Source organism: Bacillus massiliglaciei (assembly GCF_900098925.1).
GTDB classification, from domain to species: domain Bacteria; phylum Bacillota; class Bacilli; order Bacillales; family DSM-1321; genus Peribacillus; species Peribacillus massiliglaciei.
In genome coordinates, this window is record NZ_LT622352.1 from 115344 (window position 1) to 287761 (window position 172418).

At 43.6% G+C, this 172418-nt stretch carries 137 protein-coding genes, 10 pseudogenes, 2 CRISPR repeat arrays and 3 riboswitches (1 of these 152 only partly in view); of the genes and pseudogenes, 48 read left to right on the forward strand and 99 right to left on the reverse strand.

The genetic code is table 11. The features are described 5' to 3' along the window. The 3 genes and pseudogenes from BQ4305_RS02015 to BQ4305_RS22165 form a co-directional block, all read left to right on the forward strand. A protein-coding gene (locus BQ4305_RS02015; protein WP_110926226.1) for a BMP family lipoprotein crosses the window boundary here: on the forward strand, positions 1-863 show its 3' portion. Its footprint begins 94 nt before the window's first position; 863 of the gene's 957 nt are visible here — the last part of the coding sequence; its start codon lies off the left edge, out of view; its stop codon occupies positions 861-863. Positions 864-1459: 596 nt separating this feature from the next. Beyond that, positions 1460-1603 (forward strand): annotated as a pseudogene (locus tag BQ4305_RS22160) (HAMP domain-containing protein); the annotation flags it as partial. Next, positions 1598-2551 (forward strand): methyl-accepting chemotaxis protein, encoded by a 954-nt coding sequence (locus BQ4305_RS22165; RefSeq protein WP_407640128.1) that lies wholly within the window; start codon positions 1598-1600, stop codon positions 2549-2551. The pseudogene BQ4305_RS22160 and the gene BQ4305_RS22165, both read left to right, overlap by 6 nt. 91 nt (positions 2552-2642) lie before the next feature. Here BQ4305_RS22165 and BQ4305_RS02025 read toward each other — a convergent pair whose 3' ends face one another. The 9 genes from BQ4305_RS02025 to BQ4305_RS02065 form a co-directional block, all read right to left on the reverse strand. Beyond that, positions 2643-6179, reverse strand: a complete 3537-nt coding sequence (locus BQ4305_RS02025) for a hypothetical protein (RefSeq protein WP_110926228.1) — start codon at positions 6177-6179, stop codon at positions 2643-2645. Between the two features lie 129 nt (positions 6180-6308). Further along, complete coding sequence (locus BQ4305_RS02030) at positions 6309-6602, reverse strand: DUF5381 family protein (protein WP_199880528.1); 294 nt, start codon at positions 6600-6602, stop codon at positions 6309-6311. Then, positions 6553-6843 carry a DUF5381 family protein gene (locus BQ4305_RS02035; RefSeq protein ID WP_110926230.1) on the reverse strand — a complete coding sequence of 97 codons (291 nt, stop codon included), beginning with the start codon at positions 6841-6843 and terminating at the stop codon, positions 6553-6555. Before BQ4305_RS02035 ends, BQ4305_RS02030 begins: the two co-directional genes overlap by 50 nt. 21 nt (positions 6844-6864) lie before the next feature. After that, the gene (locus BQ4305_RS02040; protein ID WP_110926231.1) at positions 6865-7404 is read right to left on the reverse strand and encodes a DUF5381 family protein; all 540 of its coding nucleotides are present in this window, start codon (positions 7402-7404) and stop codon (positions 6865-6867) included. A gap of 14 nt (positions 7405-7418) precedes the next feature. After that, positions 7419-8207 carry a hypothetical protein gene (locus BQ4305_RS02045; RefSeq protein WP_110926232.1) on the reverse strand — a complete coding sequence of 263 codons (789 nt, stop codon included), beginning with the start codon at positions 8205-8207 and terminating at the stop codon, positions 7419-7421. Between the two features lie 10 nt (positions 8208-8217). Further along, positions 8218-9420: a glycine zipper domain-containing protein gene (locus BQ4305_RS02050; protein WP_110926233.1), complete on the reverse strand. Its 1203-nt coding sequence runs from the start codon at positions 9418-9420 to the stop codon at positions 8218-8220. Between the two features lie 10 nt (positions 9421-9430). Next, entirely contained in the window at positions 9431-9757 is a 327-nt protein-coding gene (locus tag BQ4305_RS02055; RefSeq protein ID WP_199880512.1) for a WXG100 family type VII secretion target, read from the reverse strand. 240 nt (positions 9758-9997) lie between these two features. Then, on the reverse strand, positions 9998-11185 hold the full coding sequence (locus BQ4305_RS02060) for a toxic anion resistance protein (RefSeq protein WP_110926235.1): 1188 nt from the start codon (positions 11183-11185) through the stop codon (positions 9998-10000). Further along, positions 11182-11829 carry a 5-bromo-4-chloroindolyl phosphate hydrolysis family protein gene (locus tag BQ4305_RS02065; protein ID WP_110926236.1) on the reverse strand — a complete coding sequence of 216 codons (648 nt, stop codon included), beginning with the start codon at positions 11827-11829 and terminating at the stop codon, positions 11182-11184. Before BQ4305_RS02065 ends, BQ4305_RS02060 begins: the two co-directional genes overlap by 4 nt. Before the next feature lie 238 nt (positions 11830-12067). Between BQ4305_RS02065 and BQ4305_RS02075 the strand changes: the two genes are divergently transcribed. Next, positions 12068-12400: a hypothetical protein gene (locus BQ4305_RS02075; protein ID WP_110926238.1), complete on the forward strand. Its 333-nt coding sequence runs from the start codon at positions 12068-12070 to the stop codon at positions 12398-12400. Between the two features lie 214 nt (positions 12401-12614). Here BQ4305_RS02075 and BQ4305_RS02080 read toward each other — a convergent pair whose 3' ends face one another. After that, positions 12615-13121, reverse strand: coding sequence for an SEC-C metal-binding domain-containing protein (locus BQ4305_RS02080; protein ID WP_110926239.1), 507 nt, complete (start codon positions 13119-13121; stop codon positions 12615-12617). Positions 13122-13357: 236 nt separating this feature from the next. On the opposite strand from BQ4305_RS02080, the gene BQ4305_RS02085 reads away from it, so the two are divergent. From BQ4305_RS02085 to putP, 3 genes are all read left to right on the forward strand, one after another. Continuing rightward, a complete protein-coding gene (locus tag BQ4305_RS02085) occupies positions 13358-14275 on the forward strand; it encodes a proline dehydrogenase family protein (RefSeq protein WP_110926240.1) in 918 nt (305 codons plus the stop codon). 33 nt (positions 14276-14308) lie between these two features. After that, positions 14309-15850, forward strand: coding sequence for an L-glutamate gamma-semialdehyde dehydrogenase (gene pruA, locus BQ4305_RS02090; RefSeq protein WP_110926241.1), 1542 nt, complete (start codon positions 14309-14311; stop codon positions 15848-15850). A 99-nt stretch (positions 15851-15949) separates the two neighbouring features. After that, a complete protein-coding gene (gene putP / locus BQ4305_RS02095; protein ID WP_110926242.1) occupies positions 15950-17419 on the forward strand; it encodes a sodium/proline symporter PutP in 1470 nt (489 codons plus the stop codon). Between the two features lie 56 nt (positions 17420-17475). Here the strand turns inward: putP and BQ4305_RS02100 are convergent, their stop codons facing one another. Continuing rightward, the gene (locus tag BQ4305_RS02100) at positions 17476-17946 is read right to left on the reverse strand and encodes a GNAT family N-acetyltransferase (protein WP_110926243.1); all 471 of its coding nucleotides are present in this window, start codon (positions 17944-17946) and stop codon (positions 17476-17478) included. A gap of 146 nt (positions 17947-18092) precedes the next feature. Between BQ4305_RS02100 and BQ4305_RS02105 the strand changes: the two genes are divergently transcribed. Next, positions 18093-19313 (forward strand): PucR family transcriptional regulator, encoded by a 1221-nt coding sequence (locus tag BQ4305_RS02105; protein WP_110926244.1) that lies wholly within the window; start codon positions 18093-18095, stop codon positions 19311-19313. An 87-nt stretch (positions 19314-19400) separates the two neighbouring features. Here the strand turns inward: BQ4305_RS02105 and BQ4305_RS02110 are convergent, their stop codons facing one another. The 3 genes from BQ4305_RS02110 to gltB form a co-directional block, all read right to left on the reverse strand. Beyond that, on the reverse strand, positions 19401-20537 hold the full coding sequence (locus tag BQ4305_RS02110; RefSeq protein ID WP_234396847.1) for a sensor histidine kinase: 1137 nt from the start codon (positions 20535-20537) through the stop codon (positions 19401-19403). 623 nt (positions 20538-21160) lie between these two features. Continuing rightward, entirely contained in the window at positions 21161-22642 is a 1482-nt protein-coding gene (gltD, locus tag BQ4305_RS02115; protein ID WP_110926246.1) for a glutamate synthase small subunit, read from the reverse strand. A 17-nt stretch (positions 22643-22659) separates the two neighbouring features. Beyond that, a complete protein-coding gene (gene gltB / locus BQ4305_RS02120; RefSeq protein WP_110926247.1) occupies positions 22660-27216 on the reverse strand; it encodes a glutamate synthase large subunit in 4557 nt (1518 codons plus the stop codon). A gap of 139 nt (positions 27217-27355) precedes the next feature. Between gltB and BQ4305_RS02125 the strand changes: the two genes are divergently transcribed. From BQ4305_RS02125 to BQ4305_RS02135, 3 genes and pseudogenes are all read left to right on the forward strand, one after another. Continuing rightward, complete coding sequence (locus BQ4305_RS02125; protein ID WP_110926248.1) at positions 27356-28258, forward strand: glutamate biosynthesis transcriptional regulator GltC; 903 nt, start codon at positions 27356-27358, stop codon at positions 28256-28258. A gap of 476 nt (positions 28259-28734) precedes the next feature. Beyond that, positions 28735-29951 (forward strand): annotated as a pseudogene (locus tag BQ4305_RS02130) (threonine synthase). Between the two features lie 29 nt (positions 29952-29980). Next, positions 29981-31191, forward strand: a pseudogene (locus BQ4305_RS02135) (dicarboxylate/amino acid:cation symporter). Between the two features lie 236 nt (positions 31192-31427). Here BQ4305_RS02135 and BQ4305_RS21210 read toward each other — a convergent pair. Further along, positions 31428-31598, reverse strand: coding sequence for a hypothetical protein (locus BQ4305_RS21210; RefSeq protein WP_199880513.1), 171 nt, complete (start codon positions 31596-31598; stop codon positions 31428-31430). A gap of 142 nt (positions 31599-31740) precedes the next feature. On the opposite strand from BQ4305_RS21210, the gene BQ4305_RS02140 reads away from it, so the two are divergent. Continuing rightward, the gene (locus tag BQ4305_RS02140) at positions 31741-32679 is read left to right on the forward strand and encodes an SDR family oxidoreductase (RefSeq protein ID WP_110926249.1); all 939 of its coding nucleotides are present in this window, start codon (positions 31741-31743) and stop codon (positions 32677-32679) included. 345 nt (positions 32680-33024) lie between these two features. Here the strand turns inward: BQ4305_RS02140 and BQ4305_RS02145 are convergent, their stop codons facing one another. The 6 genes from BQ4305_RS02145 to BQ4305_RS02170 all read right to left on the reverse strand — a co-directional run bounded on the left by BQ4305_RS02145 (position 33025) and on the right by BQ4305_RS02170 (position 41120). Further along, positions 33025-34344 (reverse strand): GntP family permease, encoded by a 1320-nt coding sequence (locus BQ4305_RS02145; RefSeq protein WP_110926250.1) that lies wholly within the window; start codon positions 34342-34344, stop codon positions 33025-33027. A 39-nt stretch (positions 34345-34383) separates the two neighbouring features. Continuing rightward, entirely contained in the window at positions 34384-35664 is a 1281-nt protein-coding gene (hisD, locus tag BQ4305_RS02150; protein ID WP_110926251.1) for a histidinol dehydrogenase, read from the reverse strand. Positions 35665-35854: 190 nt separating this feature from the next. Further along, positions 35855-36841 (reverse strand): LacI family DNA-binding transcriptional regulator, encoded by a 987-nt coding sequence (locus tag BQ4305_RS02155; RefSeq protein WP_110926252.1) that lies wholly within the window; start codon positions 36839-36841, stop codon positions 35855-35857. Between the two features lie 263 nt (positions 36842-37104). Beyond that, positions 37105-37866 (reverse strand): class II aldolase/adducin family protein, encoded by a 762-nt coding sequence (locus tag BQ4305_RS02160; RefSeq protein WP_110926253.1) that lies wholly within the window; start codon positions 37864-37866, stop codon positions 37105-37107. Between the two features lie 557 nt (positions 37867-38423). After that, the gene (locus BQ4305_RS02165; RefSeq protein ID WP_110926254.1) at positions 38424-39851 is read right to left on the reverse strand and encodes an alanine/glycine:cation symporter family protein; all 1428 of its coding nucleotides are present in this window, start codon (positions 39849-39851) and stop codon (positions 38424-38426) included. 318 nt (positions 39852-40169) lie between these two features. Continuing rightward, a complete protein-coding gene (locus tag BQ4305_RS02170; protein ID WP_110926365.1) occupies positions 40170-41120 on the reverse strand; it encodes an acetamidase/formamidase family protein in 951 nt (316 codons plus the stop codon). A 147-nt stretch (positions 41121-41267) separates the two neighbouring features. On the opposite strand from BQ4305_RS02170, the gene BQ4305_RS02175 reads away from it, so the two are divergent. Beyond that, positions 41268-41510 carry a hypothetical protein gene (locus tag BQ4305_RS02175; protein ID WP_110926255.1) on the forward strand — a complete coding sequence of 81 codons (243 nt, stop codon included), beginning with the start codon at positions 41268-41270 and terminating at the stop codon, positions 41508-41510. 206 nt (positions 41511-41716) lie between these two features. Here BQ4305_RS02175 and BQ4305_RS02185 read toward each other — a convergent pair whose 3' ends face one another. Further along, a complete protein-coding gene (locus BQ4305_RS02185; protein ID WP_110926256.1) occupies positions 41717-42253 on the reverse strand; it encodes a DUF2975 domain-containing protein in 537 nt (178 codons plus the stop codon). 784 nt (positions 42254-43037) lie between these two features. Between BQ4305_RS02185 and BQ4305_RS02190 the strand changes: the two genes are divergently transcribed. Next, a complete protein-coding gene (locus tag BQ4305_RS02190) occupies positions 43038-43556 on the forward strand; it encodes a spermidine/spermine N(1)-acetyltransferase (protein WP_110926366.1) in 519 nt (172 codons plus the stop codon). 66 nt (positions 43557-43622) lie between these two features. On the opposite strand, the gene BQ4305_RS02195 is transcribed toward BQ4305_RS02190, so the two are convergent. Continuing rightward, on the reverse strand, positions 43623-45086 hold the full coding sequence (locus BQ4305_RS02195; protein WP_110926257.1) for a protein adenylyltransferase SelO: 1464 nt from the start codon (positions 45084-45086) through the stop codon (positions 43623-43625). Between the two features lie 249 nt (positions 45087-45335). On the opposite strand from BQ4305_RS02195, the pseudogene BQ4305_RS22170 reads away from it, so the two are divergent. Together BQ4305_RS22170 and BQ4305_RS22175 are read left to right on the forward strand one after the other, a co-directional pair. Next, positions 45336-46454: pseudogene (locus BQ4305_RS22170) on the forward strand (PDC sensor domain-containing protein); the annotation flags it as partial. 384 nt (positions 46455-46838) lie between these two features. Beyond that, positions 46839-47399, forward strand: a pseudogene (locus BQ4305_RS22175) (methyl-accepting chemotaxis protein); the annotation flags it as partial. A 481-nt stretch (positions 47400-47880) separates the two neighbouring features. Here BQ4305_RS22175 and BQ4305_RS02205 read toward each other — a convergent pair. From BQ4305_RS02205 to BQ4305_RS02220, 4 genes are read right to left on the reverse strand one after another with little or no spacing between them, the layout of a single operon-like run. Beyond that, the gene (locus BQ4305_RS02205) at positions 47881-49089 is read right to left on the reverse strand and encodes a M20 family metallopeptidase (protein WP_110926259.1); all 1209 of its coding nucleotides are present in this window, start codon (positions 49087-49089) and stop codon (positions 47881-47883) included. A 56-nt stretch (positions 49090-49145) separates the two neighbouring features. Beyond that, entirely contained in the window at positions 49146-50015 is an 870-nt protein-coding gene (locus BQ4305_RS02210; RefSeq protein WP_110926260.1) for a MetQ/NlpA family ABC transporter substrate-binding protein, read from the reverse strand. A 20-nt stretch (positions 50016-50035) separates the two neighbouring features. Then, positions 50036-50686, reverse strand: a complete 651-nt coding sequence (locus BQ4305_RS02215) for a methionine ABC transporter permease (RefSeq protein WP_110926367.1) — start codon at positions 50684-50686, stop codon at positions 50036-50038. A gap of 13 nt (positions 50687-50699) precedes the next feature. Then, positions 50700-51722, reverse strand: a complete 1023-nt coding sequence (locus BQ4305_RS02220) for a methionine ABC transporter ATP-binding protein (protein ID WP_110926261.1) — start codon at positions 51720-51722, stop codon at positions 50700-50702. Positions 51723-51893: 171 nt separating this feature from the next. Then, a riboswitch (SAM riboswitch) is annotated at positions 51894-52005 on the reverse strand. Between the two features lie 210 nt (positions 52006-52215). Between BQ4305_RS02220 and BQ4305_RS02225 the strand changes: the two genes are divergently transcribed. Next, the gene (locus BQ4305_RS02225; protein ID WP_110926262.1) at positions 52216-52677 is read left to right on the forward strand and encodes a hypothetical protein; all 462 of its coding nucleotides are present in this window, start codon (positions 52216-52218) and stop codon (positions 52675-52677) included. Between the two features lie 110 nt (positions 52678-52787). Here BQ4305_RS02225 and BQ4305_RS02230 read toward each other — a convergent pair whose 3' ends face one another. Beyond that, positions 52788-53585 carry a YhfC family intramembrane metalloprotease gene (locus BQ4305_RS02230; protein ID WP_199880514.1) on the reverse strand — a complete coding sequence of 266 codons (798 nt, stop codon included), beginning with the start codon at positions 53583-53585 and terminating at the stop codon, positions 52788-52790. 209 nt (positions 53586-53794) lie between these two features. Between BQ4305_RS02230 and blaOXA the strand changes: the two genes are divergently transcribed. Beyond that, a complete protein-coding gene (blaOXA, locus tag BQ4305_RS02235; protein WP_110926368.1) occupies positions 53795-54607 on the forward strand; it encodes a class D beta-lactamase in 813 nt (270 codons plus the stop codon). Positions 54608-54674: 67 nt separating this feature from the next. Here blaOXA and BQ4305_RS02240 read toward each other — a convergent pair whose 3' ends face one another. Continuing rightward, on the reverse strand, positions 54675-56003 hold the full coding sequence (locus BQ4305_RS02240; RefSeq protein WP_110926264.1) for an IS3 family transposase: 1329 nt from the start codon (positions 56001-56003) through the stop codon (positions 54675-54677). A gap of 129 nt (positions 56004-56132) precedes the next feature. Further along, positions 56133-56654: a YehS family protein gene (locus BQ4305_RS02245; protein WP_110926265.1), complete on the reverse strand. Its 522-nt coding sequence runs from the start codon at positions 56652-56654 to the stop codon at positions 56133-56135. A 352-nt stretch (positions 56655-57006) separates the two neighbouring features. On the opposite strand from BQ4305_RS02245, the gene BQ4305_RS02250 reads away from it, so the two are divergent. Together BQ4305_RS02250 and BQ4305_RS02255 are read left to right on the forward strand one after the other, a co-directional pair. Further along, on the forward strand, positions 57007-57360 hold the full coding sequence (locus tag BQ4305_RS02250) for a PadR family transcriptional regulator (protein ID WP_110926266.1): 354 nt from the start codon (positions 57007-57009) through the stop codon (positions 57358-57360). Then, entirely contained in the window at positions 57338-58102 is a 765-nt protein-coding gene (locus BQ4305_RS02255) for an HAAS domain-containing protein (protein ID WP_110926267.1), read from the forward strand. Before BQ4305_RS02250 ends, BQ4305_RS02255 begins: the two co-directional genes overlap by 23 nt. A gap of 569 nt (positions 58103-58671) precedes the next feature. Here BQ4305_RS02255 and BQ4305_RS02265 read toward each other — a convergent pair. Then, complete coding sequence (locus BQ4305_RS02265) at positions 58672-59874, reverse strand: ISL3 family transposase (protein ID WP_110926269.1); 1203 nt, start codon at positions 59872-59874, stop codon at positions 58672-58674. 71 nt (positions 59875-59945) lie between these two features. Here BQ4305_RS02265 and BQ4305_RS02270 point away from each other — a divergent pair. The 3 genes and pseudogenes from BQ4305_RS02270 to BQ4305_RS02280 form a co-directional block, all read left to right on the forward strand. Then, positions 59946-61318, forward strand: a pseudogene (locus BQ4305_RS02270) (spore germination protein); the annotation flags it as partial. Between the two features lie 8 nt (positions 61319-61326). Beyond that, positions 61327-62421, forward strand: coding sequence for a GerAB/ArcD/ProY family transporter (locus BQ4305_RS02275; protein ID WP_110926270.1), 1095 nt, complete (start codon positions 61327-61329; stop codon positions 62419-62421). A gap of 4 nt (positions 62422-62425) precedes the next feature. Next, positions 62426-63556 (forward strand): Ger(x)C family spore germination protein, encoded by a 1131-nt coding sequence (locus BQ4305_RS02280; protein WP_110926271.1) that lies wholly within the window; start codon positions 62426-62428, stop codon positions 63554-63556. 195 nt (positions 63557-63751) lie between these two features. On the opposite strand, the gene BQ4305_RS02285 is transcribed toward BQ4305_RS02280, so the two are convergent. The 6 genes from BQ4305_RS02285 to BQ4305_RS02310 all read right to left on the reverse strand — a co-directional run bounded on the left by BQ4305_RS02285 (position 63752) and on the right by BQ4305_RS02310 (position 68872). Then, positions 63752-64489, reverse strand: coding sequence for an energy-coupling factor transporter transmembrane component T family protein (locus tag BQ4305_RS02285; protein ID WP_110926272.1), 738 nt, complete (start codon positions 64487-64489; stop codon positions 63752-63754). Then, the gene (locus tag BQ4305_RS02290) at positions 64486-66066 is read right to left on the reverse strand and encodes an ABC transporter ATP-binding protein (protein ID WP_110926273.1); all 1581 of its coding nucleotides are present in this window, start codon (positions 66064-66066) and stop codon (positions 64486-64488) included. The genes BQ4305_RS02285 and BQ4305_RS02290 overlap by 4 nt, the downstream gene beginning before the upstream one ends. After that, on the reverse strand, positions 66044-66640 hold the full coding sequence (locus BQ4305_RS02295; RefSeq protein WP_110926274.1) for an ECF transporter S component: 597 nt from the start codon (positions 66638-66640) through the stop codon (positions 66044-66046). Before BQ4305_RS02295 ends, BQ4305_RS02290 begins: the two co-directional genes overlap by 23 nt. Next, positions 66637-67323, reverse strand: coding sequence for a thiaminase II (tenA, locus tag BQ4305_RS02300; protein WP_110926275.1), 687 nt, complete (start codon positions 67321-67323; stop codon positions 66637-66639). Before tenA ends, BQ4305_RS02295 begins: the two co-directional genes overlap by 4 nt. A 109-nt stretch (positions 67324-67432) precedes the next feature. Beyond that, positions 67433-67536: riboswitch (TPP riboswitch) on the reverse strand. A gap of 187 nt (positions 67537-67723) precedes the next feature. Then, complete coding sequence (locus BQ4305_RS02305; RefSeq protein WP_110926276.1) at positions 67724-68242, reverse strand: YfiT family bacillithiol transferase; 519 nt, start codon at positions 68240-68242, stop codon at positions 67724-67726. A gap of 66 nt (positions 68243-68308) precedes the next feature. Further along, positions 68309-68872 carry a histidine phosphatase family protein gene (locus BQ4305_RS02310; protein ID WP_110926277.1) on the reverse strand — a complete coding sequence of 188 codons (564 nt, stop codon included), beginning with the start codon at positions 68870-68872 and terminating at the stop codon, positions 68309-68311. A gap of 487 nt (positions 68873-69359) precedes the next feature. Between BQ4305_RS02310 and BQ4305_RS02315 the strand changes: the two genes are divergently transcribed. From BQ4305_RS02315 to BQ4305_RS02330, 4 genes are all read left to right on the forward strand, one after another. Next, positions 69360-69776 carry a DUF1284 domain-containing protein gene (locus tag BQ4305_RS02315; RefSeq protein ID WP_110926278.1) on the forward strand — a complete coding sequence of 139 codons (417 nt, stop codon included), beginning with the start codon at positions 69360-69362 and terminating at the stop codon, positions 69774-69776. Positions 69777-70144: 368 nt separating this feature from the next. After that, on the forward strand, positions 70145-70567 hold the full coding sequence (locus BQ4305_RS02320; protein WP_110926279.1) for a MarR family winged helix-turn-helix transcriptional regulator: 423 nt from the start codon (positions 70145-70147) through the stop codon (positions 70565-70567). A gap of 25 nt (positions 70568-70592) precedes the next feature. Further along, positions 70593-72224: an MDR family MFS transporter gene (locus BQ4305_RS02325; protein WP_110926280.1), complete on the forward strand. Its 1632-nt coding sequence runs from the start codon at positions 70593-70595 to the stop codon at positions 72222-72224. Between the two features lie 189 nt (positions 72225-72413). Beyond that, positions 72414-73211 carry an STAS domain-containing protein gene (locus BQ4305_RS02330; RefSeq protein ID WP_110926281.1) on the forward strand — a complete coding sequence of 266 codons (798 nt, stop codon included), beginning with the start codon at positions 72414-72416 and terminating at the stop codon, positions 73209-73211. A 627-nt stretch (positions 73212-73838) separates the two neighbouring features. On the opposite strand, the gene BQ4305_RS02335 is transcribed toward BQ4305_RS02330, so the two are convergent. Together BQ4305_RS02335 and BQ4305_RS02340 are read right to left on the reverse strand one after the other, a co-directional pair. Beyond that, complete coding sequence (locus tag BQ4305_RS02335; protein WP_110926282.1) at positions 73839-75497, reverse strand: M4 family metallopeptidase; 1659 nt, start codon at positions 75495-75497, stop codon at positions 73839-73841. Between the two features lie 221 nt (positions 75498-75718). Then, positions 75719-76573: a hypothetical protein gene (locus tag BQ4305_RS02340; RefSeq protein WP_110926283.1), complete on the reverse strand. Its 855-nt coding sequence runs from the start codon at positions 76571-76573 to the stop codon at positions 75719-75721. A 241-nt stretch (positions 76574-76814) separates the two neighbouring features. On the opposite strand from BQ4305_RS02340, the gene BQ4305_RS02345 reads away from it, so the two are divergent. The 3 genes from BQ4305_RS02345 (at position 76815) to BQ4305_RS22180 (ending at position 78565) form a co-directional block, all read left to right on the forward strand. After that, positions 76815-77801 carry an acyltransferase family protein gene (locus tag BQ4305_RS02345; protein ID WP_234396848.1) on the forward strand — a complete coding sequence of 329 codons (987 nt, stop codon included), beginning with the start codon at positions 76815-76817 and terminating at the stop codon, positions 77799-77801. 165 nt (positions 77802-77966) lie between these two features. Continuing rightward, a complete protein-coding gene (locus BQ4305_RS21975) occupies positions 77967-78338 on the forward strand; it encodes a restriction endonuclease (protein ID WP_110926284.1) in 372 nt (123 codons plus the stop codon). A gap of 20 nt (positions 78339-78358) precedes the next feature. Continuing rightward, positions 78359-78565, forward strand: a complete 207-nt coding sequence (locus BQ4305_RS22180; RefSeq protein ID WP_110926285.1) for a restriction endonuclease — start codon at positions 78359-78361, stop codon at positions 78563-78565. A 126-nt stretch (positions 78566-78691) separates the two neighbouring features. Here the strand turns inward: BQ4305_RS22180 and BQ4305_RS02360 are convergent, their stop codons facing one another. The 7 genes from BQ4305_RS02360 to BQ4305_RS02390 form a co-directional block, all read right to left on the reverse strand. Further along, on the reverse strand, positions 78692-79630 hold the full coding sequence (locus BQ4305_RS02360) for a DNA/RNA non-specific endonuclease (protein ID WP_110926286.1): 939 nt from the start codon (positions 79628-79630) through the stop codon (positions 78692-78694). Positions 79631-80015: 385 nt separating this feature from the next. Further along, positions 80016-81146: a CapA family protein gene (locus tag BQ4305_RS02365; protein ID WP_110926287.1), complete on the reverse strand. Its 1131-nt coding sequence runs from the start codon at positions 81144-81146 to the stop codon at positions 80016-80018. A gap of 38 nt (positions 81147-81184) precedes the next feature. Then, positions 81185-82549: an amidase gene (locus BQ4305_RS02370; RefSeq protein ID WP_199880515.1), complete on the reverse strand. Its 1365-nt coding sequence runs from the start codon at positions 82547-82549 to the stop codon at positions 81185-81187. A 112-nt stretch (positions 82550-82661) separates the two neighbouring features. Further along, on the reverse strand, positions 82662-84425 hold the full coding sequence (locus tag BQ4305_RS02375) for a M28 family peptidase (protein ID WP_234396849.1): 1764 nt from the start codon (positions 84423-84425) through the stop codon (positions 82662-82664). 151 nt (positions 84426-84576) lie between these two features. Then, positions 84577-86595 (reverse strand): sigma-54 interaction domain-containing protein, encoded by a 2019-nt coding sequence (locus BQ4305_RS02380; protein WP_199880516.1) that lies wholly within the window; start codon positions 86593-86595, stop codon positions 84577-84579. A gap of 260 nt (positions 86596-86855) precedes the next feature. Then, positions 86856-87200 carry a hypothetical protein gene (locus tag BQ4305_RS02385; RefSeq protein ID WP_110926290.1) on the reverse strand — a complete coding sequence of 115 codons (345 nt, stop codon included), beginning with the start codon at positions 87198-87200 and terminating at the stop codon, positions 86856-86858. An 86-nt stretch (positions 87201-87286) separates the two neighbouring features. Next, positions 87287-88330 carry an IS1595 family transposase gene (locus BQ4305_RS02390; protein WP_110926371.1) on the reverse strand — a complete coding sequence of 348 codons (1044 nt, stop codon included), beginning with the start codon at positions 88328-88330 and terminating at the stop codon, positions 87287-87289. Between the two features lie 358 nt (positions 88331-88688). On the opposite strand from BQ4305_RS02390, the gene BQ4305_RS02395 reads away from it, so the two are divergent. Beyond that, entirely contained in the window at positions 88689-90047 is a 1359-nt protein-coding gene (locus BQ4305_RS02395; protein ID WP_110926291.1) for an IS1182 family transposase, read from the forward strand. Between the two features lie 88 nt (positions 90048-90135). Here the strand turns inward: BQ4305_RS02395 and BQ4305_RS02400 are convergent, their stop codons facing one another. From BQ4305_RS02400 to BQ4305_RS02440, 9 genes are all read right to left on the reverse strand, one after another. Continuing rightward, positions 90136-91254: a zinc-binding dehydrogenase gene (locus tag BQ4305_RS02400; RefSeq protein ID WP_199880518.1), complete on the reverse strand. Its 1119-nt coding sequence runs from the start codon at positions 91252-91254 to the stop codon at positions 90136-90138. A 36-nt stretch (positions 91255-91290) separates the two neighbouring features. Beyond that, positions 91291-92646 (reverse strand): amidase, encoded by a 1356-nt coding sequence (locus BQ4305_RS02405; RefSeq protein ID WP_199880519.1) that lies wholly within the window; start codon positions 92644-92646, stop codon positions 91291-91293. Positions 92647-92662: 16 nt separating this feature from the next. After that, positions 92663-94114 carry a sodium:solute symporter family protein gene (locus BQ4305_RS02410; RefSeq protein WP_110926294.1) on the reverse strand — a complete coding sequence of 484 codons (1452 nt, stop codon included), beginning with the start codon at positions 94112-94114 and terminating at the stop codon, positions 92663-92665. 181 nt (positions 94115-94295) lie between these two features. Further along, the gene (locus BQ4305_RS02415; RefSeq protein ID WP_110926295.1) at positions 94296-95540 is read right to left on the reverse strand and encodes a M20 family metallopeptidase; all 1245 of its coding nucleotides are present in this window, start codon (positions 95538-95540) and stop codon (positions 94296-94298) included. Positions 95541-95755: 215 nt separating this feature from the next. Next, complete coding sequence (locus BQ4305_RS02420) at positions 95756-97183, reverse strand: sodium:solute symporter family protein (RefSeq protein WP_110926296.1); 1428 nt, start codon at positions 97181-97183, stop codon at positions 95756-95758. A 110-nt stretch (positions 97184-97293) separates the two neighbouring features. After that, on the reverse strand, positions 97294-98019 hold the full coding sequence (locus BQ4305_RS02425; protein WP_110926297.1) for a hypothetical protein: 726 nt from the start codon (positions 98017-98019) through the stop codon (positions 97294-97296). A 66-nt stretch (positions 98020-98085) separates the two neighbouring features. Continuing rightward, positions 98086-99285 (reverse strand): MFS transporter, encoded by a 1200-nt coding sequence (locus BQ4305_RS02430; protein ID WP_199880520.1) that lies wholly within the window; start codon positions 99283-99285, stop codon positions 98086-98088. Positions 99286-99289: 4 nt separating this feature from the next. Further along, complete coding sequence (locus BQ4305_RS02435; RefSeq protein WP_110926299.1) at positions 99290-100375, reverse strand: mandelate racemase/muconate lactonizing enzyme family protein; 1086 nt, start codon at positions 100373-100375, stop codon at positions 99290-99292. 125 nt (positions 100376-100500) lie between these two features. After that, positions 100501-101283, reverse strand: coding sequence for an aspartate/glutamate racemase family protein (locus BQ4305_RS02440; protein WP_110926300.1), 783 nt, complete (start codon positions 101281-101283; stop codon positions 100501-100503). A gap of 510 nt (positions 101284-101793) precedes the next feature. Here BQ4305_RS02440 and BQ4305_RS22185 point away from each other — a divergent pair. After that, positions 101794-102039, forward strand: a complete 246-nt coding sequence (locus BQ4305_RS22185; RefSeq protein WP_407640129.1) for an MFS transporter — start codon at positions 101794-101796, stop codon at positions 102037-102039. A gap of 624 nt (positions 102040-102663) precedes the next feature. Here the strand turns inward: BQ4305_RS22185 and BQ4305_RS02455 are convergent. The 4 genes and pseudogenes from BQ4305_RS02455 to BQ4305_RS02470 all read right to left on the reverse strand — a co-directional run. Beyond that, positions 102664-104409 (reverse strand): M28 family metallopeptidase, encoded by a 1746-nt coding sequence (locus BQ4305_RS02455; protein WP_110926303.1) that lies wholly within the window; start codon positions 104407-104409, stop codon positions 102664-102666. 18 nt (positions 104410-104427) lie between these two features. Then, entirely contained in the window at positions 104428-105570 is a 1143-nt protein-coding gene (locus BQ4305_RS02460; protein WP_110926304.1) for a M20 family metallopeptidase, read from the reverse strand. A 24-nt stretch (positions 105571-105594) separates the two neighbouring features. After that, positions 105595-106083 (reverse strand): Lrp/AsnC family transcriptional regulator, encoded by a 489-nt coding sequence (locus BQ4305_RS02465; protein ID WP_199880521.1) that lies wholly within the window; start codon positions 106081-106083, stop codon positions 105595-105597. Between the two features lie 493 nt (positions 106084-106576). Next, positions 106577-107110: pseudogene (locus tag BQ4305_RS02470) on the reverse strand (IS3 family transposase); the annotation flags it as partial. A gap of 75 nt (positions 107111-107185) precedes the next feature. Between BQ4305_RS02470 and BQ4305_RS02475 the strand changes: the two are divergent. Further along, positions 107186-108285, forward strand: a protein-coding gene (locus BQ4305_RS02475; RefSeq protein ID WP_110926307.1) for an IS3 family transposase whose coding sequence is annotated in 2 segments (ribosomal slippage) — positions 107186-107435 and positions 107435-108285 — 1101 coding nt in all. Because the reading frame shifts where the segments join, the coding sequence is not laid out codon by codon here. Here BQ4305_RS02475 and BQ4305_RS22190 read toward each other — a convergent pair. Next, the gene (locus BQ4305_RS22190; RefSeq protein ID WP_110926308.1) at positions 108282-108473 is read right to left on the reverse strand and encodes an IS3 family transposase; all 192 of its coding nucleotides are present in this window, start codon (positions 108471-108473) and stop codon (positions 108282-108284) included. The two genes, BQ4305_RS02475 and BQ4305_RS22190, sit on opposite strands and share 4 nt — an antisense overlap. Positions 108474-108627: 154 nt before the next feature. Beyond that, positions 108628-108909 (reverse strand): transposase, encoded by a 282-nt coding sequence (locus BQ4305_RS02485; RefSeq protein ID WP_110926309.1) that lies wholly within the window; start codon positions 108907-108909, stop codon positions 108628-108630. A gap of 110 nt (positions 108910-109019) precedes the next feature. On the opposite strand from BQ4305_RS02485, the gene BQ4305_RS02490 reads away from it, so the two are divergent. The 5 genes and pseudogenes from BQ4305_RS02490 (at position 109020) to BQ4305_RS02510 (ending at position 112447) form a co-directional block, all read left to right on the forward strand. Then, complete coding sequence (locus BQ4305_RS02490; RefSeq protein ID WP_110926310.1) at positions 109020-109355, forward strand: hypothetical protein; 336 nt, start codon at positions 109020-109022, stop codon at positions 109353-109355. Positions 109356-109422: 67 nt separating this feature from the next. After that, on the forward strand, positions 109423-110946 hold the full coding sequence (locus tag BQ4305_RS02495; protein ID WP_110926311.1) for an L-lactate permease: 1524 nt from the start codon (positions 109423-109425) through the stop codon (positions 110944-110946). A 278-nt stretch (positions 110947-111224) separates the two neighbouring features. After that, positions 111225-111629 (forward strand): annotated as a pseudogene (locus tag BQ4305_RS22195) (IS3 family transposase); the annotation flags it as partial. Continuing rightward, positions 111589-111885: an IS3 family transposase gene (locus tag BQ4305_RS02505; RefSeq protein WP_199880522.1), complete on the forward strand. Its 297-nt coding sequence runs from the start codon at positions 111589-111591 to the stop codon at positions 111883-111885. The pseudogene BQ4305_RS22195 and the gene BQ4305_RS02505, both read left to right, overlap by 41 nt. A 25-nt stretch (positions 111886-111910) precedes the next feature. Then, positions 111911-112447 carry an IS3 family transposase gene (locus BQ4305_RS02510; RefSeq protein ID WP_199880523.1) on the forward strand — a complete coding sequence of 179 codons (537 nt, stop codon included), beginning with the start codon at positions 111911-111913 and terminating at the stop codon, positions 112445-112447. Positions 112448-112459: 12 nt separating this feature from the next. Here the strand turns inward: BQ4305_RS02510 and BQ4305_RS02515 are convergent. Together BQ4305_RS02515 and rlmD are read right to left on the reverse strand one after the other, a co-directional pair. Further along, a pseudogene (locus tag BQ4305_RS02515) lies at positions 112460-113026 on the reverse strand (transposase family protein); the annotation flags it as partial. A 258-nt stretch (positions 113027-113284) separates the two neighbouring features. Further along, positions 113285-114658, reverse strand: coding sequence for a 23S rRNA (uracil(1939)-C(5))-methyltransferase RlmD (gene rlmD / locus BQ4305_RS02520; RefSeq protein ID WP_110926372.1), 1374 nt, complete (start codon positions 114656-114658; stop codon positions 113285-113287). A 114-nt stretch (positions 114659-114772) separates the two neighbouring features. Here rlmD and BQ4305_RS02525 point away from each other — a divergent pair, with 114 nt between their 5' ends. Further along, positions 114773-115057: a methionine aminopeptidase gene (locus tag BQ4305_RS02525; protein ID WP_234396850.1), complete on the forward strand. Its 285-nt coding sequence runs from the start codon at positions 114773-114775 to the stop codon at positions 115055-115057. Positions 115058-115385: 328 nt separating this feature from the next. Here the strand turns inward: BQ4305_RS02525 and BQ4305_RS02530 are convergent, their stop codons facing one another. Beyond that, positions 115386-115622, reverse strand: a complete 237-nt coding sequence (locus BQ4305_RS02530; protein WP_110926316.1) for a hypothetical protein — start codon at positions 115620-115622, stop codon at positions 115386-115388. 140 nt (positions 115623-115762) lie between these two features. Between BQ4305_RS02530 and BQ4305_RS02535 the strand changes: the two genes are divergently transcribed. Beyond that, entirely contained in the window at positions 115763-116899 is a 1137-nt protein-coding gene (locus tag BQ4305_RS02535) for a Tle-like phospholipase domain-containing protein (protein ID WP_110926317.1), read from the forward strand. An 85-nt stretch (positions 116900-116984) separates the two neighbouring features. Next, entirely contained in the window at positions 116985-117239 is a 255-nt protein-coding gene (locus BQ4305_RS02540; protein ID WP_199880525.1) for a hypothetical protein, read from the forward strand. A gap of 217 nt (positions 117240-117456) precedes the next feature. Here BQ4305_RS02540 and BQ4305_RS02545 read toward each other — a convergent pair whose 3' ends face one another. Both BQ4305_RS02545 and BQ4305_RS02550 read right to left on the reverse strand, forming a co-directional pair. Continuing rightward, entirely contained in the window at positions 117457-117732 is a 276-nt protein-coding gene (locus tag BQ4305_RS02545; RefSeq protein WP_110926319.1) for a YqhV family protein, read from the reverse strand. A gap of 128 nt (positions 117733-117860) precedes the next feature. Then, a complete protein-coding gene (locus tag BQ4305_RS02550; protein ID WP_110926320.1) occupies positions 117861-118787 on the reverse strand; it encodes a diacylglycerol kinase in 927 nt (308 codons plus the stop codon). A gap of 294 nt (positions 118788-119081) precedes the next feature. Here BQ4305_RS02550 and BQ4305_RS02555 point away from each other — a divergent pair, with 294 nt between their 5' ends. From BQ4305_RS02555 to BQ4305_RS02570, 4 genes are all read left to right on the forward strand, one after another. After that, positions 119082-119861, forward strand: a complete 780-nt coding sequence (locus BQ4305_RS02555) for a glucose 1-dehydrogenase (protein WP_110926321.1) — start codon at positions 119082-119084, stop codon at positions 119859-119861. 39 nt (positions 119862-119900) lie between these two features. Beyond that, a complete protein-coding gene (locus BQ4305_RS02560) occupies positions 119901-120356 on the forward strand; it encodes a hypothetical protein (protein ID WP_110926322.1) in 456 nt (151 codons plus the stop codon). Continuing rightward, entirely contained in the window at positions 120349-121380 is a 1032-nt protein-coding gene (locus BQ4305_RS02565) for an alpha/beta fold hydrolase (RefSeq protein WP_110926323.1), read from the forward strand. Before BQ4305_RS02560 ends, BQ4305_RS02565 begins: the two co-directional genes overlap by 8 nt. A 176-nt stretch (positions 121381-121556) precedes the next feature. Further along, positions 121557-122825, forward strand: a complete 1269-nt coding sequence (locus BQ4305_RS02570; protein ID WP_110926374.1) for an Nramp family divalent metal transporter — start codon at positions 121557-121559, stop codon at positions 122823-122825. Positions 122826-123081: 256 nt separating this feature from the next. Further along, positions 123082-129009: a CRISPR direct-repeat array (repeat unit 32 nt; unit sequence ATTTCAATCCACGCATCCATATAGGATGCGAC). Between the two features lie 168 nt (positions 129010-129177). Here the strand turns inward: BQ4305_RS02570 and cas2 are convergent. The 15 genes from cas2 to pcrB all read right to left on the reverse strand — a co-directional run bounded on the left by cas2 (position 129178) and on the right by pcrB (position 151405). Then, positions 129178-129468: a CRISPR-associated endonuclease Cas2 gene (cas2, locus tag BQ4305_RS02575; RefSeq protein WP_110926375.1), complete on the reverse strand. Its 291-nt coding sequence runs from the start codon at positions 129466-129468 to the stop codon at positions 129178-129180. Positions 129469-129477: 9 nt separating this feature from the next. Next, positions 129478-130509, reverse strand: a complete 1032-nt coding sequence (gene cas1c / locus BQ4305_RS02580) for a type I-C CRISPR-associated endonuclease Cas1c (RefSeq protein WP_110926324.1) — start codon at positions 130507-130509, stop codon at positions 129478-129480. After that, entirely contained in the window at positions 130506-131165 is a 660-nt protein-coding gene (gene cas4 / locus BQ4305_RS02585; RefSeq protein ID WP_110926325.1) for a CRISPR-associated protein Cas4, read from the reverse strand. Before cas4 ends, cas1c begins: the two co-directional genes overlap by 4 nt. Continuing rightward, the gene (cas7c, locus tag BQ4305_RS02590; RefSeq protein WP_110926326.1) at positions 131155-132018 is read right to left on the reverse strand and encodes a type I-C CRISPR-associated protein Cas7/Csd2; all 864 of its coding nucleotides are present in this window, start codon (positions 132016-132018) and stop codon (positions 131155-131157) included. Before cas7c ends, cas4 begins: the two co-directional genes overlap by 11 nt. Next, positions 132015-133898 carry a type I-C CRISPR-associated protein Cas8c/Csd1 gene (cas8c, locus tag BQ4305_RS02595; RefSeq protein ID WP_110926327.1) on the reverse strand — a complete coding sequence of 628 codons (1884 nt, stop codon included), beginning with the start codon at positions 133896-133898 and terminating at the stop codon, positions 132015-132017. The genes cas7c and cas8c overlap by 4 nt, the downstream gene beginning before the upstream one ends. After that, positions 133899-134615, reverse strand: coding sequence for a type I-C CRISPR-associated protein Cas5c (gene cas5c, locus BQ4305_RS02600; protein ID WP_110926328.1), 717 nt, complete (start codon positions 134613-134615; stop codon positions 133899-133901). It lies immediately after the preceding gene. Between the two features lie 202 nt (positions 134616-134817). After that, on the reverse strand, positions 134818-136629 hold the full coding sequence (locus BQ4305_RS02605; protein ID WP_407640130.1) for an IS1182 family transposase: 1812 nt from the start codon (positions 136627-136629) through the stop codon (positions 134818-134820). A gap of 206 nt (positions 136630-136835) precedes the next feature. Next, a complete protein-coding gene (gene cas3 / locus BQ4305_RS02610; RefSeq protein ID WP_110926330.1) occupies positions 136836-139262 on the reverse strand; it encodes a CRISPR-associated helicase Cas3' in 2427 nt (808 codons plus the stop codon). A 161-nt stretch (positions 139263-139423) separates the two neighbouring features. Next, positions 139424-141112: a CRISPR direct-repeat array (repeat unit 32 nt; unit sequence ATTTCAACCCACACATCCATATAGGATGTGAC). A 333-nt stretch (positions 141113-141445) separates the two neighbouring features. Beyond that, positions 141446-142876 carry an Asp-tRNA(Asn)/Glu-tRNA(Gln) amidotransferase subunit GatB gene (gene gatB, locus BQ4305_RS02615; protein WP_110926331.1) on the reverse strand — a complete coding sequence of 477 codons (1431 nt, stop codon included), beginning with the start codon at positions 142874-142876 and terminating at the stop codon, positions 141446-141448. Between the two features lie 15 nt (positions 142877-142891). Next, entirely contained in the window at positions 142892-144340 is a 1449-nt protein-coding gene (gatA, locus tag BQ4305_RS02620; protein WP_110926332.1) for an Asp-tRNA(Asn)/Glu-tRNA(Gln) amidotransferase subunit GatA, read from the reverse strand. Positions 144341-144352: 12 nt separating this feature from the next. Next, entirely contained in the window at positions 144353-144643 is a 291-nt protein-coding gene (gatC, locus tag BQ4305_RS02625; protein ID WP_110926333.1) for an Asp-tRNA(Asn)/Glu-tRNA(Gln) amidotransferase subunit GatC, read from the reverse strand. Between the two features lie 552 nt (positions 144644-145195). Beyond that, a complete protein-coding gene (locus BQ4305_RS02635; RefSeq protein WP_110926376.1) occupies positions 145196-146371 on the reverse strand; it encodes a CamS family sex pheromone protein in 1176 nt (391 codons plus the stop codon). Between the two features lie 14 nt (positions 146372-146385). Next, positions 146386-148392, reverse strand: coding sequence for an NAD-dependent DNA ligase LigA (gene ligA, locus BQ4305_RS02640; protein ID WP_110926335.1), 2007 nt, complete (start codon positions 148390-148392; stop codon positions 146386-146388). A 15-nt stretch (positions 148393-148407) separates the two neighbouring features. Beyond that, the gene (pcrA, locus tag BQ4305_RS02645; RefSeq protein WP_110926336.1) at positions 148408-150651 is read right to left on the reverse strand and encodes a DNA helicase PcrA; all 2244 of its coding nucleotides are present in this window, start codon (positions 150649-150651) and stop codon (positions 148408-148410) included. A 64-nt stretch (positions 150652-150715) separates the two neighbouring features. Then, complete coding sequence (gene pcrB, locus BQ4305_RS02650) at positions 150716-151405, reverse strand: heptaprenylglyceryl phosphate synthase (RefSeq protein WP_110926337.1); 690 nt, start codon at positions 151403-151405, stop codon at positions 150716-150718. 234 nt (positions 151406-151639) lie between these two features. On the opposite strand from pcrB, the gene namA reads away from it, so the two are divergent. Next, positions 151640-152668, forward strand: a complete 1029-nt coding sequence (gene namA, locus BQ4305_RS02655; protein WP_110926338.1) for an NADPH dehydrogenase NamA — start codon at positions 151640-151642, stop codon at positions 152666-152668. 197 nt (positions 152669-152865) lie between these two features. On the opposite strand, the gene BQ4305_RS02660 is transcribed toward namA, so the two are convergent. The 3 genes from BQ4305_RS02660 to BQ4305_RS02670 all read right to left on the reverse strand — a co-directional run bounded on the left by BQ4305_RS02660 (position 152866) and on the right by BQ4305_RS02670 (position 156060). Beyond that, positions 152866-153180 carry a YerC/YecD family TrpR-related protein gene (locus BQ4305_RS02660; protein ID WP_110926339.1) on the reverse strand — a complete coding sequence of 105 codons (315 nt, stop codon included), beginning with the start codon at positions 153178-153180 and terminating at the stop codon, positions 152866-152868. A 21-nt stretch (positions 153181-153201) separates the two neighbouring features. Beyond that, complete coding sequence (locus tag BQ4305_RS02665) at positions 153202-154233, reverse strand: DUF3048 domain-containing protein (protein ID WP_110926340.1); 1032 nt, start codon at positions 154231-154233, stop codon at positions 153202-153204. 78 nt (positions 154234-154311) lie between these two features. Further along, positions 154312-156060, reverse strand: a complete 1749-nt coding sequence (locus tag BQ4305_RS02670) for an adenine deaminase C-terminal domain-containing protein (protein ID WP_110926341.1) — start codon at positions 156058-156060, stop codon at positions 154312-154314. Between the two features lie 132 nt (positions 156061-156192). Here BQ4305_RS02670 and BQ4305_RS02675 point away from each other — a divergent pair, with 132 nt between their 5' ends. Beyond that, complete coding sequence (locus BQ4305_RS02675) at positions 156193-156480, forward strand: YgaP-like transmembrane domain (protein ID WP_110926342.1); 288 nt, start codon at positions 156193-156195, stop codon at positions 156478-156480. 145 nt (positions 156481-156625) lie between these two features. Here the strand turns inward: BQ4305_RS02675 and purD are convergent, their stop codons facing one another. The 13 genes from purD to BQ4305_RS02740 all read right to left on the reverse strand — a co-directional run bounded on the left by purD (position 156626) and on the right by BQ4305_RS02740 (position 169905). Then, a complete protein-coding gene (gene purD / locus BQ4305_RS02680; RefSeq protein WP_110926343.1) occupies positions 156626-157891 on the reverse strand; it encodes a phosphoribosylamine--glycine ligase in 1266 nt (421 codons plus the stop codon). Positions 157892-157909: 18 nt separating this feature from the next. After that, positions 157910-159445 (reverse strand): bifunctional phosphoribosylaminoimidazolecarboxamide formyltransferase/IMP cyclohydrolase, encoded by a 1536-nt coding sequence (gene purH, locus BQ4305_RS02685; protein WP_110926344.1) that lies wholly within the window; start codon positions 159443-159445, stop codon positions 157910-157912. Positions 159446-159459: 14 nt separating this feature from the next. Further along, positions 159460-160041 carry a phosphoribosylglycinamide formyltransferase gene (gene purN, locus BQ4305_RS02690; protein ID WP_110926345.1) on the reverse strand — a complete coding sequence of 194 codons (582 nt, stop codon included), beginning with the start codon at positions 160039-160041 and terminating at the stop codon, positions 159460-159462. Then, positions 160038-161066 (reverse strand): phosphoribosylformylglycinamidine cyclo-ligase, encoded by a 1029-nt coding sequence (gene purM, locus BQ4305_RS02695; RefSeq protein ID WP_110926346.1) that lies wholly within the window; start codon positions 161064-161066, stop codon positions 160038-160040. The genes purN and purM overlap by 4 nt, the downstream gene beginning before the upstream one ends. Positions 161067-161107: 41 nt before the next feature. Then, positions 161108-162523 (reverse strand): amidophosphoribosyltransferase, encoded by a 1416-nt coding sequence (gene purF, locus BQ4305_RS02700; protein WP_110926347.1) that lies wholly within the window; start codon positions 162521-162523, stop codon positions 161108-161110. Next, complete coding sequence (gene purL / locus BQ4305_RS02705; protein ID WP_110926348.1) at positions 162508-164727, reverse strand: phosphoribosylformylglycinamidine synthase subunit PurL; 2220 nt, start codon at positions 164725-164727, stop codon at positions 162508-162510. Before purL ends, purF begins: the two co-directional genes overlap by 16 nt. After that, entirely contained in the window at positions 164711-165397 is a 687-nt protein-coding gene (purQ, locus tag BQ4305_RS02710; RefSeq protein WP_110926349.1) for a phosphoribosylformylglycinamidine synthase subunit PurQ, read from the reverse strand. The genes purL and purQ overlap by 17 nt, the downstream gene beginning before the upstream one ends. Then, positions 165394-165648 (reverse strand): phosphoribosylformylglycinamidine synthase subunit PurS, encoded by a 255-nt coding sequence (purS, locus tag BQ4305_RS02715; RefSeq protein ID WP_110926350.1) that lies wholly within the window; start codon positions 165646-165648, stop codon positions 165394-165396. Before purS ends, purQ begins: the two co-directional genes overlap by 4 nt. Further along, positions 165641-166360 (reverse strand): phosphoribosylaminoimidazolesuccinocarboxamide synthase, encoded by a 720-nt coding sequence (gene purC / locus BQ4305_RS02720; protein ID WP_110926351.1) that lies wholly within the window; start codon positions 166358-166360, stop codon positions 165641-165643. Before purC ends, purS begins: the two co-directional genes overlap by 8 nt. Before the next feature lie 109 nt (positions 166361-166469). Beyond that, a complete protein-coding gene (purB, locus tag BQ4305_RS02725; RefSeq protein WP_110926352.1) occupies positions 166470-167762 on the reverse strand; it encodes an adenylosuccinate lyase in 1293 nt (430 codons plus the stop codon). Beyond that, on the reverse strand, positions 167759-168949 hold the full coding sequence (gene purK / locus BQ4305_RS02730; protein WP_110926353.1) for a 5-(carboxyamino)imidazole ribonucleotide synthase: 1191 nt from the start codon (positions 168947-168949) through the stop codon (positions 167759-167761). The genes purB and purK overlap by 4 nt, the downstream gene beginning before the upstream one ends. Beyond that, entirely contained in the window at positions 168903-169391 is a 489-nt protein-coding gene (purE, locus tag BQ4305_RS02735) for a 5-(carboxyamino)imidazole ribonucleotide mutase (RefSeq protein WP_110926354.1), read from the reverse strand. Before purE ends, purK begins: the two co-directional genes overlap by 47 nt. A 135-nt stretch (positions 169392-169526) precedes the next feature. After that, positions 169527-169628, reverse strand: a riboswitch (purine riboswitch). Positions 169629-169707: 79 nt separating this feature from the next. Beyond that, positions 169708-169905, reverse strand: coding sequence for an NETI motif-containing protein (locus BQ4305_RS02740; protein WP_110926355.1), 198 nt, complete (start codon positions 169903-169905; stop codon positions 169708-169710). Between the two features lie 147 nt (positions 169906-170052). Between BQ4305_RS02740 and BQ4305_RS02745 the strand changes: the two genes are divergently transcribed. Beyond that, the gene (locus tag BQ4305_RS02745; RefSeq protein ID WP_110926377.1) at positions 170053-170598 is read left to right on the forward strand and encodes a GNAT family N-acetyltransferase; all 546 of its coding nucleotides are present in this window, start codon (positions 170053-170055) and stop codon (positions 170596-170598) included. A gap of 58 nt (positions 170599-170656) precedes the next feature. Here BQ4305_RS02745 and BQ4305_RS02750 read toward each other — a convergent pair whose 3' ends face one another. Both BQ4305_RS02750 and BQ4305_RS02760 read right to left on the reverse strand, forming a co-directional pair. Beyond that, positions 170657-170956 (reverse strand): TIGR04104 family putative zinc finger protein, encoded by a 300-nt coding sequence (locus BQ4305_RS02750; RefSeq protein WP_110926356.1) that lies wholly within the window; start codon positions 170954-170956, stop codon positions 170657-170659. Between the two features lie 777 nt (positions 170957-171733). Next, positions 171734-172418: pseudogene (locus tag BQ4305_RS02760) on the reverse strand (ISL3 family transposase); the annotation flags it as partial.

Genomic DNA, 172418 nt, shown 5'->3' on the forward strand with positions numbered 1-172418 from the left:
GCAAATTAAAAGTCGGCTTGATGCTGTCTGATGTCGGGCTCGGTGACCAATCCTTTTCAGATGCGGCCTTCAGCGGCCTGGTGAAAGCGCGGGATGAATTGGATGTTGTCTTCGATTACCGCGAGCTTGAGGACAGCAACACCTATGAAGAAGGCCTGAGGCAGCTTGTAAAGGATCAAAACGATCTCATTATTGGCTTAGGATTCGCAGTTCAGGAGGATTTAGAGAAGGTCGCCAAGGATTATCCAAAGCAGCAATTCCTCCTCGTAGATTCACAATCCGATTTAAAGAACGTGACGTCCATTACCTTCAAAGAAGATGAAGGAAGTTATTTGGCAGGCGTTGCCGCCGCGATGACGACCAAAACCAAAACGCTGGGCTTTGTCGGCGGGGAAAAGGTTCCGCTCATCGAGAAATTTGCTGACGGTTTCGAAAAAGGGGCCAAATCAGTTGACCCTAAAATGAAAGTCATCCGCACGTATGCAGGGAGTTTCGGAGATGAGAAACTCGGAGCTTCCCTTGCCAAAGACCTCGCTTCCCAAAAAAGTGATGTTATTTATGCAGCTGCAGGACTGACAGGTGTCGGTTCTTTAAAGGAAGCCGAAAATCTGCATATCCATGCGATTGGCACGGACAGCGACCAATATTATTTCGCTGAAAAGGCAGTGGTCACCTCGATGCTGAAAAATGTGGATATCGCTTTATTTAATACAGTCAAAGAATATAAGGATGCCGGTGAATTCCCAGAACAGCACATCGAGCTGGGACTGAAGGAAGACGGAGTAGGTCTTGCACCGATTCGCATCGTCTCTTCTGCAAAAGAAATTCAAAAGAAAGTAGAAGCCGCTAAAGACGAAATGTGAAGGAATTGACAACTAGGGAAAAAATGGGGGATACCATGTCTATAAAAAAGCGAATTTTATTAAACTCACTGATTGGTTTGGCACTGGCTGTTTTCATGATTGCCTTCATCATCATCCGGATGCTGTCCATTCAAAGCGCGAATGAAGACTATTTGGAAGTACTGTTAAAAGTCCAGAGTCTGCAGGCCAAATTAGAGGCAGACAGCCAAAGCCTGGATACCTTTGCCTATAATATGTCTGATGCAAATAAAAACCAATCCGTAAAGGACCTGGAAGACACGAATCAGCTGTTCGTCGAGCTCAAGCCCTTACTAAGCGGACAGCCCGCGAAGATCTTGGAAACCGCTGAAGAAAAATTCACGCAGCTTCAGGATCAGTCCCTTAAAGGCCTGGAAGAAAAAAACACGGCCGAAGTGAAACGGCAGTCACTCAGAACCCAGGGAATCATTAATGACCTGCATCTGCTTGACCTGTATACATCCAATCATTATGATTACCTGCAGGAATCGATGAAATCGAAAATCGGGTCAGTCATTACCTTCGCGCTGATCGGAAGTATCATCTTAATTATCGTAACCGCTGCGGTTGTGCTGCGGATGGCGAGCCTGATTACCAATCCATTGAAGCAGATGGCCCATAACGCCCAGCAAATCTCCGAAGGAAACCTGCTGGTAGACCCGGTAGATTATAAGCCGGCTGATGAATTAGGCATGCTGAACCAGTCATTCTCAAAAATGGTCGACCAGCTGACCTCTCTCCTCTCTTCTGTCGATACTTCCAGCCGGAAGGTGACACAGTTTGCCGAGGAATTGGACAGCGCGAGCAGCACCCTTACAGAAACAAGCAATCAGGTGGCAATCTCGACCGATGAATTATCACGCGGCACCCAAAGCGTCTCAGAAGATCTTCAAAGTTCCGTCGAACTGATTGAAAACATGGACCAAGAATTTGGGAACAATGTGGACAGGGTCCAAAAAACCGTCTCACATGTCCAGGATACAAATGAAGCCATTAAAGAAGGACGGAATGCGATCAACCGGCAAAAGCAGTTTATCACGGAAAGCAAAGAAGCCAACGGGGCCATTGAAAAAGCGACTAATGAATTTTCCGGCTATGCCCTTGAAATTGAAAACATGGCCAAGACCGTTTCCGAGATTGCCAATCAGACCAACCTGCTTGCGCTGAACGCCGCCATTGAAGCAGCAAGAGCCGGCGAAGCAGGGAAAGGCTTTGCGGTCGTAGCAGATGAAGTCCGCAAATTAGCGGAGCATTCAGGTGAGGCAACCATCCAAATTTTCGAAATGGTCAAATTGATCAAAAACAGCCTGGCTTCCATCCTGTCATCCGTATCGGCCGGTGTCAGTCTGACAGAGAAACAAAGCGAGAATATGAACGAAACGCTGGAAACCTTCGGACAAATTGAAGGAAAAGTGAAAGGAATATCAGAGACTCTTCACGGGCTGGTCACAGGCGTAGACATGGCGAAAAACGCCAATGAACAAGTCCTTCATAATGTGGAAAGCATCAGCGCCGTTGTCGAGGAAACAGCAGCAGGCACCGAGGAAATCTCTGCCTCTGCCAATGAACAGCTTCATTCAATCAGCCAAATTGTGGATAAAGCGAATTCTCTCAAAGAGCTCACTGACAATTTGAACGAAGCTGTATCCCAGTTCCAGCTGAAAAAATAAAATAGAAACATCCAATTTCTCACAAGAAATTGGATGTTTTTTGCTTAATTTCGGGACGCGGGCTATCTGTGAGCCGCACAGTCAAAATTTGCTACTTCCATTTTTTAAACCATTTTTCCAGCCTTCTTTTATTTCGGTCAAGCAGTCCTTTAAATGTTGTATTGTCCTTTTGCTTTTTATATTCAAAAAAGCTTGCCACCGCAATGAGGACGAGACCTCCGCCAATCAGGTAGAACCACCATGGCATCGAGCCCCAAAGAGACTTTGTATTCATATAGATATTGAGCAGGATCGTACCGATTCCGGCCAGAAAATAGGATTTGTATTTCATCATAAAGCCAAACAGAGCAGAAGCCAGGGAAATGACACCAATGACAAGGGCATCCTGCAGCGTATCCCCGCCCAATGCATCAAAAATCATCAGGATAAACAGGAAGAATACAGCTGCCATTTCACCCAGCTGAGCATTTTTGTTTGCAGGGAAATATCGCTTGAGCAGAACCGTCACTGGCAGTAAAAGCGGCAGGTATTTCACCTCAAACTCGATAACAGCCGGCAGCGGAACATGATTAAGAATAATGAAATAGGCATACACGCCCGCCAGCCAGGCCAGCACGTCATAGGAAGCCTTTTCTTTCAAATCTGATGCCGAATAGGCAAACCATATCAAACAGACTGCCGGCAGACAGGCCGCAAAAATTTCCAAATAGGCAGGACTTTCAACATTTCCGACCGTCCGTACATTGATCAGCAGCAGATACAGAAAGCTGACGCATCGATAAACATCGATTCGGACCCCTTTCTCTGTCTCTTCCATTAGGCGGGTATAGGCCAGTTTGCTGAACAGCAGCATAACTCCAAGCCACGCGAGCAGGATAAGGACCCCGGCCCCAAGCGGCAGGATTGCGGTGTAGAATGCATACAGAAGGAAGATAAGCAGAAGCGGGACCGCCACAGCGTTCGCCCATCCTCTTTTCTGCACTATATACCAGCCGAAAGCAAGCAACAGCGTCGCCACCCCTGTCGAAACCGCCTCCAGTTTTTCAGGAAAGCCCATCACCCCAGCCTCTAAAATGAAAGTCAATGCCGCTAGATGTACATAAGGAACCAATACCCACTCTGTCCACCGCTTCCAATCATGCTGAACAGCCATCCATACCGCCGCCGTAATCGTTGCAGTGCTCATCATTGTAAAGGAAGTCTCGAACCCGCTTTGTCCGGATTGCATGATGAACAGAGAGACCTGAGCATGAACAGCCACAAACCCGGCAATCACGATGGCAAGCTTTTCCCAGCCAGCCTTGGCTTTGAAGGCACTGATTATGTAAAACAGCGGCTGCAGGATATACAGGAACGGAGTCAAATCCAGTATCATAATGCTCAAGCAGCCATATAGCATGGAAAGGATGTTGAGGCCATGGCTGAACCAGTAAAAATACGTTCGGCCCCAAGCGGTCTTTCTGCCAAGCCCCTCACTGACAAAAAAGAAGACCAATGGTGCCGCCAGCAGAATTCCCAGGACAGCCCGATCATCCGTGACATCCAATAGCTGAATCAAGGAAAGGTACAGGAACCCGGAAGCATACAGGACCGGCAGCCATAAAAGATGCAGGCGGAAATGCCGGACAGACAGCACTTGAATCCCTGTTCCGATCAAAAGCAAGAGCGTGGCAGTCCACGCCAGCAGCTGATTTGGCAAGACCGCCGTGATAGAAAAAAAGGACAGGACTTGGCTGATCACAAGAAAGATGCTAAAGAAATAATCTCTTCCTTTTAACAATCTGCCAATTCCGAGCATCATCATGGCAATAAGCATTAGATAACCGCTCTCCCCTATAAACAACCAGTGCCAATCTGATGTTTCTTTAAAAAATGGAAGCAGAACCAGCAAGGATAAGGTCAGAGAGAGCGGAAATCCGTATCGGCCGACTGCCCGTAAGACCGGATGCCGCTCACGAACGTACACAAGGACGAACATCCCAGTGACAATGGCCAGATATGCGCTCAAGGTTTCCCAATGCAGCTGAAAGAATTGCATACAGAGAGATAAAGCGGAAAGAACGGCCGATGTCGAGAGGATACTTTCCTTGAACAGCAGCGCTCTTTTTTGCTTCAGCAGATAATAGCCAAGAAACAAAGCCAGCTGGATACCGAACAGCAGATGAACAATCGAGTTCACCCTCATATCCAATCCATTTCCGAGATAAATAAAAGCAAACTCGAAAATCGCAACGGCCGCATAGGTATATATTTTTTTACCTGACAGCCAAACCAGCACAAAGAAATGGGCGCTGATGATCAGCAAAGCTGCGAATGCCTGCAGATAGGTTTCTTCCTGAACAAGGCTTAATATAGCTGTCAGAACAAAGACACTTGCCGTCCAGCTGACGTACTTTATATTCTCTTTCCATTCTGGACGGGATTTGCGCAAATACCAATAGATACACATGAAAATGCTTGGCAGCAAAGCCAGAAAAATCAATTCACCAGTCTCTAAGAAGCTGTTATAAATCAAATGTAAATACCCATAGCTAAACACCGCACTGAAAGCCCAATCATAGTACTTCTTCCGATATTTAACTGCAATCAGCAGGAAGACAAAGGAAAGAATAAGCAATGTCAGCGAATAGATGAATGTACTTGTAAATAAGGTAAAAATCACAAATGCCTCAACGATCACCTTGAACTGCATGAATTGGAAAAAATAAGGCCTGTAAATCTCAAACTTCTTCCGATTCTTCAAGCTGTCCGCATTCCACATGAGAAGGAGATTCCCTATCCCAGCAATGAAGAACAGCGAATCAAAAGATGGCGTCAGATAAGCAATTCCAAAATAGAAGGTTAATATAAACGTAAGCATCGATAAAAAAATATAAAATTTCGAACGAAAACGGCCGGCGATTTTCTGGTAAATCCACAGGCAGACAAGCCCGCCAGCAAAACCAACTAATCCCCTTCCCTCCCCCTCAAGAGATAAATAGTCTCCAAATATTTTATAATAAGCAGCTGATAAAATAGCGATTGGAAAAAACAAAGAAGCCAACGTCATAAAAGCAAAAGAAGTCTGCCTGATTTTCAGTTTCATAGACAGGAAGGCCATTCCTGCAAAAAAGACAGAAACCAAGCTGATGCAGAACACCTTCAGGATGGCATTCATGCTGCCCCAAGAAGATGTCGCAAGCAGGATGCCGCCGATTAACAGCAAAATGACGCCGGTTACCAGAATGGCGCCGATGTTCCGTTCACGCCGGTCCGCCGGATTCGTTCTTTTAACCGGGGCCTTAGGCAGGGGCTCACGAGGCTCTTGTTTTCCTTCTTCCCCTTCAGACCGCCTTTCTTCATTCTTTAACCCAGCTTCTAATCCTCCTGAAACAGCTTGTGCAGGCTCTGGAGGCAGCTGCGGAGACGGTTCTTGAGCCTTCACTTGGGGCTGGAGTTTAATTTCCCTCTCTCGGGCTGCTCTTTCTTTCTCTGACAATCTCTGATTATACTCTCGGTCATACGACGAACTGATACGGATATATTCCGATTTCTTAATCAGCTTTTTTTCTTTTAAATGGTGAAGTTCTTCTTGAAAGATCTCCCGCCGCAGATGTATCGGGATTCTCTGCTCTGATGATTCACCCACCCAAATTCCCCCTTACCGTTCTATATAATATGAAAATTTTACCATAAAACCATATGTCACTTAAAGCCTCTTTATTCCCCGGCCTATCTCCATAGAAAAAACCCGTTAACTTATAACGGGTTTATTAAATCATTGCCACATCGGCGCGTCATCTTGATTCTCGAACTTGCGTTTCCATACGATTTGTGCTTCTTTCCTCATATATGGAAGGATGTATTCTTTTACATGCTGATTAAATTCAGACCGATCAATCATATTATAAGTCGGAATTCGGACTCTCTTCCCTTGAAAGGTATCGATAATGATATCTTCAAAAAAGATTCCTTTGATAAACGAAGAGCGACCCATTCTGATTTCCTTAATATCCTTAAAATCAACCGATTGTTTTCTGGAATAAATTCGGCCATCCGGCCCTTTGGCCAGCGTATAGAGCCATTTCCCTTGTAAAGGCTGGCCACACGAACATCGTTGTTAACAAACCGTACGGCATTGTGAAAATTCCTGCCCCTAAATACAATAAGGAGTATTTTGAATCAAATTGTAAACCACCAATAATGAGAAAAAGTGATGCGAAAATCCCTCCTGCCGTGCTTAAAAATAACCATACTCTCAGAAACAAGAGTGCTTCTACTTTAAGGGGGCTTTTATCCGGCATTGTTTCCATGTATGTATCCTCCCAGTTCCCTTATTGCCACATTTTCGCATCGTCTTGATTCTCAAACTTGCGCTGCCATACGACCCGGGCTTCTTTCCTCATATAAGGAAGGATGTATTCTTTCACATGCTGATTAAATTCAAAATGGCCGATAATATTATAAGCCGGAATTACAACTCTCTTTCCTTGAAACGTTTCAATGATCACGTCTTTAAAAAAAATACCTCGAATAAGAGAAGAAGAGCCTAACCTGATTTTCTTGATATCCTTATAATAAACCGATTGTTTTCTAGAAATAATTTGCCCATCAGGTCCCTTAGTCAGCGTATAGAGCCATTTCCCTTTTCTTGTAAAGGCCGGCCAGACTAACATAGTCGTTACCAGACCATAGGGCGACGTGAAAATTCCAGCGCCTAAATACAACAAGGAATATTTCGAATCAAATTGCAAACCGGCAATAATGAGGACAAGCGACCCAAGCCCCATTCCAGTAGTTGCTAAAAATAACCCTACTATCTCATAAAATCTCGCTTCTACTTTAAGAGGATTCTCGTCTGGCAGTGTTTCCATTTTATGTATCCTCCTTACATTGCGCTTTCTTTTTCTAATACAACAGACAACAAGGATTTAACGTTCACTTCTTGTAAAGTAAATTCATTTTTTCCGCTGCCGGTTACCATCCAATTTTTTTGAGCACCCGGTATAATAAATGTTACATCCATGAGTACCGGATTATTTTGTTCGTCATATTCCATTTTTGTCAGGCTGTCCATCATGCCGTTTCTTGCTTTCAGATCTTCAATGAAGGCTGATGCCTCACTGTCCGCGTTAACCTGCTGCAGCACTTGATGGATTAATAGTTCATTTTCTGTAACTCCTGTCAGCAGTTTTTCAAAATCCTCATTTTCCATCACAAACAAAGCTGGGCTGCTTTCAGGCAGCAGCTCCTGAAAACCAAAAAACTTGCGGATTGGAATTACGGTTTCCGACTTGGTTAAAAGCTTCGTTATTTGGTGAACCTGGCCGTCATGCAGCAGCTGATGCATAAACGTTCCATCCTCAGTGAAATGAAAAGATAACTGCTCCTCCGTTCCAGTTTCCAGGTCCAGTTTTGCAGCCTGTGCCGTATATGAGGCATTATGCATGGCATGGATATACGATTTATATCCTTCCTTCAGCTTATATGTTTTTTCTCTAAATTCTACCATCTCTTTTGCAAGCAACGACCGGCAGGCAGCCTGAAAAGCAAATTCAAGCTGCTCATCCGGCATTTCTGGGAAATACATCTGCTTCAGACCCAATCCCTGTTCAAATAGGCCCTCACTGTAAAAACAAAAAATTAATTCTTCTAAACTAAGATTGACGGATTCCATCTAACCGCTCCTATCCGAATGAAAGTTTCTTGCCGAAAAAGGATTTAGCCCCATTCATAAGCGAACCTGCTGTATCTTTCACTTTATTGAACCCTTTTTTTATTTCTTTATTGACTGCATCTATCCCGTCATTGACCGGACCGACAATTTTTCCGGCTTTTTGAAACCCTTCTCTAAAAAGATTGATTCCCGCATTGATTGGCTCTTTCATGGCAATAGCCGCTTTTTGTGCCAAACCAGAGGTTAATTTTGCCGCCTGCTCACCCACAAGTCCTCCGACAAATGAGCCAACAGTGGCTCCAATCACTGTTCCAACTGGACCTGCCAAGCTTCCGATTGTACCTCCCAAAATCGCCCCAGCAGTGGAGCCTGCTGTAATTGCGACCGTATTATTCACGGCATTTCCTACTGCCTTAGCATTTTCTCTTTTAAGAACCGCTGGATTATCCCCATATTTCGCATAATTATCTGAAATCTTCAAGCCTGCTCCAAAAGCTTCAGATCCGGCAGTGACAAGCCCCGTCACAATAGCATTACCTCTTGCTAATTTACCGCCGGCCCTGACAACCTCCTTAAAACTCACTTTAGGAGCAGCGGGATTTCTAAACTGATGTTTGAAGCCTTGGACATTATTGGCCAGATCAACCGCATCTGTTGGCAAAAACTTCGTATACTTTTTATGAATCAAATCGGCTGTCGGTTTCAAACGGCTGCTTGTGAAACGAGATGTCGGACTGATAAACGTCCGTATGGGTCCTCTAAAGCGGGAATTATCCACCATATCTCCGACCTTCTGAAGAAGCGGATTATGTGTCAAAACATATCTTCCGTCTGCTCCCTGGCTGAATCTTGTCAGTCCCATCAGATAATAGACACCCTGTGTGGCAAGTGTTCCTCCAAGTGCAGTCATGGTCCCATATTGGCTGTGCAGATTATACAGCTTCTGAATATAGTTATCCTGGTCCGCAAACTTACTGGCCGTATCACGAATGTAAATTTCTGCATTGCTCAGTTCATCAAGCAGGTTTCTGCCGGGTGACCAGTTATCTCCTATCCCGCTTAAACAATAACTGTATTCCGGTTCGCATCCAGCCTGAAGCTGATAGAGCTCGATTTCAAGATTGTGCCAGGTTTCCTCAATGCTGGCCATTTCCGTGACCAGCCCATTTGCCAGGCCTTCCAGTTTATCAGGATCGATTGATATCTTTGCCATGTGCTCCTCCTTAGTTTAGATCTCTGCACGCGTTAAGCCTTTGCAGCTCCTGAAGTCTTCTCAGCTGTTCCAGCCTCTCCTTCTCGGCCTTAATCCGCTCCATCTCATTCGCGGCATTCATGAGATCTTCACTGATATCCTGCATGCCATGAATATATTTCACAAACTTGCTATTGATCTCATCATGCAGCTGCTCAAACTTTTCCCGTGTCTTTCCCGACCAGGTATCTCCGTAAGTGTGGATTAATTGTGTGACATTCTGCTTATGTTCATTGCCTTCATCAGAAGCCTGCTGATATTTCCTGGCCAGTGCCCGTACTTTAGAAATGGTATCCAAGTCCTCACCCCTTTTTCCATAATTTTCATTACCCGCTATTTCTGCAGAAAAACCAACAATATGCCTATATATACTATTTTTTTATTCGGTATTTTCCTCTTAAAGAAAATAATACCAAATATCCTTTACAGGTAAATCGAACGATAGTCATGAAAAGTAACCACTCAATTTGACCCACGACCGATTCATCAAGAAAAAAATATAAAAAAACCCCCGGAAAGATTCCCGGGGTCCAATTTGTCAGCTGCCCTTTATTTCGAGCAGCTTTTGTTTCAATTCGTCTTCCATCGCCCCAAGCTCAAGCTCTGCCTGGCGGCGCTTTGTACGTCCTTCTTCTTGGATCTTCATCGTTTCCTCAAGCGTTGTAATCAGGCTTTCCTGCGTCTTCTTCAATGTTTCAATGTCGACCAGCCCGCGCTCATTTTCCTTCGCCGTCTCAATTGTATTGGTCTTGAGCATTTCAGCATTTTTCAGAAGCAGATCATTCGTAGTCTTTGAGACCTGCTTTTGCGCTTCGACGGCATGCCGCTGCCTGATTAACGTCAGTGCAATCGCCACTTGGTTTTTCCACAGCGGAATCGCCGTCATGATGGAGGATTGAATTTTCTCGGCCAATGTCTGGTTCGTATTTTGGATCAGCCGGATTTGCGGGGCGCTCTGAATCGTAATTTCACGGCTGAGCTTCAGATCATGCAGCCTTTTATCAAGCCGGTCGGCAAATTGAATCATATCATTGACTTCCTGGAACTTCATTTGGTCATTCGCTGTCTCAGCCGCCTTTTTTAGTTCCGGGATTGTCTTGTTATACAGTTCCTCCAGCTTCAGTTCGCCGGCAGCAATATACACGTTTAGCGCGTGGAAGTATTCTTTATTGGTTTCATACAGCTTTTCCAGCATATCGATATCGGACAGAAGCATATTCTTGCTGCGCTCCAGCTTTACGCTGATTCTGTCCACCTGTGAACCTGTCTTTTGATATTTGGAAAGAACCTCCTGCACCGAACTGGATACTTTGCCGAACATCCTTCCGAAAAAGGAAGGCTTCTTCGCATTCAGGTCATCCGGCGCCACTTCATTAAGCTTACGCATCAGCTCATGAATAATTTCGCCTACTTCTCCTACGTCCTTTTTCTGGACATGATCAAGCATTACATGGGAGAAATCAAGCAGTTTTGCCTGGGCAGGTGTCCCGTAGGCAATCATTGCCTGTGTATCCTTTGGATTGATTTGCCTGGCCAGCTCATAGGCCCGCTGCCTGTTGGCTTCAGGAAGAACATCAATCAATTTGACCGATTTTGGCTCCTGCTTCTCTCCCATAACGGGAGACTTTTCCTTAGAAGGAACGGTAAACGGATCTGCCAGCAATTCGTCCAGCAGGCTGGACGATTCTGTATTTTTCAGTAAAGAAGGATTCGGCTTCTCACTCATTTTAATCTCCTGCTTTCATCCAGAAATGGGGGCTTCTTTATCGATTTCTTCGCGACGTCCAGCTCAAAGTTCAGCTGTTCGATGTCATCCGATAATATTTCCACAAGGTCCTGCTCAACCGTGTCTGTCAGCTGGGCCAGGGTCACCCTCGTTTCAGACAGCGCTTTGTCGATTTCCTTGTTCTTCATCGGCTGCGAAGAAAGCAGAATATACTTTTCCGTCAGCTCCACCGCTGAATCCAAGTGGGAAAAATAAAAGGGTTCTGCCTTATAAAAGCGCTTAGGCTCTTTTTTTATCAGCTTGCTGATTTTCCGAATGATCCGGATCAGCTCAATCCGCTGCTTCAGAGATGGCAGATGGCGGATCGACAGCAAGGTTTTTTGAATCCTTGAAATTTTAGGCTTTGCTTCATTCAGGTTCTTGCGAATATATTGATACTCTCTTCTTGTGAGACCATTAGACTTCAGAAAGTGGCTGTTGTAATAAAGGGACATGGATCCGTAGATGATCACTCCCGTCAGGAGAGAAACACCCGCAGAAATCCAGAACGTCTGATTGAACAGTAAATAACTGACAACCCAGATGAATACAGCAGCAGGGGCGGCAACCAAAAGCCGGACAACAAACATCAGGAACTGATTCATTTGCTTAACACTCCTAACATGGATTCTTATACTTTATACGGATAGCACGGATTTATGTTTCACTTTCCAATAAAAAGAAATTCCGTCCTGCTTTCCCCTTATTATATCGTTCTTTCCCCGCATTCCTAAAGCAATATCTTCTTTTTTTCTGAACAGAGCCTTTTTTAGGCAGGAACACTGTCATCTCCCTGTCTCCCGGCATAAGGTATAGGGGATTCACCCAGAGAGGAGGAAGCATATGGCGAGCTCCGATCCTAAATTTAAATGGATTAAAAATAATGAAATAAGAGAGGAAAAACGTCCGGTTTTTGTCCCAAAGCCCTCCATGCCCAAAAAAACGGAGATACGGACCGACCGTCTGGAAAAAAGAATCAGCCAGATGGAACAAAAAATGCAACAGCTCCATACCGGAACCCTTAGCACGAAACAGCTGAACAAAGATATGAACCGCATTGATTCACAAATCAGGCAAATTGAAAACCTGGACCAGCAGCATACCGAGTATACGAAGCGGCTCGATCAGGCCTTTCATGCCTTTGAGAAGCATTTAAACAGGATTGATCGGATTTAATTCCTATTTTAAACAGCTTTGCGCTGCTTTCCTATTTTGCATAGCCTTCATCAGAAAACTTGTAACAGCATATGAAACTTGGCGTCGAAAGGTACAAAAATATGACACAGCCTGAAGGTTTTCCCCGGAAATAATCTGCCGGAGATTGGCCAATATAAAAACACCCCGACTAGAGAGCGCCCAGCGTTCCCAGTCAGGGTGTTTGTTTTTTTGCTTAGGAAGCCTTTCCGCAGCATTTCTTGAATTTTTTACCGCTTCCGCATGGACACGGTTCGTTTCTCCCGGTTACCTCCGTATTCACATAAGGCTGGCGCTGTGCATTTGCATGGTCAATGATGATCTGCTGGCCTTTTTCTTTCATTTGATTGTAGCGCTGCTTGAATAAGTCGAATACGCCTTCACTGTATTTCAGAGTCTCTTCAACAATCTCCGTTGCTTTCGCTTTCGCCAAATTATAATCCTCAATGACATAATTTCCGTCGCCAAATGGGATCCGGACTCCGAAATGCTGAACCGCAGCGTCCTTATTTTGCTTTTCCTCCACGAATTCAAGGTAAACCTCATTACATTTACAATTCGGGTGCATGCAGTAATAATCGTAGATCCAGTAGGTCTTTCCCTCATATTTACTCTTCAGGGCTATACCGTCCTGCGTGCCGAACGCATCCAAGTACTTAATCGCTTTCCCGTCCAATATTTCAAATGCATCGATTTCTCTCATCTATTAAACACATCCTATTATCTAGTTTCACATGTTTTGCCCCATTTAAAAAAGGCGATACCGAATCCATTGTACAACTAATCTCTTGAACCGTCACTAATCTTGTAGATTTATGGCGACTGTCCAAAAGCAACAACCAAACTGGAAAATAATTGTTATGTCTGAACATTGTGAAAATGGGTGCCCTTCTTTAAAATTAAGATGTAGCAAACTATCTGTGGAGGTGCGTCGTTATTATGGAAGCAATCACACGGGATTTCTTCTTGTTTCTATCCAAAAATAGCTTTTTGAATAAGATTGCTAAGAAACGCGGCGGAAGTTTTGCAGCTGGAAGATTAATTGGCGGCACAGATTTCAAGAGCTCCATCAGCATTATCCGAGATATGAATGAAAAAGGACTGTCAGTGACCGTGGATCATCTTGGCGAATTTGTCGACTCCGAGGAGCTGACCCGGGAAAGAGCGGCAGAATGCATCCAGGCCATTGAACTGATTCATCAAGAAAAGCTTGATTCACAGGTTTCCCTGAAATTGACCTCCCTTGGACTCGATATCAGCCGGAAGCTTGTCATAGAAAATTTAACCTCGATTCTTAATACAGCCGAGACATACCAAATCATGATCACCATTGATATGGAAGATGAAACCCGCTGTCAGCAGACACTCGATATCTTCCGGGAAATGAAGGAGAAATACCGCTGCATTAGTACGGTCCTGCAAGCATATTTATACCGTACAGAGCAGGATCTAGAGGAACTGGCTCCATACCGCCCTTTTCTCCGGCTTGTGAAGGGGGCTTATAAGGAGTCGCCGAAGGTCGCTTTTCCCGAAAAAAAAGAGGTCGATGAAAATTATAAAAGACTGATAGAGAAAAGCTTGCTGAATGGCAATTATACAGCCATCGCCACTCATGATGATCACATGATTGAATTCACGAAGCAGCTGGCGAAGAAGCATCAGATTCCTGTCAGCCAATTTGAATTTCAGATGCTTTACGGCATGCGAAGCAAAACACAGTTGGAACTTAGGAGACAGGGATATCAAATGCGGGTCTATATCCCCTATGGGCTTGACTGGTATGGATATTTCATGAGGAGGATGGCCGAACGCCCTGCTAACATATCCTTCGCCTTTAAAGGGATGGTCAAGAACTAGAAGATACTACACATGATAAAGGAGAGATGATGGATGATTCCATATAAACATGAAGCATTCACGGACTTTTCAAAAGAGGATAACAAAAAAGCCTATCTTGCAGGCCTTGAGACCGTATCGGCCTATCTTGGCCAGGATTACCCCTTATATATCGGTTCTGAACAGGTTGTAACGGAAGAAAAAATCACCTCCTATAATCCGGCCGATAAAAAAGAAGTCATCGGGCGGGTGTCCAAGGCGAATAAGGATCTGGCTGAAAAGGCCATGCAAGAAGCAACAGCTGCCTTCAAAAGCTGGAAGAAAGTAAAACCGGAAATCCGGGCAGATGTCCTATTTAAAGCGGCTGCGATCATCCGGCGCCGCAAGCATGAATTCTCTGCTCTTCTGACGAAGGAAGCCGGAAAGCCATGGAATGAAGCGGATGCCGATACGGCTGAAGCCATCGATTTCCTGGAATTCTACGGCCGCCAGATGCTGAAGCTGAAAGATGGTGTGCCCGTTCAAAGCAGGCCTGGCGAATATAACCGCTATGACTATATTCCATTAGGGGTCGGGATCATCATTTCACCGTGGAACTTCCCATTTGCCATCATGGCCGGAACAACGGTTGCAGCCATTGTCACAGGAAATACGGTTCTCTTGAAACCGGCATCCACGACTCCGATAGTTGCTGCGAAGTTCGTGGAAGTCATGCAGGAAGCAGGCCTCCCCTCCGGTGTTCTGAACTTTGTCCCGGGCAGCGGGGCTGAGGTAGGCGATTACCTTGTTGACCATCCTAATACCCGTTTCATTTCTTTCACCGGTTCACGGGATGTCGGCCTGCGAATCTTCAAGCGCGCTTCCCTTTTAAACGAAGGGCAAATTTGGCTGAAGCGGGTCATTGCGGAAATGGGCGGCAAAGATACCATCGTCGTAGATAAGGAAGCGGACCTTGAATTGGCTGCCCAATCCATCGTTAAATCAGCATTCGGCTTTTCCGGGCAAAAATGCTCCGCCTGTTCGCGGGCCGTTATTGTGGAAGACGTGTACGGCCAGGTATTGAATCGGGCAGTCGAGCTGACAAAAGAGCTCACTGTCGGAAATCCCGCCGAAAACTCTTTCATGGGACCGGTCATCGATCAGGCCGCCTTTGATAAAGTGATGAGCTATATAGAGATTGGCAGAAAAGAGGGACGGATACTTGCCGGAGGAGAAGGCGACAGTTCTGTCGGCTACTTCATCCAGCCGACCATTGTCGCGGATGTCGATCCACAGGCCCGGCTGATGCAGGAAGAAATCTTCGGCCCGGTCGTCGCCTTTTCCAAAGCAAAAGATTTTGATGAAGCCATCGAGATTGCCAACAATACGGAATACGGCTTAACCGGCGCGGTCATTACCAAAAACCGCCTGAATATGGAGAAGGCACGGGAGGAATTCCATGTCGGAAATCTATACTTCAACCGCGGCTGCACAGGAGCCATTGTCGGCTATCAGCCATTCGGAGGATTCAATATGTCCGGAACGGACTCCAAAGCCGGAGGGCCGGACTATTTACAGCTGCACATGCAGGCTAAAACTACTTCCGAAACCTTTTAATTATAGAGTATACTAGGATCATAGCAAACAAGGAGGAAGTGACCGTACAGGCGCTTCCTCCTTTTAGAACATTACTTTATGTCTTGGAAGGAGCAATCTATGGAAAATTATCAGCTCACTATTTCAATCTGCCTGTATATGCTGGGCATGTTATTAATCGGCTATTATGCCTACAGAAGGACAGCCAATTTAACGGATTATATGCTGGGCGGACGGGGACTTGGCGCAGCTGTCACGGCTTTGAGCGCCGGCGCTTCCGATATGAGCGGCTGGCTTTTGATGGGTCTGCCGGGCGCTATGTATGCCACCGGCCTCAGCTCTGCCTGGATCGTCATTGGACTTACACTTGGAGCCTATGCGAACTGGCTGTATGTTGCCCCGCGGCTCAGGGTGTATACGGAGGTCGCCAATAATTCAATCACCATCCCCTCCTACTTGGAAAACCGCTTTAAGGATGCCTCGCATATCCTGCGGATTGTATCAGCCTTAGTTATCTTAATTTTCTTTACTTTTTATGTTTCATCCGGAATGGTATCGGGCGGGGTTCTGTTTCAAAGCACTTTTGGCCTGGATTACCATACAGGACTTTGGATCGTGGCAGGAGTCGTTGTCGCTTACACCCTGTTCGGCGGTTTCCTTGCCGTCAGCTGGACCGATTTCGTACAGGGAATCATCATGTTCATCGCTCTTATTCTCGTTCCGATTGTAACGCTTATTCATGTAGGCGGATTCGGCCCTTCCATCGATACGGCACGGTCCATTGATCCAGCCCTTCTGGACATCTTTAAAGGAACAAGCATCCTGGGCATCATCTCCCTGTTTGCATGGGGACTTGGCTATTTCGGACAGCCGCATATCATTGTCCGGTTCATGGCCATCTCCTCCGTAAAGGAAGTAAAAAAAGCACGCAATATCGGCATGGGCTGGATGATTTTCTCAAGCATTGGCGCTATGCTAACCGGATTTATCGGCATCACCTACTTTTCAGAAAATAACCTGAAGCTCGATGATCCGGAGACCGTCTTCATTGTACTCGGAGAAATCCTCTTCCACCCACTTATTACAGGCTTCCTCATTTCGGCAATACTGGCGGCGATTATGAGTACGATTTCCTCCCAGCTGCTCGTTTCAGCAAGCTCGCTGACGGAGGATCTGTATAAAACGTTTGCCAAAAGATCCGCTTCAGATAAGGAGCTCGTTCTGCTCGGCAGACTGTCCGTTCTCGCGATCGCCATCATCGCCCTCCTTATTTCCTGGGAGAAAAATGATACGATCCTGTCCCTGGTCGGCTACGCCTGGGCCGGATTCGGCTCTTCCTTCGGACCGCTGATCCTGCTGAGCCTGTTCTGGAAACGCATGACCAAATGGGGAGCACTAGCCGGTATGGTTGTCGGTGCTGTCACGGTCATCATTTGGTCCTATAACGGGCTTTCTGACTGGCTGTACGAAATGATTCCCGGGTTCATCTTCAGTCTGGCTGCCATCGTCATCGTCAGCCTGCTGACACAAAAACCAGATCAGGAAACAGAGTCTCAGTTTGAGAATTTCCAAAGAAACCTGCAAGAATAAGGCTGCCTATGTCAAAGGGCGGAGAACAAGAATTTCTTGTTCCTCCGCCCCTCTTTTTATATGAATCTATTTTTCTCATTCTTTCCCATTTTATATCTAAATAGAAGTTCTCCATTCGGATCTCTTTCATCCATGGACTCAAATCCAATACTTGTATATAAATGATAGGCTTGTTTGTTTTCCTCCATGATACTTAAATAGATCACGTTTACCCCATATTCTTTCGAAACAATATCCATCAGCTTCAGCATCGCCATTCTTCCAAATCCCCTGCCTTGATATCGTTTGTCTATCATGATTCGGTCTATCCACGTGTCTTTATTCGGGCCAAACGAACCGTACATCGCGAATCCGATGACTTCCTCCTCATAGTAGATAGCGACCGGATGCCATTGACGGTACATATCAGCTTCCTTTAAACAATCATCCACGGTTTCAATGAACGTTTCCTGACCGGGCTTTAGCCTGATATTTCTAACCGCCCTTTCATTCGTCCTGTCAATATCTCTAAAATACAAATCCCCCATATCCGTACCCTCCTATTACTCGGTTTCTAATGATTGTACCACCAATCAGACAGATGAAAGCGAAACCGAAGCAGCCTCCCCTTTTTCCTATACACTTCCATCTTTTCTCAGTATGATAAAAAGAGAGAAGATTGGAGGGATCGTCCATGCTGCTGGATAAAATCGTCACACTCACCGACATCAATGACATCGCCGAAGATTTAAGCACCTACTTAAAAAAACCAATCATCATTGAAAACGAACAGTTTTCCCTGCTTGCATACAGCTCCTACTCGATCGACCACTTTGACCAGGTCAACAAACAGACCATCATCACCAAACGGTGGCCGATTTCGATTTTGGAAAAATTCATGGATGAAGGCATCGTCGATCAGCTGCGAAACACGCCGCACCCTTTCAGAGTCAGACAAATGAAAGAAATCGATCTGAACCAGCGGGTGGTCGTCAGCATGGTCTATAAGGATCAGATATTGGGCTATATCTGGGTGCAGGAAACAGACCCAATGAGCGATGAAGAGCTGGAACTGCTGCACCAGGCTTCATTTCATATAGGAAAGCTCCTTCATCAAAAAAACCAAGAAAAACAGCAAAATCATCTAAAAAGGAATAAACTTTACAATAAAATCATTCATGACAATAACCTTAACGAAGACAAGATTAAATGGGAAGCAGCCGATCTCAATATTGTCATCCCCGGCACCTTCCTTCTTCACGTTTTTTCCATTGCTGAACCTGATGGGGAGCTGTTCAGCGAAGCCTTGGAAACAATCCAGCTCTTTGCCAATGCCCTGCCCCATCTCACCCATGTCTTCACAGACCAAAATCATATCCTCATCCTGCATGGCAGCAGGGTACACAGCAGTGACTCTCTCACTTCCGGCGCTTTAGAGCTGACTGAGACCGTACTCAATCAGTTTTACCCACATAAGATGTATGCAGGCATTGGAAATGAATACAGCTCCATTCTCCAAATGAGAAGAAGCTATATTGAGGCAATGGAAGTAATCAAAGCGGCCGCCTTTATTGGCACTTCCGAGCATCTTCCTTATGAGTTTAACAAGCTCGGCATTTTCCGATACCTTGAACCAATCTGGGAATATCAGAAAAAGACAGACTATCAAAACGAAAATCTGGCATCCCTGCAGCAGAAAGACGAGGAAAGCCAGACGAAGCTCATTCAGACGCTGGAGATCTATTTACTGAACAATTGCAAAATCAAACCGACAGCCGAAAAACTCTATATCCACCCAAATACATTGAAGTACCGCCTGAACCAAATCGCTGAACTGACATCCATCGACTTCACAGACTTCCACTCCCGCATGCAGCTGTACATTGAAATTCAATTACTGAAAAAAAGACACTGAATCCCCACAATCATCAAAAAGTGTCACAAAGCAAACGTTTGTCCGCAGTCAAAAGCCCCGCTGTCTGCCAGCGGGGCTCCTATGGGTTTAGACCGGTATCGCTACCCGGATAAACGTCCCTTCCTTATTGGAATCTAAATCCAGCGTTCCACCATATTGCTGAACCAGTTCCTTCACGATGAACAGGCCCTGTCCCCTCGTCTCATCTTCTGCTTTCTTTTTCTTCGTAGAATAGCCTCTTTTAAAGATGATATCTTTGTCCAGAATCTCAGGTCCTGTATTATTCACTTCGAATAGATATTCGTCTTCATTTGCTTTGCAAATCACGGCAAGCTTCCGCTGCGATTCAGGCAGCTCAATTGCAGCTTCAATGGCATTATCGATTAAATTGGAAAGCATCTTGATCAAGTCAAGGGTTTTCATTTGGTCGAATGGATGATTGGAAATGTCCATCGAGATATCAATATTATAATTTTGAGCGGACAGGCGCTTCGTCTCTAAAAGCACGGACAAACCCGGATTGTCGATATTTAATTTCACGGATTCAATCGAATGAATATCCTTTGCCAGGTCATTCAAATAACCGAGGGCCACTTCTTCCTTCCCGATTTTCAAGAGACCGTGCACGACTTGGATATGATTCGAGAAGTCGTGCCTTAATGATTGAACCGAGGCCATCAAGGATTGGAACTCTGCCTGATAGATATTTTCCGTATCCCCTACTTCTTTTTTCAGCTCTTTTTGATACCATCGCTGCATAAAAAACAAGAAGATGACCAAAGCAATAATGAAAAAACCAATGATCGAAAGATGGATCAAACTGCTCTTCAGCACTTTCCCCGTAATGCTGCTGATTACTTCCGCACTGACATCGAACCCAAGATAACCGATGATATGTCCATAGTGGTCCTTAATCGGCACTCCGACCGTCTGATAATCATCATAGCGGGAATCTTCAATAATTTCTGTAAAAAAAGCATCCCCTGCTTCTGCGTTCTTAATTTGCTCAATTGGCACCGTACATTTCCCGCCAATCGGAAAGTCTCTCACATCCGGCATCCCGACGATCAAGGATTTACAGCCGCCTTCTGAACTAAGGTCCATCGTATAAACAAAAAGGGCTCCGCTTTTTTGTCTGGCATCATTTAAATAATCATGGATGGCTCTATAATCCTCGTTGACCTGCGGATTTTTAAGAAAGCGCTTATACGTTTCGACATTCATATTGTTTGCCACCGATTTAGCTACCATAATATTTTGATTGGCAATCGATCGCTCTACCGATTTTTTTATATTAAGATAGGAAAAAAACACAATAAATATAATGCATATTAATAGCAATAGTATAGATAATGCCGGTATATACCTTAATTTTTTATTCTTCATAAAAATGGATCGACCTTCTCTTCAAAACGATATCTCTTAGTCTACTATATTTATATACATTTGGCTAATCCCGATAAAGATGCTTGGTAAAAAATCCTCCCCTTCCCTACGTTTCCTTCTGCTAGAATCCTCCTGCTAGGTGAATATGTGAGTGATGAACAACCATCCATCATCTTCCTCCATTGCCCCCCCAGGCAATTCCGACACTGTGCATCCGGTTGCACTCAATTCGTAAGAATCAGCGAAAACCTACAGCCATCGCAAAACGAGGATCCACCATATAAGCAAGAGACTCCCGCACTCCAAATCCCCTTATCTCTCTGCAGTACATATGTATAAAACTAACTCTTAAAAAACATTCAAATCATACCATTATATTCCTGTTTCTTCAATCAACTTGCCTTTTTTCCACACACTCATGAAAAAGGAGACCCGGAAACTCGGACCTCCTTTTCAAAGAGTTAAGGTAATACTGTACTCCCCATAAGATAGGCATCTACTTCACGGGCCACTTCGCGTCCCTCATTGATTGCCCAGACAATCAAGCTTTGCCCTCTTCTGGCATCACCGGCAGCAAATACTCCGTCTACATTGGTCTTATATTCGCCATACGCTGCTTCAATTTTTTGGTTCACAGATTTAACATTGAACTGTTCAAGCAGCGGCTGTTCTGTCCCTTCAAAGCCGATGGCAATGAAGACGAACTGTGCAGGCCATACTTTTTCTGTTCCCGGAATTTCCTTGAAGACATATTGGCCGTTTTCCGTTCTTTTTTTCTCCATTTGAATCGTATGAAGTTCTTTTACATGACCATTCTCATCGGCTACGATTTTCTTAGTCTGAATAGAGTACTGGCGAGGATCAGCCCCAAACTGGGCTTCCGCTTCTTCATACGCATATTCAAGCCTGAAAATGTCCGGATATGCCGGCCACATATTATCTGTTGATCGTTCAGCCGGAAGCTGAGGGTGCTTGCCGAACTGGACAACCGTGCGGCATTTTTGGCGGAGCGCGGTTGCCACACAGTCGGCACCGGTATCACCGCCGCCAATAACGATGACATCTTTTCCTTCTGTATTCAGAAACTGTCCGTCTTCAAAGTCGGAATCAAGAAGGCTTTTCGTCGTTGTGGTCAAGTAATCCATTGCTAAGTGGATGCCTTTCGCTTCTCTTCCCTCTATTGCCAAATCACGCTGCTTTTGAGCTCCGGTACAAAGAATCACGGCGTCATATTGCTCCTTCAGCTCTTCCGCAGTGATATCCCTGCCGACTTCTGTATTCGTAACGAAATCGATCCCTTCTTGGCGCAAAAGCTTGATTCTTCGTTCGACCACGTCTTTCTCAAGCTTCATATTCGGGATGCCATAAGTGAGAAGGCCGCCAGGACGGTCAGCACGCTCATAGACGGTCACTGAATGTCCGGCCTGATTCAGCTGGTCTGCACTTGCCAGTCCTGCAGGACCTGAACCGACAATCGCAATTTTGCGGCCTGTGCGCTTTTCAGGAATGCGCGGCTGGATCCAGCCATTTTCAAAGCCTTTATCAATGATGGTTCTTTCAATGCTCTTAATGGCCACCGCAGGATCGGTAATGGACAGCGTACAGGAGCCTTCGCAAGGGGCCGGGCAGACCCTCCCTGTAAATTCAGGGAAGTTATTCGTCTTTAACAGCCGCTCCAATGCTTCCTTCCAGCGTCCGCGGTAAACCAGATCATTCCATTCAGGAATCAGATTATGGATCGGACAGCCAGTTGTGACACCATTGATCTGAGTGCCCATATGGCAGAAAGGCGTGCCGCAGTCCATGCACCGCGCCCCCTGCCTGCTTAATTTTTCATCAGAGAAAGGGGCTGAATATTCTTTCCAGTCTCCGGTCCGTTCCAACGGATTTCGTTCCGATGACTTTTCACGGCTATATTCCATAAAACCAGTTGTTTTTCCCATGTTCCTCTCTCCTCCCTTTATTGCGGGACCTTCTCAAGAAGGTCAGGCGCCGGCTTTTTTCCGTTTGCTGCATTCACCTGAAAAGCTGCCATTGCCGCTTCTTCATCAGACAGACCTGCTTTTCTTTGCTGTTCAATCAATTCCATGATCCGTTTGTAATCTTTCGGAATGACTTTGACGAATTTTCGCTGTGCCTGATCCCAATTGTTCAGCACGTATGCTGCTTTCGCGCTGTCTGTATATTCAAGATGTCTGAAAATCATTTCTTTCACTTCATTGATATCTTCTGGATGTTCCAACGCTTCAAAACGAATCATTTCCGGGGTGCACAGTTCCTTGAATTCTTCCACTTCATCTGCAAGGATATAGGCAATTCCGCCTGACATACCTGCCGCAAAGTTTTTACCTACTTCTCCAAGTACCACAATACGGCCTCCCGTCATATATTCACATCCGTGATCGCCGATGCCTTCGACCACTACATTGGCTCCGCTGTTACGTACGGCAAAACGCTCTCCGGCACGCCCGTTAATATAGGCTTCACCGTCTGTCGCTCCATAGAACGCAACATTTCCGGCAATAACGTTATCACTTGATGAATAATCCACTTCAGACGGCGCCTTGACGATCAGCTTCCCGCCGGACAGTCCTTTTCCGATATAGTCATTCACGTCACCGGTAAGGTGCATGGTCATGCCAGCCGGGATGAAAGCCCCGAAGCTCTGTCCCGCCGAACCGGTGAAACGAAGCGTTATGGTATCTTCTGGCAGTCCTTCTTCCCCGTACAGCTTCGAGATTTCGCTTCCGACAATCGTTCCGGCCACCCGGTTCACATTCGAAATCGGGAAGGATAAATCAACGGCCTTTTTCTGCTCGATCGCAGCTGATACAGCAGGAAGAAGTTCCTTCATATCAAGCGACTCCTCGATTTTATGGTTTTGCGGCGATTTAAAAGTCCGGTTTCCTTCCGGCTGCAGCAGCAAGGCAGACAAATCAAGGTGCTTCGCCTTCCAGTGCGCTTTCGCCCGTTCGCTCACTTTCAGGATATCTGTCCGTCCAACCAGTTCCTCCATTGTTCTGAAGCCAAGCTCAGCCAATAGCTCCCGAACTTCTTCAGCGACAAACTTCATATAATTCACGACATGATCTGCCGTTCCCATGAATTTCGCACGCAGCTCAGGGTTCTGAGTCGCAACTCCTACCGGACATGTATCAAGATGGCAGGCGCGCATCATAATGCAGCCAAGAACAATCAATGGAGCAGTCGCAAATCCGTACTCTTCAGCTCCCAGAATGGCCGCCATTACAACGTCCCTTCCAGTCATGAGCTTGCCGTCCGTCTCCAGGACAACCCGGTCGCGAAGGCCATTCAGCATCAGGGTCTGATGCGCTTCCGCAAGACCAAGCTCCCATGGCAAGCCCGTATGCTTGATGCTCGTTTTCGGAGAGGCACCGGTTCCGCCGTCATAGCCGCTGATGACAATAACGTCAGCCGCTCCTTTGGCTACACCTGCAGCGATGGTGCCGACACCCGCTTTCGAAACAAGCTTGACGCTGATTCTTGCCTTGCGGTTCGCATTTTTCAAATCGTGGATCAGCTGGGCTAAATCCTCGATGGAGTATATATCGTGATGCGGCGGCGGTGAAATCAATCCGACTCCCGGAGTCGATCCTCTTACTTCCGCTACCCATGGATACACTTTATTGCCCGGCAGCTGGCCGCCTTCTCCCGGCTTTGCTCCCTGTGCCATCTTAATTTGCAATTCATCTGCATTGACAAGATAATGGCTCTTTACTCCGAAGCGGCCTGAAGCGATTTGTTTGATTCCGCTTCGGCGGTTGTCTCCGTTGGCATCCGGCTGATATCGGCTTGGGTGCTCCCCGCCTTCGCCGCTGTTGCTCTTCGCCCCTAAACGGTTCATCGCAATCGCCAATGTCTCGTGCGCCTCCTGGCTCAATGAACCGAAGGACATGGCTCCTGATTTAAAACGTTTCACAATCGAGTCAGCAGATTCCACTTCATCGATCGAAATCGGTTTTCTTGATTCATCGAAAGAAAACAGGTTGCGAAGGAAGCCGATTCGCTCTTCATTGGCCGCATGGGAATATTGTTTATACAGTGCATAGTCCCCTTTTCGGCACGCCCATTGCAGTGTATGAATGGTTTTTGGATTGAAGGCATGATGCTCACCTGTTTTTCTCCATTGGAAGTCGCTTCCTGAATCCAGGGTATCATCCACTTTCTCCGCATAGGCAGCACGGTGGCGGATTAATGTTTCTTCCGCAAGCGTTTCTAATTCAATGCCGCCGATCTGCGAAGCAGTGCCGCTGAAATGGTTCGCAATAACCTGCTCTCCAAGGCCGACCGCTTCAAAAATCTGTGCGCCGCGGTAGCTTTGGACAGTGGAAATTCCCATTTTGGACATGACTTTGACAACACCCTCTGTCACACCATTCACGTACTTGCTGACCGCTTCCTCCAGACTCGTTTCTAAACGCCCTTCTTCGATTTCCTGTTTATATGTTTCATAAGCCAGATACGGATATACAGCGTCTGTGCCGTATCCAATCAAGGCGGCAAAGTGGTGAACTTCCCTTACTTCGCCGGATTCCACAATCAGGCTTACTTTCGTGCGGTCCCCTTTTCGGACAAGCTGCTGATGCAGGGCGCTTGCCGCCAATAAGGATGGAATTGCAGCTTTCTCTGCCGTCATTTCCCGGTCAGAAAGGATCAGCAGACTCGCTCCTTCTTCAATAGCCTGTTCTGCTTCCTGGAATACCCGCTCCAGACTTGTTTCTAAATCTTCAGAAAAAAGAGTCTGAATGATTTTGCTTTTAAATCCTTCATATACATTTTCCTTCAGCAATGCCATCTGGCCGCTTGTTAATACCGGTGTGTCAAGCTGAATGCGGCGGCAGTTCCCCTGGTTCGGATGAAGCAGGTTGCCCTCTGCTCCCAAATACGTAACGGTTGAAGTAACAAGCTGTTCGCGAATGGAATCGATTGGCGGATTCGTCACCTGGGCAAATAGCTGTTTAAAATAATTGAACAGCAGCTGCGGACGGTCTGACAGTACGGCAAGCGGCGTATCGTTCCCCATGGAACCGATCGGGTCCTTCCCTTCTGTCACGACCGGGATCAAATATTTATGGATATCTTCATATGTGAACCCGAATGCCTGCTGGCGCGTCAGCAAATCCGGAAGAACTTCAGTATCTTCTTCTTTCGTCTCATCCAATTTGATCAGCTGCTCATCCAGCCATTCCTGATACGGAAGCTCGCCGGAGATCTGCGACTTGATTTCTTCATCTGACACGATGCGGCCTTCCTCTAAATCAACCAGCAGCATCTTGCCTGGGCTCAGCCGGTCCTTATACAGAACATTTTCCGGATCGACCTGAATCACGCCTACTTCTGAGGAGAAAACGATATAGTCATCTTTTGTCACATAATATCGGGCCGGACGCAAGCCATTTCGATCAAGAATTGCACCGATCTGCTTTCCATCTGTGAAAGAGATTGCCGTCGGGCCGTCCCATGGCTCCATCAATGTGCTGTGATATTCATAGAACGCCCGCTTTTCTTTGGAAATATGCGGATTTTCGCTCCATGGCTCCGGAATCAGCATCATGGCCGCATGCGCTGGCTTTCTCCCTGCCAGAACAAGAAACTCAAGCGCGTTATCCAGAACAGATGAGTCACTTCCGTCTGTATCCAGGATTGGCGCCACTTTTGAAAGTTCCTCACCGAACGCCTCTGATACAAATTGTTTTTCCCGTGCCTTCATCCAGTTAATATTTCCTCTTAATGTGTTAATTTCCCCATTATGAATCAGGTAGCGGTTTGGATGCGCCCTTTCCCAACTCGGGAATGTATTCGTACTAAAGCGGGAATGCACTAAAGCAAATGCGGAAACAAATAATTCATCCTGCAAATCCAGATAAAAGGCATCTACTTGTTCAGGCGTGAGAAGGCCTTTATAAACAATCGTGCGGCTGGACAGGCTCGCAAAGTAGAAGCGCTTTTTCAGGTCCTTCGCCCAATGCTCCGCCTGCTTGCGGATTAAGAACAGCTTACGTTCGAATTCAAGCTCATCTGTCACATCATCACTCGCTCCAATGAATACCTGACGGATGACCGGACAGGTCTCTCTCCCTACTTTTCCGATTTTTCCGACATTTACAGGTACAGTTCTCCAGCCAAGAAGCTTCTGCCCTTCTTGTGCGATATATTCATTTACCTGGGTTTCGATTATGTTTCTCTCTTCCTCATCATTCGAGAAGAAAATCATTCCCACGCCGTAGCGGCCTTTTTCCGGGAGATTCATATCCTGGCATACATTTTGAAAATACTGATCCGGTATCTGAACCATCAATCCTGCTCCGTCTCCGGTAAGCGGGTCGCTTCCCTGTCCTGCCCGGTGGTCTAAATGGCAGAGCATTTGCAGCCCTTTTTTGACGATGTCATGTGTTGCCAGGCCTTTAATATGAGCGTACAATCCGATCCCACATGCATCATGTTCAAATTCAGGACGGTAGAGACCTTGCGCTTTTGGAATTTGGTTATAGGTCATGTTTATCTCCCCCGTTAATTTTTTCTTCACCCGTAAAGTCATTTATCACTATTGTAGGTTTCAAAAATGATATAAACAATATATAATTATGTCATAATCAATCTAATTTTGAGAACAATCAGAAAAAGGAGCGGATAAAATGGAACTGCGCCAGTTACGATACTTTGTTGAAGTGGCAGAAAGGGAGCATGTTTCAGAAGCGGCTGAATACCTTCATATCGCCCAATCCGCCATAAGCAGGCAGATTTCCCGTCTGGAAGAGGAACTCGGGGTTTCCCTGTTTGAACGCGTCGGCCGGAACATTCAGCTTACCCCAATCGGAAAAAATTTCCTGACACATGCCAAAACAGCAATTAAGGCGATTGATTTTGCAAAAGAACAAATCGATGAGTATTTAAATCCCGAATACGGTTCCATCAAAATCGGGTTCCCCGCAAGTCTGGCGAGCCATCTTTTGCCAACGGTCATTTCCGCCTTCCGCGAAGAACAGCCCAACATCGGCTTTCATCTTCGCCAAGGTTCCTATGCAGCTCTAAGGGAAGAGGTCAAAAACCGAAATATCGCGCTTGCCTTTCTCGGTCCGGTGCCGGTAAATGATCCGGACATCGAAGGGCATATCCTATTTACCGAAAAGGTCTCAGCCCTGCTGCCTATCAATCATCCCCTCGCAGAGCGGAAGACTTTGCTGCTGCGGGATTTGCGCAACGAGGATTTTGTACTCCTTCCAAAAGGATTCATCCTCCGAAAGCTGGCACTCGATGCCTGTGAGCAGGCAGGGTTCACTCCGAAGATCGTATCGGAAGGAGAAGATATGGATTCCATCAAGGGACTTGTTTCCGCGGGGATTGGTGTCAGCCTTTTGCCGGACAGCACGTTCCATGAATCTGTTCCGCGGCTGACCGTCCGGATCCCTATTGCTTCCCCTGATGTCAAACGGACTGTTGGGATTATCACCCCCAAAAAGTATGACCTGGCTCCGACTGAAAAAGTATTTTATGATTTCGTCATGGAGTTCTTCAGCGTTCTCGAACAATATCAATGACAGAAAACCTAACACTAAATGTACAGAATTTTCAACTTTATCTAATCATCGTGTCAAGTTTCTTCCTATTATATAGGGATATAAAATCACGTGTTTTCCCTCTTGCTTATTATACGAAACAGAAGCGGTACTTAAATGCGCCGTTTTCTTTTTTTATAAAGCCCTCTATAACGCCTTCAATCCAGGTTTTCTGCACCGCTCTCCTTTGCCCTGTATATCAATCAGCATCTTTCTGATGTTAAAAAAGATAACGTGAATTTACACAAAACCCATTTGACAAGTTGGAATAACTTCCTTCATTCTTAAAATAAGGAATTTTCTTTTAATTATAAAAAACCAAAACATCCGCCAGGTTTTCCTGCAGAACACTCCCGCACCCTGAAATCTTGCTCCATAACTAAATCCGCTATCTTGCTGTCTATACAAAAGCAAGCAGCACAAAACTATTTTTCTACATAAAATTGGAGGTCATGAATATGCAGTACAGCTTTGTATCCCATCTTGAATGTCCGAAATGCCATAAGGAATACATACTCAGACAAGGAGGTCCAGCAATTATGCACATGCGGATCTCCCTTGCTGGTCAGATACCATTTAGCTGATGCTCGGGAAGCCATCAAAAAAGAAGACCTCAAACAGCGCGAGAACAGCTTATGGCGATATCACGAACTGCTCCCTGTCAGAGATCCCGAAAATACTGTCTCTTTAGGCGAAGGAATGACTCCTTTCGTCCGTATGGAAAAGCTCGGCGGAGACATGGATATTCCCCAACTGTATATGAAAGACGAAGGAATCATCCCAAACCGGCTCCTTCAAAACCCGCGGAGCGAGTGTCGGACTTTCGAAAGGCAAAAGAGATCGGTGTCAAGCAATTGGCAATGCCGACAAACGGAAATGCCGGTGCAGCCTGGGCGCTTTATGCTGCCCGTTCCGGGGTGAAGGCAACGATTGTCATGCCGCTTGATGCACCGGAAATTACCCGGAGAGAGGTTGTCGTGTCCGGAGCCGATCTTCATCTTGTAAACGGCTGATCAGTGACGCCGGTAAAATTGTCGGCAAGCTCGTTCAGGAAAAAGGCATCTATGACGCCGCTACTCTGAAAGAGCCTTACCGCATCGAAGGGAAAAAGACAATGGGCTATGAAATCGCTGAGCAGATGGACTGGAATCTCCCGGATGTCATCCTCTATCCTACCGGCGGCGGAGTCGGGTTAATCGGTATTTATAAAGCCCTGCTTGAAATGCAGGAACTCGGCTGGATTTCTAAAGACAAACTGCCAAAACTCGTAGCCGTTCAGGCTGAAGGGTGCGCCCCTATCGTTAAAGCATGGGATGCAGGAAAAGCAGAATCCGAATTCTGGGAAAACTCCGAGACTAGTGCGTTTGACATCAATGCTCCGAAAGCACTGGGAGATTTCCTTGTCCTTGAAGCCATTTATAAGACGGACGGCTGTGCGGTTGCTGTCTCTGAAGCAGATATTGCCAAAGCTCAAAAGGAAGCGGCCGAAGCCGAGGGCAATTTCATCTGTCCGGAAGGAGCCTCCACATTTGCCGCTGCCAGAACCTTACGCGAGGAGCAATGGATTAAAGAAACAGACAAGGTCGTCTGCCTGAACACAGGCCAGGGCATTAAGTATCCTGAGTCCGTGAATATTGAGAATCTCCCATTGCTTCAGCCGGGACAAACTATCTAATACGAGGAGGCGTATATGAAAAAATCGGATTGTTATCTCAAATCCCGATCGGGTTCCTGCTGGCCGTCCTTCTTGGGGCCCTGTTCGGGGAAAAAATGTCCATCGTTCAGCCATTGGGCGATTTATTTCTCCGGCTGATTAAATTTATTGTCGTTCCATTAGTGCTCGCTTCCCTGATTACCGGGATTACCAGCTTGAACAGCGTCAGCAGGCTGCTGAGCATGGGGGGACGGACGATTTCTATTTTATGGGCACCACTCTGGCTGCTGTCATCATTGGACTCGTCGTCGGATACGCAATCTCTCCCGGAAAAGGCGTGGATATCAGTATCCCTCAGGAACAGACAGAACAAACCGAGATCCCGAGCGTAGCGGAAACCATCCTGAATATTGTCCCGGTCAATCCTTTTGAGTCGTTAAGCACCGGCAATATCCTTCAGATTATTTTCATAGCCATAGCAATCGGGATTGCGATTACTTCCGTCGGGGAAAAAGCCAAGCCCTTGGCCGGCCTTTTTGATGCTTTAGCTGCTGTTATGTATAAAATCACGAATGTAATCATGAAGTTCGCTCCTATTGGTGTTTTCGGCATCTTAGCTCCGATTGTCGGCCAATATGGTCTTGCCGTCCTTCTTCCGCTGCTGAAAGTGATCCTTGCCGTCATTATTGCCTGTGTGTTTCAGCTCTTGGTCACCTATTCTCTCGCCGTCCGGTTCCTCGGTAAGATGAGCCCGCTCGTTTTCTTGAAGGGAATTGCACCGGCGGGAATTTTCGCTTTCACAACCGCAAGCAGCTCAGCAACCCTGCCGATTTCGATTCGAAATGCGGAAGATCAGTTGGGAGTATCGAAAGAAGTCAGCTCCTTCGTCCTGCCGCTCGGATCGACAATCAATATGGACGGGGCGGCGATCTACCAAGGGATTGCAGTAATTTTCATTGCTCAATTCTTCGATATTTCGCTGTCATTCACACAGATTATTACCGTGATGTTCATGGCTGTTCTCGTCTCCATCGGGGCAGCCGGCGTACCGGGAGCCGGGCTGATTATGCTCACAATGGTTCTTCAGTCCGTCAATCTGCCGCTGGAAGGAATCGCCCTTGTCGCTGCCATTGACCGGATTCTGGACATGTTCCGAACCAGCCTTAACGTAATTGGCGATGCTTCCGCTGCAGTTGTCATCCAAAGGCGGGAAGAGGCATTAAAGGGAATCAAGACGGACAGCAAAAGTCTGCAATCCTGACAGCTATATTGACAAACTGAGGCTGAAAAGCAGTATATTGGGTTAGAATGACAGGGAAAAATCTAAGGTAAGACGGCAGGCTCAAGCTTTCCTCCAGGAAGGGCCTCTGAAATGGAAATCCGTGCTGCCTAAGCAAAAATATCAAATTTCTCTTTGGGAATTTGATATTTTTTATGTCCCAGCTTCTTGATCTGTTCAGGAAACCTTTCCTCCCCAAAACCAATCATTCTTCCCCATCAAATAATCGGAAATTCCTGCACATATCTCGGATGGCAGTAATAAGGCGGCCGCGGCCCAATAAGCGGAAGCTTGAAAGGCTGTGCATTGTCAGCATACTGCACTTCCACTTTTTCATCAGACTCATTGATCAGTAAATACTTCACTTCCGTATTATAGTAATATTCCATATACATACGCCTCCCGCATTTTCGTATACCGTCAGCCTATGCCGCCCCGTTCTGAAATGCCACAGCCAAAAAAGAAAAACAGGCACCGCCTCCGCCCAGGTTTCATAGGGTGAACGGAAAGACTTACTAAAGGAGGTTCACCATGGCACAGGATGACCAAAAAGAGCAGGGCACACCTTCAGGTCAGGGATATCCGCTATATCCCCACTTTGGGAAAATTACCAAATATGAAGAAGTCCCGCTGACCGTCCCTGAACAGCGGCAGTTTCGTCAGCCAGGGCTTGAAAAACTGATGGTCCCGCCCCCTATTATCGAAAATCCCCATTATAAAGGAAGCGGCAAATTAAAAGGAAAAGTAGCCCTCATCACCGGCGGCGACAGCGGTATCGGGGCTTCAGCTGCCATCGCCTTCGCCAAAGAAGGAGCCGATTTGGCCATCTCCTACTTAGATGAACACGATGATGCAAACCGGACAAAGGCAAGAATTGAAGAACTCGGACAGCGCTGTCTCTTAATGCCAGGAGATGTCAGGGATAAGCAGCACTGCATTGATATCGTGCATCAAACCGTTCAAATCTATGGAAAATTAGATGTGCTTTGCAATAATGTCGGCATCCAGTTCCAGCAGCTGAGCCTATTGGATATTTCGGATGAACAATTCGATGACACGTTCAAAGTCAATATTTATTCCCACTTCTATACCACCAGGGCGGCGCTTCCTTACTTAAAACCAGGCAGTTCGATCATCAACACCGCTTCTGTTGTCACCTTCGCCGGGTATAAACAATTGATCGATTATACAGCAACAAAAGGAGCCATCATCGGATTCACCAGAGCCCTGGCCAATAACCTTGCCGGTCAAGGGATTCGCGTGAACGCCGTTGCCCCCGGGCGAGTATGGACCCCGCTTATCCCGGCAAGCTTTTCCGCTGATGAAGTAGTGCTGGCCAACAATGCGATGAATCGGCAGGGCCAGCCATTCGAACTGGCTCCTACCTATGTATATCTCGCTTCAGATGATTCACGATTCGCAACAGGGCAGACGCTTCATGTGAACGGCGGAGAATGGACTTCTTCTTAATATAAATCCCAGTATTTTACTATTTTTATATAAAGTTAGAAAGACATTTGTTTATGAAACATTTCTATCTAAAAAAGGATTGCCCGCAGGCAATCCTTTTTTAGATAGAAATGAAAAAGAGCAGTAATAGTCCAGTACTATTACCACCCTTAGTAAGCAGCTATGGTCATGGCAATGGCTTCAGCAGAGCTTCCGACTCACCGACATGATATAGAATATCTTTGTTAAAAATATATCAAAAAAATATTAACTTGGCAATCATTTTTAAGAGAAAAATCAGATAAAATACTCTTTTGTGAGAATTCTCCAGATTAAAAATGAAAGAAAACGCTTTCTATGATTCCGTTAAATTCCTAATCCAATAGAGAAGAGGATTACGGCCAGAACGACCGTGACTAGCGGAACCACAACAGTCATCGCACCAAATGCCGGGTAGGCATCTTTATGGGTTTCACCGGCAATGGAGCGGATCGTGGTCACGGCATATCCCCCATGCGGCAAGGAATCCAGTGTTCCCGATGAAAGCGAAACGGTTCGGTGAAGCGCTTCGGCATTCACGCCCATATCCAAGTAATGCGGAGCGAGGATCGGCAGAGCAATAGACTGGCCTCCGGATGAAGAACCGGTTAATCCGGCAATAACCATGACGGCCAAGGCGCCGCCGATTAAAGGATACCCTGGGATGTTCGTCATAAAATCCACGGCACTGTTAAAAGCAGGCGTAATTTTAGCCACGCCGCCAAACCCCACGACAGCAGCCGTATTTCCGATAGCGATCAAGGCGCCGATCGTTCCTTCCCCCACCGCATCCCAGAAATTCCTGAAGTACTTTCTGTTCAGAATCCAAGTCGCAATGATTCCTCCGAGCAACGCAAGAATCAAGGCGGACTGGGCAAGTGATTCATGGAAGATGAAGGCGATTACAAGAACAACGAGCAAAGGGATAAGGCTTAGAATCGGATGAGGCAGATTCTTTCTTACCTCTCTGTGGTCGGAATCCCTTTCCACGAAATGTTCCCCTTTCTTGACGGCTCTCCGGATCATTTTCATGAGCCACCAATAGCCCAAAATCAGCATGAACACAGAAGTGATTAGGCTTACTTCCCATCCCGCGTACGGACTTGTTCCCAAAAACGGAATCGGAATCCAGTTCTGAATCTCAGGAGAACCGGCAGATGTCATTGTAAAAGTGGTCGATCCGAATGCGAGTGCCGCCGGAATAAACCTTCTCGGCAGATTCGCCTCTTTAAATAAACTGACAGCCATTGGATAGACAGCGAAAGCGACAACAAACAGGCTGACTCCTCCATACGTCAGTACAGCACAGGCAAGAACGATGGCCAGCACAGCATGCTTCATGCCGATTTTCGTTACGATCCAGTGGGAAACACTGTCCGCCGCCCCGCTGTCCTCCATTACTTTTCCAAAAATGGCTCCTGCCAGGAACATCAAATACCAGGAAGTGATGAAGCCTGAAAAACCATTCATATACCCAGTGATGAAATCCGTCTCCCCTTTAGCAGCAAACTGGGAGAACAGGGGGACTCCGTTCAGCACCGCTACAAACAGCGCTGAAATCGGAGCCACAATCAATAGGTTCATTCCTTTCATGACGAGAACGGTCAGCAAAACCAGACCGCCTATGAGACCCAACATTCCGATCATTCAAGTCACCTGCCCTTTTCTATATATCTAAACCTGTTCTTACTTATTTCCATACTTGCGGACCCGCAGCAGCGCCTGCTCTGCATGGCCTGCGAAGTTTTCCAGCTGGCACAGTCTTGCTGCATATTCCCCAATATAAGCACTTTGTTCCTTAGAGGTAACCTTCTGATAAGTGACCGTTTTCAGGAACTTTCCAACCCAAAGTCCGCCTGTATATCTGGCAGCTCCTTTTGTCGGCAATGTATGGTTCGTCCCGATGACTTTATCCCCGTAAGCTACATTTGTTTCAGGCCCTAAGAACAGGCACCCGTAATTCGTCATGTTTTCCAAGAAGAAATCCGGGTTCTTTGTCAGAATTTCCACATGCTCGAACGCCAGGCGGTCTGCTTCTTTCAGCGCTTCCTGTTCGTCTTCCACCAAGATGATCTGTCCGTAATCTGCCCATGATACGCGGGCCACATCGGCTGTAGGCAGAATGGTCAGCTGTCTTTCAATTTCCTTAACCGTTGCTTCCGCCACTTCTTTAGAAGTTGTAATTAAGGCACCCGGTGATGTCGGTCCATGTTCACCCTGCCCGAGGATATCTGTCGCAATCATCTCCGGATCGCTCGTTTCATCTGCCACAACCAATGTTTCTGTCGGTCCTGCAAATAAGTCAATCCCTACACGGCCGTATAATTGGCGCTTCGTTTCCGCAACAAAGGCATTTCCCGGTCCGACAATCATATCCACAGGGTCGATGGTTTCAGTACCGATCGCCATTCCGGCCATCGCCTGAATTCCGCCGAGAATATAAATTTCATCTGCTCCCGCTTTATGCATCGCGTACACGGTTGCTGCCGGAATTTCTCCATTAATTGGCGGCGTACAGGCAATCACTCTCTTTACTCCCGCTACTTTAGCCGTTAAGACACTCATATGTGCCGATGCAACCATTGGGTAGCGCCCTCCCGGAATATAGCAGCCGACACTGTTCACCGGAATATTTTTATGGCCAAGAATGACTCCCGGCATCGTCTCTACTTCAATATCCTGCATGGACTTTCTTTGTTCTTCCGCGAAACGTCTGATATTATCCTGAGCAAATGCGATATCCTCTCTTGTCTGTTCCGGGATGGAATCACAGATTTCCTTGATTTGCTCTTCAGTCAGACGGAAGCTCTCCGGGCTCCATTTATCAAATTTCTCTGATAGTTCCCGGATGGCCTTGTCTCCCTCATTCTCAATCTGCTTAATGGTCGAGCTGACAATCTCTGAAATTTTCGCATCGTCTTTTTGGATATCCTCTGCCACTTTGCCCTGTTTTAAAAAAGTTGCCATATTCACTCTCTCCCTTAATTAAATAACTGTTTTTTCTGATAATTGAATACGTATGCAAATAAAAGGATACTCCTTCATATGAAACTAGAACACTATGAAAATTCCTTTTTGCATACGTATGCAAACTCATTGCTTACTAAAAAATATATAGTAAGCGATTTCATTTGTCAATAAAAAGAGAATTTTCTGATTAAGTACTAGTTTTCCGGTGGATGAAATGACCTTTCAATTTTACGGTTTGAGGACCGTCGTTCTCCTGTTTTGCCGTTAATAGCTGAATGGTTTCATCGACCATTTCCTCCATCGGCTGCGCCCATGTGGACAGGCCATAATTCGGCCAGGAGGACATTTTGATATCATCAAACCCTATGACAATGGTTTCCGCCGGTACAGAAATGCCGCCTTCTTTTAAAGCATCAAGCGCTCCCAGTGCCGTTATGTCATTGGCTCCAAAAACCGCATCAGGCTTTCTTCCGCCGGCTATGAATTTTTTTGTGAGCTGAAAAGAAGTTTCATAGGTATAATCACCCTCCAGCACCGTTACTTCAATTCCCTTATCCTGAAGATATTCTGTAAAACCCTTTTGCCTGTCCCGGCTTGTCGATGTATTGATTTTCCCCGTGACAAACACAATATCCCTGCAGCCTTTTCCATACAGATACGCAGCAATCTCCTTGGCAGCATTCCGGTTGTCACAGCAGACCGAATTGCATTGCAGTTCCTTATCATAACGGTTGAACAGCGTAACGGGTATGGCATTGTTTTGAAGTTTCGCCACAACTTTGGAGGAAAGCAGGGCATCTGTAACAATGATCGCCTCTACGTTATACTCTAAAAAATGGTTGATTTCCTCCTGCTGGATCTCTTCATTCTCTGTGTAGACAAATAACACCGAGTACCCCTTCGCCTTCAGCTTCTTCGTAAACAGACCGAGCACTTCATGATAAAAGGGGTTCTGAATATCCTTCATGGCGAGTCCCACCATATTGGTCTTTTTCGTAATCAGGCTTCTCGCCAATGCGTTAGGCTGGTAATTCAGCTCCTCCGCCACCTTCATAACCCGCTTTCTTGTCTTTTCCGAAACACTGGCTCCCGGTGTAAAAACACGTGACACCGTGGATTGGGACACCTTCGCCACTCTGGCGACATCCATTGCTGATACGGGGTTCTTTCCCATCCTCCATCATTCTCCTACTCTTTCAATATCGTTCAGTCCGTGCTGCCTTTATTTTAAAGGTATCCGGAACAGGATGCCAGAGCCTGGCAAAAATTTACCCGTATTTTCCGATGATCCTCTGAACCGCCGTTCTTATTCCCCCATCAGCCCTTCATAAAACAGTAAAAGCTCATCCGGCTACCGGATAAGCTTTCTGGTGCTTTCATATGTATGAGATAGCGTTTGACCAGCCATCATTCTATCGATGTGCGGATATCCCCATTTTACAGCAGCAAATCAGGTTCTTCCTTAACAATTTTGTTCCACAACGGCTGGAAACTCAGCCATCCTTCATATTCCGTTCCTGTCTGTTCGGCAGCAATTAACGCGCTTTCCTCGTCAATTAATATCGGCTTTTGGACAGACTCTGCCAAGATTTGTGACTGGCACAGCCTCTCCATCGTGATAAACCACCAGGCCGCTGAATCTACGGACTGTCCGACAGTCAGAAGACCGTGGCTCTGGAGAATAAGAGCTTTATATTGGCCTAATGTTTGGGCGATCCGCTTTCCTTCATCTGTTTCATAGACGACCCCCGTATAATCGTTAAAGACGGCATGATCCTTATAAAATTGACAGGCATCTTGTGTAATCGGGTCCAGCAATCTCCCAAAAGTGGACCATGTCTTCCCATATAAAGAATGGGCATGGGCGGCAGCGATTACGTCAGGCCTGGCCTTATGAATTTCCGAATGAATGGCAAAGGCCGCTCCATTTAAGGATTTTTCCCCTTCCACGATTTCCCCTCTGTCGTTCACCAGAATCAGATTTGAAACAGTAATCTCGCTGAAGTGTTTCCCATAGGGATTCACCCAAAAATGGTCTGTATATTCCGGATCACGCACCGTAATATGGCCTGCCACACCTTCACTAAACCCAAACTTAGCAAAAATACGGAAAGCTCCGGCCAGTCTTTCCTTTCTATGCTTCCGTTCTGCTTCTGCATTTTCAAAGACTTCAGGACGTAAATATGTAACAGTAGACATACACACTTCTCCCCTTTTTACTAGATTTGTTTCCCATTTCGCCGTTCGACTCCTTTGGTGAGAGAAACAGTTCATCCTAATTCCGAATTTTCAGACTTCAATCCCAACAGAGAATGGACCTTTCGTCCAGACAATCTTATGTAGAGAAAAAAACACAGCACTCACGGAGCAGGATTCGTATCCAACGATCATCTTATATTATTTATACTTCCTAACAAACGCTTTGTCATGATAATTGTCAGACTATCTCACACACTATTTAGGCTCCTCCTGTTCATTTTCCTTACTGAAAAACAACAGCCGTCCGGACTTGCCCGAACGGCTTCTTGCTGAATTTTATATCCCGCTAAAATGGATCACTTCTTCTAGCGGTTCACGTTCAGATTGATTTTAGATTGACCTGCTGCTCCCATCTGTAAACCCAAACAATCAAGGCCGGGACCGGCACAGAAATTCCGCCGTCTGGGACAAGAAGCTTTTATCCATACATTAGCCTAATCCTCCCATTCGACCCAAGAAAAAAGCAGCGGATCTCTAATATCCGCTGACCTTATGATTTATGAATTCTTTGATTGGTTTGTCTGGTCAGCTGGATTTCCCCAGCACTCCACATTCTTCAATCCTTTAATATTGTTCACATGGAATACCGGATTCTTCCCGCTCTTCTTCTGCTTTTGGTAATCGGCCAACGCTGCAAAAGCTATTTTTCCGAGCAAGGCAATCGCAATCAAGTTAATGATCGCCATTAAGCCCATCAGCAAATCAGCCAGGCTCCACACAAAGTTAAGAGAGGCAAGTGAACCGAATACAACCATACCGACTACCAATACCCGATAGATATTCAGCCAGATTTTACGATCATTAATAAAACCAATGTTCGATTCCCCGTAATAATAATTTCCGACAATCGAGCTAAAGGCAAATAACAGAACGATGAAAGTAAGAAAAATTCCGGCCCATGATCCTACGCTCGCTTCAAGTGCATTCTGCGTCAGAATAATGCCATCCGATTCATTAGACGTATAAAGTCCAGAAAATAAAACGATGAAAGCGGTCGAGCTGCAGATTACTAGCGTATCCACGAATACACCGAACGCCTGAATCAGTCCCTGTTTAACCGGGTGGCTCACTTCTGCTGTTGCACCAGCATTTGGCGCACTACCCATACCTGCTTCATTGGAAAACAAGCCGCGCTTGATTCCGTTCATCATGGCCGCTCCAAGTGCTCCGCCTGCCAATTGTCTTAAATCATTAAAAGCACTTTCAAAAATTAAAGCCAGCACGCCTGGAAGTTCTGGAATATGCATAATGATGACAATAAGAGCGACGATTACGTAAGCACCAGCCATAATCGGAACAATCACTTCAGATACTTTCGCAATCCGTTTGATTCCGCCGAAAATGATCACGGCTGTGACAATGGCCAAGACAAGCGCAATTATCCATTTTTCAATGCCAAAGGATTCACTGAAAGCACTTGTAATTGTATTAGCCTGTACGGAGTTGAAGGCAAGGCCGAATGTCAGCGAAATCAGTACGGCAAATGTGATTCCCATCCAGCGGGCATTCAATGCTTTTTCCATATAATAGGCCGGGCCGCCGCGATATGTATCCCCGTCCTTCACCTTATAAATCTGAGCAAGCGTGCTCTCGATAAAAGCAGATGCCGATCCAATCAGGGCGATCAGCCACATCCAGAATACCGCACCCGGGCCGCCTGCAGTGATGGCAATCGCTACGCCCGCGAGGTTCCCTGTACCAACCCGTGAAGCCGTACTGATACAAAAGGCCTGGAAAGAAGATACACCTTTTTTATCGCCGGAAGCTCCTTCACCGAGCAGGCGGAACATTTCACCAATCATTCGGAATTGGACAAATTTCGTTCGAAAAGTAAAATAAAGGCCAAGTCCAATCAGCAAAATAATCAGTAAGTATGACCATAAGATGTCATTCGTCCCACTGACAAAATTTTCTAAAATCTTCATGTAATGTAAAACCTGCCTCTCTGCTTCATGTTTCTAAGAAGATGGAATGAATACTAGACGTTATTCAATACCCATCCAGTCAGCAATCTACTCTATGTAAGTCCATAGAAAAAAGGGAGATCCAGACTGAACCTCCTTTTCTTCTTATTATATACTAGAAAACCCATTTTTTCATTGACGAAAATACAGCTAACGTCAGAATACCTGACATAAATATATTTCTGATTATTCGTAATAAAAAGTAAATAATATTCTGATTAGTTTCCGTCTCCATAAATAGATCTGAACCCTTATAGGGCTCTCGCTGTTTATGGCTCTTTAACGTTTTGAGGAAAAATTCGCATCATGAGGCAAGATGGCGTGAACACCCTTCACCCGGTTTACCACTTGGGTAATCCTGAGATCGGCATAGACGCTTGCCAGTGCAGCGGCTTCTGTCTTTTCCACTCCATATTTCTCCTGGATCAGCTCGACTATTCCCTCCAGAGCGGCAGCTGCAGCCAAGTTCAAGTCTTCATGAAAGCCAAAAGTGATCCAGCCAGTCGGGGTATTGGCCCGCGGCATTTTCAGCTGGAGGTCTTCCTTGACTGTGAGAGTCAGATTAACAAGATCAAAAGGTGATTCAATCGCCTGGCCTGAAACTTCCCCATCCCCCTGGGCAGCATGTCCGTCACCAGCTGAAAAAAGGGCCCCTTCTGCGGCAATCGGCAAATACAATGTGCTTCCTTCGACCAGTTCCTTACAGTCGATATTCCCGCCGCAATACCGGGGCGGAATCGTTGAATGAACTCCCGGCTCTGCCGGTGCATTGCTCATCAACCCTAAGAACGGGCGAAGCGGTACGGAGAATACTTGCCCGCGAATCTTCGTCTTCACCATTTGCTTTTCGTCATCTACAAGCCAGTCAAGCTTGACTTGCGGCACCTCTGAAATCCCCAGAACATGATTCTGCCAGCTATTTTTGCCGCCAGCACAATTCCAGCCGTACCAGCCTGTTTTCAGCTGATTGATTTTCACTTCAAGGGTCATGCCCGGTTTAGCACCTTCCACGTAAAAAGGACCGACAATCGGATGCCCCCACTCTTTTTCCTTCTCTCTCGATTCGTAGTTCACTTTCTTCCCGTTTTTATAAGAATACCCCCAGCCGATATCAATCGTCATAAACTCAATCGAATCGCCTGAGCTCACTGTTTGGATCGGCTCATACTCCTTGCTGAATGATGCATGCAGATGCTCGTTCCCGGTTTTAATTTTATGCGTTTCCGCCATGGACATCCCTTCTCTCCGTTTATTTATTCCTAGTATACCAATAAAACCCAATCTGTATAATCCTTTAGTCTCTTAAATAATTCGAATTTTTGGTACTATTATGATAAAACAGTGTGGAATTGATATCTTCTAATTGGAGAGTGAAAAATGGAAAACAGTCCAAAGGAAAAAATGCCATTATATAAAAAAATGATGATAGCACTCATCCTTCTTACAGGAAGTTTTTCTTTATTTTATCAAGATTTTTTTCATGTATTTTTCTTTGTGACGGGGCTAAGCTGCTTTATACAAGGGATTGATTTATACAAAAATCAGTCTCGCAAATACGGGTTGATTCAGATGCTACTAGGCGTGATTGTATTTATCATTATAGCAGTAAAAATAAGATAGGCACTTTGGCCATGAACACTGGAGATACCGTTCACGTAAGTCTATGGCTATATACCGGTTTTTCTTTCATATTCAAGTATATACCTGTTTTTAGTATCGACAAGTTTGCTTAGGTAATCCCAACTTTTTCTACTAACACTTTTGAAGAAATTTTTCTTTCTAACATTACTCGGTCCAGATTTGCTTTTATCATTAGGAACTCCCACTTAAATCACCTTGTTGGAATCATCTTGCAAAGATATTCCGTATTTAAAAACCACATAAAGTGTATAAACGATGGCTAATAGAAGAATGTTTCCCATTAAACTCGGACTGGAATTTGAAAAAATAGAACTGACATTGTAAGCGTGCAGTTTTGCGAAGAATAGCTGACTAATAAACTGCAAAACAGTAAAGCTCGTAAACGCGATTAAAATTAGTTTAAGATACATAAGATTTTGAGAAACAAAGAAATCCTGTACATAAATATTCCCGATCATTTTATGCAGAGCAAACATAATAATAAACAAACAAGCAATGATGGCAAGCGCAACTAAACAGGAAAGCACGAAAAACCATATGGATGGGTTAGTGTTTGAGTTTAAATCTGCATACTGCAATAATTGCTTTTTGGCTCCGTTCGGAACTAACAATAAAGCTCCAGCCGCAAATAGCAGTATTAATCCGGCAAACGCACATAAAAATTGAGCAAGCAGAGACGTAATGGATAAAAATTTCAAAACAGCCTTGGTAAAAAGATTCATTAGATGTAACCCCCTTTTTCATCAACTTACAATTATTTACTTTTTATTATAAACAATAAATAATTATTGTAAAACGATAATTTGTAAGTATAGGTATGTTTAAGATTGAAGAAATGTTAATTGAGTGGAAACAATATTTCAAACTCAAAAGCCGGAAAACGTCTCGGTGACAAAATCCCTTCTAAAATAAACAAAAATACAGGCCTTGTAAAATAACAAGAAAGAACTTCCAGGAAGATGCGGTAACGTTATTAAATGGATGGGAGCGGAGGGCGACTCCTGGGGGAACAGCACGAGGGAGAGACCTTGGCTCGAGCCGTGCCCCCGGAAAGCGTCCCTGAAACGGAAATCCATTTGCAGAAAACAAAATAGGGACCAAGATTGAAACAGGAATTCATATACTAACAGGAAAGAAGCGGTCACATTATCGAATGGATGGGAGTGGAGGGGCGACTCCTGGGGGAACAGCACGAGGGAGAGACCTTGGCTCGAGCCGTGTCCCCGGAAAGCGTCCCTGAAACGGAAATCCATTCAGCAGAAAACAAAATAGGGATCAAAATTGAAACAGGAATTCGATACTAACAGGGAAGAATCTTCAGGAACAAACAATCACATTATAGAATGGATGGGAGTGGAGGGGCGACTCCTGGGGGAACAGCACGAGGGAGAGACCTTGGCTCGAGCCGTGTCCCCGGAAAGCGTCCCTGAAACGGAAATCCATTCAGCAGAAATAAGTAAAGATACTATGAAATCTGAGAAATCGCACAATAAGGAGGAACCAAACTTGAACGTACATATAAAAAAAGGCATACTTGAAGATTTACTCATTCTTCAAGAAATTAGCCGCGAAACCTTTAACGAGACCTTCCAACACCAGAATTCCGCTGAAAATATGAAAGCCTATTTAGAAAAGGCCTTCCATCCATCACAATTGGAAAAGGAATTATCCGATCCTTCATCCCAATTCTTTTTTGTCTATACGGATCATGAAATCGCTGGATACTTAAAAGTCAATGTAGATGATGCTCAATCTGAAGAAATGGGCGGTGAGTCACTCGAAGTCGAAAGGATTTATATAAAGAGTGCATTTCAAAAAGCCGGAATTGGCAGATACCTTCTGAATAAAGCGATGGAACTGGCAAAAGAACAAAATAAAAAGACCATCTGGTTAGGGGTATGGGAAAAGAATGAAAAGGCCATTGCTTTTTACAAAAAAATGGGCTTTATTCCTGCCGGTGCCCACTCTTTCTATATGGGGGATGAAGAACAGACCGACTTCATTATGACTAAATCCCTTTCTTAAGGTTCCGGCGACATAAAAGGCTCAAGGGCATTATCCCCCTTGAGCCTTTGTCTTGACCTCTTCTTCTCATGTCCCGCAGTATGTCTTATACACACATTCAGACGGGTCCGGAAGTGCGGCATATTCCTTCTGTTTTTCGGAGTGTTCATATGGATGGGAAAGAACAGCGAGCAGGTCCTCCATCACTTGGAAATCCCCTTTGCCTGCAGCAGCCAGCGCTTCCTCGACCCGATGGTTTCTCGGAATGACGGCCGGATTGCTGTTTCTCATCAATTCTTTCGCGTCCTCGCCGGAGTGTTCCTCCCTGTTCAACCGCTCCTGCCACTTCTGACGCCAGGCGGTGAATGCTTCATCGCCGGACAGATTCGCATTCTCGAGCTGATCAAACGTCAGGCCAATAAACGTATTCGTGTAATCGGCCCGATGCTTCTGCATCAAATCGAGAAGCTCTTTGATCAGGGTTTCATCTTCCTTTTCTTCTTTCGCTAATCCAAGCTTTGCGCGCATTCCGTTCAGCCAGTGTTGGGTGAATAGCTGACTGAATGCTGAAATCTCTTTTTCTGCAAGCCCGACTGCCTGCTCCTGATCTTCATCAAGCAGCGGCACCATCGTTTCAGCAAACCGGGCCAAATTCCATACCGCCATATACGGCTGGTTTCCATAAGCATAGCGGCCCTGTGTATCAATCGAGCTGAATACGGTCGCCGGGTCGAATGTATCCATGAAAGCGCATGGTCCATAATCGATTGTTTCCCCGCTGATGGTCATGTTATCAGTATTCATGACCCCGTGGATAAAGCCAACGAGCTGCCACCTGGCAATCAGGGCTGCCTGACGGCTGATCACGGCCCGCAGGAAAGAAACGTACCGGTTTTCCTCCGCTTCCAATTCAGGGTAATGGCGCTTAATCGCATAATCCGCCAATGCTTTATGGTCTTCCGGATTCGTGAACTTAGCCGCATACTGAAAGGTTCCGACACGCAGATGACTGTCCGCCACCCGGGTCAGAATTGCCCCCGGCAGAGCGGTTTCGCGGTAGACCGGTTCACCGGTTGTCACCACTGCAAGGCTCCTAGTTGTCGGGATGCCGAGTGCATGCATCGCCTCACTGATGATATATTCCCGCAGCATCGGTCCAAGGACTGCCCGGCCGTCTCCTCCGCGGGAAAAAGCCGTCCGCCCTGATCCCTTCAGCTGAATATCCAGCCGCTTTCCATCTGGAGTAATCTGTTCGCCAAGCAGCATCGCCCGGCCGTCCCCAAGCATCGTGAAATGACCGAATTGGTGACCCGCATACGCCTGGGCCAAAGGCAATGCCCCATCTGGAATCCCGTTTCCGGACAGCAGAGCTGCCCCTTCGTCCCCATTCAATTCCTCTCCGCTCAGTCCGAGTGACTCCGCCAGCGAATCATTGAAAACAGCCATCTGCGGTGACTGAACCGGATTGGGGTCCATCTTTGAATAAAAGGCCTGCGGCAGACGGGCATAACTATTGTCTAAGTTCCATCCTTCTTTATAATGATCTGTCATGGAATCTCCTCTTCTTCAATTATTTGTTCCCGAATTCATCCATCGAAACGTTCTTTGGTTATTATACCCTTCCTTCACAAAAAGACGCTTCAAATTCACCTTAGATCAAGCTACAAATGATTCAATTCATCAAAACGGCACGATTTTTATACTGTTCTTTATTAATATAAAACAGACTAAACCGATATATAAATAGTGCCTTAGAACGGTCACAGAACTTTACACACAAGAGAGGAGCCTCCTACTACAATGGAAAGAAAACGAGAGAAAAAAGCGAGAAGAATATCCTTGCGGACCAAATGGATTTTCTATATCTGTACAACAGTCTTTCTTGCGTTAGCTGCAACCGTTATTTTTAATTACATAACGATTAACGGCATTCTAAAAGACGATACATTGGATACCAATAAAAGCAATGCAAAACATATTTCGTCACAAATTGGCTTGAATCTTGATAACTACAAGCATTCGATCGAACAGCTTGCCAATATTGTCACAGATGAAGTCAAAAACGATCGAAAAGCACCGGTGGACAGCTTATTAAAGGCTGTTAAAGCAGAAGATAACCGGCTGATGTCTGTCTATTATATGGACTTCAATACCGGAAAGCTGCATATCTCCCCTTATATGGATTACAAATCCGACGTTCGGGATACAAGGACTTATAAGGAATTATCAAAAGAACCGGCTACTCGCTGGATGGATGTCTATCAGGATACTACTACGAAAAAGATTATGACCTCCGTCATCACCCCCATCATGGTGAATGACAAAATGGTCGGGGCCCTGGGATATGACATCGATTTATCCACAATCGGAGAAGCCCGTGAACAGATTGAAGGACATTCTGACAGCAAGATCGTCATTTTAGATCCGCACGGATTCGTCGTCAGCTCCTTTATTAAAGACGCCGACGGCAAAAACTTAAATCCGGCTGCCAGCGGTTCGGTCGATGGCGTTGAAGATGTCATCGAAGATAAAGCGAAATTCGAGTCAAGCTTCGGATGGGTCAGCGATTTATATAAAAATAATGATATGACCGCACATGACCTGACATGGGACGGGAACGAATATTCCGGCCAAATCACAGCCATTCCTGAAGCAGACTGGAAGGTCATCTCCTTTTCGCCTAAAGAAGTGTTAGCCGATAAAACCGACCAGGTCATGCAGACCAGCCTTTGGGCAATCCTGATCGGATTATTGATCGGATTAGCTGCCGCCTACTATTTAGCCGGTTCGATTAAAAAGATCTTCGCCAATCTTCAGGGCGTTCTGTCTAAAACAGCCAAAGGCGATCTGATGACACCATTTACAGTCAAGACCAACGATGAGATCGGTGACCTTTCCGACAGCTATAATGACATGCTGAAAAACATGAGGGGCTTAGTCTCACAAGTAAACGGCAAAGTCGTCCATGTGAATGATTCCACTGCCAGACTTTCAGAAATTGCGAGTGAGAACAGCAAGGCCATCACTGAGGTTTCCAAATCAGTCGAAGAAATTGCCGTTGGAGCGACCAATCAGTCAGAAGGAATGGAGCAGGGCGCTAACTCCATCCACAAGCTGAGCCAGGAAATTGAAACATTAAACGGACAGTCCCAGCATATCAATTTAGTCATCAATGCTTCTTCTGAACAGTTAGACGGAGGAAAGCAACAGGTAGAGGGCTTGAAAACCTCTTATCAGGAACTTGAATCCTCTTTCGAACAAGTGACAGAAATGGTTCGCACACTTAATAATAAGTCCATGTCCATTTCTAAAGTCACGCAGGTCATTTCCCAAATCGCCGAACAAACCAATCTGCTGGCGCTCAATGCATCCATTGAAGCCGCAAGAGCCGGGGAACATGGAAAAGGGTTTGCTGTCGTAGCCGATGAAGTGCGGACACTCGCCGAGGAGTCCAAAAAAGCAAGTCTCAATATCCATAACACGATTACCAGCATTTTAGACGATACCAATCAGCTGGTAAATGTTATGAACGATACAAATACAATCAGTCAAAACCAAAAATCAGCTGTAACCAATGTAGATGACTCCTTTGCTAAAATAGCGGAGTCCCTTCAAAAGATCCAAAGCTCTCTAGAAGAAGAAGCAACATCGATTTCCCAAATCGATCAGCAGAAAAATGTCGTGGTGGAAATGATCGAGAATGTTTCCGCTGTTTCCCAGCAAACTTCAGCCTCATCTGAAGAAATTGCCGCAGCAATGGAAGAGCAGTCGGCTTCATCCAATGAAATGAGCCAGCATATGGCCGACCTGTCCAGACTCATCGAAGAACTGTCCGATGAGATGAAAGAATTTAAAATAAAATAATGCGCAAGAAAAAAGCAGTTCTTAATTATAGATTTCTCTAATTGTTAAAAGTAACATGCTAAATGGAAGGTATGAATCCGATATTCAGGTCGGCTCATATCTTCCATTTTTATTTATATAAAATAATTTACTCATTAAACTCTTCATATGAGCGCAAACATTCCCCGACATATATTTCGTACTTTTTTGCAAAAAAAATCGAGTTTTCTTGAATTACCCAGATTTAAACTTCAGCTTTTCGTTCCCTTCTCCTCCATTTTATTATTAAATACACCTTAATTTTTCCTTATAATATATTCTCATGGTCCTACGCTTAAACCGGTCGCCGAATTCAGCCGTACAAAAGGCTAATGCACCCCAAAAGACAACTTTCCTTCTGCCTTTTGGGGTGCATTATATAGAATGGATTTCTGTTTTTGGCTATTAGATTTCTAATCTTTGGACCTTATCCAGGGACAGCCTTTACAACCCCGATGATCGTTCACCTACTAGTTTCTTGGCTTTTTTTAAAAGTTGCCTTCACTTCTGCCAAAAGGTCAGAATCCGAAAGCAGACGATAACCGGTCAGGGCAAGTGCCTTAGCCCCAGTCAAAAGTGCTTTGTTTCCTTCTGCTGATTTAGCGCATTCACGGAACTCATTGGTATGGGCGACTAAATCATCTGGCCCGATTTTGATATAAGGGTGGGCGGTCGGCACCACATGGCTCACGTTTCCTGCATCTGTTGAGCCGTAGCCGCTTTCTTTCCTAGGAGCTACGTTTTCCCCTAATTGGGTCAGCTCTTCCTTTACGATTTCATCAAGGACAGGATTGATGACGAAATCGAGCACTTCATTTTGGAAACGATCCACTTTTACAGTGCATCCTGTTGCTAATGCAGCACCCTCCGCTACTTTGCGGATTTTGTCAGACACTTGCTCGCACAGCTTCCAAGTGTTGGCCCTGATATAAAACCTGGCAGATGCATAGTCAGGAATGATATTTGGCGCTTCCCCTCCATGAGTGATGATTCCGTGAATTTTCACTTCAGCCGGGAGCTGCTGACGAAGAGCGCTTATTCCATTAAAGAATTGGATGACCGCATCCAGTGCATTTATGCCTTCTTCCGGTGCAGCTGCCGCATGGGCAGATTTCCCATGGAAATGAAAATCGAGCGGGTCGACTGCCAGGAATGGACTCGTGATGCCTGTTTGACCGGCAGGATGGATAAGGATCGCCGCATCCACTTCATCGAACAAACCGTGTTTAACAAAGCTGCCTTTGGCACTGCCGTTCGGTCCGCCTTCTTCAGCGGGAGTCCCGAAAACAATGACTTCTCCTCCTGTATCTTCCAGCACTTGAGCGAGCGAAATTCCCGCTGCTACACTCGTTGTGCCGATGATATTATGTCCGCAGGCATGGCCCAGTCCCGGCAAGGCATCATATTCAGCAAGAAAAGCCATTTTTGGTCCTGGTTTAGCAGACGCTTTTCTGGCAACAAAGCCTGTTTTGTGTCCGGCTATATCACGGGTCACATCAAATCCCGAATCCTCCAATATTTTCGTCAGCGTATCAGAGGCAAAGAATTCCTGATTTCCGATTTCTGGACGCGCATGGATGCTTTGGCTCGTTTCAATGTACAGCTCTGAATGAAGGTCAATATGCTTTTTGATAATCTGCTGATGCGTCTCTTTCACTAGTTCATTCCCCATGATCATCTCTCCCTTTCTTTTAAAAAACGGCCGGGGTGTAATCCCCCGGCACATGATTATTCTGACTTCGCAGGCACTGTCCAGGCATCTTGATAGTTCAAGAGCTCATCCACTGTGACATAGGCAGGAATTGTGTTTCCTTTAAATGTTTTTTTAATGAAGTCTTCTACTTTTTTCGATTGATAAAGTTCTACCAGCTTTTGAAGTTCAGGACGATCAGCATCTCCCTTTTTCACAGCTATGATATTGATATACGGTTTTGCCGTTTCGCTTTCATGGAATAACGCATCTTCCAATGTAAGGCCGGCTTCCACTGCAAAGTTATTGTTGATGATGGAAGCATCTGCATCATCCATTAGGCGCGGTGTATTCCCGGCAGCCACTGGCTGGATTTTTAATTTTTTTGGATTTTGATCAATGATTTCAAGAGAACCTGAACCATTGAATTCTTTTTTCAATGTGATAAGACCAGCTTCTTGCAGCAAAAGTAAAGCCCGTCCGAAGTTCGTCGCTTCATTTGGAACCGCAATAGAAGCACCTTCCGGAAGTTCTTCCAGCTTTTTATATTTTTTAGAGTAAATCCCCATTGGAGCAATAACAGTCGCGCCGATTGCTTCTAATTTCAGGTTCTGGTCGTTTACCATTTCATCAAAGTAGGCAATCGTCTGGAAAGAGTTCGCATCGATTTCTCCTTCATTTAACGCAAGGTTCGGCTGGATGTAATCATTAAATTTCACTAATTCGATATTCAGGCCTTCCTTCTTTGCCAGTTCAGCAATGTATTCCCATGTCCTTGTATCCCCGCTGCTCACGCCGACTTTCACTGTTTTGTTATCTGAACCGCCTGATTCCTCTTCTTTATTTCCGCAGGCTGCTGTGACCGCAGCCAATACTAATGCCATAATCAATACAAGTATTCTCTTCATCGTTCTGTTTCCTCCAGTCATTATCTTCTTCTGATTTTTCTTGAAACAAAATTCCCTGTCGATTGCAGGAGCTGAACAATAATCACAAGCGCAGCTACCGTTACAATCATGGTCACTGTATCGAACCGTTGGTACCCGTAAGCCAGCGCCAAGTCCCCGACTCCGCCTGCCCCGACTGCCCCCGCCATTGCGGTAGAACCGACAAGACCGATGGTTGCCGTGGTAAAGGTAAGGATTAACGAGCTAAGGCCTTCGGGAATGAGAAACCGGTAAATGATCTGCCAGTTAGTCGCCCCCATTGCCTGGGCTGCCTCCACAATCCCTTTATCCACTTCAAGCAGAGAGTTTTCCACCAGGCGGGCAATATAAGGAGCCGCGTAGAAGATCAGCGGCACAATCGCTGCATTCGTACCGATTGCCGATCCCACCACGAGTCTCGTGAACGGGATGACCGCAACCAGCAAGATGATGAATGGCACGGAACGTAAAATATTGATAATCGGGTTCAAAATGTTGAAGACCCATTTGTTTTCCATGATGTGACCCTTCCTTGTAATCACAAGCAAGATTCCAAGCGGAAGGCCGATCAAAGCGGAAAAGGCTAAAGAGATGGCAACCATATACAGCGTGTCGCCAAAAGCAGTCAGCAGCTGATCAGCGGTGATTTCCATTCCCCAAAGTGTATTATTCATTGATTTTCACCTCCTGCAGCAATACCCCTTTATCCTGTATATACTGACGGGCTTTGGCTATCTCCTCACGCCCGCCTGTCACTTCAATGATCAAATTTCCAAAGGGAGTTTCCTGCACTTCAGAAATATTGGCCGATAATACACTTAGGTGTACATCAAACTGTTTCGAAATAGCGGAAAGCAGCGGATCTCCTGACGTTGTCCCAATAAAATTAATTTTCCAAATTATCGGAACGCGGGAACCCAAGCTTTTCAAGAAACTTTGCGGGATCTCATCATGGATGACCGTCCGTACAAAGTTTTGGGCAATTGGAGTCTGCGGCTTGGCAAATACATCAAATACGGAGCCTTGCTCGACAATATGACCGCCTTCCATTACCGCCACCTTATTGCAGATTTCCCGAATCACTGACATTTCGTGAGTGATCAGCAAAATGGTAATATTGTATTCCTCATTAATCTTCTTCAAAAGCTGGAGCACCGCGCTTGTCGTCTGCGGATCTAAAGCAGATGTCGCTTCATCGCATAAAAGAATGGATGGATTGGTCGCCAATGCTCGTGCAATGCCAATCCGCTGCTTTTGTCCTCCGGACAATTGATCCGGATAGTTTTTAGCCTTGCTCGAAAGACCCACAAACTCCAGAAGTTCACTTACTCTCTTTTGGATTTCTTTGCCAGGAACTCCTGATAAGACGAGGGGCATCGCAATATTGTCAAAAACCGTCTTCGAGTTTAATAGATTAAAATGCTGAAAGATCATCCCGATCTTTTTCTTTTCCGCCCGCAATTCCTTCGGCTTGATCGATGTCAGATCCTTTCCTCCGACAAGGACCCGGCCGCCTGAAGGCCTCTCAAGCAAATTGACCAGCCGGATCAGCGTGCTTTTCCCGGCGCCGCTGTACCCAACAACTCCGAAGATATCTCCCTTTTCAACGGTCATACTGACCCCTTTTAAAGCTTCGACGGTCTGTTTCTTCGTTTCATATACCTTGGTGACTTCCTGAAATTCAATCATCATGAATCCCTCCATGCTGTTCATTTTTCCTATCTGATTTGAGAGAAGGCGTGCGCAGAGATTTTCATTCCAGCCATCAAAAAAGCCTCTTCCGTCATCAGACAGAAGAGGCTTATGTAAGCAATATAAAAAAGAGCAGGCTCTTAATTTAATTATCTCAAAATGAGCTTCTTCTTATCTTTCAAACTTGCGTTCGTTGGATTTAGCACAGTATTTTTACAAAAGTAAAAACCCGCTGCCGAGGTATCATAGGGCCAAGTCCCTCCACTTCTCTCGATAAGAAATAACATATTATTTAATTATGTCCTTCACTATATCGGTTTTATTTTTAAATGTCAACCTTATTCCATATAATTCTCATCAATTTAATGTATTTTATCTAGTTTCGGAATAAACGCTTATAGAAAATAGTCAAAAAGGGAGCATTCTGCCCGGTCTGCATATACTGTATTATTTCTTTTATTCAAAACTTCACTTAAAGGAGATTTTACTATTGGAAACTTCTTGGGCAACCCGTTTTCCCGTCCCGTCCGTATGGGGCATCGACGCCAGCATGGCAGGCCGGCCTCTTATCCGGGGCACGCTTTCCATCCAATCCATTTCAAATAACCGAGTCACGGGAACCGTTAATTTTCGCGGCAATGCCATTCCCATTCAAGGCACCTGGTACGAAAACACCAGACAGATCACGTTCGATTCCCCTTTCGCCTCATTTTCCGGCAGTTTAACCATCTTTGACAGCCCGCAGTCCAGAATCCGGCAGTTCCTCCTCCGGGGACAGTTTCTCATGAAAGCCCCTTCCTTGCAGGCAGGTGAATACGGATCGTGGATTGCCACAACGAATACGACCCTGACGGAAACTCCAACCGAAGGATATTCCATTCCCCAGGAGATGCCTCCAGTCGGAGCCTTCTTAACATCCACGTTGCTTTCCCAGCAAAATGCCGGCCGATAATAAAGGAGGATTCAGAAAGAATAGGAGGATCGATGGAACCGGAAAGCATGCCTGTTTCCTCGATCCTCCTAATCTCTTCTCACAATAAAATGCTTTTTTAAAAGATATAATTACGCTACTCGGCCTTCCTGGAACAGCCGTTTACTTTTCCTGATGAAAACGAAGCAGCCGATAGCGGCAAAAACGATAATTCCTTCGAACAGATAGAGACTGAAGCCTAATTCTTTTAAGAGCAATGGCACAGCATTGACTAAGGCATGAATAGCCATTGCATACAGGACAAACAGAAACGCTTGCTTTCTTTTGATGCCGTACAGGATCAATAAGGACAGCGCAATTTGGATGATAAAGGCTGTCACCCTTTCTATCCCTACCGCCAGATGCAAATAAGAAGCGGTGTTGATAAGCTGTTCTCTTACAGGCTCTAAACTTGAAGCATTTGCTCCGGCACTGTTCAGCAATTGATCGAACGCTCCTGAATTGATCATCAAAGAAGTTCCGATGTTCTGAATGCCGGCAAACCCGCCGATTAATACGGCTTCCACTCCGCCGTGGCCAAGCCCGTATGAAAGGCCATCCTTCCATTCTCTATATGTTTTCAGAAGAAAATAGAAGCCAAGGAACCGTCCGCTCTCTTCAAAAACGGCAGCCGAAAGTCCTCCGTATAAACTGTACAAATAAGGATTGCCCTGCAGCACACCTGATGTTCGTGAATTGAAGGAAAGCCAATAGACAGTAAAGAGACTTCCTAACACCTGAGAAAAAACAATGTAAATTAAAATTCCTATCGCAAAAGGTTTCCAGGACATTTTCTTTTTCACAGTTAAGCAGATTAAACACCCGACCGGCACTAAAACTGCTAAAAGCGCCGAAACAAACATAAAAGCTATTGATTGATTGCTGACCATACTCTCCCACCTATTCTTTTTGAGACCATCAAAAATCCCAAATTCATAGTAAAATTCCAACATATGTGAAGTATATTGAAAGGAAAACCAGCATTCAATGGATTCTGGAAATCTGTCAGCCTATTAATAAATAGCCTTTTTGCTTCATTGAGTTTTGGTACAGCCCATACTAGAATGAACCTGTAAAATCTTGTAAAGGGGTGAGTGGAATAAGAAAGTACATGTACCTTGTTATGCTCCTATTGTGTACAGGCCTATTAGGTTCTGCGGCCCATGCTCAGACACCAGGACAGCCGGTTTCTTCAAAAGAACCGCTCAACAGAAAAACACTGGACGTTTCCGATTATTTCTCAGGCTATAACGGAATGTTTCTTTTACGCGATGTAAAAAAAGGAAAAACCTTTGTCTACAATTCGGATCGGGCCAAGACCAGATTGACCCCGGAATCAACCTTTAAAATCCCAAATGCCTTAATTGGCCTGCAGGTCAAAGCGGTCCGGGATGAATACGATGTCAAACGCTGGGACGGAGTTGTCCGTGAAATCGATGCCTGGAACCGCGATCATACTCTCGGATCGGCCATGCGCGAATCGGCAGTTTGGTATTACCAGACCATGGCCAGAGATATCGGCGAAGAGCGCATGACCGAATGGCTGCAGAAGATTTCCTATGGAAACCGGGACATCAGCGGAGGCATTGACCAGTTTTGGCTCGGAAGTTCGCTCCAAATCAGTCCGCTTGAACAGGCTGACTTTCTCGAAAAGCTGTACAAAGAAGAACTTCCCTTTGACAAACCCGTCATGAAAACGGTCAAACGCATGATGATCCAGGATGAAGGCGATCACTTCACCCTTTACGGAAAAACCGGATCAAACGCAGCAGGAGATCTCGGCTGGTATGTCGGTTTCATTGAAACGGACAAACACGCCTATGTATTCGTCACGAACCTGAACGGGACAGGGGCCGATGCGAAAAAGATTACGGTGGAGATATTGAAGAAAAGCAAAATGATGGCAGAATAAAAGGTAAAAAAGAGCAAGCACCCTACCTAAACTGGTACCTATGTCAAGGACACTATAAAAAAAGAGCTTAAGCAACGAGAAGATGATTCCTGTATTGAATAGGGGTCATCTTTTTTAAGTTCCACTGATATCGATAATTATTATAGTAAACCATATAATGATTGATTTTTGCCTTCAATTCTTTTAACGTTTTAGCCGATTTATAATCCACATCATCTTTTAGATGACCAAAGAATGACTTCTGAGGAGCATTATCCCAACAGTTGCCTTTACGAGACATAGATTGCCTAAGACCATACTTGTTTAATAGCTTTTGATATCTTGGACTAGTGTAATGACTTCCTTGATCTGAGTGAATGAAGGCTTCTGGATGTAGCGTTACTTTCTTGTTGCTCATTAATTTCTGTATCGTCTTAGTTGCGATGTCTAAAGTAATACGATCGGAAACATGATAAGCTAAGATTTCGTTAGTGGAGGCATCTTTTACGGTCGACAAATAAGCCATACAATTTCTGTTATATGGCAAATAGGTAATATCGGTTAATAATACTTTTCCAGGAACTCCTTGCTTGAATTCTCTGTTTAATTTATTTGGCACGACCTGATGTTCCTTAGTTGCTTTAGCGATCTTTTTGTAAGGATTCGATTTTCTATGTGGGCAGACAATTCCATATTTCCTCATGATTCTCTGTATCTTTTTACGACTAAAGATAATGCCATCGTTCTTTTCCAGTATCATTTTTATAGAACGTGACCCTTTCTTATATCCTCGATGATTAAATGCCTTTACTATCATCTTTTTTGCCTCTAGGTCTAATAATTCTCTTGCCTCTCGGCTGCTGGATGCCTTTAAGTAGCTATAATATCCCGAACGAGATACATCTAATAGCTGACAGAAATATGAGGTCATTCCTTTAAAACGATTCTGTTCAATGGTCTCATAAATCAACTGATATACTTTACTCGGGGCTAGATTTTCTCTTCCTTTTAGCAGCCTCCTTTCTGTCACTTCTAGCTTTTTTAATAGTTCTACCTGTCCCTCAAGTAACTTAATTTGTGCTTTTTGTCTTTCGATCACCTCAGAAGGGGTAAGCTCTCGTTTTAATGGTCTGCCAGAACTTACTTTCCTTGAATCTGTAAGTCCAATTACTCCATTTTTTTCATATGCCTTCTTCCACCTGCAAGCTGCTTGTTCTATTCTGCTTTGTCCTATGATCTCAATATTAAAGCCGTTCTCCATAAAAATTTGACGCGGAAGTTTACCAGACAAATACTCATCCATAAATCTATTTTTAAAGGTGTCAGTATAGGTAATTGCCTTTTCACTAACACGTTGAACATTTGGATTCTGTTGAAGTGCTTTGATCTCTTTAGCTGAAAATGTACTCTTACTCATCCTGTCTCACCTCATCTTCATATCTTAAAATTCAAGTATATAAAAAAATACCAGTAGTTAAAACACTCTTTTTTTGAGTGTCTTAACCACTGGTACCATATTATACCCAGGTGCTTGCTCTCTCTTCTATTATCTTTCCCCTCTATACGTAAGAGCCAGTCCTTTTAAAAAGTTCCTTGCGTATTTATCGCCGCATTCCTTATAATTCCGGTGGCCTTCTTTTCTTAAAATCGCGCCAAGTTCCCCTTTTGAGATCTGCACCCCTGCTGTGCCGAGAATATCAATCATCTCCTCAGCCGTTAAGGAAAGGGCAATTTTCACTTTCTTCAGAAGCATATTATTTACACTTTCCGAAGGGTTGGACGGCATCGCCGGCGCTTCCGGCTGGCCAGGTTTCGGTTCCTGCTTCCCTCTTTTGAAAGTAATGAAGCCATTTAAAAAGGAAGCCATCATCCGGTTATTGCATTTCACCCCAGGTTCCTCTTCTTCGTACTCCGCCCCATCGTCATACCGGCCTTTTGTTTTCGTCAGCATCTGCCGGACCTCTTCCCTGCTCACATCCGTGCCGCCAAGTTTAAAGATCTTGACCATATCGTTATCCTTTATATCCATCGCATAACGCAATCGAATTAATATATCGTTATTCTCCATTACGTACCTCCTGTAATCCTGCCGCTCTGAACTTCGCACTAGAGCCGCCCGGCTTTTCCATTAATCCACTTTACCACAATTTTTAAGCCGATGGCGTGTTTTCACACAGGCAAATTCATCTTTCTCTATCATGGCCGTTTTTCAGTGTAAAAATAACCGTGGGCCTGCTTCCCCGTAAAAAGCCAAACCCATTATTATACAGAAAAAATATTGAAATTTCATTTGAGGACTGATAAGGTTTAACTATATTGTTTTGCAAAGTAGTTATCTTGAACCTTCTTTGCATGAAAGAAGGACTATATTTCCCTAACTATATTGTTTTGCAAGTTAGTTATTTGGAGGAGGAAATCCCTTGTCTTCGAGTCAGATTCTAAAAGGAATATTAGAGGGCTGCTTGCTTTCCATCATTGCCAAAGGCGATACGTACGGTTATGAAATGATTGAAAAGCTGGATGCCTACGGATTTACGATGGTCAGCGAAGGAAGTATTTACCCCTTGCTGCTCCGCATGAAAAAAGAAGGGCTTGTCATAACAACCCAGAAGAAAGTTCCCTCAGGGGGGCCAAAACGAAAATATTATTCTTTAACCGAAAAGGGCGAAAAAGAATTAGAAGCATTCAAGAATCATTGGAGCGCTATCTCAGACAGTTTGAATCATTTATTAGGAAAGGAAGGATACCCCGATGAATCTCTCAAAAGAAAGTAAGAACTTTTTGGAGAACTTGAGACTCTATTTAGTTTCCAGCGGCAAAAAGGAACAAGAAATTGAAGAAATTATTGAAGAATTAGAGGACCATCTTCTTGAAGCAGAGAAGAACGGGAAAAGTACAGAAAGTATCAGCGGCAAAACGCCGAAAGAGTATATGAGCCAGCTGGCGGACGATATGCCGCTTGATCTTAAAGGACTGATGAAATACATTCCCATACTATTTCTCGGGGCTTTCGCCTACCTTTTAGCCGGTGATGCACTCAGAGGAGATATGAGCTATTCTTTGCTGAAGCTTGCGGGCTTCCCTTTAATTTTTCTGTTCCATTTATTATTTACAGCTGTTTCATTTAAGTATATGGCCAGCCATACATTATCCAAAATCCAAGAGTGGATCCTGTTCGGCATTATTGGCACAGTCCCCATTGTCCTTTTTATTGCCTTGCTGTTTGCGGACAAAGCGTATGAAACACCGGCCTTTCACTTTGGAAAGACCGGGACCGGGACTGCCGCCGTTCTTTCCATTCTCATCTTTATCGGACTTGCCATATGGGCCAAGATGTGGATGCCGATTGTTCTGCCGGCCGTTTTATATGTGCCGGAGCTCATAATTGACGCAACCCCCCTCCAGGAATCTGTCAAATTGATGGTAACGGCGCTCCTTGTCCCGCTTTGCGCCGCGGGCTGCCTGATACTCTTTTGGAATAAGGAAAAAAAGAAGGGAGCCATAGCAGAGAAATAAAGAGAAAAGGCTGTCCCGTCACAGGGCAGCCCTTTTGCTTTTTAAACTAGAGTTAGCAGCAGTATGAGGAGCTACTGTGTAAAAAAAGCATTTGCTGAATCATCAAAGCCCACATGTTGGGCTTTGATAGTACTCTTTGAAATTTTTCGTGTTATACAGTATGCCTTTTCTTTCTATAAACTAGTTTTTTCCCCTTCTACCGCAAATGAATCCTATAACTCTAAGGGCAGAAATATGGCCTTCGAGATTGAATCACTAAAAATTTATTACCTTCCCTAAGGCAACAGGAAGTATAAAAGGCAGTTAAGTTCAAATAATAAAAAAAAAGAACAAAGAAGGATATGATTTTAAGTGAAAAAAAATGTTGAAATATATCCCGATTATAAAAAAATCAAGGAACTACTTAACAATTCACCTGATTTAATTTGCAGGAAATTAGAAATAGGCGGCACTGTTCTAGAAATCCTGTTTTTAAAAAATTTAGTAAAACACGAATTCTTAAATGAATATGTAATTGGATATTTACGGTTCTCCGTCAAATGTTGGGGTGGCGACTCTGATCGCCATTCCTAACCAATATGTATCCCAATTCCTTTAAACTGATGGGTTAATAATATTTTGGCCCGAAAACGGCTGAAATTCCTGAATCCATATGCATTGCGTTTAAGAACCTTCGTTGAATTGTTGATTCCTTCTAAAAAACCATTCGAATATCCATAGACAAAGCTGTTTAAGATCTCTGTCTGCCAATTTTGGAGCGTGGTAATGGCTTTCTCCATTTCAGGAATGCCAGAATTCCGGACCAGCCGATAAAAGTCTCTCAGCCCCTGTTTGACCTTCCCTACATCTTCCGATCCTGATCCCTTCGCCTGAACAAACCAGCCACGATAGGTTTCCTTTAATTCGTACGCTTTTTTAAGCTCTTCCGACATACCCAAATACCGATTCAAATGCCATCTGTCTTCTTCTGTCAGGCGGTCGGAGGCCTTGTGAAAGACATGCTTCATACGTTTGCACTTCTTGCGGTCATACGGGTGAAACTCTTTCTGTACCCTTCTCCGGACACCGTCCAGCGCCCAATAGATATACCGGCAGAAATGAAAACGATCGGCCACAATCACAGGGCGGCTTAAGGCACTTTGAACCGCCGACTTAAACGAATGGCTCATGTCCATGATCACCACCTGAACCTTGTCCCCATACTTTTGAAGATAGTGTTTAATCGTATTCTTATAGCGATTAGGCAGGATATCTAAGGGCTTTTTGGTGATTCCATCGGCAATGATGAGCTGGTATTTTCCTTCTCGTGTATCTCCTTTATACTCATCAATGGCAATCACAGAAGGCAGCTTTTCCACAGAACGTATTTCACTCCGAGCCAAACGGTCAAACCGGCGGACAATAGTAGAAGACGAAGAACCGTAGGTTTCCCCCGTTTCTTTAAAGGTCTTTCCTTTAATCGCCCGTATGCCCACGGCCTGATTCCACTCAATAGATGTACGCTGGTAACGCTGTACGAACGGGTTTTGTTCCGAAAAACGCTTCCCGCATGCACAGACATACCGTCTGCGTTTGTAGAATAAATCCGTCTTCCTCTCAAACCACTTTAAGTGCTTAACCTTTTGGATCCGGTAGTCGTGAACACGGGAGGTGGGAGCTCCGCAGTCAGGGCACTGCTGGAGGCTGCGTTCCATCTCCACATATACCCTCATCGTTTCCTCCACCTGCTCTACTTTTAAAATGGTAACCCCTTTTAAACCGGGAATATTCATGGTAAANATTCATATGCACGCAACTCCATTCTCTACTTGTTTCTAGGCAACTCAAGTATAAAAGAATTGGATGTTTGCGTGCATTTTTTATGCAAACAAATTGTATGGATACCCCAACAAATAGTATAGAGCCATATTTACAAACTATCCCTAAGGAAGATATTTCTTTCACGTATATAATAAAAAAAATCCCCATAGACGACATAAAGTCAGAGCCGGCGGAACAAGAGATATTATCTTCTCTATTAAAAGGATTTACGTATTTATTTTTTTCAGAGGAAAAGAAAGGAATTCTGTTAAATAGTGCCAACCCCATCGAAAGATCGCTCGAAAAAGCAGAAACAGAATCCTTAGTCTATGGGCCGAAAATTTCGTTTACTGAATCGCTGTCTTCGAATATCCAGATATTAGACAAAACTTAACGGATACAAATCTTTGCACTGATGAATTTACAATAGGGGAACTTTCAAAAAAGCAAGTAAGATTAGTTTATCTTAGCAATATAGCTGATGAAGATACAATAGAAACTATAAAACAAAGAATGGAAGGTATTGAAACAGATAATATAAGTGACAGTTCAGTATTAGCACAAATTCTTGAAGACAATCATTATACATTCTTTCCGCAGTTTATTTTAACAGAGCTGCCAGATCGATTTATCTATTCGATAATAAACGGGCGGATTGGCGTGATTTTAGATGGCAGCCCTGTTGCGATAATTGGTCCCTCAACCTTTTTTTCTTTTTTTGAATCTACAGAGGATATTTATTTAAGATGGTCATTAAGTACATGTATAAAACTTATTCGATTAATTGCTATGATTGGATCACTATTTTTCACCGCATTATATGTTGCCATTATGACCTTTCACTTTGAATTAATTCCATCCAGATTATTGATTATTATTGGTCAATCACGTTCTCAAGTTCCTTTTCCTCCTCTGTTAGAAGCTCTATTGCTCGAAGTATTAATAGAACTTCTCAGAGAAGCTGGGGCACGCCTCCCTTCAAAGGTAGGTCAAACAATGGGCATTGTAGGCGGTCTGGTTATAGGGCAGGCAACAGTCGAAGCAGGTTTAACCAGTAATATTCTAATTATCATTGTGGCCTTTAGTGCCTTAGGTGCTTTTACGGCCCCCATATATGAAATGGGGACCGCATTAAGAATTGCCAGATTCCCTTTCATTATTTTAGCCGGCATTTGGGGGTTAAATGGAATTGTTATTGGCGTCTGTGTCTTGATGGTGCATTTACTACGATTGACGTCTTTAAACAAACCATATCTTGCTCCGTTATATCCATTTCGTTTAAAGGATATAAAATATTTTTTGATACGTCTGCCCCACCATTTTTATTTGAATCGCCCTGTTGTAAATCGGCCCAAAGATTCTATCCGGACAAAATGGAAATTTAAAAGGTCAGAAAAAGATTTAGATGAATTTTGAGGTGAAAAATGAATTCCAATATTAATTTTATAAATGCTTATATGGCTTTCTTCATTATTCATACTGTTCAAATAGGGATAGGGATACTGGGCGTTCCAAAAATTATCTATCAGGTGTCAAAAAAAGATGCCTGGATTTCCATTTTAATAGCAGGTCTTCTCGTTAGTTTTCTAATATGGATAATGATAAATATTCTAAAACAACACGAAGATTGTAATATTTACGAAATACATGAAAAGGTATTTGGACGGTTTTTAGGCAGTCTGATTAATATTTTTATTGTTGTTTTCTTTATGGCAGAGCTGTATTCCGTAATTATTGGTTATGTTGAATTGTCTCTTACATGGGGATATGAAGGAGTTTATGAATGGATTGGCACCTTAGCATTATTATTAATCACAATCTATGCAGTTTCAGGAGGATTCAGAGTAATTGCAGGGATATGTTATTTATCCTTTTTAATGACTATTTGGCTGCTTTTTGTGATGTATCAGCCACTCGAATTCATTCATTTCAATCGGATTCTCCCCGTCCTGTCCAGCCCTCCCTCTGATGTGATAAAAGGAGTTTACAAATCAAGTTATACATTGTTAGGGTTCGAGACATTATTTTTTATTTATCCATTTATAAAAGAGAAAAAAAAACTTCACTTTTTCACACAATTAGCTGCCTGGTTTTCCACCTTTCTCGTATTGCTGGCCACTATGATTTCTATCATGTTTTTTAGCGCAGCGGAATTGGAAAAACAATTTTGGCCCGTTGTCAGCATGATAGGATCCGTGAATTTCCCATTTATTGAACGGTTTGAATTTGTAGCCGTTCCATTATGGATTTTAGTAATTTTTCCAAACCTATGTATCATACTATTCATTGCAGCCAAGGGGATTAAGCAGGTATTTCATGTAAAACTCAAGCATGGAATTTGGGTCATATCCTTACTTATCTTTTTTACAAGTTTCTTTCTGACGAATCGAATGGATACTAATATTTTGTTTGACAGAGTCGGTCAAGTGGGATTTTATTTGTGGTTTGTCTATCCAATATTCTTATTTTTATTTTCTCGTGTAAAATCAAAAATTTACAAACGTTTAAAATGGGGTTGAATGAATGAAACGATTTCTCATTTTTTTATGCTTATTGGTTTGCACTGCATGTATGCCGCCGGAAAAAATATTAGAAAGACAAGGTATATCCACTATAGTTGGTTATGATCTCTTTGATAAAGATACTTTCAAAGGGACAATCAGCCTCCTGCAATTTGACAGAAAGGAAGAAGAGACAAGTGTAACCATATCTGCGGAAGGATCCAGCAGCAAACAAATAAGGCAAAGATTAGAACAGAAGACAAGTCATGATCTCGCATCTGGTCAATTGAGGACTATCTTATTTAATAAGAATCTGACAAAAAAGGAAGGTATCGGACCATTTCTTGACACTATGCAGCGAGACAGGAGTATAGGATCCTTAGTCTTTTTGGCAATAACAAACAATGCAGAAAAAACAATTAGTAATGAAAACTATGAAGAATTCCCTGAAATGGGTTCTTATATCTATCAATTGCTATATAAGCATAAAAAGAAAGAAATGTTAACGAGTTCAAATATCCATGATTTTATTTCTGCATTATATGAAGTTGGGATCGACCCCACTCTCCCTATAATCTCCAACAAACCTGACGTTGCGCCCTATATCAATGGTGTTGCATTATTTAAAGATGATCAAATGGCGGGCTCCATTTCTTTAAGAAATACCATGTTCATAAAATTATTTACTAATAAGAATGCCTTTTTAGGTGATATAACATTGAAATTCCCAACAAAAGATTTAAAAACCCTGGGCTTAAAACCATCAGAAGATCAGATGGGGGATCACTTTTTAATGATTATTCGACCAATCAAATATCGAGGGCATATTGATCTATCTAGAGACAATACGGTTTATTTAAATGCGGCCATTACAGTATCCGTTGTAGAGGTAATCCCTTCTATAAGTATGAAAGATAAACAAATTATCCATAGAGCAGAATTAATGATCAGTGAAGCATTAAATAAAGAATTCAGTGACGTTCTTCAGAAGTTTAAAGAATTGAACACCGACCCAATTGGTATTGGAAGAGCATTAAAAACGAACAAGGCAAATGCCGATTTTACTGATACAGCTTTAAGAAAAAAATATTCCGACTTGAAAATCATCCCAAACATTAAGGTCATAATAAAACGCACAGGAGCTGCCAGTTAACAATAAGGAACATAGATGCCTCCCCTCTAACTTCGTTAAAGCAGCACATCGTGCAAAAAAAGAACTTCTTATAATCAGAAGTTCTTTTTTCAAATTTAACTACCCTTTTTAAAAATAGTGTACTGCAGGCTTCCCGCCCGCTGTCTCAGCCTAGGGTGCTATTTCATTTTTCTTGTCCTTACGTAGTAATCCATATTATTTAAAAGAAATCAGGATCCCAAGCACTGCAGCAAACAGAGTGCCGAGATAGACGAAGTCTTTCGGCAGGACTTTGGTCGTTTGGTAATAGGTTCGGTTTCGTGATCCGGTAAACCCGCGTGCCTCAATCGCGACAGCAATCCGCTCCGACTTGCGGATCCCTTGGGTAAACAGCGGAAGCGCGTATCTCATAAAGGCTTTCCAGCTGTTCTTTTGCTTATAGCCCCTGATTTTATGGGCGGCCTTCATTTGGCTCAGCTCTGATTGAAATAAGGGAATGAAACGGAATCCCGCCAGTAGTCCGTATGCCCATTTCGGTGAAAGCCTGCACTGATGAATTAAGCTCATGATGAACTGGGTCAGGTCTGTCGTGGACGTGAACAGCAAGCCAAATGTGACAAACCCGAGCATGCGCAAAGCGATTGTCAGGCCGTTATTCATACTTTCTTCCGTGATTCGGAACCAGGCCCACTGCCAGATTGTTTCCTTTCCTTCTCCAAATGCGGCCATCATCCAAAAGATTAAAACAAAAAAGATCAGATAAGGCACAAGCCTTTTAAGTAAATAGGAAAGATTCCAGCCGCCTAAAAAAAGGCCGATACACACAGCAAGGAGCCAAACAAAGAATGTTCCGGCAGGATTGGTTATGGTCATAAGTAAAAACATCGCCAAAAAGTGTGCTAGCAGTTTACACGAAGGATTCAGGGAAGACAGAAGCGAATCATTGGCCTTCATACAGTCAGCTCCCTTCTTGTGTATAACCATTCATAATGGAGCGGGGGAATCAAGGCATTCTCCGCTAATAGACTTGGATTTGAAAACAGCGGATACGGCATTCCTTCATAGGCCACCCTTCCGTCATGAATCAGGATGACTTGGTCTGAATACCGATCCGCCATATCCATATCATGTGTCACCATCACAATGGCCGTTCCTTCCTGCTGCCGCTGTCTCAGCCTTTTGATCAGCTCATTCGCGGTTCGTTCATCCTGGCCAAAGGTCGGTTCATCCAGCAATAACAGCTTTTGGTCAAACAGCAGCATCGTCGCCACACTTAACCGCCGCTTCTGTCCAAGGCTCAATGTAAAGGGATGGGCATCCTGGTAGGCTTCCAGCTCAAACTCCTCCAGCAGTTCCTGCGTTTTTTGATGGATGACCTCTTCCGGCCAATTTCGCTGCCGGCCCCCAAAGGCGATTTCCTCATAAACCGTATCCGTTATAAACTGCAGCTCCGGATTTTGAAAGACAAAGCCCGCTTCCTCATACAGCTTCCGGTCGGACCATTTCTTCAGTTCTTTTCCCTGAAAATAAATCGCCCCCTGCTTCACCGGTGCCAGCCGAAGCAAACTTTTCAAAAAGGTGCTTTTGCCGCTGCCGTTTTTTCCGACAATCGAAACCCACTCTCCTTTATGGATGGCGAGGTTCATGTCGCGGACAATCGGCTCCCTGCCGTATCCTATTTCCAGATGTTCGGTGCGGATTACAAGCTCGCCCTTCTTCTTTTCCTTCCTTTTGGCGCTCTTTTCAAGCCGGCTTGATAGCTTAGCTGCCAGAGGGTGGCCGGGAGTATGGAGTACATCCGTCCAGGCGTCCGGAAACAGTTTTGGCTGCCAGATGCCCGCCTCTTCTATTTCCTTCTTATATGCTTGTAATATCTCTTTCGGCTCCCCGTCGGCAATCAGCCGTCCGCCTGCATCCAGAATGATCACCCGGTCCATCCATTCGATACAGCCGTCCAGGACATGCTCGACAAAGATCATCGTTTGATTCGTTTGCCCGGCGATCTCTCGCAATACTTCAAAAATTTCTTTCCGTCCTGCCGGATCCAGCTGGGCAGTCGGCTCGTCAAAGAACAGCACATCCGGATCCAGTGCCAATAAGCACGCTAAGGCCAGGCGCTGCTTCATCCCGCCGGATAAGGTGTCAATCGGTGTAGACTTATCGATATTCAATCCCACCTGGTCCATAACTGCGGCAATAATGCCATCCATCCTGTCACGGGGCACACAGCGGTTTTCTAAGCTGAAGGCAATTTCTTCGTCGACATGAAGCATACAGAACTGGGTATCGGGATCCTGAAACATAACCCCGGCCCTGTTTCTGCCGAATACCCTGCCGCTCAGCTCCGCCTCGATATGTTCAGGGATCATCCCCGCAAGAGCGGAAATCAGAGTCGATTTCCCGCTCCCGCTGGGTCCCAGTATTAACACTTTTTCCCCTTCACGGATGGAAACATTAATGCCGTTCAGCACATTTTCCGTGCGATTGTAAAAGCGAATGGTGAGGTCTTCACATCCCAGCAGCGTTTCCATTGACATGCGCCTTCTTTCGTTTTTCCTTCATGATTTCATATTGATCCAGGACACCGGTTTTCGCTAAAGAATCTACAACGGTTTTCGCCAGCAGACCGCCGAGTACGATTCCGCTGATCACCTGAATCACTAACGTTGTAAGGAAAACTTCAGCCGTATAGTAGCCAAATCCATTGGCTATCACGTTGTAGACCATGCTTCCGATAGCAGCAAGTGCGCCCGACAGCATCAGCGTAAACAGGCTGTAGCGCTTATAGCGGAACAGGGCGAAGGCAATCTCTGCCCCGATCCCCTGAAAAACACCGACCAATAAGGCCGACAGCCCAAAGTGGCTGCCCGTCAATAACTCAACTGCCGCCGCTGCCGTCTCTGCGATAAAAGCCGCGCCCGGTTTTCGGATAATATACGCCACAATCGGACTGGCAATCACCCAGATGCCGAACATAAACCCAGCTCCGACCGGACCTACAAGCGCAGAAATCGGGATCCACAGTGTGGACCACCCTAAATAAATGACACCGCAGGCCACCGACAGAATCACTGCCAGCACGACCTCTTTCATTTTCCACGTCATCTCTGAACAGCCTCCATTTGAACCGGCCATTCTTCTATCCGGTAGGCCATATCCCAAAACATATATTCAAGCTGGCAGCTCAGTAAAAAATGCTCTTTCATTTTAGCTCTTTCTCTGTCTGTTGCCCCTTCGGCCCATTCATCAAGCCGGGCACAGAAATTAGACGTGATGGAGTCAGTGCGGTCCCCATAAAAATGAATCCACTCATAAAACGGATGCGAGCTTGCAGGATTCACCTCACGCAGCAGCTTCTCGCCAATCTCCCAATAGGTCCATGGGCACGGCAGCAGGACAGCCAAAATTTCTCCAAGCGTCCCTTCATGAGCCACTGTCAGCATATGGCGGATATATTGATGCGCGGACGGCGACAGAGCATATCCCTGCAGCTCCTCATACGGAACCCCCGCTACCTGGCAAAAGTTATTATGCGGGTGGACTTCGCTGTTCAGGATAAACGAAATCTGCTGATTGAACATGTCCATATCCTCTCGGCTGTCACACTTTGTAATCGCCATTCCATAGATGCGGATAAAAGAACTCAAGTATTCAAAATCCTGCTTCACATAATGGATCAATTGCTCCTTTTTCAAATCCCCTTCGGCAATCCCCCGAACAAACGGATGTTCAAAAATCGCCTGAAAAATCGGATCGGCCTCTCTCCTTAATTCTGCTGAAAAACTCATCATTTTTTCCCCCTTTTTCATAATGGCGGGAAGACACTAAAATGGGGCAATGCACAGAAACAGCAAAAAGCCGCCCCAAAAATGGAGCGGCAGAATAATTGACTATATCCATGCACGGACTCCACTTTCCTACGCTAGTGTGAACTAGATCAGGTTCAAAGGGTCCGAGAATACTCCCGTCTCAGCCATCAAATGACTCCCCTAGTGGTCTTCCTATTAAATTCCCCTCTACTGTACACCCACTATTTACCATTGTCAATGGTAAAAATGATAGAATCCTTTTTTAGTCACTCATGAAAGTTGATAATCTCACCTTTCCCCAGCTTTCATTTCTGTTTGCAAAGACAAAAGGTTTATCTAAATAACAATCTGTTAAAAATAAAAAGCTAACGAAATAGAATTACCACCCTATACTCTCTCTTAACGAGGTGATATGGGCCACATGATGCCGGCCGTGCCAGGCATACATTCCGATGGCAGCGTCAAGCCTGACATCACCTGATTCAGGATGCCGGAATGTTCTTGCCAGCTCTTCCGATGTCAGTGAACGCAACAGGCACACCCATCGTCTATGTAAGGCTTCTGCCAATTTTAAAGAAACGTCAATCGACAGCTTCGAATCATGAAGCTCCGCCCATTTGCTTTCTTCATACGGTTTAATAACTGGATTATTTTCTGTCAGGGCGAGCTTAAATCGAGTGTAGCTGTTTACATGGCTGTCGGCAATGTGATGTACCGTTTGACGGACCGTCCATCCCCCAGGCCGATACGCCGTATCCAGCTGCTCATCACGCAGCCCCTTCACCGCTTCAGCTAAATGATGCGGAAGCTCTTCAATTTCTTTTATCCAGCCCTCTATCACTTTGACTGCCGGTTTCCCTTCATATGTAAAAACCCCCACCGGATAACGCAAATCCATGCCGATCGCCCCTTTCCCATTATAAGGGTATTATGGATTAAGACGGTAAATGATCCAATTAGTGTTTTACACATCAAAAGCATACGTCGTACAGTGCCAATGTTTGCGGCTTGTTTTCCTTTTGCCTGTCCAGCCTTTTTTGAGTAATTCGTCAGCTATGAATCTATTGAAAACACCATGTCCGACCAAAGCAATCGCTTGGTGCTCTTCGGCCAGTTCAATTAATAATTGAGCGGCTTTTTGCGCCCTCCACCTGGCCGTAAAGAGAGACTCACACTCTCTGGAGTAACCCATGAACCACAGGCATCGCAAGGAGAACGCCCAAACAGCCGGATTGAATTTGACCCCTTTCACAGAAGGATGGGGCAGCTCTGTCTCGCGAAAAACAGGCATAGAGACTGCAGCACTATTTTGATGCAAGAGAGACGCAGACTCCACCGACCTTTGTAAATCACTCGTCAAGATAAGATTCGCCGATCGAATCTTATCCAGCGTCTCAGGCGGATAACCCTCTTCTTCACACACTCCATGATCATTGTAATGCTTCACCCAGTCCGCAAACTCTTTTCCTGTCACACGGTGATGATCCTTAAACGCAGATTTACCGTGTCTTATCAATGAAATCTCCATAGTTTAACTCCTATCACCTTTATTTGTCAGAAGGATTACGTCAGCGCAGATGGAAGAGTCCAATAAATCAATCTTAAAACCAGCTTTATCCTATTCAGTCATTCACTCTTTAATGCCCATGCTGAATAATAATTCAACATATATGTGTCCAGTGAGCTCTTCCAAATCCTAATTAAACGTTCTGTTACATATGTACCTAATGCCGCAATTGCTATTGGAAATCGGCATAATATAATTTTTGTTAAAACCTGATATTGTTAGTTATTTATATGACCTGGTACCAATATTTTATAAAAGTCTAGCACCCTTCCCGTATGCATGCAAATTTATATATCCGGGATTTAGTTTAAAGAGGAGTGTTCAGGCAGCTCCCAGGGAGAAAATTAGCTCATTTCATTTGGGTCATTATGCTAAACTATTAGAAAATAGTAAACTTTAATTTCATTTAGTTAACATTTCATTTAGTTGCCATTGGGAGGAAAAAGCCATGTATAAACTGCGCGGCCATCATCTTTTTTGTCTTTTGGGCTACCGGGGAATGGGCTATTCCCGTGAATATGTGGAAAATATGACCCAGCTGCACCAAACTTTGAGAGACCATCCTACAGTGAAGGTACAGCTGGTGAAAGGGCCAGATCATTTGTGTCAAAAGTATCCAAACTCCGGTGAATACCATTGCCAGGAAGAACATATTTATAACCGGGATGCTGCCATCTTGGCCAAACTAGGACTGAAAATCGGACAAATTGTAAGGTGGGAAGAGATTGAATCCCGCATCCAACAGAAGGCTGTTCCCTCCGATATCCAAACCGTCTGCGAGTCTTGTTCCTGGCGGGCGTACGGGGTCTGTGAGGAAGGCGTTCAAGACATCCTCGAAGGCAAAGGCTTGAGGGAAGTGAAGTAAGCCTCCCTCTCCTTTCCTCTTTCTACACCCCTTCAATCAGTGCAGTAATTTACAGACTGCGTTTTGCTATTTCCTGAACAACCCGCTCTTTGAACACCTTAAAATGCTCGCCCCATCCTTCCTTACACCGACCGCAAATCTCTTTTTATTTCCTTTTTCCCGATTACAGTCATGTGGCAGGTCAGCTTCTGATTCCATTCCATTCCTTTTGAACACCTAGTAATGATTACTGTGCTGGTCAAAATATTTTCCTGCAGCTGCATATTAGTGTTGACATATAATTACTTTAGTTCTATATTATTAAAGGCTTAATAGTTAAGTACTTAAATGTTTTAAATTGAAATAGTATTAGGAAGGGTGAGAAACGAGTGCAGAATGGCGAGGAGCTATTTGAAGTCGCTGGGATGTTCAGTGCATTTATTAAGAATTTAAAAAGCGAGTTCAATAAACTTAATAATGACATAAATATCACGCAGTACAGACTTCTCTTTACTTTAGATAAAGAAGGAGAACAGAATGTTTCGGACCTTGCCAAAAGCGCTGATATTACAAATGCTGCTGTTACCAATATTACGGATCAATTACTGGCGAATGACTATATCACAAAGGATCGTTCCAAGAAGGATCGCAGGGTTGTGACGATTGCCATTACAGATAAGGGAACGGAACTGGTAAGACAGGTCAAGAAGGAACAGATGCTTAAAATGAATGAGCATTTCCGCAAGTTAACAGAGGAAGATATTCAGCATTTAAAACGGATTTTCAAGTTGTTAAATGAGAATTTTCAATAATTTATAAGAGAAAAGAGAGAATGCAATGGAACATTTATCACAAAAGAAAAAAATGTCGATTATGGTCGCTATTATGGCAGCTATGTTTTTTGCTGCGATAAACCAGACTATTGTCAGCACGGCCATGCCAAAAATTATTTCGATCCTGGACGGGATGGATTATTACACATGGACCATCAATATTTATTTGCTTACATCGACGATTTCTACTGTTTTAGTTGGAAAGCTGTCGGATATGTACGGGCGTAAGCCTTTCTTGTTAGTCGGGATTTTACTATTTATGGCTGGTGCTTTTTTAACCGGTACGTCTAATGATGTATTCCAATTTATTGCTTACCGCGGGATCCAGGGAATTGGTGCCGGTATTATTCAATCATCTGCTTTTACAGCGGTTGGTGACTTATTCCCTCCTCGCGAGCGCGGGAAATGGATGGGCTTATTAACAGCTGTATTCGGTTTCTCCAGTGTGTTAGGGCCTCTTCTTGGCGGATATTTAGTCGATCATTTAGATTGGCACTGGATTTTCTGGATCTTCCTGCCGATTGGTATCGTAGCCTTCGTCATGATCCTGGCACTATTTCCGAAAGTGGATCGAAAGGCCAAACAAAGTATTGATTATTTAGGCTCCTTCTTTATGACGATTTCCATCGTTCCATTGCTCCTTGCGTTTTCATGGGCAGGTACAGAGTATGCATGGGGATCTGCACAAATTCTTGGATTAATTGCCGCCAGCATCGTTTTTGCCATCGTCTTTGTATTCGTGGAGACAAAAGCAAAAAATCCAATTTTGCCATTACATTTATTTAAAAATAAGATTGTGACCGTCTCTAATTTAATTGGATTCATTATGAACTTCGGGATGATGGGTGCCATGATTTATATTTCCTTCTTTGTTCAAGGGGTACTGGGCATCACTCCTACTCATGCAGGCTATGTAACCATGCCGATGTCGATTGTCATGGTAATTGCCAGCACATTCATTGGTCAGGCGATTTCAAAAACGGGGAAATATAAACACTATGCCCTTATCGGTGTGCCTATCATGATGGCCGGGATGGCAATTATGATCTTCATGAACAGTATTCCAATGGCCGTTTTAAGTATGGCTGTATTCGGCCTGGGACTTGGTATGGGTATGCCTGTCTTTTCAATTGCCACCCAAAATGCGGTTTCCCATAAAGAATTGGGAGTAGCCACAGCTTCTACCCAATTATTCCGTAACTTAGGCGGTACAATTGGAATCGCCGTAATGGGAACGGTTATGGCCAATAACTTACAAACAAACTTGGAAGAGACCATGCAGCACTCATCGGCCGTCAAGGAAATGGCCGCTTTAGATCCTAAAGTGACAGAACAAATGGTTGCCTTTGCCAATCCGCAGGCGCTGATGAACAAGCCGTTACTTGAGCAGACGGAAGCCAGCCTGCCTGCAGATGTGCAGCCACTCTTCCAGAAAATGATTGAAGGCATTCGGGATGCGCTCGGCGATACGTTATCTACGGTATTCTTAACCGGCACAATCGTCTTAGCAGTTGCCTTTTTATTAGTATTTTTCTTAAAAGAAATTCCGCTTCGCACTACAAACCAGGCTTCTTCTCCTGAAGAAAAAAAAGAAGAAGAAATGGTTCTGGATCGACAAACATCTACTATCAAATAAGATAGAAAAGACAGTGTCCCTTGAAAAAAGGCACTGTCTTTTTTTCATGCATTCTTTGATGCCGGGGATGCACGAGACGAGCTTCTTTGCACAGTCATGAGATTTGTTCGTCCATTTTTGATGTGGTATGATTTAATACCAGAGCACCATTTCATTTTCATAAAATGAACTCAGTAAAAGGAGCACACAATGAAAGAGATTGGAACAATGCCCGCTAATTTAAATAGCCATGACGTTTTCGTCAGTATTGATGAAATCATCATCTTAGCTGACTTAGATTATACCGTCACCTGGATGAATCCAACAGCGGCCAAAATCATGGATGTAATCGCCCCATTATATGGAATTCCTAACGCTGAGGCGATGATCGGGAGAAGCATGGATTTCTTCCATACCCACCCGGAGACAAGCCGGCGGATTATGGATACCCTGGATTCAACATTCAGAGTGACGATCAATATTAAAGACCTGTATATCGGGGACACGGTGATTACGCCGGTCTTTGATGAACAAGGGCATAAGCAGGCTTACTTGCTGATGCTGCTCGATGTGACAGCCCAAGTGAAAGAAGAAGAAAAGAAGGACCAGCTCATCGAACAGCTCTCGGTCCCGGTCCTCAATATCTGGGATCATATCTATGCGGTTCCCATCATCGGCGAGGTAAGTTTTGAGCGGATGGAATATCTGACTCACTCCATCCTGGATGTCTGTTCACAAAACAACGCGGATTATTTCCTCATTGACGTGAGCGGCATTTCGAAATTATCAGAGGCCGGGCTAGACGGAATCCACAAAATAACGGAAATGCTGAAACTCATCGGCACCGCCTGCTATGTGGTCGGCATCGGTCCAAAGCTTGCCCAGGATCTGGCCCAAAGCGATTTCAAAGGGGAAACGTTCCAAAGCATCAAAGCAGCGATCAAATATATTTATAGAACAAGCACTATCCAAAGCATCATGAAAGACAACGGAAAAACCTCCCTCTGATTTCGAGGGAGGTTTTCCTTTTGCTTGATTACCGATCACACTTGGCCGCAGCATTTCTATTTTTTAAAATGATCACTACCATAATCGCCGAACTGATTAGGATGCCTGCGTACGGATAAATCAGAGGGACATGAATCATACCAAGTAACGTTAAACCCACTATTGCTCCGCAATTAAAAATACCGAAAAAATATTTAATATCATATGAATGGTCCCTCCGATCATAGATTATTCATCATTTGATGGGGCAAATCCTTTTTTCTGTGGCTAGATATCGTATGAGAAAATAGAGAACTTAAATAGACGGAGTAATTCCGCTTAATCAGAAAATAAGTTAAAAAAGAGCCTAAATAGACGGAGCAATTTCGCCTATCGACTAGAAAAACGTGAAAATCGGGGATTTTACACTGTATAACCGGAAATTCTCCCCTTATTTCCCCAAAAAAGAGCTTCATTCTTCACATAACGGGAAAATCTCCGCTTATTTCCTTTTGCCAGTTCCTTAATTAAGGAAGAATTAGAACAGTACTTTCTCACCGGGAATTTTCAGACAGTTATTAAGGCACTCTCCCAGCGAACGGCACACAAAAAGCACCTGGCAAAAGCTAAGTGCTTTTTGTGTGCCGTTTAATAGATTCCCACTGAATCAAAAGCCGAATTCGTTACGGTCACTTCCTCGCTGCCTTCGCCGTACAGGTCGATCGCAGATTGGACGATTCCTTTACGCGCGTCGCTGAAATCGGAATTGGAAGTCAGATAAACCGTTATAGCCCTGTAGTAGATCTTCCCTAGTTTTTCCCTTCCCAGCTCTGTACCGATCAAGTATGCCGCATGGTTCGTAATGGAAGAGTTAACATGAACTCCGCCGCCGTCCACTGACTCTGGCATGTTATAAAATTCATCCATATGGTCTGGGTAGACTCCCCCATTTGTGCTATAGGCGCGTCTGTCGGCATTGCTGACGACTACGCTGTTTGGATTGCTCAAGCTGCGCAATACGGTGACACCGTCCGCTTTAGCAGCCGGCGCCATAATATCTTCACCCATTTCCCAGTCGCTGTCGTCAATGATGGCACCAAAGACATCCGCGAACGATTCATTCAGGGCTCCGGATTGATTGCGATAGACTAGATTCGCAGAATGTGTGATGACCCCGTGTGTCATTTCATGCGCCGCCACATCAAGGCCTGCCGCAAGCGAAGTCATGAATTCGCCGTCCCCGTCGCCGTATGTCATCCAGCGTCCATTCCAGGAAGCATTGTTGTAATTCGTACCGTAGTGAACCTTCGAAATGATCGCCATCCCTTCCCCGTCAAGAGAATTACGGCCATGTTCATTCAAATAATATTCATAGACTTTTTCAGAATTATAATGGGCGTCCACAGCTGCACGGTCATAGTCGCTCATAAACGAAGCAGAATTCCCGACATAGAGGGTATCATTGCTTGCCGTGTTATCATTTTTTGCATCATACGTCTCGATTCCGCCAAGATTCTCATGAAGGTAATCCGCTAAGGCAAACTTTGTACCCGTTTTCGGTTCCTTTACTTTCGTTATATGTAATTCCCGGATATCGCCGTGAACACCTTTTCCGACACCTTTCTGGGTTTTCGACTCAGCCGCATCCATTATCCCGTTATACTGGTCGATGACCTCCCCTGTTTTGGCATCAACAAAGACAAACCAGTTTCCAGGAGCGTCACCCATGAAGTTCACATTCACTTTATAAGCAGTATGATTTTTCCCTTCAAAAGGGTACACAACCAGCTCAGAAGTCGGCTCATAGGTCAGCTCCTCAGGCGCTTTAACAGAAGCCAAGGCCTTATCCAGTGCTGTGTCACTGCTCACAGACGCATTCGTATCCACAGATGCCTCCTCCACCGTCTCGTTCACCCGTCCGTTTACGGATACCGCTTTGTCATTCTTATCAAAATGGACAATCACTTCAGATCCCTCTACAGGCACGCCGTTTACGGATTGATTAAAACGGACATGTGTCATTCCCAGTTCATCTTTCTCGACCTTTTTCACTTTCAACTCTTTCCCCGGGTTTTTAATCCCCGTTTTCTCTTCTTTTTTCTCCAAATACTTCAACGCATTGGACGTGCTGCTGGAAGAGAACTTCTCAGCGGCACGCTCCTTCACAAACAAAGGCACACTCGCTTTCTCATTCCACTTCTGAATCGCTTGCTTTTCAACCGGTTGCGCAAACACATTGCTGCCAGGAATCGCACTGGCCATCAGTGCAGACGACAAAATAACAGGTACAATCAACCTTTTCTTCAAATTTCTATTCCCCCTCCATTTTCCATTCACTTCATTATAGAGTGATAACAAATAAATAACATGAATATTTAGAATTATTTGAATTTATTTAATAGGAGGAAATAGAAGCAAAATAAACAGATAGGAGCAGGTATAAAATACTAGTGAATGTCGAACAGGGCATTAAGGGAAAAATCGGACAAAAAAAGACCCTCCCATCAAGGAGGGACACCATGCTAAGCCTATTGCTTCCATAATTCTTCAGTCTTGATTACTTTATGATTTTTTTGCTGAACCGTATACCTCATGCTCGGATCATGGGGATATGACGCATTGCCATCAAAGTCGGTGATGACAGTAAATTCCTCGTTTTTGATAAGCTCCACATAGCTTCCGCCGGCACCGCTGATATTGGCAAAATGCAGTGTCATCGTATTCTCTGACGTTCCACCCTCCACTAAACTCCACAGATTTCTTCGGTAATTTCCCCATAGTATTGACTCGGAAATCTTATTATCGGGATTCTTATACGTTTTCTCCCAGAAATCGATTGCTTCGTCCATACTGCCCCAACCGTTCGGTTGAGGCGTAAATTCGATCACCTGTCCATCCGGCACAGTACCGTCAGCAAGGTACTGATCATATGCCTCATCCTCAGCTGTGATTCCTTCCAAATGGGCTCCATTTTCTTTGAACAGCAAGGCGTGCTTCCTGCCCTGTTGATTTTCTATCGTGACCGCTGTGTATCCCTTTGCATCTTTATTTTCAGCAACCGTATAGGAAAAATCATTCACATGATTCACGACCAGATGGCCATCCTGAAAGAACCATGTGCTGGTCACTCCATCCTCTTTCCCTGCTGCCCTCCAAATGCCCTCGGCCTTCACACTCGCCTCTCGGGTCTTTGGCGCTTCAGGGGTGCCTTGAGATTCTTGAGATTCTTGACTTTCTTGGTTTTTGGGGAATTTTTGGGATTTTGACTCTTCTGCTTTTGTTTCCGGGTTTTCTGAAGAAGGGACGGACGATTCCTCACTCGCTTTTCCGCAGCCCGAAACAACCATCATCAAAAAGGCAAATACAAGTATAATTTTTTTCATTTCCTTCTCCTTCCTCTCTTTCCTCTCCTTCTTCATTGATAACCTTACTCAACTCTATTAACATATCTAACATCACCCTTTTACACAGAAGGTACATTCAGAAGGTTTCAAGAATCTTGAAATGAAGAATGATTTCTTTTATTTTTAAATTATTTTTCATATCTTTGTAATATCTCTATAGTATAGTAAAGAAATTATCTATAACTACATTCAAAGATAAATTTATCTAGGTGGTGTTAACTTGTCTCCAGCATCGGGAAGAATATTTTACTTCGACAACGCACGATTAATTTTGATTTTTTTAGTGGTTTTTGGACATGTTATCAGTCCTTTAAAAAGCAATGATGATTTCTTATTTTCCTTATACTCGATGATCTTTCTTTTTCATATGCCTGCCTTCATTCTCATTTCCGGTTACTTTTCGAAAGGGTTTCAGAAGAAGGGGTATTTCGTAAAGATTATTAAGAAGATTATATTGCCCTATTTAATCTTCCAAATCATTTACTCTGTTTTTTATTATTGGAATGGTGATTATTCGAGTCTCGAATTCAATCTTCTCCAGCCCCATTGGACATTATGGTTCTTACTGAGTCTATTTAGCTGGAACCTGCTGCTTTATGTGTTCGGTAAATTAAAATGGGCAGGATTAGCCATTGCGGTTGGGATCGGCATTGGAATCGGCTATCTCGATTATGCCGGCAGTTTTTTATCCCTATCGAGAACGTTTGTGTTTTTCCCTTACTTTTTATTAGGTTTTTTATTGGAATCAAAACATCTGCAAATGGTAAAAAATATCAAATATGCGCCTGCAATTGGTGCCATGATTCTCCTAAGCACCCTGCTGCTATTCACTGCATACTTTCCGAAAGAAGCTGTCCCATGGCTGCTTGGCGACACATCCTATGCTGATATGGGAGTCATGCAACTAACGGACGGACTTATACGCGCTGTCCAATATGGATTTACAGCCGTTGTGATTTTCGGATTCCTAGCCATTGTGCCGAAGACTGGATTTAAAATGACCGTAATTGGACAAAGAACCTTATATATCTACCTTCTGCACGGATTCATCATTAAAACGATCCAGACCGTCGTTTCTGACGATACACTGGACAGCCTGTCTACTCATTATGTCACGCTGACAGCCTTTTCTTTGGGAATTTGTTTGCTGCTCGGGAATTATGTGATTCAAAAATACACCCGTCCGTTAATTGAATTAAAAATATAATGAAAAAGAGAGTTGGGGTTCCAACTCTCTTTTTAATGTGCAAATAAAAAAATTCCATATGATCGTGAATACAAAGTCTAAATTGATTTCAAATCGGTATTATTTACTCAATATTCAGTATAGTAATTGATTGTATTGATAATCCTTAAAATAGAGGTGAAATATATGGAGTATTTAATAATCGCAGTTCTTTTGGGTCTGTTGATTTTTCAATGGAAAAAACAACGCAGTTTTTCAGAAGAAGAAGATTATAAACAAATCACAGTGACAGATGAATTTAAAAGAACTATTGCTTTAGGACTTTATCAGAGATTTTGCAAAGAAGTAGAGGAAAAAAAGTATTCTCCCATTTTTTTGAAAAATTACCCCTTTGACTTTGAACATTTTATTGCAGACGTGTTAAAACACAAGTACGGATTTGAGTCCTTTGTAACCAAGAGTTCTGGTGACTTCGGTATAGATATAGAACATGGAACAAATGAGGACAAGGTATTGGGACAAGTAAAATGCTATCGGGAAGATATAGGTTATGAATAATTGCTATTCTTCATTCCAATATGGTCAAACAAAGTGCAACAAAGGGTTATGTCGTTTCGACAGCTGGCTTTAACGATAACGCCCGTTTATATGCAGATGGTTTAAACATCGATTTAATCAACGGTATGGAACTAGTTGAAATGTGGATTAACTACAAAAAACCAATTGCAAAAATCATTGAACATCAGTCTTTCAAAAAAGAAAAATCAGATACAATTAGCATGTAAATGCAAACAGATAGCAGGGAGCTAAACTCGCTGCTATCTTAATTTTCCGTCCCATATTAAATTCATTTAAAAAAATTAATTGCAAATCACAATAAAAAACAAATTCCCCATCAAAGCTCCAGAGACTTACTCCCCTACCATACCGTCCTTATCATTATCTTGCATATAGGGGTATAACCAATGATCACTCGTTATCGGCATACTAAACCCTGCTTCTTTTGCTTCTTTTATCGTCACTTGTCCATTCCCGTTTGTATCAACTTTAGAAACATCGTCGTTTGTGTTTGAACTAGTTGACTCAGATGATTCATTGTCTGTTAAACCGAGTGATGCGTTTACTTCATCCGGATTCACATTGTCAAATGTATCCACGACTTTGTTCCCTCTTAATGTATAAGTATATTGATAACTCGAAGGAATCTGTGTTTCCGTATTCGGATAGGTGATAATGGCTTCAAAATTTTCAGCTCCGCCTGCCTTGCGAATCGCGTCTTCTAGATAAGCTTGATCACCATGCCGGTTGAGCGTACTATCTTGCGGGGTAATATTATAAGCATTCGATACCCCTCCGAGAGAATCAGCAATGATATGCCCTTCATCTAAAACGGCACTTTCGACGCCAGGAACCTTCGCCTCATCCGGATAGTATCTGCCAGATGATGTTACAGGCTCTTTACTGTCATCTTGCAGAACGATTTCGTCCGCAATGACACGTACCAGCTGCCCGTATTCATTAGTAAATGCCCAATATTCACGGTCCCCATAGCCAATGTCAACGACGGCGTTAGGTTCACGAGATCCAGACAAATCACCGCCATCCACTTTAATGAGTTTGTACCCTGAGAACCGTTCATTATTTGATTGTGTGGTTGTTTCCTCTGTAGCTGGTTCCTCAGCAGCCGGCGCAGTTATTTCTTCTTTTTCGCTTTTTTGATTTATTTCAGCCGTGGTTGCTTCTTTTGGATTTGTTTCTAAATCTGTACTCGATGTATCTGCTGCGTTGGTACAGCCAGCCATAAAGATGGCCATTAAAAATACGATGACATAATTCTTTTTCTTTATCATGTTAGGACTCTCCTATATTAGTTTCACATAAGTTGCATTCTTGCCAGGCACAAAGTTATATTTTACCACAGAAAATGAAAGAAATATTATTTTTATATGGGAGGTGAACTTCTTAACTATGATGAATTAACGACCGAAATTTTACATCGACATATCAATTGGGTTGATGTAAAAGAAAGACGGCACACCGGTTATTCACTACGGACCTTAATCTCTTCCCACTTTATTCTACTGGGTAATGTACTCACGTGCTTATAGAAAAACACCCCCTGAATCATATTGTACAAATACGATTCAGGGGGTGTTTGATCCTTGTCTCATTTATCCGGTCCTCTTCAAATCATTAGTCGGTTTTTTTTATATTAGAAATCATGCATTCAAATTTTTAGGCAGTGTTTTTAATTATTGCTATGCTATTCCACACAACTTTTCTATCTTCGATTACTGTTGCCGTACCTCGCTGATTATTAAACTCATTTAATCGATTGGCAATGTCTGAACAATCTTGGTTACTAGTTTCAATTGCTTCACCAATTTCACTGATTATCGCTGGATGGATCGTAACCTGTTCAACAATAAGTCTTTTATTAGAAGTAGTTAGTTTTATAGCCGCAATACAGCTTTGGCGGTTTTCTGGAAGTTTAGGAGGAAATTTAATTGTACAGGAAGACATATCCAGTCCTACTCCTGAGTATTCATAATGAGAAATGTAGTTTCCTAGACTGTAAAGCACAGGTACTTCTTTTTCATCTTTGCCTTTGAATGTTTCCATTCCATATGGAGCATGTGCATGGTGCCCAAGTATAATATCGACACCAGCATTGGCTGCACGCTGCGCAATGATTGGTTGATATTCGGCAATCACACCTTGATATGGAACACACCACTGAGGCGGTACACCCCAATGAAGAGCTAATATAACGAAATCTGCTCCCCTATTCGCCTCCTCAATCACTTTTTCGAGTAATACTAAATCTTCCTCAAACGGAACTGATTTAATATACGGAGCTGTTCCAGGCTGCTCCAAATCAAGACTTGGTCCTAATTCATAGAAGGATGTAACCCTTACACCTGCTATACCTGGACGATTATGCATAGCTTGGAATCCTGGTGACAGCGTAGTGGCCCAAGATAAGAATGCAATTCTATGATCGCCTGCTTGAAAATACACAGGTTTGATAGCTTCTTCTAGATTCCGGCCTCCTCCAGCATAGCTTACACCAATTCGATCCAGTTCTTCTTGTGTCTGAAAAAGTCCCTCTGGACCCCAGTCCATCGTGTGATTATTTGCAATCGAAACGGCTGTAGGATTCAACTCTTTCAGCCATTCCCCTGCTTCAATTGGCTGTTGCAATCGAAATTGCTTATCAGCGGGATCACCCGGTGTATGCATGATTGGCGACTCCAAATTTCCAATTCGAATATCCGCAGCATCCCATACCCCTCTAAATAATTCCTTTCCAACTTTCTGCGAAAGAGTAATATCACCTACAGCAGCAATAGTGATTGATGACATATGGACAACCCCCAATGTTTATTTTTGAAAAATGGCCCTTAAATAAGCGGGCGTTTATATCCTCCATTGGCTGTTTGAAATGTATCGGCTATACGATAAATGGTTGCTTCATCATGGTGACGCCCGATGAACTGAAGACCTACAGGTAAGTTTTCAGATACCGTAAGTCCGGCGGAAACCGTTAATGCAGGATTACCGGCAATGTTAAACGGAATGGTTCGTTGAAGATAGTCATAGGTGGTATCTTCCAATGAGGGATCACTTTCCGTTGCAGGACTTGGTGAGGTTGGGCATACAAGTACATCGAAATGAACGAATAGACTGTCGATTTTTTCAGCAAACTTTATTTTCTTAGCAAGTGCTTCTAAATAACTTGTCGCTGGTATTTTGGATCCTTCTGCCAAAACGATCTTGGTTCCTTCCGCGTAATCGACTGCACGTTCTGGATACCACTTCTTATGATGGAAGGATCCTTCTGACATCAATATTGGAAGAGCGATTTCGCCTATATTTGCAATTTCAGGTATTTCAATGTCCATGACTTCAGCCCCCAGTTCAGCAAGCTGATTAATCCCTGCATTCACCAGTTCTCTTACCTCTGGATGAACTGCAGATATGTCGATTAAAGAACGGATAACTCCTACTTTCATACCTTTAATCGAACCGGTAAAAATAGAATTAAAGTTTACTGGGATAGAAGAAATACATTCCAATACAATTGCATTGTCGCGAACCGTTCTCGTTAACGGCCCAATATGGTCCAATGAGTGGGATAAATGGAATAATCCCTCACGTGGAACTCTATCATAGGTAGGCTTTAAACCGACAACCCCACAAAATGAGGATGGCAGGCGGATTGAGCCCCCTGTATCGGTTCCAATCGAGGCGAACCCAATTCCGGCTGCTACGGATGATGCTGAACCTGTACTTGAGCCTCCGGAAGTTCTATTGACATCCCAGGGGTTATTACACTGACCATAATCAGGATGTACAGAACCGTAAGCAAATTCAAGCATATTGTTTTTACCAAAAATAATTGCACCAGAAGATTGTAGCGCTGTATATAGGTAGGAATCCTCATCAGGAACATAGTTTTGTAAAATTCTTGAGCCTAATGTCGTTTTGATTCCCCGTGTATTAAAAATATCTTTTATAGAAACAGGCACACCGAACAATTTACCGACTGCTTCTTCCTTTAGGAATACTGCTTCTGCTTCCTTAGCTTTCTGAAGAGCCTCTTCAGCCATCACTGTAATAAAAGCATTTAACTTCGGCTCGAGTTCATCCAAACGTTCCAGAGTTGCTTTTGTTACTTCAACCGGTGATATCTCCTTACAGCGATACAACGTTCCAATTTCATCAATTGTCTTAAATAGTAAATCTTTTGCACTTGATATGGCCATGGTCAGTTTCTCCTCCATTTGTCAGTCTGGTCTGGTCGAGCCTTTAATGCTTCATTCTTTCTCGGTAAAAGGAGTGTCAGCAAGCCCCTGACACTCCCAGCAGCAGACACTCTTAAGACAGTAATTCCCGTGCTTGTTGAAGGGCCCAAATGACACGGTTTTGGCCGCGAGTTAAATGTGTTTTTAAAACCTTATACTCATGAGTTCCTTCTTGTACCTGTTTAAAGTTTAAGGCAGGTGCAATGTCTGGCAGGGCTGGAACATTAAGAGCAGGATCATGCCAAAATTTCCCACGCTTAGTGAAGTTAATTGGAACCAAGATTCTCGCTAATTTTTCAATGACTTCATTTGCTTGTTTCACTACAGGGTTGCTGATTTCCAAATCTTTAAATGTGTTTGTTTTGTCATAGAATGCTAGTAAATCTTCACGAAGTGCAGACACTTCATTTAATGCTTGAGTAAAATCAAAATTGGAGCCTGCTGCGTCCTGATAGGATTTAATCGTATTCTCAAACTCATCCGCGGTCTTCACAAAATTAAATGGATGAACCGTGCTATTAGCTGCACGTAACACCCCAGTAATATATACTTTAATGTCCTTTAAAAGGATATCTAGATCCGCTACATGCATTAAATCTTCTTCAGTGTGCCATTCAATGTTTGCTCCACACCCGCCTACAGGATAGTAGCCTTTTTCTTTTAGAAGCTCCTCTGGAATGCTGGAAGAAAGCATAAAGAAGGAAGTAATACCAATGTTGTTAAATGAATAATCACCTGCACGAAGTGGTCTTGATCCTTTTGAAGGGAGATTGACAGCATCGGTAATAACATCTGTACAGAATTCATCAACTTCGCTCGTCCACATCATATACTCATAAGAGGTTGCCCAGCGGCATCCTGGAGAGTCACAATTCACTTGTGCAATACAATTTTTATCTAAATCTAAACCGAATTGGTCAACGAACCAGCTCGAACCCGCATATCTGCCCGTTGAATGACCTGTCCAAACTGCAATTCGTACACTTCTCTTTAACTGGTCGCGGTGCATATAAATAATCCGTGCCATTTCTAGTAATGCAGCATTCCCGGTAGCATTATCTCCGATTCCTTCATGCCAAGAATCTAAATGGCCATGTAGAAGAACATATTTTTCTGGTTCTTCTGTTCCTTCTATAAAAATATCGATTACGGGACACTCCATCCAGCTTTTTTCAAGATATGTCTTGAATTCAATCGTTACGCTTTCTTTTTCAATTAATGCTTTTAACTCATCGCCATCGTTTTTATTGATCGCAAGAACCGGGATGGTTGGTTCGTTATTCATGTTTTCTAAATCCGGTGCTCCCCAGATTGGTGTACATATACCCTCGTGAATGTTTTTGCCAGGGTTGATGAAAATCATCGCATTTACTCCCTTTTCGGCAAATTCCCTTACCTTTCCTGGCATCGCATACCCTTCAGTAAGGACGATTTTTCCTTGTAAATCTCCTAAGTCGCCATCTACTGCCGTTCCGAAAATATCATTAATGCCTTTTGCATATCCAGTAGCTATATAAACAAGCTCACCACTGACTGAATCATCACCAGTTGCAACTGAGAAAGAAGGTGTTTTAACTCGAAATTCTTTTTCAAAGGGAGCCGTTACTTTTAGATAAGCCTTTTTTGGAACGCTTAAATATAATTCAGGGTGATGGACCTTATGCGGTACACCCCATTCTTGTAAATAATTCGTTAAGAAGTCTGCAGCAATTCTTTCATCTTCACTACCAGATTCACGAATTAACGTGCAGAATCTCTCCAGGACGGCTTTGGGAACCTCCATACTAATTTCATCAAGTAAGTTTTTCTCAAGAGCAATATTTGTAACAGTTGACATTGATTCTATCCCCTTTCTTGTATACATGGTTTCATATACTATTAATGCAAGTATTGTGCCAATTTACGAAATTACTTAAAGACTAGAAATAAAGACAACATCTGCGACAAAGGCTGCCTATTTAGGGTCTATTAGGCTAAAAAAGGCTGTCCTATTCGGACAGCCTTTTCATAACTTTTTCGTTTTCATTTATCAATCTTTCCATTTGTTTCATGGTATTCATACCCATTTGGGTTAATCTGCTACCCTGGCCTTTTGTTCCAGATTGAATAAATCCCAGATCCCTCAACGTTTCCATTCTGCGCCGAACTTGTTGATCCGTTAGGAGGACTCCTTTTTCCTTAGCATACGAAACGATTTTCCCTCTGCCTATGCTCTTCCTCTCCTGCATGGCTTCAAGTAAACTACATAGTATTGTATGAAAGTCTACCAAATCCCCTTCTTTAGTCAACTGCAATAAGGCATCATCTATTACAACAGTTGGTCCTGTCCGGTGAAACTGTTCCGGTAAATCAAGAAAAGTGATAACGTTATTTTCCATCACCGTAATCATGTATTGAACAACACTTGCCAACTCTCTTACGTTTCCTGGCCAATTATAATTGACTAACTCATTCAAGGCATCATCCGATATAGCGGGAATAGTGGGACAAAACTCTTTAAAAAAATGAGTGATTAATTCCGGAATATCCTCTTTTCGATCTCGAAGAGGCGGTATGCGCAGCGGCAATACAAATAACCGATAATAGAGATCCTCGCGAAAGCTTCCTTCTTCCACCATCTTTTTTAGGTCCTTATTTGTTGCGGCAATCACACGGACATTGACTGGGATAATACTTCTCCCCCCAACCCGCATCACTTGTTTCTCTTGTAAAACACGTAAGAGCAGAGTTTGCAGATTTTTAGAAGCGTCCCCAAGTTCATCAAGGAAGATGGTACCATTATGTGCTAATTCAAAAAGTCCTTGTTTACCACCTTTTACTCCGCCAGTAAATGTCCCTTCTTCATATCCAAAAAGTTCACTTTCCGCTAATGATTCAGGTAGCCCGGCAAAATTCACGGGAATAAAAGGACCGTTATGACGGGATGATAGTTGATGAATAGAATGAGCAAACAATTCCTTTCCAGTTCCATTTTCCCCTAATATTAATACAGTCCGGTCTGTTTTAGCCAGCTTGTTGATAATATGCAAGATGTCCTTCATTCGCTGGCTTTTACCAATGATATCTGATATCGAATACCTTGAAGAAAACCCCTTTTTTTGTATCTTCTTTCTGATTTCCTGCTCCAAAGCCTGAATCCGTGTTACATCCTGAAAAGCTGTTACATCTCCACTATTTTTTTGATCCACTACAATGGAACTATTGTTGATAATTAATTTTCTTTCGTTAAAGGATATAACATGGTTTTTTTGCGATAAATCATCATTTATATAGGAATTCAGCTTCAATTTTGGAAGTATTTCCGAAATTTTCTTTCCAATGATATCATTCTCTGAATGATGCATACCGAGCATTGATTTTGCTGATCTATTTATTTTTATAATCTTCTTTTCGGCATCTGTCGCAAGAATTCCATCATGTACAGTGTTTAAAATTGCATCTAATTGATGATTGAGATGGGCAACCTCTTTAAAGGAGTGTGAAAGGTTTCTGCTTAATTTTATGATTTCTTGAATGTATCTGGCTGACTGAATATTGGCTCGATCGATATTGATGTTTAACTTAAGTGAAAGTTCAATGAGGGTTGAAAAATCTAATGGGCGCAACCCGATATCGATCATTCTTTTTATCCCTTTTGGAACCATTTCAAGTGCTTCGGGAATAATGGCCACCTCTACTTTTTGATACGTTTTGATTCCAGGGTAATAGGGATAGAACTTTAATTCAAATCCGAGGTTTTCCAAAATTTCAATGGTTTCAGAGGCTGTTGAGGCTAAGTTATTTACTACTAGGCATTTGGCTCCTGCCGGCAAAGAGAGTAATTCTTCTAATTTTGCAATGCTAATCGTCCTTCTAGCAATTAAAACTTTTTCTGCGGGGTACTGGTGTTCTTCGAGCTCTTTATTAGAGAGCAATATGATATCAACATCTTCATAATCATGACATTGCTCGCTTGATAAAATTGTCACTTTTCCATTAAAAAAATCTAAAATTTGATTTAAAAACAAATTATAAGTACGATTATCCTTCGTGACTGCTAAAATTTTAGGCAACCTAATCCCCCCCCTAAATCGACCTATCTTAATGCAACATTGTAAAGTTTTTTGATTTTTCAGTCAATGATGACGATTTAAAAAAATGGCTCTGTTAAAGGTTATTGTTGTTTATATGAAAAAGTCAGAACCTCCGCACATTGGAAGGTCTGATTTTAATAATGTCTTCTTCAACGAAAGACCATAGTTAGTACAACAGATAACATAAAATATTTTTACCTCATAATTATGACTATTAGAAATAAAATAAGCAAAGGTATAGAAACACTTCTTACTTTGTTTTTCTTCCATATATTCATCGCTATGATAATCCCCGCAATAATCATTAAGGGAATTCCCAGTAACCTCAGCACGTTTAAAGTCAATAAATTTCCTAAAGAAGCAAGAAAATAACCTGTTGCCAAGAAACCAAAAGTGAAAATAAAACGTGCAGAACTAAAATCTTTTTTCACATCATTTTTATCCTCTTTACTCATTTTCAGATAGGCTATAAGCATCATAATTGTAGGTGTTCCCCACATAATTAGGAAAGTTACGAGTGAGTCAATGTTTATGTTCAAATAATCCCTCCCTCAAAAAAATTTAATGAGAAATTCAATCATTTTATTCAACTATTCTGCGTCGTTAGTTGAATAAGTATCAGTATTTATACGGCGAATTTAGTTAATCTGAGTGTATCATATGTTTCCATATTTTGTATCAAATTCCCTCTAATAATCAAGTCTTTCATCGTGACTTCATTTCTTTGATGTTGAATGGTTTCTAATACTTGGAACCAAGCGAGGTAATTGTTTAAATATTTTGTGGCAACTCCGTTAAAACGTTGCATCCACCCTTTAAGTCTTCGGTGGTAATTATTAACGTTCTGAATGTGATAAAGTCCCTTTGTACGAACTTTACCATCGGACTTGAATTGATATATATCCATACCCTTTTCATCGGCATATGTTTTGAATGCACGCCAAGAATCTGTGCATAATATGTTTCTATTAGAAAGTTTATGCCCAATAGCTTTGTCTAATTGGTTTTTCGTTATTCTACCCATTCCTAAAATCTCTGAAAAAGTGGTCTTATCTCTGTCCCTCGCAACCAATACACATACTTGTTCTTTACTTATTCCTCGCTTCTTTGCAGAGCCTCCACGCTTACGAGGTTTCCGACCTTTAATTTTTCTTTGTCCTTTTTCAGAATACAGGAAATAGGTCTCGTCCATTTCAACGATACCTTCGAATTTTGATATTTCAATTTGTTTTAATGAGGACAATAGTTTGTGTCTCCAATAAAATAGTGTGACGTGAGTTATGTTCCCAATTAAATCAGCAGACTTACGAAGAGAGTAACCTTCTATCATACATTCAACAAATTTAATCCACTGGTTAAGGTGACGAGTTCGATAAAGCACTGTATTTGTGAGGTCGGTAAATGTTTTTTTACAAGCCTTACAGCGATAGCGTTGCTTTTTAACTTCTTCACCATCAACGATTGTTGTGTAGTTACCGAAACGTACAATATGTTCCGATTCACAGTCTGGACATTGATAACCATTCTTATTTTTACGTTCAGATATTTCGTGAAGAACGGTTCCAGTCGAACTTGATGCAGTCAGTGCATCGATTAAATATTCACGTAATCGATGTTTCTCTGCTGGATTTAGTTTTTGAATAGCTTTAAGAATTTCAGTCGCTCTCACAATCATCACCAACTCTAATATAGTTAACTTAATTTTAGAACATTTGTTCCTATAAATCAATTTTCAACAACTAACTTTAACAGAGCCAAAAAAATAAAACAGCCAAAAGGCTGTTTCAGACTGTAGACAAACTCGAAATTCGAGTTTGCCTACAGTCTTTTTTCTTTTAAAATAATAGTAATAGTTTTTGAAATAGTGTTAGTTGATTTTCGTTTCGGCGGACGCTTTCCGCGGGCGTGGCCCAATCCTCCTCGTCGCTTTGCTCCTGCGGGGTATCGGCCTTCACGCTTTTCCCGCAGGAGTCGCCGCCTGCACTACAATCAACTCCTTTCTAAATAAATGTCTGAGGTGAATGGATATGATGACAAAAAATCAAATAAGTGAACGTGATCAAATGGAAATGATTACAATAGAGCAACTTGTACCACAGGATCATTTGGTCAGAAAGCTTGAATCAGCGATTGATTTTTCTTTCATCTATCCACTAGTTGAATCACTGTATTCAACACTAGGTCGACCTAGTGTTGATCCAGTCGTATTAATTAAAATGACATTTGTTCAATATGTATTTGGAATTCGTTCAATGCGTCAAACAATAAGAGAAATTGAAACAAATATGGCGTATCGTTGGTTTTTAGGGTTTGGATTTCATTCAGAAGTACCGCACTTTTCTACCTTCGGTAAAAATTATGAACGTCGTTTCCAAGATACGGATATCTTCGAACAGATTTTCTATCGAATTCTTAAAGAAATTGCAGATAAAGGACTACTAAGTGCTGACCATGTCTTCATCGATTCAACACATGTTAAAGCAAGTGCGAATAAACGTAAATTCGAAAAGAAGATAGTTCGTAAAGAGACTCGGGCATATGAAGCTAAACTTCAAGAAGAATTGAATCAGGATCGAGTTGATCATGGGAAGAAACCATTCCCATCAGATAAATTTGAAAAAGAAGAAGTTAAGGAGATTAAAGAGAGTACAACAGATCCTGAAAGTGGCTATTATGTAAAAGATGAAAGAACGAAACAGTTTGCTTATTCATTCCATGCGGCTGCGGACCGGTATGGGTTTATACTTGGGGCGGTTGTGACACCTGGAAATGTTCATGATAGTCATATGCTTCAGCCACTTGTTGAAAAGGTTATGGAAAAAGTGAAGAAGCCACTTGCTGTTGCTGCCGATGCTGCTTATAAAACTCCTGCGATTACTAAATTCTTATTTGAACATGAGATTCAACCAGTACTTCCTTATACAAGACCCAAAACGAAAGATGGGTTTTTACGCAAGCACGATTATGTATATGACGAGTACTATGATTGCTACCTATGTCCGGAAGGACAGGTTCTAAAATATTCAACTACCACCAAAGAAGGCAAACGCCAATACAAGTCGAACCCAGTTCAATGTGCAAATTGTCCTTTACTCGCTCAATGTACAAATAGTAAGGATCACAGAAAAATGATTGAACGTCATATTTGGGCGCAGTATGTGGAGGAAGCAGATCATCTTCGTCATCAAAACGATATCAAACAAATATATGCAAGACGCAAAGAAACGATTGAACGTGTCTTTGCGGATGCGAAAGAAAAGCATGGTATGCGATGGACAACCCTTCGAGGGATTAAAAAATTGTCCATGCAGGCGATGCTTACTTTTGCTGCTATGAATTTAAAGAAGCTTGCCAATTGGACATGGCAAGCTTCGGCTATGGTCTAAAATAGAATACTCGAAGAGCATTTTGCTTAAAATCAGACCATAAAATACCTAAGAAAATCTCAAAAAGACAAAAGGCTGTTTTTATTTATCAGTGCAACTTTTCTTCACTTATTTTTATCACTATTTTTCCAAAATGATTTCTTTCTTCTAATTCTTGTTGTGCCTCAGCAATTTTTCCGAATGGATATACTTTATGAATAGTGGGCTGTAATTTTCCTTTCCAGATCAGGTTCGTCACCTGTAAGAAATCCTCCCAATTTCCCATCGGAGCGCCTAGTATTTGGCGGTGACGCTGATAGATTTCTCTTATACTTAAATTAGGCGAATCACCAGCGGTTGCTCCGGATAGGACCAGTTTCCCACACATATCCAAACACCGCAAACTTTTCCTAAAGGTAGGAGCTCCTACCGCATCAAAAGCGGCACTTACACCCTCGCCATTAGTCCATTCCATTACTTCTGCTTCCCAATCACTATTTGAATCAAACATGGCGACAGCGCCTTTATTACGTGCTTTTTGGCGTTTGTCCTCGGTACTCGCAATTCCGATTACAGTAGCGCCTACTGCTGCGGCAATTTCCACCTGAGCCGATCCCAGACCTCCAGATGCCCCAACTACAAGGACCACGTCTGACGGTTTTACCTGGGCAACCGTCATAACAGCTCTCCATGCAGTAGTGTAAACAACTGGAGCAGTTGCAGCTACCTCAGATGGAATGTGAGCAGGCACAGCTATAATATTGCGTGCAGGGGCAACTACATATTCAGCCAAACCGCCCCAAAAATGTTCTCCCAATATTCGATAGTCATGGCACATACTTGGTTCTCCACGTCGGCAAAAGCGGCATTCATTACAACCGATAGCAGGATTGATAATAACTCTTTCTCCTATGGCAGGTCCGCCTTTTTGTCCAGAGAGCCCTTGCCCATAATATTCAACGGTTCCGACAATATCTACACCCGATATATGCGGTAATGTGATTTCTGGGACCCCAGGTCCTTTTAAGCCCTCTCTTGCAAAAATGTCTAGGTGATTTAATGCAGTTGCCTCAACTTTAAGCAATACCTCTCCAGGCCCCGGCACGGGAGTTTCGATTGATTCATACTTTAGTACTTCCGGTCCACCATGTTCCCTAATGACAACAGCTGTCATGGTATCAGGAACATGGTTAGGTTTTGTCGTATTAATTGAATCGTTTTTTAACATGATATCCCCTCCTTCCGCCTTATCCATTTCTCTCATTTAAAGCGGTGGCTTCTTGTAGCCGCCTGTAGATTGATGGAAGGCATCACCTATACGATATATGGTTTCTTCATCAAAGTATTGTCCAATGACTTGCAGCCCCACCGGCAGATTTTCTGAACCAGTATTTCCTGCTGACAGAGATAGAGCCGGATGTCCACTCATATTAAATGGAATCGTTCGCTGAGAAATATCGATATTTCCATCCTCAAAGGAAGGGTCCTTTTCAGTAGCTGGATATGGGACCGTTGGACAAATCAGTACATCCACCTGTTTTAATACTTGATCAACTGCTTCTGTGAAAGCCTTTTTCTTCTCTAAGGCTACCAAATAGCTTACTGCTGTAACCTTATAGCCTTCTCTTAGGTTGGCATAGGTGTTTGGAGAATAATCTTTTTCCCTCGAATCAAACCATTTTTGATGATACGTCGAAGCTTCCGCAAGGACAATAGGCATGGCAGCTTCTTCGATTGATTCAATTCCTGGAATCTCTACACTGTAAAGCTGAGCACCTAATTCCTTAAGTTGCTGAATGGCAGATACCATTAACGCAGATACTTCCGGATTCATAATAGAATCTGTTAATGATCGGATGACGCCGACTTTTATCCCGCGAATCTCTCCCCAGGAATCGAAATTAAAGCGGCGGGAAGAAATGTGTTCCAGAACAATTGCATTATCTCGGACAGTCCTAGTTAGCGGCCCGATATGGTCTAAAGAATGAGATAAAGGGAACAACCCTTGTCGTGAAACCGTTTCATAGGTTGGCTTCAGCCCAACAATACCGCAAAAGGAAGATGGAACGCGGATGGAGCACCCTGTATCGGTTCCGATTGAGGCATATCCAATCCCTACGGCAACTGACGCGCCAGACCCAGTACTAGATCCACCAGCTGTACGGCTTACATTCCACGGATTATTGCATTGACCATAATCTGGGTGTACGGACCCGTAAGCAAATTCAAGCATATTATTTTTCCCAATGATGATGGCACCATTATCCTGTAATGCATGATAAACAAAAGCGTCTTCTTCTGGAACAAAGTCCTTCATAATTCTTGATCCGAGTGAAGTACGAATCCCTTTTGTCATAAAAATATCCTTCAATGAAACAGGTATCCCAAATAACTTACTGACATTTTCCCCTTTTACGAAAACCGCTTCAGCCTTTCTTGCTTTCGCTAAAGCTTGCTCACCAAGGACCGTAACAAATGCATTTAGCCTTGGCTCCAATTCCTGTAAGCGGTCTAAAGTTGCTTCCGTAATCTCGACCGGAGATACCTCTTTATTTCTGTATAATGTACTGATTTCTTCAATTGACTTATAAAGCAGTTGCTTCATATCTGTTGAAGGCAATGGAATTTCCTCCTTTTTATCCTGCAATTGTGTTTCCAGACTCTGATGCTTGGACATCTTTAAAAAATGGTTTTAATGCTTGTTTTGACACCGGTTTGGTTAGTAAGCTGACAACCACCATTCCTAATAGACTTACCGGTACACTGATGTAAACAGGATCCAATCCAAATGGGTTCCCAAGTGATAACCAAAGTATAGCGCTGCCTATTCCGCCAACCATGGAAGTAATAGCACCAGCTTTTGTTGCACGTTTCCAGTACAACCCTAACAAAATTGAAACTGCGAAGGATGAACCAATTAGGGCAGCTGCATTTATCCAAATTTGCTGAATTAATGGCAGGGGGTTTAACGCAAATGGAATTGGTATAATTCCCATTATCAATACCACTATTCTCGTAATCTTTAATTGTTGTTTATCGCTTAATTTTTTCTTCATTACATTTTTCATAATATCATGAGAGATTGAACTTCCAAGCATCAACAAAACGGCACTTACAGTTGACTGAATCGCTGCTAAAATTGCTGCTAAAAGTAATCCACCCAATACTGGCGGCAATAGATCCATGGCGATTGTAGTGCTGGCTAAATCAGGTGAAGTTAAATTAGGATATAGAACTCTTGCACTGACTCCCAGAATGGCGATAGAAACAGCTACAATAGCTTGAAAAATAAAAGATACACCTACAGCACGACGGATCGTTTTATTATCTTTTATTGAATAAAAACGAACAGCAATAATCGGATATCCGATCATCATGATAAAGAATGATAGTGCAACTGCCGTTAAGGCTGATGAAGGCATACCATTTGCAACTAGATTCGGATCAATAGAAGATAAGGTTTCATTTAATTTACTAAAGCCTCCTGCCTTTGATACTGCAATAGGCACTGCAATAGCAAATCCTAAAGCAAAGACGAGCATTTGAAGTACGTCTGTATAGGCAATAGCAAATAACCCGCCCATAACAGTGTAAGCAATAAAGATAAATGCAATAATTAATACACCCCATGGGATAGGGATATCGAAAACCACATTTAATAAATAAGATCCCCCAACTAATTCAGCTACTACTGTCATCCCGTAACAAACTAATAAAATAATTACAGAAATCAATCGGATGGCATTACTTTCATAGCGGGTACCTAATAGATCAGGAATGGTTAAAGCCTTATTTGAATTAAAGAATGCTTTCATTTTAGGTGCAATAAAGATGGCCATGATGACCCATGAAGCCCAAATCGCGAGCCAAATCCAAGCAAAATTATAGCCTACTTGATAGTGGAAACCTACCGTTCCAATCGCAGTACCTGCACTCATCTGAGTGGCTGCAAGTGTCATACCTCCAACCCAGACCCCTAATTTCCCTCCAGCAGCTAAAAAATCCAGCTCATTTTGAATACGGGATTTCATGTAATATCCAATCCCAATGACAGTAAGCATATAAATGATAAGAACAGCGATAGCCATTATTTATCCCCCTCCTTTTTATTGATTGCTTCGGTGATAATAAAATAGGCGATAATGAATACAACCATAGAAATCCAAATCATCCAATTTGCTGCTGATAATCCCAGAAAAGTACCCATTCTTCTCTAACCCCTTTTTAAAATTATTTTATTTTCCGAATAACGAGAATATAATAAATCTATTATTCTGTGACAAATTCTTTTGTTCCACAGAAATTTTTAATAAGAACAGTTAATATTTTGGTCGTCTGTATTAAATCCTCAATTTCCATAAACTCATCATAACCATGGAGATTATTGTTATTTGTGCCAGGACCAAAATTAATACCTGGGATTCCATTTTGGATAAACCAACGTGTATCTGATTGTCCTAACATACCTACGACAGGAAGTGTGGTTCCTGATACTTCTTGAATGGCCGATTGCAATTCCTCGATTAGAGGTGAATTCGCTTCTGTTACGGTTGGATTGGTTTGAAAATCCGGCACTCGCTCTATCTGGATGTTCATCTCTTGATCTTCCATCTGAAGCCTTTCGATCATAGTAGATACCCGATTATAAATATCATCAAGGGCTTGTTCTGGAATCACCCGAAAGTCCACCTCAATCTCACAGGTGCCAGGGACAACATTCACCTTGGTTCCCCCATTGATAACTCCAACATTGACGGTAGTATAACTCATTCCCTCAACTTCTGAAGGTTCATTTTTTAATTGTTCTTGCAGGTTAGTTAGTTCCAGTATGACTTTTGCCATTTTTTCAACGGCATTTATTCCCTTCCATTTGAAGGCTGCATGAGCAGGACGGCCTGTAGATTTAATTCTTAACTGAAGAACTCCTGCCATAGCGCGAACGATATGATTGCTGTAGCCTTCCACAACCACCATATCACCGGAAACTAATCCTTGACCAGTGACATAACCTGCTCCTAGAACACCGCCAGTTTCTTCATCACAAGTAGCTGTGATTACAATATCACCGTAAAAAGGAATTCCGGACTTCTTTAACGCCACAGCAGCCATAATATAAGCGGTTAAGCGCCCTTTGGAGTCTGTTGCACCTCTTCCATATACCTTGCCATTAGCAATGGCTCCTGAAAAAGGCGGGTAGGTCCATTGTTCCAAGTCTCCTGCTGGAACCGTATCAATATGAGAGTTAAAAATTAAATTTTTCCCTCCTCCATTCCCCTTCATGACAGCAATAACATTTTTCCGAGGTGTTTGCAGATTTAATTTCCTCGTCTCTTCCTCAGGTACATTGACTACCTTTACCTCAAAGTCTAAAGATAAGAGTTCCTTTTCTAGAAAGTCACCAATTTCCTCATAGTTTCCTGGTGGATTTTCACTAGGAATTTGAATCATTTTTTGCAATAGAGATACGATTTCATTACCCATCGAATCTACTATTTTTTCAATTGCTACATTCATGGCTGCACCCCTTTCTCTTTACAACAATATTAATGCAAGTTCTGTGCCATCCTGTTAACAAGGTTTTTAATATTATATATTCAATTTCCGATAGGAATTAGGTTCATTTAGGTGAGGATACACCGCCTACTTTTTAACCTAAACGAACTTATAGTTGTTTCAAGTGACAATTAAAAAAGGGGAAGGAATAAATCTCCCCCCTTGATCTTGATCATTTACTTCACATCCTCAAAGAATGGCTGAAGCGCTTCTTTTGGCACAGGTTTCGTTACTAGACTAACAACAATAAATGAGACTAAACTGACCATGACTCCAGGTATAACCTCATTAATCCCCAACGGATTACCTGCTAAATACCAGAACAATGCTGTGAAGAAGCCGCCGATCATCGAAACAATGGCTCCCACAGCTGTACCTCTTTTCCAGTTAAGGCCAAGAATCACCGTTGCAAAGAAAAAGCTCGCTGTTAAGGATGCCTGGAGAATGACTATGAATTGGACAATGTCCAACTGTCTTAACGCCAAGAAAATAGGGATAATTCCTAGTATTAGTACCGCAATTCGGTTTACCTTCATTTTTTCACTGTCACTGGCGTTAGGCTTGATCATCGTGGCATAGAAATCATGTGAAAACGCGGAAGCAGATACCATCATAATGCCGGAAACTGTACTCATTATCGCTGAGAGAATTGCTAAAATAATCAAGGACCCCACCACTGGCGGAAGTATATTTATGGCCATGATGGTAGAAGCAATATCAGGTGTAGGCATATATGGGAAGAGTGCTCGAATGGCCATGCCTGCTGCTGCTACAGAAATACCAACAACTGCTTGGAACATAAATGAAAAGCCGATTGCTAATTTAACGGTCTTCCTATCCTTTAATGTATACATTCTTGCTAACTCATATGGCGCTGCAGCCATTGCAAACCCAAAGGCTGCACCAAAACCAAGCAACTCCTTAAAACCGAAATGCCAGCTTAACATATTAGGACTAAATTCGGCTAAGAAATTCCCGACAAACTCTGTTCCACCTGCTTGATTAAAGAGCAATGGAATGGCAGCAAAAAAGCAGCCGGCCATAATAATCGCCTGAACGAAATCACTATAAGCTGTAGCTCTCATTCCGCCAATCATCGTATAAAGTAAAGTGATCCCAACGGTTATGATCGCTCCCCAGATGAACGGAATTCCGAATAGTGTCTGAAAAATATTTCCTCCTGCTTGGTACTGTGCAGTTAGGTAAACGGTATATGCTACTAATATTAAAAGCGCTGATATTCCCCGAGCCGCTTTACTATTAAATCTAGTACCTACGTAGTCCGGTACCGTTAACCCTTTAAAAGATTGAAACTTAGGGCCGACCAGGGTAGCTGCAATTAACCAGCCGAACCAAAGTCCAGCCCAAATCCAAAGGAAGCTCCCGCCAGTTAAGTAATGTATACCAAGTGTTCCTACAAATGTACCTGCACTCATTTGTGTAGCTGCAAATGCGGCACCACCCACTAATGGCCCAATGGATCTTCCTGCTACCAAGAAATCCTCTGTTCCTTTGTTCTTTGTTCCCGACCAGATTCCGATACCAAGAATGACGGCAAAATATAAAACCAACACCACATAAAACGTTGTACTTACTTCAAACATTCACAATCCCCTCCTTTTATTTATTTTTTTCACTTTTAACAGCCCATAGGAAATACCCAGCAATCCAAACAATGGTATAGAGGACAAAAAAGGTAAAGGGAGCACCTAGATTAAACATTTACTACTTCACCACCCTTACTTTTTCTTTCACCAATAATCCAAGCCAAAATAATTCCCAAGATGACAGCCAATCCGAAAATGGTATATAGATTTGAAGTTTTAAATAACCCTGCAGGCGATGAACCTGTTTCAAGATTTACGTAACTTGGAATGTTCATCATATCCTCTTTGACCATCCCCGAATCTCCAGAATCAATGATAGGAAATGATTCATGCAGATATTTCCCTTTTGGGAGATTGACATTTAATGAGACTACATTACCATCTCCAGCTGTATTAACTGCCGGTACGACAAATGGGATTTTCTCATTTTTTGTATCTGTAAATTGATAACTTACTGTATACGTAAATTCTCCTTTACTGCCTTCAGGTAGAGATACTAGTACTCTATTAACAGAATTTCCTTCGTTTAACTCATAGGTAAGCTCTTGATCCTCTCCATTAATCACTAAATCTTCAAAATGCGCACCCCCGATTTTGGTTACGATATGCTCTAATGTTCCCTCAGGGATTGCTTCGGAGTTGGCAATCGTTATTTTTTCCGTTACTTTGATAACATCTTCATACATAACTTCAAGGTTGGCGCTTTTTAAAACCGGCGCTGCTTCTTCTGCCGAAACGGTATTAATTGAAAGCAGCATCACGCTAAATAGCAACATGATTATTCTTTTCATTTCACTTTCCCCCTTCATTTCGCTTTTGATGGTTTCAAGCATCCTAGTATCTTTCCTTGACACCATATTCTGTTAGTTATGAATTATCTGGAAACAAATTCTAAATAATTAAATATTAATTTCTTTCTCTGATTCTATGACTTGATGATTTTCAAGCTCACCGAAACTGAACATAATTCGAATCAGACAAGCAATAAAACTGACAATCCAGATTATTTGGAAACTTCCGAACAAATCATATAGCATACCAAACACATATCCAGAAATCGCTGATCCTAATTGACCAACCGTGTTCATGATACTAATAAGCGATCCCGCGCTACTAATATGTACCATTTCAGTGGCGAGAGTCAGCATCGGGGCTAAAGACCATGAAATAGCGATGCCAATCACAAAAGCTGTACAATATATCGCCGTGTCGTTTAGGAATATCAACCATAAACAACATCCTGCCGCTAAGATAGAACCGATGATGAGAGTAGACTTTCTTTGCCCTGCTATATCAGAAAGTTTACCTGAAAGAGGGGCTCCGATGATTTGTGCGATCATCATAATCGCCATGATCAGACCGGTCTCTTGCTTCGTATATCCCATAGCTGCTTCCAAATAGGTGGGCATCCAAGCCAGAATGCCATAAAGTCCAAATAAGCCAAAAAAGGAAATTCCCAAAAGACGGTGGATTTTTTTATCTTTGAACAAATTCAAAAAAACCCTAGGCTGGACTTCATTCTTTTCCTGTATTTCTGTTGTATTTTTACCCATTGGCACCTTTAGGAATAGCAGCAATGTTGGCAAAAGGAGAATAGATAACATAAGAAATAATGTGTTCCATTCTACATAGATTGATAGAATCGGAAAAACAGTTAAAGTTAATAACGATCCAGCAGCTGCGGCACCCTCTAGTACGCCAATGCTTAATCCCCGTTTTTCTCTAGGGCTATGGATTGAAATTAGTTTTATAGCTGGAGAAAAGATCATGGCTGCAGAAGCCCCCATAATAAACCTTAAAATAAGGGCAAGATAAAGTGAATGCGTCATTGAAAAGATTATCGATGAAATCATCATTAAAGACAATCCTAGAACGACTAACGATACAGGAGAATATCGGTCTGCCAGAGTTCCTGCAGGGATTTGGAAAATGGCGTATCCAAGCAAAAAGGAAGATAAAAGCCCTCCTACTTCAGTAAATCCTACATGATATATATCTTTTAGATCGACCAGAAAAGGAACGACTTCCATTCGATGAGATAGAGCTAAAAAATGAATAAAACTGACGAAACAGACCATGAACCATTGAAATTTATTCATGATACTACTCCTCCATAATCTCATCGAAAATATCTTCCATGCCGAATCCAATACCCTTAGGTATATCCATCACTCCCTTAATCTCTACCACTCCAAAAGGGTCATCCTTTAAATAATAAGGACCAACCATTTCATGTGAGTAATTCCCAGGCAAAATAGTGGAAAGATGGAGACTTGCATTGGTTCCAAGCAGAGTATCCCATGGACTAATTAACACACATTGAAGACCTATTGCTTCTGAAAACTGTGCGATTTGAACAGCTGGTGTGATACCGCCGCATTTGATTAGCTTAATACCGATCAGGTCGATGGCTTCCTTTTTTGCAAGCTCATACACATCCTTTAACGTATGGGCACTCTCGTCGGCCATGATAGGAATAGATGTTGCACTTCTAATTTGTCTTAATCCATCATGATTCCATCCGGGGACCGGTTGTTCAATGTAATCAATCTTATATGGTTCGATTTCTTTAATCACCTGGATGGCCGTTTTTACTTTATATCCCTGATTTGCATCAATTCTTAAATGAATGGCTGGACCTATTGCCTGCCGAATTTGAGAAATGGCTTCAATATCTTTTCGAAAGTCGCTGCCAATTTTAATTTTCAGCGTATTAAAACCAGCTTCCGCCATTTCTTTTGCAGCTCTTGCCATTTCCTCCGGGAATTCATCCCCTAATACGTAGGCCACCCTGACAGGCTGTTTCCTCTCACCACCTAAAAGCTCATATACGGGAGTTTTCAACCTTTTTCCTTGAACATCCCATAAAGCCATATCAATAGCAGACTTTGCACCAGTAGCATTCCCGAGAATGATTCCCATTGAATGATGTATTTCTCTTACCGAATAAACCGGTTTTCCAATAATGGCAGGGCCAAGTTTTTTTTCCACTAACTCCTTCATTGTTTCAACAGTCTCTCCAGTGAAAAAAGGTAATTCGGATGCTTCCCCAAGACCTGTCAATCCTGTGTTGGTGGTGATTCGAACTATAAGATGGGATTGATATGGAGGCATTTTCCCATATGTCATTTTAAAAGGGATCTTAAAAGGTGTTCGTACGATTTTTGCCTCTACCTTTGTAATGTACAAAAAGCTCCCTCCTTCCTTAAAAATGGAAAATGCAAAATCATGATCTTTTACTTTGGTGCATTAGGTTGTGTTTGGGTTGATTAGACTTTTCAACACGAACCTTTCTCTTAAATATGGGTATTCCATTATTGGACGATTTTGTTTTTCTTCACAAGCAAGCCTTTAGAAGAAGTAACTGTTCCAGTTGAAATTTTCGGCGGTGTAAGATAGGCAAGCTTGGAGTGTGATAGCCCTGCTCCAACCAATGCTTCCGCCATCTTTAATGAGGTTTTGCCAGGATTGATAACAGGCACACCTAGTACATTAGACATTTCTTCTGCAACATTAAGGAAGCCCATTGACATACAGCCTAATACCAACGTATCTGCCCGGTCTTCATGAATCGCTTTCTTCCCCTCTTCGACTAGCTTTTGGATCGTTCTTTCACGATTGTTGGCAAGTTCGAGAACAGGTGTATTTATGGCACGTACGGAAGCTAGCTTCTTACCAACCCCTGCTTTTTCCACTAGGTGATGCAGTGGATTAATAATACTATTTGTAACGGTTATGATTGAAAACTGGTAACCACACATTGCCGCTGTCATTACACCCGCTTCACCTGGTCCCACTACCACCATTTTTTCCGTTACTTCTCTAACAGCATCTAAACCTGGGTCTCCATAACAACCTAAAATGGCTGCATCATACCCTTTTTTCTCCATCTCCAACATAAGATCTACAGTATTTGGTATACTTAGGTATTCCTCATAAAGAGATTCAATGGATGCGGGGCCTTCATCTACATCGACGATATCAACATGTGTACCAGGCGCTGCATAGGAGCGCAGGATTTCTAATCTTCTCTCCATTTCTTGAAGTCCTGGTTCCGTCCTACTTATCGGTCCTGGCAGTACATAAACTATTTTCATAGTCATTCCTCCTTTATTCGTTCTCGTTAGTAATACCTGCAAGTTCTATGCCAGTTTTAGGCATCAAGTTTGATTGGCATAAAAATCGCATTGTAATTTAATGAACCGTAGAAATACAAAGGTTGTGAAGCATGATGAAACAAGATCTCAATTTCTATATCAAGGAAAAAACAAGCCAATTCTGGAAGACCACTATTGCACTAAGTTTCGGTTCTTTCCTCTTATTTTCAAATTTACATTTTACACAGCCGTACTTCCCTTAAATCCAGAGAATTTGAAGTTTTCTCCTGCAATGGCAAGTTTTTAACTGTTTCCCTTGTAACATTGTCATTGAGTTTGTTTTAACTATTAGCTGGCCCCTTTTTCTAACCATATCGGCCGAAAAAACTTAATGTCTTTCGGGCTATTGTCATCATCTTTATTTTCACTTGCGATCTTTTTTGTTTCGGACTTCTGGTACCTTCTAATTGCACGAACACTCAAGCGGTCACATTAGCTTGTTTACCGTCTATTGCTTATGCCACAGAAGAGTTTGAAAAAAGAGCTACAGGAGTTGCAAACGGGCTTTATATTAGCGGAAACACCATTGGGAGAATGGGCAGGAGAATCATCGGTGGATTCACGTCTGATTTATGGGGATGGCGATACACCTATCTAACAATGGGGGTGATAGGTATTTTCTGTTTTCTGTTATTTGTTTTTTATTTACCTACATCAAAACATCCCCCAACTCTTTGGTGCTTAAGGAAGTTTTAGGGCATCTTAATATCCATCTAAAGAATTACGAACTAAGATCGGCGTATTATATTGCTTGAATCATCTTTTTTATTTTCATAGTGGTGTTTAATTATTTATCCTACCATCTACACGGGGCACCTTATCATTTCTCTTCCAGCATAATCGGTCTATTATTTCTATCCTACCTTGCTGGAACATTTAGCTCGACATTTCCGGGAAACTGGATGCCGTTATGAGTATTCCTAATCGGATGTGTGCAGGTCTCCTCATTATATTAGTAGGTGTTTTGCTAACGTTTTTTAGTTTGCTTTTAATGATTATAATCGGTCTTATGATTGTCTGTTTTTGGTTTTTTCTTCGTACATGCAGTTGCAACAAACTGGGGAAGTATCCTGGCGAAAGAGGCAAAAGGAAGTGCCTCCCCTCTCTACTTATTTTTTTATTATGCAGGAGGAAGCCTGGGGAGTTATGTCTTAGGGAGTGTTTAGGGTGGTATGTGATTGTAACGGTAACCATCTTGTTACTATTGGCGGGTTTAAAAATAATCCTTGGAATGGTCGCCGTACAAAATAATGAAAAGTTAAAAATAACTTTGTAAATAGGGAGAAATGGGTCGACCATTCTCCCTTTTTATATCAATATTTACTTATTTATTTGCTCAACGGCGAGATTAACGGTCCGGATTGCTTCTAACAGGGCATAGTTTACTTTATTGAGATTGCGTTTTAATCCAGTTAGAACTAAATGATATTGATGACTTCCTACCTCTAAGTCTGCTAATTTCTCACAATTCGCTAGTAACGGGATTGGAGGCTGCTTTAATGCTGTATCATGGTTGAATTTGTCCCCTTTTACATAATTAAGGGGAACTAAAATATTGGAAAGTTGTTTTAATGTTTTGTTAGCATGAGTAACTTGTGTGTCTGTAAGTGTCGCTAGCAAACTGCCAAACAGTGTTATGTTATTTTTCAATTTCTCGATCCGGTTATTTGTAATACTAAAATTAAGGCGGCCATTTACTTTGCTTTTATAGTCCTTCAGGCATGTTTCCAATTCTTCGACCGCTGCCAATTGGTTAATAGGCAAAATTTCAGTAGTACATGCTTCATACACGATAGATAAATATATTTTGCAATCACGGGCAAGATTTTCTGGAGAAATCTTGTCAAGTTTATCTTCTGTTGTATGCCACCACCAGCCAAATCCGCCGGCTTTTCCTGCTCCAAATAATTGAGAAAATGCTTCTGATGCTGGATTATTGGACTGAGGCTGTTCAGATAACCCCATAAAAAGTGACGGAACACCGGGGCCCCAGAATGATTGATCCCCCGCTCTGCCAAATCGCGATCCTTCAAACTCATCTCCAATTAGTTCCTTAATAGACCGTTTTGCAAGATGCCTAGTCTCTGCCATACAATTAGCCTCTGTTAATATCGTCGCTCCTTTGCCGCCAACTGAATCAATATTAATATGAAGAACACAATTTTCGTGAAGGTCTTCCCAATATTCATCACAATACAAAGCAGAACCTGCATAACGGCCATGCGAGTGGCCTGACCAGAAGGCAAGCCTTAAGCCGCGACTAAGATTGTCTTTATATAGGGCAAGTATTCGTGCAACTTCCAACATCGTTGCATTTGCTGTTCCATTATCCATTACCCCATAATGCCATGAATCAATATGACCGCTAAATAATACAAAATGATTATTCTCGTCACTACCTGGAATCTCAGCAGTTAAAGTGGGAATTTTTCTCCATCCAGTATCAACCTTAGCTTTTAGCCACCCTTGACAATTGGGGAAATTTTTTACAATACCTTTCATCTTTTGTCCGTCATGAAAATTGACTGATACAACTGGAATCTTTGGCAAATTGCCATAAGTATGAGGTGTTGGGCTTCCCCATACTGGTGAAACGATCATCTCATGTGTATATTCAGCATTTATAAAGATAATTGCTTTTGCTCCTGCTTGCTGAGCCTGAAGTACCGCTCCTGGAATAGCGAGACCATCCAGCAGGACTATTTTTCCGCTAACTGGATTTTTTTGATAGTCTACACTTACTGACTTACCTGAATACACAATTTCTGCTTCTAACCCTGTGTCATCAGTAGAAACGGCCATTGAATGGGTAATGGCAGGAAAGCTTTTACCGTTAAGCTTTAGCTCTGTTTTTCCTGGAAGACTAATGTAAGCATCATTTAACGTTAACTCTGTTGTTAAGCCAAATTCTTCAAGCTTTGATTTTACATAATAAAAGGCACGTAGTTCTTCTTCAGTTCCTGATAGACGAATTTCTGAAGCAACGTTTTGAGTATATTCCATTAATAGATTCTGATTTACTTCCACAAGCATTTGGCTTTTAATAGATTCTAAATTGACCTTCATCAAAAATCCCCCTATTGGTTAATTTGCTAATCCCTTAATCAATAAAGCTAATAATGCACTTCTTTTCGGCATTTGAGAAATAATGATATGTTCATTAAGAGCATGTGCCCCGCCACCAACCGCACCTAAACCATCCAGGGTTGGAGCAAACGGTGCTGTAAAGTTTCCGTCACTTCCTCCACCTGTTTCTTTCTCTTCCAATTCAAAACCCAGATTTTCCTGGGCCACTTTCTTTGCCTTGTTAAAAAGTGAAATAACTTGATCTGTTCTTTCAAATGGAGGTCGATTAATGCCGCCGGCTACACTAACTTCAACACCAGCGGTACTTGGCTTAAGATTTATGATGATTGGTATGATCCGGTCAAATTCCGCTTTCGTTTTTACTCGTAAATCGATATCTGCTTCCGCTTCTGCTGCAATCACATTCACTGTTGTTCCACCTGTGATTTTGCCTACATTGATGGTGGTACCTTTGCTATAATCAGTTAATTCATATAAATAAGTTACTTGTTTACTTAATTCAAGAATAGCGCTTATTCCTTTTTCAGGTTCCACTCCGGCATGGGCTGCTCTACCTTTAACATTTAGTTTAAATATTCCTACACCTTTTCTAGCAGTCTTTAATGCGCCATGCCTCGATATTGCTGGTTCTAATACCAACACGTATTTACTTTTTTTTGCTTCTTCTTCTATTAGTTTTTGAGAGGATGGGCTTCCCAACTCTTCATCAGATGTACATAGAAAAACGACCTTTTTGTTTAATTTTGCATTTGTATCTTTTAGTGCTTGCAGTGCATATAACCCCTGTACAATACCTGCTTTCATATCAAAGACTCCTGGTCCATAGGCAATATCACCTTTAATTTTATAAGGGATTTTTTCTATAATATCCCCTTTTTGCCAAACAGTATCATAGTGTGCCAAGAGCATAATTTGTTCGTTGCCATGTCCAAATTCCCCTCTGACATGATTACCGTAAAGCTCATTTTGAATAATGGATGATTTCCCGGAAGTTAATTCTTCAAATAATTCAGCAATGAAAATCGCCAGTTCATCTGCTAATTCTTTATCACGAGTAGGTGATTCTTTTTCTACTATTTGTTTTAAAGTCTCAAGCATCTGTGCTTGATTTCCCTTTAGAATTTCGAAGAACTCGTTCATAGTAGCCCCCTTTTCTGATTCTAATTATCGAGAAGATTGTGAACCAACTCCCCAATCATAGCTCTGCTTAAAGATTTCCAAAATCAAAGAAGACTCTACCGATTCAATACCATCGATTGGGCTAATGCCATTCTTCATAACCCCATAAAGTTCCTCATTCGAGGACGTAATTACTTCCACATATAAGTCATAGACACCTGTTGCGGCTGCTACAAAGCGGATCTCTGGGATCTCAACTAGTTTTTTTATAACATAGTCTAATTTCTGGTGACGCACCTTCATTCCAAAGATGGTCACACTAGGACTTCCTGTCTTAAATGGGTTGACTACACCTACAATTTTAAGAATTTGGTTTTCTATAAGTCTTTGAACTCTGTTTCTTACGGTACCGACAGTAATACCTAGTTCCTCTGAAATGTCAGTATAGGAAGTTCTACCATCCGTTTGTAACCTTTTAATGATGTTGATATCTAGTTCATCCAAATTTAGCGGGACTTCTTCAACCTGTTTCACGGAACTCATTCTCCTTTAAAAATTCAAAATTTTCATTTAACCACATAATAAATTATAAATTTTTCAATTTCAATTATTATTTTTTTATTTTTTTCAAAAAAAAAAAAAAAAAAAAAAAAAAAAAAAACCAATTATTATTTTTTTTTTTTTTTAAAAAAAAAAAAAAAAAAAAAAAAAAAAAAACAGCTCTAAAATCTAGAGCCGATTTACGTTTTCACTATTTAGCTTTCTTGCCCGAAGTACATGGCATTTGTTGTTTCTCTACGTTTTTCCCTGTCCGTATTTTAAAGTATCGATTCCTACCATCATGTTTATACCCCCCTACCCGATCCGACCAAATATTCTCGTTTAACAGATTGTGGTATTAGGTCAATAAAGTAAACACAATTTTTTAGATTTATTTCACCTACCGCGCGCTTACGCTTGGTGGCCTCTTCCTTCAAGGACAGAATGCATTCTGTCCTTGAAGGAAGAGGAAAAGTTGAATTTTGGCTTAATTCGCAATCTTATTAAAGTACATACGTTCGTATTCGGGTGGAGAAAAATAACCATTTGCAGAGTGTATTCTTTTTGAGTTATAGAATATCTCGATATATTCATAGATTTCCTTTTTCGCTTGTTTTCTAGTCTTGTATTTAGTCAAATAAATTCGTTCTTTCTTCAATACACTGTGAAAAGATTCAATACAAGCGTTGTCGTAACATTTTCCTTTTCTGCTCATGCTTACATCGATCTTGTAGGCGGCTAATTGCTTTTGGTAATCTTTCGAACAATATTGGCGTCCACAGTCTGAATGATGAAGAACAGATCCGAGCGGCAGTTGCTGGCGATTATAAGCCCGGTCCAAGGCGTTGATAACCAAGTCTTTTGTCATTATTTTATCGACGGACCAGCCTACAATTTTACGGGAAAACAAATCCATTACACTCGCCAGATAAAGCCATCCTTCTGATGTGGGAACATAAGTGATATCAGCCACCCACACTTTATTTGGCTCATCAACTTTAAACTCTTGATTGAGCTTGTTGGATAGGCTACACTTAGTTGGACAGAATTTTTAAGGTCAAGTAGACTACAAATAATACATTTGAGGAGAATCTACATGGCCAAAAGAGAACGCCGAACATTTACTGAAGATTTCAAGCAACAGATCGTGCAGCTGTACCAAAATGGAAAACCAAGAAAAGAGATTATTCGTGAGTATGACCTTACTCCTTCATCTTTAGATAAGTGGGTGAGTCAGAGTCAAAAGTCAGGTTCTTTTAAGGAGAAAGACAATTTAACAGATGAGCAAAAAGAATTGATGGAACTCCGAAAAAGAAATATGCAGCTAGAAATGGAAAATGACATTTTAAAGCAAGCCGCGCTGATACTAGGACGAAAGTAAATGTAATCAAGAATAACCAACACAAATACTCGATATCAGCAATGTGCAAAGTCCTACAACTCCCTAGAATTGTCTATTATTATGAAGTAAAAGAAAGAATTGCAGAGGATCCCGTTGTCTCTGATGTAGCGTCAAAACTATGGACACGTAAAATCAAAGTAGAATTAAAAAAGCGCGGTCTGATCGTTTCCAGGCGAAGAATCGGGCGCATAATGCAGGTACAGGGCCTTGTTTCTTCCTATACAATTACTCAATTTAAACCGCATGCGAAATCCTGTAATGAATCAGAACAGAAGAATGAACTTAATCGTGCGTTTACCCAGGAACAAGAAATGACCGCAATCGTAAGCGATTTAACATACGTAAGGGTTAATCAAAAATGGAACTACGTATGTGTCTTTGTCGATCTCTTTAATCGAGAAATCATCGGTTTTAGTACAGGGCCAAATAAAGATGCATTACTCGTTTATCGTGCAATAGCTTCTATTAAGGTCGATCTTAATAAAATACAGCTATTCCATACCGATCGTGGAAATGAGTTTAAAAACAAATTGATTGATGATGCTTTGAAAACATTTACTATCCAACGATCCTTAAGTATAAAGGGCTGCCCATATGATAATGCAGTAGCCGAAGCAACATTTAAAATCATCAAAACAGAGTTTGTGAAAGGAAGACATTTTAATAGTTTAGTAGAATTAACAAGGGAATTACAAGACTATGTTCACTGGTTTAATAACATACGAATTCATGGAACCCTTGGATATGAAAGCCCAATTGATTACAAGCATAGACACCTTAAAAAAATTGTCTAGTTTAGTGTAGACATACCATGTTTTAAATAGACTGGGAGTGTGTGTTTTGAGTTCGTCGTCGCTTTATATTTTTTTACAGTCTTTAATCGAAGATCCTCTTCTTTCATGATTCGAGCTACTGTTCTTTGACAAACCGGTATCCCTTTTTTCTCAAGGTCTTTCGCTATCTTCGGACTTCCAAATAGGATTTATGAACATGCTTAACCAGGGTCTTATGGCGTTTGGTTTTTTCACTTTCAGGGCGGTCCACCCATTTATGATATCCGCTTCGTGAAACATTCATAACGTTGCACATCTTCTCCACACGGAACTTGAAGCGATTCTCGAAGATAAATGAGAAAATTACCGATGGTCTTTCGCGAAGAAGTGCATAGCCTTTTTTAAGATGGCATTCTCCTCTTCCAAATCACGGAGACGTTTTTGCATGGCTTTTAATTGTTGGTTTTCCGTCATGTTTGGAAGGGCAGCTTCTATAAACTCTTCACCGTATTTCTTTTTCCAATTGTGAATAGTATTTGGGTTGATATCCAGATCCCTGGCCGTCTGGGCAACTGATTTGTTTTGTTCAATCATCATTTGGACTGTGCTTCTTTTGAAATCTTCATCAAATGTTTGTCTGCTCATTTGGACACCTCTTATTATTAGTTATTTTAATAATAAACTGTGTCTACTTTTGAGTCTAACATCATGGTGCCTTATTTGGTGGGAATGATTTTACTGCAGCTTGTCTCAATATGAATAGAGCAGATTCAGCCAAATCTATTATTCCTGAGTACGTTAAGTTAAACATAATGCCTAGTAGCCCATTCCAAATTATTAATGAACAAATTGTTGGAAAAGCGATTGTACAAGGATTGAGAAGAACCAAACTTTTAAAATACTCAAATGGAAGAGAATACTTAATGGGTTTAGGGGGAGAGATAGCCGGTTCTTGGCAGTCAGTCAAATGGTTATCTAAACATGCAGCTCCTCATGGATTAAATTATGTTTCTACTCCGCCAGATAGAATTTTATTTTCACTATTTGCAAGTGCTCAATCAATATTACAATCTTTATATAGTGATATTTGATAAATTAAAAACGTTTACGTTATATACAATAGCGTAAACGTTTTATCCTTCGAAAGGAAAATTAATTATGAATACAATAATAGCATTATTACCATTTGTGTGTGTGTTTGTATTTTTATTTATATTAAAACAAACGTCGTTGAAGTCAGGACTCCTATCTTACACTGCTACCTTATTTGTCATTTTGATTTACCCTAATTACCATATAGCCATAGAAGGAATCCTAAATGCTTCCATCAAAGGTTTTTTAATTTCTTTTGTAGCAGCTTATGTTTTGTTTTTTGGTATACTCTTTTTTCACTTAATTAATAATATTGGAGGGATTCAAACCATTGCTGCCTTTATTTCAGGTGCAACAAATGATCAGCTTTTACAAGTTATATTATTAGTCATGGGACTCTCCCCTCTTTTAGAATCAACGAGTGGTTTTGGAATAGCATTTATGATTGTAGCACCAATCTTAATTGCATTGGGGTTTACCCCTATTAAAGCAGCTTCTATCGGGCTTGTCAGTTTACTTGCGGTTCCATGGGGGGCTTTATCTACTGGAACTGTAATAGGTGCACAAATTGGAGGAATTCCTCTCAAGGAAGTAGGGACAGGAACCGCCATCATAAGTGTTCCTATATTTATATATTTTTTAGTAATTGCTATTTACTTAGCTGGAGGGAGAAAGGCAATAGGGCATAAATGGAAAGAAATTTTATCAATTTCAATTGTTTTTTCCCTTACTATGATTCTGTTTAATATTTTTGTAAGTGTAGAGCTAGCTGGTGTTCTTAGTTCCTTAGCTAGTAGTAGTATTGGTTTAATCATAATCAGGATAAAAAATTCTTCTCAACTTAAAATAACAAATAAAAGTATTGAGGAAACTTCTACATCTAAAAAAACTGACGAAAGTATTAGCCTCATTAAAGTTATGAGCCCCTACTTATTTTTGACTTTCTCAATTTTCGCTACAAGACTTATACCTTTATTTAAAGAATTTTTGGAATCAAACCTTGTCATTAATTTACCTACTTTTTCTTTTTCATTAGCTTTACTTTATTCGCCAGGGTTCTGGCTTTTTATTACATGTTTGTATACTATATTCATTTTTAGAATTTCTAAGAGTATAGTATGGATTTCTATTAAAACTACTATAAAACAATGGGTTCCTTTTGTAATTTCTACTACTGCATTTGTAGCTATTTCCCAACTAATGACAGCATCCAATATGACCGTTGTTATTGCTAACGCTGCTGGATTAATGTTTGGCACTATATTTATATATATATCTCCTTTTATTGGGGGAATAGGGGGCTTCCTTACAGGTAGTAACACAGGGTCAAATGCTATGTTTACCCAATTACAAGTTCAAACTGCCACTAAAACTGGCTTACCATTAAATTTAGTTGCTAGTATTCAAAATGCAAGTTCTTCTCACGCAACAATGGCTTGTCCTTCTAGGATAGCATTAGGAGCAACATTATGTGGAATTGAATCAGAAGAGAATAGTTTGTTAAAAAAGATGTCTTTAATTGTTATCGGGGCAATATTAATAATCATAATTATGACTCCAATTTTATTAATTTTTGGCGACTATTCTTAAAAAACCTAGGCTTAAATTTGTAATTCAGAGATTGTATTCCTCAAGACTAAAAAGACTAAGAGAACTATCTAGTTACCGAGCCTTGCCCTTCATGAAATCAAGCTATCCATAGAAAAAGCTATTGTGTAAAAATTTGAACAGTAGTTTATCTTGTTTGGATAGGCTAAACTTAGTTGGACAGAAAATCAAGGTCAAGTAGACTACAGATACCATACTAGAGGAGAATCTACAATGACTAAAAAGAACGCCGGACCTTTACTGAAGACTTTAAGAAACAGATGGTGCAGTTGTACCAACATGGAAAACCTAGAAAAGAAATAATTCGAGAGTATGATCTCACCACCCCTTCTTCACTAAGTGGGTCAAACAGAGTGAAACATCTGGTTCATTTAAAGAAAAGGACCAGATGTCAGATGAACAGAAAGAACTGTTTAAACTTCGAAAGAGAAATAAGCAATTGGAAATGGAGAATGATATTTTAAAGCTAGCCGCGCTGATACTAGGACGAAAGTAAATTAATCAAGAATAACCAGCACAAATACTTGATATCAGCAATGTGCAAAGTTCTGCAGATTCCAAGAAGCACTTATTACTACGAATCGAAAGAAAGGCCTTCGGAAGACGACATTACGTCTCACATCATTGGAATTTTCCAAAACAGCCGTCAGAATTACGGTACCCGATGTCCTTGAAGTAATAGGTATTCCTGAAGCGACGTATCATGATCACATCCAACAATGTAAGAAAGAAGATCCTGATCAAAAATGGAAAGATATCATTCAAGAATTGTTTAAAAAACATAAAGGACGATACGGATACCGCCGGATTCATTCAGAATTAAAAGCACAAGTTCATGTCATCAATCATAAAAAAGTGCAGCGTATTATGAGGGTGTTAGACTTAAAATGTGGAAAATTCACACGTAAAATTCCGTTATAATTCTTACAAAGGGAAAGTGGGAAAAGTGGTTAAAAAACGTTGGAACCGTCGGTTTACTGCACCTTACCAAAAATTAGTAACAGATGTGACAGAGTTTAAATCTACAGGAAATGAAAAACTGTATTTAAGTCCGATATTAGACCTTCATAACAGTGAAATTATCTCTTTCGGGATTTCTAACAGACCCACATTGGATTTGGTTTTAGCCCCATTGGACCAAGCAATAGATCTTGTTAAAAATGAAGCCGGCTATCGCACAACGATTCATTCAGACCAAGGCTGGCAGCATCAACATAATAAATGGGTGAAGGCACTAAAGATCAACAAAATTTTTCAAAGTATGTCCCGAAAAGCCAAATGTGCAGATAACGCAGCTATGGAGAATTTCTTTGGGATTCTGAAACAGGAAATGTATTACGGAGAAGAACTCATGTCGTACGGTGAGCTTAAGAAAAAAATAGCAGAGTACATAGATTATTATAACAACATACGGATTAAGCAAAAATTGGCTGGCTTAAGTCCAGTGCAATACCGAACTCAAACCAGCCGACCAGCTGCATAATATAAACTCTAACTTTATGGTGTTTTTATAACGGTTCGGAAGGATATCCAATGGTTTTTTTGTAATTCCATCGGCAATGATGAGTTGGTATTTTCCCTCCCGTGTATCTCCTTTATACTCATCAATCGCGATGAAAGAAAGCAGCTTTTCCATGGGACGTATTTCACTTCGGGACAAACGGTTAAACAGGCGGACAATGGTGGAGGAAGAGGGACCGTAGGTTTTCCCCTGTTTCCTTGAACGTCTTTCCTTAATCGCCCGTATGGTCACTGCCTGCTTCCACTCAATCGATGCACGCTGATAACGCTGAACAAACGAGTTTTGTTCTGAAAAACGCTTCCCGCATTCACAGGTATAACGCCTGCGTTTATAAAAAATCTTGGTCTTCCTTTTGAACCACTTTAAGTGCTTGATTTTTTGCATCCGATAGTCATGAACACGGGAGGTTCGTACTCCGCAGGTGGGACACAGGAGGAGTTTTTGTTCCATCTCCACATACACTCTCACGATATCCTCCACTTGTTTCACTTTAGAAATGATAACTCCTTTTAAACCGGGAATATTCATGGTAAAATTTATATGCACGCAACTCCGTTCTCTACTTGTTTCTCGTCAATTCAAGTATAAAGGAATTGGATGTTTGCGTGTATTTTTTATGCAAACGAATTGTACAGATACCCCTACAAATAGTATAGAGCCTCTTTTCAATCATGTAAAAAGGATGGGATTCCTATTCCCCCCTTCTTTTTCCTGCTTTTTCTTCCTGGCCTGTGTCCACATGTTCTCCACAGGCATATCAGAACTTTATTTTGATTATGACAGGCGTTTATTATGGAGTTACACTTTTAATTTTATCAACGCACAGCACTCCACATGTGTCGTCATCGGAAACATATCAACCGGCTGCACTTCAACGGTTTGGTATCCGCCTGCTTCCAAGATCTTTAGGTCCCTTGCCAGTGTTGCCGGGTTGCAGGAGACGTAGACGACTTTTTTTGGTTTCATTTCGATGATGGTGTTGAGCAGGGCTTCGTCGCAGCCTTTTCGCGGCGGATCGACGACGAGGACATCTGCCCGGTTGCCTTTGGCATACCAGTCCGGGATGACGGTTTCTGCTTCCCCAACGGCAAATTCAGCGTTATCGATGCTGTTCAGTTCGGCGTTGCGGCGGGCGTCTTCAATCGCTTCCTTCACGATTTCAACTCCGAAGACCTTCTTCGCCTTCTGCGCCAGGAAAAGGGAAATCGTCCCGATGCCGCAATACGCATCAATGACTGATTCCTCGCCGGTCAGGCCTGCATATTCAAGCGCTTTTTCGTACAGCACCTTTGTCTGGTCTGGATTGACCTGGTAAAAGGAAAGCGGCGAAATTGCAAATTTCACGTTTCCGATGTAGTCATAAATGACTTCATTTCCCCACAGCAGATTAGTCTGCTCGCCAAGGATGACGTTCGTTTTTTTCGAATTGACGTTTTGGACGATCGACTTTACATGCGGCAGCTGGCTGATCAGCTCCTGGACGATTTTTTCCTTGAACGGCAATTCTTTCGTTCTCGTCACGATCACGATCATCAGCTCGCCCGTCTGCTTGCCGTACCGAGCCATGATATGGCGGATGACGCCCTTATGCTTTTCTTCATCATACGCTGGAATTCCAAGATCACTTACAATCTTTTTCACCGCTCTGACCGCTTCATTGATGGCAGGATGCTGGATCAGGCTTTCGTCCGCATCGACGATTTCATGGCTGCGCGGCTTGAAGAATCCGGCAATCAGCTTGCCGTCCTTCTCCCCGACAGGCACCTGGGCCTTATTCCGATAATGGAAGGGCTCGTCCATTCCGATGATAGGGTGCACCTTGACGTCACTGAGATTCCCGATCCGCTTCAGCACTTCCCGCACCTGCTTTTCCTTGAAATGGAGCTGGCCTTCATAGCTCATATGCTGGAGCTGGCAGCCGCCATATTTTGAAACGTCCTCCGGAAGAATCGCCGTCCGGTACGGGCTTGGTTCAACAACTTCCATCAGTCTTGCGAAGCCGTAGCCTTTATTGGCCTTCAGGACCTTGATTTTGGCCTTTTCCCCCGGCAGAGCATTTGGAATGAAGAGCGGGTAGCCGTCTACCTTGGCAACCCCTGCCCCGTCATGGGTCAAGTCCTCCACCTGTACTTCTATATAATCGTTCTTTGCAACTGGGGCTGTTTTTTTCATATCATCTTCCCTTTTCTTATTCAATCTAGCAGTCATTGTACCATAAACCGTTCCTTTCTCACAAAAACCCTCACCATCTGAATCCTTTCTCATACAATATAGCAGGAAAAAATTTTGAAACGGACATGCATAAAAAATGGCAAGGAGATGAAAAATAAGGAAAAAAGGAAGGTGGAAGTAATGGGTTTATTCAGCAGCATATCGGCGTGGAATGCAGCCCGGGCAGAAAAACATCGTGTAAAAATGGAGGAAAGGGGATTTTGTCCGGACTGTAACGGCCGGGGATACAGCCCGTTTGTTCCGACAGAATATCATTTCTCGGACATTTACGATTGCCCGGGTTGCAACGGCAGCGGCAAATATGAAGACTGGGCGAACATGAACGGAACGCAGATGTAACGGTAGATCCAATCGTACAAAAAGGCTCTTTTAATAAGGAAGAGCCTTTTTTGACGTGGGCTTTATTTTCTTTTTATGGCACAGCCTGCGATAAAAGGACAAGAAGTTATATCTTTTGATGCCGTCCTTCCATTTCTGAATACTTACAAAATGTGAAACCATTTGTTGTTGAAATAGATATAGATGCATTTAAACATTAAAGTAACAGATACCTGACCCTAATTTTAGTTTAACTACTCTTCATTTTTCACCTTTCCGTAACTGCTTACTTTGAAACCATCCAAATAATCTACAGCAGCAAAGAGAACATTCAAATCAAATAATGAGCCTACTCTTCTCTTTCTTCCCATTCTCCGGTTCCATCGACAGTGAATTCATTCATGTAATTTACCATAGCATAAATCTTTTCATCTTTATCTTTCTTATTAAACCCGGAAACGAAAACAATCCCTACATCTTCATCCTCTATTTGTGTATGATCTACTACAAACTCTATATCTTCTTCTACTATAAAATATTCTTTCGTCGCTATTATTGCTTTTCTCTCAATATCCTCTCGATCCACGCCGGCCTCCTTATTACATCCTGCTACCAAAACTATTATTATTTTTAAAAAAACCCAAAAAAACTTATGTATCTCTCTCGCCTCTTTCTAATCGGCCGTTTATAATTTTATTATAGTCTTTATGGAAATAGGTATCAATTATGGTAAATAAAGTATCAGATAAAGAATACCAAAAACTCAGTTCCCTCGCTTACTATAATGACATCCCAAAAACTTATATAATTAAAGGAAATGGTCTTAAGCAAAAGTGGACACTTATTATAGATAAAGATTTAAAAACATACGATCCTAACACTGGTTTGGATGCTGCAGTATATAAAAAAGGAAATAACGTGGTTGTTGCATTCGGAGGAACAAAAAACCTAACAGATCTAGGAGTAGATATAAAATATGTAGTTGGAGGCGTTTCCACAGAAGAAATAATACCTGAGTATGGAACAGATAGGTCTGACTGGTATGGGAAAAAGAAAGTTAAAACAAATCAATTTGCTCAATCTGAAAGGTTAGTCAAACAAGTAAAAGAAAAATACAGCACCCAGCCAAATATAAGGATAAGTACAACAGGACACTCCTTAGGCGGAGCAGAGGCAGGATACTCTGCTGCCATTAATAAGGTCAAAGCCGTCACCTTTAGCGCACCTAACGTTGTTCATTTACTCCCGGCTGATTTACAAAAGGATGTTAAAGCTGGAAAATATAATAAGGTCATTGTGAATTATATACATCCTAAAGACTCCATAGGCGCTGGAGGAATTAGAGAGTGGGAACGTCATATTGGCTCCAGTTTTTATATAGGTTATAACTTTGAGTTCGAAAACTATAAAAATAAGGCCATATTTCCCAGGTTCCTCGCTTCCATAACAGGAGATAAAAAATCTGATCAAGAATATTGGCACGGTTTACAGCATTACAAGTTTGATGAATTAGGCAACCTTTCTGTTCCTGAGTTAACGAATGTTGAAACTGGAGAAAGGCTTTGGCAATCACCCAACTTTGTTTCTGCTGATACTGTATCCATTGAGGTCACACCAAATGATTTAACAGCTCTTGCTGACGAACTTCAGGAAATATATAAACGTGTGGATGCATTATGTGATGAAAACCGGACAAAAATTAATCAACTAAATTCAATAGTTATCAATGCAGGGGTGCAAAATAAAGTACTCCATACCCTTAATAACTTCCAGAAATGGTTTGGAGAAGCGACGCATGACTTAACAACTGCACTTAATGAAAGTGCTGACAAGTATGGCAGCAGATACTCCAAGAGAATCTAAGAGCTTAGGAGGATTTAAGGACTAACATGATAGATTTAGAGTTTATGAAAAAAAAAAACTATTGGACGGAATGGCAGACCTTAACTTGTTAGATAGGACAAATACCAATCTCGGGGATTTTCTTGAAGTAGATTTAGCGGCCATCAAGGAAAAGTTAGAATATGTAGCCTCATGGAAGTCTGGTAAAGGAATCGAGGCTTTTTTAACTGCTATGGAGAACTATTTTGCTTTTTATTCTCAATATATCCAAGCAATTAGAGATATAGAAATGGATATCAGTGAGGCGAAGAAAAACATAAACTATGCTTTAGATCAAGTTAATTGGCAAAATAACGATTAAAAAAATGACGTATCTATAAAAAGAAAGAATGCCATTCCACTCCCTGCATGATTGCCTTTACATATGTATACAGGCATTCTAACGTTCCCCGGAAGCTGAACATACAAAGTTAATCAAGTAAAGCCAGGCTACTTTGAACCTATCAGCTAATCAACAGTCGTTATTCTTTTTATTGCACCTCCCTGTCACTGGCAATTAGGATAGGCTCGCCGTATGCTCATTTGCTTTTTATTCCAATAAACACAATCGTGACTCCAATCATAATACACAGAAGTTTAAACAGGGAAAGCTTTTCCGTCACTCCCACCAGCCCTATTGCGGTCGTGCTCATAAGAACGAAAGGACCGATTAATGCCAGGGAACTATTCACCATCAATGCTTTTTCGATATCATTAAATTTTAACATAAGCAATGCGGCAAATATCTCTAAACTCCCTGATAGCAAACGAATGAGTCCCATTAAAAGTACGGCTTTTTCAATTGCAATAAACATAATTCCCCTCCAGACGGTTTCTCCATCATTATTTTATGAGCCTGTTTATAAAATAGGACAGGAATAAATGCTAGTTCCCCATAAAAAAACACCTCTGACTGTTCCATAACAATCAGAGGCGCTTTTTACTAATGCTTATTATTTTTATTTTCCGGATCATCCGCTAAGGTGTCCCTTGGGATGAATACGTCGAAATGACGGTATTGGTTGACGAATTCTGCCGGTGCGAGGCCGCCGAATTCTCCATCCAGATTAAGCATCATTTCTTTTTTCGATGTAATCTTGATCCGGTTCGCTTTTACGTAAATCACGTTTTTATCCCGGATATGTTCCCCGCGCATGGCAAGCGAAGCGATTCGGACAAAGTCCGCCAGGTTCGCTTTCTTCAGGATCAGGAGGGTGAACATGCCGTCGTTCAGCGAAGCGTCAGGCGCCAGCTTCTCGAAGCCGCCGACTGAATTGGTGTTAGCGACCAAGAACAGCATGATTTCGCCTTCAAAAATCTTTCCATCATATTCAATCGTTACTTCCGTCGCTTTAATGGATGGAAGCATTTCGATTCCTTTTATATAGTAAGCAAGCTGCCCGAGCATCGTCTTCAATTTAATCGGCACATCATAGGTCAGCTCGGTCAGCCGTCCGCCGCCGGCAATATTGATAAAATATTTTTCGTTCATCTTGCCGATATCGACAGGCATGGAGTGCCCTCCGGCAATGATATCCGCTGCTGCTTCGATTGATTTTGGCAGGTGCAGGGCACGCGCAAAATCATTCGTGGTACCAGTTGGAATGATGCCAAGCTTCGGGCGTTTTTCCGCATCTGCAAGCCCGTTGACAACCTCATAAATGGTACCGTCACCGCCGGCTGCAATTACGATATCGTATCCGCGTTCGATCGCAATTTGTGCTGCCTTTGTGGCATCTCCGGCACCTGTCGTCGCATGGGCAGAAGTCTCATATCCAGCCGCTTCCATCTTCTGAAGAATGATCGGCAGGCTTTTCTTGATGGCTTCCCTTCCAGATGTCGGATTATATATTAACCTTGCTCTTTTCATTTCCCATCATCATCCTAAAGTTAAAATATGTTGATTCCATAAATTTCATATTATCTTTTTTATAGAGAAAAAGCAATGAGCGTGTACGCCGCTAATCGAGCCGATTCGGCTCCATGAAAATTATATAGCAGATGGTTCTTTATTTCTAGCCAAATCTACCCTGAAAATAGGCAGCGGCATCCTACCATTTTTTGCACCGCTGTCCGCCTGCTTGTCTATACTATAGAGAACCTTCTCCTCCATCATTGGATATAAGAAAAGAGGTTGAAAGAATATTCTAAGGAGGCATGAAATGTGATCCATTCATCTCTGTTCGATCTGACGAATAAGACCGCCATCATTACAGGCGGCGGAAGAGGACTCGGCCAGCAGATCACCTTGGCGCTTGCGGAGGCCGGGGCTAATGTCGTCATCGCCTCTAGGAATATCAAGGCCTATGAAGATTCCATTATCGAACAATTGGAAGACCTCGGTGCCGGCTACCTGACCATTGAATGCGACATCAGCAAAAAGCGCGATATCGAAGAAGCCGTATCGGCCGCTGTCGACCAGTTCGGAACGATTGATATTCTTGTGAATAACAGCGGCACCTCCTGGACGGCGTCCATTGAAGACACCCCTGAGGACAAATGGGACAAGGTATTCGGTGTGAACGTGAAAGGTCCTTTTTTATTTACACAGGCCGTTCTGCCGTATATGAAGAAACAGAAATCCGGGAAGATCATTAACATCTCTTCCATCATGGCCTTCGGCGGCACCCCTCCGGAAGTCTTGGACACGGTTGCCTATAATACAAGCAAGGGCGCACTCATTACCCTGACGAAGGATCTCGCGGTGAAGCTTGCCCGCTACGGCATCCAAGCCAATGCCATCGCTCCGGGGCTGTTCCCAAGCAAGATCACCCAGAATGTGCTCGGAGCTTCTGCTGCACGGATTCTGCAAAAAGTCCCCCTTGCCCGCTTCGGGGACGAAGAGGACCTGAAAGGCGCGGCTCTTCTGCTCGCTTCAAAGGCCTCCGACTATATCACAGGCCAGACCCTGATCGTAGACGGTGGCCTGACAGCCGTCGTGTAGCCTGTCCTCATTATTATGAACAAGAAAGGAAGAACAGATATGTTCAATATAAACCCTGAATTTTATAATCTATTAAAAACCTTAGGCACTCAGACTGAACAGCGGGTAAATGGGGTGATCAAAAGCGGCCTTCTGAATGAAAACCTGGCTTCCTCTGCCCTCAACTACTCCCGGCAGGCAGCTTCGCAAATCAGGAGAATCCAGGAACAGGCGGATAGGCTTTCCTTCCTGACAAACGTTCCGACCAAGAACGACTATACGGAGTTGAAGCAGCTAATCGTTCAGCTGGAGGAAAAAATGGATGAGCTGGAGGATTTCTTCATTACGGCGCTTCAGGCCATGCAAACTGCTGTGAACCCTCAGAACGGAACCGCTGCTGCGGGAAATGATCGTGCCGAGCGCTTCATGAAGGCGATCAATTCAGAGCGGGTTCTGAAAGCCTTATCCAATATGTCTTCTGTCCCTTCCAGCCTTCTGGTGAAAAAAAATGGCTGAGACCGGCCGCAATCGAGACAGGGCCTCCAAATGGAGCAATTTCCTGGATATTCCTAACCGGCCAATGCCCATTATGGGCGCCACCCCCAGAGTGGAAATCTGGAGAAAAAACAAAAGCTCTCTCTGGTATTACCCGGCACCGAAAAAAAAATACAGCATCCCGGTCTTTATGATTTATTCGCTTATCAACAAGCCCGTCATTCTCGATTTAGGGCCTGGGAATAGCCTGATTGAGTCCTTTACCCTTGCCGGCTTTGATGTCTTCCTGCTTGATTTTGGCAGTCCAGGCTATGAAGACGGCAGCATGACCATCAATGACTATATCACAGACTATGTCAGACGCGGTGTTCAGCGGGCCCTCCTGCATGCAGGAGCCCAGGAAATCACAGTACTCGGGTTCTGTCTCGGCGGAACGATGGCCGCCATGTATGCCGCCACTGCCGAAGAGCCGATCAGAAATTTAATTTTAACCGTAGCTCCTTTTGATTTCAGTCCTGCCTCCTATTTTGACAGCATCAAACAAGCGGTTAAAGACGGGCAGTCCCAGCTTAATGAATACTTGGATGTTCAGCGCACCATTCCCGCGAGAGAGGTCGAAGCCGGAATCCGCCTGATGACGTCTCCTGTCTATTACTCCCCTTATCTATCTTTGCTGAACCGCGCAGACGATCCGCAATATGTGGAGAATTGGAGGCGGCTTAACGCCTGGACAAAAGGCCATGTCCCGCTGACTGGCGGAGTCATCAAGCAGATGCTCGATGATTTCATCGTTCATAACCGGCTGATCAGCGGAACACTCCGAATCCAGGGAAAAAGAGCCAATCTGGCAAATATCCGCTCCAACGTCCTTATCGTTGCGAACAAACAGGACAATCTCGTCCCAGAGGAATTCATCAAACCGGTTTTGAAAAAATTAAAATCCGCGGATGTAACGTATACGCTCCAGAACAGCGGACATGCTGCTGGTTTATTACACTCAATTCCTTCCTTTCTCAAGGACTGGCTGACAGCCCGGTCCATGTAAGCAAAGCAGAGGCTTAATTGCCTCTGTTTTTTTTATGCGCAAAAAGATTCGGAAGGCGGACAAAATAAAAAATAAGCAAGGCGGTTGCAAATGATTGAACATCGGAATATAATTTGGCCATAGGCAACATTTTTAAAAGAGGAAAAGTATTCGATTATTTAGTATATAAAGGAGGAATTATCTTGGCACAACATACATTCTTTACGAAGGCAGAAGATGTGCTGAGCGGCCGCACAAAGGGATTCAGACGGCTTCTTCCTTTCCTGGGACCTGCTTTTATTGCCGCAGTGGCCTACATTGATCCCGGAAATTTCGCCACCAACATCGCCGCTGGCTCGCAGTACGGGTATATGCTGCTCTGGGTGGTTCTCGTATCCAATATCATGGCCGTGCTGATCCAATCCATGTCAGCCAAACTCGGGATCGCCACCGGGAAGAACCTGCCGGAAGTCGCACGGGAAAGATTCCCGAAACCTGTCTCATACGGCCTCTGGATCCAGGGAGAACTTGTTGTCATGGCCACGGATCTGGCGGAATTCATCGGGGCAGCGCTCGGAATCTACCTGCTGTTTGGGATTCCGCTCCTTCCTTCCGCACTGATAGCCGCCGTCGGTTCATTCGCCATCCTTGAGCTTCAGCGGCGCGGCGTACGCTCATTGGAAGCAGGCATCACCGGGTTCGTCTTCATTGTCGTCCTGGCATTCGGAATTCAGGTCTTTTATGCCAAGCCGGAAATGGGCCCGCTTCTGAATGGATTGCTCGTTCCGCAGTTTGACGGCGTAAACAGCGTATTGCTGGCAGCCGGAATTCTCGGTGCAACCGTCATGCCGCATGCGATTTACCTGCATTCGGCCCTTACCCAAAAACGTGTAGTTGCCAAAAATGAGGAAGAACGCAAAAAAATCTTCCGCTTCGAATTCATTGATATTCTGATTGCCATGGTAATCGCAGGAGCCATCAACGCCAGCATGCTGATCGTCGCTGCCTCCCTGTTCTTTAAGAACGGACTGTTTGTCGAAGACCTGGACGTAGCCTTTGACCAGCTCGGAACCTTGATTGGTCCATTCGCGGCTATCCTGTTCGGAATCGGCCTGCTTGCAGCCGGCTTATCCAGCTCCACTGTCGGCACCATGTCGGGAGACGTCATCATGCAGGGATTCATCAGAAGAAGAATACCGATTTATTTGCGAAGGCTGATCACCATCACGCCTCCGATTATCATCATCGCCATGGGCATCAATCCAACCAAGGCGCTGGTCATGAGCCAGGTCATATTATCATTCGGCATCGCCTTTGCCCTCGTTCCATTGGTCCTCTTCACGAGCGACCGGAAACTGATGGGCGGCCTGGTGAATAAAAAAATTACGACTATTATTGCATGGGCCATCTCTGTCGGAATTATTATTCTTAATCTATTTCTCTTATATCAAACTTTTTTCGGATAATCTAAAAGAAGCCGGTACTGCTGATGCAGTGCCGGCTTTTTGTGTTCCGCTGTTCATTTTTCGTTTCCATTTTGAGCTGTCAGCTTTTTTTCTCGCGTGTAAATACAGCTACAAAAAAATGGCTCCAGCGAATATGTATTTCATATCTTGTGTGAACAGGCCTGCTGCTAAAGCAAAGAAGAGAATGACAAATGATATAGATTCATAAGGGCAGTCCTATTGGTATATTAACTGTCAGAACAGAAGTGTCAGCGGAATTTCAATCCACGCATCCATATAGGATGCGACTAATAAATCCCCCGCGCTTCTACCTTCGAATTCTTATTTCAATCCACGCATCCATATAGGATGCGACGGATTGATCGATGAAATCATGTTCGATAATCAAGATTTCAATCCACGCATCCATATAGGATGCGACGGAAAGAGTAATGCTTCAGTAGACATTCAGATTATTTCAATCCACGCATCCATATAGGATGCGACTTTCTTCAGTTTTGGGAACCTGTTATATGGATCGTATTTCAATCCACGCATCCATATAGGATGCGACACTATACAATCGCTTTTAATAGATCCAACCTTCCGATTTCAATCCACGCATCCATATAGGATGCGACGAGGGAATGGTCAAAGAATTGTTTGCTGATCAGTACATTTCAATCCACGCATCCATATAGGATGCGACTGGAATATTGAGGACAATTCCCTCAGAAAACATAAATTTCAATCCACGCATCCATATAGGATGCGACATCAAGATCTTCTGCATCATCACGACGATTTTTCAAATTTCAATCCACGCATCCATATAGGATGCGACACGAACAATTTGTAGCATTCATGAAAAAATATAAATTTCAATCCACGCATCCATATAGGATGCGACGCAACTGCACAGCAGACCACTACCTGTACCAGAGATTTCAATCCACGCATCCATATAGGATGCGACTGGCAGGCCAGTCCATTCCTGCTCCTAAAGCGGAAATTTCAATCCACGCATCCATATAGGATGCGACTCAAAGCTGACATTTATTTACCCCCTCTATAATGATTTCAATCCACGCATCCATATAGGATGCGACGCGTTGCAACCGCTTCGACTTCCAGCATGATTTTAATTTCAATCCACGCATCCATATAGGATGCGACAGCAGAAAATAGTTCCGTTCAATTCCTATTACCATTTCAATCCACGCATCCATATAGGATGCGACTAGGCGCGGGATCTTCCACTACTGGGGGCGGGCAGGATTTCAATCCACGCATCCATATAGGATGCGACGGTTTTACGATGTGCGTCGTCGTATACTATAAGTATTTCAATCCACGCATCCATATAGGATGCGACATACATTAATATCCTGATGCAACTCTTTATTTTCTATTTCAATCCACGCATCCATATAGGATGCGACATTATACATACAGTTCGTATTTATAGTTTAAAGGAATTTCAATCCACGCATCCATATAGGATGCGACGTTACATTTAAATCTATGCAAGTCACACCAGTTTTAATTTCAATCCACGCATCCATATAGGATGCGACACAACTAAAGCTGGTAAAGTTACAGCTATTTCTATTTCAATCCACGCATCCATATAGGATGCGACGTAAAGATGTGAGCATATGGGCATTGGCTCAAAATTTCAATCCACGCATCCATATAGGATGCGACGTGGCAGGCGCTCACGCCAAGAATTCCGTCAGACGATTTCAATCCACGCATCCATATAGGATGCGACTTTTCCAACTCTACCGCGACGGGTCTTGCTGTCCGATTTCAATCCACGCATCCATATAGGATGCGACGTAAAGGTCGCCCTGCGCAAGATTGCGGCCATTTACATTTCAATCCACGCATCCATATAGGATGCGACATCTGGGTCAAGCAGGATGTTGGTCAGTGGATACGATTTCAATCCACGCATCCATATAGGATGCGACCTTGAAGTATTTCGCTAATGACGCTATCTTCTAGATTTCAATCCACGCATCCATATAGGATGCGACGGTTTTACGATGTGCGTCGTCGTATACTATAAGTATTTCAATCCACGCATCCATATAGGATGCGACAAGCGAAAATAGCAAGAGGAGGCGGAAGATATAGATTTCAATCCACGCATCCATATAGGATGCGACGCGACCGTATAATCAAGTCGCGCTTCATCGCATTATTTCAATCCACGCATCCATATAGGATGCGACGACATTGAGTACAGAGAGGACGAAGATAAATGACATTTCAATCCACGCATCCATATAGGATGCGACTCGCGCTCCTTCACAAGGCGTTCTTCGTAAATTTATTTCAATCCACGCATCCATATAGGATGCGACCGCCGAATCTTCACGCATTCCTGCAAGCTAGGGGCATTTCAATCCACGCATCCATATAGGATGCGACGAATATAACTGGCTTCTACATCGTCCACAAATTATTTCAATCCACGCATCCATATAGGATGCGACGTACATAGCGGACTCACCTCCGCCTAATCAATATTTCAATCCACGCATCCATATAGGATGCGACCATAAAGCGTGGCGTTTCTATTTCCCTTTCGAATTTCAATCCACGCATCCATATAGGATGCGACTCATATAGCCTTCCGTCCACTTCAACTCTGTTAAATTTCAATCCACGCATCCATATAGGATGCGACTCGCCCTCTCGAATACTTCCGCCTGACGTCCTTTATTTCAATCCACGCATCCATATAGGATGCGACTAATTACACTACAGTATACTTGGAGGAGATTCGATATTTCAATCCACGCATCCATATAGGATGCGACCCCCAGCAGCCTGCGTAGTCTCCGTCTAAATTAACATTTCAATCCACGCATCCATATAGGATGCGACAAATTCAGTCAGCACTGCATTCTCCGTGGAGCTGTAATTTCAATCCACGCATCCATATAGGATGCGACAAAAACCCTCCGGAAATGGAGGGGGTTACTTACTATTTCAATCCACGCATCCATATAGGATGCGACGCAGAATAATTGAGCGCTGGCTGCAATAGTTGGGATTTCAATCCACGCATCCATATAGGATGCGACAACGGGCGATTAAAACTAGAAGAATTACTTCTACCATTTCAATCCACGCATCCATATAGGATGCGACAGGATGGTATCATGACAACGTGTAAAATCATTACTTATTTCAATCCACGCATCCATATAGGATGCGACCGTTCGTGGTTAGATTCGAGATGGATAGGTTTCGTATTTCAATCCACGCATCCATATAGGATGCGACGTAAAGTCAACTTCCTCCCTCGTGTGCTTAGGAATTTCAATCCACGCATCCATATAGGATGCGACCTCTGCCGATTGACCGACTCACCAGCATGGCTGATTTCAATCCACGCATCCATATAGGATGCGACTTCAACGTTGGTCATTTCCTCAAATTGTTTAATAATTTCAATCCACGCATCCATATAGGATGCGACAATGGTAAAGGTTCAGATGACGCAAATAAGGACTATTTCAATCCACGCATCCATATAGGATGCGACGACCAACCCGATTAAAAGGCCCACAAAGACGCTCAATTTCAATCCACGCATCCATATAGGATGCGACTGGTTGGGTGTTTCCACCGTTATTCTGGCTCTTAATTTCAATCCACGCATCCATATAGGATGCGACTTCATAAATTCTACTCCTTCACAATAGTTATCTTATTTCAATCCACGCATCCATATAGGATGCGACTAAGATCTTTCAGCGTATTCTGCATTCCCTGATACATTTCAATCCACGCATCCATATAGGATGCGACCTTCGTGGATGCCGGTAAATATCCAATCTTTGTCAATTTCAATCCACGCATCCATATAGGATGCGACGCTACATAGAGATATAGAAGACTTATACGATATATTTCAATCCACGCATCCATATAGGATGCGACATCTGCTTTTTCGAGTTTCTTCCTATTATATAGAATTTCAATCCACGCATCCATATAGGATGCGACGTGGTTTCTATCATGGTTGCACCGCCGAAAATAATTTCAATCCACGCATCCATATAGGATGCGACTCAATGCCATATGCGCATCCATTGGTGTATTTAATTTCAATCCACGCATCCATATAGGATGCGACAAGTTTGGATAAACATATTGGAATATGTTGTATTATTTCAATCCACGCATCCATATAGGATGCGACGTCCGGCATCTGATCATTCTCCCTGTCTTGGAGATTTCAATCCACGCATCCATATAGGATGCGACTATCTGCCGGCCGTATCATCAAAGGCGCTGTTAAATTTCAATCCACGCATCCATATAGGATGCGACATATATGAGTATGTATGGATTCAGGAGACAATAATTTCAATCCACGCATCCATATAGGATGCGACATCTGCTTTTTCGAGTTTCTTCCTATTATATAGAATTTCAATCCACGCATCCATATAGGATGCGACGATAAAGTTATCCGTTTCAGAATCCGGTAACTGTTGATTTCAATCCACGCATCCATATAGGATGCGACTCAATGCCATATGCGCATCCATTGGTGTATTTAATTTCAATCCACGCATCCATATAGGATGCGACTGCTGCGGGCTTGTCTTCACCCGGAATATTTATTATTTCAATCCACGCATCCATATAGGATGCGACATTCCTGAGTGCAAAACCTTGCCATCGTCGACGGATTTCAATCCACGCATCCATATAGGATGCGACGATGTTGCTTTCGGTTCATTTACATTAGCCAGTTATTTCAATCCACGCATCCATATAGGATGCGACAAATACTTCTGTACGTCCTCCGTAATATCCCAGGCATTTCAATCCACGCATCCATATAGGATGCGACGCATAAACATCCTGTAAGGGGTGTTGCAGACATATTTCAATCCACGCATCCATATAGGATGCGACACAGCCCAAAAATGCATAAAATAATGCATAAATATTTCAATCCACGCATCCATATAGGATGCGACAATATTTTTTATGATAAAGACCAAGTTCCTATTGATTTCAATCCACGCATCCATATAGGATGCGACTATGGGTCTTGTAATGTCGCCTATCTTTATTATGTATTTCAATCCACGCATCCATATAGGATGCGACGCCGTTTTCTTGCCAAAAAGCATACACTTTTCCATTTCAATCCACGCATCCATATAGGATGCGACACAGACCGTGTTTCTTGGCAAAGCTGTTGCGTTCTATTTCAATCCACGCATCCATATAGGATGCGACATAGTGATTCTCGGTGATGCATCCATCAAGATAGATTTCAATCCACGCATCCATATAGGATGCGACAATTGATACCTTCCGCAATCTTACTTTTATAATTCATTTCAATCCACGCATCCATATAGGATGCGACCGGTTATTTGTTGCATTTACTAACTGTATATAATGATTTCAATCCACGCATCCATATAGGATGCGACGTGCATATACACCATCATCCACAACACCGCCAATATTTCAATCCACGCATCCATATAGGATGCGACGGTATTTCGGAGTCAAAACACAGATAAATCAACGATTTCAATCCACGCATCCATATAGGATGCGACATAAAGGGGAAATATTAGATGCGTATGTTTTAAATTTCAATCCACGCATCCATATAGGATGCGACGGAAACCATGCCAGACATCAAGTTACCCGCAGATATTTCAATCCACGCATCCATATAGGATGCGACTCCGCCCTGCGCCATGGATTTGATCCCCGGCGTATTATTTCAATCCACGCATCCATATAGGATGCGACTGTCGTAGACTTGACCATTCTGTCTTACTAATTTATTTCAATCCACGCATCCATATAGGATGCGACCCGGAAGTGGGATTGGTATTGGATGCAAAGAGCCATTTCAATCCACGCATCCATATAGGATGCGACCTTCTCCATTAAAACTCTGGATAAAAACAATAAGATTTCAATCCACGCATCCATATAGGATGCGACTAAGTATATGTCAATAGTATATACTCAAAAGGAGTATTTCAATCCACGCATCCATATAGGATGCGACCAGTGTTCCTTTTTGTAGGTATTCCGCTAATTTAATTTCAATCCACGCATCCATATAGGATGCGACAAAAATGCTTTCCTTCCCAACAGCCGATGGACGAATTTCAATCCACGCATCCATATAGGATGCGACTGCGATTTCAGGTTGTGATTATGTAGAAAGCTACATAATTTTGTCTAAAAATGTTTTTTTCTGCGAGATAAAAGTGAAAAAAGCCCAAAACAGAAGAAGTTCAACAAAAATATGGAACAAAATAAGGTGCGAATCCTTCTAGGTTTTTATGGGCACTACAGATTCGCACTAAAAAAGCAGCGGGCCCTCTAAATCTATAGATTCTTTTACACCAATATGTTCTACCTTCGTTTTATAATTTTTCCCAAGCTGATAAAATCGTAGACTATCAGCTTGTTCATCAATAATATCAGCTAATTCAAATTTCAAACTGGCGAATTGAGCTGCATCTACAATACATTCAAAAACAGAATTTTGTACTCTTTGGCCATAGTTTTGACATACCTTTGAAACCTTACGTAGTCTTCTTTGGCCGGCTCCAGTAACAGTACTGACGTCATAAGTAATTAATACCAGCACATCATACACCTACTTCCATAAAAAAGGTGGATAATCATCTAAGTCATCTCTTAAATAACGGGCTAATAATAAGGCTTGTACATGAGGAACCAGCCCCCACGTGATTTTCTCTCCTAAATATGGATGTGTCAGTTTCTCCTGTTTCTTGTCTTGCCAAGCAGACAGAAATTTTTTTCTGGCTTGATCAGTCATTATAACTGATCCATTTTCTTTCTTTAAGAAATCAGATTTATTGAGCACTTTTTTATTTATCAATGAGAGCACAAATTTGTCTGCATAGACGCCTCTTAATTCTTCCATAACATCTAACGCTAAAGAGACTCTGCCTGGACGATCGCGATGCAGAAAGCCAACATACGCATCCAGACCAACACCTTCTAATGCCGCTGCCATATCATTAGCCAGTAAAGTATACGCGAAAGATAGCAGAGCATTTACATTATCTAAAGGAGGTCTTCTAGAGCGGATTGAAAAGTAAAAATCCTCTTTTTGCTGCAGAATCATCTGATTAAATAATCGATTATAGGCGATAGCAGCCTGTCCCTCCAAACCTCTTAATACCTCTAAATCTTCACATTCTCTGATGTCTAAGAGGATTTTAGATAAATGTTTGGATGTTTTTTTAAATTCTTCAATATCTATTCTTAATGGGTAATCTCTAGTCATCCTTTCAATTATCCACTTACTGTTGAAAATTTTAGCTAAAATAAAGTTTCTTGCCATCTTTGCAGACGCCGTCTCATTATCTGAAATACGGTATTGCTTTTTTCTTAAAACAACATTTCCTCTGCTTTTTCCGATCACCCGCGCAAGGAACCTGCCATTCTTAGTTAAAAAGACAATGGATAAATTTTTTTCAGCACAGTAACCCATCAATGCTGGGCTTGCTCCTGTATATCCAAATGTAATAATCGATTCCAGATTATGAAGCGGAAGTCTTCCGAGCCTCTCCTTCTCTTTTAGCAAGACAATATTATCGCCATCTAAAGATAAATACACATCGGGCTGTGTAATATATAGCGTATTCAAAAGTCTCTTCATTCATAGACCTTCCCTTCAATATAACTTTTCACTGACCGTTTATTCATTAAAAGCGGCAGGCAAATATTTTGAAGGGAACAATTTTTACAAAATGACCCCGTTTTAACCTTAGGTGTATATCTTCTCTTGTAGTATTCCTGCATTTCTTTTACTATGAATCTGACTTTATCTTTGTATTCTCTTGTCAATATGATTTCAACTCTATGTTTAATTTCATTGTAAAAAAGAAATCCCTTATCTATTTCGCAAAGAAGCATTTCTTCCAAGCAGATTGCCTGTGCAGTTAATTGAAGGATATCTGCGTCATTCACCTTTGGTTTTCCACGTTTATATTCAACAGGATAAGCTACAAATTTCCCTTCTGCCCCCTGAATCTCAACGCCTTGCTCATCTTTGATAAATTCGACTACGTCACAAACACCTGTGATACCAAGATCATTTGATTTGACAGGCATAGCCCGTACAATGAGTTTTTCTCCTCTTTTTTCCCTGATAAAAGGCTGGTCAGCATTACGATGAAGGTACTGGCCTTCTATTGTTTTAACATTTTCTTCCCACTGTTGTTCAATGTGTATAAGCGCCCACTGCCGCTTGCAGAATTGAAAATGCTGAATTCCAGAAAGCATAAGATATTCAGCCTCTTCATTATATTCCATCTAAAATCTCTGCCTTCAGTCCTTCTAGTTCTCCGACCTCAATAGCATAATGATCCATATTCTTAGGCTCCTCTACTTTTGCTTTCACCTTCAATAAACGATGAACTTTAGCAGAAGAATATTGTCCTAACTGCGATGTATGCTCCCACCAACACACTTTATGTACTTCCATACTCCCTTCTGGCCGAGCAGCAGAAGCATCATTTTCAAATAATGTCATTAACGCAGACTTCATTTTCTCAGCATCTTCATGTGTAAAGCCCGTTTTTTCAGCCAATTGTGTATTAATACTCCCATAAAAAACGTAGACGCCAAAATCCACCCGATGCTTCATGCCCATCGTATCAGATCCCCTCTCCTTACCTGGCTCAGAGTTTACACTTTTGGTAATCTGCATGCTGGTAATATCAATTGGATCAATACTTGTCGCAGTGTGGATTGAAACAGGTCCCCTTACTCCCACAGATACACCTTTTCCGACTGATCCGCCTTTAAAAGCAAAAACTTGTCCAAAGCTTCGTACATCAATCCACTCCCGGCAAGCAATCTCTGTAAACTTTTCACTTGCTTTTTCTTTCAGCTTCAAGGATTTCACTAGTTCTTCATTCGCCTCTGCTCTTTCTCTTAAACTGTTGAACTCATCCACCTTTTTATCATTTGATTGAACAAAAATTGATTCACCCATATCCTGAAGGCGATTTCTTATTTTTCTTTTAATGGCAACATCTGAAATTTCCCCATACCCATCATAATTTTGCCGCGGGCGATTCCCATTCAGCGGATCTCCATTTGCATTCGCTTTTGTTACAGATAAAACAACGGCAAAATCAATCTTATGATCTAAATTTGTCATTTTTCCATTTCCTCCTTATTGGATGTCTCCGTTTCTTTTTTTTGGTAAAAATCAAATCGTTGGCTATAAAATCCCAATAGATATTTACCTGTAAGCGGCTTATTATTAAAATCTTCCGCTTTAAACATTGAACCAACTTCATCAATCAACCTGTTATAATACCCAACCTTCTCTCCTAAGCGAGCCTGGTATGGCTGCAATGCACTTTGGATCGTTCTCCATGTTCTTTCGGGATGCTGCGAGAAAGTATTCATGTACCTTCTGGCGTTCGTCGCTCTTTTATCACTTGAATCCAGTGCATTTCTTTCCAGTACATCCGCAATTGCCAGTAAGCGGCCAAATAAATAGCTTCGATCATCAATTTCCTTATTAAGGCTCACTGTGTATTCCTCCTTTTTATTACACAAAGCGCAGGCAATACTTAAAGTTTTTTCCCATTCCCAGTTCTCCATTGCAACAGGATTAGATGCGCGCTGAATGGCATTCCTAACAAGATCATTTGGTAATGGACGCCGGTCAATCACACAAGGAAGAAGCCGTTCCATCGTTCCTTTTATCACCTTATCACTAGCCTTTGGACCATATGCAGCAAATGCGATATCCTTTAAGGAAGGGGCACCATAAAACTCCACAAATTGATTTTCAGTGTTTTTGCGATATCGATGCAGCCAAACACAAGAAGCATGCCAATCTTTAAGCCTATTTAAATATAGTTCTTTTTGAATGTTTCGATAATAAAGCACAGATAATCTTCCAGTTGTGGCTGAATCAAGCAGCATGATATTGATTTTTGCTGTTGTATCTAAACTATTTTTGAACCCATCAATCGCTTTAGCTACCTCATGAGCATAAAGTTCGTGCGTATCAGATTTCATTTCTCCTGCCATGTTGAATAAGTCAAAACTGTCCTCATTGTAATCTAAAACCTCTTCATTACCCCAAACTAAAAAGACCCTTTGATCAATGATCTTCCCCTGCTTATTTATCAGCCATTTGAGCGCATTATGTGCTTTTTGGGAAACATCATAGCTGATATTCGCCGCTTCTGTCGGCTTATTAAATCTTCCGCGAAAAGTAAAACCGCTCGAGTCATTAGCAGAAATTAATTTTGCTTTATCTCCTGCATGCCTAATTTTATTTGCATGTTTATCTGTACTGGGCATCATCTCACCCGTTACATAGCATAGATCTTCATCCTTTAATAACTCTTTATAATATTGGACAAAGGATTCATACATGTTTGGATCTTTCCATACCTTGGTTAAAACCTTCTCTGACGACCGGACATCAAATCGGATGAATGCACTCTCTTGCTCTCCCGAAATGACAGTGAAAATGGGTGGCTTTTCTCCAATCAGTTTTTCATATTCTTTATTCCATGCACCGATTAAATTTCCATCAGAATCTAAATATAAGATAGGATTGGAGACATTTGTCAAATCTTTAATAAGTCTTCGCTTGCTCAGGTACTGGTAAATGCTTTTCACTTTATCTGTTGCATATGGTGATTCTGCCCAATCCCTTAATTGACTGATATAATAGGAAAACGGTTCCTCTTTTTTTATTTTCCCACCGTATGCTGCGAAATCTCCTGCGACATAGCTTAATTTATCATGAAGCGGATAAGGTGCTATTTTTGATCCAGCTCTGCTTGCCGATTCTTCTGTGCTGGGAATCAATGTAATCCTATCACTTTTATCCAAAACCGAGGCAGAGTGAAATTCACCTTCTTCCGTAACCACCACTTCAATATGAGCAGTCTGTGTCGTATGGGAAACGGGAAGCAAGGTATATTCCTGACCATTGTATTTCTTCTCAATAACTCCGACCCTGTCTAAATTAGATTGGTAGGTTTCATATAAGTTTAACAGCCAGCTCATTTATTCTTCACTTCCTCCTATCTTTGCAAATAATTCTTCCACCGCCTCAATATTAGCAGAATTAAAAGGTTTCGCCTCCATTTTGGAAACCTTCCGAACAGCTCTGCACTGTTCAGGTCTAATGAATTGAATTACGCCATCATTCATAACTGGATTCCAGAGACGGATTTCCATCTCATTTCTCCCCGTTTCATCCGGATAGTTAATGCCATGCACCATGGTTCCAAGGTGAATGTCGCCGTACCCATCATAAAAACCTTCCCCTTCGCCAAATTGGCAAGGCTCCACGTATGCTTGGCACTCTCTGGTTCCAAGAAAAATATCCCTTCTTCCTCCTGCCTTAAGGGAACGCTTCAAGATATTGTGATGCTTATTTTCATTACGATCAAAAGCTAAATCAGGACGATATTGATTGAATTCAAAATGAGCCCTTACCTGATAATGTACATCCTTCAAATATGTATAATAGGCCAGCGTATTGCCTCCCCCATATTCAATCGGACGTATTCCTTTAGACTCCATTTTTATCGCTTTCATGATACGGACCGCATCAACAACCATAATCAATGTTGGTTTCCAATATATACTTTCTGTAATTCCTTTTAACGCTTGGTAGGTTGGTACTTGGTACGTCATTTTCTCCCCGCCGAGCTTCATAAGCGGATCTGTAAAAAGAGCATAGTCGCCAAATACCTCAAATTCGATTGAATTTCTCATGGTTATCACCTCGCAATCTGTAAACTAGTAAGCCCCCTTGTCTTTCCTGATTTCTAAAGGACTTGGAATAAGGAAGAATGTTTATTCCAAATCCTTCAGAAAAATTAGTTCAATATATTCAGTTGAAAGTTGTCTTTAATATAAATATATTGGAAAATTTAACTAGTACACTTAAATTATCACATTGTTCATAATATAACAACTATTTTAGTGTTTTATTATATGAAAGAGAATCGTTTCTGTATGGTATAATTAAATTGTCGTTAGAATTAACGCGGATTGAAATATATAGTACAACACTAAAGGGGCTGTCTGATAAGTCCCTAAAATAAAGCACGTGGAGAAAAACCAGCCGTTTTTCTCCACGTGCTTTTGTATGTTTTCGATTTTTCTCTGAAAGTAGCTGGCGGATGCCTGCTACTTTCAGTATATTGTGGGCTAATGCCACAATCCCAAACTCGACATGTACCTTGTCGAGACCCCGCAAAGAAAATCTGCGGAACGACCGATTGCCCTTGATGTGACCGAACACACTTTCTACTTCGACTTTCCGCCGAGCGTAGATGGTGGCTTTCTCTTCACATTCAAGGGCTGTTTTTGCCTTCGCTTTCATTTCCTCGAAGACGGTATTCCAGTGTACTTGACGATTTCCCTTCGCTTTCGTGCATTTCTCTTTCAATGGGCAATCTGTACAATCTTCACATTCGTATATTTTGAAGCTTTGCTCATAACCAGACTGATTCTTTTTGTTTTGGTATTTTTTAAGCGTAACTTTCCTTCCATTCGGGCAAATAAAACAATCATCTTGCTCACAGTAGGTCCAGTTTTTCGCGTTTTTGATGTCCTTTTTGTATTTGCGTGTCTGTTCTTGTACATAGGATCCATAAGGAATGAGAAAATCAAATCGAGGCTCTTTCTCATCACCCACCGCATATACGTAGTTTTCTTCACTGCCATATCCTGCATCCGCGATGACTGTTTGGGGCATCGGTAAAGAAGTAGACGCCAGTTTCTCCAAATGCGGGATAAAACAACGCGTGTCTGTAGGCCGTTGATGAATGGTATAAAACAAGATAAATTGGTTCTCCGTCCCCATTTGCACGTTATACCCCGGCTTAAGCTGACCGTTTTTCATATGATCTTCCTTCATGCGCATAAAGGTTGCGTCTTTGTCCGTTTTGGAATAGCTGTTACGGTCGCCAAAGATTTCGTTCTGTTCCTTGTATTTCGCTAGTCGCGGTAAGAAATTTTCCCGAATCAGCTTTAAAGGTTTCTTCCATTTACTGCGTTCTTGTCGCTTCTCCTTACGAATCTTTGCATCTGTTTCCTTTTCAATTTCCTCTGTTAGCGTTCCTGCTTTTTCTTCTATTTCCTTAGCGACTGTCTCTAGATGATGTTCGGTGATCTCTGCATTTTGTTCGGTTTCCTTTTCTCCCGTTCCAGCTTCTAATTGGGTTAATTCGTGGATTTGTTGCAGGGTTTCCTGTATTTTCTCTTTTAGCTTGGCTTCAAATTTCGCCGTTGCTTTTTTCCACACGAAAGAATACTTATTGGCATTGGCTTCGATCTTGGTGCCATCCAAAAAGTAGTTTTCCATCGTGATGTATTTTTCTTCAATCAATTTCAGAATCATGGCTTCAAATAACTCATCCATCAAGACTTTCATCCGTTCCCCACGAAACTCGTTGATCGTACGGAAATCTGGTTGTTGCATCGCAGCTAACCACATGGCTGGGATGTTTTCTTTTATTAGCTTTTCGATTCCTCGGCAGGAATAAACCTTTTGGGAATAACCAAATAGAATGATTTTAAGCATCATTTTGGGATGGAAGGGACTTCGGCCACCCCCTTTATAATGAGAAAACAATTGCTCATCCGGTACGGCTTCCACCATTTCGTCTACCACACGTGCGACGTGATGTTCCGGTATAAGGGCTTCAACATCCAAGATCATTTGAATTTGGCGATTGTCGTAGGGTTTAAAAGTAGGGGCTAATGATCTTTTAGGGGCCATTTTCTCCTCTGTCTCTGGAAGAAGTGTCATTTGAGTGGTATAATTTTCGGTAGTAATCATTTGATTGCTCATAAAAATCGTCCTTTCTCGAATGTTGGTGTGGATAACTTTCATTTTACAGGAAGAGACGATTTTTTTGTGCTTTTTTATAGAAATTAAAAAGGGGCGCCGGCAAGTCAGATAAACCGACTTTCTGGACAGCCCCTTTAAAATAGGTTGAATCCCAGGTTGCTTTCTCTCTGAATATCCACTCCATATTCCTTGTTATAAGCGCCCTCTTTCAAGACTAAAATCTTTCCGTCCCATAAGGAAGCCAGTCCGTCATTTTTTATTAATTGATCCCTTTCATAGCTGTATAAATTCACGGTATATTTCTGTGCTTTTTTTAACAGGTTTCCTAAATTTTCTATCGATCCAAAACTGTTTAATTCAGCAATAATATCTTCACCTTCTCCAAATGGAACAATGACCGATGTCGTTAAATGATCGATCACTTGAAACTGTTCTGCTGCTGTCTTGTAACTGTTTACTAGAAATAAAGGAATCTCCCTCTCATGCTTAAACTTATATGCGTTTCGATATTCATTTTGCCCTCTAGATACAGTTAATAACTCTGTCATGTTCTTTCTCAACTTCGGTATATAATAATGTAAATCCGATTCTAATTGTTGATAATACTCTTGAAAATAACGATTCATTGCTTTTTTTGATAGAACGGATCCTCCCCATTTTTCAGGATTATGTTTTAAATCTATTAAAATCCCTTTTGCTACATGCTTACCATCTCTGATCTCCTTTAAATGACTTAAATTTTCTTCTTCGTGATCAATGACGTAAACACTTTGCATAGGTTTCTCTCCATGACGATTGCAGCGGCCGGCTGCCTGGGCAATGGAATCTAAACCAGCGAGGGAACGGATTACACATTCAAAACTGACATCTACCCCCGCCTCAATCAATTGGGTACTGACACAAATGCATTTATTTCCGTTTTTAAGTTCATGCCTAACCTTATCCAAAATTTCATTTCTATGAGCAGCACACATAGAAGTGCTTAAGTGATATACTGGAACATCCATCTCTTCATCAAGCAGTCTTGTATATAACTCTTTTACAACAGATTTTGTATTTAAAATCACTAAGACACTTTGAACTTTCTCTGTCCTTTGCTTAATAAAGGCGGTCAATTTCTCATTATCAAAGGTTTCACCCGTTGCTTTATCAATCAATTCAACCCTCTTGAAGGCTTGAATTACTTCATCCAAATTTTCAATCATTTCACCGTCAGGATCCATTAAAAGTTTTTGTTCAACAAAATCCAAAGCTGGCTGAGTAGCCGTACAAAGAACTGCACTGACTTTGCCATAATTTTTTAAAAAATTCAATGCAAGATTAAATAAGGACACACATTTAATAGGAACCTTTTGAACCTCATCAAAAACGATAACAGCTTCGCTAAGATTATGCAGCCGCCTTGCATTCCTGCTGCCTTTTGCATAAAAAGCGTTCAAAAACTGAACCATCGTAGTGAAAATAATGGGAGAATCCCAATTGTCTTTTGCTAATTTTAGTTTCTGCTGTATATCTGTATAGCCGTCTTGATTTTCATCATTATCATCCGAATCATCAATGACATTTGAATGATGTTCTAAAATATTTGCATCATCTGCTAGAATCTTGCGAATTTCTTCTGCATTTTGCTCAATAATGGTGGTAAAAGGAACTACGTAAATAATTCGCTTTTTATGATGGAGAATGGCATGCTTAAGAGCATATCGGAGGCTTGCCAGCGTTTTACCTCCACCTGTCGGAATCGATAAGGTATAAATACCAGAGGGCTCATCCGCAAACCGTTCACACTGTTCAGACATTTGTCTTCTAAGGAGATTTATAGGAGTCGCATTATCATTAGAAAAGGAATTAATCTTCTCCATCAGTTTCTCATAATACCTATTAAATAATTGGGGATACGGAGTATTTGGATCTTCATACTTATTTTCTTCAAATTGCCTAGTATTGGTACGATCTCCGTCAATCAAAGTGCTAAAAATAAATTTAGTTAAAAACATCAAATTATTTTCAAGCTGAGGAAGGGGGGCTTTTTTTATAAAAGTTTCGAGTTCTGTAGCTGCCAGATCAACATATTCATAAAAATTCCGTTCACTAATTACTTCATTAAAAAAGTACTGTTTCGTTTGTTCATACTCCTTAAGTTCTTTATTCTCTACTCTTCTTAAATAATTGGATTCTAAGTTAGGTCCCAAAAAATCCTGCAGGTAGGAATGGTGTGATATGATCGCATTTCCTACAATTTCAGATAATATGATATGATAACGGCTATTCTTTTTAGGTGAATGAAAAAATTCATATAACAATTTCCCTCCAGCAGTCGAGTGATCAACACTTCCCCGCTTTGGTGATGATGGAGATGGATTATTCACAGCCTCTAATATGTATTCCTTAAACTCATTTGTATATTTCCCCATATCATGAAGCAGTCCGGCTAATCCTGTTATATGCGGGATACCAATCTTTTCTCCAAATGACTCTGCTAACTCTTTAACTTCCAATAAATGCTCCCGAACAGTTTGAATTTGTTGATCACTTTCACGGATATGTGCAATATACTCCAATTCTCTATCCCATCCTTTCTTATAAATGAACAATGGATCTCAAAATTATTAAACTATCATTCTAAACTTCAAAGCCTAGCATTTGAATCCAACAGACAGCGTTCCACATATCCATATAGGAGGTGACGAGCAAAAGGGCATGTTTTTGAGGAGCGATTCATATTTCAACCCACACATCCATATAGGATGTAACAAGGATTGATCAGATAAAGATCCAGGCGTGGTTGATTTCAACCCACACATCCATATAGGATGTGACCCGAAACCTCCCATATCTCCAAGTCGGTCTTTCATATTTCAACCCACACATCCATATAGGATGTGACTGTATCCTGTTTAGCAGCTTCCACCTGGCCAGCAATTATTTCAACCCACACATCCATATAGGATGTGACGAACAAGGTGATTGTCATAACGATGCTGGGGACCGATTTCAACCCACACATCCATATAGGATGTGACTCAGCGAATTAGATTAATAGTTTAGGGGGAAACTATTTCAACCCACACATCCATATAGGATGTGACTTTTATGCTGCCCAACTACCGCCAGTATGGCGATATTTCAACCCACACATCCATATAGGATGTGACGCGTTGCAACCGCTTCGACTTCCAGCATGATTTTAATTTCAACCCACACATCCATATAGGATGTGACACTGACGCGCGACGCGTCGACAAACCAACGGAGATTTCAACCCACACATCCATATAGGATGTGACAAGAATAGACGAAGGAGTGGATTTTATTGAGTAGCATTTCAACCCACACATCCATATAGGATGTGACTATTGTAAATTCCGGAGCACGCCGTTCTTTATTATTTCAACCCACACATCCATATAGGATGTGACTGTATTCCGCCATTCGTATTCACCACCCGAAAAAATTTCAACCCACACATCCATATAGGATGTGACGCGTGCTCGACTTTAAAGACAGAAATTTGAGTAATTTCAACCCACACATCCATATAGGATGTGACCTGTTGATCACGCCAGCCTGAATATAGAACTGGAAATTTCAACCCACACATCCATATAGGATGTGACATAATTCAACATTAAAGAAGTCAGCGATTTTTTATTTCAACCCACACATCCATATAGGATGTGACGGCTCCCAAAACGTCATTAGAGCAACAATTCAAGATTTCAACCCACACATCCATATAGGATGTGACGTTTGTCCAATTCATTTGCGACCATTTGACGGCCTATTTCAACCCACACATCCATATAGGATGTGACGTTGTTTCTGCTGCTAATTCAGTGATTTCAAGAGATTTCAACCCACACATCCATATAGGATGTGACTCCTGCCAGGGGATGTTATCCTTCATTCCTTCATTATTTCAACCCACACATCCATATAGGATGTGACCTTTGCCGTCCCTGACTACGCCCTTATTCGGTGGATTTCAACCCACACATCCATATAGGATGTGACAACAGCCCAAAAATGCATAAAATAATGCATAAATATTTCAACCCACACATCCATATAGGATGTGACAGCTGCAGATCTGGCAGATGATAAAAAGGCAGTAATTTCAACCCACACATCCATATAGGATGTGACAAAGCATCATCGATTGTTTTTCTTACTTCTTTGAAATTTCAACCCACACATCCATATAGGATGTGACATTGTCTGCATCCGTTGCTTTTCCCCAGCCTTTATTTCAACCCACACATCCATATAGGATGTGACTCAAGCGATGATGGCAGTGTATTGATGGGCCACGTATTTCAACCCACACATCCATATAGGATGTGACCAGTGTTCCTTTTTGTAGGTATTCCGCTAATTTAATTTCAACCCACACATCCATATAGGATGTGACAGCGATATTTGGTTATATCTATAGAGAAATATATAGTATTTTGACAAATATCAGATGTTCTTGTCAGAAAAAATATGTAATTATTCAACATGTAGAATTACTTATATAGAATTCCCCTAAAAAAATGGTGCGAATGAGTCAGTGAATCTATGTATACTTCACGTTCGCACTCGAAATAAAAGCTCTTACTACCAAATCATTTTATAAAATAACTGTACCATAAAGTAAGAAGAAACAATCAAATTTGTTAAAAAAAGTAATTATCTCTAAATAAAAAAAGCGTGACTCTCTGTACCGGGAAATCCAGCTGAGAGTCACGCTTTACTTATAGATTTATCGCTTCACAATCTCTTCCATCAGGATTTTGTTGACCAGCTGCGGGTTGGCCTGTCCTTTGGTTGCCTTCATGATTTGTCCGACAAGGAAGCCAGTGGCTTTCTTTTTGCCGGCCTTGAAGTCTTCAATTGATTGCGGGTTGTTGTTCAATGCTTCTTCGACAGCCGCACGCAGGGCGCCTTCGTCAGAAATTTGGACGAGTCCTTTTTCTTTGACGATGATTTCGGCATCGCCGCCTTTTTCGATCAGTTCCTTGAATACCTTTTTGGCGATTTTTGAAGAAATCGTGCCATCGACGATCAGCTTGATCATGCCGGCCAAGGATTCAGGAGTAAGTGCCACTTCATGCAGTTCCTTGCCTTCTGCATTCAGGTAAGCGGAAAGCTCTCCCATGATCCAGTTGGACGCCTGCTTGGCATCCGCCCCTTTGGCAACGGCTTCTTCAAAGAAATCTGCCGTTTCCTTCGTAACAGTCAGAACGGCTGCATCATAGTCGGAAAGACCAAGTTCTTCTGTGTAGCGCTTCTTGCGGGCATCCGGAAGCTCAGGGATTTCGGATGCAATTCTTGCTTTCCACTCTTCATCAATATGGATGGTAAGCAGATCCGGTTCAGGGAAGTACCGGTAATCATCGGATCCTTCTTTGACACGCATCAGGATCGTTTTGCCTGTCGCTTCATCAAAGCGGCGGGTTTCCTGCTCGATGATTCCGCCTGCATTCAATACTTCAGCCTGGCGGATTTCTTCGTGCTCAAGGCCTTTGCGGACAAAGTTGAAGGAGTTCAGGTTTTTCAGTTCGGTCTTTGTGCCGAATTCCTTCTGGCCGACAGGGCGAAGCGAGATGTTCGCATCACAGCGAAGGGATCCTTCCTCCATCTTGCAGTCGGATACGCCTGTGTATTGGATGATCGATTTCAATTTTTCCAGGTACGCATACGCTTCTTCAGGAGACGTAATGTCCGGCTCGGAAACAATCTCCACAAGCGGCGTTCCCTGACGGTTGTAATCACAGAGGGAATAACCATCGCCCGTATGTGTCAGCTTACCGGCATCCTCTTCCATATGGATGCGGGTAATGCCGATTTTCTTTTTCTTGCCGCCGACCTCGATTTCGATCCAGCCATGTTCGCCGATTGGCTGGTCAAATTGTGAAATCTGGTAAGCTTTCGGATTATCCGGGTAAAAATAGTTTTTCCTGTCAAACTTCGTGATCGGAGCGATTTCACAATTCAACGCCATTGCGGCCTTCATCGCATAATCGACCGCCTTTTTGTTCACGACAGGCAGCACGCCCGGGTATCCAAGGTCAATGACCGTTGTATTCGTATTCGGCGCCGCCCCGAAATGGTTGGGGCTTTCAGAAAAAATCTTTGATTCTGTTTTTAATTCTACGTGCACTTCGAGTCCAATTACCGTTTCAAATTCCATCTATTTTTTCACCCCTTACAGCTTCGGAAATTGTTTGTGATAGTTTGTTGCCTGCTCAAATGCATGGGCAGTGCGGTACACCGTGCTTTCGTCAAAATGCTTACCGATGATCTGCAGGCCAAGCGGCAGTCCGTCTTTGGAGAATCCGCATGGAATGGAAATTGCCGGAACGCCGGCCAGGTTCATCGGGATCGTCAGAATATCGTTGGCATACATCGTCAATGGATCGTCCACTTTTTCACCGATTTTGAACGCAGGTGTCGGAGTTGTCGGTCCGATAATGACATCGTATTTTTGGAAGACATCTTCAAAATCCTTCTTGATCAGGGTCCGTACCTTTTGTGCTTTTTTATAATACGCATCATAGTAACCGGAGCTTAAAGAGAATGTTCCAAGCATGATCCGGCGCTTTACTTCTGCGCCAAATCCTTCGGCACGTGTCTGCTTGTACATGTCAATTAAATTCTCGGCATTATCCGTACGGTAGCCATAACGGACTCCGTCGAAGCGGGCCAGGTTGGCGGATGCTTCTGATGAAGAAAGCAGGTAATACGCGGCAAGCGCATATTTAGAGTACGGCAGGGAAACCTCTTCCCATTCAGCACCAAGTCCTTCTAATACCTTAAGGGCTGCAAGCACAGAATTCTTCGCTTCTTCGCCGACACCTTCCCCTAAATACTCCTTCGGTACAGCAATTTTCAAGCCGCGCACATCTCCGCTCAGTGACTGAACAAAGCTTGGCACATCCAGATTGGCGGATGTGGAATCCATTTGGTCTGCACCGGAGATGGCTTCGAGCAAGTAAGCATTATCTTCGACAGTTCTCGTTACAGGGCCAATCTGATCCAGTGAGGACGCAAAAGCCACTAAGCCGAAGCGGGACACCCGTCCATACGTGGGCTTCAGTCCGACAACGCCGCAGTAGGCAGCCGGCTGACGGATCGAACCGCCTGTATCGGATCCAAGGGAGAATAATACTTCACCGGCAGCAACAGAAGCGGCCGATCCGCCTGATGATCCGCCCGGAACATAGTCCGTATTCCAAGGGTTGCGTGTCGCCTGGAAAGCAGAATTTTCATTGGATGAACCCATCGCAAATTCATCCATGTTCAGTTTTCCGATGGTAACCGTTTCTTTCTCTTTCAGCTTTTGAACGACCGTCGCATCATAGATCGGGTCAAAGTTTTCTAAAATTTTGCTGGCACAGGTCGTGCGCAGGTTTTGGGTGACGATATTGTCTTTAATCCCGATTGGAAGACCGAACAGCGGATTGCCTGCCTGCTTGTCATCCAGCTGTTTCGCCTGCTCCCGTGCTTTTTCTTCATCCAACGTCAAAAACGCCTTCACTTGGTCTTCCACCTGTCCGATTCGCTGATACGATTCTTCTACCAGGTCGGAAACGGCAAGATCTTTCTTATGTAAACGTTCATGCAATTCAGATACCTTTTGCTCGAACAACGACATCCTGTTTCCTCCTTAATCCATAATCGCCGGAACGCGGATATATCCATCCTTGCTGTCCGGCGCGTTCTTCACCACTTCTTCTACTGGCAGGCCTTTTCCTGCAGTATCTTCCCGCATCACGTTCTTCATATCGAGCACATGATAAGTCGGCTCCACCTGATCCGTATCCAGTTCATTCAGCTGTTCAGCAAATGAAATCATTTCATCCAGCTGATGCTGGAACATTTCGGCTTCATCCTCTGTAATCCCTAATCTCGCAAGGTGTGCAACGTGCTTAACCTGTTCTTTTGTGATTCGTGACATGTCTTCACCTCCATATGATATAAGCCCGGGACCTTTCGGGAAAGATATCCGGATTTATCTTGCAAAACGGCGAAAAACACCGCTTTCTATCAATAATCATCCTTTAAATCATATCAAACTTTTACGAAGTAAAGCAATAAGAGAATCCATACGGTTCCTGTCGAACGCCGACTATTTTCCGGGAAATAGAGGTGATGAAACCAGCCATCCCCGAAACGGATCGAATTCTGCAGGAGACATATGTTGGAGAACGGTGCTTTGCGGCTTTATTTTCGGTATCGTGCATTTTAAGAAAAATAAGAACCTCCCTCTCTTAAGTGTTTTTATCAGTACCACAATGGGCGTTTTTATGCTTTGATGATCGGGATTGCTTCGATGTAGCCTAACAGGAAACCGTTCTTACATCATAAAACAAAAGCAGAAAGTTGCTGAATGGGAGTAAGATTGGAGTGGAGGGGCGGCTCCTGACATGCAGCACAGCAAAAACAAAAAAAAACCAAATTTCTCTGTGAGAAATTTGATTTTTTGCCTCAGCCTCTGCTTCCTGACGGTTTATTCATAAATATGGACTTGCGGTTCTCCGGCATCTGCTTCGCGGACAATCAGGGCTTCCGGTCCGTTTACCGAGGTAATGGACACCTGAAGCGCAATATATTTCGGAAAGCGTTCCATTACAAGCCCCGTCACATACTGGGTGAAGGCTACCGCTTCTGAATTTCCGTAGAATTGAATCGGAATGTCGATATTCAGGCTCTGCATTTCGCCATTGGCATACAGGGCCCGTCCGATAACGCCGTTAAAGTTCGGGAAAAACTCCTCGACATCTTCCTTGAAGTTCGTAAAAGCTGTTACGTCATCCCGGTACTTTTCCTTCGCTTCAGAAGAAGTTGGGAAGAGATAGTAATGCTCATCCAGTTCATTCCACTTGCCGATGCTGTTGGCATTTTCCCCTACATTCGTATAGGAGATGAAATTGCCCGGCACGACAGAGGATTTTTCTTTTTGTTCAAAAAGGGCAATCGTAATAGGCACATTTTTCAGCTGATCCATCTGCCGCAGCCTTTTTAACACTTCAGCGGCAATCTTCTTGCCCTCTTCTTCCATTTTCTTTTTATCTATTTTCTTTTCATAAGTAGCTCCGTATTGCTCTTTCTGGTAATAGTGAACCGAATTCAGCGCAAGGCCGATTGTGACACCGGCAAGGCTCACTTTGTCGCCGTCTTTTTTCAAATAGTCATGCTCGAGGATATGTGCCAGGTAAATCGGGTTTTTCTCATTACGCTCTTTGATATCCCCTTTTCCCGGATCAACTGGATTCAGTCCGATATTATCCTTGGCCTCTACCTTATTTTCCTTCAGCTGCTCTTTCGTGTATTCTCTGCGCAGCCATTTGCTGATGGTGGTTCCGTCCAAAATCTGACCTTCCTGGAATAGATACTCATCAGGGTCGAATTGAGTTTGGGCCATTCTCATCAGCCCATTCTCAAATTCTTCAATATCATAACGCGTATTCAGATTGGACACGACCAATCCCCGTGCCTTGGAAGGCTCAAATGGCAAAATCGTCTGATAGTAATCGTCCGAAATCTTGTACTTTGGAATAATGGCCGTTTCTTCTTTGCTCTCCGATTTTCCATCCTGTTTGATTTCCTGCTCTTTGTTAAAGCTCGGCGCACAGCCGGCCAGCAGGAAAATCAGTGAAAGGGCGAGCACCCAACTCTTCCTTATCATGTTTACACCTCTTATTTATTTAGTTCCTCAATCAGTTTCTCCTCATTCCAGACAGGAACTCCTAAGCTTTCGGCTTTATCCAGCTTCGAACCGGCATCCTCCCCGGCTATAACCAAGTCTGTTTTCTTGCTGACGCTTCCTGAGACGTTTGCGCCTAAACTTTCCAGCTGTTCTTTCGCTTCATTGCGGGTAAGCTGCTGTAACTTTCCTGTCAGCACCACCGTTTTGCCTGCAAAGAAAGAATCAATGTCTTCGGCTCGGACTGGCTTCGCCCCTTTGTAATCCATATTGACACCAGCCGTCTTCAGTTCCTCAAGCAGGGCGGCTGCCTCTTCCAATTCAAAATACGTAGCGATAGAATCGGCCATTTTCTCGCCGATTTCATTAATGGCTGTCAGTTCCTCTCGGGATGCCTTGCGTAAGGCGTCCATCGTGCCGAATTCCTGGGCAAGCGTCTTCGCCGCCTTTGATCCAACATGGCGGATTCCGAGACCGAACAGAAGCCTCTCCAATGAATTCTCCTTCGATGCCTCGATGGCAGCAAGCAGATTATTGACCGACTTGTCTCCCATCCGCTCCAGCTTAATCAGCTGATCATAGGTCAGCTTGTATATATCAGCTACGTCCTGGATCAGTTTTTCCTGGAACAGCTGGGAAATCACCTTTTCCCCAAGTCCGTCAATATTCATAGCGGTCCGGGAAACGAAATGAATCAGTCCCTCCCGTATTTGGGCCGGGCACTTCGGATTGATGCATCGCAGGGCCACCTCGCCGTCCAGACGGACAAGTTCGCTGCCGCATTCCGGACATTCCGTCGGCATCACAAATTCCTTTTCTTCCCCTGTCCGGCGCTCCGGCAGGACATTGACAACTTCAGGGATGATATCGCCGGCTTTTTTGACAACGACCTGGTCGCCGATCCGGATGTCTTTTTCACGGATCAGGTCTTCATTATGAAGGGATGCCCGCTGAACCGTTGTTCCTGCAACCCTGACTGGCTCAAGCAGAGCCGTCGGTGTCAGAACACCGGTCCTTCCGATGCTCAATTCAATGTCCTTCAATGTTGTAACAACCTCTTCAGCCGGGAACTTATAAGCAATCGCCCAGCGCGGACTTTTTGCCGTAAAGCCAAGCTCCTCCTGCTGATCGAGGGAGTCGACTTTAATGACAATCCCGTCTATATCATACGCTAAATCCTGGCGCTTTTCTGTCCATTCTTCAATATAGGCGAGAACATCGTCAATGGTCGCGCACCGTCTTCTTTCTTTATTCGTCTTGAAGCCGATCCGGTCCAGCATATCCAGGCCTTCGCTGTGCGAGCGTACGCCTGTCTCGCCGAAATCAGCGATCGAATACAGGAAGATGTCCAGATTCCGCTTTGCTGCAAGCTTCGGATCAAGCTGTCTTAATGAACCTGCTGCTGCATTGCGCGGATTGGCAAAAGGCTCCTCGCCCCGTTTTAGCTTTCCGGCATTTAAAGCTTCGAACGATTTTTTAGGCATGAATGCTTCGCCGCGCACTTCAATCGTGATCGGTTCCTTGATTTTCAGCGGAATCGATTTGATTGTTTTCAAGTTTTCCGTGATATCTTCGCCGATCGTTCCGTCCCCGCGTGTGGCCCCTCTTTTGAAATAGCCATTTTCATACTGCAGCGTGACCGCAAGCCCGTCAATTTTCAGTTCACATACATACATAAAGGATTCGCCGACTGCCTGGCGCACCTTTCTGTCAAAGTCACGCAGATCTTCTTCATTAAACGCATTGCCAAGGCTGAGCATCGGCAATGAATGCTCTACCTTGACGAACATGTCCAAGATGTCGCCGCCGACTCGCTGTGTGGGAGAATCCGGCGTTCTGACTTCCGGGAATTGCTCCTCCAGCTCAATGAGCTCATGAAGAAGCCGGTCATATTCTGAATCCGGCACAGACGGCTGATCGAGCACATAATATTCATAACTATATTGATTTAAAAGAGTTTGCAGCTCTTCTGCTTTTTTCTTCGCCTCTTGGATTTCCATCAAACGTACCTACCTTTACACTTTTTCAATCGGCGCAAACTTCGCCAGCAGGCGCTTAATACCAGTCGGGCTCGGGAAGGCGATATCGAGTTCCTTGCCTTCTCCCTCTCCCTTGACGCTGACAACGGTTCCGACCCCCCACTTCTTATGGGAAGCCTTGTCGCCTACAGCCCAGCCGATCTCTTCCCCGCCGGTTGCAGACGGAGCCGAAACCGGACGGCCGAACGAAGGGGCTGTCCTTCTCGCCGCTGATGGGGAAGAATAACCGCTGCTTCTTGAGGCTGATGATCCGGCCGGCCTGCCTTTTGGCGCCGGTTTAAGATCTTCAATCAGCTCTTCCGGAATTTCCTTAATGAACCGGGATACCGGATTCATGTTCGTGCGTCCGAACAATGTCCTCATCTGAGCATTGGTCAGGTACAGTTCCTGTTCGGCACGGGTGATCCCCACATAGGCAAGACGCCGTTCTTCTTCCATCTCGTCCTCTTCCATCAAGGAACGGCTGTGAGGGAAGACGCCCTCCTCTAATCCAAGCAGGAAGACAACCGGGAACTCCAGTCCTTTAGCCGAATGGAGCGTCATCAGCGTGATGCCTTCTTCGGTCTCTTCCTTGCTTTCGTCCAGCTGGTCGATATCCGCAACCAAAGCGAGATCGGTCAGGAAGCCGACAAGCGACTTATCCTCACTGTTATCCTCAAATGCCTTCGTAACAGACAGGAATTCATCGATATTCTCCAGGCGGCTCTGCGCTTCAATCGTCTTCTCGGCCTGCAGCATCTCGCGGTAGCCGGTCTTGTCGATGACTTCCTCCACAAGCTCCGTTACAGACAGGTATAGCTGCTGGTTCGTATAATTCGTAATCATCGTATGGAAATCACGGGCCGCCTTTGTTGCTTTCCCGCTGATTCCGATCATCTCCGCTTCCAGTGCATTGTAAATCGACAGGTCATACTGGGCCGCATAATCCGCCACCTTGTCCATCGAAGTCGCCCCAATGCCCCGCTTCGGCACATTGATGATCCGGCGGAGACTGATATCATCATCCGGATTGGCAATCAGGCGCAAGTAGGCAAGCAGGTCCTTGATTTCTTTCCTGTCATAGAACTTCGTGCCGCCGACAATAGTATAGTTCAAGTTCGATTTAAGCAGCACTTCCTCCATTACCCGTGACTGCGCATTCGTACGGTACAGAATCGCAATATCTGAAAGGCTCTTGCCGTTTCTGATCAGCTCATTGATTTTGCCGGCCACGAACTGGGCTTCTCCCTGCTCACTGTCTGCACGGTAATAAAAGATTTTGCTGCCCTCATCGTTCTCCGTCCACAGGTTTTTCGGCTTCCGGTTCATATTGTTATCAATAACCTTATTTGCCGCCTGAAGAATTTTCTTCGTTGAACGATAGTTTTGCTCGAGCATGATCAGCGTCGCATTCGGGTAATCCTTCTCAAAGGACAGGATGTTGGCGATATCCGCTCCCCTCCAGCGATAGATGGACTGGTCAGAGTCCCCGACGACACACAGATTGCGGAACCGGGAGGCAAGCAGCTTTACAAGCATATATTGCGCACGGTTCGTATCCTGGTATTCATCCACATGGATATATTGGAATTTCCGCTGATAATATTCAAGGACTTCCGGAACGAGACGGAAGAGATCAATCGTCATCATGATCAGGTCATCGAAATCAAGCGCAGAATTCCGGCGCAGCCGTTTCTGATATTCTGTATAGACCTGTGATGTGATATCTGCAAAATGGTCCCCGCCTGCTGTTTTCGCATATTCCTCCGGGCTCACGAGTTCATTTTTCGCTGAACTGATTTTGCCGAGAATCCCGCGGTAATCGTATTTTTTCGGATCCAAATTTTTCTCTTTCAGGATTTGCTTAATGACGGACTGCTGATCGGTCGTATCCAGGATGGAGAAATTCCGGCTGTAGCCGATCCGGTCGATATCACGGCGTAAAATCCGCACACACATCGAGTGAAAAGTGGAGATCCAGATTTCATCCGAAGCGCCGCCCAGAATCTGCCGAATCCGCTCCTTCATTTCCCGTGCTGCTTTATTCGTAAATGTGATCGCCAGAATGTTCCATGGCGCTACTTCTTTTTCCACCATCAAGTATGCAATCCGGTGAGTCAAAACCCTTGTCTTCCCACTGCCTGCTCCTGCCATGATCAACAGCGGGCCGTCTGTTGCCTTCACCGCGTCCTGCTGCTCTTTATTCAGGCCTTTTAATAATTTTTCTGCTAAATATTGCATGAAAACACCGCCTCACCGAACATTTGTTCCTTTATTATACTATATCCAAAGGCCATTGTACTGATTATTTCACGGCAGCCACCGTTTTCAGGGCTGCCTCCACATTTTCATAAATCACATTGCCGACCACGACTACATCTGCATACTCCGCCATCTCACGCGCCTGTTCCTCTGTTGTGATGCCCCCGCCGTAAAACAGCACGGTTTCCGACCCTTCCAGGCTTTCCTGTGCGGCTTTCACTGCAGAAACATCGCCGTATGTTCCGCTGTATTCCATATAAAAAATCGGCAGGCTGAACATCTTGTCCGCCATCATCGCATACGCGCCGACATCATCTGTATCCAAGTCCGTCTCTGCTTCCGTCAGCCTCGCCGCCTTGCAGTCCGGGTTCAAAATGCAGTATCCTTCTACAAAAATCTCATCCCAGTTCATGATCAGGCCGAATTCCTTGACCGCCTTCTGATGAAGCTTCGTAATCCAGTCAGGGTCCGAGCTGTTCAAAACACTCGGGATAAAATATAAATCAAAACCGGGCGTCACCGTCTCCAAGGACGAGATCTCAAGCACACACGGCACCGTATAGCGGCGGACGCGGGCCATTAAATGCAGTACATTCTCCAGCGTGACACCATCCGTGCCGCCGATAATGATCGCATCCGTGCCGGATTCACAGGCCCGCTCCAATGCCTCATCTGAAATTTCCTTATTGGGATCGAGTTTGAAAACATGTTTCCACTCGCGAAAATCGTACATCCTAATCCTCCATTCAACACTATTCCATTACACCATTATAGCACTAAGAATTTTTATTAAAAAAGAGAATAATACTAAAATGTTTTCCAGTTTAAAAAGGCGCCTTCTATTCTGACCGGATTGCCCAAACTTTTCGCTTCAGCCTCGGACTGGGAAACAGGGAGAAGCAGATTCTTAGCGAATCCCTTGCCCAATTGCTATAATGTGAAACGATAAACAAGAAGGGAGCTGTACATGTTGTCAAAAAGAAATCCAAAACTATTCACGCCATATACGATTAAAGATGTAACGCTCAAAAACAGGATCGTCATGTCTCCAATGTGCATGTACTCCTGCTATGAGGAAGACGGGCTCGTCCAAAACTGGCACAAAACTCATTACACAAGCCGCGCAGTCGGCGGAGTCGGCCTTATCATTGTTGAAGCAACGGCCGTCCAGCCTCAAGGACGCATCTCTTCCCGCGACCTAGGCATCTGGAACGATGAACAGAAAGAAGGCCTTCGCGAACTTGTGAGCCTAATGAAAGAGCAAGGCACAGCTGCCGGCATTCAAATCGCCCACGCAGGACGCAAAGCCGAGCTTGAAGGCGAAATCTATGCACCGTCTGCCATTGCTTTTGATGACAGCTATTCTGTTCCAAAAGAAATGACAAAAGAAGACATCCAGGAAACTGTTGCCGCTTTCCGCGACGGAGCACGACGCGCGAAGGAAGCTGGATTTGACGTAATCGAAATCCACGCAGCCCACGGCTACCTGTTAAACGAATTCCTTTCCCCAATCAGCAACAAGCGCACCGACGAATACGGCGGATCTGCAGAAAACCGCTACCGCATCGTTAAAGAAACCATCGCTGCTGTAAAAGAAGTATGGGAAGGACCTTTATTCGTCCGCATCTCCGCTAATGATTACCTAGAAGGCGGAATGGATCCAGAACAATACATTGAAATGGCCAAATGGATGAAAGAAGACGGCGCTGACTTGATTGATGTCAGCTCAGGAGCCGTTGCCCCGGCAAAAATCAAAGTGTTCCCTGGCTACCAGGTTCCATTCAGCGATACCATCAAGCATGGCGCTGATATCGACACAGGTGCTGTAGGACTGATCACAACCGGCATCCAGGCAGAAGAAATCCTGCAAAACGACCGGGCCGACCTTGTATTGCTTGCCCGCGAATTGTTAAGAGATCCTTACTGGCCCCGCACTGCCGCACAAGAATTAAAAGCCGAAATCGAACCTCCTGTCCAATACGACAGAGCTTGGTAAGATTGAAGCGGAACAGACACAGGCCGCCAGAAAAAATCGGGCGGCCTTGTTTTATTGCCGGACTATGCAATCCTTTTAATTATACTGTTAGGCTGATTGAAGCGAATGCCCGCAGCGGAAACCAGCCGAAAGCCAAAGACAGTGCTAATGCAAAAAAATAAAGCCAGGATTTCTCCATGGCTTTCATTTCTTTTCTATCAAGACTCGTTTGTCTCTTCAGCAGTTTCCTTTACACGGCTCAATGCCATGGAGTACGCATCATTTCCATAATTGAGGCAGCGCTTCACGCGTGAAATCGTCGCCGTGCTGGCTCCCGTTTCCGTCTCGATTTTATGATACGTCTTCCCCTCTTCCAGCATCCGGGCCACTTCAAGCCGCTGGGCCAAAGACTGGATTTCATTGACCGTACATAAATCATCGAAGAAACGATAGCATTCTTCTAAATCCCGCAATGAAAGAATCGACTTAAACAGCTGATCAAGCTCCTTGCCTCGCAGTTTATCGATTTGCATGGATGTTTTCCCCCTCTTCTATCAATCCTCGAAAGAAACCTCTCCTGAAAGTCCTGGCTGATCCGGTACAATATTTACCCATGTTTTCCCCGGTACCATCCTTGCTTCTTCACCATTCTTCACAGGAACGATTCGTCCTTCTCTGTTTTCCCATTCTACTTCATTCATTATACCTTTTTGAAGCAAATAGCCTTTTCCGCCGCTTTTCAAATCAATATCGCGCCGGCCTTTCTTATCCGTAACCTTGTGGGGCGCTTCAATAATGAACACATTATCCAGCCATATCGGCTGATCCGCAGCCTGATCTTTCGTCTGAACCCCGTTGGAGGAGCGTGCGTACTTCTGCTCCGTTTTATTGTACGTATACTGAACATTATAGGCAGCCTTCCCGTAGTTCACCCTGACGTCAGCGGCCGCTTCCCCTTCAAGTTCTGCTTCCTCATCATCTGAAAGGAATTTCAAGGGGGCAAGCTCAGACGTTTGCTCATACCCCTTTTCCTTTGATGCTTTCATAATATTGTCATATGTGGTGTAAGAATTATGGGGCGCTTTTCTGTCATCCGACCGCTGGAAGAGTGTGCCGTCATACTGCAATCCGTTCACCGAATCAATATATCCGCTGTCCATGAGCTGTTTCGCTTCCGGACTGTTTCCATGGGTAACAAAAATCGCATCCAATCCTTTGGCAATTTCGATGTAATAATCCCTGGCGCTTCGAACCGGACCAACCTGATCCGGGACCTCGCTTTGGAAAACAGCGAGAAACCGTGTGATTTCTCCTTCAGCCAGCATTTCGTATACAACATCCGCCTTTGACAATCCCGTCTGCGGCCTGGCCTGCGTATGGTTATTCACCATCACCGCCACCGCACGTCGGTCGGTCTCTCCGTCGGCTTCCGTGCCGCTGAGCGGGTAAACCGGCGTTTCATCCTGTTCAGTTCCCGTCTGCGGCTCCGATTCCCGGCTTGTTTCTTCCTTCACGTCTTCCTTCTTCGCACAGCCTGCCGCAAGCAACAGCATCACAGTCAGAATAAGCAGAAATTTAAATTTCATTTCCCCACGCTCCCATTCTTAGGCGCTTGTCTGTTTTTCAAAACGGCTGGGTGCATTCAACATGCTCCCTTTTATATTTTAGCGCATTATAGTAGGAAAGAGTACAGTTTTATTCATCACGTCGTACATTCCCCGCTGTGTAATTCGGATATACGGCAGATGGGTCGTTGAAAAAAATGAAAGGGTATACATCGGATCTGTAAAGCGGTAGCCCCGTTCCTGCAGCAGCCTCTTCATCTTGTTTTCTTCCTGGATCAATTCAGGAATAGGCTTTTCCGACATAACCCCCTGAAGCCTGAGCGGGATTTCACCGATGATTTCGCCATGTTCGACGAGCACCATCCCTCCCCCGATGCTTTTCATTCTTTCAAATGCCAGCAGCATATCCTTTTTTCGCTTGCCGATTAAAATAATATCCCCTGAATTTGTATACGAACCGGCAAAGCCGCACAGATTGTTGGCAAAGCCTTTTAAGAGCGTATTGATGCGCCATTTTCCCTTGCGGTCCACCATCATGAAGAAGCATTCATCCTCTTCGTCAAACGGAAGTTCATCTTCTGACACGTCATTCGAAAGGGAATAGGGCTTTGTAATAACATCATTCACCATTTCAATCCCAAATGGCATGGAAAACTCAAAATCCTCGTTCAAATCCAGGTCCCAATCCAGCTCCAAGGAATGGAAGCCATACTTGCACCAATCAATCTCCCGCTCTTCCTCCACGGCTTCTCCGTCCCGCTTGACCCATTTTCCTTTCGCTAAAACTGAAACCGGTGCAGGTTCCGCCGGATCGCTCAGGAAATTTAGGCTGGCGACGCGGCCTGCGGCAATTGTGCCATGAAGGTGTTCCATATTGTAATAACGGGCAATGTTGATTGTGGCCATATTGTAGGCATCAATGACTGGAACCCCCTTATCAATGGCAATTTTGATTAACGCATCAATAAAACCATTTTCGTAAAAGGAAGGCGGCGAACCGTCTGTTGTTAAAAAGAACTGTTCATAGCAGCCGATCTCCAGCCGCTGAATATCCTCTAAAATCCGCGGAAGATCCGGCCGGATGGAGGAATGCCGGAGCGGGACCTTCAACCCCTGCATCAGCCTCGCGAGCACTTCCTCCCCTGTCATGGCCTCATGGTCGCTGTCTGCTCCCAAAAGAGCCATCTTGGCAAGTGTCTTTTCCGAAGCTCCCGGAAAATGTCCTTCAATTTTCTTGCGCATACGTTTCGCCTCTTGGATCCAGTGGAGCATCATATCATCGCCGGCAAGAAGGCGCGGCCACCCGGTCAGTTCTCCACCTTGAAGCACCGATTCATGCTCCAGCCAGGATTTCACGGAGGCATGCGAGAAAACCTGCTCTTCTTCACCAAGCTCCGTTTGGGAATCAAAGCGGCACCACCAATACATCGAAGCCGGTCCATCATTCAGCTCTTTTAACAAAGAAAACGCTTTCTTTTTATCTTGATGCAAAACAAGCCGCAAATTGTCATTAATGAGAGTCGTCGTTCCGGATTGAGATGCATAGCTCGAGATTGTATGGGGATTATATAACTGAAAAGGATGTGAATGCGGCTCGATATAGCCCGGGACGAGGAATTGCCCTTGGCAGTCAACGATTTCGCAGTCATCAAGCATGTCCGGCAGCTTATCGCCGACATAGATGATCCTGTCTTCGTACACCCAGATGTTCGCGGCCATCCATTTTCGCAAGACTTGGTTTAAATATACAGCATTCTGCAGCAGGATGGTTGGAGCCCGGCTGCCATCCAGAACATCTACATGTTCTCGGAGATGCTTGTTTTTCCATCTGTAACGCTGTTCAAGCATGTACATCCCCCTCTATATATGTAACACGATGTGTGATTTTTCAAATTTTATTTTATATTAACATAATTTATTCCATTAACCCAGCAAAGTTCTGTGAATATTTGTTAAATATTTGTGAAAGGAAGGAACGCCATGCAATTTAAACAAAATATCAGCACAATGAATGCACTCGTCCGGATGACTTGCGGTTTCACCATGCTTGCCTGCACAACGGCCAAAATGGCAAGGAAGTCTCACAAAGATTCGTATATACTGATCGCCGCCCTTTCTGCTATGAAAATTGGTGAAGGAATCCTTCGCTACTGCCCGCTGACAGATGCGATGGAAAGCGGAGGCAAGTCGCAAAAGATGAGCCACGGAGACGACCTGGCTGACTCATTGGGCAAACAAATGGAAGATTTCATGAAAAAAGAGAGCTGAGTATGTGAAATTTCTTCCCTTCTTTAACACTATTCGAGGTAAATGAGGAATATCCTTCTTTTTCATGTTATTTTTTCTAACATAAAGAGGATTTTTGCAAAAAAAGAAGGAGAAAGGCTTCCTGGATAGCCTTTCTCCTTACTTTTTAGATATACTGGATGGCCCGATGGCCAATATCCGAACGCCAAAATAAACCTTCTTTCGATATCGAAGCAAGCTCCTTATACGCTTTTTCCTGAGCCTGCGAGAGGTTTGCTCCCTTCGCTGCGACAAGCAGCACACGGCCGCCATTCGTAATATATTCCCCTGCTTCATTCTTGCCCGTTCCCGCATGGAATACATACGCTTCTTCTCCGACACCTTCCAGTCCTTTAATGACTGTGCCCTTATCGTACTGGGCCGGATATCCGGAAGCAGCGGCCACAATGCCAAGCACTGCTTCAGGATGCCATTCAAGCTCTAAGTCATCACCCTTCAGCACAGCTTCCAATACATCGGCAAAATCGGTCTTAAGCCGCGGCAGAACAACCTGTGTTTCCGGATCGCCGAAGCGGGCGTTGAACTCGATGACCTTGACTCCTTTAGCGGTCGCAATCAATCCTGCGTACAAAATGCCGGTAAAGCTGCGCCCTTCGGAAATCATCGCTTCGACGGTCGGCTGCAGGATGGTCTCCACAGCTCCGTCCACTGTTTCATCCGAAATTTGCGGCACAGGAGAATAGGCTCCCATCCCGCCTGTATTCGGACCTTGGTCGCCATCCAAGGCGCGCTTATGATCCTGGGCAATGACCATCGGATAGACTTTGCGGCCATTGACGAACGCCATCAGCGAAAATTCTTCTCCGGCCAAAAATTCCTCGACCACCACCTTAGAAGAAGCCTCGCCAAAACGGGAATCCACCAGCATTTCATGCACAGCCTGAAGCGCCTCCTCTTCCGTCATCGCCACGACGACTCCTTTGCCGGCTGCCAGTCCGTCAGCTTTAATGACAATCGGTGCCCCTGATTTTCTAATATAAGCTTCCGCGCTTTCATAATCGGTGAACGTTTCATAGTCAGCAGTCGGGATCTTATATTTCTTCATTAAATCCTTGGCAAATGATTTACTGCCTTCAATGACGGCAGCCCGGCTGTCCGGACCGAATACCTTCAGACCTTCAGCGTGGAACGCATCAGCCAGCCCTTCCAATAAAGGAATTTCCGGACCGATCACCGTCAGTTCCACACCGTTTTCCTTCGCAAAGGAAACCAATTTGCCATGCTCCTGTTCCTGAATGGAGATAAGCTCTGCCACATCTTCCATTCCCGGATTCCCCGGCGCTACAAATACTTTGCTTACCCGGCTGCTTTCGGACAGCTTGCGGGCAATCGCGTGTTCACGGCCGCCCCGGCCAATCACCATTACATTCATACAGCACCTCATTTTTAATTAATGTTTGAAATGTCTTACTCCTGTAAAGACCATTGCAATTCCGTATTCATCCGCCTTCTTGATGGAATCTTCATCCTTAACAGATCCTCCTGGCTGGATAATGGCCGTTACTCCGGCTTTGGCTGCTGCTTCAACGGTATCATCCATCGGGAAAAACGCATCGGAAGCAAGGGCGCTGCCCGCCGCTTTTGGACCGGCCTGTTCCAAAGCAATTTTCGCTGCGCCTACCCGGTTCATTTGTCCGGCTCCGACACCAAGTGTCATCTTATCGTTGGTCAGAACGATCGCATTGGATTTAACATGCTTCACAATTTTCCAGCCAAGCTCAAGCGCACTCCACTCTTCTTCTGTCGGAATCCGTTTCGTTGCCACTTTGATATCAGCGTCTTTCAGGCTGAAAGCATCGCGGTCCTGAACAAGGGCTCCGCCTTCCACCGCAGTCAGTTTGCGCTCCGCTTTATCTGTCTGTTGGAAATCAACCGTTAACAGGCGGATGTTCTTTTTGCCTGTCAGGATTTCCAATGCTTCTTCGGAAAAAGCAGGGGCAATAATGATTTCAAGGAAGATTTCATGCAGCTTTTCCGCTGTCGCCTTATCGACTTCGCGGTTCAGCGCAATAATTCCGCCGAAGATCGAAGTTGAATCAGCTGCATACGCTTTTTCGTATGCTTCTAAAATCGTTTCCCCGACACCGACGCCGCATGGGTTCATATGCTTAACCGCAACCGCAGCCGGCTCTTCGAATTCACGCACAATCTGCAGGGCCGCATCTGCATCATTGATGTTGTTATAAGATAGCTCTTTGCCGTGAAGCTGCTTTGCTTCCGCAATCGAAAAGGCAGAGCCAAGCGGCTTCTTGTAAAAGGCTGCTTTTTGATGCGGGTTTTCCCCGTATCTGAGCGGCTGTTTCAATTCATAGGTCACTGTCAGTGTTTCTGGATTTTCTTCTCCCGCAAGCTCTGTCATATATTCGGCAATGACAGCGTCATAAGCGGCTGTATGGCGGAATACCTTCGCAGCCAGACGGCGGTTTGTTTCTTTGGATACCTTGCCTTCGGATTTAATTTCTTCCAGAACGGCCGGATAATCAGCCGCATCTACGATGACTGTTACGTATTCATGGTTTTTGGCAGAAGAACGAAGCATGGTCGGTCCGCCGATATCAATGTTTTCAATCGCATCTTCAACGGTCACATCGGGCTTTGCGATGGTTGCCTGAAATGGATACAAGTTCACGCAAACAAGCTGAATCGGCTCGATTTGATGCTTCTCGAGCTGGGCGATATGATCCGGATCGCCATGCTTGGCCAATACGGCTCCGTGTACATTTGGATGCAGGGTTTTCACACGTCCGTCCAAAATTTCCGGAAAACCTGTCACTTCACTGATTCCGATCACATCGATGCCATTTTCCTTCAGCTTCTTGCTTGTGCCGCCTGTTGAGATGATCTCAAATCCGGCTTCCGTCAAGCCTTTTGCGAATTCTACGATTCCTGTTTTATCCGATACACTGATTAACGCGCGTTTCGTCATGTCTGTTAGTCCCCCTAATATGTATGCTGCTTTTTTCGAAAAAGCTGCTGCAGTACTTCTGGATATAGTTCATGTTCTTTTTTCTGGATCCGTTCCTGGAGCGAATCCCTTGTATCCCCGTCCAAAACAGGCACAGCCTGCTGGGCGAGAATCGGTCCGGTGTCCATTCCTTCATCGACATAATGAATCGTCAGGCCGGTGACTTTTACGCCAGCCTGAAGGGACTGTCCTACCGCGTCCTTGCCTGGAAAAGCAGGCAAAAGGGAAGGATGTATATTTACAATCCGCTCGGCATAAGGCTGAATCAGCGTTGGCCCGATCAATCTCATATACCCGGCAAGAATGATAAAGTCCACGCGGTATTCGTTCAGCCTGCGAAGGATTTCCTGTTCATAGGACGCTTTGTCCGGATAGTCTTTGGCCGAAAAGGTGAAAGCATCCACCCCTTCTGCCGCAGCCCTCTCCAATACAAAGGCCCCGGCTTTATCGCAAACGACAAGAACGGGCTCCGCATCCAGCCGTCCTTCCTTCGCCGCGTCACAAATGGCCTGAAAATTGCTTCCGTTTCCTGAGGCGAAGACCGCAATCCGTTTCATCCGGAAAAGGCAACCCCTTCGCCTTTTTCCACAGTGCCAATGATCCAGGCCTGTTCACCGCAGGACTCCAGGTGGGCAAGGAACGCTTCCGCATCCTCCTGGCGGACGACAGCGGTCATACCGATGCCCATATTAAAAATGTTAAACATTTCTTCATGCGGGATCCGGCCTTTTTCCTCAAGTAAAGAGAAGATGGCCGGGATGGTCCAGCTGCCGCGGGTGATCTGCACGCCGAGACCTTCCGGCAGCATTCTTGGAATATTCTCAATGAAGCCGCCGCCTGTGATATGGGCAAGGCCTTTTACTTCAAATTTTTCAAGGGCAGAGAGAATTGGTTTGACATAGATCTTAGTCGGTGTCATCAATTCCTCGCCCAATGTCTTGCCAAGTGCAGGAACGGCCGCTTGAAGATCCATTCCGCTGTCTTCCAGCAGTACCTTGCGGACCAAAGAATACCCATTGCTGTGAATGCCGCTTGAAGCAAGGCCGATCAGGACATCCCCTGCTGCTATGTTCTTCCCGGTGATCAACTGCTGTTTTTCGACTGCCCCGGCCGCAAAGCCGGCTACATCGTATTCCTCCGGAGAATACATGCCAGGCATTTCTGCTGTTTCGCCGCCGATCAGCGCACATCCAGCCTGCTCACATCCGTCCGCAATCCCCTTCACAATCGATTCAATCCGTTCAGGAACCGCTTTGCCGCATGCAATATAATCTAAAAAGTATAAAGGTGAAGCTCCCTGAACGACAATATCGTTGACGCACATGGCTACACAATCTACTCCGATTGTATCATGCTGATCGAGCATCAGCGCAAGCAATAGTTTGGTACCGACCCCGTCCGTTCCTGAAATGAGAACAGGCTCCTTCAGGTTAAGGGCGGACAGATCGAACATGCCACCAAAACCGCCGAGTCCGCTCATTACTTCAGGGCGCATGGTGCGCTGGACATGCTTTTTCATCCGATTGACCGATTCATAGCCAGCTTCGATATCAACGCCGGCCTGCTTATAAGCATTTGCCATTCTATTTCCTCCTCAGAACATCGCTTTGCATTCATCGCTGCTTAACATTTCACCGCTTCAAGCGCTTCTTCATATATTTCTGTCGGGTAATTGCCGGTGAAACAGGCAAGACAGGAGCCTCTTGTTTCGCCAGGGAACGGGCGGCCGATCGCCTCGACCATCCCTTCTGCACTCAGGAATGTCAGGGAATCTGCACCAATGATTTCACGGATTTCCTCAACCGATTTCGAACTTGCAATCAGCTCTTCCTTTTTCGATGTATCAATTCCGTAGAAACATGGATTTTTAATTGGTGGCGAGCTGATAAGCACATGAACCTCAAGCGCACCCGCTTCCTTCAGCATCCGGACAATCCTTCTGCTTGTCGTGCCGCGGACAATGGAATCATCCACCATGACCACGCGCTTTCCTTCCACAACCCCCCGCACCGCAGACAGCTTCATTTTAACCCCCTGCTCCCGAAGGCTCTGGGAAGGCTGAATGAACGTACGGCCGACATATTTATTCTTGATCATTCCCATTTCATAAGGAATGCCTGATGCTTCTGCATAGCCAATCGCCGCTGAAATACTGGAATCAGGAACACCTGTGACGACATCTGCATCGATCATCGCCTCTTCAGCCAGTTTTTTGCCGAGGTTTTTGCGGGCCGTATGGACATTGATCCCGTCAATATTGCTGTCCGGCCGGGAAAAATAGACATACTCCATCATGCACATCGCCTGCTGGGTCGATTTGGCGAACATTTCGGCCGTAATCCCTTCGTCGTTGATGACCACGAGTTCACCAGGAAGGATATCACGGACAAACTCCGCGCCGATAATGTCGAGAGCACAGGTTTCAGACGCAGCCACATAGGCATCGCCGATTTTCCCAAGAGAAAGCGGACGAAGACCGTGCGGATCACGCGCCAAAATCAGTTCTTTTTCCGTCAGAACGACAAAGGCATACGCACCTTTCAGCATGCCCAGACTGCTTTTTACGGAATCCTTCAGCACCGGGTAGCCTGAACGCTTAATCAAGTGTGCCAAAACCTCTGTATCTGAAGTCGTCTGGAAAATGCTCCCCTGGGATTCGAGCTGGGCCTTTAGCTGATTGGCATTGACGATGTTTCCGTTATGCGCCAGCGCCAGGCCTCCGGTATGGGAGTTGAAGAGGAACGGCTGGACATTCTGATATCCGCCGCCTCCTGCTGTCGCATAGCGCACATGGCCGATGGCCGCTTTTCCGCTGTCCGCCAGCTCTTCCATCTTATCTGCCGTGAAAATCTCCGTCACAAGTCCTTCGCCTTTGCAAAGGGAAAGGGATGTGCCGTCCGTTGTCACGATCCCGGCACCTTCCTGGCCCCTGTGCTGCAGGCTGTGCAGTCCGTAATAGGACAGCTGGGCTGCTTCCGGGTGATTCCAAACCGCAACAACTCCGCATTCCTCATTCAATCCTTTTATTTCAGCAAGCATGGAATGGCTCCTTTCCAGGCAGACTGGAGTTCTGCTACTTCTGCTTCCAGTTTGCCTGCTCCATCATTCAGATTGATATGCAGTTCTTGGCTTGTATTCACTGTGCCGATCCAGACTGCGTCCTTGACTGCTGCTTCAAACGCCGTTTGGTTTTCCGGCTTAACAGAGATCAGAAATCTGGACTGTGTTTCGCTGAACAAAGCCGTTACCGCTTCGCCATTCAGGGAAATGTCCGCTCCGAATTCTGTACCGAATAAAGCTTCCGCCAAGGCAACGGCAAGGCCGCCTTCGGCAAGGTCATGCGCAGAGGCCACAAGACCGGACTGGATGGCGTTCAGCACTTGCTGCTGACGGGCCTGTTCCAGCGCTAAATCGATCTTAGGCGCGCGTCCGAAAATCTTGCCTTCCGTCATTTTCTGAAGCTCGCTTCCGCCGAATTCCGCTTCCGCTTCGCCGATGACATAAATCAAATCGCCGTCAGCCTTGAAAGTCTGAGTGGTAATATCTTTGACATCATGGACAAGTCCGACCATGCCGACAACCGGTGTCGGATAAACGGCTTCTCCGTTATTTTCGTTATACAGGGAAACATTTCCGCCGATAACCGGTGTGCTTAAATCCCGGCAGGCTTCGCTCATGCCGTCCGCCGCCTTTTCAAGCTGCCAGAAGATCTCCGGTTTTTCCGGATTGCCGAAATTCAGACAGTCCGTGATCGCAAGCGGCTCTCCGCCTGAACAGATGATATTGCGCGCTGCTTCCGCAACAGCAATTTTTCCGCCTGTTTCCGGATCCAGATACAAATAACGGGAGTTGCAGTCCGTTGTCATCGCCAATGCTTTATTCGTTCCGCGCACACGGATGACTGCTGCATCGGAGCCGGGAGCAACGACTGTATTCGTCCGCACCATATGGTCATACTGGTCATACACCCATTCCTTGCTTGCAATCGTCGGCTGCTGAAGCAGGTTCAGAAGTGCATCCTTATAGTCTGCGACAGCCGGCACTTCCGCCTGCATGCTTTGGAAATCACGGAAGTACTGAGGCTCTGCAGAAGGCTTATGATAAATCGGCGCTTCTTCTGCCAGCGCATCAACCGGTACAGAAGCAACCGTCTCACCGTGATGGGTCAATGTAAGTTTTTTATCTTCTGTCACTTCACCGACAGATACCGCTTCAAGGCCGTATTTTGTGAACAAATCAACGATTTCCTGTTCACGTCCCTTTTTGACGACAATCAGCATCCGCTCCTGGGATTCAGACAGCATCATTTCATAGGCTGTCATTCCGGTTTCACGCTGCGGCACTAAATCCAAGTCCATCTTGATTCCGGATCCGGCTTTACTCGCCATTTCGGCAGAAGAACTGGTCAGTCCGGCCGCACCCATATCCTGAATACCGACAAGCGCATCGGACTGGATCAGCTCCAGACATGCTTCAATCAGCAGCTTCTCCATAAACGGATCGCCGACCTGCACCGCCGGACGCTTTTCATCAGAGGATTCAGAAAGCTCTTCAGAAGCGAAAGTCGCTCCGTGGATACCGTCACGGCCTGTTTTTGCGCCGACATACATCACCGTATTGCCGACACCGTGCGCCTGGCCTTTTTTAATATCCTTATGGTCGATCAGTCCAACACACATTGCATTCACAAGCGGGTTGCCTGCATATGAAGGGTCAAACTGAATTTCGCCTCCGACTGTCGGGATGCCGATACAGTTGCCGTACCCGGCAATCCCTGCCACGATTTCCTTGAACAGATATTTCACTCTTGGGTTATCCAGCTCGCCGAAGCGAAGGGAATTCAATAAAGCAATCGGACGGGCTCCCATTGAGAAGACATCACGGATGATGCCGCCGACGCCTGTGGCCGCTCCCTGGTAGGGTTCAATCGCAGACGGATGATTATGGCTTTCGATTTTGAACACAACCGCCTGTTCATCGCCAATATCAACAATTCCTGCGCCCTCGCCAGGCCCCTGCAGCACGCGTTCCCCTGTAACCGGGAATTTTTTCAGGACAGGCTTTGAATTTTTATAGGAGCAATGCTCGGACCACATAACCGAGAATAACCCGGTTTCTGTGTAGTTCGGCAATCTGCCCAGAATCTTTTCCACCATGGCAAATTCATCATCGGACAGACCCATTTCTGCGTACAGACGGTCTTGTTTAATTTGCTCCGGATTTGGTTCAAGCTGTAACAACATGTGATTCCCTCCAGTTTTTCACGATGGATTGAAAAATCTTTAAGCCGTCTGTGCTGCCAAGCAAAGCATCGACTGCGCGTTCAGGATGCGGCATCATCCCAAGGACATTTCCTTTGGCGTTCATAATGCCGGCAATATTCTCAAGGCTTCCGTTCGGGTTCGATCCTTCATACGTAAACAGGATCCGGTTTTCCCGCTTCAGCTCCTGCAGTGTTTCTTCGTCGCAATAATAGTTTCCTTCGCCGTGAGCAATCGGCACCGTAATCGTCTCTCCGGCTTCGTAGGCTGAAGTGAACAGGGTAGTTGCATTCTCAACCTTCAGTCCGACATTGCGGCAGATAAACTTCAAGCTGTCATTCCGGCGCATCGCTCCCGGAAGAAGACCGGCTTCGAGCAGGATTTGAAATCCGTTGCAGACACCAAGAACCGGTTTACCAGCTTCTGCAGCCTTAATCACTTCTGCCATAACATTGGAAAAGCGGGCAATAGCTCCTGTGCGGAGGTAATCTCCATAAGAAAACCCTCCGGGAAGAAGAATCCCGTCGTAGCCTTCCAAATTTTCAGCCGTATGCCAGACATACTCCGCTTCTTCTCCCAGTGCATCCTTCACTGCATGATACATGTCGATATCACAGTTCGAACCCGGGAATACGATGACCGCAAACTTCATAGGGCGACAACCTCCTCAACTTCATAGCGGTATGCCTCAATCACTGTATTGGCCAATAACTTTTCACACATTTCCTTCACTTGCTGATCCAGATCGCGGTCCGTCTTTTCGATGGACAGTTCAATATACTTCCCGATACGCACATCGCTCACTTCCGGATAATCCATGCTGTGAAGCGATTGTTTGACAGCTGCCCCCTGAGGATCCAGCACGCTTTCTCTAAGTGTGATAAATACTTTAACCTTATACATGTTGTATGCCCTCCAGCTTTTCCAGTATTTTTCCGTAAGCTTCCGTCAGACTGCCCAAGTCCCTGCGGAACACGTCCTTATCCATTTTCTCATTTGTTGCTGCATCCCAAAGTCTGCATGTATCGGGCGATATTTCATCTGCCAGCAGGATATCGCCGTCCTTCGTCTTGCCAAATTCCAATTTAAAGTCCACAAGATGGATTCCTAATTCCTTAAAAAATGCGGATAGAACGTCATTGACCTTACGTGCGCGCTTCTTTAGATCAGCCACTTCCGCTTCACTTGCAAGCGCAAGCTCCTCGATATGGTCTTCCGTCAGCAATGGATCGCCTAAATCATCATCTTTATAATAAAATTCCACGAGCGTTCGTTTTAGCGGGGTTCCTTCAGGGATACCGGTCCGTTTTGAGAAACTGCCGGCAGCCGTATTCCGGACAACTACCTCTAGAGGAATGATGGAGACTTTTTTGACCAGCTGCTCTGTATCAGACAGCTTTTCAATAAAGTGTGATGGAATATTTTCCTGATGAAGCTTTGAAAATAGCAAACTCGTAATTTTATTATTTAGCGTACCTTTGCCGCTGATTTCCGACTTCTTCTCTCCGTTGAAGGCTGTAGCCGAGTCTTTGTATTGGACCCAGACAGTTTCCGTTGAATCGGTCGCATAAATCCGTTTCGCTTTTCCTTCATAGAGCATTTCTCGTTTTTCCATTTGTGTCAGGCCTCCGTATTAGGAATATTAGGAATTTTCCATCTTTAAAAGGTGCAGGATTTGATGAATTGGCAGACGCTCCTTTCGAAGCGCCTGCCCTGCTTAGTTCTTACAGTCCAAGTCTGTCAAAAATGACATCCACATTTTTTAGATGGTAAGAAGGATCGAAGCAGTCATCGAGTTCTTCTTTTGTCAGCAGGCTTGTAATTTTATCGTCCTTTTCAAGCAGGCTGCGGAAAGGAACCTGCTGCTCCCAAGCCTCCATTGCTTTCGGCTGAACGGTATCATAAGCCTCTTCACGGACAAGGCCTTTGTCAATCAAAGCCAGCAGCACGCGCTGGGAGAAAATCAATCCCAAGGTGCGGTCCATGTTGCGCTTCATGTTTTCCGGATATACCGTCAGATTCTTGACGATGTTGCCGAAGCGGTTCAGCATGTAGTTCAGCGCGATCGTTGCATCCGGGAGAATGACCCGTTCTGCAGAAGAGTGAGAAATATCGCGCTCATGCCAAAGGGCAACATTTTCATAGGCAGTCATCATATAACCGCGGATAACACGTGCCATTCCGGTCATATTTTCAGATCCGATCGGATTGCGTTTATGCGGCATTGCTGATGATCCCTTTTGACCTTTTGCAAAGAACTCCTCCACTTCGCGCGTTTCACTCTTTTGAAGTCCGCGGACTTCTGTTGCAAACTTCTCGATGGATGTTGCAATCAGTGCCAGCGTGCTGAAGTAGTGGGCATGGCGGTCGCGCTGAAGGGTCTGTGTGGAGATCGGCGCTGCTTCCAGGCCAAGCTTTTCACAGACAAAGCTTTCCACGAATGGGTCGATGTTGGCATATGTTCCGACAGCACCGGACATCTTGCCGACTTCAATCATTTTGCGGGCCGCTTCAAAACGCTCCACATTCCGCTTCATTTCCTGGTACCATAGGCCAAGCTTCAGTCCGAACGTTGTAGGCTCAGCGTGAACGCCGTGCGTACGTCCCATCATGACGGTATATTTATGTTCCTTCGCTTTGTTTTTCAAAATTTCTACGAAGTTGTTCAAGTCCTTAGCAAGGATCTCATTGGCCTGTTTAATTAAGTAAGAAAGCGCTGTGTCGACTACATCCGTAGACGTAAGCCCGTAATGGACCCATTTGCGCTCTTCCCCAAGCGTTTCAGACACAGCACGGGTGAAAGCCACGACATCATGGCGGGTTTCCGCTTCAATTTCCTTAATGCGATCCACATCGAAGGTTGCCTTCTCGCGAATGACCTGCACATCCTCCTTCGGGATAGCGCCAAGCTCCGCCCAAGCCTCACAGGCTAAAATCTCCACTTCCAGCCAGGCTTTAAATCTGTTTTCCTCTGTCCAAATCGCTCCCATTTCAGGGCGGGTATACCGTTCAATCATAATACATCCTCCGTTTCAACCTGTTGTTTCCAAATCCGGCTTTGTTCGCTCTCCTGAAGAGCCTCTTCCGCCGTCGGCCGTAAAATATTCACATGGCCCATTTTCCGTTTCAGCTTTGCTTCCGCCTTGCCGTATAAATGGACTTTCCAATCCTTCCGCTCCGGAATTTCCGCAAGCAGCGGCTTCAGATGCTCGCCGAGTATGTTCACCATCACAACAGGCTTCAGCAATTCCGTATTGCCAAGCGGCCAGCTGCAGACAGCCCGGACATGCTGCTCGAACTGGGATGTCTCGCAGGCTTCCATCGTGTAGTGTCCGGAATTATGCGGCCTTGGCGCCAATTCATTAATCAGGATGCCGTCCCCTTCTGTCAGGAACATTTCCACAGCCAAAGTTCCGACAAGACCCATTTCCTCAGCCAGACGGTACGCCTGGGCAATGGCCCTTTCTGCTGCTTTTCCGCTGATGCGTGCAGGGACAATGCTTTTATGTAAGATATTGTCCACATGGATATTTTCAGCCGGCGGAAAATGACGAATCTCGCCGTTTGTGCTCCGTGTCACAATCACGGAGATCTCTTTTGTAAAAGGGATCCACGCTTCCATGACACATACGCCTTGCCGGAGCAGCTTATCGGCATGCTGAAGATCAGACCTGCCTTTGATGACAAGCTGCCCTTTTCCATCATAACCGCCCCGGGCCGTTTTTAACACCGCTGGATAGCCTAAATCTTCAATTGCCGCCTCAATATCTGCAAAATCTCGGATTTCACGGTAAGGAGCCACTTCAACGCCGGCCTTCTCAATCGCCTGTTTCTCTGTCAGCCGGTCCTGCGTCACTTTGAGAAGCTCTGAGCCTTGTGGCAAATACGCATGCTCCTTCAGCCAATCAAGAGCCTCTGAGCTGATGTTTTCAAATTCATACGTGATGATATCGCTGACTTCCGCAAGCTGCTGTAAAGCTTCAAGGTCATCGTATGCCCCATTGATTTCGTAATCGGCCACTTGGGCGCAAGGTCCGTTTTTTCCCGGTTCCAGCACCGCAATTTTAAAGCCTGAAGCCTTCGCGGACAACGCCATCATACGTCCAAGCTGCCCGCCTCCGATAATCCCGATTGTCTGTCCTGGTAAAATGATACGGTTATTTAAGCTGTTCACTGCTCTGCAACACCTTTTCTCTAGTTTCATAGCGCTGTTCTTCCAATCTATGAAACAGCTCCTGATCGGCCGTCCCCAAAATCTGGGCTGCCAAAAGACCTGCATTGATTGCTCCCGCCTTGCCAATGGCGACAGTCGCCACTGGAACTCCGCCCGGCATCTGGACGATGGACAGCAATGAATCCATTCCCTTCAGAGCCTTGGATTGCACAGGCACCCCAATGACCGGCACAACCGTCTTTGCCGCTGTCATGCCCGGAAGATGAGCTGCTCCGCCGGCACCGGCGATAATGACCTTGATTCCCCGGTCCTTCGCTGTCTCTGCATATTCAAATAATAGATCGGGTGTCCGATGTGCCGATACGACCCGTTTCTCAAAAGGGACTTCGAGCTGCTCCAATGTCTCGCATGCATATTTCATCGTTTCCCAATCCGAAACGCTTCCCATTATCACGCCCACTTGCGGCTTCATCCCATTCCCTCCAAATCACTATCTAAAATTCTATCTATTTTAAAGTAAAAAAGCCGGACAGGCTTCCTCTACTTACAGAGAAAGCATCTGTCCGGCGTTAAGTCTCATCTCTAAAAAAGACTCAGCTGTATCCGAATAAGCAGCTGCTTTTCTCATAGTCCAATGATTTACGGTCATTGGGTAGAAACTTTTGGGCCATATCCCCATGATTATATGAGAGGTATAAAACTTGTTAACCCCATCTTACCTTTCAGCTAAAAACATGTCAAGGTAAAATCGAATAATATTTTCAAGTATTACTTATAATGTTCGGTTTTTAATCCATTTTTTTGGCTTCAAAGACGATTTTCCTCGCAATCGGCTCATATTGAAGCTTTCCATCCACCATTTTCTCAGCAAATATGGGCTCCTCTGTCCGTCTCACAGGAAAATATCCTTCGGCTTTTATGCGGTCCAGGCAGGCATCAATCGTTTCTCCCTCGGCCACTTCAAATTTCATCTTACTGTTCTTCATCTAATCTATCCTTTCGGCGATTTATACATCCCTACCATATAGAATGATCCTCCTGAAGTCAATTCATCCTCGGAAAGCCTCGGTTTCTGGAATATATGCGATTCCTTGTGATTTTCTGGTAAACTGTCAACAAGGGGGTAGATGGATTTGCTTATACATAAAATTGATGAAGATGTTTCTCTACGGCTTTTTAATGAGGCAGATGCTGAGGAATTTTACGCACTGACGATTCGGTCAAAAGCCTATCTGAAAAAATGGCTCGGATGGCTGGAGCATACAAAAAGTGCAGCGGATACGGCCCAGCATATTAAGGCGGGACTTCAGGAGTTCGCAGAAAATGGCGGGCATCCCAAGTCTTTTGCAATTCTGTATCAAGGGAAAATTGCCGGTACGATCAGTTTCAATACCATTGATAAGGTCAATAGAGCCGGAACGATTGGCTACTGGCTTGGCGAAGAGTTTCAAGGAAAAGGAGTCATGACCAAAGCATGTAAAGCATTAATTGATTATGGTTTCCAGGAACTTGACCTTCATCGGATTGAGATTCGTGCTGCAGCAGAGAACAAAAAGAGCCGATCCATTCCGGAGAGACTGGGATTTACGGAGGAAGGCAGAGTCCGGGAGGCAGAATGGCTGTATGACCATTATGTGGACCATATTGTTTACGGCCTTCTTGAGAGTGAGTGGAATTGACAGAGAAATAGCGCAGCCAGAAGACCAGTTCAGAGGTTTTCTGGCTGTTTTGCTGGGATTACCATAATGGCTCGTCTTTATCCGTTATTTTCAAGAAAATTGGCATGAGCATCCAGATCAAGAGCAAAAGGACTGCATCCAGACATATCATGGTAACCAGCGGCAGCTGAAACAAGACTGAAAGAGGGAGGATAATAACAGGTATCAAAGATAACAGTACGATCGTGTTCCTTGATGCTGTACTTTGATATTGAGCTTCTCCGCAATATGGGCATTTCATTTCTTTTCGGAATGTGACTAACTTCTTCATCGATTCCGCCCAGGACCATTTTTTACCGCAGCACTGACAAGTAGGCATTTTTAAAATTCTCCTTATTTTAAAAGTTTTCTATATTTCTTCTACGTTTCTAATAACTGGAAAGTTTCATTTTTTTGAACTTGTTTGCTGGATGACTATTTAAAAAGGTGGATGGAAGGAATTTCCGCTTCAGGGATTCGCTTTCCGCGGGCGGTCAGGAAGCCTCCTCGTCGCTGTTGTCGCGCTCCTGCGGGGTCTTCCTTTGACGCGCTTTTCCCGCAGGAGTCTCACCCCATCCACTCCAATTCTATATAGCTGTCAATTAATCTTCCATTTTACACATAGATCTGGATAGCGATCCATATAACTACTTAATCGGTTGCAGTTAAATAAAGAGAAAATCGAGTCTTTTCTATAGATAAAAAGCGTTTCATTCTAGGCACTTTCGAGGTAATATCAGATGACTAAGCGAATTCAAAGCTCTTTAGAACTTCATAAAAAGAGACCAGCTCTTCAACTGATCTTACAAGGGTTGAACATACTCGGCCAAGCCTGAATTCGAATGGCTTCTTGTTACTTATTACACCTCTGGCGAGGAGTTTTTAGTATCTTTTTGACCTGCAGTCTTTATTCTATAAAAAAGATGGGCGCTCGAGCTCCGGAACGGCGATGGACGGCGAATCTCTGCGTCAGCTTCCTCCGCTCCGGTCCTCATGTACGCTGTACACTCCGGTCCTCGCTCCCCTGCTTCCTTGATCTTCTTGTCCCTCCCCATTCCGGGTGAGGCGTTTAAAATGGTTCTCCGTCAAATGTTGGGGTGGCGACTGATCGCCATCCCTAACCAATATGTATCCCAATTCCTTTAAACTGATGGGTTAATAATATTTTTGCTCGAAAACGACTGAAATTCCTGAATCCATACGCATTTCGCTTAAGAACCTTCGTTGAATTGTTGATCCCTTCTAAAAAACCATTCGAATAGCCATAAACAAAGCTGTTTAAGATTTCTGTCTGCCAGTTTTGGAGCGTGTAATGGCTTTCTCCATTTCAGGAATGCCAGAATCCTGGACCCGTCGATAAAAGTCTCTCAGCCCCTGTTTGACCTTCCCTGCATCTTCCGCTTCTGATTCCTTCGCCTGAACAAACCAGCCACGATAGGTTTCCTTTAATTCGTATGCTTTTTTAAGCTTTTCCGACATATCCAAATACCGATTCAAATGCCATCTGTCTTCTTCTGTCAGGCGGTCGGAGGCCTTGTGAAAGACATACTTCATACGTTTGCACTTCTTGCGGTCATACGGATGAAACTCTTTCTGTACCCTTCTTCGGACACCGTCCAGCGCCCAATAGATATACCGGCAGAAATGAAAGCGATCGGCCACAATCACAGGGCGGCCTAAGGCACTTTGAACCGCCGATTTAAAAGAATGGCTCATGTCCATGATCACCACCTGAACCTGGTCCCCATACTTTTGAAGATAGTGTTTAATCGTATTCTTATAGCGATTAGGCAGGATATCTA

Coding starts and splice junctions, on each gene's coding strand:
- BQ4305_RS02240 (WP_110926264.1), bottom strand. CDS start 56,003: ATGAGTAAGAGTACATTTTCAGCTAAAGAGATCAAAGCACTTCAACAG.
- gltD (WP_110926246.1), bottom strand. CDS start 22,642: ATGGGAAAAACAACTGGTTTTATGGAATATAGCCGTGAAAAGTCATCG.
- gltB (WP_110926247.1), bottom strand. CDS start 27,216: ATGACCTATAACCAAATTCCAAAAGCGCAAGGTCTCTACCGTCCTGAA.
- BQ4305_RS02375 (WP_234396849.1), bottom strand. CDS start 84,425: ATGTCAACTGTTACAAATATTGCTCTTGAGAAAAACTTACTTGATGAA.
- BQ4305_RS02265 (WP_110926269.1), bottom strand. CDS start 59,874: ATGAATATTCCCGGTTTAAAAGGGGTTACCATTTTAAAAGTAGAGCAG.
- purD (WP_110926343.1), bottom strand. CDS start 157,891: ATGAATGTAATGGTGATTGGCCGGGGCGGCCGTGAACACGCGATTGCC.
- BQ4305_RS02105 (WP_110926244.1), top strand. CDS start 18,093: ATGCTGCTGGATAAAATCGTCACACTCACCGACATCAATGACATCGCC.
- putP (WP_110926242.1), top strand. CDS start 15,950: ATGGAAAATTATCAGCTCACTATTTCAATCTGCCTGTATATGCTGGGC.
- purB (WP_110926352.1), bottom strand. CDS start 167,762: ATGATTGAACGGTATACCCGCCCTGAAATGGGAGCGATTTGGACAGAG.
- BQ4305_RS02415 (WP_110926295.1), bottom strand. CDS start 95,540: ATGAATGTAGCAATTGAAAAAATAGTAGATTCGATGGGTAATGAAATC.
- BQ4305_RS02110 (WP_234396847.1), bottom strand. CDS start 20,537: ATGAATGTCGAAACGTATAAGCGCTTTCTTAAAAATCCGCAGGTCAAC.
- BQ4305_RS02205 (WP_110926259.1), bottom strand. CDS start 49,089: ATGGGGAATGAACTAGTGAAAGAGACGCATCAGCAGATTATCAAAAAG.
- BQ4305_RS02425 (WP_110926297.1), bottom strand. CDS start 98,019: ATGCTTGAAACCATCAAAAGCGAAATGAAGGGGGAAAGTGAAATGAAA.
- BQ4305_RS02050 (WP_110926233.1), bottom strand. CDS start 9,420: ATGGCAAAGATATCAATCGATCCTGATAAACTGGAAGGCCTGGCAAAT.
- BQ4305_RS02285 (WP_110926272.1), bottom strand. CDS start 64,489: ATGAAGGCCAATGATTCGCTTCTGTCTTCCCTGAATCCTTCGTGTAAA.
- BQ4305_RS02035 (WP_110926230.1), bottom strand. CDS start 6,843: ATGGAAACAATGCCGGATAAAAGCCCCCTTAAAGTAGAAGCACTCTTG.
- BQ4305_RS02490 (WP_110926310.1), top strand. CDS start 109,020: ATGAATAGAGCAGATTCAGCCAAATCTATTATTCCTGAGTACGTTAAG.
- gatB (WP_110926331.1), bottom strand. CDS start 142,876: ATGGAATTTGAAACGGTAATTGGACTCGAAGTGCACGTAGAATTAAAA.
- cas4 (WP_110926325.1), bottom strand. CDS start 131,165: ATGGAATATAATGAAGAGGCTGAATATCTTATGCTTTCTGGAATTCAG.
- BQ4305_RS02310 (WP_110926277.1), bottom strand. CDS start 68,872: ATGGAGATTTCATTGATAAGACACGGTAAATCTGCGTTTAAGGATCAT.
- purS (WP_110926350.1), bottom strand. CDS start 165,648: ATGTATAAGGTTAAAGTATTTATCACACTTAGAGAAAGCGTGCTGGAT.
- BQ4305_RS02045 (WP_110926232.1), bottom strand. CDS start 8,207: ATGGAATCCGTCAATCTTAGTTTAGAAGAATTAATTTTTTGTTTTTAC.
- rlmD (WP_110926372.1), bottom strand. CDS start 114,658: ATGAAAAAAACAGCCCCAGTTGCAAAGAACGATTATATAGAAGTACAG.
- BQ4305_RS02040 (WP_110926231.1), bottom strand. CDS start 7,404: ATGGAAACACTGCCAGACGAGAATCCTCTTAAAGTAGAAGCGAGATTT.
- cas8c (WP_110926327.1), bottom strand. CDS start 133,898: ATGAGCTGGCTGTTAAACTTATATGAAACCTACCAATCTAATTTAGAC.
- purC (WP_110926351.1), bottom strand. CDS start 166,360: ATGGAAAAACGAGAAATGCTCTATGAAGGAAAAGCGAAACGGATTTAT.
- BQ4305_RS02175 (WP_110926255.1), top strand. CDS start 41,268: ATGGAAAACAGTCCAAAGGAAAAAATGCCATTATATAAAAAAATGATG.
- BQ4305_RS02440 (WP_110926300.1), bottom strand. CDS start 101,283: ATGAAAATAGTTTATGTACTGCCAGGACCGATAAGTAGGACGGAACCA.
- BQ4305_RS02670 (WP_110926341.1), bottom strand. CDS start 156,060: ATGCTTGAACAGCGTTACAGATGGAAAAACAAGCATCTCCGAGAACAT.
- pcrB (WP_110926337.1), bottom strand. CDS start 151,405: ATGTACGATTTTCGCGAGTGGAAACATGTTTTCAAACTCGATCCCAAT.
- cas1c (WP_110926324.1), bottom strand. CDS start 130,509: ATGAAGAGACTTTTGAATACGCTATATATTACACAGCCCGATGTGTAT.
- purL (WP_110926348.1), bottom strand. CDS start 164,727: ATGTTGTTACAGCTTGAACCAAATCCGGAGCAAATTAAACAAGACCGT.
- tenA (WP_110926275.1), bottom strand. CDS start 67,323: ATGAGTTTTTCAGCAGAATTAAGGAGAGAGGCCGATCCGATTTTTCAG.
- BQ4305_RS02365 (WP_110926287.1), bottom strand. CDS start 81,146: ATGTCATCAATCACTATTGCTGCTGTAGGTGATATTACTCTTTCGCAG.
- BQ4305_RS02100 (WP_110926243.1), bottom strand. CDS start 17,946: ATGGGGGATTTGTATTTTAGAGATATTGACAGGACGAATGAAAGGGCG.
- BQ4305_RS02410 (WP_110926294.1), bottom strand. CDS start 94,114: ATGGCTATCGCTGTTCTTATCATTTATATGCTTACTGTCATTGGGATT.
- BQ4305_RS02660 (WP_110926339.1), bottom strand. CDS start 153,180: ATGCAAATCGATAAACTGCGAGGCAAGGAGCTTGATCAGCTGTTTAAG.
- BQ4305_RS02560 (WP_110926322.1), top strand. CDS start 119,901: ATGTTCAATATAAACCCTGAATTTTATAATCTATTAAAAACCTTAGGC.
- BQ4305_RS02430 (WP_199880520.1), bottom strand. CDS start 99,285: ATGAATAAATTTCAATGGTTCATGGTCTGTTTCGTCAGTTTTATTCAT.
- BQ4305_RS02255 (WP_110926267.1), top strand. CDS start 57,338: ATGAATCTCTCAAAAGAAAGTAAGAACTTTTTGGAGAACTTGAGACTC.
- BQ4305_RS02195 (WP_110926257.1), bottom strand. CDS start 45,086: ATGACAGATCATTATAAAGAAGGATGGAACTTAGACAATAGTTATGCC.
- BQ4305_RS02315 (WP_110926278.1), top strand. CDS start 69,360: ATGTATAAACTGCGCGGCCATCATCTTTTTTGTCTTTTGGGCTACCGG.
- BQ4305_RS02185 (WP_110926256.1), bottom strand. CDS start 42,253: ATGAATCTTTTTACCAAGGCTGTTTTGAAATTTTTATCCATTACGTCT.
- BQ4305_RS02215 (WP_110926367.1), bottom strand. CDS start 50,686: ATGGAAATCACCGCTGATCAGCTGCTGACTGCTTTTGGCGACACGCTG.
- BQ4305_RS02085 (WP_110926240.1), top strand. CDS start 13,358: ATGGAAGCAATCACACGGGATTTCTTCTTGTTTCTATCCAAAAATAGC.
- BQ4305_RS02750 (WP_110926356.1), bottom strand. CDS start 170,956: ATGCCTACTTGTCAGTGCTGCGGTAAAAAATGGTCCTGGGCGGAATCG.
- BQ4305_RS02305 (WP_110926276.1), bottom strand. CDS start 68,242: ATGGATTTGCGTTATCCGGTGGGGGTTTTTACATATGAAGGGAAACCG.
- pruA (WP_110926241.1), top strand. CDS start 14,309: ATGATTCCATATAAACATGAAGCATTCACGGACTTTTCAAAAGAGGAT.
- purE (WP_110926354.1), bottom strand. CDS start 169,391: ATGAAGCCGCAAGTGGGCGTGATAATGGGAAGCGTTTCGGATTGGGAA.
- purQ (WP_110926349.1), bottom strand. CDS start 165,397: ATGAAGTTTGCGGTCATCGTATTCCCGGGTTCGAACTGTGATATCGAC.
- ligA (WP_110926335.1), bottom strand. CDS start 148,392: ATGGAAATCCAAGAGGCGAAGAAAAAAGCAGAAGAGCTGCAAACTCTT.
- BQ4305_RS02675 (WP_110926342.1), top strand. CDS start 156,193: ATGCAATTTAAACAAAATATCAGCACAATGAATGCACTCGTCCGGATG.
- BQ4305_RS02165 (WP_110926254.1), bottom strand. CDS start 39,851: ATGAAGATTTTAGAAAATTTTGTCAGTGGGACGAATGACATCTTATGG.
- cas7c (WP_110926326.1), bottom strand. CDS start 132,018: ATGACAAATTTAGATCATAAGATTGATTTTGCCGTTGTTTTATCTGTA.
- BQ4305_RS02460 (WP_110926304.1), bottom strand. CDS start 105,570: ATGAACGAGTTCTTCGAAATTCTAAAGGGAAATCAAGCACAGATGCTT.
- BQ4305_RS02210 (WP_110926260.1), bottom strand. CDS start 50,015: ATGAAGAGAATACTTGTATTGATTATGGCATTAGTATTGGCTGCGGTC.
- BQ4305_RS02245 (WP_110926265.1), bottom strand. CDS start 56,654: ATGGAGAATAACGATATATTAATTCGATTGCGTTATGCGATGGATATA.
- purK (WP_110926353.1), bottom strand. CDS start 168,949: ATGAAACTAGAGAAAAGGTGTTGCAGAGCAGTGAACAGCTTAAATAAC.
- namA (WP_110926338.1), top strand. CDS start 151,640: ATGTTGTCAAAAAGAAATCCAAAACTATTCACGCCATATACGATTAAA.
- purN (WP_110926345.1), bottom strand. CDS start 160,041: ATGAAACGGATTGCGGTCTTCGCCTCAGGAAACGGAAGCAATTTTCAG.
- BQ4305_RS02290 (WP_110926273.1), bottom strand. CDS start 66,066: ATGGAAACGCTGCTGGGATGTGAAGACCTCACCATTCGCTTTTACAAT.
- BQ4305_RS02325 (WP_110926280.1), top strand. CDS start 70,593: ATGGAACATTTATCACAAAAGAAAAAAATGTCGATTATGGTCGCTATT.
- BQ4305_RS02360 (WP_110926286.1), bottom strand. CDS start 79,630: ATGATAAAGAAAAAGAATTATGTCATCGTATTTTTAATGGCCATCTTT.
- purM (WP_110926346.1), bottom strand. CDS start 161,066: ATGGCAAATGCTTATAAGCAGGCCGGCGTTGATATCGAAGCTGGCTAT.
- BQ4305_RS02080 (WP_110926239.1), bottom strand. CDS start 13,121: ATGAGAGAAATCGATGCATTTGAAATATTGGACGGGAAAGCGATTAAG.
- BQ4305_RS02280 (WP_110926271.1), top strand. CDS start 62,426: ATGAAACGATTTCTCATTTTTTTATGCTTATTGGTTTGCACTGCATGT.
- BQ4305_RS02075 (WP_110926238.1), top strand. CDS start 12,068: ATGGCGAGCTCCGATCCTAAATTTAAATGGATTAAAAATAATGAAATA.
- pcrA (WP_110926336.1), bottom strand. CDS start 150,651: ATGCAATATTTAGCAGAAAAATTATTAAAAGGCCTGAATAAAGAGCAG.
- BQ4305_RS02565 (WP_110926323.1), top strand. CDS start 120,349: ATGGCTGAGACCGGCCGCAATCGAGACAGGGCCTCCAAATGGAGCAAT.
- BQ4305_RS02495 (WP_110926311.1), top strand. CDS start 109,423: ATGAATACAATAATAGCATTATTACCATTTGTGTGTGTGTTTGTATTT.
- BQ4305_RS02740 (WP_110926355.1), bottom strand. CDS start 169,905: ATGAAGAACAGTAAGATGAAATTTGAAGTGGCCGAGGGAGAAACGATT.
- BQ4305_RS02125 (WP_110926248.1), top strand. CDS start 27,356: ATGGAACTGCGCCAGTTACGATACTTTGTTGAAGTGGCAGAAAGGGAG.
- BQ4305_RS02160 (WP_110926253.1), bottom strand. CDS start 37,866: ATGTCTACTGTTACATATTTACGTCCTGAAGTCTTTGAAAATGCAGAA.
- BQ4305_RS02275 (WP_110926270.1), top strand. CDS start 61,327: ATGAATTCCAATATTAATTTTATAAATGCTTATATGGCTTTCTTCATT.
- gatC (WP_110926333.1), bottom strand. CDS start 144,643: ATGTCACGAATCACAAAAGAACAGGTTAAGCACGTTGCACACCTTGCG.
- BQ4305_RS02485 (WP_110926309.1), bottom strand. CDS start 108,909: ATGAGCAGACAAACATTTGATGAAGATTTCAAAAGAAGCACAGTCCAA.
- hisD (WP_110926251.1), bottom strand. CDS start 35,664: ATGGCAACTTTTTTAAAACAGGGCAAAGTGGCAGAGGATATCCAAAAA.
- BQ4305_RS02370 (WP_199880515.1), bottom strand. CDS start 82,549: ATGGCCATATCAAGTGCAAAAGATTTACTATTTAAGACAATTGATGAA.
- cas5c (WP_110926328.1), bottom strand. CDS start 134,615: ATGAGAAATTCAATCGAATTTGAGGTATTTGGCGACTATGCTCTTTTT.
- BQ4305_RS02065 (WP_110926236.1), bottom strand. CDS start 11,829: ATGAATCAGTTCCTGATGTTTGTTGTCCGGCTTTTGGTTGCCGCCCCT.
- BQ4305_RS21210 (WP_199880513.1), bottom strand. CDS start 31,598: ATGGAATATTACTATAATACGGAAGTGAAGTATTTACTGATCAATGAG.
- BQ4305_RS21975 (WP_110926284.1), top strand. CDS start 77,967: ATGGAGTATTTAATAATCGCAGTTCTTTTGGGTCTGTTGATTTTTCAA.
- BQ4305_RS22180 (WP_110926285.1), top strand. CDS start 78,359: ATGGTCAAACAAAGTGCAACAAAGGGTTATGTCGTTTCGACAGCTGGC.
- BQ4305_RS02295 (WP_110926274.1), bottom strand. CDS start 66,640: ATGACGTGGAAAATGAAAGAGGTCGTGCTGGCAGTGATTCTGTCGGTG.
- BQ4305_RS02340 (WP_110926283.1), bottom strand. CDS start 76,573: ATGAAAAAAATTATACTTGTATTTGCCTTTTTGATGATGGTTGTTTCG.
- BQ4305_RS02535 (WP_110926317.1), top strand. CDS start 115,763: ATGGTAAATAAAGTATCAGATAAAGAATACCAAAAACTCAGTTCCCTC.
- BQ4305_RS02145 (WP_110926250.1), bottom strand. CDS start 34,344: ATGATCGGAATGTTGGGTCTCATAGGCGGTCTGGTTTTGCTGACCGTT.
- gatA (WP_110926332.1), bottom strand. CDS start 144,340: ATGTCGTTGTTCGAGCAAAAGGTATCTGAATTGCATGAACGTTTACAT.
- BQ4305_RS02140 (WP_110926249.1), top strand. CDS start 31,741: ATGGCACAGGATGACCAAAAAGAGCAGGGCACACCTTCAGGTCAGGGA.
- BQ4305_RS02330 (WP_110926281.1), top strand. CDS start 72,414: ATGAAAGAGATTGGAACAATGCCCGCTAATTTAAATAGCCATGACGTT.
- purH (WP_110926344.1), bottom strand. CDS start 159,445: ATGACGAAACGCGCGTTAATCAGTGTATCGGATAAAACAGGAATCGTA.
- BQ4305_RS02605 (WP_407640130.1), bottom strand. CDS start 136,629: ATGGCCCCTAAAAGATCATTAGCCCCTACTTTTAAACCCTACGACAAT.
- BQ4305_RS02220 (WP_110926261.1), bottom strand. CDS start 51,722: ATGATTGAATTTCAGGAAGTCACCAAGGTATATGAAACGAAGAAACAG.
- BQ4305_RS02170 (WP_110926365.1), bottom strand. CDS start 41,120: ATGGCGGAAACGCATAAAATTAAAACCGGGAACGAGCATCTGCATGCA.
- BQ4305_RS02395 (WP_110926291.1), top strand. CDS start 88,689: ATGATGACAAAAAATCAAATAAGTGAACGTGATCAAATGGAAATGATT.
- BQ4305_RS02420 (WP_110926296.1), bottom strand. CDS start 97,183: ATGTTTGAAGTAAGTACAACGTTTTATGTGGTGTTGGTTTTATATTTT.
- purF (WP_110926347.1), bottom strand. CDS start 162,523: ATGCTTGCTGAAATAAAAGGATTGAATGAGGAATGCGGAGTTGTTGCG.
- BQ4305_RS22165 (WP_407640128.1), top strand. CDS start 1,598: ATGGTCGACCAGCTGACCTCTCTCCTCTCTTCTGTCGATACTTCCAGC.
- BQ4305_RS02400 (WP_199880518.1), bottom strand. CDS start 91,254: ATGTTAAAAAACGATTCAATTAATACGACAAAACCTAACCATGTTCCT.
- BQ4305_RS02455 (WP_110926303.1), bottom strand. CDS start 104,409: ATGAAGGTCAATTTAGAATCTATTAAAAGCCAAATGCTTGTGGAAGTA.
- BQ4305_RS02155 (WP_110926252.1), bottom strand. CDS start 36,841: ATGGGAAAGAACCCCGTATCAGCAATGGATGTCGCCAGAGTGGCGAAG.
- BQ4305_RS02550 (WP_110926320.1), bottom strand. CDS start 118,787: ATGAAAAGAGCAAGGTTAATATATAATCCGACATCTGGAAGGGAAGCC.
- BQ4305_RS02230 (WP_199880514.1), bottom strand. CDS start 53,585: ATGGTCAGCAATCAATCAATAGCTTTTATGTTTGTTTCGGCGCTTTTA.
- BQ4305_RS02060 (WP_110926235.1), bottom strand. CDS start 11,185: ATGAGTGAGAAGCCGAATCCTTCTTTACTGAAAAATACAGAATCGTCC.
- BQ4305_RS02545 (WP_110926319.1), bottom strand. CDS start 117,732: ATGTTTATTGCAATTGAAAAAGCCGTACTTTTAATGGGACTCATTCGT.
- BQ4305_RS02665 (WP_110926340.1), bottom strand. CDS start 154,233: ATGAAATTTAAATTTCTGCTTATTCTGACTGTGATGCTGTTGCTTGCG.